This window comes from Comamonas sp. UBA7840 (genome assembly GCF_002501455.1).
GTDB classification, from domain to species: Bacteria; Pseudomonadota; Gammaproteobacteria; order Burkholderiales; family Burkholderiaceae_C; genus Comamonas; species Comamonas jiangduensis.
Map to the genome: position 1 here is coordinate 1 of NZ_DLTI01000041.1, position 190,837 is coordinate 190,837.

Here is a 190,837-nt window from a genome sequence, read left to right on the forward strand (position 1 = left end):
CTGGATGGAAATCAACACCCTCGGTGCCCAACGAGCTGATGCGCCTGACCCTGCTCGCGCCTGACATCCTCGAACTGCTGATGGCCGGGCGGCAGCCTCGCCGGATGAACCTGATCTGGTTCCAGCGCAACCCGCTGCCGGTGGATTGGGAGGCGCAACGCCAGATCGTGAAGCGCTTTGAGGAGGACGCATGAGCAAGAAGCACCGGGGCCGGTTCAAGGGTGAGCCGGTCACCTATCAACTGCCGAACCCGGCAGGAGGCGTGCAACTGGAAACCTTCGTGCCCTGGACGCTGGTGAAGCGGGGGCTGAAGAAGCAGGTCATCACGCCCTTGGACGCGCCACAGGAATTCCTGTCCGAGGCCACCCGGGAGCGGGAAGCCCGGTCGGCCGCGCAGGACACCGCGTTGATGCGGGCGCTCGGAATGGCGCACCACTGGCAACGCCTTCTGGATGAGCAGCGGGCGGCATCAGTAGCCGAGATCGCCGAGGCCGAAGGCATGGACGTGACACAGGTGCGCCGGGTCATGCGGCTGACGCTCCTGGCCCCGGAGGTCGTGGAACGGCTGGTGGGCTCGCCTGATGCCGTGCTGGAAAAGGTGATGCGCAGACCCTGGCCAAACGGCTGGGGCGACCAGATGCGCGTGCTCGCGCCACCCGGGTGAGCGCGTCGCACCCAGCGCCAGCTTGCCGCCTGCGGGCGGTTTTTTTGCGGCCGCTCGGCACTCGGTCGCCACCGCTACAGGAGTTACCAACCACAACCCACCACCTCTAAACCCGCGCCAGCAAAGGAAATGGCCTCGAGACCGCTCGCGTGGCCACCAGAGAAAACGGAGAACAGAGAGGCGTCGGCGGGGGAAAAAACGCCGACTTCGCAGGGGTGGCGCTCGCGAGGCCAGGCCCGAAAACCGCGCCAACACTGGGGGAAACGGGCGAAAAAAAACCAACCGAGAACGGTTGGTTTTTTGGATAGTGGTGGAGCTGGCGGGAATTGAACCCGCGCATTTCTTATTTATAACAACAGCTTAAATCAATCCGTGTGATTTTGGTGTGAACGCACTAGAAAGAGTCGCACAAGACAGCACCACGTCACACCGCCTGTCTCAATTCAAATCCGCAAATCTCAATTGAACCCTCGTCCGCAGATTCGCTGAACAGCAAAGGATTGCAACTTGCAGCAGCTTACATAGACTTGCTCGCATGCTTGCAGCCGCCCTCCTCTGCCTTGTCGTCGGCATCAGTGACGGCGACACCATCTCTGCCCGCTGCCCTACTCAGGATGCAGCTCACCCCTATCAGCAAATTAAGGTTCGCTTTCAAGGGATTGATGCGCCTGAGCGCAAGCAGCCTTTTGGCAACCGCTCGCGCGAAGCCCTGTCCGAGCTGGTCTACATGAAAGAGGCTGAGCTGCGCTGCAGCAAGATTGACCGGTACAAGCGGCACATTTGCTCAGTGTGGGTTGCACCAGCTTCTGCAGCTGATGGCCCGCGCACTCTGGATGCAGGCCTGGCCATGGTCTCAGTGGGTATGGCATGGTGGTACCGGCACTACGCCAAAGAACAATCACCCCAAGAGAGGGGCCAGTACAAGTTTGCTGAGCAGGAAGCCAAGGCCCGAAAAGTAGGTTTGTGGCGTGATGCTACACCGATCGCACCATGGGACTGGCGCCGAGGTGTGCGCTAGTCAGCGGCTTCTATCGACTAACAGCAGTGATTGCTGCCCGATGAATGCCGCCTATTTGCGTTTGCAGATGTGGAATTGGTGCCGCCAGAGAAAAGCTGCACAGGCATCTCAAAGGCATGGTTTGTTGTTGAGCACAACACCTCTGACCACCATACCCCTAGCGATCTTCAAATCTTAGATCACGTTGCTAGGTAGTTCGGCACTGGCACAACACTGATCCCAAACTGAAGCCTTTTGCACTTACTTAGCACGACTATCTGACATGCCTGCTTCGCAGCTTGCAATGAGGTTCCATATATTTTTTTCATGCTTCCCAGCATGAGAAATGATCACTTCGTTGCTCCTCTATTTGAAGCACCGGACTAATGGTTTTCACTCACCCAGACCCTTAACAAGGGTTTACCAGATGTATCTTTTATAAATTATCAAATCAAATTGCTTGCATTCAAACCACTAAGGCAAAACGATGAAGCAAGCTTTGACAAACTTCAAAAATATTCAAGAAAGTCAAAAAGAAGACTGGGACAAAATCGTTTCGGTTCTCACTCCCTACAAGTACAAGCTACACGAGCGGATCTTGGCTCACCTCATGGAACTGAAAGGTGACTTCGCTGGCTTCCCCGTAGATCGCCTCACCCACTCGCTGCAAACAGCTACTCTGGCTTATGACGATGGCCGTGACACGGAGTACGTGGTTTGCGCACTTCTTCACGACATTGGCGACACGCTGGCCAGCTTCAACCATCCGGAGTACGCCGCCGTACTGCTCAAGCCTTTTGTTTCAGAGCTGAACTACAACATCGTGAAGCACCACGGCATCTTCCAAGCGCATTACTACGGCCATCACATTGGCTTGCAACCCGGAAAGCGTGAAGAGTTCAAGGACGCGGACTTCTACCTGCCCACTATCGAGTTCTGTGAGAAATACGACGCTCCCGCTTTTGACAGCGAAGCGAAGTTTTACCCCTTGGAGTTCTTCGCTCCCATGGTGGAAGAAGTGTTCACACACCCCAAAAAAGCGCTGATGCGCGATGTATTCAAAAAGGAGACCGCGTAATGAAAAAACTCAAAGTCATCTTGGGCTTGGCAACTACTTTGGCCATGACAACTGCATTTGCCCAGGCAGGTGCCGCTTACACATTGACAGTGCCGTTTTCTCCAGGTGGTGCCAGCGATTCTTATGCGCGCATCGTTGGCAAGGAGCTCAGCTCAGAGTTGGGCGTGCCGTTCATCATTGAAAACAAGCCAGGTGCAGGCGGAAGCGTTGCTGCAACAGCGTTTGCTGGACTGCCCAAGAACACCAAGAACCTCTTTTTAGGGACTATCAGCACGCACGCAATCAATCCCTACCTGTACGGCAATCTGAAGTACGACCCGAACAAGGATTTCACACCCGTTGCTATGGTTTTGAGCCTGCCGAACATGCTGGCCGTGAACCCCAAGACACCGGTACACAACGTGAAAGATCTGGTTGAGCTGGGCAAGAAAAAGGCTCTGAGCTTTGGCTCAGCGGGTACTGGTTCTTCAGCACACCTGTCTTCTGAAGTGATGGTGATGTCTAGCGGCATGCAGGCAACCCACATTCCTTACAAAGGTGCAAGTCCTGCGAACACCGATTTGATGGGTGGTCAGATCGACTTCGTTTTTGACAACATCTCTAGCGTTCTGCCCTTGGTGAAAGGTGGCAAACTCCGCGCTTTGGCTGTGACTGATTTGAAGCGTAGCGACTTTGCTCCAGACATCCCAACCATGGACGAATCAGGGTTCAAGGACTATCAGGTCATTTCTTGGTTCGGCTTCTGGCTGCCTAAAGATTCAGATCCGGCTATGGCCAAGGAAATCAACGAGGCGCTTGCTAAGATCTATGCCAAGCCTGAATTCCAGAAGGCTATCAAGCAAGTAGGCGCCGAGCCTGTCCTGAAAACAGGTCAGGATTTCACCTCGTTTGTATTGAGCGAACAAAAACGATGGTCCGCACTGATCAAAAAGCTGGACCTAAAAATCTAACGACTAGGGAAGTGCAGAATGCAAATGACTGAGAGCGTGGAAGCGCTCGACTATACAAACCAAGCATTTGCCATTCTGCGCAACAAAATCACCGCTGGTGATTTCAGGCCAGGCGAAGTGTTGAAGGCAACGGCTCTCGCCCCAAAGCTGGGAGTGAGCCAAACGCCTATTCGTGAAGCGCTAATCCGCCTGGCCGAAAAAGATTACGTAGAGAAGAACGGCTCGCGTTCTTACATGATTAAGCAATTCAACAAGTTGCAATACCTCCAGCTCTCGGAGATACGCGCTGACTTAGAAGTCAGGATCGTTAGGACGCTTCTTAGCGAAGACCGTGATCTTGACTTGCCTTCCCTAGCGGCAATATTCGAAAAGCAGCGCATTGCCATGGACACCGGCAACTATGGACAGGGGCTAATTCTTAATCGAGACTTTCATGGTCACTACTTACGCTGGTCAGGAATTCCCCAAGTCGCTGATTTCGTTGAAAACATTTGCGTTATCGCGGGACCCATCCTGAGCAACCTTAGAGAGCATCGTGTTACCACGGTGATGGACAACCACTTTCACTCTCAATTTTTGAAGGCGCTGAAAGACCGCGATGCCGAGAGAGCTGTAGAAATTATCAAGAACGACATTCTTGAGAATGCAGCCCGCACATGCGCCTTGATGCATGAATAGGATAGGTTGGGTTTTTTCGTGAATACATCACAGAGGTTGTTTAATTAAACACAGCAAGTTCGCTGCCAGATGTCTGAACCAACCGGCTTACCCAAAAAATCTCACGTTCTCGCAATGCTTTTCATAAAAAGCGTCTGAGAGGCGCTGCTCATAAAACAATTTTCCGTCCTAGGGAATCATTCAGGAGCCACCCAACCGTAGCACCCAGAGCCGTTACAAGGCTGCGACTTCTCTCGCTGTAAACTGTATGCATGTACAGCACCATTCCTCAAGCAGACCAGCCTGTGCCTGCAATCGCGTCACCAATGTATCTGCCTCTCGCAGACTGCTCAGTGCGCGCTGGATTTCCATCCCCTGCTGAGGACTTCACAGGCAAGCGCCTCGATCTCTCTGCCATGCTGGTGGAGCATCCGCAGGCAACTTTTGTTTTGCGCGTGGCTGGTACCTCAATGGTGGAGCACGGGATTGGAGACGGCGACATGATTGTTGTGGATCGCTCCATTCAGGCCCGGCACGGACACATAGTTGTCGCTGTGATCGAGGGCGAGTTCACGGTGAAGTCGCTTTACTCGGTCGGCGGCATCGTGCGTCTGAAAGCTGGCAACCCCACCTACCCCGACATCATCCCCAGAGAATGCGAGACCCTGCAAATTTGGGGAGTAGTCACTTCGTGCATAAAACGCTTCACACGGTGATGCCATGTTCGCGCTCATTGACGGCAACAACTTCTACGTCTCTTGTGAGCGCGTATTTAGGCCGTCGCTGCAAGGCCTACCTGTTGTTGTATTAAGCAACAACGATGGCTGCGCCATAGCGCGCAGTGATGAAGCCAAGGCCATGGGCATCAAGATGGGCCAACCGTACTACCAGTTTCGGGATCTGGAGCGAGTAAGCAATCTGGTTTGCCTATCGGCCAATTTTGAGCTCTACGGTGACATGAGCGACCGCATGATGAGCCTGGCTGCAGGCCTTGGTCCCTTGCAAGAGATCTATTCCATTGACGAGAGCTTTATTGGGGATCTTGATGGCATCCCCGACCTGACGCGCAGGGCATGGGCCATACGTGCACGGATTGACAAGTGGATTGGCATCCCGACTTGCATCGGGCTTGCACCAACCAAGACGTTGGCCAAGTTGTGCAACCACGTGGCAAAGGACGCCGAGCGCAAGCCGGGCAGCTACCCGTCCCAGCTGGCCAGAGTCTGTAACTGGACAGAGTTGACGCGAGAGATGCGAATTGACCTGCTGCGTCGCACGCCAGCAGGTGATGTGTGGGGCATCGGCCGCCGAATTGCAGCAAGGCTGGAAGAGCAAGGCATCCTCACTGCACTGGATGTGGCTCGGATGCCGGCCGCCAAGGCACGTGACGAGTGGAGTGTGCTGTTTGAGCGCACAGTGCGCGAGCTGCAAGGCATCAGCTGCATCAGCCTGGATCAAGCCCCCGCTCCCAAGCAGCAGATAGCCTGCACGCGCAGCTTTGGCCATCCCATCACCACATTGCCCCCGCTGATAGAGGCCGTGAGCGAGTTCGCTTCACGTACCGCAGAGAAACTACGCCATGGCAATCAGCGTGCTGGCGCTCTGCAGGTTTTTGTCCACACCTCGCCGTTTAGGCCTGGTCCAAGATTCAATAAATCAGCCACCATCCAGCTGCACCCATCAACCTCGGACACCACCGTGCTGGTTAGCGCAGCTGTATCTGGCCTGCGCCGCATCTATGAGACGGGATTTCAGCTGTCAAAAGCAGGCGTCATGCTGCTGGATCTGTGCTCTGCAACTGAGCAACAGCAAAGCGATCTGCTGTTTGAGGCACTATGCACAAAGCGTGATCACAGCCAACTCATGGAAGCCGTGGATCGCATCAATGCGCGCTATGGCAAAGCCACTGTGCATGTGGCCAGCACAGGACAAACCCAAGAGGATGAGTCAGGCTGGCGAATGAAGCAGGACCGGCGCACGCCAAGGTACACCACCAACCTCAATGAGATCCCGACTGCGCGAGCTTGAGAAAAAACCACGACCTGAAGGACTTTTACGTAATTGCGGCTAACGGCCAGGAACGGGCATTCAGAGGCGACTGCTTTTCGGTTGCGTCGTGAGCCAGATACAGACTATTCCTAAGCATCTGAAATGGTCCCATAGAATCCTCCTATAACAAGGTAACTAGGGGGAAAGGTTATGGCGATTCCGGACTTTCAGTCATTGATGCTTCCTGTGCTCAAGGAGTCTGCTGCCGGTGAGGTGCGTATCTCTGATGTCGTCGCTGTGCTGGGAGACAAGCTGGCTTTGACTGAGGCAGAGCTATCAGAGCTTCTACCTTCGGGAAAGCAGACTACGTTCGCAAACCGCGTGAACTGGGCCAAGAGCTATCTCGGTAAGGCCGGACTGATCAAGCTCACGAAGCGCGCGTACTTCGAGATTAGTGAACGAGGCCGAGCTGTGCTGGCCAATCCGCCACAAACTATCAATATCAAATTTCTCGAATCCTTTCCCGAGTTCAAGGCATTCCGAGAGGCAGCATCTGAGAACCAGACCACGCCGAAATTGGAGCCAACGAACTTAAAGGAACTAGCGCCCGATGAGGTGATCAGATCTGCAAGCGACGAGCTTCAGCAATCACTCAGTGCAGAGCTACTTGCGAAGATCCTCGCTTCTCCCCCAGACTTCTTTGAGCGCCTCGTCGTGCAACTCCTAATCGCCATGGGCTACGGTGGATCAGCCATTGAAGCCGGCAAGGCCCTGGGCAAGAGCGGCGATGGTGGCGTTGACGGCGTCATCGATCAAGATGCATTGGGCTTGGATCGAATCTACGTCCAGGCAAAGCGCTACACGGACAGCAAGGTGTCATCAGGCGAGATACGAGACTTCTTCGGGTCGCTAGATCGGTTCAAAGCAAACAAGGGCCTGTTCGTCACGACGTCGACCTTCTCGCCAGCGGCGAAAGAAACGGCAGACATGCTGAGCAAGCGCATCGTATTGATCGACGGGCTGCTTCTCACCCGGCTGATGATCCGATTCGACATAGGCTGCCGGGTTGAAGAGGTGGTTTACATCAAGAAACTCGACGAGGACTTCTTCGACTGATGCTTCGCCCTCGTCCATCAGAGCGAGCGTCGCGGCCACGCGAGTGAAGGAATGCTGCCTAGTTTTCGCCCAAGGGAAGGAAGGCAAGTGCATTTCGCGTAACCTGCGCAATCTCGGTCAGGGTTTACGTCGGTGACGAATGACTGCTTCGCGGCGAGCTATCCATGAAGTGAAATTCCGCGACGGGTCGAGCAGCGGCAGTCGCAGATCGGCCAGGAACAGCCAAAGACCGTGAGAATCCGATGATGGAATTTTTCAAGACTCTTGGCCTTTTCGTCGCCACTGCATTAGCTGAAATCATCGGCTGCTATCTCCCCTACCTCTGGCTTAAGCAAGACAAGTCGGTATGGATCTTAGTGCCAGCAGCAGCCAGCCTGGCCATCTTCGCTTGGCTCCTAACCTTGCATCCTGCCGCAGCAGGCCGTGTCTATGCCGCCTATGGTGGTGTCTATATCAGCGTAGCCATGGTCTGGTTGCTCGTCGTAGACAAGGTTCGCCCCACCAGCACAGACTGGATTGGGGTTGCGGTGAGTCTGCTGGGTATGGCTATCATCATGTTTGGCCCACGTTCACATGCCTAACTGACTGCAATGGGTCGAGGCTGTGTGAAAACCCTGCTTTGGCGGCGTCTCAAATTTAAAATCGTGGCATCTGTATTGAGGTCGATGCCATATGAAGCGCTTCATCGAGGGTGAATGTCGAGATCAGGTCACGCTGCTGCCAGAGTGCCTGGATGACTTCATTGGTGAAGACAATCCAGTACGTGTCGTAGACGCCTTTGTTGATGAGTTGGACTTACGTGCTCTGGGATTCAACAGGGCTGCACCTGCAAGTACAGGGCGTCCGGCGTATCACCCTGCAGTACTTCTCAAACTTTATATTTACGGATACCTCAACCGCATCCAGTCCAGCCGCAGGCTGGAGCGGGAAGCGCAGCGCAATGTGGAGTTGATGTGGCTGACAGGACGCTTGGCTCCAGACTTTAAAACGATTGCGGACTTCCGCCATCACAACGGAGTTGGCATTCGCAAGGTCTGCAGCCACTTCATTGGTCTTTGCAGGGAGCTCAAGCTCTTTAGCCAGGCCATCGTTGCCATTGATGGAAGCAAATTCAAAGCGGTTAATAACGGCGATAACAACTTCAGCAACGGCAAGATTGAAGGTCGCAAGCGTCAGATCGAGCAAAGCATTCAGCGTTACCTGGATGCCCTAGAAACTGCAGACCGTACGCAGCCTGCTGAGGTCGAGGTTAAAACCAAGCGCTTGAAAGAAAAGATTGAGCTATTGCGCTTGCAGATGCAAAAACTGGAGCAAGTACAAGAGCAACTCAAGCAGCAGCCTGATGGCCAAATATCCACGGTAGATCCTGATTCACGGGTCATGATCTCCAAAGGCCAAGGAGTTGTGGGATACAACGTGCAAGCTGCTGTTGATACGCAAAACCATCTGATCGTGGCCCACGAAGTAACCAACATTGGCAATGACCGTGCGCAGTTGAGCAAGATGGGTAAAGCTGCCAAGCATGAAATGGCAGTAGAAAGCCTGCAGGCACTGGCAGACCGTGGGTACTTCAATGGGCCGGAAATCAAAGCCTGTGAGGATGCGGACATTGAGGCATTTGTGCCCAAGCCGCTGACATCGAATGCCAAGGCGGAGGGCCGCTTCGATAAGTCTGACTTTGTCTATCTACCTGAAACGGATGAATACCGCTGCCCTGCGGGCGAGATTGCGATTTACCGCTGCAACACGGTGGAGCGCAGTGGCCTGAATGTGCGGGTGTATTGGAGCAGTGCCTGCATTGGCTGCCTTCGAAAGAGCGAATGCACCACGAGTCAGAACAGACGCATTCGCCGCTGGGAGCATGAAGATGTACTGGAGCGCATGCAGGAACGGTTGAATACAAAAACCGATGCTATGACCGTGCGCAGGCGCACGGTAGAACATGTGTTTGGGACGCTCAAACACTGGATGGGCTCCACCCACTTCTTGACTAAGACATTGGCACATGTGGGTACTGAAATGAGCCTGCATGTGCTGGCCTACAACTTCAAACGTGTGATGCGCATCTTCGGTGCGCAAAACATGATGCAAGCGGTGCGATCTGTGCCGGCGTAAGCCTTTGTGGCTCAATTTTTAGCTGCAAAGCGGCATGGCTTGGCACCCAAATGCCTTGAGTGCCTCCATGTTCCAAAAAATAGGCGAAGCCATTCAAGACCGACTGTGCAATGGAGTGTCGATAGCTGACTCAGCAAAAATGCGTTTCCACACAGCCTCGGTCGAAAGCCGTCTGCCACTTACGGTATGCAGACGGCCATCGACTCAACCGACAGTTATCACCGACTTTCCTCCTGCGCCATGTCCCGCAACTGCTGGCGCAAGGCCTTGGGCGCGACAGCTGGTACATTCAAAGAAAACACATGGGGGCAAGAGGTTATGAAGCAATCGAAAGCAGCTGTCCTAAAGATCTTCTTGGCTACAGCATTCACGCTTGGTGTTGGTCAGCAGTCCTACGGGCAAGTTTTCAAATGCATTGAAAATGGCCGGAACGTTTACTCCGACAAGCCATGCAGTGGCGAGCGCGCAACTATGCAAAAAGGCGCTGTATCTGTAATGCCCAGCCAAATCATTAACTACGGCTCATCCTCCACAAGCTATCAAAACGATTACTCAGGAAACGACGTTTCGGTAAATAGAAGTGGTGGCACAGCTTTTTCGCGATCCCCTTCAAACCCGGCAGGGCGAAAAACAATCTCCACACTTTTACCCAACGGCGGGAGTATTGATGACCGGAAGAAGCGAAGCACCCAGAGGCGAGCGTCACCTCCGCCTCCGCCATCTGTTATGACGCACTGCGCAGGCGGCTTCTGCTACGACAACCAAGGCGGCACTTATCACGGCCACGGCCCAGGCTCTGTCACTATGACAAGCCCCTCCGGCGGCACATGTGTTCGTGTAGGCGACATGGTTCACTGCAATTAAGCAATTGCCACCACAAAGTCAGCCAATGCCTCATACCCTGATTGCCTTAGCACTTCTGCCAACTACCTCCTTTGCCAGTTGGCAAGCTGACTTGGAATATGGCCAGGGCGATGCGCTGGGAATAGTCCTGTTCTTCTACGCTTTCTTGGTGTACGTCATCGTGCGCGACGGCTTCAAGGAAAGTCGAGGCAAGGGCTGGCGGTGCCTGCTCACTTGCCTCTTTGTGGGATACCTGATCTTTTCCTATTCGTGGGCGCTATCCATTGCTTGCCTCGTATTCTTCGTCAGCTTCCTTCAGTTTTGCTGGGAAAAGATGCGCTAGCACCCATCACACGCTGGGCAATGGTATGCCTGCGCTGCTCAATTTGCACCAAGCGCTCGCGTTTGACACTGCCGCTCAGACTGGGGTCGGCCTCAATGCGCTTGGCCTGCTGGTTGAGTTGGGCCAGCAGCTTGGTGGCCGTTGCCACTGATGCGCGGCTGCGAATCTTGTCGCCATCGCTGTCCATGATGTCTGCCGCAGCCTCTTTGTCGCCCGATGCCAATGCGTCACGGTAAGAGGCATAGGCCTGCTCAACCTGCCGCGACTGCTCATACATCGCTGTCACGTAGCGGCTACCCCCCGTTGGCAAGCTCTCCACAAAGTTGCCCACCAGGATTACATCCTTGAGACGCATGTCAGGTCGATCGCCTCGGTCTGCCAGCGCGCGCAGCGGGTAGTCGGTCGCGGTGGTTGCCGCCGCAGCCATCCAAGAGAAGTAGCCACGCAGCAAGTGGTCAACCTGCTTGGGGCTTAGTCCCGTGTACTCACCCTTCACCAACTGCGCAGGGTCTGGCAATCCGAGCTGTCCCAAGAAGCGCGCCACCTCGGAAGTGCGCTCGCTGTAGCGGTCTTCAGGGCGCAAGCGCTGGTCCGCTTGGCTCTCGATGGCGCGGCCCGTGAAGCTGTCCTTGTTGGCATAAATGTCCAGCAACGGCTTGAACGCTTGGGGCACCGGGTCAAACGCAAAGGTCTGGCTGACCATGTGGCTGATACGCCCCATAAACCGCTTGCTATCCATCTCCTCGCTGAACATGGCCTCTGCTGTGCGCTCGGCCAGCGTGCCAATCGCCCCTACCTCGAAAGGCTTGGGAATGCGATAGGCAGTCTCGCCAATCTTGAACCACCAGTAGCTGTCGCGGTCCCAGTCCTCACGGCGCTTCCAATCTTCATCATCGGCGTAGGCTGCCATGAGTCCCAGCGAAGCCACGCTCACTGCCATGGCTACCGTGGCAAAGCGGCGCGGGTCTTCCTTGGCTGCGCGGCCCAACTTGTACAGCCCCTGCAATCTGGCATTCAAGAACGGCACCGATTGCGTCAGGAATCGCACCACGGGAGCACTGCCGCCCATGGAGAAGTCCATCAGGTCGCGCGCCATGAAAGAAGCCTCTGCGTGGCTGTGTCCCTTGGCGATCAGACGGTCATACAGCGCTGTACGGTTGATGTTTTCCGTGCGGTCGCCAAACTCGTCATAGACCGCATACAGCGCCTTCACTTGGCCCCATAGCTTCTGGGCGCCATTCTGGTCCAACACCACCCCAGAGAGCTTGGCCACCTGCTTGCGTGCGCGGTCAGTCTGCTCTTGGGTGCCGAATTTAATCACCCCGCCAGAGGCCAGCATTGAGGCATAGACCTGAGAATCACGCGCCGTCAGCTTCCAGCCCTTGGCGACGTTGGCTGCCGGGTTGTAGCTCAGATCCGCCATGGCCATCGAGGACACCACATCACGGATCAGGTTGCGCACCTTGAAGGTGGGGTTCACCGTTACCCCCAGCGTAAGCCACTGCTTAGCCTTGGCCAGCGGTTTCATCAGAGGGCTGGCCTGGTAGTTCAGTGCGCTGATCGCTTCCAGCAAGTACGGATCCTCCACCATCCAATGCTCGGTCATGCCGTCGCGCATCACCTTGGCAGCGCCCTTGGTGTCGCTTGGCACCTTGTAGGCCACCGCCATTTTGTCGGCTGCGTCCATGGTGGCCAGCGCAGCGCGGTTGCGCGCTGATGCTGCGTACAGGTTGCCCCAGTTCAGCAGCATGTTCTGCAGCAGATCGGCATTAAGCTGCTCAGTGCCACCCTTGAGTTTCTTCCAAGCCTTCTGATTGGTCAGCCCCTTGGAAAAACTCGGCCCCTGCAAGCCGCCCTCTTCTTCCATGAGGCGGTAAAACGGCACATAGGGCTGGTCTTTCATCAGATCGTAGGCGTCCTGGTCAATCAACCCCGACTCCTTGGCCATGCGCAGCACGCTCTCATTGAAGCTATTGAGCTGCATCAGCGCCTTGGCATAGGCCTGCTTGCGGCTGGAGCCGTCCTGCATCTGGCCATCGTTCAAGGTCTTGAGGCTGGTAATGTCCTGCTCGGAGAACAAGTTTTCCTTGCCCTGGGCCTTGAGGCTTTGGGCACGCTGGGCGGCTACCCACATCAAGAAGCGGTCATGCTCACCCTTGAGATCGGCCAGCACATTGGCAAATCCGCCGTCCTTCATATCCACATCCGGCACACCATCGCGCAGGAACGGGCGGCCATACAGCAACGCTGCTTCCAGCGTGCCGTCACTGCCCTTGGACATGCGCGCCAGCATGTACGCCTGCTGATCCAGCTGGGCAATGGGTGCAAACTGGTCCACCAAGGCTTGTTTCATGCGCAGGCCCAAGTTGGCCTTGAGCCGGTCAAAGCGCTCGCGCAGCGTGGGAACTTTGTCATACCCGGCCACGGCCAGGTAGGCACGCTCCTGGTCGGGCGTCAGGCTGCCCATGCTGGAGCGGATGGCGTCGGCGGGCTGGCTGCGGCTGTAACGAATATCCGGGTTCGCTGGGTCGTAATTGCCGTTGTTGCCTGTGGTGGACTTCACTTGAGTGGGTTCAAACGCCACTAACTCGATGACCCCGCCACCCAGATCCAGAACCACACCATCGTGGCCCAGTGCTTTTACACGCTCGGTCAATGCTTTGGCTGCCACCGTACCGCTATTGCGTGTGGCGATTTTCTCGGCGGCTGTAGCCACATACGGATTGCGCACGTTGGCATACAGCGGCATCACATTGGAGCCATGGGGGCCACGCTTGGCGCGCGAGTACGCGAAAGCAGTGTCTGGATCGTTGGTGAGGTAAACGCCATCACCCAGCCACCCGTGGTCCTTGCGATTAGGGTGATTCAGGTTGAAGGCGGTAATGTCGTCGCGTGTGCCGTGGTACAGCCGAAGCGGCGTTCCACCCGCTCCCGTAGGTCCGCTGGCCCCATCAAACGTCGCGGCTCCCCCAATGTGACGAACTTCATCATTTCCGCGATCAACAGTCGCGTCCACATTTTCCGATCCTCGTAAGGCTCGAACACGGTCTGCTCTGTCTCTGGAGTCCAGCGCGGCGTTGGGAGTGGAATCTGTTTGAGAGGCTTCATGCCCTGCATTCTGCCAGTCGCCATACCACTGTTTAAAGGCCTCCGTTTGCTCGGATGGCGCCCGAGAAAAGCGCACCGCTTCCATGCTCGGCGCAGCAATCTCCGTGCCGTTGTAGACCACAATGGTCTTGGACTTGCTGACATCGGCCGTTTCCCAAGGCGACATCGCCTTGCGCTGCTCGTCGGTCATGCCCTGGCGTGCCTGCGTATTGCGGGCCTCAATCTCTCCAGCGATGGACTGGTAAATGTCGTAGGCGCCCGAGAAGTCGTGAGCCTCTTTGAGGCTTTGTGCGTTCGCTGCCTCGCGCTTGAGGCCATGCAGTGGCTGGAGCTTGGCGCGAGCGCGATCCGAAGCCCGGCGCAGTGAGGCCACCAGCGATGTCATCGTCCGTGCATCACTGCGGAACTGTTGCAGAACCTCGGTATTAATGGAGCTTTGCAGCAGCTGCGCCCCACGGTAGGCGAAGTCACGCAAAAAGGCGTTGCGCTTGGGCAAGTTGCTGGGCTTAGGGATGCTCCAAAAGTCCCGCTGCAGCTGGATAGCATCGGGGTGATCTCGCAAATGCTCCGAGTAGAGCCACTGCATTTCATTGCGGATCAAGCGCATCACGCCAGAAGGCGATTCGCGGTTAGCGTAGGCCATCAGACGCTGAGCTGATTCATACATCAGCGCCTGGCGGGCAAGTTGCTCGGCCGCATTGGCTTCGTTGACCAATTGCTGGTTGTTGCTGACCCAACCATCCACCACCTCCTTGGCTGCCTTGGGCAACTCGTTGAGGGCGAGGCGCACGTTCTCAATGAACTCTGGCGACAGGCTGCCACCGGTTGCAAAACCCTCACGATGCTGGATCGCATGCTGCAACTCGTGCAGCAAGGTGGACAGCATCTGCTTGGGGTCGTTGCTGATCTTGATGGCAATCCGGTCAGTACCAGGGTAGTAGCCTCCGCGGAATTCGTAAGCCTTGGCAAACGAGACCGGCAGGCTGCGCAGGCTGGGGTATGCCGCAAACAGCTTGTCGTGGCTGATTACCTCCCACAAAGCACGCACATCGCCATCTAGCACGCGGTCAATGCTGAAATCCCATGGAGCATCACCACTACGGAATGCAGCCTCATGGTCGCTGATTTCAAAGCGCCACTTGTCATCTACCCCCTGGTGCCAGCCAGTTTCTCGGCGCACGCGCTCGGCGTTGTCGCCAGCGGCAATGCGGCGCTGGGCTTCTTGCAGGTTGCCAAGGTCGGCAGTAGCGGCGCCTTGGCCGGCAAAGCTAAAACGGGCTTGAGCGACATCGTTGCCCCAGGTATCGCTGCGCTCCACCCAACCACGGGCTGGCAGCAGGTAGCCCTGCACGATGTCGGCATCCGTCAGCTCCAGCGCTTTGAAGCCGGGAACGTGGGTGCGCAGGAAGTTGCGGATCGCGGCAATGGCACGTTGCACCAGGCCCAAGTCCGGGCGACCTTGCGCCAGCTCGGCCAAGACCTCTTCCGAGGCATAGCGCACATGCTCGGGGTTGCCCATGTCTAGGCCGTATTCGGCGGCCTTGGCAGCCACATCCTTGGGACGCAGTTTGGCGACTTGATCCAGCACGCGGTCCAAGTCTTTACCAAAGTGCCCGCGCAGCCCGTGGTGGCCCAGCACCTCGTGGTACAGAACACGGGCAGCATCCGCGGACGTGGGCAATGCACTGGCCACCAAGTACACCTGCCCCTGATACCAGAAGCCTTCGGGCTCGCCCGTAGCGCCTTGTGAGCGCTGGGCTGCATCTTCCTTGCGTACAGCTTCAGGCACGCGCTGGTCATTCATGCTGTCCACCACCGTGATGCGGGGGCTCTGGCCCCAGCTCTTGGTCAAGCTGCCGACCGTGCGCTGCACCATGGCGCGGCGCATCTTGACGGCCGTGGTGTTGGAGACAGCCGGGCGCTCTGTCCGGCTGAACATGGCCACGCCCTTGTCCGTCTCCTTGGTTTCCACCGTGTTGAAGAAATGGTCGAAGGCGGCGCGGATGGCTGGCACCTCGCCGGCCTTGGCATAGGGGTAGCTGCCTTCCAGCCGCATCCCCAGGGCGGCCTGCGCCTCCCAGAATTGCTCGTCCACCACGTTGGCCAGGTAATCGTTGCTGGCGTTCTGGTCTTCCAGCTTGGCGATCAGGTAGCTCTCGAAGGCGCGGGCGCTCAGTTCGGGGTCAGTGCCCCAGTATTCCTTGGTACGCCGGGCATCCAGCACCGCGGCGCGGGCACGCAAACTGGTATTGTTGATGGCTTTGATGACCTCGGCAAACGCTTGGACCATCTCCGGCCGAACATTCGCATTCGGGGCAAACGTCTTGGCTGGGCCACGGGAGAGCACGCTTACATCGCTGGCTTCCGTCAACATGCCATCGGCCTGGCCGCGCATACGGGCAAAGTAGTTGTCCACGGCATGCCACCACTCATGGCCCAGGCTGCCGGCGCCCGACTTCTTGGTGAGGTTGATCACCACCTTGCCTCGCTCGTAATGGGCAGCCGCTGGATTCTTGCCGCCAGATCCCCGGGCGCCAAAGGCCAGGCCCAGCTCGCCATTCAGGGAAATGGCCTTGGGTGGCAGCTGCAAGACTGCCGCCATGTCCATGAGCGCGTCGAACGCATCGTTGAGATCCTGCTGGCGGCGACCCTGCTCCACCCAGTTGCCAAACTCCATGCCACGAAAGCCAAAGGCCTCGCGGAACTGCTCGGGCGTCACATCCAGGCCTTGGCGCATGTCCTGGCCGACGCGTGGGCGGTTGATGTCGGCGCGCTCCGCTGGAGTTTCTTTGTACTTCTCCAGCTTGCTGGTCAGCTCGTCCAAGTGCTGGTCCCGGTACTCACGGGCTTCGCGCACGGTCTTGAATGGGCCTGCCAGTTCGGCGTAGTTGCGACCGATCTTCTTGCCCACATAAATGTCACCTGTGCGGCGCATGGACCAAATATCAAAGCTGGGCACATTGGCCTTGGCTTCTTGTTTGGCCTGGTTGGAATGCAACTTCTTGAACGCCTCCAGCGCCTGCTCTTTGGTGTCGCCAGTGGCCAGCTCACGGGGCCAGTTGCCAAAGGTGCTGCTCTTGGCATCCTGCTCCACAGCCCATAGCGTGACGTTGGGCTTGCCTTTGTAGAGCGTGTAGAAGTGCTCGGCAAAGCTGATGCCCTCCAGGCTCTGGCCATGGCCCACCGCCTCATACAGCTGCGCCCGGCCTACGATGCCGCGCAGATCCCGGCTCCCCGCTTTCAGTAGTTCAGTGCGCAGCTTCTGGTGCGGCAGTTGGCCGTCCATCATCTCCAGCGCAAAGGCACGCAGCTCTTTGACCTGCTCGGCCCAGCGTTTGACCTTGTAGCTCTGGCGGGGTTTGGTAGGGATGGCATCGCGCAGTGAGCGCACCATGGCTACCGTGCTGGCATCGTGGCCTGCTTCAATCAGTTTCTGATAATCCGGCTGTGGCCAGACCTTGGACAGCGGTTGAGCGGCGATGGCCTCGTCCGGCACGGCGCCCATGTCATCGCGAAACCCGGTCCACACATCCTTGCGGGCCCCGCCAATCTTTTCGCCTACATCCTCAATACGGTTGGCGGGTTTGGCTGCACGCACTGTCTGTGCTACGGTTTCGGCCTGGTCGTCGTTCGCTGCATTCCCGGCGTCGATTTCATCCAGCATGTCGCTGGTAGACATGTCGCCGATAGGCTTGGTCAGAAGGCGTCGGGCAATCTCTTTGCCTACGGGTGTCAGCGTGTGCTTGTACTTGGCATCTCCTTCGTTGAGCAGGTCCGCCTCCACCAAGGCATCAATGCCAGACATGCCGCGGGCATCCAGCACCCACGCCGCATCGCTAGTGTCGATGCTGTACTGGTTAGCATCTACCAACTCTGCGAAGTCGCGCACTGCGGCATCAGGAACACCCTGGTACTGAGGTAAGTCCGTTTTCTTGCCGGCCTCTACAAGTTTGGCTGCACGCTCTCCAGCCAAGAAAGCCTTGACGCGCTGCTTGAGGGCGTCTTGCTTCATGCCAACACGCAAGCCCTTAATGCCTAAAGCCTTGGCGCGATCAAAGTAGCCGTCCTTGCCTGCTGCGGTTTCTTGCTTTGGCGCGGCCTTGGCTTGGGCTTTGGCTAGCTCTTGTGGCGCATCAAAAATGCTTGCCTGCCCCGACAGACTAGCCATGGGGTCTTGGCCCAGTTGGAAATTCTCGGCGCTGGCTGCTTGGCGGGCTGAAATTTCCTTGCGCTCACGCTCGGTCTTTTCCTTGGCAGCGGCTTCGCGCTCGGCCTTGGCTGCTTCAGCCTCAGCCTTTTCCTGCGCCTCTTGGCGCTGCTTTAGCTCTGCTTGGGTGTAGCTTTGGAGCGCATCGCCTTGGCTTGCTCCAGTACGCGCTTGCGCGCCTCGGGTGTCAGCTTCGACAGCTCGACCAGTGCGTTGGCCACCTTCTGGCGCGACTCCTTGCTTTTGGGTAATTGCATCTTGGATTTCCTGTTCGGTGAAGCCAAGGGCGCGCATGGCGTCCTCGGTGGACATGTTACTACCAGCGTCCAGATCTGGAACACCTGCCTCTAGCGCCGCGAATTCTTCGTCGGTCATGCCCGCGTACTTTTGCGCAAGCACTGCATCATATTCAGCAGCCTCGGCATCCTGCGCGGCACGGTCAGTCTCGTAGTCCTCGCGGGCAAATTCTGCTTGACGTGCCGCCATAGCCTCGAACTCTGACTCGGCAGCGCTCTCGGTATACATGGGGGCCACGCGCTCGCCACGGCGCACGGCACGATCGATGAATTCGTACAGATCCGACTCGGTGGCTCCTTCAGGCAAGAAGCCTTCCTCGACCGCGTTTTGTACCAGTGTGTCCAGCGGCTTGCCGCTCTTGCGGAACATCGGGCCATAGCCGGGCACCAGCGTGCCGCGAATCTCCTGCAGGCCGGGGGCAAACTCGCTGCGGGAATCCAAATTCACCCCGTGCTTGGCCAAGAAGGCGCGCATGGGGTTGGCGGCATAGGAGCGGCTGCGGGCGTGGTCACCAGCGGAACGCTTGCGTTCTACGGGGGTGGCTTGCGCAGGCGCAGCTTGGCCAGCGCCTTCTGCAGGCGCAGCTTGGCCAGCGCCTTCTGCAGGCGCAGCTTGGCCAGCGCCTTCTGCAGGCGCTGCGCCTTGCGCTTGAGGCAGCGCGCCTGTCTGCTGGGCTTGAGTGGCTTCAATGGCATTGGCTACCCCTGTTGGCTGGGGTAAGGCAGGCTCAGGCGCTTGGCTTTGCGTTGGGCTCGGCGCAGCTGCTTGCGGTGCATTGTCGATAGGCGCGGTGGTGCCATTGGACTTTCCTTGCTGGGTGGTGGTTGACTGGGCAGCAGCACGGCGCTCGGGGATCAGCGACTCCATGGAGCTGTTGTCGGCTGCGGCATCTGTGGGTGAGGCTTGCGGCACGCGATCTGCAGGCAGCGGAGCAGGCTGGTTAAGGCCTTCAAAAGCGGTTCGTGCGTCAGCCAATCGGCGAATGCGAGCGATTTCTGGCGAAGTTAGCTGCTGCTCGCCAATCGTGCGCAGCCCCTGGTTCACGTGCTGGATCACGCGCAAGGTGTTGGGAGCGCCATCATCGAATGCATTGCGCACGCCACTGGCCACACGGCCGGCGCGCAGGCGGGCGTTCGTTTCTGCGGTCAGGTCAGCAGGTGCCGCTTCCACTCCGGGGTCGCCATCAGCTTGCGCCTGGCTGACGGACTCGCCTACGTTCAGGGACAGCCATGCATCCTCTACCGCCTGTCTGGCAGCTTGCACCTGCGCAGCATCCGTGTATTGCGTGCCTTGGCGCACCTGCTGCTGAACCTGATCCACTGGGTTGGCAGCATCTCTATTGCCTTGGGCGCTGCGCTCATACCACTCGGCCAATTGAATCAGCGAAGATGGTTGCGCTTGGGGCTGCTGCTCAAAGTCAATCCCGCCTTCATATTGCGGCTGGGCGTCCACCAATCCCAACGGCTGCGCTGGCGCCTGCCCTGTGGACGGATCAAACCCGCGCACTATGGGGCGCATGGCGATGCGATCTTCTTCTGGAATGTCCATGCTGGGCGCCTGCGGCATGGGGTTGGCATCCAGCAACTGCTGCAGCTCATTGGCACGAAAGCGCTTCACACCCTCTGGCGTGCGCTCATCCGCAATCTCACGTAGCAATTGATCGGCTTGGTCGCGGGCCTGCTGTGGCAAAGACTCCAGGCGCTCAGCCATGCTGGGGACCATGGGTGCCTGGGGTTGCTCTACAGGCTGCAGGCTCAGGCCATTGTCTGGTGCAACTTCTTGCTGCGGCTGCCCACTGGCAGCGGCATCTACCGCAGCAGCAGCCACCTTGGACAACGGACCATTGCTCGGGTCCAGTCCTAAATCTTCGCTGGGCTTGCGTACTGGCACCTGTGAATCGCGAGTCAGTAGCGAAGTACCTGCACCCGTGGCGGCGCCCAGCACGCCGCCCATGGTGGCAGCACCGGCCACGCCCTTCATGGGGTCAAGGTCTGGATTGAACGGTACAGCCGCGCGTTGGCCCTCGTACTGGGTCACGCCTTCTTCCAGCGCTTCCTGTGCGCCTTCAACAGCGCCAGTCTTAAAGGCACGGGCCACCAAACCGCCGCCAAAGCCCTTGGCGCCTGCCACCAGTCGCTCAGCGCCCACCAAGCCGCCAGCAGCACCAATGGCGGCGGGTAGCACGCTGGCACCACGGGCAGCCGCTACGGCTTGCTCGTCAGTGGCACCACCTTCACGGGACAAGTCATAGGCTGTGCCCGCAGCATCGCCCCCAGCGCCTGCGGCACCCACACCAGCACCAGCGGCCAATCCAGCGCGGGTGGTGTTCTTGGCTCCCAAGCCCAAGGCACGCGCCCCCACCGCTGCCCCCTTGATGGCAAGGCCTGGGGCAGCAAATGAACCAGCTGCCTGCGCTGCAGCCAGCAAAGGATTGCGCGCCACATACCCAAGGGTGGCACCCACCTCGTCGCCCATGCCCTGGGAGTCTTGCATCTCCTGGCTGAACCGCGCCTTTTCCGCCTTGACCACATCGGACTGCTTGGCCTCGCCAGCTTCAATGATGTTTTTATCGATCCACTTTGAGGCAGCATTGCCAGGGCGCACAAAGTTAGCGACCGCTGATGCAGTGCCTGCTGCGGCGTTAGCGGTCTCAATCACCGCATCGTTGATGGCCCCGACGATCGAGCGCCGAGGTGCAGGCGGCGTTAGCGCCCCGCCATCCCAATCTGTTTCTGCTGCAGTAGCGGCGCTCGATGGTGGGGATAGAACGCCTTTATCCCAGTCGGTGTTTTGTGCCATGAAGGCACTTTGCCCACCCAGTCACAAACGGTCGAACCTTGGCCGGGGTACAAAAAAACCGCCAAAGCGGTCACTGTGCAAAGCCCTCTACCAAAGGCTGTGTCAATTGAGGCATCACGCCTGCGTATATCGATGGAGTGATGGGAGCAAACCTACTCTCCAGCACTCCACAAACACGCTATCGCAACAGCTCTTTAGCCTTTGGGCTGAGACTTACATGCGCTGATGCAGACTGATTACGAATAGCGTAATAACCAGCTCGAGAAAAATCTTGCTCCAACTGCTTGATGGCAGCATCGACTTCTTCCTCGTTTGTCAGGCGCATCCTTGGATGCTCTGCGGCAATAGCTTGCAACTCGGCAAATTTTGATTTCGCACATTTCAGGTACGAAACTTTCACATCAGGTCTAGCAGAGCTGCAAGCCAAGCTAAGAGATTCGTTCAGCTGCTCCTTTGCTGCATGCGCTTGCTGCTCTAATCTTTCTAGCAGAGCCCCCCGCGCCTTGGCATTAAGAACTAGCTTGCGAATCCAGTCGAACATAAAGACGCCTCCATCTTGCGGGATGGTAGCAAAGTGCCACCATGCATCATGGACAAGATGCCGGGGTTGCCAACGTTGTAGCGACTCGGGTTGTGCGTCAAACCTCGCTGACAGCTTACTATCTAGGCACCCACTTGCTGCCGTCCCACACCGCCTCTTTGTCCCCCACACGCGAGACAGTGCCGACCGCACGTTGCGCCTTCGAGGCGCCGCCCGTTGGCTGTGAAGCCGAGACCGGCACTTGTTGCACAGAGCCGTCCTCCATGAGGCGCACCAAAGCCTGCCCACCGCGCACCACCTGCCCCATGTCATTGGTCGTATCGGGCAGCGTCACCGTCTGCATGCGGTCAGCAGCCGTCTTGCCTGCCAATGCCGCAAGCGACCGCTGGGCCATCGCACGCTGCTCAGGCGTGGCCTTCGGATCGAGCAAGGTGTTGCGCAGCTGCTCTTGCTGGCCTGCAGCACGGTTGGCAAAGCCCTGTGTTTCTTGCTCCATGCCCAAGCGTGCGGCATCAATCAAGCTGCGTCGGCCTTCGCGGCGATCGGCGCCAGCCTGCTGAATCCCCTCGCGTTGCAAGCCCGCGTTTTGTCTCATGACCTCAACATCAGCGCCTGTCTGCCCACCTGTCATCGCGGCATAGTCGGCTTGCAGCGCTTCCCCATAAGCCTTCTGCGCAGCTTGGCCTGAGCCTTTTTTGGCCCAATGACTTTGATGAATCAAGCTGTTGGCACCCATCTTCTGGCGCCGCAGCATCTCGCGCGCTGTCCAGTCGTTGCCACTGTGCGTGGCTGTAATGCGGCCAATCAGCCCTTGGGGCGGTGACTGAGGCACACTGCCGCTGGTAGCCACCCGGCTGATGCTGTCCATCTGCTGGTTCGCGGCCAGCTGGTCAGCGGCGGCCATGTTCTGGGCAGACGGCGTGCCTCTAGGCTCACTGTTCAAGTTCACAGCTGCCTCACCGGTGCCTGCATAGCTATTGCCGGTGCGGTAAATGCCCGGGGCAACCTGTCGGGACGCGTCCACCAGAGGATTGGATGCCCCTGCCGTGGGCGGATTGACCGTGCCACGGCCAGCACCGGCTGCACTGGTGCGCGGGATGGCAGGAGTCGATTCAGGCGACTCAGCACCTGCAGGCAGTGCAGCCAGCGCCGCAGTGCCGGCTGCAACCTTGTTGACCACACCGGCGGTAGAGTTCAACGCCCGGCTGACCCAACCACCCGTTTGGGCCACCTTGCCAACACCACCGACACCGGGCAGGGCCATGGCCGTGTTGTAGAACTGTCGGCCCAGCTCCGAAGAATGGATGCCCGATTGTGGTCGTGCCGCCGGCGCCTGGCGGTCTTCTTCTGTGGGGATCTGGTCAACCAGACTGCGGCGCATTGGGGCGGACGTGGCCATGGGAATACCTCGTTGGTTACTTGAGCCAAGTCTCGCGCAATGTAACCAGCGTCCCAAGCCTTAGAGGGGGCTTGACTAGGTGTCGGGTCCCGGACGATTGGCTGCTTAAAAACAAGCGTCCGTTGCTGCATGGCCGAGAGGTACTGCAAGCAGTTCTGGCAACATGGCAATCCCGTGCCAAGGAGTTGCCATGCTGATCAGCCTTCATAAGAACGCTACGACCACACCTGCCACCCGTTTTGCATTGCAGCAAGCCAGTGGTACTGATCGAGAGTTGGCGCAGCAATACGGCATTGGCATAGGGACCGTGCGTAAGTGGCGGGGCAGAGCCACGGTGCATGACGCCAGCCACACGGCCCACCGCCTGCAAACGACTCTCAATGCAGGGCAGGAAGAGCTGGTTATTTATCTGCGCAGCCAGCTGCGGCTACCTCTGGATGACTTATTGGCGGTGGTGCGAGAGTTCATTGAGCCGGCCATGAGCCGTTCTGCGCTGGATCGCTTGCTGCGCAGACGAGGCCACTCCAGATTGCCCGTACAGCCCAAGCCTGAGGGCGAGCACAAACCCTTCAAGGCGTATGAGCCTGGCTATGTACATGTAGATGTGAAGTACCTGCCCCAGATGCACGATGAGGACAAACGCCGCTATGTTTTTGTTGCCATCGATCGAGCTACACGCTGGGTGTTGATTGATGTCAAGCAACACAAGACGGCAGCATCCGCCAAAGCCTTCTTGGCTGCCGTACGCAAAGCTGCAGCGTTCAAGATCCACACCATCCTCACCGACAACGGCAAAGAGTTCACAGACCGATTGTTTGGAAGCCGCACACGTCAGCCCTCAGGCAAGCACGAATTCGACCAGTTATGCCAAGCATTGGGGATAGAGCATCGGCTGACCAAGCCAAAGACGCCACAAACCAACGGCATGGTTGAGCGCTTCAATGGCCGCCTGAGCCAGGTGCTGCGCTCGCATCACTTCAACAGCGCAGAGGATTTGGAGAAGACACTGCACAGGTTTGTCTGGCTGTACAACCACCACTTGCCACAAAAGGCACTGGGGCATGAAGCCCCAGTCCAAGCACTCAAAAAATGGAAGATGAAAGCACCTGATTTATTCGTCAAGAACGTGCGTAATCATCCGGGACCTGACAACTAGGCTTCAACAAATTTAAACTGCTTGCTTGGCAAAAATCGACCAGCAGCAGCCTTTCAGGCTGTGTATCCCAAAGTAGGCCGTTCGGACTACTCTATTACATTCGTGAAAGCTAGTCTTTGACTCGAAGTCAGTAATAGCGACAAGTAGTCAGCAGGCCTGTATAAGCCTCAGTAATTAAATTCATTCATGTCGTATGCAGTAAAGTTAGGTTGTAAACCATTTTCACGACTTTTAGCTGCTCAAGTTAGGCTAGCAGGCGCTAGATGGCCTGTGATCCAGTGCGGCCAACATTACGCTAGGCAGAATGAAAGACGAAGTCTTATCTCGTGTAAAAAACCCTCTGGCTATGGTGGCGCTATTTGCCGCGATCTCTGAAGTCGCCATGGCAGTAGTTTTTACCAAGCTTTCTGACAAGCTTCAGGAGATATTTATCTGGTTCGTGATGGGCTTCCCCATATTACTGATCCTGTTGTTCTTTTTTGTCCTATATCACAAGCCTGCAGTCTTCTTTGCGCCTGGGGACTACAAAAAGGAGGAGTTGTACGTTGCATCCATAGGATTGAATGCACCGGACGCAGCTACAGAGCAACGCATGCGCGCCATAGAAGAGCAGCTTTCCGTCATTCAAGACTTCCTTTCGAAGGCCAGTATTGGCACAGACAAGCAGGCCGAATATGTAAAGCTCCGCCGCTTAATTGAGCTTCGTCAGGAGCTTGAGCTAAACCCTTTGTATGCATTTATTGTGGGTGATCTTCGTGTTGACCATGACACAGCTCAACGGTTGATAACCTCAGCGACGGATGCACTTGATCTGTCGCGCCTTATGGAGGTTGATCTTGGAGACCGCCGAAAGGCGGCTAGGCTCACGGGTCTCATATCCTCATTTCCAAGCGCGGCCTCAGACTTTGACCGTCTCAAGCTAGCTTTGTCATCTCATCAAAGGAAATCATGACTTCAGGCATCTTCTTTGTTCAGTTTTCCGTTGGTCCCCAAGACGTCGGAGCAGGCCTTGCCGTCCTCAGTAACGGAGACGTCAATGGGGGGGACGAAACGTATTTGTACCGGGGCCACATTGACAGTTATGGTAAGCAAGTCAAAGCAAGCATAGAAGTTACTCACTATCGTGGACCTCTCAACTCTGTCTTCGGCCCCTTGCGCAATTTCACTCTCGACTTGACAGGAACTGTGGATGAACAAGGGTTCGACATTCACGGACATATTGTCGGGCGATCGACCCCAGAAATTCGCATCGCCGGTCGCAAGGTGGCACAACTTTACGAGCGCGGTGCCTAAACCTTCTCTCAAGAAGACCTTGGCCAATTTGGCTTGGGGTGTGCCGTAAGACATCATTCGCCTAGCGAGCAAAGCTAGCACTTGCCGTTCAACTCAAATGTTAAGTGGCTGCTTGTTATTTAGTCTTTGGCTACTCTTAGCCCGTCTGCTAGTGTCACTTTTCGAACTTACGCAGTCAAACTAATGCAAGCCAATCCTACTTAACAGCGTAACTCTTTTAAACCTATGGATCTCTCGGAACTATGGAAGTCTACGCCTGCAGTGGCCGCGGCAGTCGTTGCAGTTGCTGGCGCGTTATACAAAGCGATCAAAACACTGCTCGAGTTTAATGATGAATATCTCAGCAAGCGGCAATTCAAGCGGCACTCATTTCTGCGTGCCGAAGCAGAGCAGCATAAAGAGTTAACCGCATTTATCGAAGCTGTTAGACATGAGGCCGTCTTTCATTCCACATTCGGTAGGCCGGCATCGCCACGAATGGCGGCAGCCATAATGGCGGCCTACCAATCTGGGAACTTTTCGCTAAAAGAACTACGAGCTAGCTATCAATATTCGAAGATTGGGAATGATGGTTCTCTTGTAGTAACTCCAGGGAAGTCTGGCGTAATCACACTCGGTTTTTCGATTTTTTTCATCGTTGCGACAGCTCTTTACTCTGCTGCTACGGTGATCTCGGTTCTAAGTCTCAAGAGCATTCCCGCTTTTCTTACGGCATTGGTTTTGCTATCGATAACTTTCGGCATTTTTTGGATTTTCGGACGCGATGCGAGATCAGTTCTCTTGGCTAAGAATGTCGAGCGAAAGCTGCTAAAAATGTCTTTAGCGCAACCAGACTTACCACCATTGAAGGCGCAGCCTATAGCTGCGGTTCATGGTGAACTTTGAGTGACCGTTTTTTTCTGTCGCTGGCGGTTTTGGACATAGCGATGCCGCTCAAGACATATCTACTGACCTGTCTAATCCAACACTTCAAGACTCAGCTCAATCGACGTGGTTATCTGGCCTGCGTGTCCCGTTAAGGTCAGCCAGTGCATCATTTTCTGAGAGCGTCAAACGCTTGCGGCCATCAGACCAATAGCCATCATGCTCGGCCTCCACGCGCTTGGCATTCACTAGCTCCCCACGCAGCTTGTCCTGCACCTCAAGGGTCAGCGTGCCAAATTCCGGGTTGTGCTGGATGAAATGCGCCAGTGCCTCAGTGCTTTCGAACTTGCGGCCTGCTGGCTCTTTGGCAGCTTGCAGCCGTGCCTTTTCGCTTACCGGGGCTTTTGCAGCTGGTGCTGTGCTGGTTGGCTGACCTGCTTTGGCAGTCGTGCTGGGCTTGGCTTTGCCGGTTGCTTTGGTGGTACGGGTCATAGGTACTCCTGTAAATGAAAAAGGCTCCGTATTGGGAGCCTTGATTTCATGGGAGCGTCGCCTTATCCGCGAACCTTAGCCGGGGTCATGCAATCGGCCCGGGCATCGATTGCGCCACCCGCTGCCACTGCTCATTGCGCCCGCTGGTCTTACGCCCGAACTCTGCTTCAAAGCGCCCCAGCGCTATCGCCGCTTTGGCGTCGTTGTAGAGGTCCGTGTCCTGGCTGCTGTAGACGCGGTACAGCATCCAGTCGACCAACGCTGGGTGAAGCTCCTCCCGAATCTCAGGAATGCTGTCATCACCCTCGAGCAGCGCGGGCATGCGGCTCACGGTCAGTGCGATGGTGCCATCCTGCTGCGGCAGTGGGTACAAGTGCAGCTTCCCGCTGGTGAGTCCACTGACGAGATACAGCGGTGTCCCTACACGCCCATCTGCTTGCCACCCCGGAAACTTGGCATCCATCCAGTCAGCCGTTGCGCTTTCTAGAGGCTGATGGCCCATAAAAGCACGCTGGATGGACAACACACCGGGCGCCAAAGACACGCTGCGCTGGCCAGCCGTCACCTGCAGGCTGCACATGCTGCCTTCGGAATCCAGCAACAGGTGGCTGCGGCGGCATGCTTCCACCTGGGCTTCATTGGCATACAGGGTCAGCAGTTCAGGCCCACACAGCGGTGGGTCCGCCGTGTCGCAGGACTGCGCCCGGTACAGCGCGATCATGTCTTTGAGCTTCATCGCAGCCAGCTTTCTGTTTAGCGTGCTTCAGCCAAGACGCCGCGCAGCCACGGGCCACCGTTGGGGTTGCGATCTTCGATCACCGAAAATGGGAATCGCAGCAGGTGCATGGCCTTGAGGTGGTTCATTCCCTCGCCCAGACGCTCATCCAGAGTCTGCGTGAAGTTGGTACGTTTGGCACGGGCCAGAACCTCCACATACTTGCGCTTGACCGTAATCTGCTCGCCACGCGGCAGAAACTGGTTGACGCCGTTCACACCCACTTGCACCAGGCGCGGCTCATCCGGGTCAGTCGCAGGGTTGACGATGATGGTCACTGGTTCATTCATGAATGCTTCCAGATCCAAGGCATCCTTGGGCATAGGCTTGTCCACCACGTCGATGCCGGCTGTCGTGCGGATTTCTCCGATGGCGCCCTGTTGCTCGTGGCCAAGGTATTCAGCACCAGCATCGACCTGGCTGGATGTACGGGGGTTGCGAGTTGCCATGTCTTTCGTCCTGTGGAGTTGTCGCAGGGCCAGGCCCTGCTTGGGAGGAATAGCTGCCCAGCACACCCGTGTGGGGTGCGCTGGGACTTGGGTTACAGGGAGGAGACGCCTGCTTCAGCGATAGCCATCCAGCCTTCGTTGAGCAGCGTCATGTTCATGTAGAACTTGGCGCCCACGTAGCCACGCTGGCCCAATGGGTCGGACTTGTCTTTCTGGCCCACAGGGATGTAGGTCGGATCGATGGAGTCCACACCGCGCAGTGCCAGCTGGCCCCAAGCGTCTTCACCAGCCACGATGAACGGATACACGTCCACCTTGCCGGTGCCCATCAGGGCTGTCGCAGCCACATCCGCACCGGCGGCCAGGTAAGGTGCCAGCTCGGGCGAGGTCACAAAGCGGAAGTTCTCGCAAGAGCCCAGCTCCTGGGCATGCACGGGCTTGCGGCTGCCGTATTCGCTCACGTGTACGAAGTTGGCCAGATCGCGCACGTCGGCTTCCGCGTCGGTGTGTACAAACACCATATACGACGCTTCCACGGGTTGCGTGGCAATCTCTGCCGAAGGCGCCAGGATGCCGGTGATGCGCTTGGCATGGTTGGCCTGCAGGTTGCGGCTGATCTTGCGCAGCAGGTTCAGCGTGATCTTGCTGGCCACCGTGGCACGGCTGGAGCCACCTGCAAAGAACACATTCGTGCAGGCCTTGATGCCACCGTAGCGGATCATCTCGCGCAGCAGACCTACGCGCTCGCCGCACTGCTTTTTCATCTCCGCAGGCACGTCGTCTTCGTAGGTGTCAGCCACTTGGTCGGTCAACTGGTACAGGCAGCCGTACTGCTTGATCACCGCTGTGATGTCTTGCGGCGTCAAGCTATCGGCCGTAGGCGTAACGCCCTCCACCAGCTCATGCGCTGCGGCATCAACCGCAGGACGGTTGCGCGTGTCCCAGTTGGTATTTGCAGCACCGTAGGGCAGGTAGCGGCGGAACACCACGGTTTTGCCCTGGTTCTTGGGCAGTGGGCGCTGCTGGCCGCAAATGCCCAGCACTTCGGTGGCAATCGCATGGGCGAGGATTTCACCCTTGATCTTGCCGATACGGGGCGCCGGAGCGCCAGAGGTAAATTGAGCCATGGTTTTCTCCTCGGGCCTAGCGTCGGCCCATCACTGACTGAAAGCCAGCATGAAAATCGTCGGTTTCGGTGGGCGCGGCTTGGGGCTTGGGCGCATTACCTTGGGGTGTCACCGCAACTGCCAGGCGCTGCTGGCCTTTGTGGGCCTTTTGCGCCCGAGCCTGCTTGGCGCTCGACCACTGATCGAACTGACCAATGACGGCCGCCAGCGAGTCCGCAGTGTCTGCTGTGCCAAACGCGGCCTGCACCTCCTCGCTTTGGGCAGACAACCAAGTGTTGAACTCTTGCCCTTGCACCTTCTCTCGCCACCCTGCGTGCATGCGATCCATGACAGCCAGCTCAATGTCCACGGGGTCAAGCGCGGCGGTCGCCGGTGCTGCATCCGTGGCCACGGACTGCTGCACTGGGGCGGGCGGGGCTGCCGGTGTGGGCTGCTGCTGGGTGCCGATCAACGCCTTGGCGTATGTCGCAAACTCCGGGAAGTCCTGCTCGAACTGCTTCAGCTCTGGCGGCAGCTCGGGCGCAACCTGCTGCTGCGTCGGAGTTGTCGTTTGCGCCGGGGCCTGGGATTGCAGCTTGCTGTTGAGTTCGCCAATCTTTCCCTGAGCCTTGCGCAGCTGTTGTGCCAGTTCAGGCACCTTGCCGGCCTGCTCCACCAAGCGTTCAAGCTCGCTGCGTTTGTAGCCACCCAACATCACCGGGTCTTCACCTTCGGCTGGGCCAGCCTCTGCGCTGGGTGCAGCAGCACCCTCAGCGGGGAGGCTGACAGCGCCTGGTGCTTCACCGGGCTGCTCAGTGGTCTGTGCGGCAGGGGCTTGCTCTGTCTGGGAGGTCGCTTGCGCCTCGGCCGCAGGCGCGGCGGGGGCTGGTGCGGGCTGCCCGGAAGCTTGTGCAAATCCCTGTTCGAACGCTGCGCGCTCTGCTTGCTGGTCTTCTACGTTCATGCGTCATGCACTCCTGTGGTTTCAACGACCTCGGCCTCAATAGGCGGGGGTCTCCTGCACTGGGGCTGGCTTGTCATCCGCCATCGCCAGTAACTCTTTCCACGCTGCAATACGCCCACGGACTTCCGCAGTCCGGGTTGCATCCAGCGTTGGGCTGTCGTTCTTCTCCCGCAACGTAGCCAGCTGTGCTTGCGCTTTGTCTGCGATGGCACGCCAGGTTGGCGAGTGGAAGTCGATGGCCGAATTCGTCATGGGGGACAGTTTCTGGCTTAGCGCCACAAAGACGAATCCCTAGCCGGGTGGGCATGCCGCGATCACAAAAAAACAAGCCCTCCAGGTTGTGCACCGGGAGGGCTGTAAAGGGCTGTGCTTATCGATCAGGACCGCACGCCGTCGTCCGCCTGGGTCTCGATGCCAGCCTGCATCCCAACAGCTGGGCTTGCCGGATTGGCTGGCGTCAGTGGGTTGGTGTTAGTAGGCACTTCAACCGGTGGCACCTCCCCTGCACCGCTGGCCTGCGGCACGATGGGAGCGGCATCCATGTCTATGGACCCTGCAGAGCGCAGCAGCGCATCGGCTGTGGTGGCGGTGCCGGGAATCTGCTCGATCACCTGAGCCGTTTGCACAGCGCTGTACTGAGCCTCCACCCGGGCGCCCACGGTCAGCGCCTGGGCGCGCTCGGCGTCGGCCTGCGCTTTGATGGCCTGTGCACCCAGCAACTGTGCCTTGGCCTGCAGCGTCGGGTCTTGACTTTGCTGTGCCCGCTGGGCCTTTTGCTCCTCTGTCAGCTGGAAGTTCTTCGGATCCAGACGCTGGCCACGGCACAACTCGGCCGCCAGCTTGGCCGGATCCAAGTCGTACACGGGGTTGGCCGAAGCCTGCAGCAGCGACATCAGGAACTGCTGCTGGGCGTCCCGCTCCACCAGGGCCGACGAGGCCCGCACTTCAATTTCGAAGTCCCCTTTGATGTTGTCGTCGTCGCTGTAGCTCATCATCCAGTCGAAATAGCGCTGGATGTGCGGCCGCGTCATGTAGTCGTCAAAGCGCTTGGCCAGGCGGCGCAGCACGCTGGTGGCATTGTTGTTTTGCATCTGCATGCCCCCCAGGGTCTGCGGCGCATCACCACGGATACCCTGCAGCATGGCAGGCATGCCGGTGGTGTCCTCGGCCATCTTCAAAGCGAAGTTGATGATGTTCATCAGCTCGTTTTGCACGCTGGTCACCGAAAAGCTGGCAAAGGCTTTGGTCACATCCGGCACATCGCTGCCCGCTTCAGCGCGCCACAGCTTGCCGGGGCGAAGCGTGTAAACCCCATCTACGGGCGTGATTCCGTTGCTGATCACAACCTGCGGGGCTGCAGACAGACCGCTGTTGTCCATCATGGCGCGTGTGCTGGCAACCAGCATGCGCTGCACAGTGCGGATCTGGCGGCTGACGCCAATCCCCCAGGGCATGCCAGGGCGGCGCTGCCAAGCCAACACGTCATAGGGAAACTCGCCGCTTTCCAAGGGGCTGAGCACGGCCTTGACCAGGCGGTCATTGATCATCACCGCCATGGCGGGCAACTGCTCCTCGGCCCCCTCATCCAGCTCTACGCCCATGGCTGCCAGCTGTTGGCGCATACAGTGACCGTGGAAGATCCACATTTCAAACTCATCATCACCGTGGCGATAGACCGACTCTGTGCCCTCGCGCGTCTTGGCGGGGCCTTCGCGCAGCACGGCCAGCAGCTCGGCGCGGTCGTAGCTCTCATCCTTGAGCAAGTCCATGATCTGGCGCTTGCCGATGTACTCGCACTCGAAAGTAAAGCTCCCAGCGTGGATGTTCTCGCCACAGGCAGGATCGGGGAAGAAGTTCCAGAAGTCGATGCGCTTGCTGCCAGGCTTGATTTCGTCCACCTTGAACTGCGTCTTGAGCTGGGTCACCGGATCCTGACGGGTCATGCGCACCGTCCGCATCACGGGAAACGGCCCTTTGAGCACGCCTGAGCCACAGCGGGCCGCATCCTCGATGACCTGGCGCACCTCTCCGTGCCAGTTGCTCTCCACCAGCGGATCCTCGATAGCCTTTTGCATCTTGGTGGCCGCCTCCTGGGCCAGCTGTGCCTGCTGCTCCATCGCCTCCTGCACAGCATCCGTGCTGGGCATGCGCATCGCCTCTGCCAATTTGGTTAGCTGCAGCTGGCTGAGCGTCGGCAGCGGCGTGGCCTTGATCTCCCAGGCACGGTCGTCAGTCGGCAGCAGCATGTCTGCCACCCGGGCGCTGGCCGCATCCACATACGGACGGGTGATGTTCAGGAACACCACGGAGCGCGTGGGCTGTTGGCCCTGCTGCTGGCCCGACAGCAGCGCCTTGCTGCGGCTGCGATAGAGCATGTTGGCCGACTGGAACGCCCGGTTGGCATCGTCAATCCCCTGGTAATGCTCCTCATCTTCCGTCCACTCCTCTTCAATGCCCGAGCCAGCGCGGCCTGCAATCGCCTCACGACGCTTGGCCAGCAGGTTTTGCAGCAGGGTCTGACGGTCATCAATCGGTGGCGCATCGGCACCTTGGGGCTGCACGCCCCCGTTGTTAGCGGTTGCTTGCATTTCAATACCCCATTTCTTGATCCAGTGGTGCCCAGTTCCCCGTAATTGGGCGCTGTGGCTTGGGTTTGGTGATGGCCTTGCGCTTCATCATCAAGGCGTAGCGACTGGCTGAGAGCAAGTCATCGACCTTCTTGACCACCTTGCCTTCCTTGCGGTGGTACAGACGGAACTCTTGAAACCAGTCTTCCAGGTGGCTAAATACCTTCCAGCGCCCGGTCTGCATGCGCTCGAGCATGTCCATCAAGCCAGCTTCCACGCCGTTGCTGCCATCTTCAAAGGTGGCGCGATCTTTGAGCATCAACACGCCCGCCTTGGCGTACTGCATGGCCAGTTGTTCTCCAGAGCCTTTATCGTGCTGCAAACCGTCATGCGGCCAGGCAGTTGGCACCCAGTCGCCCCAAGCCTTGATGGTGGCGGCATGCACCACGGGTAGCGTTTCGCTTTGTCGGTGGCCTTGGATGACATAGATGCAGTCGTTGTCTCGATCCCAGGCCAACTGCACCGCAGCGCTGGGGTGATCCCAGCCGAAGTCCACACCATTGATGCGTGGCCAGTGTGCAGGCACAGCAAACGGTGTGCACTTGATCAGCTCTTCCTGTACCGGGAAGATGCGGCCGCTGCCCAGCGTGGGGATGCCCTTGGAGCGTGCTTCGCGTTCGTGCGCCGGATAGCTGGCCACGATGGTTTCTTTTTGCTCGGGGGTGTAGTGATCCACATCCCAGATCGTCATGCTGATGACCTTGCGGGTCTTGGCACCCAAGTCATTGGCCTCGGGCATCAAGAAGCGCTTGACCACATCCGACATGCCCAGCAGCGGGGTGAACGTCGTCAGGGCGAACTGCCCGCGCTGGCCGTTGTTGGTGCGGGTCAAGCCTTCGCCATAGATCGGCAGCGGCGGCTCTTCGTCAAACCAGACGCCATCGACCGTGGGCCCCTGCCACTTCTCGCGGCCTTTTTCGTAGGACTTAAAGGCAATCAGGCTCTCTCCAGCCTGCACATCACCCCCACCGCCGTGGCGAATCACCGCGCTGTCCAGCAAGTTGGCCACGCCCATCGCCCGGGTGAAATCCTTGATGGCATCACGCGGCACCATGCCCGTGCCCCACATGTCCTGAATGGCTGGTGGGCCCAGCAGCATGCGCTGGGGGTTGTCGCGCGTGGCTTCGCTGGTCACCGAACCGGCCCAGAACACCACCGGCTTATTGAACACCGCGCCATTCCACCAGTCCGGGTAACGGCCAGTCAGGTGCATGGCCCATTCCGCCCCACCCGCTTTGGTCTTGCCCAGCTGGTTGCCAGCCATGAACAGGCGCTCGTTGTACTGCGCACCCGCAGCATGGAACTCGCGCTGCTTGGCGTACGCACCGTATTGGTCCAGCTGCCTGCCTTGCAGTTCGCGCTCTACCATCGCAAGCACAGCGGCTTTCTTGTCCGGAGACAGGTACTCAGAAGACAGATTCATACTGCACCGCCCTTCAGGGCAGAGGCGACAGCCAGCAGTTCCTTGGTGCTGAACGCTTCCAGACCAGGTGGCGGGGGTTCTGGCATCTCTTCACGGATGCCAAACGCTTGGCGCTCCAGCGCAATCAATCCCTTCAAAGACTCGGCCAGCGACCGCATGGTGCTCGAGCGCGACTGCAACGAGCCAGCTTTAGCCGCCATTTCAGCCAGCTTGGCGCGCTTTTCCTTGGTCATTTCCTCGGGTGGCGTGCTGCGCAGAATGTCAGCTGCCTCTGTGATGAGCGCAGGGTCAGCGCTTTGCTGTTCCAGCTCAGTAAGCATGCCCATGCACAGGCGGCGGGCACGCTCGATGTCGGCGCGGTGTGCCAGCCGGATCGTGGCCTGCGTATTGGCGACCGCCTCGACCGTCGCCTTTTCCGCTGCGGGGCTGGCTTTGTTAACAGGCGTGTTAACCGAAGCCTTGTTAACCAGCTCATTGGCCTTGGCTTCGATCTTCTTTGTGAGGTCGCGCACCCAACCTTGGGCTTTGGCACGCTTGGCAATGTTGACGTGGCTGGTGCCAGAGCCCTCTGCAATTTCGCGCAAGCTCTTAACGCCAGCCCGGTAGTCCAGCTCTATACGTTCCCAGTCGATCTGGGGCTTATCGTTTTGAGATTTGGTTCCTGTGTTCTTTGCCATGCCCTGGAGTGTTCCGGGAACGTTGGCATGGAGCGAACCTTAGGTGGGGAGTGGTATTTGAGATGACTCACCAAGGGGTGGAAGCTCAACTTCGGACGCAATAACTTGGAAGACGGGAAGGATTTCTTCGTTCCAAATTTTATTTAGCGTTTCGTACTCTTTATCGACATCAAAATTCTCCGAACTGATTGGGCTGCGTTCTATCAGCTTTTTTTGCCCCCTGAAGCGTTCAAAACCGCAGAGCGCCAATGCAAAGCTCTCTCTGGTCATTCTTCCCATAAAGAGATTGTTTCGTCGTTGCCAAATGTGTGCCTCTTGAATCAATGGCCTCCAGCTTTCTGTCGAAAAACGAATAGCCAATTTAAGTTGGATGATCCAGTCATATGCTTCCTGGTGGGCCTGAATCCGTCTTTCTGCGGCCACCATCCTTAGCTGATGATGCGCCTGTAAATCTGCCAGTTGCTTGTTGAATCCGGCCTCGACCTCTTTGACGGCCCGGGTAATCTCCCTGATGTCTTCTTTTGTGGCGCGATTTTTCGCCTTCTCTGCTGCGTAAGCGCCTGCACCAGCGAGAACCCCACCAATGATGGCTGACAACACATACCAAATTGCCTGGCCTTCTGCCATCCCTTTGGCCATGGCTTGAATCTCTTCTGGCGACATTCCCTCTCCTGTAGTTGTGTCGCGCCATGCTACCCAAACCCCAGACAAAGAAAAACCTGCCCCATGGTGGGTGCGGGTTGGTGCTGGGGTAACTGGGGCTTAACTCACCGTTGTCACGCTCTCCACATCAAAGCCCAGACTGGCTTGGGGCGAGCGTTCTGCAAGCTTGCGCATCAGCTTCCCGTTGGCGGCCTCCAGCTCAGTGACGCGCTGGGCCAGCTCCCGTTTTGCTTGCTTCAGCTCCAGCATCAAGTCCTGGGCCACAACCCCAAACTGGTACTTCATCTCCAGCATGGCCACCTGGGCATAGCTGCCGGACAGCCGCTCCGCGATCTTTCGCGCCACTCGGGCGTCATTGATCACCAGCTTGCCACAGTCGTCCACCTCGATGACCAGTGAGCTGTCCTCCCCAATGTCGGTGAAATACACGTTAGGCATCTTGCCGACCCCTCGCACCAACTCATAGACCCCTGGCCGCACGCGCCGCAGCGTGCCCTCTTCGTCCACCATCCGGGATACGTGGTCGTCAATGATGTGCTGCGTCAGGCCGGTGGTCGCCTGCAGGTTCTCGCGCGTGATGGCGTGATCCAGGCCTACCAACTCATGGATGGCATCCAGAACAATCTGTCGGCTGGTGCGGGTGTCTTTGCTCGGGGTGTTCATCGATGCGTCCTTCCGTTAAACTGCTGCGTGTCCAGGGCGTACAGCTCGGCGGGAGGCTCACTTCGGTGGGCCTTTTGCTTTTCAGCGACTCAAAAGGCGCTTGATCGTTACGTTAAGCGCCGTCAATTCGTCCATCTTTTTGATTCGCCAGTAGGCGCGGGTGCCATGCCAGCCATTCCCGCCTCTATGGCACTCGGTACAGAGCGCCACGCACGTGTACTGCTGCCCTTGTTTTGTGTGGTGAGCCTCACTCGGGCCGGGCGCATCGCACACTGAACAAGGCAAGTCCTTGACCTTGGCAAGGTGCTCGCGCTCTTTGGCGGTCAGCTGGTTGTTCACGCGATGGCCTTTCGCTGCTTCAGCCAGACCACACGGGCCTGCACCTTCTCTGCCTCCAGAGGCTTGAACTCAGCGCAAGCCTGGGCCTTGGCGCTCAAGGTGTGCCCGGGCAGTGCCTTCCTGTCGCAGTGGGCGAACCCGAAGCGCAGCATGTTGGCGTCCGTGGCCTTGGGGCTCCAGTGCTGGCAGTCGATGCAGGTGGTCATTGATCGCCCTCCCCGTAGGCCCTGAATGCCACCTCATGCTCGGCGCCGAAGGCCTCCATCAGCTGCTGCAGCTCGGACATTTCGCGCTTGGTCATCTGGCTGGTGGACTGGCCGCAGACCACAAAACCACCATCTAGGCCGGGGACGACCTTGGTGCGCTTGATCGCCGCGGTGAACACGTCCTTCCACTCTGCAGGGGGCAGGCGATGGCCATGCCAGTCCACCTGCTCGCTGATGTCGCTCAACATGGACCACAGGCGTCGGTTTTGCGCATCGCTGCGCTTCTCCGGGCGAATCTCCAGGGTCAGGCGGTGACCGGCCATCACTGCGTTCTTGGCATGAGACCAGGCGTGCATGATGGCCTTATGCGCCTGGACTGGCTCCCACAGGCTGAGGGTGACGCGGTCCATCAGGCCACCTCCATGCGTCCAAAGTGAGCGAGCAGCACGGCTTCGGCGCGGTTGTGGTCCTTCACGCGCTTGAGTTCAGCCAGCACTTCGGGGTGCAAGCGGCGGGCAGTCTCCAGAGACTTCGACTTTACCGACTTCAGGCCGAAGCGCTTTTTCCAGGACTGGGGGGCCACGTACTGGATCTTGTAGTTCAAGCACTCCAGCACTGTCTCCACAGCGCCCAGCGTGCGCAGCAACGCACCTTGCGTCTGGACGGCGTTGTTCTTTCCGCCCATGGTGCCGACCTTCTCCAGGATGACGTGAGGCTTGCCCTCGGAGGCTGGGCAGTGCTTGAGCAGCAACTGGCAGAGCGCGCGGCCGTCGATCTTGTTTTGCACCATGGCATCGGGCCCCACGTCCGGCGCCTTCATGATGGGCAGGTCAAACACTGCGCGAACGCCGTTGTGGTCCATCACAGCGCAAGCACCCGTCAAACCGGGATCAATTCCAATAACGATCATTGTTCTTTGCTCCTGTTTTATTGCCACGACTGGCGGCCTTCAAACCCCAGGGCTTGGCGGTATGCGGTGATCTGGTGGGGGCCCAGCTTTTCGCCGTGCTCATGACGCGCCTTGAGCTCTCGCGCCCAGTCCTTGCCGTCATTGCGCATCTGCACCTCAACCCGAACGGCCTGGCGCTGCGGAGCGGGCAGAGCTGGCAGCCCCTGCTCTTGCGCGTAGGTCTTGCGCGGCATGGCGGCCTGGCAAATCTTTTCGATCAGGGGCAGGCTGGGGGGAAACTCCGGCGACTCCACAATGACGCGCTCATAAGCCGTGGCCAGCACGTCAGCCGGGTACTTCGCCAAGCGCGCGTCCCACACCTTCATGGTTGAGCGGATGCCCAAGTCGCGCCCTTGGTCGTCCTTCACGCCGGACGAGAACTTGGCCAAGAACGGAGCGCCGTAGCTGCCCTGCAGCATCAGAAACAGGTTCTTCACGCCTGCGGAAATGCCTTTTTGTTCTTGCTGCTGGGCCTGCTGCATGCCAGGCTGGACGAGTGTTGAGACTGCTTGCATGGCTTAGGCCTCCAAAATCGTCGCGTAAGCGGCGGCGTGCTTGTGGGTGTTGGCGGTTGTGCGGCTTACCGCTGGCCGCGTGTCTTGCTGGTGCCAGGCCGCCCGGAATCCTTGCCAGCCGTTGGTGCAGCAGATTTCGATTGCCTCGCTGTCTGTCAGTCCAGCCTTGCGTGCCTCGCGCTGCAACCCCTTCGCCGCAGTGGCTGTCAATGGACCGGCGCGCTTTGCACTGCGCACTGCTTGCCAGTCGGCCAAAAGCTCATCGCTCACACCATCGAAGCCGAGCGCTTGCGCTTTGGCGGTTCCTTGATGGTTCCCTTTACGGTTCAATGATGATTTGGGTGCGCCTGGTGCGGGGGTGGGGTGCGCCTGGTTCACCCCTAGAGGTGCGCCTCCTGCACCCACTGGTGCGCCTGGTGCGGGGGGTGCGCCTGGTGCGGGGGGTGCGCCATCTGCACCCTTGCTTCGGCTGCGTGGCGCAGGAGCCTTGGTCGGATCAAAGCGCAGCGGCGTGACGGTATAGACCGTTGAGCGGTTGGCTTTGTACTCGCGGAAAACCGCCCCAGTGGTTTGCAGCCACTGCAGCGCTTCTTGTACTGCGCGCTCGGACAGGCATGTGCGCTTGGCAATCGTGCCAACGGATGGCCAGCACACGCCGTCATCGTTGGATTGGTCGGCCAAAGAGATCAGCACAGCCTTTTGCGCTGCAGACATGCCGTCAAGCGGCCAGCATTGGGACATGATGATGGTGCTCATATCGCTGCCTTCGAGATGCGCTGTGTGCGGTGCGTGTCAGCGGCTTTGGTGATCTGGAAATACTGGCTGGGCTTGGGGGCGTGGGCCAGGCGGGTGGTTTGATGAAAGTCCTGGGCGATGGAGCGCGCTGGAATGTCCCAGGCGCTGCGCTGTGTAGGACGTTGTGCTGCTGCTGGATTTCTCACAAGCGCACCTCGCCAGCTTCTTTTTGGGCGAAAGCTTCAGCCATCAGCTCATTGGCAGGCAGGTTGGCCACCATGACACTGAGGCCATGCTTTACAACCAACTTCTTCAGGCCTTCACGCAACGCAGCGCGGTACATGCGGGTCTTGTTGCCGTCGTAGCAACCGCAGGCATGGATCAGCTCAAGCAACTCTTGCTCGTCCTGGCCTGCAGGGATTTGGATGGAGGTCATGGGTCAGGCCTCCTGGGGGGCTGGGGTGGAATCGCGCAGGTAGGCCCAGTCAACGTCAGGGCGCAGTTCTTCACATGTCACTGCGCGCTTGGACTCGCGATCAATCGCAATGCACAGCTTTTCTCCCAGCTGCTGCCCCTTGCTGATCGCTTTGCGCAGATAACCCTCGCTGGTGCCGCAACGCTCCACGAATGAAGCGCGATCTGCTTTACCAAGGCCGTTCAAGTAGTTGAGGAGTGTTTGCATGTCCGCATTATTACTGTTTAGTAATGCAATGACAACACCCTTTGGTAATTTACCTGGCAGTAATCGAGAATCACCCGATGGTTAATAGATCCGAAGCAGCTATCCGCGATGCAGAAAACAGGCGAGCACGCCTTCGTCAATGGATTGACGAAAAATTCAACGGCTCGCAGGCTGCATTTGTCAGTGCACACAAACTTAATCAAGGTGAAATCTCAGCACTGCTGAAAGACAAGTCTTTCGGTAGCGTCAAGGCGCGCAACCTTGAGGCTCAGACAGGAATGCCAGAGCAGTACCTAGAGATAAGAGACTCCGCACCTCAAGCGCAGCCGATTGAGCTTTTGCGTGCTGATAGAGAAGTTGTCGAAGGCTATGTCCGCCTTCCAGTCTTGGCTGAGGCTGCGGCTGGACATGGCAGGTACCCAGCGCAAGAGGTTGTTCAGCACATTGATGTGCTGGAGAGCTATATCCGCCAGCGATTGAACGCAAACCCTCGCACCTTGAAGGTTCTGACCGCCAGAGGCAGCAGCATGACCGGCGTGATCGAAGATGGCGACATCATGTTTGTGCAGCCCACCAACGAGTTCACGGATGACGGCATCTACATCCTGACACTAGATGATCTGGTGCGCGTCAAACGCCTCAGCGTGTCCATAGCCACGGGCAATGTGCTGATTGAGAGCAACGATGGACGCAAGGCGGAAGAGTTGCCGCTGAAAGAGGTGCCGCACCGTTTGCACATTCAAGGGCGTGTGCTGGGATCATGGTCGCTTCGCAGCTTTGCGTGACCGAGCGCCACAGGGGATCTCGACGTAAATAACCAACCCATTTCACTAACACTTTTAATGCGAGGGATGCATGGAGTACAAAAACGACAGTGCAAACATTAGCACCGCCAACCATAAGCATTTAGCAGGAATCGGAGGGTGGTTAAGGTTTTTGATAGTTTCATTAACTATTCTCGCGCCATTGGCCATCCTTGGAAGGGTGACTGGAGAAATACAAGCCGCTGAATCGCAATTTCCAAATCTTATAAATCTTCCACTTTGGAATCAAATGAAAGAAGTATCGTGGACAGTTGGAATTGTTCAAGCAGCGATTTTGATTGGCGCTGGATTTTTGCTTTGGAAAACTAGATTAAGAAGCACCACAAAACGAGTGATCACGATGCTATGGATTGGCGGCCCACTAACTGCCATCTTGGGCTTGCTGGCTATTGCGTATATCTCAAACGAACCACTCGCTACAGTAGTTAATCATGAAGTGCTGGGAGGGATTTTGGGATCATGCATTAGCGCATTCATCTGGAGCGCTTATTTGATTCGATCAAGGCGCGTACAGAATACATACGTTCAATAACCAATGAACCTCTTCCACGTCGCGCCTATCCCTCTGGGTGTGGGTTCTGTGAATAATCGCAAGGTGCAATGAACAACGTCAATAAACAGGCGCGCAAGACATTCGCACCCGCCGCCGCGCCAGCACCACACAAGCCAACCATTGCCGATCACCCAGAGCAGGCTCGCGAAATAATTCACCGACTTGTGAAGTCTGAGGATCTGTCCAGAACAAATGCTGCGCAGTGGTCCATGGAGACAATCAAGCACATTGCTCTGTTCTGCGCGACCGGCATGGCGGGGTCATTTGCTGCCATGCAGATTCAAAAGATCAGTTCCCCTTTATGGCACTCGATCGCTGGCGGTATTTTCTTCATCGCATTTGCACTTTGCATCTATCGCATGCATTGCACAGCAATCCTTATGAAGGATATTGCAAACGATGCCAAGCGCCGCTTTGAAGGTGTGCTCTGGGGAGGTAGCAAGACACTTGAGGATCTGTTTATGAGCCCTGAATCCAGCGCTAAGTTCGATAGCCGTTGGAAGTGGATTTACGCGATGGGCTGGACGGCATCAGGGCTTTCGGTTGTCGGCACTGCCTTCTTGCTCGTCCCAATCATTCATTTGCACTTTCAAGCTTAAGAAGTCCCTGCGTTCGCCCAGCCCCACTCAAGAGACCAAGGCACAAACACCAGGCGCAGGCGCTCGCTAATCGACAAAGGGCCAACACAGTAGCGCCACTTCAGATACACATCCTTGGGACAACGTCCGCCGGCAGTGAAACCCATGCCCTCACAGGTCCAGTAGAACCCAAAAGTGCGCCGGAACCTCGGCTTCTCCAGCTCTCGCTTCTTCCAGAACCCGCCCCGAGCGGGCTTTTTTTCGTCTGTGCGGTGTGTGGTCATGGGGGGATGGTACACAGGATCGTAAAAATAATTACTTTTTGGTATTGCTTTTTAAATTACCGTTTAGTAATATTCACCCATCGACAGCACCAAACCGCGAAACACCCAAGGCCCAGCGATCCGGGGCCGAAGCCGACAGGAAGCAAAGGCGGGGTTAGCTCTCAGGAGCGCAGCAGCAGGTGCGCCAAAGCGATTGGTGCCAAGTGATCGAGCCAGCACCTTATGCTCTTGCAGCTTGGCAGGCTGGGTAAATAAAGCACCCTCGCAGGTGGTAGCGAGTCATAAAAGGCCATCGGTCGTCTAAGTCAGTACTGCTCTGCCCCCGGATGGGACAAGCAACAGGAACATCAAAAGGCCACGCGAAATCCAAACGCTGGGATCTATACGGCGGTGAGGCATATCGGAAGGCCAAGAACAGCAACGTCCGGCGCTTATGCGCTGACAGGCCGGAAAGACACGGCCAAAAACCTTCCAAGGCGAGTAAAGGCGGAAGTAGCCAATTTGGCAGTCAACACTTTTGGAGTGGCGATCCATTACCGCAGCAACCAGCCTTGCAAAACACGTCCCGAACAATCGGCGCTGCCCTCTGAGCGACATCAGAGGGAAAACCACAGCCTTGTGACAGAGGGTTGCGGCTTGTAATTTAGCCGCGCTCATCAAATAGGCGGTACTCAATTCCAGCTGCATCTAGACGTGCATAGATGCTGTCCCGATTGAAGGCCCACCCTGACGGCATTTTTTCTTTTAGATTCATGCCTGCAGAGCCATCCAAGCACTTTCTCTCAGGTCTGCTAATTCGAACGATTTTCAAGTGCCGCTCGATGAATTTAGCCACGTCCTCGACAGTGGCACCATCAGCAAACATTGAGTGTGCTTCGTAGCAAATCAAAACGCGTGGCACGACATGCTCTCGACACTCTGTTCCTTTCAAGGAGTTGCCAACATGCACCAGTTCGTCACGAACGATCAAATAATCCAAGTAGGCAGTATCTGAAAAGCCCGTTTCTTCCCAGCGCCCATGAATCAAAAAGGCAGCCCTGAAACAGGCCCTCTTTAATAACTCCTGCTTCGTAAATTTGCTTTTCATGCTTGCGAGCATAAACAACCAAAAGCAATAACTTCAAATTTCCAGCCGGGTCGCGGGTATCTCCGCCCTCCCTCTCATGCATTCCCATGACATGCCGAAAGGCGCCGGCTTTCTTTTTTGTGGGGTTCACGTTCCGTGGACTTTTGCCCGCTGTGCAGCAATGTCCAGCGGGCTTTTTTATTTCTGGAGGTCGTATGAACGCACGTCACCCAGTGGGCTACTTCGGCCCCACCAGCAACCCCTGCGCCGATGCCGAGCGCTGGGAGGATGAACAAGACCGCCGCGCCGCACAGGCTGAAGCGCTGGAGATTGAAGCCTACGGCATCGCTCTGGCCGCTCTAGGCTCCAAACAAACGAGCTGGTTCAAGGCGCACGACATGGGCGAAGCGCTGATAACGCCTGACGACGAACTGGCAGAAGCCATTGGCAACGACACGGACGTGACGGATGCCTTTGATGCGCTGATGACAGATCCAGCGGCACAAAAGCTGCGCGAGGCACTGGCCTGCTTTATTGCAAAGCACAGATGGCGAGACATTGCGGGGTGGCCGGATGCAGCCTGAGTACACCCCACCTCCAACCTACCCGCCGCCAGCGCCACCCGAAGAGGTGCGCGAGCTGCTGGGGCCCACGGATTCCGAGCACAGCGCGGATGCGCTATAGGAGACAAGACCATGCGATACATCTTCAAAGTGAACGGCCAACCGAGCCGTGACTCTTTCCCCTCCCGCGAGGCCGCTACTGCAGCGGCCTTTTTGTTTGCTGGCACGCCAAAGTGCGCCGTGACTGTGAGGCCAGCATGAGCCCACCCCTGCAACTGCAGCGCATGCCCAAACGCCGCCGATTCAAGCCCGCCACTGTGCGGGCTTTGTTTTGGGTGGCTGGCGTGATCTGCCTTGCCATCTTCTGCGCTGGCGTCATAGCCAAGTGCACCCCCAACCCTGCTTTTCCACTGTGAGGCTTGAATGAATTCAGTAACAACCCAGGCAGCAGGCACGGCCTTGCGCCCCGCTGGTCAGTTTGACCTGAGCCCCCAGACGTTTGAGCAGGCGCTGACCTTCTCAAACTACTTGGCCGAAAGCGATATGGTGCCCAAGGATTTCAAGGGCAAGCCAGGCAACTGCCTTATTGCCATGCAGTGGGGCAGCGAGCTGGGCCTGAAGCCTCTGCAATCGCTGCAGAACCTAGCTGTGATCAACGGTCGCCCTGCACTCTGGGGTGATGCGGTAATTGCCCTGGTGCTGGCCAGCCCCGTTTGCGAATACGTCACCGAAGACGATGACGGCAAAACTGCCTACTGCCGCGTCAAGCGCAAGGGAGCACCAGAGCAGGTGCGCAGCTTCAGCATGGATGACGCAATCAAGGCTGGCTTGGCAGGCAAGCAAGGCCCATGGACGCAGTACCCAAAGCGCATGCGGCAGATGCGTGCCCGTGCTTTTGCGTTGCGCGATGTGTTTCCTGATGTGCTGCGCGGCATGCCGATTGCTGAAGAGCTACAGGACATGGCGGCTACCCCTCAACCAACTGGCGTCGAAAAGAACATGGGCCCCGCCGAGGTGGTGTTGCCCGACTACGACCAGGCGAAGTTTGACCACAACGTGGGCAAGTGGGCCAAGTCAGTGGTGGATGGCCAAAAGACGATTGAAGACGTGCTGGCGTGGCTCAAGTCCAAAGCAACAGTCACGCCCGCCCAGGAAAAGCAACTGCGCGACGAGGTTGCCAAGTTGCAGCAGCCCGCCTCAACCACTGCCACTGACGCACCGCAAGTAGACGCCGAAAAGCTCGCCGCCGACATGCAGGCCTGCAACGACCTGGACAAGCTCTATGAGCTGACAGGTCTGATCGAAGCCATCACTGATGAAGCCGCCGCGCTGCGTCTCAATGAAATCTTTGCCGCCAAGCAGGCGGAGTTGGAGCAAGCATGAGCATGCAAATCGTATCCCTCGTACAAGGTGGTGCCGAATGGCATGCCCACCGCGCCAAGCACTTCAACGCCAGCGATGCCCCAGCCATGATGGGCTGCAGCAGCTACAAAACCCGCTCAGAACTGGTCAAGGAACTGGCCACCGGCCTGACTGGCGAAGTGGATGCAGCAACGCAGCGCCGCTTTGATGATGGCCACCGCTTTGAAGCCTTGGCCCGTCCACTGGCAGAGGAAATCATTGGCGAGGACTTGTCGCCATGCGTGGGGGTGAAGGGCAAGTACAGCGCCAGCTTTGACGGTCTGACCTTCATGAACGACCAGGCTCTGGAGCATAAGACTCTCAACAAGAGCTTGCGCGAAGCCATGCACAAAGGCTGCACGGGCACAGATCTTCCTCTGCAGTACCAAGTCCAGATGGAGCACCAAGCCATGGTGTCAGGCTGCGAGCGCATCCTGTTCATGGCCAGCGAGTGGACGGGAGACGGCCAATTGGTCGAAGAGCGCCACTGCTGGTACGAGCCCGATGCAGAGCTGCGCGCCCAGATCATTGCTGGCTGGGAGCAGCTGGAAAAGGATGTGGCCGCCTATGACCCAGCAGCTGAGCGCCATGCTCCTGCTGTGGCTGCCCCCGTGGAGAGCCTGCCCGCTGTGGTGGTACAGGTGAACGGTGCTCTGACAGTGGGTGGCAATCTGGATGCCTTTGGCGATGCACTGCGCCAGTTCATTGCCCGCATCCCAGCCAAGCCTGCGACTGACCAAGAGTTTGCCGATGCTGAAGCCGCAACCAAGGCGCTGAAAAAGGCCGAAGAAGCCTTGGCCACAGCCGAAGATGGCGCACTGGCCCAGATCAGCGACGTGGAATTGATGCGCCGCACGGTCGCTGACCTGAAGAACTTGGCACGCACTACCCGCTTGGCTACGGAGAAGCTGGTGGCGGCAGAAAAGGAAGCACGCCGCACAGAAATCGTCACTGGTGCACAAGCGCAGCTTGACCAGCACATTCAAGCTCTGAACCAGCGCCTGGGCGCCAACTGGCTGCCACGTGTCGCGGGTGGTTTTGCGGAAACGATCAAGGGGCTGAAGTCGCTGGACAGCATGCGCGACAAGGTGGCCGTAGCCCTGACCAACGCCAAGCACGACGCCAACCAGCTGGCCGCCCGTCTGGAGGCTAACCGCAAGCACCTGGCGCAAGAGGATAGCGACTGGATTGCCCTGTTTGCTGACTTTGCGACCGTGGGCACCAAGGCCGAAGAAGACTTCCAAGCCCTGGCCGCCCTGCGCATCGGCAACCACAAGCAGGCCGAGGCCGCACGCCTGGAGAAAGAGCTCGAGCGCATCCGCGCCGAGGAAGCGGCACGCCTGGAGCGCGAAGCGGCGGCCAAAGCCCAGCAGGACGCTGAACAGGAGCGCCTGCGCATCCAGCAGCAGGCACAGCAAGAGCAAGCAGCCATCGCTCAGGCCCAGCAGTCTGGGGAGCTGGCCCAGCCAGTTGCCCAGGACTTAAAGGGGCTGGTAGCCCATAAGGCGGCAGAGGATCTGGCTGGTGTGGATGCACAAGAAGCAATCACGGCAGCGCAGGCCAGTGCTGCAGCCGACAGTGGCCCACTCTTGACTCTGGGCCAGTTGAACACGCGCATGGAAGGTTTGGGCCTTGGCAAGATTAGCGCTGCCACGTTGGAGCACCACGGTATTGCGTTCAGCAAAGAGCGCTCTGCCGTGCAAATTACCGAAGCCAATGCCCGCCGCCTGATGCTCCTGCTTTCCTTGGGCTATCGCAAGCTAGCCGATGACTTGCAAGCAGTCAATGCATAAAACATAGCGCTAGTGCTTTTGCAGATAAGCGCTAGACTAACTTTTTACCGTCTAAAAGGAGCCATCCATGAACAAGGCAGACCTGATTGAGCACATTGCACACAACGCCGATATTTCCAAGGCAGCCGCAGCACGCTCCCTGGATGCCACCATTGAAGCCGTGAAGTCCACCCTCAAAAAAGGTGGCACTGTCTCGCTGGTGGGCTTTGGCACCTTCTCCGTGAACAAGCGTGCAGCGCGCACTGGGCGCAACCCTCGCACTGGCGAAGCAGTCGAGATCAAGGCCGCCAAGGTGCCCAAGTTCACCGCAGGCAAAGCCCTCAAGGATGCGCTGAACTGATCAAAACAATAGCTACTACCGCAGGCCCGCTCTAACCCAGCGGGTTTTTTTATTGCCTGAACCATAAGGAAATCATGCGCACCGCACTCTTTTACGACGCCGAGACGACCGGCCTGCCACTGTTCAAAGAACCCAGCAGCCACCCAGATCAACCACACATCGTGCAGCTGGCCGCGTTCTTGGTTGACTTGGACACCCGCGAAACCCTCTCCTCCATGGACGTAATCGTTCGCCCCCAAGGCTGGACCATTCCGGATGACATGACCGCCATCCACGGCATCAGCACCCAGAAGGCACTGGATTTCGGCATCCCTGAAGCCCAGGCTGTTGACATGCTGCTGGCACTGCACAGCAATGCAACGGTTCGTATTGGCCACAACGAGCCGTTTGATGCCCGTGTGGTGCGCATCGGCGCTAAGCGTTTTATTGATCCTCGTGAGCCGGACGAAGACCTGCCCATGTCCGATGAATGGAAGGCTGCTGCCGCAGAGTGCACCGCGCGCCTGGCAACACCGATCTGCAAGTTGCCACCTACGGCCAAGATGCGCGGTGGCAACAAAACGCCGACGCTGCTGGAGGCTTACCAGCACTTTTTCGGGCAGGACTTTCCAGGGCAGCACACCGCCCGCGGTGATGCACTGGCCTGCATGCGTGTGTATTTCGCAATCCAAGAGCAAACTAAAAAGTAAGGGAACACCATGGCCTTCGAACTAGAAGACTTCACACCGGCCAAGCTGTGCAGCATCAATGCCCGTAGCGAAAAGCACGGCCCCGATGAGTTGCACCCTGCAGTCGATCTGAAATTTCAGCTCGATGCTCCCAACACGATACTGAGCCACTTAGACGGTGCCCTGCTCTCCAGCCTGTACCACAAGAGCGAGGCCGGTGGCCAAGGGGGCCAGCAGCAGCTCGATGGAGTCGATGAGCTGGTGAACCTGCCCAACTTGCGTTTTCCTTTCATGGGCACGATCAAGTGGGGCAAGGAATACGCAGGCTACACGCTGACGATTGAACATGGACTGGGCGGTGCCAGCGACATCCAGTTGCTTGACTGCAAGGTCAACGATTTCCGCATCAACCCCAAGGAAGGCGGCACGGTGGAACTCACGTTCCGCGTACAGTGCTCCACCAACCTGACGGAAAAGACCATGGGCAAGCTAGCCCTGCTGGTGCAGCACGAGGTGCCCATCATGCTGGAGGCGCCCGAAGTCAAAGATGAGCAGCAGGACATTGAGAGCCCGCTGCCCTATAGCCTGGACGCAGAAGACAAGCAAGTGGGGAGCCCGTTCACCCCTGCGCTGACGCCTGAGCAGGCGTTTGCAGACAGTGTGGCGGCCGAGGCTGCTGTGCACTAACCCGCAACCACATGCCCGCCTAGTGCGGGCGTTCTTTTAGTTTTACCAGCGCCGCAAGTCTTAACTTACCCCAAGCTATCACGTTTTCACGCAAGGTATGCGCACCGGAGTCATTGATTAGCGGGTGCTCAACCGTCTTAAGGTCATCCGGCAAGTCCTCAAGACTTCCGCTATAGACGCCATCGCGGCACTTGATTCTGAGAGTGGCCTCATAACCGGAGGCTTGAATTTTTTGCGTACTTGTACTGAGCATGTGTACTCCTAAATACAAGTACATCAATTTTGCGCATGAAGCAAGAGGGCGACGGATTTTTATTTGCCCCACAGAGGCATGAGCACAGCGCCCTACTGGGTGCTGTCCTGATCCCCCTGCACATGAAGAGCGAAGCTGCTAATCAGATGCTGAGCGACACGCGTGCGCCATCAGCGGCCACCATCACATTGCCAGCGTCGGACACAACAATGGGCACGCCCAAGAAGTCCTCGCCCAGCGCACTGCGGTTGCTGTAGTTCATGGTTGTGACCACCAGCTCACGGTTTTCCACCAAGGCCGCATGCGCGCTGGCAGTCAGCTCAAAGCGCTGGGGGTATGCGTTGTTGTGGGCTTTCCAGTGCTCACGCAAGGCACCGGTCATTGATTCGTACAGGCTAGACATTCAAGCAGTCTAAGCCGCAAACGCCTCCCTCCGGTTTGCTATACAACGCAGCACCCCAAACCTGGGCACGCTAAACAAAAAACCCGCAGAAGCGGGTTTTGTTATTAAGGGCTCACAACTGACTGGTCAGCAGTGCACCCATGTGTTGGCACTGCACTTAAACAGGAAGCGCAACCCCAAGCTTTGCAAGCTTAGATGCAATCACATCGCGACGACGAGCGGCTTTAGATGCTGTCTCAGCCGCCGTTTTCAGTGTGGCAGGGCCTTTGGAAGACAAGGTCAGTACAAGAGCCGCTTTTTGGGCAGCTTCAGCAGCAACTTTTTTATAACTTGCGATGAGTTCGGCGTGTGCAATAGGTTGGTTCACAAAATTTCCATATTTGAATCAGTCCCTATTGTTGCCTAAAACCACCTCACTTCACCTAAGCCCGCACGGCACATGCCAGGCGGGCTTTTTTACTGGAGCACAACATGAGCACCCTGCCCACACCTCAGCCCCTGAACCCACCCAAGCGCTGCGCCAGCTGCGGCGCACCTGTCCACCACGAACCCCAGGAAGGCGAAGGCCTGCCTTGTGGGCACTAAAGGAGAAGTCATGAGCAATACCGAACAAAAGGAATGCTGGTCGATAGACGGCGAGGAATTCAACCACGACAGCCTGGGCGACCTGCTTGACGAGCGAGGCTATGAAGTCCGACCAGGACACAAAGTTTGGCGCGGCACAGCCAAGCGCCCGAGCATGTCGGACTTTGCGGATGCCGACAGCGTGATTGAAGACATTGCTGTGCGGGCCAACGACTTTGGTGGCGAATACGCAGAGGGCTACCCCGAAGTGTCGCCAGAGCACAAGGCAAAACTGCAGACCCTGCTAGAGCATTGGCTTGCCGAATGCCCATCGCCACGCTTCTACCAAGTCGCCAATGCCGCGCCTTATGTGCTAGCGGATACCGATTTCACCCAAGAGCAGTTGGCCGAAATTGCCGCGCAGGAAGAGGACGAAAGCGCCGGCCGCACAGCAGAAAAGGAGGCCAAATGAGCCGCAGAGCCCGTCAACGCCGCGACAAGCGCACACCTTGGCCTGATTTTGACGAACCACAGCCCCGCTAAGCCGGGGCTTTTTTATTGGGTGAACTATGAAGCACCACGACACAGCATCCAAAAATGCCACGCCTGAAACACGAGTCTCCATTGAGCCTGAGTGGGTCTTGGCTTCCAAATACCAAGAGCTCACAGGTACCACGCCGAATGCGGTACATCAGCGCCGTAAAGAAGGCGTGTGGCTCGACGGGACTCACTGCGCAGTGATTGCGCGGCGTCTTTATGTCAATGTGAAGGAAGCAGACAAATGGATAAGAAACCAAGTCTCTCAACGCCAACGGGCGTATTAATTCGGCAGATGGCATCAGGGCCACGTATCCAAGTGGCCTTTACCTGGGAGGGCAAACAGTGTCGAGAGCTGCTGCCTCCCTGCCCGATCAACAAAGCGTCTGTACAGTACGCCGCTAACCTTCGCGGCGAAATACTGCGGCGGATTGCAGATGGAAAGTTCGTCTACAAGGAGTATTTCCCCGAAAGCACCAAAGCGAAAAAGAAAACCGTCAACTCTAGCCTTATGGAAGAGCTGCTTGATAAGCAGCTGCAGCTCTATCAAAAGCAGGTGGAGAACGGCAAGATGTCACCAGCGACTTTTGCAGGTTACAAAAAAAGCCTGACTGGCGAGCGTATGCAGCGCTGGCACGGCATGGAGTTGCACGAGGTCACTCCCGCCCTGCTGCGAGACTGGATCGGCAACATGGACTGCACCGCCAAGGCCATACGAAACATGCTCACGCCATTGCGCTCCGTGTTCGAAGATGCGCTCAATGATGGGCTGGTCGTGAGTAACCCATTCGACCAAATCGCCCTAGCCAAGTTGATTCGACAGAACAGCAAGTCGAGCGATTACGTCATTGAGCCATTCTCGCAGTCAGAGCGAGAGGCTATTTTGGCCGCCTGCCGGGATGATGAACGCCCCACTTTTCAGTTCTGGTTCAACACCGGACTGCGTCCAGGAGAGCTTCAAGCTCTGGAGTGGCAGCACATCGACCTTGAGAATGCGACAGCTCGCATTGAGCTGAACCAGGTTGCAGGTGTGATCAAGAGCCCCAAAACGGCTGCAGGGCTGCGTGTCGTGGATCTAAATGCCGATGCTGTAGCGGCGCTGATCGCACAAAAGCCCATCAGCATCAAACGTGGTCAGCGTGTTTTTCTCAACCCACGCACCTTGGCACCCTGGTCCACGGATGCACAAATCCGTAAAACTGCATGGCTACCCATCATGGAGCGTGCCGGGATCAAGTACCGGAATCCCTATCAAATCCGGCACACCTATGCCTCAACCATGCTGACCGCTGGTGCCAACCCTTGGTACATAGCGAGCCAGCTGGGCCATGAGGACGTGGAGATGGTCTTCAGAACCTATGGCAAGTTCATCCGTGAAGACTTCCAAAAGCCAAAGCCAGCAGCTCAACTCGCCAAGTGATCGGTGCGATTTCCGTGCGAATCCCGGTGTGAATCTGGTGTGAAATCGGTGTGAATTCAGCACCACGAAGCACAAGAAAACGGGCAAAAACAAAGGCCACACGGTGATTTCTCACTGTGTGGCCTTGTGGTGGATGGTGGAGCTGGCGGGAATTGAACCCGCGTCCGCAAGCCTTCGTCAGGCAGATCTACATGTTTAGTGTTCTGATTTAAATCTCACCTTGCATACCGCGCAGACACACGCTACACGCAAAGCCAGCGTCCTTAGATCTCGCTCGATACCAAGGCGCCCGGTACCAAGCCAGCTGATGAAAATTCCCTTGCAGCCGAGAGGTATTGCTACCCCTTTGCCCAGCCCATCAGCATGCTGTTGCAAGGCTCACCGGATTTAAGCGGCGAGTGCGAAACGTTCGTCGTTTGCAGTTAGTTTTTTTGAATCGAGATTAACGAGCGTAACTCAAGCTCGACATGCACCACACTGATCCCGAACCCACGTCGAAACCAGGACAGCCCCATAAATCAGATTCTAATTCAAATCAAGCAAGTTCGTGAGTTCAAGGGGAGTATTGATGACAGCATGGGGCTTCCATGAGGCCACCGAAGCCAAGCCCCCTGCTCCCAAGTAACCATAAGCAGCGGCGACAGACTGCATCCCTGCAGCATGCGCAGCATGCATATCACGCTCATCATCCCCAACATAGATGCAGCATTCCGGCGCATGACCAATGCGTTTTGCAGCCTCCCACAGCGGCATTGGATGAGGCTTGGAGTGCGCCGTCGTGTCGCCACACACTACAGAACCAGCCTTTGCCAGTACAGCAATTTCTTGCACTATCGACAATGTGAATCGCTCGGATTTGTTGGTGACGATGCCCCAAGACAGTCCTTGATCATGAATAACCTGCAGCAATGCAGGTACGCCTTCAAATAATTGAGAGTGCTGCCCCATGCAACGCTCATAAGCCACGAAGAACTCTTCTTTCAAAGCTTCAAAATCGGAAGCTTCTGGTGTTACACCCAAAGCAATCCTTAACATACCACGTGCTCCGGTGCCGACAAAAGGTCGATAGTGAGACAGTGGAAGAGCATCCAAGCCCCTGACAATCCGCAATTGATTAGCAGCAAATCCTAAATCTGGCGCGCTATCAAGTAATGTGCCATCAAGATCAAACAGCACGGCACGTATGACTCCGGAATGCCAACTCATACCAGAGGACGCTGCGTCGCCAGCATGTAATTCACACTACAGTCTTCGTTGAGCCAGTAGCGTCCTGTCAGGGGGTTATGTTGCATACCCTTGGAATGGGTGACAGTTAAACCTGCCTGGCGACAAAACGCAGCCATTTCGCTTGGCCTGATGAATTTGCCAAATTCATGCGTGCCTTTAGGCAGCATATTAAGCACATATTCGGCTGCAACAATCGCTAGACCATACGATTTAATATTGCGATTAATCGTCGAGAAAAACACCCATCCTCCGGGTTTGACCAATGCGGCACATGCACGCACTACTGAAGCAGGATCAGGCACATGCTCCAGCATTTCCATGCAAGTCACCACATCAAAACTAGCAGGCCGCTCTGCAGCAAGCTCTTCCACAGGAACTTCGCGATACTGAATATTGGGCGTACCAGTTTCTAAAGCGTGCAATTGTGCAACACGCAATGATTTGCTAGCCAAATCTACGCCCATCACATTTGCACCTTTACGTGCCATGGAATCAGCCAAAATGCCTCCGCCGCATCCCACATCGAGAACGTCTTTACCCTGCAAGGACGCATGCTCATCAATCCAAGCCAAACGCAATGGGTTAATCATGTGCAGCGGTTTGAACTCACTGTCCATGTCCCACCAATGATGCGCAAGGTTTGAGAATTTTTCCAGCTCCGCTGGGTCCACATTGATCAAATCGGTCATGGTGATGATTGTGCTACGACTTAAATGCAGAAATGAAAAAGCCCCGTCACCGGGGCTTTTTTGAGGCAACCTATAAAAGATTACTTGCGTGTACCAACCACTTCGATTTCCACGCGACGGTTCTTTGCGCGACCATCCTTGGTCTTGTTGTCAGCAACAGGCTGCTTCTCGCCCTTGCCTTCTGTGTACACACGGCTCTTGTCGATGCCCTTGGACTCCAGATAAGCCTTCACAGCTTGAGCACGACGCTCGGACAGCTTCTGGTTATAGGCGTCGGAACCCACGGAGTCGGTGTGACCCACAGCAACAATCACTTCCAAATTGATGCCTTGCACCTTGGAAGCCAGATCGTCCAGCTTGGCCTTGCCTTCGGGCTTCAGGACAGATTTGTCGAAGTCGAAGAAAGCGTCAGCAGCGAAAGTCACTTTCGATGCTGTAGCAGCTGGAGCTACAGGTGCTGCAGGTGCTGCAGCAGCAGGAGCAGGTTGAGCAGCCTTCACCAGAGCACCGTCGCAACCTTCAGCAGCGGTAGCAGGTGTCCAGTTGGCATCGCGCCAGCACAGCTCATTGGTACCGTTCTTCCAGACCAATTCGCCAGTACCGTTTTGCCAGTTGTCGATGGTCTTACCGCCGTCGGCGGCCTTCACTTGGGCGCCAGCAGCAGTAGCCAGAGCCGCAGTTGCAAACAGGATCGCTACTTTGTTCAGTTTCTTCATGGTTCTCCTCTTGGGGATTAAGCCGCAGTCAAGCTGCGAAATTCATGGACGTCATTAGTGACTATCACCAAGAACGCTGGAAATCATTGTGCCATACGGAATATTCGAATGGCGCGCTAGTGCAACGCCTTGAGGTAGGACAAAAGCGGAATGCCAATTAGTTGTTGCCTAGCCGCAACAATGCATTGCATCTAAAATGATCCACTTCGTCGTCATCGCATAACCCTGCACAACTACATGACCCAGTTTGCCAAAGAAACTTTGCCTATCAGCCTAGAAGAGGAAATGCGCCGCAGCTACCTTGATTACGCGATGAGCGTGATTGTGGGCCGCGCCCTCCCCGACGCGCGCGATGGCTTGAAGCCGGTGCATCGACGTGTGCTGTATGCCATGCACGAACTCAACAACGACTGGAACCGCCCTTACAAGAAATCGGCGCGTATCGTTGGTGACGTGATCGGTAAATACCACCCGCACGGTGACAGTGCGGTGTACGACACGATCGTGCGTATGGCGCAAGACTTCTCGCTGCGTCACATGCTGGTGGATGGCCAAGGTAACTTTGGCTCGGTCGACGGCGACAGCGCAGCGGCCATGCGTTACACGGAAATTCGTTTGTCTAAGATCGCCCACGAAATGCTGGGCGATATCGACAAGGAAACCGTGGATTTTGGCCCCAACTATGACGGCTCCGAAAGCGAACCGCTGACGCTTCCAGCCCGCCTGCCCAATTTGCTGGTGAACGGCTCGGCCGGTATTGCCGTGGGCATGGCCACGAACATTCCGCCCCACAACCTGAATGAAGTGGTGGATGCATGCTTGCACCTGCTGCACCACCCAGAAGCCAGCGTGGACGATTTGATGGAAATCGTGCCAGCGCCTGATTTCCCCACCGCCGGCATCATCTACGGCATCAACGGCGTCAAGGAAGGCTATCGCACCGGCCGTGGTCGCGTGGTGATGCGTGCCAAGGTGCACTTTGAGGACATCGATCGTGGCCAGCGCCAGGCCATCATCGTTGATGAGCTGCCCTATCAAGTCAACAAAAAGACGCTGCAAGAGCGCATGGCCGAGTTGGTGCACGAGAAGAAAATTGAAGGCATCAGCCACATCCAGGACGAGTCCGACAAGTCCGGCATGCGCCTGGTGATCGAACTCAAGCGCGGCGAAGTGCCGGAGGTGGTGCTGAACAACCTGTACAAGCAGACCCAGCTGCAAGACACCTTCGGCATGAACATGGTGGCGCTGGTGGATGGCCAGCCCAAGCTGTGCAACCTGAAGGATCTGGTCCAGGTCTTCTTGCAGCACCGCCGCGAAGTGGTCACCCGCCGCACGGTGTTTGAGTTGCGTAAGGCGCGCGACCGCGGTCACGTGCTGGAAGGCTTGGCCGTGGCACTGGCCAACATCGACGACTTCATCGCCATCATCCGCAACGCCCCCACCCCCCCGGTGGCCAAGGCCGCATTGATGGAAAAATCGTGGGACAGCAAGCTGGTGCGCGAAATGCTCACCCGCACCCGCGAAGACGGTGGCGTGGTCAACGCCGACGACTACCGCCCCGAGTCGCTGGAAAAGGAATTCGGTCTGGGACAAGACGGCCTATACCGCCTGTCCGATACGCAAGCGCAAGAAATCTTGCAGATGCGTCTGCAGCGCCTGACCGGGCTGGAGCAAGACAAGATCGTGGCCGAGTACCGCGACATCATGTCCACCATCGAAGACTTGCTGGACATTCTGGCCAAGCCAGAGCGTGTGTCCGTCATCATTGGTGATGAGCTGTCCGCCGTAAAGGCCGAATTTGGTCAGTCCAAAAAGGGCGAGCGCCGCTCTACCATTGAGTACAGCGCGCAAGACCTCTCGACCGAAGACCTGATCACGCCCACCGACATGGTGGTCACGCTCAGCCACACCGGCTACATCAAGAGCCAGCCCCTGTCCGAATACCGCGCGCAAAAGCGTGGTGGTCGCGGCAAGCAAGCCACACAGACCAAGGAAGACGACTGGATCGACCAGCTGTTTATCGCCAACACGCACGACTATCTGCTGTGCTTCTCCAACCGTGGCCGCATGTACTGGCTCAAGGTCTGGGAAGTGCCCTCGGGCTCGCGCAACTCGCGTGGCCGCCCAATCGTCAACATGTTCCCGCTGCAAGAAGGCGAGAAGATCAACGTAGTGCTGCCGCTCACGGGCGACAACCGCACCTTCCCCGAAGATCATTACGTCTTCATGGCCACCAGCATGGGCACCGTTAAAAAGACGGCGCTGACCGAGTTCAGCAACCCGCGCAAGGCCGGCATCATTGCCGTGGGCCTGGACGAAGGCGACTTCCTGATTGGTGCGGCACTGACCGACGGCAAACACGACGTGATGCTGTTCTCGGACGGCGGCAAGGCGGTGCGCTTTGACGAAAACGATGTGCGCCCAATGGGCCGCAATGCGCGCGGTGTGCGCGGCATGAACATCGACGACACCCAAAGCGTGATCGCGATGTTGGTCGCAGAAGCCGAAGGTGAACCTAGTGCAGAAGGCTCCGAGGGAGCTGTGGTAGGTGCACAAAGCGTGCTAACTGCCACCGAAAACGGTTACGGCAAGCGCACCCACATCAGCGAATACACCCGCCACGGCCGTGGCACCAAGGGCATGATTGCCATCCAGCAGTCCGAGCGCAACGGCAAGGTCGTGGCCGCCACGTTGGTGGCTGCCGAAGACGAAATCATGCTGATCACCGACAAGGGCGTGCTGGTGCGCACCCGGGTCGCCGAGATCCGCGAGATGGGCCGCGCCACCCAGGGTGTCACGCTGATGGCACTGGACGAAGGCGCCAAGCTGATTGGCCTGCAGCGCATTGCGGAAAACGATGCCGCGGGCGCAGATGCAGAAGGTGACGGAGACGGTGAAGCCGACAACAGCGCGGCACCAGATACCACCGCCGAGCAATAAAGCACGACACCCCACTGCGCAGGCCGTGGGGTGTTTTTTCACCTAAGATAGCTTTTTTGATAGCTGCCAGCGCGGACATGTTCTGCACTGGCGCGTGATTTGACTGTAAGAACGATGAGCCGCCCTTTCAATTTCTCCGCAGGCCCCGCCGCCATTCCTGAAGAAGTCCTGCAGCAAGCTGCTGCCGAAATGCTCAACTGGGGCGGCTCGGGCATGGGCGTGATGGAGATGAGCCACCGCGGCAAAGAGTTCATCAGCATCTACGAAGCGGCAGAAGCCGATCTGCGCGAGTTGCTGGCCGTGCCCAGCAATTTTCACATCCTATTCATGCAAGGCGGCGGCTTGGCTGAAAACGCCATCGTTCCGCTGAATCTCTCCCAAGGTGGCGCGGTAGACTTTGTGGTCACGGGCAGCTGGAGCCAAAAGTCCTACAAGGAAGCCGCCAAGTACGCCAGCAGCCGGCTGGCCGCCAGCGGCGAAACCAGTGGTTTCACCAGCGTGCCTGATGCCTCTACCTGGCAGATTGGCGCTGATGCGCAGTACGTGCACCTGTGCAGCAACGAAACCATCCACGGCGTGGAATTCCAGGAGTTACCCGATTTAAAGGCGCTGGGCTGCGATGCGCCGCTGGTGATTGATTTTTCGTCCAACGTGGCCTCGCGCGCGCTGGACTGGAGCCGCGTGGGCCTGGCCTTTGGCGGCGCGCAAAAGAACATTGGCCCGGCGGGCCTGACTATCGTCATCGTGCGCGACGATTTGCTGGGCCGCGCGCTGGACATCTGCCCCTCGGCCTTCAACTACAAGACCGTGGCCGACAACCAGTCCATGTTCAACACCCCGCCCACCTGGGGCATTTACATGGCGGGTTTGACCTTCCAGTGGCTCAAGCGCCAGCGCGAAGGTGATCTGACCGGCGTTGCCGCGATGGAAGCACGCAACCAAGCCAAGGCCGAATTCTTCTACAGCTACTTGGACAATTCCCAGCTGTATGTGAACAAGGTGGATGCCGCTTATCGCTCGCGCATGAACATTCCGTTTTTCCTGCGCCAAGAAAACCGCAACGAGGCTTTCCTGGCAGGCGCCAAGGAGCGTGGCCTGCTGCAGCTCAAGGGCCACAAGTCGGTCGGCGGCATGCGCGCCAGCCTGTACAACGCTATGCCGATGGCAGGTGTGCAAGCTTTGGTGGCATACATGCAAGACTTTGAGCGCACCAGCGCCTGAAGCCCACCCAGCAAACCAGACATTCAAAATTAAGAGCTGCCGGCGCTTTCTTCACAAAGACTTCAGACATAAATCTATCTGAAACCCTTTAAAAACAAGCGCTAGCTGCTCTGCTTTTTTCGAGGAAGCCATGAGCACAGAACCCCAAGCCACGCCAGAGCTGCTGCAGTTGCGCAACCAGATTGACAGTCTGGACAAACAGTTGCTGGAGCTGGTCAACCAGCGCGCCCTTGTGGCCGAGCAAGTGGGTGAGCTGAAGAAAAAAGAAGGCTCCACCTTTTTTCGCCCGGACCGCGTGGCACAGGTGATCGAGAAGATCAAAACCTATAACCCCGGCCCGCTCAAAGGCGCGCACGTGGCCGCCATCTGGCGCGAGATCATGTCTGCCTGCCTGGCGCTGGAATCGCCCCAACGCGTGGCCGTGCTAGGCCCTGAAGGCACATTTACCGAGGAAGCCGCCGTGCAGTACTTTGGTGGCGCGGCAGACTTTCTGTACTGCAACACCTTCGAGGAAGTCTTTCACGCCACGGCCGCCGGCAGCGCCCAGTACGGCGTGGTGGGCGTCGAGAATTCCACCGAGGGCGTGGTGAACCGCACGCTCGACATGTTCCGCAACACGCCTTGCCACATCGTGGGCGAGGTCAGCCTGCTGATACGCCACCACCTGCTGCGCAGCACCAACACGCTGGAAGGGATTGAGGTGGTGGCCGCACATCCCCAGGCCCTGGCGCAATGCCACGCCTGGCTGTCCCAGCACCTGCCGCACGCCGAGCGCCGACCGGTCGAAAGCAACGCCGAAGGCGCACGTCTGGCTGCACAAAACCCCACCTGGGCCGGCATCAGCAGCGAACGCGCCGCGCAGCAGTTTGGCCTGCACATCGTCAGCCACGCGATTCAGGACGACGCCTACAACCGCACACGCTTTGCCATCATCTGCCTGCCGCACACGCTGGCCACGCCCGCGCCCACCGGCAAGGACTGCACCAGCTTGGTCATCTCCGTGCCCAATCGCCCCGGCGCCGTGCACGATTTGCTGGTGCCTCTGAAGACGCACGGCGTGTCCATGACGCGTTTTGAATCGCGCCCCGCGCGCACCGGCCAGTGGGAGTATTACTTCTACATTGACCTGGAAGGCCACCCCGCCCAGCCCAACGTGGCGGCGGCACTGAGCGAGTTGCAAGCGCTGTCGGCGTTCTACAAAGTGCTGGGCACCTACCCGACCCCGGCTTAAGGACGCTGCGCCATGTTTGAACAGTTAGGACTGATTGGCTGCGGCCTGATGGGCGGCTCGTTTGCACTGGCTTTGAAAAAAGCAGGCCTGGTACAACGTGTCGTGGGCTACAGCAAGTCCCCCACCACCACTGCCCGCGCCCTGCAAATGGGGGTGATTGATGTGGAAGCGCCCTCGGCCTTGCTGGCCGCTGCCGGCGCCGACCTGGTGCTGCTGGCCGTGCCTGTGGGCGCCACCGCAGCCACACTCAAATCCATCAAGCACTTGGTCACGCCCCAGATGCTGATCATGGATGTCGGCTCCACCAAAGGCGACGTCGTGCAAGCGGCACGCAATGCGCTGGGCAACCAGATCGCCAGTTTTGTGCCCGCCCACCCCAATACCGGCAAAGAAGTGGCAGGCGTAGCCCATGCCGATGCCGACTTGTACCGGGGCGCCAAAGTCATATTGACCCCCACCGAGCGCACCCTCACCAGCCATTTGCACAAAGCGCAGGCGCTGTGGACGGCGCTGGAATGCGATGTGCGCGTGATGTCCCCCGAGACGCACGACGCAGCCTTTGCCGCCGTCAGCCACCTGCCCCATATGCTGGCGTTTGCCATGATGCAAAGCGTGATGCGCCAGCCGCAAGCAGATGCCTTTCTGAGCATTGCAGGCCCCGGCTTTCGTGACTTCACCCGCATTGCAGCGGGCGACCCCAAGATGTGGCGCGACATTTTGCTGGCCAACAAAACCGAGGTGCTGGCCCAAGCCGCACAGTTCAAGCACGCCGTGCAAGCTTTTGAAGACGTGCTGCAATCGGACAATGCCCAGGCCTTGGAAGACATGATTACCTTGGCCAGCGCAGCACGCGCGCAATGCCGCTTCAATGCGCCGCAAACTGCTGCCCATGGCGCGCCCGACCCCGCCGCCGCCTGACCCCCTCTTTTTTTGCCTGTTTGCGCATGTACACCACCGCTTTCCTTGACCTTCCACACCTGGCCTCGGCCTGCGGCAGCGTACAGCTGCCCGGCTCCAAGAGCATCTCTAACCGCGTGCTGCTGCTGGCGGCTTTGAGCCAAGGCACCACCACCGTGCACGACCTGCTCGACTCCGACGACACCCGCGTCATGCTCCAAGCCTTGCAGCACATGGGCTGCGTGGTGGAACCTTCTGCGGTGGTTGCGGGCCAGCCGCTGCGCATTACCGGCATCGACGGTTTTTTGCCCAACAACGCTCGGGGCCAGCTGTTTTTAGGCAACGCTGGTACTGCCATGCGCCCACTGACGGCTGCCTTGGCGGTGCTGGGGGGCAGTTTTGAGATGACGGGCATTCCCCGCATGTACGAGCGCCCGATTGGCGACCTGGTCGATGCGCTGCGCCAGCTGGGCTGCAAGATTGATTACCTGAAAAACGAGGGCTTTCCGCCGCTGCACATCGGCCAGCCCGACTTCAGCCAGCTCAGTGATGCCCCCATTCAGGTACGTGGCGATGTCTCCAGCCAGTTCCTGACCTCGCTGCTGATGGCGCTGCCACTGCTGGCCACAAACCGCGCAATCACCATTGAAGTAGTGGGCGAGCTGATCTCCAAGCCCTACATCCACATCACGCTGGAGTTGCTGGCACGCTTTGGTATTACGGTGCGCAACGACAACTGGCAGCGCTTTGTGATCCCCGCAGGCAGCCGCTACCAGTCCCCCGGTGATATCCACGTCGAGGCTGACGCCTCGTCCGCTAGCTACTTCATAGCACTTGGCGCAATAACAGCGTGCGATAGCAGCCAAAATGCTTCGCAAAATGGCATCCAAGTGCTGGGCGTGGGCAAAGACTCCATCCAGGGCGATATCCGCTTTGTGGAAGCCGCCCAGGCCATGGGTGCCCAGGTGACCAGCGGCCCCAACTGGCTGCACATCGCGCGCGGCGTCTGGCCCCTCAAGGCAATTGACCTCGATTGCAACCACATCCCCGATGCCGCCATGACGCTGGCTGCCATGGCCTTGTACGCCGATGGAACCACCACGCTGCGCAACATTGCCAGCTGGCGCGTTAAAGAAACTGACCGCATCGCCGCCATGGCCTGCGAGTTGCGCAAACTGGGCGCCACCGTGGAGGAAGGCCAAGACTTCATCCGCATTACGCCACCTGCATCACCTGTGGATTGGAAAGCCGCCAGCATCCACACCTATGACGACCACCGCGTGGCCATGTGCTTTTCGCTGGCAGCCTTCAACCCCGCAGGGCTGCCCGTACGCATTGAAGATCCAAAGTGCGTAGCCAAAACCTTCCCGGACTATTTCGAAGCATTGTTCAGCGTGTCCCAAGCCTCCCAACCCGCACCTGTCATCTGCATCGATGGCCCTACTGCCTCGGGCAAAGGCACCATCGCCGCCCTTGTGGCCGAAAAACTGGGCTTTGCGCTGCTGGACTCTGGCGCGCTTTACCGGATTACCGGACTGGCAGCTTCGCGCGCAGGCATCGACATCACAGAGACCAACGCCCCAGCCATTGCAGACCTTGTGCGCAGCAAGGCTATTACCTTCACGCCAGACCACCGTGTGCTGCTCGATGGCAATGACATCTCCTTGGCAATCCGTACCGAAGAAGCCGGCATGAATGCCTCGCGCGTGGCCGTTTTCCCGGCAGTGCGCCAAGCGCTGCTGCAAGTGCAGCGCGATTTCCGCCGGTTGCCCGGCCTGGTGGGCGATGGCCGTGACATGGGCACCGTCATCTTCCCAGATGCGCCTTTGAAGGTCTACTTGACGGCCACCGCCGAATGCCGCGCAGAAAGGCGTTACAAGCAATTGATTTCCAAAGGGCTTTCTGCTAATATGGCAGACCTTTTGGCGGATCTTCAGGCTCGCGACGCGCGCGATATGCATCGCGCAGCAGCGCCCCTGAAGCCCGCCGAAGATGCTCTTTACCTCGACAACTCCAGCGGCACGATCGATGGGTCCGTGCAACAGGTGTTGACGTGGTGGGAGCAACGCCAGCCTTTTACCGCCAGCGCGTAAGCACTGGAGAGAGAAAACTGGCCCTGGCCCTGGCCCGCACACCACATTCGCGCCGTTGACGCACTGGTGCTGCGGTTGTCTAACCTTTAACCCCGCAGGCTTTTTACCTGCAACCTCCGCTTACAGCCATAAAAACGCGCAGCAATCGTGCTACCGGAAACCTGTACGCGGACAAGGAACTACATGTCTGAATCTTTTGCCGCCCTATTTGAAGAATCGTTGCAACGCACTGAAATGCGTCCCGGCGAAGTTATTACCGCTGAAGTTGTGCGCGTTGAGCACAACTTCGTGGTGGTGAACGCTGGCTTGAAGTCGGAAGCTTATGTGCCAATCGACGAATTCAAGAACGACCAGGGCGAAATCGAAGTGCAAGTGGGCGACTTTGTGTCCGTTGCCATTGGCTCGATTGAAAACGGCTACGGCGACACCATCCTGTCGCGTGACACCGCCAAGCGTCTGGCTTCCTGGCTGTCGCTGGAAAAGGCGCTGGAATCTGGCGAATTCGTGACCGGCACCACCTCCGGCAAGGTCAAGGGCGGCCTGACTGTGCTGGTCAACGGCATCCGCGCATTCTTGCCCGGTTCGCTGATCGACACACGTCCCGTTAAGGATCTGACTCCTTACGAAAACAAGACCCTGGAATTCAAGGTCATCAAGCTGGATCGCAAGCGCAACAACGTGGTGCTGAGCCGCCGCGCTGTGGTGGAAGCTTCCATGGGCGAAGAGCGCGCCAAGCTGATGGAAACCCTGAAGGAAGGCGCTATCGTGCAAGGCGTGGTCAAGAACATCACCGAATACGGTGCGTTCGTGGACCTGGGCGGCATCGATGGTCTGCTGCACATCACCGACATGGCATGGCGTCGCGTGCGTCACCCATCCGAAGTGGTGACAGCTGGCCAAGAAATCATGGCCAAGATCCTGAAGTTCGACACCGAGAAGAACCGCGTGTCCTTGGGTCTGAAGCAAATGGGCGACGACCCATGGATGGGCGTTGCACGTCGCTACCCCTCCGCTACTCGCCTGTTCGGCAAGGTCACCAACATCGCTGACTACGGCGCATTCGTGGAACTGGAACCCGGCATCGAAGGCCTGGTGCACGTTTCCGAAATGGACTGGACCAACAAGAACATCGCTCCCTCCAAGCTCGTGTCTTTGGGCGACGAGGTGGAGGTCATGGTTCTGGAAATCGACGAAGACAAGCGTCGCATCTCCTTGGGCATGAAGCAATGCAAGGCCAACCCATGGCAAGACTTTGCACAGAACACCAAGCGCGGCGACCGCGTGAAGGGCCCCATCAAGTCCATCACCGACTTCGGCGTGTTCGTGGGTCTGGCTGCCGGTATCGACGGCCTGGTGCACCTGTCTGACCTGTCTTGGAACGAAACCGGCGAAGCCGCCGTGCGTAACTACAAGAAGGGCCAAGAAGTTGAAGCCATCGTGTTGGGCGTGGACGTCGAGCGCGAGCGCATCTCCCTGGGCATCAAGCAACTGGACAGCGACCCCTTCACCACATTCACTACCGTGAATGACAAGGGCCAGATCGTGACCGGTAAGGTCAAGACTGTGGACGCCAAGGGCGCTGAAATCGATCTGGGCGACGACATCGTGGGTTACCTGCGCGTGTCCGAGCTGTCCCGCGATCGCGTGGAAGATGCTCGTTCCGTCCTGAAGGAAGGCGACGAAGTGACTGCTGTGGTGATCAACGTGGATCGCAAGACCCGCAACATCCAGCTGTCCATCAAGCAAAAGGACATGGTTGAACAGCAAGAAGCCATGGCTTCCCTGTCGGCTCAGTCCTCCAAGGAAAATGCCGGTACAACCAGCCTGGGTGCTCTGCTGCGCGCCAAGCTGGACGCCGACAAGTAATAAGTCTTTGACAACTGCTCACGATTGAGCAGTTTCCAAGACCCCCGGCGGGCGCTGTCAAAGCGCCCGTCGTTTTTTCCAAGTACCGTTCTTGGGATGATTGCTTCATGACCCGATCTGATTTAGTTGAAGAGTTGGCAGCCCGTTTTGCCCAACTCACCCAGCGTGACGCCGAGCACGCCGTCAAAACCATTCAAGACGCCGTCAGCGACGCCTTGGTGCAAGGCCAGCGCATTGAAATTCGTGGTTTTGGCAGCTTCTCTGTCTCTCGTCGCCCTGCCCGTATTGGGCGCAATCCACGCAGCGGCGAATCAGTGCATATTCCCGAAAAGCGTGTGCCTCACTTCAAGCCCGGCAAGGCCTTGCGCGAAGCCGTGGACTTTCAAACCCCTCCTGCACAGCCTGCAGCCCCTGCTGCAGACTAAGGCAATCACCAGCAAACATGCCGTGATTGCCCGCCAGCCCGCCGGTGCGCCTAAAATTCAAGGCAACATGGAAGGGCTCGCATGAAATATCTGCTGTGGCTGCTCAAGGCAGCCATTTTTTTCACCCTGTTTGCCTTCGCGCTCAACAACCAGCAAACCGTCACCGTGCACTTTTTCTTTGGCACGTTCTGGCAAGCACCGCTGGTGCTGGTGGTACTTGCAGCATTTGTAGGCGGTCTGATTGCAGGTGTGCTGGTCATGGTGCCGCGCTGGTGGAAACACCGCAGCACCGCGGCCAAACTGAGCCAGCCTGCGGCCCCTGAAGACGCCGCAGCGGCCACCACCTCTCCTGACCCACTTCCTCCGACCATCCATGGACTTTGATCTCAGCTGGATTCTTCTGGGGCTGCCCCTGGCTTTTGTGCTGGGCTGGCTGGCCTCGCGCATGGATTTGCGCCAAGTGCGCCAAGACAACCGCCAAGCACCCAAAGCCTATTTCAAGGGTCTGAACTTTTTGCTCAACGAGCAGCAAGACAAAGCGATTGACGCCTTCATCGAGGCCGTGCAAAACGATCCCGAGACTGCGGACCTGCACTTCGCCTTGGGCAACTTGTTTCGCCGCCGTGGTGAATACCACCGCGCCGTGCGCGTGCACGAGCACCTGCTCTCGCGTGCAGATTTAAGCCGTGAAGACCGTGACCGCGCCCAGCACGGCCTGGCGCAAGACTTTCTGAAAGCGGGCCTGCTCGATCGTGCCGAAGAGGCCCTGCGCCGCCTTGAAGGCTCTGCCTACGAAGCCGAAGCACGCCTGGCCCTGCTGGCGATTTACGAGCGCTCACGCGATTGGGAGCAGGCGGCCGAGATTGCCCGCCGCATGCAGACAGCCAACCAAGGCGATTTCAGCGGGCGCTTGGCCCACTACCTGTGCGAGCAAGCGACTGAACAAGCCAGCCACGCCCAGCTGGACACCGCCCACCAACTGCTGCAGGAGGCGGTGCGCATTGCCCCGCAAACACCACGCCCCCGCATTGAGCTGGCGCGTATTCAGCACCGGCTGAACCAGTCGCACGCTGCTTGGCAGACGCTGCAAACCTTGGCACAAACCACGCCCCAGGGTCTGCCACTGGCAGCACCGCTGATGCTGGAAGTGGCTGCCGCCACGGGCCAGCAAGACGCTGCCGCGCAACTGCTGCGCGCACGCTATGCGCAAATGCCCTCGCTGGATTTGCTGGACGCGCTGGTGGCCCTGAACACCGTGCCCCGCGACAGTGATAGCCAAAGCCGTGACTGGTATGTGCAGCACTTGGCCAAAGAGCCGTCGTTGGTGGCTGCCACCAAATGGCTGGCTGGCGAGAAACTGGAGCACGAAGAGCACCACCCTGCCGTACAAAAAGCATTGGAACACGCCAGCAAGCCACTCAGCCGCTACCGCTGCGCCGCTTGCGGCTTTGAAGCACGCCAGCATTTCTGGCATTGCCCCGGCTGCCAAAGCTGGGACAGCTACCCCGCACGGCGCGTCGAAGAGCTGTAAACCACATACATCAAAAATAAGAGCTGCCACCGCTGTAATTGCAACGCTTTCCGATAGAAAACACAGGGAAAGTCAGCAAAGATCAGCGCTAGCAGCTCTTTTTTTATGTGTTGCCAGCCACGCTCTGCAAGCTGCTCCCCCAGAAAGATCACCCCTCTGCGCTGCCAATGCAAGCACCGCCGCGTACCGCATTGCGCCACATACAGCGGGGGGTGCAGAATGCGCACGCGGCGCCTGCTGCACCAGCACATACCAACACATCACCGGTGCAGCGCGCCTTGGTTGCTCTGAGCCCCACTTTGCGTCATGCTGCAGGTCATGACTGTGCCCCCCACCCTGCTCATCGTCTACCACTCGCACACCGGCGGTACGCTGCAAATGGTGCATGCGCTGCAGCAAGGCGCACAGCAAGCAGCCGAGGCGCTGCACGTGCGCCTGCTGCATGCCAGCGATGCACACACCAAAGATGTGCTGCAAGCCGATGCCTATGTGTTTGCCACGCCAGAAAACTTGGCTGCCGTCAGCGGCTTGCTCAAAGACTTTTTTGACCGCACCTACTATGGCGCGCTCGACCACATCCAAGGCAGGCGCTATGCCACGCTCATTTGTGCAGGCAGTGATGGCAGCAACGCGGCGCGGCAAATCGCCCGCATTGCCACGGGCTGGCGCCTCCAAGCCGTGGCCGAACCCCTGATTGTCTGCACCCATGCGCAAACACCGGAGGCGATTGCCGCCCCCAAGCAGATTGCAGAGGCCGACTTGCAACCCTGCCGCGACCTGGGCGCGAGCCTGGCGGCCGGTCTGGAAATGGGTATTTTTTGAGTGGAAACAGCACCGCATCAATCCGCGCAGCGCTAGCAGTAGCAAGTTCAACCGCAGCCAAGACCGCACACCCTATGCACTGCGTGCAGTGCCGGTGCGATGCTTCTACGCGGCCATCGTCCAACCCAACATTCAAAGACCGCACACCAAGCAGCGCGCTGGCTGCGGGCTGTATCTCCAGCAACATCCACAGCCCCCTCTTGTGGGCAAGCACCCTGCAAGTGCGCAGGCTTGCTGCAAGCTGGCACGCAAACAAGAATCTCGCCCAGCAAGCACTTGCAAAAACATAGCTATCAGCGCATACGTACATTACGCCAGCAGCCTATTTCCCTCTCATAGCGTACGAGCGCGTTCAGACTTTTTGCCCTGTGCACGCCGCGCGCTGGTGCATAGTGGCGCCCATGCAATTGAATCCGCGTTTTGGCCCGCACTTGCGGCTTATTGGTATGGCCGTGTTGTGGGGCGCTTCGTGGCCTGCGGGGCGCATCATTGCGCAGTCGATGCCGCCTTTGGCGGGGGCGAGCTTGCGTTTTTTGCTCGCGGCCCTGGTGCTCATCCCGTGGTTGTATTGGGCCGGTGGCTTGCAACAGCTCAAAAACTGGAGTGCTCAGCGCTGGTTGGGTATGGCCGCAGCGGGCGCCACCGGGGTTTTGGGCTATGCAGCGTTTTTTTTATCGGGCTTGCAGCACCTGCCTGCGGGCAAAGCCGCGCTGGTCATCACTCTCAACCCGGTCATGACACTGCTGATGGCAGCCTGGATTTTCAAGGAACGCATAAATACCATCATCGCCACCGGCATGGCACTGGCGATTGCGGGCGCCGTGGTCGTGCTCTCACACGGGCAACCTGCAACCCTGCTGCAAGGCGCCATGGGGGTGGGCGAGTTGCTGATTCTGGGCTGCGTGGTGTGCTGGGTGCTCTACACCCTGATTGGCCGCTGGATGCTCACGGGCGTTGATGCCCTGTCGACCACCACCGTCACCAGCACCATCGGTGCCTGCATGTTGCTGGCAGCCAGCCTGGTGGTAGAAGGCCCGAGCGCCTTGACCAGCGCTGTACACAGCGGCACCACCGCCTGGATCGCACTGCTTTTTCTCGCTTTTGGCGCCACTGCGCTGGCTTACGCGTGGTACTTTGATGGCGTGAAGGCCCTGGGCGCGGGGGCTGCATCCGGCTACATCACACTGGTGCCTTTGTTTGGCGTGCTGATCTCGGCCTATTTGCTGGGCGAGACCATTGACACCCCCATGCTGCTGGGTGGCGCCATGGCCATCACGGGCACGGCCATCATGCATTGGGGCCGCACCCGACATTAAGCATGCGCCTGGATTGCCGCCAGCGCAGCCATCCAGGATGGGTGACATTGCACGGCGCACTGCCATTGAGGCCCCTGCGCAAACAGCACCAGCATTTGCTGCCCTGCTGCAAAAACGCATGACCGCAGCCCTACGGCGCCAGCCGCTCTGCCCCAGCAACGTTGGCTCGTGGCGACACAGCCAAGACGTGACCTCCAAGCCCTCCGCGTTTAACCGTGATTGACAATTATTTAGAGTCAAAAAGTATGCTTTGCCAGGCGATGAAACGTTAAGTTTTTGCGCGCTGCTAAAATTTAGCGATTAAAAGCAATATTTTTTAAATGAATTTGAATAATTATTTCAATATTTATTTGAGTAAATATTTAGCATCTTATAAATCAATTAAAAACAGCAACCCAATCCAGTATTGGGATTTTATATGGATTCATCGGTCATCCCATCGACTACCGGCTTTGTGCACGGTGTGCCACGCCCCCGCCAAAGCGTAAAAAATGCCACCCAAGAAGTCAGCCACCAAGCAGACTTGTTGATGCTGATTTTGGTCAGCATCTCTGCCTTGCTGGCTTTACCTATTGCCTGGCACTATACGGATTTGAATGCGGCGCTGATTATCAGTCCCCTGCTCATTGCCGCTGCAGCCGGTATTTACTGGACTGCACGTGGCACAGCGTTTGCGCGCTATGCACTGCCGCTATTGCTCTGCGCCACCATTGTTTTGCAAATTCAGGTGTCGCTGGGCACCATTGAATTTCACTTTGGTGTGTTTGTGACGCTGGCGCTGGTCATGGTCTACCGCGAATGGCGTGTGGTGGTGGCGTGTGCAGCGTTCTTTGCGGTTCACCATTTTCTGTTTGACCGCCTGCAAGCTTGGGGCTATAGCATTTACTGCACCACAGAGGCTGATTTTCTCAAAATCATTTTGCATGCTGCTTTTGTGGTGGTGCAAACTGCGGTTGAGATTTTTATTCTCAAAAATATTGCACAATCTTTTTTGCAGGGCATTGAATTACAGGGACTGGTGCAAGCCATTCACCATGGTGATAAATTCAATTTACATATTGACCAAGAATCTGTGCAAACACCTTTGGCCAAAGATTTGAAAGCGATTATCTTGCAGCTGAACGACACGGTGCGTACCGTCACCCGCAGCGTGGCCCAGGTACACACGGCCAGCCAAGAAATTGAGCTGGGCAGCAATGATTTGTCTTCACGCACCGAAATGGCCTGCAGCGCCTTGGAAGAAACGGCCAATGCCGCCACGCGTGTGATGGCCACGGTGGAGCAGTCACGCACACTGGCTGCTGAGGCTGACGCCATGACGCGCCAGGCTGCGGATGCCGCGCACAAAGGCCAGACGGTGATGAGCGACTTGGCCCAAAGTATGGAATCCATCAGCGCCCAGTCCGGCAAAATTTCGGAAATTGTGGCGGTGGTAGACGGTTTGGCCTTCCAGACCAATATCTTGGCCCTTAACGCCGCCGTCGAGGCTGCACGCGCGGGCGAACAAGGCCGTGGTTTTGCGGTGGTGGCCGAAGAAGTACGCCGCCTGGCCCTGCGCTCTGCCGCATCGGCCAAGGAAATCCGGGAGCTGATTCAGACCTCGGAACAATCGATTGGCGTGGGTGCGGTGCAAAGCAAACAAGCCCTGGACGCCATGCAGGAGTTGCTCCAAGCGTCGCGCAACGTCACCAAGCACATGAGCGAGATCACCAGCGCCACCCACGAGCAAAGCACGGCCATGGCAGACATTAGCCGTGCCATTCACCAGCTGGAAAGCTCCATGTCACAAAACTCGGCCTTGGCCGAGCAGTCCAGCGCCGCAGCATCGAGCCTGCAAGACCAGACGGTGCAGATGGCGCACAGCGTCCAAGCTTTTAGAATTTGATAGCTGCTTACGCTCATAAAACAAAGGGTTTCAGGCAATTTCTACCTGAAACCCTTTTTTATTGCGCGCTGACAGCTCTTATTTTTACAGCTTCAAGCGCATGGTGATGTGGTCAATGCCCGCTTCGTCATACACCTCGCCTTCGGGCACAAAGCCAGCGCGGGCATAAAAGTTTTGTGCGTGCACTTGGGCATGCAGCACGGCCTCGCGGTCACCTCGGTCGCGGGCGGCTTGCACCAAAGCATCGAGCACCTGGCGCCCCAGCTGGCCGCCGCGCATCTCGCGCGCCACGGCCATCCGGCCAATACGGGCCACACCGGGCGCATCGCTGACCAGACGGCCGGTAGCAACCGGGTGGCCCAGGCGGTTCACGGCCACCACGTGGCGGCAGATGGGGTCAAACTCATCAATTTCGATCTCGCGCGGCACGCCCTGCTCTTTGACAAACACTTCCATGCGCAGGCGCTCTGCCAGGCGCCCCAGATCGTTCCAGTTGCCCGAGCGCAGTTGCACCATGTCTTCACCGGCTTCAAATGCGCTGAGCATGTCGCGCAGTTGCTGGGGCACGGGCTGGGGTTGCTGATCGGCATCGGCAAACACATACACCAGCTCTACGGTATTGAGCAGTTGCTGCCCGCGGAAGATGCCCGCCTCAAATTGCAGCGAGGTATTGCCTTGCTTGACGCAGCGGATGCCCACGTCCAGCACATCGCCCATCTGGGCCGATGCGTGGTAGGTGGTGGTGGCCTTTTTCACAAACAACTCGCCACCCAGCGCGCCCCAGCTTTGTGCGTAAGGCATGGCCATTTGCTTCCAGTACTCGGTCACCGCCACATCGGCATACATCAGGTAATGGGCGTTGAAGACGATTTTTTGGGCATCCACTTCTGCCCAGCGCACGCTCAGGCGCTGGTGGCAACGAAAATCTTGGGGGCGCATAAAGAAGGCTTTCTTTCTTATTTATCTACTTGTCAACAACGGGCGATGTGCCCAGGGCAGCACGCAAAGCGGCTGCAATCGCAGCATGGGCCTGGCGTGCCTCGGCAATCACACGGCCCATTTTGATGAATTCGTGCGTCACGCCTTTGTAGATTTCCAGCTCTACCGCAACTCCCGCCATGCGCAGCATGTCGGCGTATTGCACGCCTTCATCCACCAGCGGGTCCAGCTCCGCCAAACACACCAGCGCCGGGGCAACGCCTTCCACGTCATGGGCCAGCAGCGGGGCAAAACGCCAGTCTTCGCGGTCGGCGGCGGTGCGCACATAGTTGTCAAAAAACCATTGGATGCCTGCGCGCTCCAGCACCAGGCCGTGCGCATAGGCAAAGTGCGAGTCGGTATCTTGGTGGGCACAGGTGCCGGGGTATATCAGCACCTGCAACTGCAGCGGCAGGCCCGCATCGCGCGCCAGCAAGGCGCACGATGCGGCCAAAGTACCACCAGCGCTGTCGCCGCCCACAGCCATGCGGGTGCTGTCCAGCCCCAGGCTGGCACCATGCTGCGCCAGCCACTGCAAGGCATCCCACGCATCGTTGCTGGCGGTGGGAAACTGGTGCTCTGGCGCCAAGCGGTAGTCCAGCGACACGACCGCACAGCCTGCCTGATGGGCCAACTCCCGGCACAGCACGTCGTGCGTGGCCACGCTGCCAATCGTGAATCCGCCGCCGTGCAGGTATAGCAGCACCGGCAGCGCACCCTCGGCCTGCGCACGCGGCGCATACAGGCGGGCAGGCAGTGCGTGCCCGTCGCGTGCAGGAATCCGCACATCTTCTACGCGGGGCAAGGGGGCGGGCGTAATTTCCAGCACCCCGGCCCCGGCTTCGTACGCTGCGCGCGCTTGCTGCGGAGTCAAGGTGTGCAAATGGGGCCGATTGGCGCGTGCCATGCGGCGCAATACGTCACGCATGGCGGGGGTTAAGGGGTGGTGGAGTTCGTGTTCTTCGTTCACAACAGGGCACCAGCGTCTGCGCTGGTTTAGGGGCAATCACAAAGCTGCACATCATGCAGCAATCACAGCGCGGTTGCAGCCCAATGGCTTGTCCCTTGGGTGACGCGCTGCGCCTGCCACTCAGGGTTGACGGGGTGTTCATGGCCCCGCTGCTGCTCCACACTGCCCGCCATTGCAAACACGGTGCTTGGAGTGAAAAGATGGCTTTTATCAACTACGTCACGCAAATTCAGTTCGACTTTGGCGCCGTGCGCCTGCTGGCACAGGAGTGCCAGCGCGTGGGCATCGCCCACCCTTTGGTGGTGACCGATGCTGGCGTCAAAGCAGCAGGCGTGCTGCAAAAAGCACTGGATGCCCTGGGCAATATGCCCGTGACCGTCTTTGATGCCACGCCCAGCAACCCCACCGAGGCCGCCGTGCGCGCAGCCGCCCAGCTCTACCAGCAGCAGGGCTGCGACGGACTGATCGCCGTGGGCGGGGGCAGCGCGATTGACTGTGCCAAGGGCGTAGCGATTGCCGCCACCCACCCCGGGCCACTGACCACCTATGCCACCATCGAAGGCGGCTCTCCCCGCATCACCGAGGCGGTAGCCCCCATCATTGCCGTACCCACCACCAGCGGCACCGGCAGCGAGGTAGCACGTGGCGCCATCATCATCGTCGACGGCCACCGCAAGCTGGGCTTTCACAGCTGGCACCTGGTGCCCAAAGCCGCCATTTGCGACCCCGAACTCACCTACGGTCTGCCCCCCATGCTCACGGCCGCCACGGGCATGGATGCGATTGCCCATTGCATGGAAACCTTTATGTCTGCCGCGTTCAACCCACCGGCAGATGGTATTGCGCTGGATGGTCTGACCCGTGGCTGGGCCCACATTGAGCGCGCAACGCGCAACGGGCAGGATGCCGAGGCCCGCCGCCAGCTGATGAGTGCCAGCATGCAAGGCGCCATGGCGTTTCAAAAAGGCTTGGGCTGTGTGCACAGCCTCAGCCACAGCCTGGGCGGTGTGCAGCCACGCCTGCACCACGGCACGCTCAACGCCATGTTTTTGCCTGCAGTCGTCACGTTCAATGCGCAGGCGGAGTCCGTGCAACGCGAGCAACGCCTGGAAAAAATGGCCCACGCCATGGGTTTGACCAGCGCCAGCGACATTCCCGCAGCTCTGTCCGACATGAACGCCCGCCTGGGGCTGCCCAAGGGGCTGGCGGCCATGGGGGTAGAGCGGGCGTGGTTTGACCAAGTGATTGACGGCGCCCTGAAAGACCACTGCCACGGCACCAACCCACGCCTGGCCAGCGCGCAAGACTACGAAGCCATGTTGCAAGCCGCTATGTAAAATCATGGCCAAATTGGCGCTTCACGCTTACCCATCAAGCGCCACTCGCTATCTTTATTTGATGGAAATTACCAGAACGGGCAAGGGCTGCTCTCCATCACGCGCCTGCGCAGTGAGGCAGCAATCCGCAATGCGGTCTCATGCAGCCCTGCTGCCCTGCCCCTGGCTTTCACTGGCCGCGTCTTTGGCCGAATCAGCCAGATGCGCGGCACGCAGGCGCTCCACCAGATCCTCGGCCATCGCGTGCAGCACTTGCATCTCATCGTCCGCCAGCGTACGCGGTGCGTCGTGCATGATGCACAGCGTGCCCAAGACGTAGCCCTTGGTGGTCTTCAGCGGCACACCGGCATAGAACTTGACACCAGCACCCGCCAACGCGGGGTTGTCAGAAAAACGGGGATCACGCGCCACGTCTTCAACCACCAAGTCCGCGCTATCAAGCACCACGTACGAGCAAATCGATAAATCCCGGGGCAGCCCCGGCTGCGCGCCAGGGGGAGTGGTATTCGACAGCAAGCTGCCGGGGGTGTATACCCAGTCATGTCCGACCAAAGAGACCTGGGCGTACTTCACATTGAAAACGTTGGCTGCTTTGAGTACGGCCTCTTTGTACATTGGGGCATGCACAGGCAACAGCGCGCCGCTGTGCTCCAAAAACTGCACACGGGCCTCGTCATCCTCAGGCAAAGCGGCTGCCACATAACCCAAAGGAGCCGGATCGGGTGCCATCAACTGCGCCATGCGCAGCAACAGCTCGAGCACGCTGGTGGCCACGGCATCGGCCCCCAGCCGTTCCAGCGCCTGCTCTTGCAGCACGGCGGGGCCGCCATTCCACAACGTCAGCACCACCTTGAGCTGCGGATAGTGGCGGCGCACGCGACGCAGAATTTGCCGCACCAAGGCCTGCGGCTGCGCATGAAAGGTTGAGAGCACCAGCCACTGCGCCTGCCCCCAATCCGCCATTTCTTCAGGCCCCAGTGCTGGCGTTAACGCATGGCTGGCGCTGCGGGCCGGCACACCCTGCAGCTGTAAGCTGTGCGCCATCATGTCCGCAGCCAGCGCATCAATCTCCCAGCGGGCCCCCACGCACAGCACATGGGGCGCAGGGTTCACGGCCAGAGGTGGCTGCGCCGCCGGGAATTCTTCGGCCAGCTCTTCCAACACCGCCTCCCAGCCATTGGACAGCCGCAGGCGGTGCTCTGCTGTGGCATTTTCGGTATGGTGCTTATAGGCCAGTTGCAGGCTGGGCACGCCCACATCGGCATAAAAATCAGCCACAGCGCCTGCCTTGTCTTGGGCACTGGGCTTGGCAGGCAAACGCTGGGCAATATCGGCATGGGCCAGCTCAATCGCACCGTTCACATCGTCAGCCAGCAAGCGCTGGTACAAACGCTGCGGCGGATGGAGCACGGGCTCACTGCCCAGCAGCACCTCCATGAACTGCAAGCCCGGCAAATAGCGCCCCAGCACGAGGCAGCACACCGTCAAGGGGGTGGACAAAATCAGGCCAATCGGCCCCCACAAAGCCGTCCAGAAGGTGGCTGCCATGATGATGGCCAAGGTCGACAAGCCCGTGCTGGAGCCATACAGCCAGGGCTCTATGACGTTGTTGCTGATCAACTCCAGCACCAAGATCAAGCCCAGCGTCCACAGCAACATCTCCCAGCCCGGCGCCACCGCAAATGCCAATGTCAGCGGAAAAACGGCCGCAATCATCGGCCCCACATACGGCACAAAGCGCATGATAGTGGCCAACACACCCCACAAGAGCGCCCCAGGCACGCCAATGAGCCACAGCCCCGCCGCCATCGGGATGCCGTAGGTCACATTCACAATAAATTGCATGCGCAGGTATTTACCAATCCGAACTGAGGCCTCATCCAGCGCGTCTGTGGCAACGTGCAGGTTGCCACCGCCCATCAGGCGCAGCAGGCGATCACGCAGGCCATCGCGATCGAGCAAGATCAAAATCACAAACAGCAGCACGATGCCAATCATGGCCACGGGCTCACTGACCTTGTCTAACCACTGCACGACTTTCTCCAGTGGCTTGGGCTCATCGCGCACCACTACCACTTGCTGCACGCGCGGCGGGCGCTTTTCTGCCGCAGCAGCGGCCTTGGCAATTTCAGACTCCACCGTGCTGTAGGTTTTGATGGCCCCGTCCCACACACTCGGGCCGCTGCTAAGCGCACGCAAATTGCGCAGCTTTTGCTTGATGGTGTTTTGGTAGGTGGGCAAATCTGCACTCAAGCTCTGCACCTGCTTGCCTAGGTAAAAGCCGATTCCCGTCAGCGCCCCCAAAGCCAAAACCACCACCAGCAAAGTCGCCAGCATGCGCGACAGCCCCCAACGCTTCAAACGGGTGACCGCCGGGTCTAGCAAAAAACCCACCAGCACCGCCAAAGCCAGAGGAATCAGAATGTCACGGCCAAAATACAGCGCTGCAATGACGATGCTGGCAATCAGCAAACCGATGAGCCAGCGCAGGCCTGGCAATACCGCAGCCACTGCCTGCAAGCTGGCCACACTCTCACGGGGCTGGCGCAGCGACGCACGACTTTCCAGCACCAGTTGCGCTAGCGCTGCAGGGCTTTCAGGCGGGGTGACAGCATCGGCGGTGGCATCAGGAGGGACAGGCGGCAAAGGCGAGCGATCAGACATGGCGGTGCACAAAATCAAGGTGCCCAAGAATCGCACTGGCGCAGCCGCCCTGCCTGTCATCCTTTTACGCCAAGCGGCGACTGCCAATGTAGTCTTTTTGTGCTCTAGCGCTGATGCAGCAAGCGCTGGCTGCTATCAATACATGGACTGGTGCCAGTCGATGGCCTCTTGCTGCAAGACCACGTCCACATCCACGCCCAAGGCCAGCGCTACGTCCACTGGGAACGTGTCAGCCATGGTGCGCTCGGTCCAGCCCACATGCTTGGCGCGGCTGCACCACACCGCCAGGTGCAGCAAGCCCGCCATAGGGTCAAAGCTCTCGGTGGCCATCGGCGCTTCCAGCGACTGGATCGACGCCACCACATCGCTGGGCAAATTCCAGCTGCGCAGCAATACCGCGGTGGTGCTGTTGGCGCTATAGCCCCAGTGCTTGGCCTCCAGACGTGGGCGGCGGGGATCCCAGATACTGGCCTCCTGATTCAACACAGCCACTCGCTCGGGCTGCGTCTGATGCAAGATGATTTGCCCCAGCGCGTGCAACAACGCGGCCATATAGGCTGCACTGCCATCCAGCCCCGTCAATCCCGCCAAATTACGGGCCAATTTGGCCGTCGCATGGCTGATGCGTGTAAATTGGGCCATATCGATTCCGGCGGTTGCGCGCACCGTCAAACCCAGCTCTGCCTTCTTCAGCAGCCCTTTGAGCTGGCGCGCACCCAGCAGCACAATCGCCGGCGCAATCCCCCGCACCTGCCCCGCCATTTGAAAAGCGCTGCTGTTCGCACACTGCATCAACTGCGCGGCCAGCACAGGGTCGCCCCCAAACAGCTGATTCACGCGCCGCATATTGGGCACATCGCCAAGCAACTCCCGCATCAGCAGCGCCAACACGCGCGGCTGACACGGCAGAGAAAGTTCTTTGGCAACATGCATAGATCAAGCGTCAAGCAGCAAGGGGGGATAAACGGCACAAGGTTGTCTGAGCATAGCCCTTGCCCTCCTGGAAAGCACGCACCCAAATTTGACCAATGTCGCATCCAGCACGAATTCCTTGGAGCGAAATGCACGGGCTTTGTCACCCAATTTCCTGCTTTGCTGCACCCTCAGCCTTGCATGGCAGCAAGTCCACCAAAAAAAGGGCTGCATGTGCAGCCCTTTGTTGCCAAGCTTTCGCTTATTTTTTCAAGCCTTGCAGCTTGGCAAATGCCGAGGCCATGGCATTTTGCTGCGCAGGCTGGGCATGGCTGTCGCGGCCACCCCGGCTGGCAGTGCCATGGCTATTGCTGCGGCCTGCGCCTTCAAAGCGGTTGTCGCGCGGGCCATCGCGGCGCGCGGGGGCCGCATCGAGCTTCATGGTCAGGCTGATGCGCTTGCGCGCCACGTCCACTTCCAGCACTTTGACCTTAACGATCTGACCGGTCTTGACCACCTCGCGCGCGTCCTCGACAAACTTGTGGCTCATCTGGCTGACGTGCACCAGGCCGTCCTGGTGCACCCCCAGGTCCACAAACGCACCGAACTGGGCCACATTGCTGACCGTGCCTTCCAGAATCATGCCCTCCTTGAGGTCCTTGATGTCTTCCACGCCGTCGTTGAAACGCGCCACGACAAAGTCGGGGCGCGGGTCACGACCGGGCTTGTCCAGCTCGCTCAGGATGTCCTTGACGGTGATGGCCCCGAACTTCTCGGTCACAAACTGCTCGACCTTCAGGCCCTTGAGCATGTCGCTGCGGCCCATCAGCTGGTCCACGGGCTTGCCGGTGGCGGCAATGATCTGCTCCACCACCGGATAGGTTTCGGGGTGCACGCCTGTCATGTCCAGCGGATTGTCGCCACCGCGGATGCGCAAGAAGCCGGCGGCCTGCTCGAAGGTCTTGGCGCCCAGGCCGGCCACGTCCATCAGCTGCTTGCGGTTTTTGAACGAGCCGTTGGCATCGCGCCAGCGCACCACGGACTTGGCGACCGAGGCGCTCAGGCCCGACACGCGGGTCAGCAGCGGGGCCGAGGCCGTATTCAGGTCCACACCCACCGAGTTCACGCAGTCTTCGACCACGGCGTCCAGCTGGCGCGCCATCTCGCTCTGGTTCACGTCGTGCTGGTACTGGCCCACACCGATGCTCTTGGGGTCGATCTTCACCAGCTCGGCCAGCGGGTCCTGCAGGCGGCGCGCAATGCTCACCGCGCCGCGCAGGCTGACATCGACGTCGGGCAGCTCCTGCGAGGCGAATTCGCTGGCCGAATACACGGACGCGCCCGCCTCGCTGACCACCACCTTCTCGATCTTCTTGTCCGCCTTGGCGGCCAGCTTGATCAGGTCGGCCGCCAGTTTGTCGGTTTCACGGCTGGCCGTGCCGTTGCCAATGGCAATCAGGTTCACGCCATGCTTTTCCACCAGCTTGGCCAGGGTGTGCAGCGAGCCTTCCCAGTCTTTGCGTGGCTCGTGCGGGTAGACGGTGGCGGTGTCCACCAGCTTGCCGTTGCTGTCCACCACGGCCACCTTCACACCGGTGCGGATGCCGGGGTCCAGGCCCATCACGGTCTTGGCGCCGGCCGGGGCGGCCAGCAACAGGTCGCGCAGGTTGTCGCCAAACACCTTGATGGCCACCTTCTCGGCGTCTTCACGCAGGCGGCTGAAGAGGTCGCGCTCGGTCGACAGGCTGAGCTTGACGCGCCAGGTCCAGGCCACGCACTTGCGGATCAGGTCATCGCTGGCACGCTTGGCGTGGCTCCAGCCCAGGTGCAGGGCGATCTTGCCTTCGGCCAGGCTGGGCTGCCCGGGTTCGGGCTCCACAGGCTGGACCAGCTTGGCTTCCAGAATTTCCAGCGCGCGGCCGCGGAACACAGCCAGCGCACGGTGCGAGGGCACGCGGCCGATGGGTTCGTCGTAGTCGAAATAGTCGCGGAACTTAGCCACCTCGGGGTCGTTCTCGTTCTTGGACTCGACCTTCTTGGACTTGAGCAAGCCCTCGTCCCACAGCCATTCGCGCAGCTTTTGCACCAGGGCCGGGTCTTCGGCCCAGCGCTCGGACAGGATGTCGCGCACGCCATCCAGCACGGCGAAGGTGGTGCTGAAATCCGGGCCGGGCTTGCCATCGTCCAGCGTTGTCGCTGGCTGGCAGAAAGCCTTGGCTTCTTCGTGTGGGTCCAGCGTGGGGTCGGCAAACAGCTTGTCAGCCAGCGGCTCAATGCCGAATTCCTTGGCGATCTGGCCCTTGGTGCGGCGCTTTTGCTTGAACGGCAGATAGATGTCTTCCAGCTCCTGCTTGGTCGGCGCATTGGCAATCGCCAGGCGCAGCGCATCGGTCAACTTGCCCTGGTCATCGATGGCCTTGAGCACGGCACTGCAGCGGTCTTCCAGCTCACGCAGGTAAGACAGGCGGGCCTCCAGCTCACGCAGCTGCACATCGTCCAGGCCACCCGTCACTTCCTTGCGGTAGCGGGCGATGAACGGCACGGTCGCGCCACCATCCAGCAACTCCACGGCAGCACTGACTTGCTGCGCACTGACTTTGATTTCTGCGGCAATTTGCCCAATGATTTTTTGCATGCGTTACGCGCCCCACGGCGCTGGTTCACTGAAAGCGGGCAAGTGTGCCATAGACATTTGCATCTGCTGCATTTCGGCTGCAAGCAATTGCATATCCACACAATTGATAGCTGTTAGCGCACGCCAGATATACCTCAGCGGGCAAAAACACTCTAAGCTCTACCGCTCATGCAAGACGATTTGTTTGGCGCCGGCGCCGCACCAACTCCTGTACCACCTTCCGCAAGACCTTCGAAGAAGTCTGCGGGGGTTCAGGCGGTGGCGCCCACAGCGCCTCTGCTGGCGCTGGCACAGGGCTTGCCCCACACCCTGCGCATGGGGGTCTCCACCTGGTCCTACCCCGGCTGGGATGGGTTGGTGTGGGATGGCGTCTACGATGCATCCACACTCTCGCGCAAAGGCCTCACGGCCTTGAGCCAGCACCCGCTGATGCGCACTGTCTGCGTGGACCGCAGTTTTTGGCGCCCCCTGAGCACCGAGCAGTACGCCCAAATGGCCGCACAGGTGCCTGAAGGCTTCCGCTTTGTGGTCAAGTGCCCGAATGTCATCACCGATGCCTTGGTACGCGGCGAAGAAGGGCAAGGTCAGCAGCGCAACTCTGCGTTTTTGAACCCCAGCTTGGCAATCGAACAATTCGTGGTACCCGCCTTAGAAGGCCTTGGCAATAAGCTGGGCGTGCTGGTCTACCAGCTCAGCCCCCTGCCTTGGGAGCTTTTGCGTCAACCGGATCAACTGTGGCAGCCGCTGAACGCCCTCTTGGCCACCACCCGCGCTGCGCTGGTTGCGGCACCCGATGTGATCGTGGCGGTCGAAGTGCGAGATCCGCTGTTGCTGCAAGAGGCATTCATCCAGGTGCTTCAATCGAATGCGGCCACCATGTGCCTGGGCCTGCACGGCAAAATGCCCCCTATCGAGCAGCAATTGCCCCTTCTGCGCAAACTCTGGCCTACCCCGCTGGTGTGCCGCTGGAACCTCAACACCACTTTTGGACCTTTCGGCTACACCGCAGCGCAAGAAAAGCACCAACCTTTTAGTGAAATACGCAGCCCAGCCCCCCACACGCGCAACGTGCTGGCACGAACCATCCACGGCATCACGGGCGCAGGGCAAGCGGCTTTTGTCACCATCAGCAATGATGCGGAAGGCTGTGCCCCGCTTTCCATCCAACTGCTGGCCGCGCAATTGTTCTCACTGGCTAACCCCTCTTCCAATTAGGGGGCTAATGTGCGAAGTTATAAATCGTTGACATTCAGTCCCTCATAGGCAACAACGTCGTTTTTTCTGAAGTGCTTGCCCCAAAGCAATGACACAGGTACGACAATCAGACACATTCTGACTAACACTAAAGTGCCGTCCATAGCTTTCTGCCACAACCTCTTCGTGCTGCACCGAGCGCTTGTCAAAATACTTGGGCAATAAAGAATTTATTGTGAAACTTCGCGACCTTCTCATATTGGCCAGTGGCGTTGCTGCTGCATCGCAAGTTAGTGCCTTGTCGCTGGGTAATACCCAAGGCAATGTGCAACTGGGTTCTCCGATTGACCTGGTATTTCAGGTTATGCCAGATGCTGGGCAGACAGCAGACAGCAGTTGCATCGCTGCGGATGTATGGATGGGCGATGCTGCCATTTCACGCGCTCAGATCTCGCTCACCCCACAGGGCAATGCCATACGCCTGCGTACCAGCACCCCTGTATACGAGCCGCTGATCACCGTCAAACTGCATGCAGGGTGCGCTGGGGCGATAGCACGCAGCTACACTTTTTTCGCAGATCCTCCGCACACGCTCGCCGCATCTACCACGCCGATAGATCTGAGCAAGATTCAAGTCAGCCCGGTGCCAGCCGCCACTGCAGCAGCCGTGGCCCGCGCAGCGCCTGAGAAAAAGCCACGCGCTCCCAAGCGCATCGTCACACCTGCGGCAAACAAGCCCAAAGTGGTTGCCGCAGCTTCAGCTGTCACAGCCCCAAAGTCAGCGCCATCCGCTGAGCGCGCTGCAGCACCTGCCGACACATCCCCGGCGACACCCCTCCCCGTCGCCGCCGCTGCCGGCACCAGCGAAGACAAGCCACGTTTGCGGGTTGAACCGATTGAAGGACTCGACGCTCCCAGCAGCGCTGTCCCTGCCACATCTGCAACAACAGAGCCCCTGCCAAGTAGCAGCATCGACGCCCAAACCCAACTGGTGCTGGATGCCAACGCTGCGCGATTGGAAGCCATGGAAAAGCAGTTGCAAACACTGCAGACCCAGCTGACCAACAATCGCAGCGAGATCACCAGCTTGCAAACACAGCTGGTGCAGGCACAGAACCAAGATTTACCTTTGTGGGTTCACATCATGCTGGGCATGCTGGCTTTGGCCCTTGCGACCATTGCTTGGCTGCTGCAGCGCATCAAACAAGAGCGCATGAACGCGCAGCGGTCGTGGGCTGACACCGTGCTTGCAGTGGATGATTCAGTACAAGCGACCAGCATTGACACACGAAGCAGCACAGCAGTTACTCCCCAAGCTGCTGCGGCAGCGGCCACACCCTCGGCTGTCGAGCAACCTGCTCCTTTCGAAGCCGCCATCGCTTCCGCAGCAAGCAAACCTGCGCCACAAAGCTGGAGCAGCGCTGAAGCGTCATCACCCACGGTGATGCCGGAAGAGCTGTACGCAGAATTCGAACAACTCGCTGGGCATAAACCCTCGCCAGAGGTATCACCCTCAATTGCCGAGGTATTAACTGCGCAAGCGCTTTTCGATGTGCAAGAGCAGGCAGAGTTTTATGCCTCGATTGGAGAGAACGACCAAGCCATCGAGATCTTGCAAACGCATATTGCAGAGCACCAAGCTTCTTCGCCACTGGCCTATATCGAACTGTTACAGCTGTTGTACCGACTCAGTCGCACCGAAACATTTGAGCAAGTGCGCGAACAGTTCGAAGCGCATTTCAACGTCAAAGTGCCAGATTTCCTTGGTTTCTCGCGCAAGGGGCATGACCTGTGGAGCGGCCACCCCGAGGTTCTCAGCAAAATTGAAGCACTCTGGCCTACCGATGAAGTGCAAACCCTGCTGCGCGATTTGATTGTTCGCAAGCCTGCTGCAGATCACAGAGAAAGCGATATGCGCTTTGACTTGTCTGCATTTGATGACTTGCTCATGCTCTATAACGTGGCGCAAACCACACCAGCGTCAAGCCGTGGCCAGTTGCCGGGACGGGTGCGCACCGCTCCCACTGAAGTTCCGTTGCCAGAGGTCGTTTTTGACAATGTCCCTGCGCCAACCACCTATCCTGTGCGCACTGGCGCTACGGCGGCAGCTGACCATACACCTTTGCCATTGAGTGCGGCCAACTTGGACATGCTCAGCGCGGCGCCTGCGCAAGCACCGTTGGCACCGCCCAATCCCCACAATGACTCCCCGTTCCAGAGCACCGCACACTTTGCTCCAGATGAAATACTGATGGATGGGCTGACGCTGAACTGGGAAGCCACGGCATCCACACCGCCTTCCGCGGAGCGGACAGACACAGCATCTGCAGAGGTCAAACTCCAAAGCCTGGAAGATGAGTTGAACCCGTTCATCATGGATGAACGCGATTTACCGCCCACCAAAAAATAGCACTGAGCGCGCAACTATTACCAGCACGCCACACATCATGAAGATGTGTGGCGTTACTTTTTATGTGGCAAGCGCACCAAAAATCCTGCAACACGCTATTTTTTTTATTCGCAGTGCCCAACTTCACCCCCAACTCATCTGCCTTATTAAGGGCACTACCTCTGCGTACATGCGAAAATCACGCTTTTTGCAGCTTTGGCGTGTCTTGATGGGCATCGATATCCCAGCTGCTCGCGCGAACAACACAATAGGAATCAGTCATGGAAGCAGAACGCGTCAACCAAATCGAAGCCACACTCGCTGATCTGTCCACTCGGACACAAGAGCTCCGGAGGTATCTTTGACTACGATGCAAAGTTTGAACGACTGCGCACTGTCAACGCCTCGCTAGAAGACCCATCGGTCTGGAACGACCCCAAAAAAGCCCAAGAACTGGGCAAAGAAAAAAAATCACTCGATTCCGTCGTTTTGACACTGCAAAAGCTCACCGCCGAACTGGCTGACAACGCTGAGTTGTTTGAGATGAGCAAGGAAGAAGGCGACGAGGCCGGGCTGGAAACCATCGAAGCAGAAGCCGCCAAGCTGCAACCGCTGATTGAAGAGCTGGAATTCCGCCGCATGTTCAATCAAGAGGCGGACTCCCTGAACTGCTTTATTGACATTCAAGCAGGCGCAGGTGGCACCGAAGCCTGCGACTGGGCCAGCATGCTACTGCGTCAGTACCTGAGGTACGCAGAACGCAAGGGCTTCAAGGCCACGGTGGAAGAAGAAACGCCGGGCGATGTGGCCGGCATCAAGAGCGCCACCATCAAGGTGGAAGGTGAATACGCCTACGGCCTGCTGCGCACCGAAACCGGCGTGCACCGCTTGGTCCGCAAGTCGCCTTTTGACTCTTCGGGTGGCCGTCACACCAGCTTCTCTTCGCTGTTCGTCTACCCCGAGATTGATGACTCCATCGAGATCAACATCAATCCCGCCGATGTGCGCACCGACACCTACCGCGCTTCCGGCGCGGGTGGTCAGCACATCAACAAAACCGACTCGGCCGTGCGTCTGACGCACATCCCCACCGGCATCGTGGTGCAGTGCCAAGATGGCCGCTCGCAGCACAGCAACAGGGATGTAGCTTGGCAACGCCTGCGCTCGCGCTTGTACGACTACGAGATGCGCAAGCGCCAGGAAGAGCAGCAAAAACTGGAAGACACCAAGACCGATGTGGGCTGGGGTCACCAGATTCGCTCCTATGTGCTGGATAACAGCCGCATCAAGGATTTGCGCACCAACGTAGAAGTCTCAGCGACCCAAAAAGTGCTGGACGGCGATTTGGACGTGTTCATCGAAGCCTCGCTCAAGCAAGGCGTTTAAAGGAAGATCACATGCTGCGTGAAGGACAAGCCACAGCCATTCAAAGGGCTGACTACCAAGCACCGGCTTGGTGGATCGATACCGTCGACCTGACATTCGACCTCGACCCAGCCAAAACCCGCGTACTCAACAAGATGCGCATCCACCGCAACGCTGACGTGCCTGCACAGGCGTTGCGTCTGGATGGCGATGAGCTGAACTTGGCGCGCGTCATGGTCAACGGCGCTGGCACTTCGTTCAAAATGGACGGCAGCCAACTGGTGCTGGAAAACCTGCCCGAGGGCAATGAGCCCGTCGAGCTGGAAATTTTCACCACCTGCACGCCAGACAAGAACACCAAGCTCATGGGCTTGTATGTGAGCGAAGGCACGTTCTTCACCCAGTGCGAATCCGAAGGCTTCCGCCGCATCACTTATTTCCTGGATCGCCCCGATGTCATGGCCATGTACACCGTGACATTGCGTGCCAACAAAGATGCCTTCCCGGTGCTGCTGTCCAACGGCAACTTGGTCGATTCTGGCGATCTGGAAGACGGGCGCCACTTTGCCAAGTGGGTTGACCCACACAAAAAACCCAGCTACCTGTTCGCACTGGTGGCGGGCAAGCTGGTGGCGCGCGAGCAAAAAATCAAGAGCCGAGCGGGCAAGGACCACTTGCTGCAGGTTTTTGTGCGCCCCGGCGATCTGGAAAAGACCGAGCACGCCATGAACGCCCTGATGCACTCCGTGGCATGGGACGAGGCACGCTTTGACCTGAGCCTGGATCTGGATCGCTTCATGATCGTCGCCACCAGCGACTTCAACATGGGCGCGATGGAAAACAAGGGCCTGAACATCTTCAACACCAAGTACGTGCTGGCCAGCCAGTCCACGGCCACCGATGTGGACTTTGCCAACGTCGAAAGCGTGGTCGGCCACGAGTACTTCCACAACTGGACCGGCAACCGCATCACCTGCCGCGACTGGTTCCAGCTGAGCTTGAAAGAAGGCCTGACCGTCTTCCGCGATCAGGAATTCAGCATGGACATGGCGGGCACTCCATCGGCCCGCGCGGTCAAACGCATTGAAGATGTACGGGTGCTACGCACCGTGCAGTTCCCCGAAGATGCAGGCCCCATGGCCCATCCCGTGCGCCCCGACAGCTACATCGAGATCAACAACTTCTACACCGTCACCATTTACGAGAAAGGTGCAGAAGTGGTGCGCATGCAGCACAACCTGGTAGGCCGCGAAGGCTTTGCCAAGGGTATGGAACTGTACTTTGCCCGCCACGATGGCCAGGCCGTCACCTGTGACGACTTTGTACAGGCGATGGCCGATGCCAACCCTGCCAGCCCTCTGGCCCAGCACTTGGAGCAGTTCAAGCGCTGGTACAGCCAGGCCGGCACCCCTACTGTCAAAGCGGTGGCACAGTACGATGCTGCTGCGCAAACCTACACGCTGACACTTTCGCAAAGCTGTGCCGCGACCGCCGGTCAAGCCGAGAAGCAGCCTTTTGTCATTCCCGTCGAAATGGGTCTGCTGGGTCAAGACGGCAGCGCATTGCCTTTGCAACTGCAAGGCGACAGCGCAAGCACCTTGAGCAAAACCTTGGTGCTGACGCAAGCTGAGCAGACTTGGGTGTTCTCCAACGTTGCCCAGTCCCCCGTGCCTTCGCTGCTGCGTGGTTTCAGTGCACCCGTGGTGCTGCAGTACGACTTCAGCGATGCCGAATTGCTGACGCAGTTGGCCCACGACAGCGACAGCTTCAACCGCTGGGAAGCAGGCCAGCGCCTGGCAGTGCGCTATGCCCTGCAGGCCATCCAGTCGGATACCCCTGTCGCTGCCAACGTACTGCCGGCGGCGTTTGTCCATGCACTGCGTGATGTGCTGCGCCACCCCACGCTGGATGCGGCCTACAAAGACCTGGTGCTGGCCCTGCCATCGGAAGCCTACATGGCCGAACAGCTGGACGTGGTTGACCCACAGCGCATTCACGCGGTACGTGAATCCATGCGCCTGCAGCTGGCGCAAAGCCTGCAAGCTGATTGGGCTTGGGCGTTGGAAACCTGTGGTGATACCGGCGCTTACCGCCCAGACCCCGTGTCATCTGGCAAACGCGCGCTGGCAGGCTCTGCGCTGCTCATGCTGTGCTTGGCGGCCCAAGTCTCGGGCGATACTGTCTGGCATGGCAAAGCCTATCAACGCTTCAAAGACGCAGGCAATATGACGGATCGCTTCAACGCCCTGTCTGCGCTGGTGCACAGCGGCGCTGAGCTGGCCAAGCCTGCCCTGGAGCGCTTCCACACCCTGTTCAAGAACGAGCCACTGGTTATCGACAAGTGGTTTGCCCTGCAGGCAGGCACTTGTGACCGAGGTGGCAACGTGTTGCCTGCCGTCAAACAATTGATGAAGCACCCCGATTTCAGCCTGAAGAACCCCAACCGTGCGCGCAGCCTGATTTTTAGCTACTGCAGCGCCAACCCCGGTGCGTTCCACCGTGCGGATGCTGCAGGCTATGTTTTCTGGAGTGAGCGCGTGCTGGAGCTTGACGCCATCAATCCACAAGTCGCCTCCCGCCTCGCACGCGGCATGGATCGCTGGAGCAAACTGGCGCAGCCCTATCGCACTGCCGCCCGCGAAGCGATTGCACGCGTCGCCGCCAAGCCCGACTTGAGCAACGATGTGCGCGAAATCGTCACCCGAGCATTGGGTAACGACTAAGCATCAAAACCGCTGCTAACGCTTATAGACAAAGCGCTAGCAGCTATATTTTTAAAGAACAGGCTGTTTGATCACAGCCTTGTTTGAGGAGAAAACTTATGACACGCCGCGTCAGTCTGACTCGCTATTTGGTTGAACAACAACGTGTGGATGGCCGCATCCCCCCCCAACTGCGCTTGCTGCTGGAAGTGGTAGCTCGCGCCTGCAAACGCATCAGCTTTGCGGTAAACAAAGGACAGTTGGGTGAGGTCATGGGCTCCGCTGGCAGCGAAAACGTGCAAGGCGAAGTGCAGAAAAAGCTGGACATCATCGCCAACGAAACCCTGATTGAAGCCAACGAATGGGGCGGCCACCTGGCTGCCATGGCCTCTGAGGAGATGGAAGGCATTTACGTGGTGCCCAACCGTTACCCCCAGGGCGAATACCTGTTGATGTTTGACCCCTTGGACGGCTCCTCCAACATCGACATCAACATGTCGATCGGCACCATCTTCAGCGTGCTCAAAAAACACGACAACCACCCTGGCGTGCACGACAGCGACTTCATGCAGCCCGGCACCGAACAAGTTGCTGCAGGCTATTGCATCTATGGCCCCCAGACTACGCTGGTGCTGACCGTGGGTGACGGCGTCTCCATGTTCACCCTGGATCGGGAGCAAGGCTCTTTCATCTTGATTGAAGAAAACGTCAAGATTCCTGAAGATACGAAAGAGTTCGCCATCAACATGTCCAACATGCGCCACTGGGACGAACCCATGAAGCGCTACATCGACGAGTGCCTGGCTGGCGAAGACGGCCCACGTGGCAAGAACTTCAATATGCGCTGGGTCGCGGCCATGGTGGCCGATGTGCACCGCATTCTGTGCCGCGGCGGTGTCTTTATGTACCCCTGGGACAAGCGCGAGCCACACAAGGCCGGCAAGCTGCGCCTGATGTACGAAGCCAACCCCATGAGCTGGTTGATTGAGCAAGCAGGCGGTGCTTCTACCAACTGCCGCCAACGCATCATGGAAATCCAGCCCACGGAGCTGCACCAGCGTGTAGCAGTGGTGCTAGGCTCCAAGAATGAAGTGGAACGCGTGACCCGTTATCACCTCGAAGCCGACCAAAAGTCACTATAATTTTCAGGTTGCCGGTGTAGCTCAGTCGGTAGAGCAGCTCATTCGTAATGAGAAGGTCGCGTGTTCGATTCATGTCTCCGGCACCAATGAAATAAGGAAACCTCGCTATGTTTTACGTAGCGAGGTTTTGTTTTTTCCGACGATGTAAGGGCGGATGTAAGACATTTTTTTTAGCTTCGTGGCGCTGACTTTCACCTCTTAGAGCAAATGGAGACTTGAATCGTGGAAATTTTTGATCAGCCCAACACGGGCACAGGCCAGCACTGCTTACCGATTGAATGCGCTCCACATGTCGATCTGGACTTGACAGACCAGCAAGCCCGCATACTGCTGGCCATCAAAACCAAGACCGAGCAGCTGCGAAAAAAGCTCAGGGAAGATCCTTTGTGGGGTTCCCCTGTGTATTTACCCCCGCGGGGCTTCAAGCCTCATCAAGCGACTAGTGAGCCGCTCCTTTGTGACCAACTGCCCTGGCCTGCCCTGCTGACTCTTGAAAATTGCGCCGAAGAAAGTGCAGCACTGGCCCAGTGCACTGAAACGGAGTTGCTGAGCTACGCCATCCAGATCAGCCCTTACGAGCACGTCGTGGTCTTGATTCAGCACCTATCGCACAGAGAAGGCATCCAAAAAGCCGCGCGTCTCTTAAGCCCCTACGTGCAAACCTTGCGCCACAAAGAAGCTCGCATTAAAGACGGCGCACGCAAGGGAGGGGAAAAATCAGCGCAAACACGGCGTAAACAATCCAAAGCTCCAGCACCAGAAGTGCTCAAACATGAAGCTGAAAAACTGCTGGGCAGCCATCACTCCAAGCGAGATATCGCAGGAATTTTGGCTAACCGCTACGGCGTCGAGGCAACCACGATTCGCAGAAAACTCCAATCAGCCGATTCATCCCTCAACGTTCATAGCACACCCCAAAGAGATTCCAAGGTGCAGCCGCAAGACCAACAAAATCAAACCCAGCCCATTGATGCAAAAAAATAAAGGTTTAAACAGGGAAGTGAAAACACAACCAGTAGATGCAGAACGCAAATTTGCGTTCTGAAGTGGCACCGGTTTTTTGCACAACTAGGTATTAGGCAGAGTTTGCCCTGGAGGGTGCGTTGTGCTCCGTGCCCAGCCAGGTCGGGTGTTCTGCGTACACATCGGTGGCTAGGCGCTTGATCGCATCGATGAACCAAGCGTTATCGTTGATGCGATGGGTCAAGATGATGGGGGACGTCGCGCGCTGATCTTCGATCAGACGGTAATGCAGGTCGTTGCGCAGCCGTGCCGAGGCAGGGATTAGGCACAGCCCTGACTCTGCTGCCACTAAACCCAGAGCTGTTTGAATCTCGCGCACTTCGTGGATCTCCGAGGGGCGGATCGATTGGTCGCGCAGCAGGCTGAGGATGTGGTCGGCGAAGCTGGGGCGTGGCTCCTTGGGATAGACGATGAGCTTTTGGCCGTGAACAGCCTTCAGGCTGAGGTGGCAGTTTTCAGCTGCCAACGTGGAACTCGGTGGCAGGGCTAGAACCAGCCGCTCCTCGCGCAGGACGATGCGTGTGACCGAGGCGTCGTTGCTGCGTATACGGCCAAAGCCGATGTCGATACGACCAGATTTGAGTGCCGCAATTTGCTGCATGGAGGTCAGCTCCACCAGCTGGATGTCCAAGTCCGGGTAATGCTGGCGCAGCTTGCGCACCAGAGCGGGAAGGCCGCCGTACAGGGTGGACGCCACAAAGCCGATGGACAGGGTTTGTCGCTGGTTCAGCCCGATTTGCTGGGTGGTGCTTTTGAGCTGCTCCAGCCGGTTCGTGATTTGCAGCGCTTGCTCATAAAACACGCGCCCGGCTTCGGTCAGTCGCAAGGGGCGGCTGTTGCGCAGGAGCAGTTGCACCCCTAACTCCTGCTCCAGCAACTGGATCTGGCGGCTCAGTGGAGGCTGTGCAATGTGCAGTTGCTCGGAGGCACGCGTGAAGTTGCGGGTGTTGGCAACGGCGATGAAGTATTTGAGCTGCCGGATATCCATAGGGTAAACCACTATTCGATGAAATTTCCAGTATCGAATTGGTTAATCTTTAGTGACTTAAGAGCAGACTATACCTAAAAGGTATTTAACAAGACGAATTTGGTGTTGGATGTTTCAGGGGGGTGCGTTGTTCAATGGGTGCTATGGAACACACACAACGCCTTCAATTGTCTGTGGCCCCTGTGGCCATTGAGCGGGTAGAAACCTTTTTGGTGGATTTGCCCACCATTCGTCCCCACCAGTTGTCCATGGCCACGATGAACGGCCAGACGCTGATGCTGGTGCGCCTGTATTGCTCGGACGGCACCGTGGGCGTGGGCGAGGGCACGACCATTGGGGGGTTGGCCTATGGGGCTGAGTCGCCCGAGGGCATGAAACTGGCCATCGACACTTATTTTGCACCTTTGCTGGTGGGGGCAGATGCCAGCCATGTGCCCGCCATCATGGCTAAGCTCGACAAGGCCATTCGCGACAACCGGTTTGCCAAGTGCGCGGTGGAAACCGCATTGTTTGATGCGCTGGGGCAGCGCACTGGGCTGCCTGTGTCCCAGTTGCTCGGTGGGCGCGTGCGTGACAGCCTGCCAGTCGCCTGGACGCTGGCTTCAGGCGATACCGCCAAGGATATTGACGAGGCCGAGCGCATGCTGGCGCAGCGTCGCCACAACATCTTCAAACTCAAGATTGGCCGCCGCGCTGTGGCCGACGACGTGGCCCATGTGGCAGCCATCAAGAAAGCCCTGGGGGATCGTGCAGCCGTGCGTGTCGATGTGAACATGGCATGGACTGAGCTGCAGGCCCAACATGGTCTGGCGGCATTGGCCGATGCCGGCTGTGAGCTGGCTGAACAACCCGTGGCCACCACCGAGGCGCTGGCACGTCTGAAGGGGCGCTACCCGATTGCTGTCATGGCCGATGAGTCACTGATTGGCCCGGCTTCAGCCTTCGCCCTTGCCCGCGTGGCGGGTGCCGATGTGTTCGCCGTCAAGATTGAACAGTCGGGTGGATTGCGCGCCGCTCAGCAGGTGGCAGCGATCGCTGATGCCGCAGGCATTGCACTGTACGGTGGCACCATGCTGGAAGGAGCGGTGGGCACAGTGGCTTCGGCCCATGTCTTTGCCACCTTCCGTGATCTGCAATGGGGCACCGAACTGTTTGGCCCCTTGCTGCTGACCGAAGAAATTTTGATCCAGCCGCTGCAATACCAGGATTTCCAGCTGGTTGTGCCAACGGCTCCGGGTTTGGGGATTGCGCTGGATGAAGACCGCGTTCAGTTCTTCCGCCGTGACAAAAAGCGCAGTGCCGCAGTGGCCGCGCGCTGAAGCCGCATCTTTTCTTTTCTTTACGTTCCTACGATGACCAAGGAGACCCGTATGTCTATTCAACTGTTCGATACCACCGAAGTACAGGACTTTCTGCGTCTGGCCAGTGGCCTGAATCAGCAAGGTGGAAACCCGCGCACCAAGCAGATCATTCATCGTATCCTGTCTGACCTGTACAAGGCGATTGAAGACCTGAACATCACGTCCGACGAATACTGGGCCGGTGTTGCGTATCTCAACCAACTGGGTGCGCGTGGCGAGGCGGGCCTGCTGTCCCCAGGTCTGGGTTTTGATCGCTACTTCGACATGCGGATGGACGCCGAAGACGCTGCGCTGGGCATCCACAACGGCACACCCCGCACGATCGAGGGCCCGCTGTATGTAGCTGGCGCGCCCGTGGAACAAGGCTTTGCACGACTGGATGACGGCAGCGACAAGGATGGACACACCCTGATCATGCATGGCACGGTGCGTGGCGCCGATGGTCAGCCACTGCCAGGCGCACAGGTTGAAGTATGGCATGCCAACACCAAGGGCTTTTATTCCCACTTCGACCCGACCGGCGAGCAACAGCCTTTCAACATGCGCCGCACCATCATTGCGGATGCCCAGGGACGTTACAAATTCCAGAGCATCGTGCCCGTGGGCTATGGCTGCCCACCCGATGGACCCACACAAGCATTGCTCAGCCAATTGGGTCGCCATGGCAACCGACCTGCGCACATCCATTTCTTTGTGTCGGCGCCAGGTCACCGCAAGCTGACCACACAGATCAACATCGACGGTGATCCGCTGGTGTTCGATGACTTCGCCTACGCCACCCGTGAGGGCCTTGTGCCTGCAGTGGTGGAGCGTACCGATGCAGCCAGCATCCAGGCAGAGGGTCTGAGCGCACCGTTTGCCGAGATTGTGTTCGACATCCAGCTCAGCGCACTGGTGAATGGGGTGGATAACCAGCTCGTGGATCGTCCACGCCTGGCTGCCTGATGGTTTGATTCGGCACAGCGTTCCATCGTGCATCACGTGGCTTGGCAGCGTGATGTGATGAAACGCCCGCCGCACGAAAGGAAACATCCATGGGCCATGCCCCTTTCCAACTGCCGACATCGCGTGGCAATTTTCGGGTAGCGGTGGACGGTGACGTCACCGCACCAGCGCTCATTTTGAGCAACTCTTTGGGCACCACGCTGGAGATGTGGTCACCGCAGGTCGCGGAGTTCGCCAAGCACTGGCGTGTGATTCGTTACGACACGCGCGGGCACGGCGGCAGTCCGGTCACACCGGGTCCCTATCGCTTTGACGATCTGGGGCAGGATGTACTCGCCCTGCTGGATGCACTGAACGTGGAACAGGCCGCGTTTTGCGGCATTTCCATGGGTGGTCACACCGGGCTGTGGCTGGGCATACATGCTGCTGCACGGCTGAGTGCGCTGGTGGTGTGCAACAGCGCGGCACGGATTGGTACGCAGCCGGCCTGGCTGGAGCGGGCCTCCATGGTGCGCGCAGGCGGCGCCACCAGCATGCGCAGCCTGGCCGACTCTGCCCCCGGTCGCTGGTTCACCGAAGGCTTTATTCATGACCAGCCAGACGTGGTGCAACGCGTGCAGGAGGGGTTGGCACAGATCAATCCTGAAGGCTATGCAGCCTGCTGCGAGGCCCTAGCGACTTCGGACTTGCGCGCCGACCTGGGCCTTATCAGTACACCCACACTACTGTTGGCAGGGGCGTTCGATCCGGTCACTACGGTGGCCGATGCCCAGGCCATGCAGGTCGACATCGCACACGCGCAACTGGCGGTGCTGCCAACCTCTCACCTGTCGAATCTGGAAGCACCAGAACGCTTTGCAAAAACGGTGCAGAACTTCATCGCCCACGTTTGAGGCCACTTGCAGGTATCGGTCGCACTCAGTGCTGTGCGATGACACCACGAAGTGACCCATATCTGAGCACCCACGAAACCCTTCCCGAAATTTTTCCCCAAAGGACATCAAATGCTGTATCTGGTTCACATGATTGTTGAGATCCCTTCCACCATGCCTGCCGAAGAGGCTGCACGCATCAAAGCTGAGGAAAAGGCCTATTCGCAGCGGCTGCAGCAAGAGGGCCAATGGCCACATTTGTGGCGCGTAGTAGGTGAATACGCCAACTACAGCGTATTCGACGTAGAGAGCAACGATGCCCTGCACGAGGCCCTGAGCCAGCTGCCCTTGTTCCCCTACATGAAGATCACGGTCACCCCGTTGGCCAAACACCCTTCGTCTATCCGCTGAGCCCTGGCTTGCACGCACACACAACAACAAACACCTATCCAGGAGACAAGCATGAAGCATCAATTGCTCAAATACACCGTGTCCACAGCCTTGCTCGCAGCATTTGCTGCCCCCGTGCTCGCCCAAACCGATCCTGGTCAATGGCCCACAAAGCCGATCAAATGGGTAGTGCCTTTTCCACCTGGTGGCGCGATGGACGCCATAGCCCGCACCCTGGGAGAGGTGACTGGTCGCAAACTGGGACAGCCTTTTGTGATTGAAAACAAGGCTGGTGCAGGCGGGAACATCGGTTCGGATTTCGTGGCCAAACAGCCTGCGGATGGCTACACGTTGATGATCACCTCCATCGGCATGGCAACCAATGGCGCGCTGTACAACAAACTGAGCTATGACCCAATCAAGGACTTTGAACCTGTCAGCTTGCTGGCAGTGGTGCCCAATGTGTTGGTAACCAACGCCAACCAAAAGGACATCCAGAGCGTCAAAGACGTGATTGAGCAGGCCAAAAAAGCGCCGAATAAGCTCACGTACGCTTCGGCGGGCAACGGTACTTCCATTCATTTGGCCGGTGCCAACTTCACGGCACTGACCGGTGTGCAGATGTTGCATGTCCCTTACCGTGGCAGCGGCCCTGCCGTCACGGACCTGCTGGGTGGCCAGGTGGACTTTATGTTTGACAGCATTACATCGGCACGCCCCCATATCCAAGCGGGCAAGCTACGTGCCCTGGCGGTGACAACCAAGAAGCGCTCGGCATCGCTGCCTGATGTACCTACCATGGCTGAGGCTGGAGTGCCCGGCTATGAGGTGTCGCCATGGTTTGCCACGTTCATGCCCGCAGGCACGCCTGCGGCGATTGTGGACAAGTTGAGCCTGGCCCTCAATGAGTCCATGCGCGATCCGGAGGTAAAAAAGCGTTTGGATGCGATCGGTGCCGAGCCGATGGGCACGACCCCACAGGTGCTGCGCACTCACCTCAAGCAAGAGACAGAGCGCTGGACCCAATTGATCAAAACCGCAGGTATTTCAGCGGATTGAGTACGGCCAGTAGATGCACCGGCGGCTGCATGTGAGGTGGCAGGCTTAAGGCGTTGGAGTTCGCCTGCGACTAGCAACTGGTCCAGCGTAGCCTGGAATAGTCCGCTCAACGGCCTCGGGGTGGCCCAACCAGGCAGGGGCGATTCACTAACGTACTCGGCCCTGCCTGGCGATGTAAGGAAAGATTTCAGCTTCAGCCATAATGGTCCGATCAGAGACTCGGGGATGGCATGGACAAGAAGCAGCTCAGTGAAGCCGACATTTGTGCAAAATTCATCAGCCCAGCCGTGGTGCAGGCGGGCTGGAGCGAAGTCGATCAGATCTACCGCGAATACACCATCGCCCCCGGTCGCATCGTGGTGCGCGGCCAAAAGGCGCAGCGCAATATGCAGACGGCTTTGCGTGCGGACTTCCTGCTGTGCTATCAGTTTGGCCAGCCTCTGGCGGTGATTGAAGCCAAAGACAACCGCCACACCGTAGGCGCTGGCATGCAGCAAGCCACGGAATACGCAGAGCGCATGGGCGTGCCCTTTGCCTTTGCCAGCAATGGCGATGGCTTTGTGTTTCGGGATGCCAGCTTGCTATTTAACGGCCAGTTGCTCACTGAGCTGGCAATGGACGAGTTTCCTTCCCCCGCCCAGCTGTGGTCCCTCTATCAGCAGTGGAAAGGCTGGACGCCTGAGCAAACCCGTGTCAACGGCTTTGCCTACCACCAGGGCGATAGCAACCGCGTGCCGCGCTACTACCAGCTGCACGCCATCAACCGCACGCTCGAAGCCATTGCCGCTGGCCAAAACCGCGTGCTGCTGGTCATGGCCACGGGCACCGGTAAAACCTATACCGCTTTCCAGATCATCTGGCGCCTGCTCAAAAGTGGCGCCAAAAAACGCATCCTCTTTCTGGCCGACCGCAATATCTTGGTGGACCAGACCATGGTAGGCGACTTCAAACCCTTCAAGGGTGCCATGGCCAAGCTCAGCCCCAACGCCAAGGGCATTGAGCGCATTGACGCCGATGGCACCACGTCGGTGGATGCGCTAGAGCTGGCCATCACCCGTGGCACCAAGCACACGGGCGGCAAACAGGTCAACAAAGCCTACGAGGTGTACCTGGGCTTGTACCAGGCCGTCACCGGCAAAAAAGGCACGGAGGACGTGTTTCGGCAGTTCAGCCCCGATTTTTTTGACCTCATCATCATTGACGAGTGCCACCGCGGCAGTGCCAACGAGGACTCGGCATGGCGCGATATCCTGAACTACTTCAGCAGCGCCACCCAGGTCGGTTTGACGGCCACCCCCAAAGAGACCGAAGACGCGTCCAACATCCACTACTTTGGCGAGCCCGTCTACACCTACACGCTCAAGCAAGGCATTGAAGACGGCTTTTTGGCCCCCTACAAAGTGGTGCGCGTGGATCTGGACCGTGACACCTTTGGCTGGCGCCCGCCCAAGGGCATGCTGGACGATGCAGGCAATCCGATTGAAGACCGCATCTACACCGCGGCCGACATGAACCGCAACCTGGTGCTGGGCCTGCGTGACAAAGTGGTGGCCGACAAGATCACCCAATACCTCAAGGGCACCGACCGCAACGCCAAAACCATTGTCTTTTGCGAAGACATTGACCATGCCCAGCGCATGACAGCGGCTTTGGCCGAGGCCAACAAAGACATCTGCGCCACCCGCAGCAAATACGTGATGCAGATCACGGGTGACAACGAGGTGGGCAAGCGCGAGCTGGACAACTTCATCGACCCCGACAGCCTCGACCCAGTCATCGCCGTCACCAGCAAACTCATGAGCACTGGCGTCGATGCCCAGACCTGCAAGCTGGTGGTGCTGGACCAGAACATCAAGTCCATGACGCTGTTCAAGCAGATCATTGGCCGTGGCACGCGCCTCAATGAAGAGCGGGGCAAGCAGTTCTTCACCATCCTGGACTTCAAGCGCGCCACCGAACTGTTTGCTGACAAAGACTTTGATGGCGAGCCGGTGCAAATCTACCAACCCACGGGCGCTGACGATGTAGTGCCACCCACACCGCCAGAACCACTGGCCGAGGGTGAAACCGTCATCGATGGAGAAGGCTGGTTGCCAGAAGGCACGCCTGTGGATGGTGTGCCAGGTGGCGCAACCAAAGACCCGGCGGGCGTGAACGGCGGGCAATCAGGTGGTGCAGGTGGCAGCCCCGGTGGCCATGGCCCGCTCGGCGAGCCCGGCCAACCCCGCAAATACGCGATTGCCAACCGGGTCACCGTCTCCATCGCCCGCGAGCGTGTGCAGTACCTGGACGCCCACGGCAAGCTGGTCACTGAAAGCCTCAAAGACTTCACACGCATCAATCTGGCCAAGCAATACGACTCGCTGGACGCCTTCTTGCAGGCCTGGAGCAGCGCCAGCCGCAAGCAGGCGCTGATTGACGAGCTGCAGCACCACGGCGTGCTGCTGGATGTGCTGGCCGAAGAGCTGGCGCAGGAAAAAGGCGATGGCAGCAGCTTGCAAGGGGCAGACCCCTTTGATGTGCTGCTGCATGTGGCGTATGACCAGCCCATCCTCACCCGCAGCGAGCGCGCCAAGCGTGCCAAAAAGAAGCTGGCCGACGATGGCATTTACGCCAAATATGGTGAAACTGCCCGTAAAGTGCTGGACGCCTTGATCGACAAATACGCCGACGAAGGCATCACCGCCATTGAAAATACCGACGTGCTCAAGGTCCAACCCTTGACCCAGATGGGCTCACCGATCGAGCTGATGCAAAGCTTTGGCGGCAGCAAGCTGCAGTACCAAGATGCCATGTCCCAGCTGGGCCGCGCCATTTACCAGCCCGCCCGCGCTTGATTAAAAAACATAGCTACCAGTGCTTACCTGATAAGAACTGGCATTACTTTTTATTAGTAAAACATGCCTCATCTGATTGCCGAAGAAGCTGCGCTGCACTTCATCCACCACTACCAGCGTTTGCTGGTCGAGGTGGTCGCACATCCCAGTTTTCCCAAGCCTAAATCTGGCGAAGTGCCATACCTTGCGCTGCTGACGCAGGCGCGGGGCTGGATGCTTGAACACCCCCAAGTGCTGCAAGATGCATTGGCAGCACTGCGCCAAGCCAACGATCCGTTGCCAGGCGATGTGCAAAGTGCGGTAGTCAGCATGCGTGCCGGTCGCTGGGTGTATTTGCGCGACACCGCGCACTACAGCATCTTGTTGCCCGTGACCGCGCATGAATGTGCACAAGCCTATGCCGTCAAATCGCTCACCACGCGGCTGCGCGATATGACAGGGAGCAGTGGTTTAGTGCTGCAAACCGCCTTGATGGAATACGCAGGCGGCATTGTCACGGATGGCCTAGTCGGCACTGTGGCCTACCTCGGCCCAGGCTACCGAGAAAGCTATGGCGAATATGTGGCGCAAGCCAAGGCGCAAGGCCAGTTCTATCAAACGCAACTTCCAGTGATTGCACCAGATCCTGCCGTCCCAAAGGTAGCTAAGCCGCTGCGGCAATCTGCCAAAGCCGTTCAAGCTGCCAAGACCCCTCACAAATCCTAAAACATGAGCTGACACGCTTGCTTGGCAAGCGCTCGCCCTTGTGTTTATTCAATTCATTAAGTTCATACGAATGTCCAACCTGTCCTCCATCATCAAATCCATCCAAGACATCATGCGCCAAGACAGTGGCGTGGATGGCGATGCCCAGCGCCTGTCCCAGCTCACCTGGCTGCTGTTCCTCAAAGTGTTTGATGCGCTGGAAGAAGAGCTGGAATTCACCAAAGACGACTACCAAAGCCCCATCCCGCAAGCCCTGCGCTGGCGCAACTGGGCCGCCGATGCCGAAGGCATGACGGGCGACGCGCTGCTGGACTTTGTGGACAACCAGCTCATCCCCACCCTGGGCAACCTGCCCGGCAGCATTGCGCAAAACCCGCGCGCCTATGTGCTGCGCAGCGTGTTTGATGACACCTACAACTACATGAAAAGCGGCCACCTGCTGCGTCAGGTGATCAACAAGCTGGCCGTCATCAACTTCAACCGCCAGGCCGAGCGCCACCAGTTCAACGACCTGTACGAAAAACTGCTCAAAGACCTGCAGGCCGCCGGCAACGCGGGTGAGTTCTACACCCCCCGCGCCGTCACCCAGTTCATGACCGACATGCTCAACCCCCAACTGGGCGAAACGGTGATGGATCCCGCCACCGGCACCGGCGGCTTTCTGGTCTGTGCCATTGAGCACTTGCGCCAACAAGCCCAGACGCCCGAGCAGCAAGCCCTGCTGCAAACCGCCGTGCGCGGGGTTGAGAAAAAACCCCTGCCGCACAGCCTGTGCGTGACCAACCTCATGCTGCACGGCATTGAAGTGCCCAGCCAAATCCAAAACGACAACACCTTAAGCCGCCCGCTGCGCGACTACGGTCGGGCCGATCAGGTGGACATCATCCTCACCAACCCGCCCTTTGGCGGCACGGAAGAGCCCGGCATTGAAGACGGCTTTCCCGCCGATCTGCGCAGCCGCGAGACGGCCGACCTGTTCATGATCCTCATCATGAAGCTGCTCAAAGACGGGGGCCGCGCCGCTGTGGTGCTGCCCGATGGCTTTTTGTTTGGCGAAGGCAGCAAAAGCCGCATCAAAGAAAAGCTGCTCACCGAATGCAACCTGCACACCATCGTGCGCCTGCCCAATGGCGTGTTCAACCCCTACACCGGCATCAAAACCAACCTGCTGTTCTTCACCAAAGGCCAGCCTACGCAGCATGTCTGGTACTACGAGCACCGCTACCCCGCCGGTGTGAAGAACTACAACAAGACCAAGCCCATCCGCATTGAAGAGTTTGAGGCAGAAAAAGCCTGGTGGGGCAGCGCCGCCGATGGCTACGCCAGCCGCGTGGAGCATGAGCAGGCCTGGAAAGTCAGTATCGACACCCTGCGTGCTGCCAACTGGAACCTGGACCAGAAAAACCCCCATGTGGGCGAGCAAATCAGCCACGACCCCGACGAACTGCTGGCCAACTACGCCCGCCTGCAAACCGAAGCCCAGGCGCTGCGCGATGAGCTTAAACACATTCTGGCCCAGTCGCTGGGCGCAGAAATGATGGCCAAAACGGCCGCTAGCGCTTAAGGGGTAAGCGCATGCTGCTATCTAATTTGAATTTATTGGCCACGGCCCCCGGCGGCGTGGCCCGCCTGCGTGAACTGATTTTGACGCTGGCCGTGCAAGGCAAGCTGGTGCCGCAAGACCCGGCTGACGAACCGGCAAGCAGGCTGCTGCAAAAAATTCGGGCGGAGAAATACCGGTTGATTGCCGAAGGCAAGATCAAAAAAGACAAGCCACTGGCGGCAATTGCGGAGGAGGAAAAGCCGTTTGGGTTGCCGGTGGGGTGGGAGTGGGTGCGGCTTGGTGAAGTCGTTGAGGTTTTGGACAGTCTTCGAAAACCGGTCACTAAAGAGGAGCGGCAACCTGGCCCCTATCCCTATTACGGAGCATCAGGAATTGTTGATTACGTTTCTGCATATCTATTTGATGAACCACTAGTTCTTGTCGGTGAGGATGGAGCGAAGTGGGGTACTGGCGACAAGACAGCTTTTCCGATTTCTGGCAAGACCTGGGTCAACAACCATGCACATGTCTTAAGACCACTGCGCACTGCACTCGTAGACATTTATTTGGTTAATTTTCTGACTGCTCGGGATTTATCGGAATTCATTACCGGCATGACAGTTCCTAAGCTTAATCAGGCACGACTGACTTCCATTCCTGTTGCTCTCCCCCCTCTAGCCGAACAATCCCGCATCGTCGCCCGCGTCGAAGAACTCATGCGCCTGTGCGATGCGCTGCAGGCCAAGGGCCAGCTGGAGGCCACGCAGCACGCCCAACTGCTCAGCACCCTGCTGGGCACGCTCACCGCCAGCGCCACGCCCGACGAACTGGCCAATAATTGGCAGCGCGTGGCCCAGCACTTTGACCTGCTGCTGGACCGCCCCGAGGCCATCGACGCGCTGGAGCAAACCCTGCTGCAACTGGCAGTGCGCGGCCTGCTGGTGCCGCAAGACCCGGCCGATGAACCCGCCAGCGTGCTGCTGCAAAAGATTCGGGCGGAGAAAGATAGGCTGATTACCGAAGGCAAAATCAAAAAAGACAAGCCGCTGCCGCCGGTGACGGACGAGGAAAAGCCGTTTGAACTGCCTGTGGGGTGGGAGTGGGTGCGGTTGCAACAGGCATATGACGTACGTGATGGAACGCACGACACACCCAAATATCAGTCCACGGGATTTCCGCTCGTGACAAGTAAGAATCTCTATAGAGGTGTGCTTGATTTATCAGACGTAAAGCTGATTTCGCCTGTTGATCACGAACAGATATCCGCTCGTTCCAGAGTTGATCGCGACGATATTCTCTTTGCAATGATTGGCAGCATTGGAAACCCTGTCATTGTTGATACAGATGCGGAGTTCAGCATAAAAAACGTCGCTCTATTCAAGTACTACGCTGCCTCTTTGTCCTGCCCCAAGTACCTTTTATTTGTATTGCAGAGTGAAGCGGCAGGAATGAAAGAACGTGCGGCCGGTGGCGTGCAATCTTTCGTTTCGTTGGGGCAACTTCGCTCGACCGTGGTTGCTTTCCCTCCCCTCGCCGAACAATCCCGCATCGTTACCCGCGTCACCCAATTGCGCCGCTTGTGCGCCGACCTGCGCCAGCGCCTGGCCGAGCGCGAGGTAGTGCAGGCGCGTCTGGCGGAGGCACTGGTGCAACAAGTGGCCTGACCCGCTGCACACCACACATGGCTGATGCCAAACCCTGGCGCAGCGTTGCTGATCAACTGGCACAACTGCAAACCCGTGGCATGCACATTGGCGATGTGGCCAAGGCCACGGACTATCTGGAGCGCATTGGCTACACCGACTGAGCGTTTATTGGTACGACTTTCGGGTACGCGGCGAGCCGTTTTGCCCGCTGGATGCAGAAACAGGCCGCAAACCCCAAAAAGTGCAGCTGGAGCGCCCGGTGCTGGATGCATTCAAGCCCAGCGCGCGGTTTCACGATGCGGTGGATTGGTACGTGTTTGACAAGAAGCTGCGTTTGCTGGCGCTGGATTGCATTGAGGTGGCGCTGCGCGTGGACTTGTCGCGCCGGCTGGGTGAGAAAGACCCGTTTTCCTACTTGAATAAAAAAACGAACATGTAGGGGGTTCATGTTCGTCGTCGCTTTCAAAGTCGCGGCCATCACAACTTCTTCAACTTTGAGGAATACAACGATGGCCTACTTTGTTGCACACCCCGTCCGCCTGGACGAAGAAACCCGCTCCCACATCACCACCGCCGAGGCGGCTTTCCACCTCAACCGCTCTGAGCAGACCCTGCGCCTGTGGGCCTGCAAGGAAACGGGGCCCCTGCGCCCGGCCCGCATCAACAACCGCTTGGCTTGGTCGGTCGCCGAGTTGCGCCGCGTTTTGGGTATCCACTAAATCACTGCACCGCCATGCGCCTGCAGGCCCTCTCCATCACAGCCGTGCTCGTCACGGCTGGATTCATTTGAGGGGCTGGTGTGCAAATGGCTCACCGCACACGGCCTGCCAATATGTTTTTGCGCTTTGGCAAGCTCAAGGGCCCAACGGCGGCGCTCAGGGCTGCTCGCCACAATCTGCGAGAGCTGGCTTTGACGCCGAACATCTCCCCCGGCCAGCAGCACCACAACAAAGTCCTTCTGGGCTCCCACTCAGCCCAGGCTGTAGACACGGCTTACAAAAAACAATTGAAGGCTGCGGGCATTGACAAACTGCGCGTGGATGCCGTGCGCCTGATTGAGGCCCTGGTCAGCTTGCCTGTGGGCATTCAAGACACGCCGTGCGCGTACTTCCAATCCGCTCTGGAATGGCTGGGGGGTGAATTTGGCTCAGCCAACCTGTTGAGTGCCGTCGTTCACAACGATGAAAGCGCCCAGCACATGCATGTGCTGATCGTGCCTTTGGTCAAAGGTCGGATGCAGGGCTCTGACCTACTAGGCGGCAAAGCACATCTGCGTGCACGCCTTGCTCGGTTTGAGCAGGCGATGCAAGGCAGTGCAGCTGCTTTGGGCCTGCCTGATACAACAGGGCAGATACTGGATGCACAAGAGATGGCGCGCACCGTCATTCGCGAGCTGCAGCAGCGCAATGACCCGATGTGGAAAAGTAGCGTGGCGCAGCTACTGCGCAATTGCATTGAAGACAGCCCGCAGCAGTTTTATGCTGCCTTGGCGCCGATGATCAGCCAGTCCAGCACCGTCATGCGCCCTGCTCGCCCTCGTTGCCGCAATCGGCGGATGAAGACGATGGCAGAGATTTTTACCAAGCCCATACAGAACATGCGGGGTGCGGCGGCTGAACGCTACCGCCAAAGCGAAGAGTACCGACGTGCACACGTCACTGCGCCCTCTCATGCCACGCACCAAGCTATAGGACCGGATATTACGAACGTGCCTGAAATACGCCGCGTGGTACTTCCGGTTGTCTTCCCCAGTGTGGCACTGCCCAGCATGAGATTTCGGATGCGAACCCTATGCTCTGTAGGGTTCGCTGCACATCACGTGATTTTGCAGATCCACGCCAGCACCGCCCTTGTTGCTGCCCTGGATCGCTCTATCAAGTCGGTGCATCTACCAACGGCAGCACCTTGCACCAGAGTGCACACAGAACCGTTTGCGCAAGCATGTTCTGAAAGCTCCTGCTACCCAGAAGCAGTGCCGCTGGAGCGCATGCTTTTGACATGGTGGCTGCGCAAAGCCAGGGCTTCATGAATTTGCCTGCGCCTATTCATTGACAGCTCTGCGAGGTTTCTATGCCAAATACACAACCACACACACCACCCCTCCTCCACAGCAAATGCTGCGGCGCAAAAACACGCAAAGGCACCCCATGCAAGAGCAAAGTGCTGTATCGCGGCGGACGCTGCAAGCTGCACGGCGGCTTTTCAACGGGCCCGAAAACCAAGCGCGGTAAAGCTGCAAGTCGGCGCAACGGCAAAAAAGGTGGAAGGCCAAAGAAGAACCGACAAGTCCCCCCTTAAACCGACGCGTAAAAACCCAACCCCATGTGATGTTGACAAAAGTTAACATGCCATGTGCTTGATATTTCAGCAGACAGAACTTGGGAAGTTGATTGCTTTCAAGGTCCGGATAAAAACCTGAGCTGGCTTCATGCAACTTAGCCAAGTATTTACACGGAACTCAGCCACAGACTGCGCTACTGCAGGTGGATGCTTAGCATCTAACTCTTGCCAATGGTCAACCAGCCAGGCTGTGAATTCCGGGCATAGCTGTGCCATCAGTATGTAACTTAAGCTGTCAAAAGTTAGTATCCGCAAACCATCTGACGCTTGTGATCTGCAACATCCACCATTGGTGGATGTTGAATCACGCCATATTCCGTCAATTGCTCGGTGAACTCTGGGCAGTTCTGCGCCACCAGGATCAGGCTGTCAGGCTTGTTCAGCAGGTATTCGGTGTACGTGTTGCCGTTGTGTGTGAACTCTTGCAGTGCAAGGGTTCCAATCACGCCCTTATCTGACAAGCGCTCGGCGCTGATTTTTATGTTTCCATGCTGCTTCTCCAGCAGCTCCGCAATTTCGCGGGTGCTCATAGTCAGTGGCGCTGTTGGATTCATCAGTGCACTCATTGCTCGGTTCCTTTCTGCTGTTGGTTCAAAAGCAGTCCCGCGCGACCAACAGGCATCAAGGCATCAGTCCATGGCGGGCAACAGCGCGACCCAGTCCACGGGGTGAGAGGTGTCCACACGAATGGCCAGCGCTTGCTCGGTAGCATCCGGCAGTTCACGGAACTTCAGTTGCGCCGCAAGCACTGCCAGCGCCAGAAGCGGCGCCCTTTGCGCATGCGGCAAAAAGGTTGCATCGACCAACACCGGATAAGCGCAGGTTAGTGTGTTGCATCGACCGGTTGAATCCGCCGCTCAAAGGTGACATTGAAGATCTCTGTGGACTTGACCCGGTGAGCTTCAGGGCTACACCTGGAGCCAACCAAACAGACGTTTGATCAATCAGCGCTTTAGCGCATTTCACACCATGCCCACCAGCCCGCCCGACACACGCCGCGCGGGCTTTCTTTTTGGATCCCTCATGAACACATCACCCAACCGGAACTAGGACCAGCATCAGGCAGCGCCGAACACTTGCGCGAATCGACCCGGCCTGGCTGGACACCTCGAGGATGCTGAGCAGACTATCCTGTTGATAATTCCACCAGCGCATCCACGACCACGGCACCTCTGCCTGCAGCCCCCACCATCACGGGGTTGAGGTCCAACGAGGCGATAGTGCCGCGCGCGCCCACAATCACTTGCCCCACAGCCACAGTAATACGCGAGAGTGCCTGCACGTCCAGCGGCGGCTCGCCGCGTACACCGTCCAGCAGCGGGGCGATGCGCAGCGTGCGCAGAGCGGCCTGCACGTCGGCCTCGGAGAACGGGGGCAGCAGCACGGCGCAATCCTTGAGCGCCTCCACGTACTTTCCACCGTCGCCCACCACCACCACGGGGCCAAAGATCGGGTCCATGCGCGCGCCCACCATGAATTCATGCTGGCCCTTGCGTGTGGCCGCCACGATCACGCCGTCGCGCTGCACGGACATCACGTCCATCTTGGCCCAGAAGCGCTCGAACAGCTCGGCCGCCTGCTCGCGCGTCTGCACGTTGAGGGCCACCAGCCCGTGCTCGGACTTGTGCGGCACCTCGGCCGAGCAGGCCTTGACGACCGCAGGCGCGCCAATCGCGTCAAACGCTGCGCGCGCCTCGTCGGCGGTGCGGCACAGGTGCATGGGCACCGTGGGTACACCGTGGCGAGACAGCAGCTCCAGACTGTCCACTTCGTTGAGAAAACCTTGCGTGCCTGCAGGTACCTGCACATGCGGCAGCGCGTCCCACTGCGCGCGTGGACGGTGCATGAGCTCAGTGTGCTTGGCCACCTGGGCTAGCACAGCGATGGCCTCGCCCTCGTTGGGGAAGGTGGCAATGCCATGCTGCCGGAAGGGCTCGGCCACGGTTTCCTGCCACGCTGCCACGGCCACGGGCTTACCAGTAGCGGCCTCGAATGCGGCGGCGTCACGGGCGAAACGGTCCACGTCGTAGCCCGCGCCAGCCACAGGAATGTTTAGGAAGAAAAGATCTGCCGCCGGATCCTGCGCCACTGCAGGCAGCACGTCGCCGAACAAGCCGCTGTTAGACAGCAGCGCGGCCGTCACGTCAATCGGATTGCTGGCCGTGGCAAACCCTGGCAGCTTGGAGGCCACGTCGGCCTGCGTGACAGGACTCAGCTCCGCCAGGGACAGGCCCATGTCTTCGGCCGCGTCGGCACCCATCACGCAGCTAGCGCCGGAGTTGCTGATCACCACCAGACGCCGCCCCTCGGGGCGCCAGCCCTTCAGGTAGGCATGGGCAGCGCGCGCCTGCTCATGCGGGTCACGCACGCGCCAGATGCCGTGGTGCTTGAAAAATGCGTCCACCGTACGGTCCTCATTGGCCAGCGCGCCCGTGTGCGACGACGCTGCCTTCTGCCCGCTGACCGATCGTCCGGCCTTCACCGCGACGATGGGCAGGTCGCGTTCGCGCGCGTAGGCGGCAGTGGCAGCCAGCATCTCTGGGTTGGCGATGTTCTCCAGGTACAGCAGCAGCAGTTTGACGTCGGGGTCATGCGCGACAGCCCAGGCCATCTCGGATGCGGTCACATCTGCCTCGTTGCCCGTGGCGTGTACATGGCGCACGCCGAGGCCGCGCCCGCGCAGCAGACCATAGGCCATAGCACTCATGCCGCCGCTCTGGCTCACGATGCCTACCGGGCCGTCCATGGGCGGCACCTCAATGAACATGGTGGAAAAGCCCGCGATGGCACCCGTTCCGAAGTTGGCCAGCCCCTGCGTATTGGGCCCGTACAGGCGCATGCCTGAGGCGCGCGCGGTAGCCACCATGTGATCCTGTAGCTCGCGCCCGGCCGGGCCCGTCTCGCCAAAGCCCGAGGCGATCACCACAGCGGACTTCACGCCGCGTGCGGCGCATTCCTCCACGGCGGCGACGGTCTTGTCGCCGCCCACGGCGATCAGCGCCAAGTCGGGCACCTCGGGCAGCACGGCCAGGCCGGTGTAGCTCTTGTGGCCCTGGACTTCCTCGCGCGCCGGGTTAATGGGATAGATAGTGCCCTGGTAGCCGTGGAGCTGCATGTAGTGGATGGGGCGGCCACCGATCTTGTGGATATTCTCGGAGGCGCCGACAACGGCGACCGAGCGGGGGTTGAGTGCAGAGGTGAGTAGGTCAGACATGATGGGTTGCGAGACGTTGGGCGTTCCGTCGCCCCGCCGCTGGCAGGGCCGTGGAATGCAATGGCAGTTACAGGGACGCAGCGCAGTCAGCTGGCACAGCCAGCTCGGCGGTAAACCTTCCGGGGCCTAAAGCCAGCCGCGCAGCGCACGGCGTGGCGAGCGCGTGGAGCGCGGCATAGTCATTCAGCGGGGCTCAGTCAATCCGGGCGCCAGAGGCCTTGACCACCTTGTCCCACTTGTCCACCTCGGCCTGCAGGAAGCCGGCGAAGGCGGAGGGCGTGTTCCAGGCGGCGGCGAAGCCCTGCGCCTCGAAGCGCTGCTTCACCTCGGGGTTGTCCAGCACTTTCTTCAGCTCGACGTTCAAACGGTCCACCACCTCCTTGGGCGTGCCGGCGGGCGCCAGCAGGCCGTTCCAGGCGATGGCCTCGTAGCCCGGCAGGCCGGACTCGGCCACTGTAGGGAGGTCCGGCGCACTGGGTGAACGCTGGCTGCTGGTCACGGCCAGCGCCTTGAGCTTGCCGGCCTTCACATGCGGCATGGACGAAAGCATGGTGTCGAACATCAGGTCCGCCTGACCGCCCATCACATCGGTGAGCGCAGGGGCGCTACCTTTATAGGGCACGTGAGCCATCTTCACGCTGCCCATGGCGTTGAACAACTCGGCCGACAGGTGTGTGGACTGCCCGTTACCGGAAGACGCGTAGTTGAGCCCGCCCTGCTTGAATTTGGCCAGCGCGATCAGCTCTTTCACGTTGCTCGCCGGCGTTGCCGGATTGGTCACGATGACCAGTGGCCCGCTGGTGAGCTGCGAGATAGGTGCAAAGTCCTTGGTGATGGAGTAGCTGAGCTTCGCGAACAGTGAAGGGTTGATGGCATGCGCCGTGGTAGCCACCACCAGCGTATAGCCGTCTGCAGGGCTGCGTGCCACAGCCTCGGCACCGATGTTGGCGCCAGCGCCAGGGCGATTCTCGATTAAAAAGGACTGCCCCATTTGCTCCTGGAGCTTTTGTGCCACCACGCGCGCAACAATGTCGGTAGGGCCACCCGGCGGGTAGGGAACAACCAGCTTCACGGGCTTGCTCGGATAATCGTTGGCCCAGGCAAGGGGCGAAGCTGCAGCAGCGCACAGTGCGGCGCAAACGACGCCAATAACATGGCGACGCGGAGTGTTAATGGTGGTCTTGGGCATGTCTTTGTCTCCTTACTAGTTGTGGTGAAAAAAACGATCAGATGGCTGGCACGAAGTGCAACAGCGGTCGCCCCAGGTGCTCGAAGAATTCCGCGCGCACGCGCTCGCCGATCTGCACGCCTGTCGCCGCGTGCCCCATGAGGCGTGGCCCCTCGTCGAGTTGCACGATCACTAACGTGTAGGGTGCCAAGGCACGGAAGTCCTCCGAGGGGGCTCGCGCCACCACCGTGGTAGCACGCACAGTTGCGGTACCGGCAGCGTCGCACCAGTCGAGCCTGTCGTGGCCACAGCGTTGGCACGCGTAGCGCGCTAGGGTCTGTGCATGGCCGCATGCGGAGCAGCTTTGAAATCGCACCACGCCTGCGCGCAGGCCGTCATTGAAAGGAGTTGCCAGCGAGGTCATGACGTTCAGCCCTCCGTTGAAAGAATAAGACTTACGTGGGACGACATTACGCCCCCGTCGGCATGTATGAACGCGCGCTGCGGCGCAGGTATCTGACGCTCGCCCGACTGGCCTGTCATCTGTCGCCAGGCCTCCGCGATGTGCGCCATACCGCCAGCCACGCCGCAGTGGCCAAACGACAGCAGGCCGCCGTGCGTATTCAGCGGCAGCCCCCCCGTAAGCGCAAAGTCGCCTGCGCGGACCCGGGCGGCGGCCCCTCCCCGCGGTGCGAAGCCGATCTCCTCCAGCAGCATCACCAGCGTGATCGTGAACGAGTCATAGATCCCCAGGTAGTCGATGTCTGCCACAGTCAAACCGGCCTCAGCAAAGGCAAGGCCGGCGGCGTCTGCCGCTCCACACTGCATCACATCCACCATGGCAGTGAGGTGCTGATGGCGGTGCGCCTGGCCCGCGCCCATTACGCACACCGTAGTGTGCGGACCCCGGTCGGCAGAGACGACGAACGCCATAGCGCCGTCGGAAATAGGACAACAATCAAGAAGCGACAGCGGTGCGGCAATGGACTTGGCGGCCAGCACCTCAGCATGGGTGATAGGCGTACGCAGGTGTGCCTCGGGGTGGCGTGCGGCATTGGAACGCATGAGCACAGCGAACTCGGCCAGGTCGGCGCTGGTGATGCCAGTGCGGTGCATGTACTCCGAAGCCATCAGTGCGTAATACGCGGGTACGCTAGCACCGTTGGGCACCTCGTAATCAGCGTCACCCACCTGGGCCAGGGTCTGGATGGAGCTGTCGCGCGACTGGCCAGTGAGGCGGTTCTCGCCCGCCACCACCAGCACGTTGCGACAACGACCCGAGCGCACCAGTTCGCGAGCAGCCATCACCATAGCAGCGCCCGTGGCTCCGCCGACTTGCATACTGTGCGCGTAGCGCGGCGCCAGCGCAAAGCGCTCACAGAACAGCGTGGATAGCATCAGGTGAGGTAGCGTGGTGGCATAGCCGCACAACACACCATCGATGTCAGTGCGCGCTAAATCAGCACTGACCAACGCCTGGCGCGCTGCGTGGGCCATCAGGTCGAGTGCACCGAGCCCTTCGTGACGGCCAAAGGGAGTGCTGCCCGCGCCGCGTAGGTAGGCGGTGGGTAGTGGATTCATCGCAAAGTCTCCGGGGTAGTTTTTGACGGGGTGCGTGCACCGGCCAGTCGGCTTGCGCGCACCGCCTCGGACCAGCGCACCTGGCATACCGTGGACTCGCGCATCAACGCCTGGGCCATCGCAGCTTCACGCGCCAGGATGCGGTCGTTCAGCGCGGCAATGCTCAGGGCTGCCACGGGGCGCCCCTCGGGGTCGAGCACAGGCACGGCAATACCCCCCATGCGTTCGACCACAACATCAAGCAGTACCACGTGGCCGCGTTCACGCGCATCGGCGATACGCTCGCGCAGCAGCGCAGGAGTGATGCGCGGGTAACGGCTCATCTGGCTTGCGAGGATCTCCAGTGCTGCCTCGCGCTCGGCCTCGGGCATCCATGCCAGTAGCGCAAGGCTGCCGGCCCCTGCACCCAGCGGGCGACGGCTGCCCACGCGCAGGTAGTTGGCGCGAATGGGGTAGGTACCTTCCTCCACGTCGATACACAACGACTCCACACCACTGGGGATGGACAGCACCACGCTATCCTCGAACTGACCCACCAACCGCAGCAAACTGGGACGCGCCAGCGGCCGCGGGTCAAATCGCCTCAGCGCGGCTGCGCCCAGTACCATGAGTTCGGGCCCCAGCGAGAACTGCTTGCTCTGCACATCGCGCGCCACAAAGCCGTCGCGCACCATCACCTCCAGCAGACGCAGCGTGGTGGCCTTGTCCAGTTCGGCCGCCGCTGCGATGTCGGTCAACCGCGCGTTGCCCCCCTCGGACATCACCCGCAACACGCGCATGGCGCGCTCCACAGTGGAGGTACTGCTTCCGGGAGGGTGATTCACCATGGCTTTTGGGCGGGCAGCGGGGGACATGTGGTTTATTTCTTTGAATGAAATATTGAATGGCATGAAATTTATGTTGTGTTGGTTATTAAGGTCAAAAACCTAGAATGGAATTTCAATCAATAAAACATCTTTGATGCAATCCCAGTGAATACCCGCAGTAAATGCACCCGAGCTGCTGGCTGTTCGTGCTGGTTCACAGCCACTGCATGTGCGTACAGCGCCCACTGCTGGCGACACGCACAAGCCCGTGCCTGCAAATGCACGACGCCAAACGGTTCTACTCCAGCAACACCAGTTGACCGATCGCTCCCCATATCGGGCAACACCTTGAGCATTGAAGGAACGCACACTGAGCTCAGGATCTGGCGTTACTGAAATCCCCTTAGTCACGGCCCTACGTGGTGTTTCCTGCAAGTTCATCGACGCTGCGTGAGAGATACGTGGAGTGGCGCTACGACCTGCTTGCGAGAACCAAAGAGATACGTCGCCAGCATCCCGGTCGCTGTTGCGGCGTTGGACGCCCCTCCTCGCCCAATGCTCGCCCCAAGCTGCCCCGCAAGGTCCTTTCTTGGATGGCTTTCACGTGCTACGTTTGAAAAGCAACAGTGCTTCGCGCTACCGACAGCAGCACTGTGCCTATCTTGTGAGCAGCACTCGGCAGCACCGCCTCTGATTTGGCCTGCAGCGACAGAATTTGTGTGGTTCAACACACGCTCTGGCACTGGTTAACTACAGCGCCATAGATAGTGATGGCTTGGCGATGCCCTCCACGCGGCCAGACTTGGTGGGCATAGTGCGGGTGAGCGGTGATGCCCAACCACATCATTCAGTCCATGCATCCAGGCGCGACCCGGGTTTTGCTCGGCAAAACCACCCTCAGCGTCATGAAAATCGAACGACAGGGTTTCCCCGAGAGCTGATTTCACCCTGCAAAACTTTTTGAATCTTGATTGACGCGCTGCCCCATGCGACAACAACATTAGCTCCAAGCCGCCCCCACCCGCGGCGCTGGAGACACCAATATGAGATGGAGACAACGTCCCGCAGGCTCCAACTGGGGTGATTTCGGGCCCGACGACCAGTTGGGTCGCGCCAACCTGATCGGTCCTGTGCAGGTACGCAAAGGCGCTCTGGAAGTACGCGAGGGAATCAGCCTGTGCCTGTCGCTTCCACTGGACTATCCCGGCGGCAACGCGCTGAACGCGCGCCGCCTGCCGCCGCAGCTGCGCCCCACCCGGCGCGAAGGCATTCCATACGTCAACTTTCCACTGGGCCATGTCTACCCCGGTGCCACCGACGTGGTCAGCGACGATCAGGTGCTGCTATCGCTGCAGTACTCCACCCAATGGGACTCGCTGGCGCATGTGGGTGCGCTGTTCGACCCCGATGGCAGCGGCCAGCTGCGCACCACGTACTACAACGGCTACCGCGGTCATGAGCACATCCTGGGCCCGCAGGACCACGGCATTCCCACGCGCGGCGACGACGCCACGGCTGCGCGCTACCAGCCCGTGTGCTGCGCCGGACGCGCGCCCGACGAGAGCGTAGCCCGCGCGCTGGGCGTGGAGCACCTTGCCGTGAAGGGCATGCAAGGACGTGGCGTGCTGGTGGACCTGGAACGCGCCTACGGCACCGAATTTCGCGACATCGGCTACGACGAACTCATGCACGCCATGGACCGCAGCGGCGCCAGCGTGGAGCCCGGCGACATGCTGCTACTGCGCACCGGCTTTGCCGAACTGGTGCTGTCCATGCAGCACCAGCCCGACGCGCACCGCCTGCACAACAGTTGCGCAGCGCTGGACGGTGGCGACGAGAAGCTGCTGCAGTGGATCACCGACAGCGGCATCGCTGCGCTCATCGCCGACAACTACGCCGTGGAGCGCCACCCGCCGCGCCGCGTTCCTGAAGACGGCTCGCCCTACCCGGTGTTGCCCCTGCACGAGCACTGCCTGTTCAAGCTGGGGCTGCCGCTGGGCGAGCTCTGGTACCTCAAGGAGCTGGCCGACCACCTGCATGCGCTCGGCCGTACCCGCTTCCTGCTCACCGCCCCGCCCCTGCGCCTGCCAGGCGCGGTGGGCTCACCCGTGACCCCCATCGCCACCCTCTGATTTCCCTGTACACACACCAACGAAGGAGACAACCATGACCCGCCAAACTCCCCTGGTCAGCGCCTGCCGCATTCTGTGCACTGGCCTTTCTCTGATGGCTGCCACGGTCGCAGCCACCGCCCAGGATATGAAAATTTCTGACGACGTGGTGCGCCTGGGCATCCTGACCGACCTGAATGGCCCGTTTGCCGACATCACCGGGCCGGGCAGCGCCGCTGCTATCCAGATGGCCATCGACGACTTCGGCGGCCAGATACTGGGCAAGAAAATCGAACTGGTGGTGGCCGATCACCAGAACAAGGCCGACATCGCCTCCAGCAAGGCACGCGAATGGTTCGACACTGGCAAGGTGGACGCCATCATGGACGTGGCCGTCTCAGCCCCCGCGCTCGCGGTGCTCGAGATAGCCAAACAGAAGCAGAAGGTGATCATCTTCAATGGACCCGGCCTGGACCGCCTGACCAACGACCTGTGCATGCCCAGCACCGTGCACTATGTCTACGACACCTATGCGCTGGCCAACGTGACAGCCAGCGCCATCACGCAACGCGGCGGCAAGGACTGGTTCTTTGTCACGGCCGACTACGCCTTCGGCCACAGCCTGCAGGAGCAGGCCAGCGCAGTAGTGACGGCCCAGGGCGGCAAAGTGCTGGGTGCCGCCAAACACCCCATCGGCGCAACGGACTTCGCTTCGTTCCTGCTGAGTGCCCAGAACAGCAAGGCCCAGGTCGTTGGGTTGGCCAACGCGGGGGGGGACACTGTGAACACCATCAAGGCAGCGCGCGAGTTCGGCCTGACCACGGGCAAGAACAAGCAGACATTGGCAGGCCTGCTGATGTACATCAACGATATTCATGCCATCGGCCTGCGCACTGCTGGCGGTCTGATGCTCACCGAAGGCTTTTACTGGGACATGAACGATGAGACGCGTGCTTGGTCCAAGCGCTACTTCGAAAAAATGAAAAAAATGCCCAACATGAGCCAGGCGGGCGCCTATTCCTCGACCATCCATTACCTGAAGGCCGTGCAGGCCACCAAGACCGACGAAACAGCACAGGTCATGGCCAAGATGAAGGCTACCCCCATCAACGACTTCTTCGCCAAGAATGGCCGCATCCGCGAGGACGGTCGCATGGTTCATGACATGTACCTGTTTGAGGTCAAGTCGCAGGATGAGTCCAAGTACCCCTGGGACTACTACAAGCTCGTGACCACAGTGCCCGGCGACAAGGCGTTCCTGCCGCTATCGCAGTCTAAGTGCTCCATGGTGAAAAAATGACAAACACCGTGCTGATTGTGGGCGCCACAGGCGTCGTGGGCCAAGCCTGCCTCCGTCACTTTGCCACCCTGCCCGGCTGGCGTGCCTTGGGCGTGGCGCGACGTGCCATCGACCTGCCAGCGGGCGCGACCGCTCTTCAGCTAGACCTGCAAGACTCGGCAGCCTGCCAGAGTGTGCTGGGAGAGCGGGACGACATCACCCATGTGGTCTATGCAGCCGTGTACGAGCAGCCCGGCGGGCTGGTCGGAGGCTGGTGCGACCAGGAGCAGATGCGCATCAACCTGCAAATGCTGCGCAACGTGGTCGAGCCGCTGGACCGCCCCGGCGGCCCGCTGCGCCACGTAACCATCATGCAAGGTGGCAAGGCCTACGGTGTACATATCCACCCGCAGCTAGCTGTGCCCGCACGCGAACGTTGGCCGCGCGATCCACACGAGAACTTCTACTGGCTGCAGGAAGACTTTCTGCGCGAGCGCCAAGCCAAGGGCCAGTGGCACTTCACCATCATGCGCCCGCGCATCGTGTTCGGCGACGCGGCGGGTAGCAACATGAATCCCATCCCAGCCATCGGCGTCTATGCCTGGCTGCGCCATGAGCAGGGCCTGCCGCTGGCATATCCCGGAGGCCCGGCGCGAGTCAACCAGGCCATCGACGCTGATCTGATCGCCCAGGCCTGCGCCTGGGCCGCCGAGTCGCCCAACGCACGCAACGAGACCTTCAACCTAGAGAACGGCGACGTGTTCGTATGGCAGAACGTATGGCCCACCATCGCTGACGCACTGGGCATGACTATGGGAGAGCCTGAGCCCCAGTCGCTGGCTACCGCACTGGCCAATCAGCAGCCCGCGTGGGAGCACCTGGTGGACAAGTACCTGCTGGCAGCGCCACGTGATCTGACCGCCTTCATCGGCCAGGGCGCGGCGTACGCAGACTTCCAGATGAACCACGGCAGGACCGGCCCTCTGCCTCCAGTGATCATGAGCTCGGTAAAGATCCGCCAGGCGGGCTTCCATGCCTGCATGGACACCGAAGACATGTTCCGCAAATGGTTCAGCCAATTGCAACAGCGCCACCTACTGCCCACGGTAGCGCAAGCGCGTGGGGCACCGCGCATGCCTAGCAGCGATCGCAGCTCCTCTGGGTCAGCATGAGCTCGTTGCAGTGCACAGAAACGTTGTCTCAAGGATAAGCGGGGGGATGTCTACCCAACTGGGGCAGTAGATTGCGGAAACCCGGCAATCTAGTTTGCTGAAATCCAGCAAACTGGAATGGAGGCCAATGCCTTATACCTCATCAATCAGGTGCAGCCAAAAAGCGGTGTGCTTGCGCACGTGCTCCTTCGTATATTTGCTTCGCCATACTCGTTGACACACTGGGATGCAGGTCAGCATTGACTCGCTCAATCGCGGTGTCCAGCTGCGCCAGCATCTCCAGCATCGCGGGCCACAGCCCGTCAACCCGCGTCCACTCTGCCAAAGCTTTCCAGTGCCGACGCTGGATTTTCTGCAGGTGGTAGTGGCGGCTTTGGGTCCCTGGAACAGCCATGGCCATCTTGGCTTTCTGCCAAGCAATCTTTCCATAGCCATGGCCTATTACCGGCCATGCCGACAACACGTCATACAAAGGCGTAGCGATATAGCCCCCGCCAGGTTGCATGAAGATGGAGAAGTTTTTGGCATGTCCGTCGATAGCACCCAAAAGCCAAAACGCCAACTGCGCCATGACGAAGCGCGCGCAATCTTGCGCAGACGCCTGGCTCTTGCTCAACACTTGCAAGCATTGCGCTATCCCAGGACCACCATCCGCTTCGTACTTCTGAGTGCTGGTAACCCCAAGCGACTGGCATAAATCTTCTTGCGGCAAACGTGCCAACCAGCCATCTGGTGTCCATGCCCGATCAAAGCGCTCGACACACAGCACCGTGTGTGGGCCAAAAGTTTCAATGCTGCAGTTCGCTACCGGCAATCCCAGCGCTTTAAGCAATTGATTGCACAGCCACTCGTTTTGTACCGACTGCGTGAAATCCAGCTCAGTCCCCGGCACCAAACCGATGTTGGGCTTGAGTATGTGGGTGGTAGGCGTAGCGCCCTCGGGCACATACCACTGTGAGTCCACCCGCAGCAGCGCTGTTTTCTCTTGTGCGCCAGCAATCGAAATCCGAAAGTCGACATCCGCATCCAGGCTACCAAATGAAGCACCCAAAGAGCTCAAGTATGCACTGATCGCTGCTTCATCCAATCGCTGGCCACGGACCTGATCAAAGCCATCAGGCTCAACACCCTCGGGCAGTAATTGCACGGCCCCCACGCAATCGCGGCCGATCGCTTCTAGCAAGGTAAACACGTCAGACTTGCGCAGCCCGTACCGTTGCCGAATGCGCTTGCGGATGTCGGTGTTGTCAGGCAATAGGTTGTCAAAAAAGTTCTCGACCACCTCGCCGGTGACACGAAGGTCCGGCGTAAATGGCAGCGACAGCGACAAAGGGCGCACATGTTTGCTCGCCAGCCAGCCTGGGTCATACACCAGACTGTGCGCACCCGTGCGTGAGATCTCCCAGCGCCCTACTCGCAAACCGTTCATCCAAATACCGAGCGCACGCATTACCAACGCCCTTGTGGCTTGTGACTCTGCCAGCCATCTGCGAGTACCGTGTGTTTCAGCGGCTGCGCTCCCTGCGTTGACTCAAGACGCTGGGCTGGCGCTGCCTGGTGGGCTACTACCGTCGACTGCTTATTTTTTGACGTAGATTCACCCGCTTGGGGTGCTGCACCTGAGAGCGCGGCCTCTGGGGGCGGCGTCTGGGCTCGCACCACCAACTGTGCCCCCAACAAGTCTAGGATGGCCATCATCTGCCCCACGCTGACTGCGGAAGGGTCCTTCTCAATTGCGGCGATTCTGGATTGCGTGACTTGAAGCAAGCTCGCCAATCCGGCTTGGCTCATGCCTTTGGCTTTGCGCAGCGACTTGAGGTGCAAGCCCAGGTGCTGCGGAAAATTCAGTGCGTAGTCCATCTCACCTCCACGGCCAAAATCATTTCAAAGTGATAAATGCAAATTATCACTTAAATGTGATTTTTGCAAATTATCACTCCAGAGTGATGTTCATGCGCCTGGCGGTAGGACCTCCCTCAGTGAGTCACTTCACGATGCGCAACCTAGCAACCTCTTGAGGTGCTTCAAATTGGACGTTGGCCAGCTCCAGGATGTACGCTTCGATGCGCTGCGCGAACGGCCGCAACGCATCGATACTGCGCGGCCGATAGCCCTCTGCCGTGGCACTGGGCTTGTGCCCCATGATCTGTGCAATCGCACCGGCAGGTGCACCTGCGGCTTCCCCCAGCAACGAAAAGGAGCGACGCAAACCGTGGAATGTCAAATGATCAATTCCTGCACTGCGTAGCGCCAAGGCATGGCTTGCGCGAGCGTCTGTAATCCGCCCCGCTTTGCCGGTACTGGCAAACACGTAGGTACCGACACGCGGCAGACGCATGAGTAGTCGCGCCAAATACGGGGTCAGCGGAATTACGCGAACCTCATCCACCTTGTCAGCCAAGGTTAACTTGCTCCAGCGGAAATCCACCTGCTGCCACGTCAAAGCGGCCACTTCTTCGCGGCGAGCCCCTGTCAGGAGCAAAGTTCTTAAATAAGCACTGGCGGTTTGGTTGGACAACTGCTCGACCCCACTCCACCAGCTTCGCACCTGTGCCGCCTCCAATGCATCGGTCCGCCGAACACTCGCAGGCAAGCTTTCCACAATCGCCGGTGCTTTGCCGGCATCACGGTCCACCAACCCTCGATATTTGGGCTGAGCGGCACACCAGCGTAGAAAACCACGGAACATCATGAGTGCACGGGTGGCCTGGTGCCTTCCACTTTGTGCTTCTCGGTCAAACCACGTTTTTAGGGCATCTTCGTCAATCGAGACCAAGGGCATAGTAAGCAGCGGATACACCGGTCCAGGCCGCGTCAGCCCAGTACCCCGCTTTTTCGGGATGCCGCCCGCCGACGCCACGTTTTTCAGATCTTCCAGATAGCGAGGCTTCCAAGCCTCTTTGCGCTTAGGTCTCCCCGTTTCTAGGTAGACAGACCACAAATCACCCACCGTCACCGCGCGGGCCGCTTCCTCCACCTGCCTTTCTTGGGCATCGGCCAACGCCCGGCGTTTTTGCTCACGGGGATCTTTACCTTCATCGATCTGGCGCTGCAACTCGCGTGCCTTGGCTTGGGCCTCGGGAATCCGCCAAGCATCGGGGCTGCCAATCGTGATGCGAATGTCTTTGCCCGCATAGCTACCCTGGAAAACATAAGAAGGCTTGCCATTGGGTGTCGCGCGCAACCCCAGCCCTGGGGACGTGGAGTCCCACAGGAAGGCTTGCTTTTTGTCCGGCAGACACTTGAAAGCTTGGATGCGTGCGGCAGTGAATGCGACCTTCGACATGGGACTCCTCGGCGCGGTCTTACATCGTCAGGATGTAAGGGCGGATGTAAGACTTTTTGGTGAATCTGGATCAATTCAGATCAACACAACTGCTTAATATTTAATCAATGCAATTAAGCAACTTGTTGTTTTTATTGTATTTATCAACCAAAATCAACGCAAGCAAATTTTATAAACTGTTCATTCGTAATGAGAAGGTCGCGTGTTCGATTCATGTCTCAGGAACCAATAAATTCAACGACTTACGAGTCTTCATTGTTCAAAGGGTCGTTTGCTGTCACTTCAAGTCACAGTAGACAGCACTACTGAATAGTACTGCGCAGTAGCGCTTTCTCTATCCAGCTAGTTCTTGTGCCGTCACATTTCGCTGACCACGCACAAGATGCATCATGGCTACAACCCGCGAACGAAAAGATCAGAACGGCAAGGTGAGCTACCAAGCTCAAGTCCGTATTCAACGGCTATCCGCCTCAGTCAAGGGGAATCATCCAGTCTTCCTTTAGCCTCACGGGATTACGCCTATTGCCCTCTACAGAAGACCACCCATTCGAAGAGCCATGTCGCATCCTAAATATGCGCGCCGTGCTGATGGTGACTATGAATTAATTTATCTCACCACCAAAATGAGAAGCAACTTCTCGCAAGTCTGCCTCGCCCAAAACTCCGGCCAAATGACGCAAACGCAAGCCTGCGACTAATTGCTCATATCGGGCTTGCGCCAAATCATGGACAGACTGTGCTAGACGTTCCTGTGCATTGAGGACATCAACATTGGTACGTTCACCACCAATAAAGCTGCGTTGAGTTGCCTCAATCAGCGCATGGCTGGTAGCCACGGCAGACTCAAGCGCAGCAATACGCAAAACTCCATTTTTCTGGGCGCTGTATTGACGGTGCAACTCAACCTCCAATTCAGCGACTCTGGCATCCAAGTCTGCTTGTGCCTTCACCAATTGCGCTATAGCCTGCCGGGACTGGGCAGAGACGGAGCCACCAGCAAAGATGGGCACATTCAATTGCACCCCTACCGTAGTGGTGCGCGAAGACTGGCGATACGTGGAAGTGGTGTCTGATTCATTGTTTCCCACGCTCAAGATCAAAGCCAACCGAGGGTAATGTCCGCTGTCAACGCGCCTGACTTCTTGGCGCGCGGCCTCTAAAGTATGTTTTAGGCTTTCAACTTCTGGGTTAGCGTCAAATGCCTTACTGCGCCAATCATCCAGAGCCCCAAAAACCAATCTGGCAGCGCCCCTTGATGAAAGCCGCTCAAGCCGGCTAACTGGTTTGCCCACGATGGCTTTGAGAGCATCGATTGCATGCTGAGCCCGATCCTGCGCCACAATCAGCTCAGCCTGTATCAAGGCCTGCTTTGAACGGGTCTCTAGCATGTCAGTACGGGTTCCCTCACCTTGCAACAAGCGTTGCTCGTTGGCGCGCAACAACTCATCGGCAGACTGAAGTTGCGCCTTAACAAGACTTACTTCTTCGCTCGCCAGCAATGCTTTTGAATAGGCTTCAAAAACCCGTACCATCAGTTCTTGCTCACGAAGTCGAAATAACGCTTCACTCGCAGCGGTTCGTGCTGCGCCTTGTTCTTTGGCGGCCCATGCCTCACGGTCATACAAAGGCTGGCGCAGTTGCAAACTAGAGGTGTTACTAGCATAGCGACCTCGGTTGTCAGTTCGGCCGCTTGCTTCGGTTACCCGAGATTGGTTTTGATTACTGGATACCACTCCAGAAATTATTGGTAGCAACTTTGCTTGGCCAATTGCCTGATGCTCCAAGCCCTCATCACGAACAGCTTGGGCGCCTTTGAAAACCGGGTCATGCGCACGCGCAGCCTCATATGCCTGCATAAGCCCCATTAGCTCTTCGCCCCAAGTACCGTTGCTCAACAGCGCCAGTGCAACGGCAACCCAACACCGCTGACTTCTTGTGGATTCGCACTTTGCAAGACTTTTTTGCACTTCACTCCTCCGTCAGTGACATCTTGATGTTGTCTCGAATAGGACGCATCAGGTAGTTAGCCAGCGTTCGTTCACCTGTTTTAACGAATAGCTCAATAGGCATTCCTGGCCGCACAGGCAACTTACTCATTGCAACGCGGCCTTCAGCAGTAATTTCAGCAAACATGCGGAAATAAGGCACCCCCGTCTTCTGATCAACCAATCGGTCGGCAGAAACTTGCACCACCGTTCCCGGAATACGTGGCGTGGTGTTTTGATTGAATGCCGAAAAAATCAGTTCCACCGGCAGCCCAATATTCACAGAATCAATCAGATGCACAGGAATCTGCCCCTCCACGATCAATGGCTCTGACTGTGGAACGACATCCATCATCCGAAACCCTGGAGTAACAACACCGCCTTCAGTGAAAATGTTGAGGTCAGCAACAGTGCCATCTACCGGGGCTCGTACCACGGAGTTTTCCAACTCGTAATCCAAGCTTTCAAGCTGATTTTTTAAAGCATCTGCTTCTTTTTGCACATCGGCCAACTGTTCACGGACTTCTTTTTGAAACTCTTGTTGGCGATGAATACGTCGAAGCTTAAGTTCACTGGCTTGGCGCAGGCCGCGAGCGATATTGCCCCAATCCTCCGACATTGATGAAGCAAGCTGCGCATATGTGCGCTCAAGTTCAAGTAGCCTGTTACGCGGTATGAAGCCCCCTTGCGCCAATTCGCGCATTCCATCCAGTTGCTCCTGCAGAAGACGAAACTGCTCTTGCTTTCCTTCACGCGCTGCTTTCAACCCTGCAGTGTGGGCTTCTATGCCTGCAATCCCCTCATTCAATGCTGACATCTCCGCCTGCAAAGCTGAACGACGAGAAGCGAACAGCTGTTGCTGCACTGACATAGTGGAAGCAACGCGCGGGTCACTGCGCGCGACTTCTGTTTCAGCTGGAAAAGTCACTGATGGTTTGCCATCTCGCTCAGCAAGTAGCCTTGCTTCGGTTGCACGTGCGGTGTAATACTGCACCCTGATCACCGCCGCATTGGCACGCGCTTGTACAGCGTTCATCTGCACCAAGGGCTGCCCTGCTTTCACCGAATCGCCTTCTTGAACAAAAATAGTCTGTACTGTCCCCCCTGCCTGGTGCTGTACTACTTTTTTATTACCAGCCACCGTGATCGTGCCACTCATCGGAACACCTTGGTCTAGTGGAGCCAAGCATGCCCATAACAGCAGCCCGCCAAAACCCACAAGAACAATCCACCAACCTATGCGAGTGTGACGTTTGGCATCGTCCTGCAACAAAGCATCATTCGGCAAGTTTTGCACCAGTTCATGGACAAGTGGCGTGTCGGTATTCATGGCGGCCTCCTGCTCAATCTATGGAAGTTTCAACTCAACGTGGATGAAGAAAGTGGTGCTTGCGGAGCCATCCTCTTTTCAATCATTGAACGCTCATGAGCACTGGCGGCAACTGAGGTTGCTGCAGGAGGCTGCACAGCCTTGGAAAGCTCTGTGAGCACCTGCGATGTGGGGCCAAAAGAATGCATGCTGCCTTGTCGTAGCAGTAGCAAACAGGAGGTCACAGCCAAAATACTGGTACGGTGCGAAATAACTACCACTGTGCTGCCCCGTTCACGCAAACGCTGCAGGGCTGTTAGCAACGCCTGTTCCCCGACGTCGTCTAGATTGGAGTTGGGTTCGTCTAAAACAATGAGTGACGGTGAGTCATAAAGTGCCCGCGCCAATCCAATGCGTTGGCGCTGCCCTCCCGACAAACCGGCACCGCCATCTCCGAGGACGGTGTCGTAGCCTTGAGGGAAACGTTGAATCATCTCGTGCACACCCGCCAGCATCGCCGCTTCGATGACCTTGCCCGCATCGACCGTACCAAAGCGGGCAATGTTCTCGCTCACACTACCTGCAAACAGCTCAATATCTTGCGGCAAGTAGCCTACGGAGGGACCAAGCTCTGCCTTGTTCCACTGATAGACATCGGCACCATCCAAACGGACCTTGCCTACGCTTGCACCCCAGACACCAACAAGTAATCGCGCAAGCGTCGACTTCCCTGAGCCACTGGGGCCAATCACGCCTAACACCTCACCCGCAGGCAACGTAAAGCTAAGGTTTTGTAGAGCCGGCAGGGTCGCACCGGGAGGCACCGCTGTTACACCCTCAAATGCAATGATCCCCTTGGGCCGGGGCAAGCGCATACCGCCCTGGCGGGGCGGATTCGCAGCCAGTAGATCAACCAAACGCTGATATGCACTACGTGTAGCCGACCAGCCTTTCCAGACATTGATAAGTTGATCGACGGGACTTAGCGCCCGCCCCATGAGGATGGATCCCACAATCATCATCCCGGGTGTGATACGGTTCTCCAGAGCCAGCAATGCCCCCAACCCCAAAATCAGTGATTGCAGCGAAATACGCATAAATTTGCTGAGCGCACTGATAGCTCCAGCACGCTCACTCGCCTGTCCCTGCAGTTGCAAAAAACTGCCATGCAATTTGAACCAACGCCCCATCAGGTTCGGTAGCATTCCCATGGCTTCAATGACTTCGGCATTTCGCAGGTTATTGGTTGCCAAGTTACCGGCAGCAACAGACATTGCATTGGCCTGTGCCAAAGGTTTGCGTGACACGAGCTCGTTGGCCCAAGCTAAAGCAACGAGTACCAAAGTGCCTATAACTGCAAATACGCCCAACACCCAGTCAAACAGAAAAATCACCGCAAGGTAAATCGGAAACCAGGGCGCATCGAAGAAAGCAAACAACCCGTTGCCCGTTACGAACTGGCGAATGGTTGCCAAATCATTCAGCGATTGACCAGCATTTGCGCCGGCTTGCTTAAGGTTCTGCTCGAAGGCTGCGGTGTAAACCCGCTGATTGAGCTTTAGGTCCAGCCTCGCACCTACTCTAATCAACAGAAAGCTGCGCACTAGTTCCAACCCGTTCATCAGCAGATAAGTGCCGATGACCATAACCGTCAGCATCAACAGCGTTGTCTGATTACCGCTCGCCAGTACTCGGTCATAGACCTGAAGCATGTAAAGTGATGGCACCAGCATCAGTAAGTTGACGATGGCGCTAAAGATGCCGACGTTGCGAAATGCCGAGCGGAATTCACGCAATGCGGCGCCGATCTCATTGTCGGCCAGCTTCCAACCCGGCCGACGCGAGCCAGCCGGGTATTGGGTGGATGCCATAACGGCTTTCTGAGGATCAAGCGAGCTGGAAGTCAGCGATCGTCACGGTTGTGTGGTCTGCAAGCCCGACCAACCGCACAGTGCCACCATCCACTCCGTTGACCGTGATCAGCGTGTCATTACCAGCGTCAGTGATCACCACTCGGCTGTTGAAAGTAGCCGTATCGAACTCGAACGCAGCGAGATTCAATCGATCTTGCCCTCCCCCGCTCGCGGAGAACCCGTTGATGATGTCATTGCCGAAGCTGGGACCAAACACGAAAATATCAGCGCCCAGTGACGCATCTATGATGTCGTCGCCTGCACCACCAGTCACCCGGTCGTTGCCAGCACCTCCGTCAATCCTGTCGTTCCCCTCGCCGCCATTGATCACATCATTGCCGATGTCACCGAACAAAATATCATCGCCTGCACCGCCGTGAATTTGGTCATTGCCATCACCACCGTAAATGGTGTCATTGCCAGCACCACCTTCGAGCGTGTCATTGCCAGCGCCACCCTCCAGTCGATCATTACCTGCCTCACCGTAGAGCAGGTCGTTGCCTGCTTCGCCCAGCAGTTCATCATCACCTGCTTCACCGTACAAGGCGTCGTTACCTGCCCCCCCGAGCAGCCGGTCATTGCCGTCGCCACCGTACACACTGTCATCGCCAGCAGCCGCATTCACTGTATCGTTGCCAGCCCCCGTCGTAATTAAGTTGGCAGAGCTATTACCTACCAGACTGGCATTGTTAGTTGCGGTGTAAACGAGGTTTTCGACATTGTTCGCCAGTTGATAAGCATTGATGCCACCATATAGCACCGTGTCATTTCCGCCTCCTGCAGCTTCCACAATGACATCGATCTCTGTGCCCACGATATAGGTATCGTCACCGACTCCACCTACCAGGCGGTCTATACCAGCCCCGCCATCCAAGGTGTCGTTACCAGCTCCACCGGTGATCGTGTTGGCCAAGTCGTTGCCGGTGCCTGCGAAGTTACCGCTGCCGGTGAACGTCAAGTGCTCTACATTGGCGCCTAGAACGTAAGCAGCAAGTGCTGTTTGCACAGTATCAGTACCACCGTTGACATCTTCAATCACGACATCGCCCGTGCTATCCACTACATAGGTGTCGTTTCCGGCGCTGCCTGTCATAGCGTCATTACCGGCACCTCCGTCCAGCGTGTCATTGCCTGCACCGCCCAGCAATGTGTCGTTGCCTGTGCCGCCTTCCAGCCTGTCGTTGCCAGCTCCACCGTCGAGTAGATCGTTGCCAGCCAAACCCTGCAGCAGGTCATTGCCATTGAGGCCAAACATACGGTTTGCACGACCATCACCTACCAGGGTGTCATTGCCGTTGGTACCGACAATGTCAGGCGATCGCGTTGAGACCTCTCCATCTGCGAACCTCAACACTTCGATGTTGAAAAGGCGATCAATACCGTCGTTTTCTGGCAGATCTACGCTAGGGTTCACGTGCGCCACCGTCACTGAACCGTCATCGTGATACGTGATCTCATACTCGGACTGGTTGCCTCTGTAGACTGCTGTATCGAGCGACAGATCATCAGGATCACCATCAAGAATCTCACGCACGATACTGAGCTGGCCTGGGTTCAGAGTGCGATCAAACATCAGGCTGTCCAGTGTTCTGCCTCCATAAAGCAGCAACCCGGCAGTGCTATATACCTTGCTCCCTAAGTCATCAGACCATCCGATCTCATTGCCATTCCCGTCATTGATGCGGATGCGCACATTCAGCCAGCGATCACCATCAATGACATCGTTGCCGCCCTTGCCTTGCAAAATGTCGCTACCGCCTCCACCCAGAAGGATATCTGCCGCTGTGTCGTAGAGGGTTCGAGCGCTACCATCTTCGTTGTACTGCACAGCAGTAGCGTCGAACACTACTGCTGTATGTGTCTGACCATTGGCTGTGGTGAAGGTGACGCGATCCAAATGTGCCACCAGTTCGGCCAGTCCCGCAATCCGAGCTACACCGCTTTCCAACAATGCGTTCGCATAAGACTCGAAAGGCGAGTTCGGATTGAATTGAGCGGCTGCACCAGCTACTTCATCGTAAGCCCCAATCACAACGTCGCGCCCGGTCAGCGTATCGGCATGCTTCCAGCCAGACAGGCCCTCCACCAAATCGAAACGATCACGCAAGATGTTCGCTTCCTGGTTCACGAAAATCGGAATCCCGAGATCGGAGTTGGCGCCTTGCGCCTCCCCCTTGTGAATGGCCCAGTCAAAGCCTGCCATCCCGTTGTTGCGCTGGATACCCAGACCCTGGAACATGATGTCGTCACCAGATTCCGCATCGTAGTCTGTGTCATTACTACGACCATTCAAGACATCGTGACCGATGATCGGGCTGTTGAAGAACAGTTCAGAGTTCTCACCAGCTAGGGTGTCAAAGCTATCACCACCTTCGAGCCAGTCGTCACCTTCGTTGCCTGCGATGAAACTCAGTCCATCAGGGCCGCGCACAAAATCATTGCCTTCACCCGCTGTGATCGTCTTGCCGTCGACGCCCCCAAAAATAAAATCCTGACCACTGCCACCAAAGATCAAATCCAGGCCATTGCCACCATTGATAACGTCATTCCCAGCATCGCCGTGAATAACATCGGCTGCGCCAGAATCCGTGCCGGAATCGGTGATGATGTCATCGCCATCTCCTCCAAAGAGGTGATCTACTCCAAAGCCACCTTCAATCCTGTCATTACCGCCATCACCCCAGATAGTGTCATCGCCTTCACCGCCGATCAGTGTGTTGTCGTTGTCATCACCCCCAATCACGACATGATCCCCGCCGGTGTAATGCAGATAGTCATTCACCCCGTCACCGTCAGTATCACGGCGGATCACCATGGGACTGATAGCCGCGAGAATCGGGTCAGTATGGTTGGGATCTGCCACCTTTTGGCGCGCTTGGTTCAACTCCAAAATGTAGTCCGGCGTGAGGAACAGCGAACTCGGCAAGTGCGTTGCGCCGGGATTGCCCAGATCGGTGTTGCGCATCACTAGCTCAGCAAACGAATCCGCCTCCAACTGGTTGAGCAAATTCATCCCTTGGGTGCGACTCAAGTAGTAGAAGCGGTCCCCATCCTGCAGCTTTTCCATCTGCACTTCAAACACGAAGTTGAAGGTAGTCCCCAGCAGGCCTTGGAAGGCAACTTTTTTCTCGGCCAGTCCACCGATCCAGAAATCAACATTGTTGAGACCGCCCAACGTACCACCAGCCCATGAACCCGTACCATTCAGGAAAGCCAGACGGTCAGTTGGAGCACCGTCACCCCCCATCACCAGCAAAGTTGCAGCATCGCGTTTGTCTTCCAACGTCACCGCATTAACTACGCTGCTGTGCGTACCGTATGCAGCCACGAAATTAATGATGGAAGCTGGGTTTTTGATGGCCAAGGCAAACTCGTACCAACTGGCATAAGGCTTCAGCGTGGTGTCTTGGGTCTGCTCATAAAACTGTCGACGTGCTTCGTTGAGCGAAGGAACGCCTGTATCCCGACCACGGACGATATTGATCGCCCCCAGATCCAGCGGCAAGCCTACCAAGTTGTTGCGAAGTGCTCCCGTCAGGAATTCATCGATCTCATTTCCTACTTGGCGCGTCATCCCGCGCAAGATCGCGCCAGCAGCTTCATCGGGCGTTGCTCCGCTGCCTTCAAAAGCCACGGGATTGAGGAAAGCATCAATCAGCCCGATGTGGTTAGTGGTCTGACCATCCGCAGCCAATCGATCTACCGATTCGGTAAGCATCGAGTGGCCGAAGCGGTACACCACGTGCGCAAACTCCGCCATGATGGCTGGGTCAATGTCTACCGTGTTGGAGAACAGGAAAGGATCAATGTCTGGCGACACCAATCGCGCGAACTCCTCGAACACCAAATGCTGGTAGACCATCTCGGTGCTAAAACGACTGGCTTGAAAAAGTCGTTCACCGTTCCACACAAGGCCAGAGGTGTCCGCGGGCACAGCGTCACCCTGAATAGGCGTCAACAGCCACTGATTAATGAAAGCCACATCACCACTTGCGAGTAACTCTGCCTTGATCTGATCGACGCGGTTATTGTGCTCACTGTGGAACACGTGGTGCACGGCTGTCAAACCGATGTTCTCATTACCACGCCCATCACCCACCACATAGTGCTTGTCTAGCAACTCATTGTCGTAGGTGGTGGCCACACCCTGTGGATTGAGCGGAATGTCGTTGCCTGTGTCTGTGTCGGCATCGGCGGCTTTCACCACCTCTGCGGTAGTTGGATCACGGTCATGGTCCACAGTCCCGGGAGCCGCATTGTGTGCAATGTCATTAAGGAAGGCACGGCCTGCACCGTATGCACTGGATGCCTGCGCAGGAGCATCAGCAGTGCCGCTTACAAGGCCTTCGGGTGTAACAAGTTGTGCGTAACCGTTAGCACCTGGGATGAAGTTGCCGTAAAGGTCTGCAACCACCAGCGGTACACGCAGCACATCCATATCCGTCAACTCAATCCCCAACATCTGGCGCGCTTGGTTTTTGATGTCTGCCCAAGTGGGAGGCCCACCGTTTTGGCCCTCCAACATGTGACCAGTAGCGACTGTCTTCATCACCCCATTCACTTCCAGGCGCACATACTCTCTCAAGAAAACCTGGTGCGACTCGTGCGAGGTATAGACCTGGTTCAGGTCAATAAATGGCGTGGTCTCATTGACGTGCTCCCTTACATCATCTGCAGTCCCAAGAATGCCATCCGCACCCGGGGCGTTGGTCGCACGCGTTAGCACCATGAAGTTGGTGGGGCTGCCCTCGACGTACAACGGATCATCTGGCTGCAAAGGTATGTAAACCGTACCGCTTCCACCCTTGGTGACCAGATCCAGACCGTGATCGAAGAACTGACCAAACAAAGTGAGGAAGCTGTTGAAAGGAGCCGTGTCCCCCAAGTCAGGCATGACGTTGGGCACGAACAGCGTTGTGTCGTTGACATCAAACTCCAGCCCCATCTGCGCAGGCAACCCCTCAAAAGTTGCTGCCGTGCTGTCTGCCAGCGCCTGGGCAGCGGCAAGGTCTTCGGCAGTCACAGACGAAGCATCTTGGGCCGCCTGCAATGCGCTGAGCGCAGCGGCTGCAGCCGATTCAGAGGCATCTGCCGTAGCATCCAAAACCAAGGCTTGTTGCAGCGCTGCGGCAGCGTCAGCATTGGCCTGCACCAGCGCAGCCTGAGCAGCATCGACTGCATCTTGGGCAGCCCCTACTTGTTCTTCAGCAGCAGTCTCAGCCAGAGCAGCAGCAGCCACAGCATTAATGGCTACTGCCGTAACATCCTGCGCGCCCTGCAAGCTAGTTAGCGCTGTAGCCGTTTCCGCGGCCGCTTGGTTGTAGGCGGCCTGAGCATTGGTCTGCAACGAAGTCACCAGATTTTTTGCTGCTTCAAGTTGCGTAATCAAAGCCTCTTGCGCAGCGATGTCCGCTGGCGAGGCATTTGTTGCCACCAAGTTCGCCCAAATAGCCTGTGCAGCAGTAATTGCTTCGGTCGAGGTCGTCAACAGACTATTCGTAGCGTTGAGGTTAGCCAGCGCCCCATTACTCGCGCCAAGCTTGGCGTTGTATGCGCCCTGCGCGACAGCCTGAGCGCTCTGTGCAGCTACGAGTTGTGTAGCAGCCGCGCTTGTAGCCATGTCAGCCGCCGCTTCGGCCGCAATTGCATTCGTGAGGTTTTGCTGTGCAGTGGCGAGGCTGGTTTCTGCACCATCGTTGATTGCATCAGCTGCTGCCTGGGCATTTGAGGCAGCTGTACGATCGGCACTGGCCTGTAGCGCAGCAGCATCGTAGGCCGCTTGCAAAGCAGTCAAGTCGGCGCCGCCACCTATCGCATCCTGCAGTACCTGCAGTGCAGTGGCTGCATCCTGCGCAGCCTGGCGTGCAGCGGTATAGGTGCCTGCATCAGCGTAGGGATCTGTTGAGCCTAATGCAGTAAAAGCCGCAACCAGCACAGCTGGGTTGTTTGCGGATTGGTCTGAAATAAGGTTGCTAATTGTGCGGGGCTGTGAGTCGTAGACGCTCCCCGAGGTCTGCGCATAAGAAGTCGATTGCCCAGTTCGCGGGTTGATTTCAGCGTCTTGAAACGTTGGCGTCAGCAAACGCGGCATGAATTGGTCAGCCGAACCATACTCAATATGGACCAAATTGTTGTATTGGCCGCTGACCGTGCGCAAGCCGAGTGGCACCAGATTGTTGAGTGGGTTACCCATCAAATCGGTCTGTTTCTCATACCCCGACTGCACGTGTTGCTCAGCGACTTGAATGCTGGTGAGGATGCGCGAAATATCATCAAGATTAAGGCGGAAAGTCATGATGCACTCCTGAGAGGACGAAAGCCATTGCGAGTGAAGCCAGAGGAACCAAACAAATAAGTAAATATTTATTAAGAGTCGCAATTCATTGTTTTAATAAATCACCAACTCCGTCGTACATGCAAACCCTAGCCCAACTGTTGCGGAGAGAAGTACAGGCCTGTACGCCAGCCGGCTAGGCTATTGATATTGCGTCAGCATCAGCCAACTGATTCCATGTCGGATGTCACATCTCCTACATCGTGAAACGCTTTAAGCAGATCGCTGGCGGAACCTCTTGTCCTACTTTGGATCGCCCTTGCGCTCAGCTCTTGGACAGAGTCCACACTGCTGTCAACATTTTTCTGACGTATGGGTGGGGGCGCCACCCCCACCCTGACAAGGCCCGCCAAGCACGGCGTGAATGCTGCGCCTGCATGCACCCCGGCCCCCATGCAGCAGAGCATGGAGGTAGCTTTATGGAACTGCCCTAAAAAACTTTCACCACAGAGGATTAAATAATTGGAGCGGTTGCTGCGTTGTAGCGGCAGGCAAGGCTGCAGTTTTGCTGCGCCACTACTGCGCCTTGCCTTGCATCCCTGTCAAAACCCTTCAACGGCCTGCTCAAGCTTGGGTGACACGCCCTAGGTGTAAGGAACGAAAACCTCCTTGGTTTTCGTTCACATGCAAAGGTTTGTCTACAAAAGGAAAAACCCGCTGGGGCACGACCGGCGCTCACACAATTTGCACCCAATGCCAATCGGTGTGATTGCCTCTAGGCTGCGAAAATCCCAACCTTTTGAATACATCTTGCCACCCAGAGATACACACGTCCGTCGGGCATGCTGGCCAATTGCGGCAAGATGCGGCCAGGCTGGGTGAAGGCCTCATACACATTCCAAATCGGGCAGGTGCCACCGGTTTTGGAAAAGTGAAAACGCGTCGCGGACTGGCGCCCAGCGGGTATTGCCGCAGCTGCAACTGGCCGAAGAACGCTTGACCCAGTTTGCACATGGCGAATGTGGCACGCTGCGCATTGGCATGGAGTTTGACCCGAGCTACCAATGGCTGCTCAAGGTGAAGAAGCCTTAGTTGCAACGATCGCCAGATGGGGATGTGAACATGCGCCAGAAATTTCAGTTTGGCGGCATCGGCGCCTTGCTGGATTTTGAAATTGTTTTGCTGCCCCCCGATCCGGTGTTCAAACCGGGGCTGCAGTGTGAAAAAGTGTTTGACTATGAATAAGTTTTGGTAGCAGCCAGCGACCACCAGCTGGACTTCAAGCCCTATATCACTCCACAACATCCAAACAAAGAAACAACCTGTGACGATTGAGCGCCAGGGCATCTAGAAGCAGTTTTTATTGCCTGCAGGCATCACGCCCAAAAAGCACAAAACCATTGAAACCACTGACATCACGAGGCAAGCTGGTGGTCAGCGGACGCGGGGGAACTTCCCTGCATCGGTGGCTGGTGCAAGAGTATTCGGAGAATTTACCGATTACCCCTATAAAGATAGGCCCCAAAGGCAGCGCCAAGCAAATTTATATGGGCTCCCGAAACAACGAAAGTGACTCGGGAGCCCTGCACTCTTTCATGGTGCAAGCCCGTGAATTCAAATAAAAAAGTTCACCTCTGCCTAAAATGTGCGGCACCAATAGCTCCACCCATACCACTTTGGCGCGCTTTGCGCACGCCTCTTCCGGCTGACTCACCAGGCGATTTACCCCGGCGATTCGGCTTAGAATTGAACGCGTTGGTGCACCAATCTGAGCTCCTCAGACACGGTGTTAAACGGGAATCAGGAGGCGCTTCGTTCTGCGCCCTAACCTGAACTGCCCCCGCAACAGTAAGTGCGGTGCGCTGCAAGTTTGGCTTGCACGCAAAGTGACACGGACAGCCACTGAGGTTTGTTCTTCGGGAAGGAGTGTCACCCCTACCCACAGTCTGGATACCGGCCAACACGCAACGCTTGCAGCCCTAGCTGCCGCGTTTTCTTTATCTGTACAGGCGGGGTCGCCTGGGTGGCAGTACATCTTCTGCACGCATATGCTTTGGCGCAGCCTTTTGCTGCGCAATGCGCCGTCATGCGTGCTGACTTGCATCTGAGCCCTGCACCGCGCCCGTTTTGGTAGTTCCTGTAGGCTTCATGATCAAAATTTTCTCCAAACCCAATTGCGTTCAATGCTCCATGACCATGCGTACTCTGGACCGCCAAGGCACCGAGTACGAAGTCATCGACGTGACGCAAGACACCGCTGCAGCCACCCTGATTCAGTCCTGGGGCTACCGCCAAGTGCCCGTGGTGCAAGTTGGAGAAGAGCACTGGAGTGGCTTCCGCCCTGACCGCCTTTCCGCGCTGACCACCGCCTGAGATGGCGCGCTGGGTCTTCTACTCCTCCAAAACTGGCAATACCGAACGACTGCTGCGCAATGCCGGGCTGGCCGGTGCGCGCATTCCGCTCCTGGTGGAAGACGACATGCCCGTCATCACCAGCCCCTTCATCTTGGTCACACCGTCTTTTGGTGATGCCGCAGGCAAAGGCGCCGTACCCAAGGCGGTGATCCGTTTTTTGAACGCGCCGGAGCGTCGCCAGTGGTTGCGCGCCGTGGTGGCCTGCGGTGATCGCAACTTCGGCACTGCCTTTGCGCAAGCCGGTGACGTGATTGCGCACAAATGCCAAGTGCCTTTGCTGCACCGCGTGGAGATGGCTGGCACCAGCACAGATTGGCAGCGCCTGCAGCACATCGACCAACACTTTCTCATTAACCCTATTCCCAACGTCTTGGACGCTGCGTTATGACCCCCATGACCCCTACTTCGACCAAGCTGGACTTTCACGCGCTGAATGCCATGCTGAATTTGCCGGATGACAAAGGCCAAATTCAGTTTGATGCGGATCGCATGGCAGCACGCCAATATTTTCTGCAGCACGTCAACCAAAACACCGTGTTCTTCCACTCGCTGGAAGAAAAGCTGGACTACCTGCGCTCCGAAGACTATTACGAAGGCGAGGTGCTGGATGCCTACACCCCCGCCTTTGTGGAGGCTATCTTCAAGGCCGCCTATGCCAAGAAGTTTCGCTTTCCCACGTTCTTGGGCGCCTACAAGTACTACACGGCCTACACCCTGAAAACACGTGACGGCAAGCGCTATCTGGAGCGCTTCGAAGACCGCGTGGTGATGGTCTCCTTGGCCCTGGCGCGTGGTGATGAAAAGCTGGCCATGAAGCTGATGGGCGAGATCATCGCGGGCCGCTTTCAGCCTGCCACCCCCACCTTTCTGAACGCCGGCAAGCGCCAGCGTGGCGAGCTGGTGTCTTGCTTCTTGCTGCGCCTGGAAGACAACATGGAAAGCATTGGCCGCGGCATCAACTCGGCCCTGCAACTGTCCAAGCGCGGCGGTGGCGTGGCATTGCTGCTGAGCAATCTGCGCGAGCTGGGTGCCCCTATCAAGGGTATTGAAAACCAGTCCTCTGGCGTCATTCCCGTGATGAAGTTGCTGGAAGACGGTTTCTCTTATGCCAACCAGCTGGGTGCACGCCAAGGCGCAGGTGCGGTGTATTTGAATGCCCACCACCCGGACATCATGCGTTTTCTGGACACCAAGCGAGAAAACGCCGACGAAAAGATCCGCATCAAGACGCTGTCACTGGGCGTGGTGATTCCTGACATCACCTTTGAGCTGGCCAAGAAAAACGAGGACATGTACTTGTTCTCGCCCTACGACGTGGAGCGCGTCTACGGCAAGCCGTTTGCCGATATCTCGGTGACCGAGCACTACAAGGCCATGGTGGATGACCCGCGCATCAAAAAAACCAAGATCAAGGCGCGCGAGTTCTTCCAGACCATCGCGGAAATCCAGTTCGAGTCCGGCTACCCCTACATCCTGTTTGAAGACACGGCCAACCGTGCCAACCCGATTGCCGGGCGCATCAACATGTCCAACCTGTGCTCGGAGATCTTGCAGGTCAACACCCCCTCGGTGCTGAACGAAGACCTCAACTACGAGGAAATTGGCAACGACATCTCCTGCAATCTGGGCTCGCTCAACATTGCCACCGTGATGGACAGCGGCAACCTGGGCGACGCCGTGGAAACCGCTATCCGTGCGCTGACGGCCGTCTCAGAAATGAGCGCCGTGAACTCAGTACCCTCGGTGCGCCAAGGCAATGACGACAGCCATGCCATCGGCCTGGGTCAAATGAACTTGCACGGCTATCTGGGCCGTGAAAAAGTGCACTACGACACGCCCGAAGCCGTGGAGTTCACCAGCGTCTACTTCGCCGCCGTGGCCTACCACTGCCTGCGCACCTCCTGCCTGCTAGCCCAAGAGAAAAAGCAGCGCTTTGTGGGCTTTGCACAGTCTACCTATGCCACGGGTGCATATTTCGACAAGTACATCTGCCGCGACTGGCTGCCTACCTCCGAGACCGTGCGCGGCCTGTTTGCCAAGAATGGTATGCAACTTCCCACACGCGCAGAGTGGGTCCAGCTCAAGGCCGATGTGATGGAGTACGGCTTGTACAACCGCAACCTGCAGGCCATTCCGCCCACAGGCTCGATCAGCTACATCAACAACTCCACCTCGTCGATCCACCCTATCGCCTCGCGCATCGAAATTCGCAAGGAAGGCAAGATCGGCCGCGTGTACTACCCAGCGCCGTTCCTCTCGAACGACAACATGGCCTACTACCGCGACGCCTACGAGATTGGCCCCAACGCCATCATCGATGTGTACGCCGCTGCCACCGAGCACGTCGACCAAGGCCTGTCGCTGACGCTGTTCTTCCCCGATACCGCCACCACCCGCGATATCAACAAGGCGCAAATCTACGCCTGGAAGAAGGGTATCAAGACCATTTACTACATCCGCTTGCGCCAGCTCGCGCTGGAAGGCACCGAGGTCAAGAGTGCCTGCGTGTCCTGCACCTTGTGATGACAACGATTGAAAGAACGCCATGACCTTGCTGACCCAAGCGATCAACTGGAACCGCATTGAGGACGACAAAGACCTCGAAATCTGGAACCGCGTCACCGCCAACTTCTGGCTGCCCGAGAAGGTGCCACTGTCCAACGACATTCCTTCGTGGGCTACGCTGCGCCCCAACGAGCAGCAGCTGACCATCCGCGTGTTCACCGGCCTGACGCTGCTCGATACCGTGCAAAACCAGGTGGGTGCGCCTTCGCTGATGCACGATGCGGTCACGCCGCACGAAGAGTCGGTGCTGTCCAACTTCACCTTCATGGAAGCCGTGCACGCGCGCAGCTACTCGTCGATTTTCTCCACGCTGTGTTCCACCACCGAAATTGACGAAGCCTTCCGCTGGTCTGAAGAAAACCCCTGGTTGCAAAAAAAGGCTGCACTCATCTTGAATGAGTACAAGGCCATGGAAACGCCGCTGAAGAAAAAGATTGCCTCTGTGTGCCTGGAGAGCTTCTTGTTCTACTCGGGCTTTTACCTGCCGCTGTACTGGTCCAGCCGTGGCAAGCTGACCAACACCGCCGATCTGATTCGCCTCATCATCCGCGACGAGGCCGTGCACGGCTACTACATCGGCTACAAGTTCCAGCTGGCCTACGCCAAGCTCTCGGAAGCCGAAAAAGAAGAAGCCAAAGCAGCCGCCTACGGCATGCTGTACGACTTGTACGAGCTGGAGTGCCACTATGCGGCCGAGCTGTATGACTCGGTCGGCCTCACCGAAGACGTCAAACGCTTCATGCACTACAACGCCAACAAGGCACTGAGCAACCTGGGTTTTGAGCCCATGTTCCCCGAGGACATGTGCCAGGTGAACCCCGCCATCATGGCCGCGCTCAGTCCCAGCGCCAACGAGAACCACGACTTCTTCTCGGGCTCGGGCTCTTCCTACGTCATCGGCAAAGCGGTCGCCACCGAAGACGAAGACTGGGACTTTTAACCCACACTTTGCCAGCACCCTGCGCCCGCCAAGGCCTGCGCACCTTCAAAAAAAGCACTCACTACGGGTGCTTTTTTCATGTCTGGCACATACAACATGCACAGGTGCACGCCTTCGCTGTGCAGCAATCACAAAAAAAGATAGCTTCTAGCGCTTTAAAAACATAGCTCTCAGGTACTTTTTATGTGGAAAACATGAATACACCAGCGCTATAAGCTATCAAGAATAATCAGCGCTTCCTTGTCGCTGCCAACGCTTGTGCATCAAGCAAAACTTCTGCAAATGGCTAAATACGCTTCCAATCCGCGTCCAACAGCAGACGCAAAAAAGCCTCTTAAATCTTCGATTTAAGAGGCCAAGAATTGGTGGGTGATACATGGATCGAACATGTGACCCCTGCCGTGTGAAGGCAGTGCTCTACCGCTGAGCTAATCACCCTGCGCTGGCATAAATGCCAACTTTGAATTTGGTGCGTGATACATGGATCGAACATGTGACCCCTGCCGTGTGAAGGCAGTGCTCTACCGCTGAGCTAATCACGCTAAATTTGCAGCCAGTGCAAACTTAAATTTGGTGGGTGATACATGGATCGAACATGTGACCCCTGCCGTGTGAAGGCAGTGCTCTACCGCTGAGCTAATCACCCTGCGCTGACATACCTGCCAACTTGAATTTGGTGCGTGATACATGGATCGAACATGTGACCCCTGCCGTGTGAAGGCAGTGCTCTACCGCTGAGCTAATCACGCTAAATCTGCAGCCAGTGCAAACTTCAAATCTGGTGGGTGATACATGGATCGAACATGTGACCCCTGCCGTGTGAAGGCAGTGCTCTACCGCTGAGCTAATCACCCTGTATCAAATCACCATCAATCAGTGATCTGACAAGCCCACGATTATAGCCGAGCTTACTTGGCGTTTTCCCAAACGCGCCAAATAGTTTTGTCTCCAGATGCTTTGTCAATCTCTGCCAGCACTGCGGTGTGCAGCGCCAGCTCCTGCTCATTGGCCTGCAGCACGGGCAGCTTAAAGCCTCGCAGATCTATCGCCGCCACACCACTACCGCCCCACGCGCCGGTGCTACCACCCGCATCGTCCAGCATGACCAGCGAGTTCTGGCCGCGCGTCATATTAATGTAGACGTCTGCCAGCAACTCCGCATCCAGCAAAGCGCCGTGCAACTCACGGCCGCTGTTGTCCACCTCCAGGCGCGAGCACAGTGCGTCCAGCGAATTGCGCTTACCGGGAAACATTTCCTTGGCCATCACCAAGGAATCCGTCACCTTATCCACATAGCTCGTGAGCGGCTTTAACCCCAGTTGCTCCAGCTCTTTGTTCAAAAAGCCCACGTCAAAAGGAGCGTTGTGAATGATCAGTTCAGCGCCTTGCAGATAAGCCAAGATTTCTTGCGCTTTTTCTGCAAATTTGGGTTTATCGCTCAAAAACTCCGTCGTCAACCCGTGTACGCGCAAGGCATCGGGGTGACTGTCACGTTCTGGATTGAAATACAGATGCAGGTTGTTGCCCGTGAGCTTGCGGTTGACCAGCTCCACACAACCGAGCTCAATCACTCGGTCACCCGTCTCTGCAGACAGGCCCGTGGTTTCCGTATCCAGAACGATGAGACGTGACATAGCTATCAGTGGTTTTCTTTGGCGTGGTTGATCGAGTACTTGGGAATTTCCACCACCAGATCGGTCTGCGCCACGATGGCTTGGCAGCTCAAACGCGACTGTGGCTCCAGACCCCAGGCACGATCCAACAAATCATCCTCTTCTTCTTCAGAAGCATTCAAGCTGTTAAAGCCCTCGCGCACGATCACGTGGCAGGTGGTGCAAGCGCAGCTCATATCGCAAGCGTGTTCAATCTTGATATTGTTATCCAGCAAGGCCTCGCAAATAGACGTGCCCGCTGGCACTTCCAAGCTTGCACCTTCAGGACAATATGCTGCGTGGGGAAGAATTTTGATGGTTGCCATATTCTGAATTCTGAATGGGTCAAGAAATAGATTGAACGCTCTTGCCAGCCAAAGCTTGGCGAATGCCACGGTTCATGCGCTCTGCAGCAAATGCCTCTGTCCCCTTGGCGAGGGCTTGCGTGGCCGCTTCCACAATAGCTGCATCATCCGATGTCACCGTCTGGCGCAATTGCGCCATCAAGGCTTCAATATCTGCCCGCTGTGCGGGTGCCAGCACATCACCGTCGGCATCCAGTGCGCTTTGGGTGGCCAGCAGCATGCGGTCTGCATCCACGCGCGCTTCCACCAGCGCACGCGCCTTCATGTCTTCCTGGGCCGTCGCAAAGCCGTCTTGCAGCATCTGCGCCACCTGCTCATCAGACAGACCGTACGACGGCTTGACTTCAATGTGCGCTTCCACGCCACTGCCTTGCTCTTTGGCACTGACAGACAGCAGTCCATCAGCATCTACGGTGAAACTCACGCGGATACGCGCTGCACCTGCAGCCATAGCAGGAATGCCACGCAGCTCAAAACGCGCCAGACTGCGGCAGTCTTGCACCAGATCACGCTCGCCCTGCACCACATGAATGGCCATGGCTGTCTGGCCATCTTTATAGGTGGTGAAGTCTTGCGCACGGGCCGTAGGAATGGTTTCGTTGCGCGAGATGATGCGCTCCACCAAGCCACCCATAGTTTCCACACCCAGCGACAGAGGAATCACATCCAGCAGCAGCAACTCACCAGCGGAATTATTTCCAGCAAGTTGGTTGGCCTGAATGGCAGCCCCCAGCGCCACCACCTCGTCAGGATTCAAATTGGTCAGCGGAGGCTGGCCAAACAGCTGCGCCACCGCCTCACGCACTTGAGGCATGCGAGTGGAGCCACCTACCATCACTACACCCTTGACTTCTTCCACGGTCAAGCCCGCATCACGCAAAGCACGACGCACCGCCTGCAGCGAACGCTTGGTCAGCGCAGCAGTAGCTTGGGCAAAATCTTCGCGCCCTACAGACTGAGCCAATGATGCGCCACTGGGCAGCGTCAACTCAAAGAGCGTGCTTGGCGAATCGGTCAAGCGTTCTTTGCACGCTTTGGCAGCAACGCGCAGTGCAGCCCAATCTTCCAACGACTGCGGCTGCACATGGGCCTGCTCCAGCACCCAGCGCACCAAGGCAGCATCGTAATCGTCGCCCCCCAAGGCAGAGTCACCACCGGTGGCAATCACTTCAAACACACCGTGCGTCAGGCGCAAGATGGAGATGTCAAACGTGCCACCACCCAGGTCATACACCGCATAGATGCCTTCGCTGGCGTTATCCAGCCCATAGGCAATCGCCGCAGCCGTAGGTTCATTGATCAGGCGCAGCAAATTCAGGCCTGCGAGCTTGGCCGCATCCTTGGTAGCTTGGCGCTGTGCATCGTCAAAATACGCAGGCACGGTAATCACTGCACCGTGGATGTCATCGTTGAACGTATCTTCCGCACGGTAGCGCAGCGTGGCCAAAATCTCCGCACTGATCTCAACCGGGCTTTTGCGCCCCGCACGGGTTTGCAGCGTCACCATCGCGTTGGCGTCGGGTTGCTCAAAGGCATAAGGCAGTTGCTGAGCGTGCTCACCCAAATCTGCCAAGCTGCGCCCCATAAAGCGCTTGACCGACACAATGGTGTTGGCCGCATCTTCTACCTCATGGCTGCGTGCGGCATACCCGATTTCTCGCTTGCCTTCTGGCGCATAGCGCACCACCGATGGCAGCAGCACACGTCCATCATCATCGGGCAGGCACTCTGCAACGCCATTGCGAACGGAGGCCACCAAAGAATGCGTCGTGCCCAAATCGATACCCACCGCAATGCGGCGCTGGTGAGGATTGGGAGATTGACCGGGTTCAGAAATTTGCAATAAGGCCATGGTGTGAATCTGTCTCTTTATGAGCGGCACAACCGCTCCTGTGCCCCGGCGGCTAGCCCAAGGCGTTCTAACAAGCCTATTGTTCCAGTTGCTCGCGACGTCGATCGATGTCTTGTGCAAAGCGCTCAACAAACATGAGGGATCTCACGGTTTGCACCGCCTCCTGAGCGCCTGCCTCAGACACCAATAATTGCTCGCATTTTTGAAGCATCTTGCGCTTAACTGAAGCCACTTCCGACTCTAAATCATTCAAATGATCTTCCGTCGTTGCCTCTTCCAATGCCTCACGCCACTCCATTTGCTGGATCAAGAAATCCGTCGGCATGGCCGTGTTGTCTTCAGCCCGCACAGGCACACCAAACAGCTCGCACAGATAGGCCGCCCGTTTGAGCGGATGCTTCAAACGCTGGTAAGCCTCATTGATACGCACCGACCATTGCATGGCCACGCGCTGTGCAACGCCGCCCTCCCCTGCGAAACGATCTGGGTGGGTTTGCTTTTGCAACTTTTTCCAACGTTCGTCGAGCATGGCGCGATCCAGAGCAAACTGCCGCGGCAAACCCATCAATTCAAAATCGTCAGACTGCAGATTCATATCAATAAAAAACCGCCAGCACGAGAGCAATGGCGGTTTGGTGTGTATGGGCACGCAGGCCCGTTGGCAATTTAGATGCGGAAGCTCTCACCACAACCGCAGCGATCCCGCTCATTCGGATTGTGGAACTTAAAGCCCTCATTCAATCCTTCGCGCACAAAGTCCAACTCCGTGCCGTCGATATAAGCCAAGCTCTTGGGATCGATCATCACCTTGACGCCATTGCTCTCAAACACGACGTCGTCAGGATCTTGCTCGTCCACATATTCCAGCTTATAGGCCAGACCGGAGCAGCCAGTGGTTTTCACCCCCAGGCGTACCCCGATCCCTTTGCCGCGCTTTGTCAGGTAGCGATTGACGTGGCGCGCAGCTGCATCAGAGAGCGTGACTGCCATTTTTATTCAGCAGCAACGGTCTCGCCACGCTTGGCACGGTAGTCGTTCACCGCGGCCTTGATCGCGTCTTCGGCCAAGATGGAGCAGTGCACCTTAACGGGCGGCAAAGCCAGCTCTTCAGCAATGACGCTGTTTTTCAGTGCTGCTGCCTCGTCCAGCGTTTTACCTTTGACCCATTCGGTCACCAGCGAAGACGAAGCAATCGCCGAGCCGCAGCCATAGGTCTTAAAACGCGCATCTTCGATCACACCGGTTTCAGGGTTCACCTTGATTTGCAGCTTCATCACGTCACCGCATGCAGGTGCGCCTACCATACCGGTGCCAACGCTGTTGTCACCCTTGTCAAAAGAGCCAACGTTGCGGGGATTTTCGTAGTGGTCAATAACCTTGTCGGAGTAAGCCATGGTGTCTACCTCTTGAATTCAAATAATCAGTGCGTTGACGTGGTTGGCGTGCTTAGTGCTCAGCCCACTGGATGGTGCTCAGATCAATACCATCCTTGTACATTTCCCACAGCGGGCTCAGTTCACGCAGCTTGGCCACATTTTGGCGAATGGTCGAAATGGCATAGTCAATCTCCTCTTCCGTGGTGAAGCGACCGATCGTCATGCGCAACGAGCTGTGCGCCAACTCGTCGCTACGACCCAAGGCACGCAGCACATAGCTAGGCTCTAAGCTGGCAGAAGTGCATGCCGAACCCGAAGACACCGCCAAACCCTTGATACCCATGATCAAGGATTCACCTTCCACGTAGTTGAAGCTGATGTTCAGGTTGTGGGGCACGCGGTGCTCCAGGTCACCGTTGACGAACACTTGCTCAATATCCTTCAGGCCGTCCAGCAAACGCTGCTGCAATCGCTTGGCGTGCTCGTAGTCCTGCTGCATTTCTTCCTTGGCAATACGGAAAGCCTCACCCATGCCCACGATTTGGTGGGTGGCCAAGGTGCCCGAGCGCATACCGCGCTCATGGCCGCCACCGTGCATTTGCGCTTCCAGGCGCACACGGGGCTTGCGGCGCACATATAAAGCGCCAATGCCTTTAGGGCCATAGGTCTTGTGCGACGCCAAGCTCATCAAGTCGATGGGCATGGTCTGCATATCCAGAGGCATCTTGCCGGTGGCCTGCGCTGCATCCACGTGGAAAATGATGCCCTTTTCACGGCAGAGCGCACCAATCGCGTTCAAGTCCTGAATTACACCGGTTTCATTGTTCACCGCCATCACGCTGGCCAAAATAGTGTCAGGGCGAATAGCAGCCTTGAACACTTCCAGATCCAGCAGCCCGTTTTCCTGCACGTCGAGGTATGTCACCTCAAAGCCCTGGCGCTCCAGCTCACGCATGGTGTCCAGCACAGCCTTGTGCTCGGTCTTCACAGTGATCAGGTGCTTGCCCTTGCCTTGGTAAAAGTGCGCTGCACCTTTGATGGCCAGGTTGTCAGATTCGGTCGCACCACTGGTCCAGACGATTTCACGGGGATCGGCATTGATCAGCTCTGCCACTTGCGTGCGGGCCTTTTCAATCGCTTCCTCTGCTTCCCAACCCCAAGCGTGGCTGCGCGATGCTGCATTACCAAAGTGCTCACGCAGCCATGGAATCATGGCATCCACGACGCGAGGATCACAAGGTGTAGTCGCACCGTAGTCAAGATAGATGGGGAAATGTGGGGTCATGTCCATGGCTGGCTCTATTGAAATCTGTCTGGCACCTTCAGTGCCTAATGGAAACTCTTCACTGCCTGCCGAGCGCGCCCGGCGGGCTTGCGCTCGCGATCAAGACTTGGCAAATACGTTACCCAATGCGAACACCGAGTTAGGGGCATTCACACGGATAGGCTTGACCACAGGCGCGGTCGAAATAGCACGACGCACGACAGGCTTGTCTTCGATCTGGACACCCTTGGCCAACTGCTCGTCCACCAGCTTTTGCAAGGTGACAGAGTCCAAAAACTCCACCATGCGCTGGTTCAGGGCCGACCACAGCTCGTGCGTCATGCAACGACCTGCTTCGCCCATGCAGTTTTCCTTACCGCCACATTGGGTGGCATCAATGGGTTCGTCCACCGAAACAATGATGTCTGCAACCGTGATCTCAGCCGCTTTGCGCGCCAAGGTGTAGCCGCCACCGGGGCCACGTGTCGACTCCACCAATTCATGGCGGCGCAACTTGCCGAACAACTGCTCCAAGTAGGACAGTGAAATTTGCTGGCGCTGACTGATCGCTGCCAGCGTGACAGGGCCATTGTTTTGGCGCAGGGCCAAATCGATCATGGCAGTGACCGCAAAGCGGCCTTTGGTAGTGAGACGCATCGTGAGCTCCTTCAGTCAGGCTATTAGTTACAGAAACATCAATCGCGGCAAACCGGATTGACTACCGCCTCCGCCCTTACTCCAGCTTCGCCGTTTATCCAGCGCGCCGAGCCCTTCAAATTAAGAAGTTTTTTGTTGTTGTTGAGTGAATACCCGGAGTATACCAGAAACCCCATCAATTTTGTCGGATACATGCAATCGCCGTCATAAACCAGAGCTATCAATGCCGAAAAAGTGCTTCAAAATCAAACCCCAAACAGCTTTTGCTTCAACACAGCCAGCTGATCTCGCAAGCGTGCAGCGGCTTCAAACTCCAGGTTCTTCGCACGCTCCAGCATCTCCTTCTCCATTTTTTTGATCTCTCTGGTGAGTTCGGCTTCAGACATAGCATCGAACACCCCATGGCGAACTTGCGCACGGCTTTGCTCATCTGCTGCGCGCACGCTTTTTTCGCTGTAAACCCCATCAATCAGGTCTTTCACCCTCTTGACAAGTGCTTTGGGCGTTATGCCATTTTCTTCATTAAAAGCAATTTGCTTGGCGCGACGGCGCGCGGTTTCATCCATCGCTTTGCGCATGGAATCCGTAATACGGTCTGCATACAAAATCGCCTTGCCATTCAGATTGCGTGCTGCGCGGCCTATGGTTTGAATCAGGCTGCGCTCGGCGCGCAAAAAACCCTCTTTGTCTGCATCCAGAATCGCAACCAGTGATACCTCCGGAATATCTAAGCCTTCACGCAGCAAGTTGATCCCGACCAGCACATCAAACACCCCGAGGCGCAGGTCGCGAATGATCTCTACGCGCTCCACCGTATCGATGTCAGAGTGCAAATAGCGCACTTTCACACCGTTTTCCGTCAGATAGTCGGTCAACTGTTCGGCCATGCGCTTGGTCAGCGTAGTAATCAGCACCCGCTCGCCACACTGCTCACGCAGGCGAATTTCCTGCAAGACATCGTCCACCTGGTAGGTGGCCGGGCGCACCTCGATCTCGGGGTCGACCAAGCCCGTCGGACGCACCACCTGATCGACCACCTGCCCCGAATGCGTCTTTTCATAATCCGCTGGCGTGGCAGAGACAAAAATCACCTGGCGCATGCGCTGCTCAAACTCTTCAAACTTGAGCGGGCGGTTGTCCATGGCCGAAGGCAGGCGAAAGCCGTACTCCACCAACGTCGTCTTGCGCGCACGGTCGCCGTTGTACATGGCGTTGAGCTGACCAATCATCTGGTGGCTTTCATCCAAGAACATGATCGAGTCCTTGGGCATGTAATCGGTCAATGTGCTCGGGGGCTCGCCCGGCGCTGCCCCCGAGAGGTGGCGCGTGTAGTTTTCAATGCCTTTGCAATGCCCGACTTCGCTGAGCATCTCAATGTCAAAGCGCGTACGCTGCTCCAAGCGCTGCGCCTCCACCAGCTTGCCCATCTCCACCAACTGCTTGCTGCGTTCGCGCAGCTCTTCTTTGATGGTTTCCACGGCCGCCAGCACCTTGTCGCGCGGCGTCACGTAATGGCTGCTGGGGTAAACGGTAAAGCGTGGAATGCTTTGGCGAATACGGCCAGTGAGCGGATCAAACAGCTGCAACGTGTCGATTTCGTCGTCAAACAGCTCAATGCGCAGGGCCAGCTCCGAGTGTTCCGCAGGGAACACATCAATCGTGTCACCACGCACACGAAACGTGCCGCGCGAAAAATCCTGGTCGTTGCGCTGGTACTGCATGCGAATGAGCTGCGCAATCACATCGCGCTGATTCATGCGGTCGCCCGCGCGCAGCGTCATCACCATCTGGTGGTAACTCTCTGGCTCACCAATACCGTAAATAGCCGATACCGTGGCCACAATCACCACGTCACGCCGCTCCATCAGGCTCTTGGTGCATGACAGGCGCATCTGCTCAATATGCTCGTTGATGGCGCTGTCTTTTTCGATGAACAGATCGCGCTGAGGCACATAGGCCTCCGGCTGGTAGTAGTCGTAGTAACTGACGAAGTACTCCACCGCGTTTCGCGGAAAGAACTCACGAAACTCGCTGTACAGCTGGGCAGCCAAGGTTTTATTGGGCGCAAAAATGATGGCAGGCCGCCCCAGGCGTGCAATCACATTCGCCATGGTGAAGGTCTTGCCCGAACCGGTCACCCCCAGCAACGTTTGAAAGGTTTCACCGTCTTGCACGCCTTCCACCAGCTTTTGAATGGCAGTGGGCTGATCCCCTGCAGGCGGATACGGCTGAAACAGCTCAAAGGGTGAGTCTGGAAAAGTGACAAAAGTGCCTTGCGGCTCAGAAGCAATGTTTTGGTCTTGCATGAGTTTATGTCTTCAACGCATAGGCTGTTGCCGGAGTAAAATGGCGAGCTAACCCTCAAGCCTACCGCAGGAGTCAGTTGAGGGTTCGCTGCATTATTTCTACCCTCAAGGACAATCCATGTCTCTGTTTACCGCCGTCGAAATGGCCCCCCGCGACCCGATCCTGGGTCTGAACGAACAATTCGCAGCCGACACCAACCCTAGCAAGGTGAACTTGGGCGTGGGCGTTTACTTCGATGACAACGGCAAGCTGCCTTTGCTCCAGTGCGTGCAAGCTGCTGAGAAGGCCATGATGGACAAGCCCACCCCCCGTGGTTACCTGCCCATCGACGGTATTGCCGCTTACGACAATGGCGTCAAGGCACTGGTGTTCGGCGCTGACTCCGAGGTGGTCACCTCCGGCCGCGTCTCGACCGTGCAAGCGATTGGCGGCACGGGCGGCCTGAAGATTGGCGCCGACTTCCTGAAGAAGATCAGCCCCAACGCCAAGGTGCTGATCTCCAACCCCAGCTGGGAAAACCACAAGGCCATCTTCACCAACGCAGGTTTTGAAGTCGGCACCTACGCCTACTACGACGCGGCTACCCGCTCGGTCGACTTCGCCGGCATGCTGGCTGACCTGAACGCCGCCGCGCCCGGCACCATCGTGGTGCTGCACGCCTGCTGCCACAACCCCACCGGTTACGACATCACTGCCGCCCAGTGGGACCAGGTGATTGAAGTGGTCAAGGCCAAGGGCCTGGTCGCCTTCCTGGACATGGCCTACCAGGGCTTTGGCCACGGCATCGCCGAAGACGGCGCCGTGATTGGCAAGTTCGTGGCTGCTGGCCTGAACATCTTTGTGTCAACTTCCTTCTCCAAGAGCTTCAGCCTGTACGGCGAGCGCGTGGGCGCCCTGTCAGTGGTCGCCAACGACAAGGAAGAAGCCGCACGCGTGCTGTCGCAGCTGAAGATCGTCATCCGCACCAACTACTCCAACCCACCCACCCACGGTGGTGCGGTCGTAGCCGCCGTTTTGAACAACCCCGAGCTGCGCGCTCTGTGGGAAAAAGAACTGGGCGAAATGCGCGTGCGCATCAAGGAAATGCGCCAAAAGCTGGTGGACGGCCTGAAGGCCGCCGGCGTGACCCAGGACATGTCCTTCATCACCACCCAGATCGGCATGTTCTCGTACTCCGGCCTGTCCAAGGAACAGATGGTGCGCCTGCGCTCTGAGTTCGGCGTGTACGGCACCGACACCGGCCGCATGTGCGTGGCCGCGCTGAACAGCAAGAACATCGGGCACGTGTGCAAGGCGATTGCTGCAGTGATGTAAACCGCACAAGCCTCGCGCTTATGCACCCAACCGCCTTCGGGCGGTTTTTTCTTGGCTAATCATGAAAAACATAGCTGCCAGCGCAACCAAATCAATGCTTTCAATAAAAAAAATACTTGAATCGCTTCATTAGCAAGCGCTGGCAGCTATCAAATATGCAATTGACGCCTTGGTGGCAGACTTTGCAGCCTGCTAGCCTTACAAAGCTGGCATGCAACCCTCCAGCCACACAGCCCACACCAACGCCACCCATACAGCAGCCACGCTGCAGCCGCTGCAAGGCATTCGCATTCTGAGCTTGGCGCTGAACTTACCCGGCCCGGCGGCCTTGTTGCGCTGCCACCGCATGGGCGCCCAGTGCAGCAAGCTCGAGCCGCTGGCCACAGCTAGCCAGCCCAGTGCAGACCCCATGCATGCCTACAGCCCTGCGGCCTACGCGCAGCTGCACGACGGCATCACCTTGTTACAAGCCAACCTCAAAACCGAGGCGGGGCAAGCGCTGCTGCACCAGCAACTGGCACAAACCGATGTGTTGCTCACCTCGTTTCGCCCCAGCGCACTGGCCAAATTGGGGCTGGAATGGGACAGCCTGCACACCCAACACCCACAGCTGTGCATGGTGCGCATCTTTGGCAGCACCCAGCCTGCAGAGGCTGACCACGCAGGCCACGACCTGACCTACCAGGCCGAGGCGGGCTTGACCGATCACGGGCAACTGCCCGCCAGCTTGTTTGCAGACATGACGGGCGCCGTCATGGCCAGCGAAGCCGTCTTGCAGGTGCTGATGGCACGCGCCCGCAGCAACGCCGGCTACTGCCTGGACATTGGCTTGGCCCAAGCGGCGCAGTGGCTGGCACTGCCGCGGCAGTGGCAAATGACCACGGCACAGGGCGATGTAGGTGGCGCCCATGCTGGCTATCGCATGTACCGCTGCCAAGATGGCTGGGTCGCGCTGGCTGCGCTGGAGCCCCACTTTGCCCTGCGCATCTGCCAAGCCGTCGGGCTGACGGACTGCAACGGCAGCGTCCCGCAGATGCGCACGCCCGCAGTGCATGCAGCCATTGAGACTTTCATGCAGGGCCACCGCCGCAGCCACATCGCAGCAATGGCAGCACAAAGCGACATCCCTCTACACCTGATTGCTGATCACCCTGAATAATTACTGCGACCCATCTCGGCACAGTATTCACTCCACGCAGCACGCTTATTTAGATTGACAGACTTGCCCAGTTGTTGTGCTTGATAGGTTGCTGTCGATGCCTCACAGCCAAACGGCGCTGTGGTCACGGAATTACCGCCGCGCTGGGGACTGTGGTTAACTCTGGACAACAGCCATAGCATCCGACATACGAAACGGCTGTGCGGCTACAAAAAACCACCCCATGGTGCGTTACAACATACGTATTGGGTGGTAAACGCTCCCACAAGGCGCAGCACAGTTGCTGCACCACCGCACCATCCACCCTCATCGAACAACACCTACGCCATGTGCACGCATGCATTGTTTACAGCTTCTACTGCTAACCGCCCGCACCTGTTGAGGCCGTGGCAACCCCATTCTTCAAACTGAGGCAACATTGCTTTCGCAAGGCGACATTCGCCCACCACATGCAAGCCACCGATTGAAAACAGGAGACACTTGCATGCCCCACTCCACCATCAGCAAAACCTACACTTGGCGACGCTGGATTTTTATCTCTGCGGTCGCGGTGCAATTACTGGTTGCCAGCAGCAGCATCGCCCTGATGTCTTCGGTGCGCGTGGTGGTCAGTGGTGAAAGTTTGTGGAGCAAGGGCTTCTCTTCGGCGGTCATGCACCTACAGCGCTATGCAGAAACTGGCAATCTGCAAGACTACACAGACTTCCAAAAGTCTCTGTCTATCCCTATCGGGATGGGCGAGGCCCGCCAAGTGCTCGACGCGCAGACTCGCAACAACAGCGCCATCCGCGAAGGCCTGCTCCAAGGCGAAAACCACCCCTCAGATGTAGACAGCTTGCTGCGCATCCTGCCTTGGGTCTGGAATCTCCAAACCCTGGCCCCCACGATCGAGTATTGGCGCCGTGGTGATCGCCATGTGCAAGCAATTCAAGCGTTGGGCCACCAAATTCAAGAGCGGCGCAGCACAGATAAACCGGTGACTGCGGCTGAAATTGATGCCTGGCACCAACAAATTTCAGACCTCGGCAGCACCGTGATGCCGCTGTCCAAGCAATTCAGCGCATCGCTTGGCAGCAATTCGCGGCAGTTGGGCCGGTTGTTGCTGATCATCAATTTACTCACGGCCATGGTGCTGAGCCTGATTTACTGGTTCTCGGTGCAAAGGGCCATCGCCGAAAGCGCCAAGGCTTACAGCGAGCTCGAGGTAGAACGCCAACGCAGCAGCGTCACCTTGGCGGCCTTGGGCGACGGAGTGATTACGCTCGATGTACAGCAGCGCATTCTGTATGCCAACCCCTCAACTTCACAGCTGCTGGACCTTCCCTCTGCGCAATTGCTGGGACGCAACATTGCAGAGGTACTGGGCTTTGTGCCAGAGCTAATTGCCACCCACAACGCCTCCTTGGCGCAGGCAAAGAAAAGCAATAGCGACAACCACGTCCACTGGATCACAAGGCCCGGCAAAGACAATGTGGCCGTGCGCGTGTCCATCACCGCCTTGGAAAGCGAATCCAAGCATTCGGGCACCGTCATCGTGCTGCATGACGTGTCACAGGAGCAAAACTACATGCGCATGCTGGCTTGGCAAGCCAGCCACGACGCTTTGACGGGACTGCAAAATCGCGCATCCTTTGAGCAATACCTTGAGCAAATTATTGGCCGCCAGCAGGCCAGCTTGCTGCAACTGAACCTGGATCACTTCAAGATGATCAACGCCACCTACGGGCACTCCGTGGGGGACGAAGTGCTTCGGCAAGTTTGCCATCTCCTACGCTCTGCGCTGCGTGAAAGCGATGCGCTAGCGCGTATTGGCGGCGATGAATTTGCCATCTTGCTCACCAACTGCCCTCCCCATGCAGCCATGCAAACGGCCGAGCGTTTGCGCAAAAGCGTGCATGAGCTGAATGTGCATTGGCACCAAAAAAATCTGCACACCGGTGTCAGCATTGGTGTGGTGCACATCGAGCCCCACCACAGCAGTGCACCCCAGTCATTGCTGAGCATGGCGGACAACGCATGCAAACACGCCAAAGAAAGTGGGCGCAACCGCATCTCTGTGTACAACCCGTTCAACCGCATTTTCCAGCGCTACCAAGGGGATATGGAATGGGTGCAGCGCCTGCGATCGAGTTTAGAGAACAACCAGTTCTCGCTCATGGCACAAACGGTCTACCCGCTCAAGCCACAGCCCAAAGGCATGGGCGGCGTTCACTTTGAGGTGCTGCTGCGCCTGAAAGACGGGCAAGGGCCATTGATTGCACCCTCCGTCTTCATCCCGATTGCAGAGCGCTACGACCTCATGCCCCATATTGACCGCTGGGTGGTGCGCAACACCTTGAAACTGCTGCGCACCCACCTGTCCGAAGGCGCCAATATCAGCACCTGCTCCATCAATCTCTCCGGGGCCAGCTTGGGCGATAGCGAGCTGTTGGACTTCATCCGCCACAACATTTGGGAGCATGGCGTTTCTGCAGAAAAACTCTGCTTTGAAATTACCGAAACCAGCGCGATTGCCAGCCTGGAAAGCGCCACCTTCATGATTACCGAGTTGCGCAAACTGGGCTGCCGCTTCTCACTGGATGACTTTGGCTCTGACATGGCCAGCTTCAAGTACCTTCAGCAACTGCCGGTGGATTACCTCAAGATTGATGGCAGCTTTGTGCAAGACATGCTCAAGAACCCCAGCAACCACGCCATGGTAGAAGCCATTCACCACATTGGCCGGGTGCTGGGCAAGCACACAGTGGCAGAGTTTGTGGGTGATGCCGCTACCTTTGAAGCCCTCAAAGCCATGGGCGTGGACTATGCGCAGGGCTTTTACATTGCCCCACCCGTGCCACTGAACGCGGAGTTCTTTGCGCGCGCAGCACTGCCACCTCCCCAGATCGTGCCTGCAGGTACAGAAAGAAAGTCTGTGCCACGGCACTGACGCCACCGCGGCAGTGCATAGTGCATGTCCCCCAGAGCAGCCCGCCCACAAAAAAGGCCGACGTTGATGCGTCGGCCTTGTGTTTTCAAAAGCGCTGCTTCTGCTTCAACGCTTGGGCTTTTTAGCCCCTGGCGCCGCAGTACGCGGCTTGACGCCTGCACGCGGGGGCAGGCCTGTGTGCTGCGTCATCAACTTGCCGGGGCGCGCTTGATTGTCCTGGGCGCGGAAGCGCACATCGCCCTTGGGCTCCTTGGCTGCATGCTCATCCACCTGGCGAGGGCGCAAAGCCACTGCCTTGCCATCCTTGTTGGTGGTGTAGCCCATGCCCGTCTTCACCGACGCCGATGTCGTGCTGTTTTTCTTGCGCGCACTTTGGTAGCTGCCATCCACCAAGGGCTGGAAGGTGGGAATCAAATGGTGCTTGCCGTTGCCAATCAGGTCTGCGCGGCCCATGGTTTTGAGCGCGTCACGCAGCAGCGGCCAATTGTTGGGGTCGTGGTAGCGCAAGAATGCCTTGTGCAGACGGCGGCGCTTTTCACCGCGCACGATGTCCACGCGCTCTTCCTCCTCGTCACGCATTTCGCGGCGCACCTTGGTCAAGGTGTTGCGGCCACTGTGGTACATGGCCGTGGCCGTGGCCATGGGGCTGGGGTAGAAGGTCTGTACCTGGTCTGCACGGAAGCCGTTTTTCTTGAGCCAAATGGCCAAGTTCATCATGTCTTCATCGCTGGTTCCGGGGTGGGCCGCAATGAAGTAGGGAATCAAAAATTGCTTTTTGCCGGCCTCTTCGCTGAACTTCTCAAACAGCTGCTTGAACTTGTCATAGCTGCCAATGCCCGGCTTCATCATCTTGTTCAGCGGGCCCGCCTCGGTGTGCTCCGGTGCAATCTTCAGGTAGCCACCCACGTGGTGCTGCACCAGTTCTTTGACGTATTCCGGCGACTTGACGGCCAAGTCGTAGCGCAGGCCCGAGCCGATCAAAATCTTCTTGATGCCGGGCAGCTTGCGTGCGCGGCGGTAGATTTTGATCAACGGGCCGTGATCGGTATGCAGGTTCGGGCAGATACCAGGGAACACACAGCTGGGCTTGCGGCAGTGCTTTTCAATCTCGGGGCTGGAGCAGCCCAGTCGGTACATATTGGCCGTAGGGCCGCCCAAGTCAGAAATCGTGCCGGTAAAGCCTTTGACCTTGTCGCGAATGTCTTCGATTTCTTGAATGATCGAATCTTCCGAGCGGCTTTGAATGATGCGGCCCTCGTGCTCCGTGATCGAGCAGAAGGTGCAGCCGCCAAAGCAGCCCCGCATGATGTTGACCGAGGTGCGAATCATCTCCCAGGCCGGGATCTTGGTCGCGCCTTCGTGGCTGCCGTGCTCGTCGGCATAGCTGGGGTGCGGGCCGCGCGCATACGGCAGGCCAAACACCCAGTCCATCTCGGCCGTGGTCAGTGGGATGGGCGGCGGGTTCAGCCACACATCGCGCGCGGTCGCGCCTTCGCCGTGGGCTTGCACCATGGCGCGGGCATTGCCGGGATTGGTTTCCAGGTGCAGCACGCGGTTGGCGTGGGCGTACAGAATCGGGTCACTCTTGACCTGCTCATAGCTGGGCAGGCGCAGCACTGTCTTGTCGCGGGGGGGCAACTTGCTTTTGCTGCGCAGCGACAAGTTCGGGTTGGGCACAAACTGGATCGGTTGCACCGCAGGCATGGCCGGCACCGTCGATTCAGTGCCATTTTGGCCTGTAGCGCAAGCTGCGCCTGCGCTGGCAGCTACAGAATTTGATCCATCGTCCTGAGAGCAGCTTTGGCCTTGGGCCGCAGCCTGCTCGCTGGTGGTCATGTAGGGGTTGATGTGGGCTTCCACCACACCAGGTTCATCCACCTCGGTGGAGTCCACCTCAAACCAGCCGTCTTCGGAGGCACGGCGCACAAAGGCGGTGCCGCGCACATCGGTAATTTGCTCCACCGGCTCGCGGCGGGCAATGCGGTGTGCCACTTCCACCAGCGCACGCTCGGCGTTGCCGTAGAGCAGGATGTCGCACTTGCTATCCACCACGATGGAGCGGCGCACCTTGTCGCTCCAGTAGTCGTAATGCGCGATGCGGCGCAGCGAACCCTCAATGCCACCCAGCACAATCGGCACATCGTTGAAGGCTTCGCGGCAGCGCTGGCAATAAACGATGGCGGCACGATCCGGGCGCTTGCCGCCCACGTCGCCGGGGGTGTAGGCGTCGTCCGAGCGAATTTTGCGATCCGCCGTGTAACGGTTGATCATCGAATCCATATTACCCGCAGTCACGCCCCAAAACAGGTTGGGCTTGCCCAGCGCCTTGAAGGCCTCGGCGCTGTGCCAGTCGGGCTGGGCAATAATGCCCACGCGAAAGCCCTGAGACTCCAGCACGCGGCCAATCACGGCCATGCCAAAGCTGGGGTGGTCTACATAGGCGTCGCCCGTCACCAAGATGATGTCGCAGCTGTCCCAGCCCAGCTGGTCCATCTCAGCCCGGCTCATGGGCAAAAATGGCGCCGTGCCGAAACGCTTCGCCCAGTACGGGCGATAGCTGGTCAGCGGCTTGGCATCGCGCTGAAAAAAGGAGACATCAATCGGTGCGTTCATCGGGGGATTCGTGCGGGAAAATTCAACCCGACAGTGTACGTTTCCACCTCTAACATTGGGGGGAGTAGGTTTATAGCGCTGCGCGCAGGCTGTACTTGCGCTACAACCGATTTTTACTCCGTCTACCCTGCCCACTGCAATGAGCATCATCGTCTTTCACCTGCACAATGCCCAACCCGAAGGCCAAGCCCCCGTGTGGCAGCCGCACAGCCAAGCCTATAGCGACCAAGAAATGGGCCAGGCCCTGGCCGACTGCCAGACCCTGCGCGCCAACCCTCGCAATATGCATGTGTGCATCTCGTCCGAATTGCGCGCCATGGTCGGCAGCATGGGCGTGTCCGCCGTAGAAAATGGCCGCACCCCGGATGGCGAGATCTACGAATGGAGCAAAGCCGGCCGCGCGGGCGCAGCACGCCGACGTTGAAGCGCCGCAGCGTGGCAGACCAAAAAAGCATCAAAACCACCTCTAACGCTTACCCAACAAGCGTCAGCAGCTATTGTTTTAAGCTTGGGTAGCTTTCCAGCCAAAGTGCTGCAGCCCGGGCAGCGCCGCCTGCGCCGCGGCATAGCCTTCATCCATCGCTTCTTTGGCGCGGTGGAAATCCAGCAAGCCCAAATGCGCCAGGCGCGGCGCAATCACCAGCTCGGGCGGGTCGCCCGCCATGCGGCTGCGCGTGATGCGCATCTGCATGATGTTGACGCTGGTCATCACCACATCCAGCAGCGAGGGCATCTGCGCGCTGGGCGGCACATCGGGGGAACGTGGGCCGGGCATCCAGCCGCGCAAGCGCTCCAGCCACACAGCGTTTTGTGCGGCCACCACTTCACCTTGCGCCTCGGCGGCATCCAGCGCCCCCGTCGTATCGCTCACGGGTGCCACCACGCCCAGCGGGCGCATATGACGCTGAATCAAATCGGCATTCAAATCAACGGCAATCACAATGTCTGCGCCCATGGCGCGCGCCAGAGATGCAGGCACCGGATTGACCAGGCCACCATCCACCAGCAAACGCCCGCCACGCTGCACCGGGGTAAACAGGCCCGGCAAGGCGATGGAGGCGCGCACGGCATCTGCCATGGAACCCTCGCGCAGCCAGACCTCTGCGCCCGAATGCAAATCGGTGGCCACTGCCGCAAAGGGGATTGCTGAGGACTCGATATCAAAATCGACGAAATTGCGGCGCCAAAAATCAATGAGCTTCTCGCCCTTGAGCATGCCGCCCGACAGCTTGAAGTCCATGAAACCGAACACGCTGCGCATATTCAAGGTCTGCGTCCACTCGGCAAAGCGATCGAGCTCGCCCGCCGCGTAAGCAGCGCCCACCAGCGCACCGATGGAGGAGCCACACACGACATCGGGTTTGATGCCCGCATCGTCCAGGGCCTTGAGCACCCCCATGTGTGCCCATCCTCGCGCTGAGCCACTGCCCAGCGCCAGACCAATCTTCGGAGTGCGCGGGGCCAGTGCCATATCAAACGTCCTTGCCTTGTAACAATGCCAGCATACCGGCCTCATCCAGCACCGGCACGCCCAGCTCCTGGGCTTTTACCAGCTTGCTGCCCGCCTCAGCCCCAGCCACCACATAGCTGGTTTTCTTGCTGACCGAGCCACTGACCTTAGCGCCCGCGGCCTCCAGCAGCTCCTTGGCCTCGTCACGCCCCATGGTGGGCAAGGTGCCGGTCAGCACCACGGTTTTGCCTGCAAGGATTTGCGGCGCTTTTGCCGCCGGCGCGCCTTCAGGCCAGTGCACCCCGCAGGCACGCAACTGCTCTACCACTTCGCGGTTGTGCGACTGGGCAAAAAAGGTGTGAATGCTCTCGGCCACCACGGGCCCCACATCACGCACTTCCAACAACTGCTCCACACTGGCGTCCATGATGGCGTCCAGCAAGCCAAAGTGGCGCGCCAAGTCTTTGGCCGTGGCCTCGCCCACATGGCGGATGCCAAGGCCAAACAAAAACCGGTTGAGCGTGGTGGATTTGGATTTTTCCAGTGCCGCCAGCACGTTTTGGGCCGATTTTTCGGCCATGCGATCCAGCGACGACAGCGCCGTCAAGCCCAAGCGGTACAAATCCGGCAAGGTGCGCACCACATTGCCATCAACCAGTTGGTCGACCAGCTTGCCGCCCAAACCTTCGATATCCATGGCACGGCGTGCGGCAAAGTGCAGCATGGCCTCTTTGCGCTGCGCCGGGCAAAACAACCCGCCTGTGCAACGGTGGTTGGCCTCACCGGGCTCGCGCACCACGTCAGAGCCGCAAATCGGGCAGGCCTTGGGCATTTGGAAGTTGGGCACATACGCAGGCCGCTCGCCCGGAACCTTGCCCACCACCTCCGGAATCACATCACCCGCACGGCGCACGATGACGGTGTCGCCGACACGCACGCGTTTTTTGCGGATTTCAAACAGGTTGTGCAGCGTGGCGTTGGTCACCGTGACCCCACCCACACTCACCGGCGCCAGGCGCGCCACGGGCGTGAGCTTGCCGGTGCGCCCTACCTGCACATCAATGCCCTCCATGACCGTAGCCATTTCTTCGGCAGGATATTTGTGGGCCACCGCCCAGCGCGGCTCGCGTGTCACAAACCCCAACTGGCGCTGCAAGGCCAAGCTGTTGACCTTGTAAACCACGCCATCAATCTCATAGGGCAAGGTGGCTCGCTGCGCACCCAACTCGGCGTGAAACGCTACCAATTCAGAAGCGCCATGCGCAATACGCACCTGTACTGCAACCGGAAAACCCCAAGCTTTGAGCTGCTGCAGCATGGCATAGTGCGTAGCAAAGGCGGGGCCGCCTTGCTCTGCGGGGGTGACATCGCCCATGCCATAGGCAAAAAAGGACAGCGGCCGCTGCATGGCAATGTGCGAGTCCAGTTGACGTACCGAGCCTGCCGCCGCATTGCGCGGGTTGGCAAACTGCTTGCCGCCCGCAGCTTCCTGCCGCGCGTTCAGCGCCTGGAAGTCGGCGCGGCGCATATACACCTCACCGCGCACTTCCAACACGGGTGGCACACCGCCGTCTCCCAGCGGCAACGCCAGGGGAATTTGCCGAATGGTGCGGATGTTGTGGGTCACATCCTCCCCCACTTCGCCATCCCCACGTGTGACCGCATGCACCAAGCGGCCATTTTCGTAGCGCAAGCTCATGGCCAGGCCGTCGAACTTGGGCTCGGCCACATATTCCACCGCAGGGGCGCTGTCGTCGAGCTCCAGCTCACGGCGAATACGGGCGTCAAACGCTTCTGCGCCTGTGGCTTCGTTGTCGGTTTCCGTGCGAATCGACAGCATGGGCACCACATGGCGCACCGGCGTCAGCCCTTGCAGCACCGCACCAATCACGCGCTGGGTCGGTGAGTCCGGCGTGACGAGCGCGGGGTAAGCCCCTTCCAGCGCCTGTAGCTGCTCAAAGGCCTTGTCGTATGCACCATCAGGCACGGTGGGCGCATCGAGCACATAGTATTCGTGGGCCCATTGCTGCAACTGGCTGCGCAGCGCCAGCACCTTATCCACTACAGCTTTAGGAGCTGCTGGCGCAGGCTTGGCGGGCGCCACATCGCCAAAAAGGTCTAAATTCTCGCTCATGCGTGCTCAACCAAGCCTCAGTTGAACAAGCGGCGCGCCAGCATAGAGCCTGCAGACAGTTCACGGCTGTCGAGCTTGTCATACAGTTTTTGCAGGTCGGCCCCGATAGGGTCCAGCACCTGCGGCAGCAACTGGTAGCCGTTCTGGTCGCACAGCATGCCGTCCATGCCCTCGCACAGCACTTGCACCACATCACGCAAGCGCTTAAAGGGATCTTCGCTGCGCGGCACCTGGGGAACATCCAGGCTCAGCCACACTTCGTGCACCGCGGTCTGATCCAAGTTGTCCGCCTGAGCGGCTTGCGCGTCATACGCCAGTGTCAACAAGGGTGCATGGCCCACGGTCTCGGACGGCAGTTGCATGCGCCCCGGCATGGCCGCAGACACAAAGCCCGCCGCTGCGGCATGTTGCTCAATATAGCCGGGGCTCCACGCCGCGCGGCGGGGGCGCAACATAAAGCTCAGCTGTGCATCATGCTCTCCCGCAAACTGGTCCAACTCGCGCGCACGGCTGACTTCGTGCAGCATGTCCGGCAAATCGACCGCTGCATTGAGCGCATCGCCAAAGCCTTGCACCTTGGCCACAAATTCCGAAAATTCAATCTCGTTGAGGGCGCCCAAGCGGTTGGCCAATTGCACCCCCGCCTGAAAGCAGGTGTAACGCTGGCCGGAGCGCACGGTTTCCCATTCGCCCGAAGCGGCGTTGAGCCCTTCAATACGAAACTGCTTGCTGCCTGCTCGGCGCGTGGTGGGTTGCACCATCAGCGCGGCATCGCCCGTGACCACGCCTTCGATGCGCACCGTGGCAATCGCATCAATCAGGCCATCTAACGCAAGCTTGCGCTCCGCATGCTGCTGTGCAGCACGGCCTGCAGGCTCTGTGGCCGCCCCCTCAGCGGCAGCGGCCGTATCGGCAGGCGACGCCTCCAGCGCAGGGTCCAGCCCCATACCCTCGGAACCGCCCTGTTGCGCAGGCGTGGCATCCAGCAAAGGGTCCACCAAGGGGGTGCGGGCATGCTCAGGCAAATTGGTGACATCCACGCCATCCAAAGCCGGATCAAAACGCGAGTGGTTGTCGCTCAACCGGGTCTCTGCGTCGGCGCGCTTGGGTGCGTTGCGGCGGTGGGTCCACGTGTTGTAGGCCACGATCAGGCCCAGCAGGATCACCCCTACGACGGCCAGACTGATTTGAAGGGTACTCATGGAATTGCTCTGTCCCGTTTCCGTGCTCAGGCGTGCGCCATGGACAGGGCAGATTCCATATCCACGGCCACGATGCGCGAGACGCCTTGCTCTTGCATCGTCACACCGATCAATTGTTGCGCCATTTCCATGGCGATTTTGTTGTGACTGATGAACAGGAACTGGGTTCCCTTGCTCATGCTGGCCACCAATTTGGCATAACGCTCGGTGTTGGCATCATCCAGTGGCGCATCCACCTCGTCCAGCAAGCAGAACGGGGCAGGATTCAATTGGAAAATGGCAAACACCAGCGCAATCGCCGTCAGGGCTTTTTCACCGCCCGACAGCAAATGAATCGTCTGGTTCTTCTTTCCTGGGGGCTGCGCCATCACTTGTACCCCCGAATCCAAGATTTCGTCACCCGTGATGATGAGCTTGGCCTGCCCACCGCCAAACAACTCGGGAAACATACGACCAAAGTGTTCGTTCACGGTATTAAAGGTGCCAGAGAGCAGTTCACGCGTTTCGTTGTCGATCTTTTTGATCGCGTTTTCCAGCGTGGACATGGCCTCGGTCAAATCGGCCATCTGGGCATCCAGGAAGGTTTTACGCTCTTTGGCCAGCTGCAACTCTTCCAGCGCAGCCAAATTCACAGCCCCCAGCGCCGCGATCTCGCGGTGCAGTCGGTCAATTTCCGACTGCAGCCCGTGTAGCTTCACGTTGCCTTCCAAAATGGACTGCGCCACCGCAGCCAAATCGGCACCTGCTTCTGCCAGTTGCTGGTCATACTGTGCGCTGCCCAGCGATGCGGCCTGCTCCTTGAGCTGAAACTCGGTGATGCGCGCGCGCATCGGATCCAGCGCACGCTCGATCTGCATGCGGCGGTCATCGCTGGCGCGCAGTTTGTTGGTCAAGTCTTCATAAGCGCTGCGGGCAGTGGCTACGGCCTGCTCGCGCTCCATCTTCAGCGCCAGCGCGTCCTGCAACCCGCCCTGGGCGGCGGCATCGTTCAGGCGCCCTTGCTCGGCCACAGCGCGTTCGCGCTCTTCCAGCAAAGACTTGGTTTGCTGCTCGGCCGTCTCCAGGGTGCGCTGCAGCTCACCTTGGCGCGCCTGCATGCTGCGTTGACTGAAAGTGGCTTCTTGCGCGCGGCGCTCTAGCGTGCGCAATTGCTCACGGCTTTCCGCCAGTTTGCGCTCAGCATCAATCACTTTTTCGTCCAGCTGGGCGTGCAACTCCTGGCTGTCAGCCAACTGCATGTCCAGCTCTTCAAAGCGCGCCTCCGCCGCCGCAGCGCGCTCTTGCAGGTCGTCCAGCGCGGTTTGCACCTCGGCCACATCGGCCTCAATCTGTGCGGTACGGGCACGCGCCTGCTCGGCCTGCTGCGTCAAGCGCAGCATGTCGACTTGCAGCTCATGGGCGGACTGTTTGGCCTCGGTGGCCTCACGGCGCGCGCTGACCAGCCGGTGCGAGGCATCGGCATAGGCTGCTTCGGCTTTCACCAAGGCAGTGCGTGTTTCTTCGCTGATCAACGCCTGAGCGCGCAACTCTTTTTCCAGGTGCTCAATTTCTTGGGCGCGCGCCAGCAACCCCGATTGCTCACTGTCTTGGGCGTAAAAGCTCACGCTGTGCGCGGTGACCGCATGGCCCGTGGGCACATACATGGTGTCGCCCGCTTTCAACTGGTTGCGCTGGCTCAAGGCCTCATCCAAGCTGGGGGCGGTGTAGCAGCCGGCCAACCATTCAGTCAACAGCGCTTTCAAACCTACGTCCTGCACACGCAGCAAATCCGCCAGCAGTGGCATGCCATTGCCATTCAGACCGATGGCTGCGTCTGGTTTGGAATAAAACGCCAGCCGTGCGGGAGGTGCCTCTTTGGCGCCTGCACCCAAAAATCCCCGAACCATGTCCAGGCGGCTGATCTCCAGCGCACCCATGCGCTCGCGCAGAGCGGCTTCTAAAGCATTTTCCCAGCCATTTTCCACATGGATTTTGGTCCAAAGCCCTTGCAGGCTTTCCAAGCCATGCTGGGCCAACCAAGGCTGGAGCTTGCCGTCCGTTTTGACTTTCTCTTGCAAGGCCTTGAGCGCCTCCATTCGCGCGGCCAACTCGGCCTGCCTGGAGGTTTCGGCATTCAGCGCTTGCTGGCGTTGACGGCGCTCATCGTCCAGTTGCGGCACGCTGTCTTGCAGCTCCACCAATGCGGCTTCTGCCATCTCGGCCATGTCGGCAGCATCGGCGTACTGAGTAGTGACTTGCTGCAAGCGTGCTTCGTCGGGTGTTGCCAGGGCGTTGCGGTCGTTGCGCAATCGCTCCAGGCGGCTTTCGTGCTGGCGGGTTTGCTCATTGATGCTGCGCTGCTCTGCCGCCAGCACCTGGATTTGCTGCTGTACTTGCACCACCTGCTGGCGCTGGGTATTGGCCTTGTGCTGGGTGGCGCGCAACGCATCTTCCAAATCCGGCAGGCGCAGGCTCTGCTCTTCCAGTTGCGCGGCCAGCATTTCGGTCTGTTCTTCGGCATCCATGCCGCTGGCGGCCAGGTGCTCCAACTCGGCCTCGGCATCGTCCTTGCGCTGCGCCCACTGGGCGATCTGCTCGGCCAGTTGCTGCATGCGCTGCTCGACACGCTGGCGGCCCTCGACCACGTAGCGGATCTCCGCCTCCAGCTTCCCCACCTCGGCCGTGGCCTCGTACAGGCGCCCCTGGGCCTGGTTGACCTGGTCGCCAGCTTCGTAGTGCGCCTGGCGCACGGCTTCTAGGTCGGCCTCGATGTGGCGGATCTCCGCCATGCGGCTTTCCAGCTCGTTGACGGCCTGCAGGCCTTCCTGGCGGATCTTGGCCAGATCGCCCTCGGCGTCCTGCTTTTTCAGGAACCACAGCTGGTGCTGCTTCAGGGTCACGCTGGACTGCAGCGTGTTGTACTGGGCAGCCACCTCGGCCTGCTTTTCCAGCTTGTCGAGGTTGGCGTTCAGCTCGCGCAAGATATCTTCTACGCGCGTCAGGTTCTCGCGCGTGTCGCCCAGGCGGTTTTCGGTCTCGCGGCGGCGTTCTTTATATTTCGAGACACCTGCCGCTTCTTCCAGGAACAGCCGCAGCTCTTCCGGGCGCGACTCGATGATGCGACTGATGGTGCCCTGGCCGATGATGGCGTAGGCGCGCGGGCCCAGGCCGGTGCCCAGGAACACGTCCTGCACATCGCGGCGGCGCACCGGCTGGTTGTTGATGAAGTAACTGCTGTTGCCATCGCGCGTGAGCACGCGTTTGACGGCGATTTCTGTGAACTGGCCCCATTGGCCGCCCGCGCGGTGGTCGCTGTTGTCAAACACCAGCTCCACGCTGGAGCGGCTGGCCGGCTTGCGGTGCGTCGTGCCATTGAAGATGACGTCCTGCATGCTCTCGCCACGCAATTCGCTGGCTTTGCTCTCACCGAGCACCCAGCGCACCGCATCCATGATGTTGGATTTGCCGCAGCCATTGGGCCCCACCACACCAACCAGCTGACCGGGCAGCAGGAAGTTGGTGGGTTCGGCAAAAGACTTGAAGCCGGAGAGCTTGATCGAATTAAGGCGCACGGAGGATGTGTCTTAGAAGCTGGCAAACCAAGATGGATAAGCCGCGATGATAACGCGCTCGGTTACAAGTACTTGCCAGCCCTTCCTGCGAACTTTGTAACAAAAATAGCTTTTGCGCAGATGCAGTAAGCGCTGTTAGCTCCATATTTAGGAGTATCTTGGTGGCAGCCGATTGCGCAAGACTTAGCTGCTGAGCACCGTGTCCGCCTCGTGGCTTGCGCCATAGGCGCGCGTCCACGCCTCAAACTTCGCAGCGGGCTGCGGGCGGCTGAAGAAAAAGCCTTGCCAATAGCTGCAGCCATTGGCCGCCAAGAAGGCACGCTGGGCTTCCGTCTCCACCCCTTCCGCAATCACTTGCAATCCCAGGCTGTTGCCCAGTGCGATGATGGAACATGCAATCGTGGCATCGTTCACACTGGTCTCTACTTCACGCACAAAGCTCTGGTCAATCTTGAGCTTGTCCAGCGGCAAGCGCTTGAGATAGCTCAGCGAGGAATAGCCAGTACCAAAGTCATCCAGCGAGAAGATCACACCAATGGCCTTGAGCTGCACCATCTTGCGAATGGTGTCTTCCACGTCCGTCAGCAACATGCCCTCTGTCAACTCCAGCTCCAGCAGATCGGGTGTGGCACCGGTCACCTGCAAAGCTTGCTGTACCTTGTCAACAAAGTCAGGCTGGTAGAACTGGCGCGGGCTGACATTGACCGACATGGTCAGATGCGCCAGTGCCGGGTCCTGCGCCCAGCGGGCCAACTGGCGGCAGGCCGCATACAACACCCATTCGCCCAAAGGCAAAATCAGGCCCGACTCTTCGGCTGCAGGCACAAACACCCCGGGCGGAATAAACCCCTTGGTGGGGTGCTGCCAGCGCAGCAGCGCCTCTGCGCCAATCACCTTGTCATGCTGCACCTGGGGCTGGAAGAAGAGATCAAACTCATGGCGCTCCAACGCCATGCGCATGTCTTTCTCCATTTCCACGCGGGCGCTGACCGCTTTTTGCATGCTGGGGTCAAAAAACTGCAGGGTGTCGCGCCCCGCACTCTTGGCCTGGTACAGCGCCAAGTCTGCGCGCTTGAGCAGCTCCTCGACCGAGTCATCCGGCCCGCAAAACACCACCGCCCCCATGCTGACGGTGACGTGGAAATCTTGGTTGTTCAGATAAAACGGCGTGCGCAGCGCTTGCAAGATGGCACCACCCACTTGCTCCGTGCAGCGGCCAGCCTCCAAAGAATCAACCGGTAAATCTTCCAGCACCACCGCAAATTCATCACCACCTTGGCGCGCCAAGGTGTGGCGCCCGGCTATACAGCTGCTCAAGCGGGTGGCCACCAGCCGCAGCAAGGCATCGCCATGGTCATGCCCCAGTGTTTCATTGAGCGACTTGAAGTTATCAATGTCCAAAAGCAGCAAAGCGCCCTTATTGCCATGCCCGCGCTGACTGCGCATCAGGGCTTCTTCCAGACGATCCAGCAGCAAGCGGCGATTGGGCAACTGCGTCAATGTGTCGTAATAGCCCAGCCAACGGATTTCTGCCTCCGCCGCCTTGCGCTGGCTCACGTCAACAAAGCTAAGCAAGATGCGGCCACCCAAGAAACGGCCCGACACCTCCATCGCAAGCTCTTGGCCGTTTTTGCTGCGTAGCAAATACTCCATCGCCGGCATGTTCACGCCCGTAGGCACCACCTCGCAGCGCCCGGCATTCAGGCGTTGCAGCAAGGTGGCGTGCTGCTGCATATCTACGCACAGATGGCGCCACATGGTGGACTCATCGGACATATCGCTTTGCGCCCAGCCCGTCATCACCTCAAACTGGTGGTTCACGAACTCGATATTGCCCACCGGCCCCACGACGACCAAGCCCACCGGCATGTAGCGCAACATTTCGCTGGAGTAAGCCTCACGCGCCTGCAACTGCTGTTGCATCACGCGCCGCTCCGTCACATCCATGAGCAGCACAAAGTGGCGGCCCAACAGCCTGCCGTCCACACTTTGCAGTGGTGACACCCAGAACTCCACCCAAATCTCGCCGCCGTCTTTGCGTACCATGCGCTGCGTCACATTAAAGTGCTGCAGGCGCCCCTCAATCAGCTGGCGCTCCAGGCGCTGGCATTCATCGCGGTCTTCGGGGTGAATGAGATCATGGATGCTCATGCTCCCCAGTTGCTCACGGCTGTAACCCACAATGTCCGCAAACCGCGCGTTGGCACTGACGTGGCTACCGCTGGCAGGCTCTATCTCGGCCACACCAATTGCCGACTGGTTAAACAAGGCTTTGAGGCGGTCGGTGCGTTCGCGCAGCAGGTTGTACTTGGCCTTGGCCTGTACCTGGGCACGCGCGCGCTGCAGTGACAACAACAACACCACGGCTGCCAGCAACAAGCTGGCCCCCAAACTGCTGGCACCAATAATCACCGGAAACATGCGCTCTACCGAAGAGAGCATGGAGTCGCTGGCCACGAACTGCAGCGACCACTGGCGCCCCAGCACCGAAATGCTGTGCTGTGTAGACGCCAAGAATGGCTGCTGCGCCGTCCAGGGCGGCGCCACCACCGTCACTGGCACCATGTGCCCTTTGGTGGGGGTGGTGTCTTCAATGGCCAGCATCATATGCGGCAGCATGCCGCGATCACGGAATTGCGCGACCAATGCATTGACACGCACGCTGACATTGAGCACCCCCAGCAGAGCTTGCGCACCCTGCGCATCAGTCTGCTCTGCCAGCACAGGCACGCTGATGAGAACCCCGACCGCACCGGACCCGGCATCACTCAGCGTCATGGGGCCGCTCATCACGGCGTCTTGAACCTGCTGCACCCGTTCAATTTGGGCGCGTACAGCCGGTTGATGCATGGCATCCAGGCCCGACAGACTGCGCTTGGCCCGCAAGGGCCACACTTCATCGACGATGAAGTACGTGGACTGCGTCAGCGGCCAGGTGGGCATTGCACTTTCATCGACCCGCAACTGGGGCGACACCTCCTGCAATAGCTGCGCTCTGCGCTGCGCATAATCTTGCGCAGACATTTTGCGCACCAAGGTCATCCCTTCCACACCGGGATAGCGCTGCGAGATATCTTCCACCAGCTTCAGGTTTTTGAAGATTTCATGCACTTCGCCAGGATTGGCCTCGAGCAGCGGGCGCATTACCCGCACGTAGTCGGCATAGGAGTACAGCCTTTGCTCTAGCGTGCTGGTAAAGAGTTGTGCCTGCTCTTCCAAACGCTCTTGCACCGTCTGCGTCTGACGCTGCTCCAGCACATGCCACAGCCCCACACTCAATGCAGCTCCGACAGCGAGCGCAGCTGCTGCAGGCCACCAGATATGCAGCTGCTGACGAAGCTTGGGACTAAATGTCATAGGTGAGGCACAAAAAGGGTCAAAAATCAACGGTTTTGCATTGCAGCAATTGCAAACAACAATTACTTACCCCCTAGCATAACCTTGCTCGGCCCCTGAAATTTGCAAACCAGTGGCCTAAATAACGCTTCTAAACCCAGGTCAAACAGGCCTTAACCCTGCGTGGTACTCCGCCATCACTTGCTTGAGCAAGCGCCAAACGGTCTGAATTCTCAGCAAACCTTTGGCCTCTTCGGGCATGGACATCCAAAAAGTGCGCTCAAACTTGGCCTGCTCGGGCATCACCCGCTGCAGCAGGGGGTCGCGATCGGCCAAAAAAGCGGGCAGCACCGCCAACCCGGCCCCAGCCCGCACCGCGGCGTACTGCGCGGCAATGCTGGTGCTGCGAAACACGTACTGCATCGGCTTGTGCATTTGCGCCAGCAATTGCAGCTCTTTGGAAAACAGCATGTCGTCCACGTAATCAATGAATTGGTGGTGCCGTAAATCGTCGCAATTGCGCACCAAGGGTCTGCGGGCCAAATACTGGCGCTCTCCATATAGATAGAGGTGATAGTCCGCCAGCTTGCTGACCACCACCGTCGCGCGCTTGGGGCGCTCCAGCGAAATGACGATGTCTGCCTCCCGGCGCGACAAATGCATCAGACGTGGCAAAGCCAGCAAATCGACCGACAACTTGGGGTACTGCTGCGCCAGCAACGCCAAAGGCGCTGCCAGCAACTGCACGCCCAACCCCTCTGTCACCCCCACTCGCACCAGGCCAGCGACTGCGCTGGGTTGGGCCGCAGCTTGCTGGCCCAAGTGCTCAATCCCACGTGCCGCTTGCTCCATGGCCTGCGCCACGGGCAACAGTTGCCGCCCCGCCTCATTGAGCTTGTGGCCCGACGCCTCACGCACAAAGACTGGATGCCCCAGTTGCTGCTCCAGCGCCTGAATGCGCCGCGCCACGGTGGTGTGTTCTACCCCCAGCACGCGCGCCGCCCCTGCCAAGGTGCCCGTTTGTGCCAGTGCCGCAAAAAAACGCAAGTGATCCCAGTCCATGGATCGCAGTGTGCCTGTGCTTTTTTGCAAAGCCAAGGTGCGTAAACGCGTATTGCCCAAGCAGATTTGCACATCTACGATGCCTGCATTAGTGCTGCAAAAGCCACCCCACCGACACCCGCCAACCAAGGAGACACGCCATGAACGCCCCCACTTCCTCCCAAGTACTTGCGCCCACCGTCAAACTGCTGATCAACGGCCAGCTGGTCGAATCCAAGACCACCCAGTGGCGCAACGTGGTCAATCCGGCCACCCAGGAGGTGCTGGCCCGCGTACCGTTTGCCACCCCCGAGGAAATCAACCTGGCGGTGAGCAACGCCAAGGAAGCATTCAAGACCTGGAAGAAAACCCCCATCGGCACCCGCGCCCGCATCTTTCTGAAGCTGCAGCAACTGATCCGCGAGAACATGAAAGAACTGGCCGCCATCCTGACCGCCGAACAGGGCAAGACCCTGCCCGACGCCGAAGGCGACGTCTTCCGCGGCCTGGAAGTGGTGGAGCACGCGGCCAACATCGGCACCCTGCAACTGGGCGAGCTGGCCAACAACGTGGCCAACGGTGTGGACACCTACACCCTGAACCAGCCCCTGGGCGTGTGCGCCGGCATCACCCCCTTCAACTTCCCCGCCATGATTCCGCTGTGGATGTTCCCCATGGCGATCGCCACCGGCAACACCTTCGTGCTCAAGCCTTCGGAGCAGGACCCCATGGTCACCATGCGCCTGTGCGAGCTGGCACTGGAAGCCGGTGTGCCCCCCGGCGTACTGAACGTCATTCACGGCGGTGAAGACGCGGTGAACGCCATCTGCGACCACCCCGACATCAAGGCCATCAGCTTCGTCGGCTCCACCAAGGTCGGCACCCACGTCTACAACCGCGCCAGCCTGAACGGCAAGCGCGTGCAATGCATGATGGGCGCCAAGAACCACGCCATCGTCCTGCCCGACGCCAACAAGGAGCAGTCGTTGAACGCCCTGGCCGGTGCCGCCTTTGGCGCGGCCGGCCAGCGCTGCATGGCGCTGTCGGTGGTGGTGCTGGTGGGTGATGCCCAGAAATGGATCCCCGAGCTGGTGGCCAAGGCAAAGACCCTGAAGGTCTCCGGCGGCACCGAGCCAGGCACCGACGTCGGCCCCGTGGTCAGCTGCGCCGCCCTGTCGCGCGTGGAAAGCCTGATCGAACGTGGCATTGCCGAAGGTGCCGTGCTGGAACTGGATGGTCGCAAGCCCCAGGTAGCCGGCTACGACAAGGGCAACTTTGTTGGCCCCACCATATTCAGCGGCGTCAAGCCCGGAATGAGCGTGTACGACCAGGAAATCTTTGGCCCCGTGCTGTGCATCGTGGCGGCCGACGACATCGACCAAGCCATTGAGTTCATCAACGCCAACCCCAACGGCAACGGCACGGCCATCTTCACGCAAAGCGGTGCCGCCGCGCGCAAGTTCCAGGAAGAGATCGACGTCGGCCAGGTCGGCATCAACGTGCCCATCCCTGTGCCCGTGCCCCTGTTCTCGTTCACCGGCAGCCGCGCCTCCAAGCTGGGCGACTTGGGCCCCTACGGCAAGCAGGTGGTGATGTTCTACACCCAGACCAAGACGGTCACCGCGCGCTGGTTCGACGACTCGACCACCAGCCACGGCGTGAACACCACCATCAGCCTGAAGTAAGGCCTGCGCAAAGCATAGCTGCCAGCGCAGATGCAGCGGGCGCTAGCAGCCAATTTGGCATTGAATTCTGGGAAGATGCTGGGCATGACACCTCGCCTTCTTCCCCAGATTCAGTACGCCACATTGGCCGCCAGTTGGCTGCTGGCAGGCTCCGCACTGGCGCAAGCGGGTGCCACCTGTGATCCGCAGTCTGCAGACACCGCCAGCACCAATGCCTGCGCCGTGCAGCGCTTTCAACAGGCCGACACCGCACAGAACATCCTGTATGGCGATGTGATGCGCGCCCTGTCGGCCCATGAACGCCCCGCGTTGCGCAAAGACCAGTCCGCGTGGAGCCGCCAGCGCAGCCTTCACTGCAAAGCCCAGCACGCAGACGCTGAAGGCAGTCCCGACTGGCCCCAGCGCTTGCACGACTGCCTGACGCAACTGACCAAACAACGCCGCCAAGCCCTGATGCATTGGCTGCACGAAGGCCGGGCACCGGGTTCCTGATCCACCTGAACCGCCGCACGGGCCAGCCGACCAATAAGAACAAGGAGACACCACCATGGACTTTGAACTCAGCGCAGACCAACGCGCTTTTGCCGCCACGGCGCGCCAGTTTGCGCAGACTGAGCTGGCCCCCCATGCTGCCGAATGGGACCGCGAAGCCATCTTCCCGCGCGAGGCCATCGCCCAGGCCGGTGAACTGGGCTTTTGCGGCCTGTACGCACCCGAAAACGCCGGCGGCTTGGCCCTGCCGCGCCTGGATGCGACGCTGGTGTTCGAGGAGCTGGCCGCCGTCGACCCCAGCACCACCGCCTTCATCACCATCCACAACATGGCCACCTGGATGCTAGGCACCTGGGCCACCGAAGCCGTGCGCACCACCTGGGGCGAGGCGCTCACCAGTGGACAGAAGCTGGCCAGCTACTGCCTGACCGAACCCGGCGCCGGCTCGGACGCCGCCTCGCTCAAGACCCGGGCCGACAAGGACGGTGACCACTACGTGATCAACGGCGCCAAGGCCTTCATCAGCGGCGCCGGCAGCACCGACGTGCTGGTGCTGATGGCCCGCACCGGCGCCCCCGACTCGGGCGCCAAGGGCATCAGCGCCTTTGCCGTGCCGGCCGATGCCACGGGCATCAGCTACGGCAAGAAGGAAGAGAAGATGGGCTGGAACAGCCAGCCCACGCGCGTCATCAGCTTTGACAATGTGCGCATCCCGGCCGACCACCTGCTGGGCCAGGAAGGCGAGGGCTTCAAGATCGCCATGAAGGGGCTGGACGGCGGGCGCATCAACATCGCCACCTGCTCCATCGGCGCCGCCCAGGGCGCACTCACCCAGGCGCAGCAGTACATGCAGGAGCGCAAGCAGTTCGGCAAGGCGATTGCCAGCTTCCAGGCGCTGCAGTTCAAGCTGGCCGACATGGCGACCGAGCTGGTCGCCGCACGGCAGATGGTGCGACTGGCCGCCAGCAAGCTGGATGCCGGTGCCCCCGACGCGAGCACCTACTGCGCCATGGCCAAGCGCTTTGCCACGGACGCCGGCTTCATGGTCTGCAACGAGGCCCTGCAGCTGCACGGCGGCTATGGCTACATCCGCGAGTACCCGCTGGAGCGCCTGATGCGCGATGCGCGCGTGCACCAGATCCTGGAGGGCACGAACGAGATCATGCGTGTCATCATTGCCCGGCGCATGCTGGAGGCCGACGCGCCCGACGCCATCCGCTGACATTTTTCATAGCTGACAGCGCTCGCTGCACAAGCCTCAACGCCCTTTTTTACACACAAACCGCCATGCCTGCCCGCCCGCTTTCCGACGACACCCTGCAGCTCATCGATGCCGTGCGCGAAGCGCTGCTGGATGCCGGCGAGGTCGAGGAAAAGCGCATGTTCGGCTGCCATGTCTTCATGGTCAACGGCAAGCTGTGCCTGGGTGTGGAAGGCGATGAGCTGCTGGTGCGCCTGCCGCCGGACACGCACGCCGCCGTCGCGGAAACGCCGGGCGTGCGCACCCTGTCCAGCAAGGGGCTGATGGACGGCTACTTCTACATCAGCCCTGCCGCCTACGCCACGCGCGCGCAGTGGCAGCACTGGATCGCCGCGGCCCTGGCCTTCAACCCGCTGGCCAAAGCCACGCGCAAGAAGGCCGCACGCGGTGACGGGGCGCCGGCGCGCTCGCCCAAAGAGAGCGCACCACGCGCTTCCAGCCTGTGCAAAACGGCCAAAACACCCACCAACACGAAGGCCACGCCGCGCCCACCGGTGCGCAAGCACTCTGTGTTCGATGACGACGCCTGACCGGCCCGGAGATCCGCCATGCCCATCCGCATCGTTCAACTTGGCAGCCCGCGCAGCGCGGATGAAGGCCTGCGCATCGGCACCGTGCGCCGCCCGCCGCGCGGTGTGCCCAAGGCCGAATTTGCCCGTCGCGACTATTACGACGTCTGGTACCCCGAGTTGTCGCCCGAAGCCGACACCATGCAACTGGCGCTGCAATCGCACCAGCTGCAGGCCCAGGGCCAGACGGCCGAGGCCGACAAGCTGTGGAAGCAGTTCCAGCAGCGATTTCGCAAGCAGCTGGCGGCCGCGCCCACCAGCCGCACCCTGGACCTGCTGACGGCACTCTCGCACCACGGCCGTTTCGCCCTGGGCTGCTATTGCGAGGATGAAGCCCGCTGCCACCGCAGCATTTTGCGCAGCCTGCTGACCGAGCGCGGGGCCGACTTCAGCATCGGCTAGCTCACATTGCAAGACTTTTAAGCCTCCAGCCCTTATCACACCAGCGCAGACAGCTAGTTTTTTTGAAGATTACAACCCCAGTTCAACACCACCAGGAGACAACGGTATGACCACCATCGCTTTCATCGGCCTCGGCAATATGGGCGGCCCCATGGCCATCAATCTGCAAAAATCCGGCCACGCCGTGCGCGCCTTCGACCTGTCCAAGGAGGCCGTCGCGAAGGTGGTCGCCGAAGGCGCCACCGCCGCCTTCAGCGCGCAGGACGCCGTGCAGGGCGCCAAGGTGGTGGTCACCATGCTGCCCGCCAGCCAGCACGTGGAGGCCCTGTTCCTGGGCAAGGACGGCGCCCCCGGCCTGCTGGCCAGCATTGCCCCGGGCACGCTGGTGATCGACAGCTCCACCATCGCCGCCGCCACCAGCCAGAAGGTGGCCAAGGCGGCCGATGCCTCCGGCATCGACTTCATCGACGCCCCGGTGTCGGGCGGCACGGGCGGCGCGATTGCGGGCACGCTGACCTTCATGGTCGGCGGCACCACGGCGCAGCTGGAACGCGCCCAGTCCTACCTGGAGAAAATGGGCGCCAACATCTTCCACGCCGGCGCCGTGGGGGCCGGCCAGACCGCCAAGATCTGCAACAACATGCTGCTGGGCATCCTGATGGTGGGCACCAGCGAAGCCATCGCCCTGGGCGTGGCCAACGGCCTGGACCCCAAGGTGCTGAGCGAGATCATGCGCCGCAGCTCCGGCGGCAACTGGGCGCTGGAAAAGTACAACCCCTTCCCCGGCGTGCACGAGAACGCCCCGGCCAGCAAGGGCTATGCCGGCGGCTTTGGCACGGACCTGATGCTCAAGGACCTGGGCCTGGCCCAGGACAACGCCATCGCCACCAAGGCCAGCACCCCGCTGGGCGGCATGGCCCGCGCCATCTATGCGGCCCACAGCATTGCAGGCCACGGTGGCCAGGACTTCTCCAGCGTCATCAAGATGCTGCAAAAGCCCTAATGGCCTGAGCCGCCACGGTTAATTCACCTCCCAAGCCCGCCAGGCATGTGTCTGGCGGTTTGTTTTTTGGGGTGGCGATGGCGCTGCAGCGCAGACACCGTCGTGCAGACGAACCATGAGGCACCCCCTGTTAGGGACCTCTCTGCCATGCCCCACGGGTCGTAGAGCCCGGGCTCAAATACACGGAGCCGTCGATTGGGCTCGCTGGTCGCCGAAGCCATCGCATTCAAAGAAAAGCACATTCCAGGCCCAGGCATACGGATTGATGCGCAAGCTGGGGTGGAAAAATTCTATGAATCACTCGGTTTTCAGGCGGCGGGGGATGTCTATGACAAGGATGGCATCGCTCACATCACCGTGCTGCAACCAGCAGCATCGGTCACTTTAGCTAAGGTGTGATGGAGTGCTCAGGCAAAGGTCACCCGTTAGCGCGAAGTGCTGCACCACACCCTGAGATCCATGCATAGCACATATCGTGGCCATATACGCTGCCCAGCCAAACACGGAAGGCCAGTCTGCACCTGCCTCCGTGCATCAAGTCCGGCTGTCGCTGTGTGACGAAAAGAGGGATACACGCCAGCGCCCCGGGTTGTCCAAGGATTTCCCCCACCACGAGCCGCACCATGATCAACCGAGAGCGTACTGCGGTGTGGTCTTCAAAAACTCCAGCGTCTTTTCAAAAGGCAAGGGGCGGCTGAAGAAGTAGCCCTGCATCTCGCTACACCCCAATTGGTGCAGTATTTCCAGTTGCTGCGCCGTTTCCACGCCTTCGGCAATCACGTTCAGCTTGAAATTCTTGGCGATGCCCACAATCGCCTGGATGATGGCGTAGGAGTCTTGCGACAGGCCCAGGTCACGCACAAAGGATTGATCAATCTTGATGCGATTGACCGAAAACCGGCGCAAGTAATTCAGCGATGAATAACGCGTGCCGAAATCATCGATGGAGATGTGAATCCCTGTATCGCGCAAACGCTGAATGCGCGCCACAATACTTTCGACATCCTTCATGAGCAGGCTCTCGGTGATTTCAATATCCAGCAACTGGGGTGGTACGCCAAACTCCTCCAGCGGCAGCTGGATACGTTCCATGAAATCACTGCGGTCGAATTCACGGGGCGAGAGGTTGATGCCCAGGCGCAGATTGTCAAAACCCATGGCACTCAAGGCCGCAAAATGGGAGCAGGCCTTCCACAGCACCCAGTCACTGATCGCCACAATCAACCCTGTTTCCTCAGCGATCGGGATGAACACATCGGGGCTGATCATTCCTTCCTTGGGGTGGTGCCAACGAATCAGCACCTCCAAACCCGTCGCTTGGCCAGTCAAAGCCTCGATCTGCGGCTGAAAGTACAGCTCGAATTGGTCGCCCTGTTTGACGGCTTCACGCAGGTCATTCTCAATAGACAAGCGGTTCAGGTAAGTGGTCTGCATGTGCGGCAGAAAAGCTGCGCAGCCATTTTTGCCCTGCCCTTTCACCTGGTACATGGCCATGTCGGCGCAGCGGATCAGTTCTGCGGCGTTGGTCGCATCTTCCGGATAGACCGCAACGCCAATGCTCGTCGTCGCCAGAAACTCCGTATCCGAGACCCTGACGGGCTTGCGCAATTCCTCCTGGATTTTTTCCGTGATCACGGCAATCTCATCGCGATGCGCCAGAGACGGCAGCAAGACGGTGAATTCATCCCCCCCCTGGCGCGCCAGGGTGTCGCCATTGCGCAGGCATTTGCGCACACGTGCCGCAAACTCCCGCAAGAGCTGGTCGCCAACGGCATGGCCATACGTGTCGTTGACCAGCTTGAAACGGTCCAGATCGAAAAACATCACGGCCAGTTTTTCTTTGCGGCGGCTCGCCTCGACAATCGCCATTTCCAGGCGATCCATGAACAGGTTGCGATTGGGCAGCCTGGTCAACAAATCGTGCAAGGCCTGAAAGGCAATTGTTTCTTCTGCGCGCTTGCGCTCTGAAATGTCGCGGGCCACGCCAGCTGTGCCCAGAAAGCGTCCTGTCTGCCCGCTATCCTGGGACTCATACACGCCCTGGGTACTGAGGATGACCGTAATCTCGCTGCCGCTGCTGGCCTTGGGCGATACCGGGTTGACGCGAAAGCGCACTTCCTTGTTGCTGGTGGCGCGCAGGCCAACACGCCGTTCCTTGAACGCATATTGCACATGTAGGTAGTCGCGCGGGTCGACGATCAGCGAATAGTGCTTGCCGATCAACTCATCGGCCTCGTACCCCAGCAGGCTGTATACGCGGCTGTTCATGAAGGTAAAAACACCTTCTCGGTTGAGCGTAAAGATGATGTCGGGGGACTGCTCCACCAGAAATCGGTGCAAACGTTCCGAGTGCTTGAGCTGCGCCGAGATGATGGCGTGCTCTTTGTCCCGCTGCCGGTGATTCAAAGCACGCTCGACCGCCAGCAACATATCGTCCGGATCACAATCCTTGCGCAAAAACTCAAAAGCCCGGTAGCGCAAGGCATGGATTGCGGAATTGATGGATTTGTCAGCGCTGAAGACAATCACAGTGGTGTTGATCTTGTTGGCGGTCAACCACTCCATGATCTCCAGCCCCGAAATGTCCGGCAGCTTCAAATCCAGGATCACCAGATCGATTTTTCCCTCTTTGAGCTTGGACAAGGCTTCTTTCCCATTCTCGGCCTCCTCAATGACCCGCTGCTCATGGGCCAGCAAGGTTTTGTAGGCGGTTCGAAAGCGTGCTTCGTCGTCAACAATCAAGAGATGGCAGCCTGCCTCCAGATTTTGAGGGCTGTCGGGAACGCCCAGGATGCTGATGGCATTCATGTGTGTGCGCTCTCCGGTATGAATTTTGGAACCAGTAGTTCTATGCAGGTCCCCGTTCCCGGCTGGCTGCGGCAGGTGATCAAAATCCCTTCCTGCTTTGCAAGGCGCCCCACCAGTGACAGCCCCAATCCACGCGTTTGTGTCGTGGAAACGGCTGCAGGCTCGTACAGGGTGCGGATTTTCTTTTCGCTGATGCCAGGACCCGTGTCATCAATCCGAAGCTGCGCGTAATGGGTGCCCCCGTGCACCACACCGTCAATCAGGGCAATTTTGACCAGCTCGCCCGCCTCCAATGCCTCTGATGCGTTCTTCCAGAGATTGAGCACAATCTGCTTGAAACTGTCGCGCCCCACAGAGGCAAGGATTTCAACCGTGGGAAATTGCTTTTCAACCCGGATGCCTTTTTGTTTGAATAGGGGATCCGCATAGAGGGCCAGAAAATCGCTCAGCACGCCCGCCAGATCAATGCTCTGGCTTGACGCGTGCTGGGCTTGGCCATCGGCCATTTTCCCGACGATAGCGGCAACACGGTCAATTTCTTCAGTCAGGATTCCCAGTTCCTGGCGAATGCCGTCTTCAGGCAGCTTGCGCTCCAGAATCTTCAAATAGCTCTTGATGATGCCGAGCGGATTGCCTGCTTCGTGAACGACCTGGCGCGCCTGGCGGGTAAATTGCTGGCTCCGCTCCTCCTCGGCCTGCTGTCGCTGTTGCTCGGCCATCAGCACAACATCCAGACTCAAGGCAGCAATTTTTCCAAAATGGCTCAACCACGGAATGCGCCCCTGCAGGCCTGCGTATTGCGGGGAAGACAGACCGCAGAGGATGACGCCCACCGTCCGCTGGCGGGCCACCATCGGTATACACAACAGGCCATCCGGAGAGAGCACGCACCAATTGCCGGTCCAGCAAAGCCAACGGCTGGGTGCTGGCAAACGATGCTCTGACTTGGCGATCAGCGACAGCGGCCGCCGCCAGACATCCTGCGGGAGCCAAAGGGATTGAGAGTTGGCGAAAAAGCGAGGGTTGGTCGTCCACCCCGTCGCCCGTCAAGACGGCACCTGAAGCATCAACCAGCAAGATGGCCATGCTTGGCAGCTCAAACAGAATGCGCGCAGACTCTCGCAGCGCCAGCAGCACCTCATTGACGTTGCCAAGTTGCAGCAAATCCTGCTGCAGCGGTTGCAGCAAGGCCATGCCGCCCACCATCACTGACAACTCGCTATCGGCAGGGCTGAGCGCCATGAAGGGGGCACTACTGGTCGCGGGCACCTGCTGGATGGCACGCTGGGGAAATTCCGCAGCCACCGCAATCCCCATGGCCTCCGCAAGCTGCCGGGTGCGCTCTACCGCACGTACTCGCGTCACGACCAAGGCCACGGGGTCGATGGCAAGCGCGGTGCGCTCGATCAGTGCCCCGTATTCGTTCGCGTCCTCCTCCAGCGGAGTGAGTGCCTGCGCGAGCCACACGGCTTGCGGCAACGCTGTCGCTGCGGCTATCTCAGTGGCACGGGCATGGTGAAACGCAATGCCATCGGCCAGCACCGAATCCAGCCCCCAATGAGCGATCAGCCACGCCCCGACCTCACCGTGTGTCGTACCAAAAAGCTGTTCCTCATCGGCAGTCAGCAAAGGGTGTGCCGATACATTAGCCAGAAATTGGCGATAGGGGTCGCCGAGGGCCTGCAGCAAGATCAATTCACCGATGTCGTGCAGCAGACCGGATAGATAAGCGTCGTCCGGGTTTTTCAAGCCGGCCTGCTCGGCAATGCCCCGTGCAAGCTCCCCTACCAGCAGTGAATGGCACCAGAAATCCGCCACTTCGGCCGATGAAAGCCGGTTGTCTTTGTCAAACAGTCTTTGTATGGACAGGCACGTGACTAAAGCGCGCACCAGTCGAATACCGATGGAAGTGAGGCAGTCCTCAATCGTTGTGAGTTCTTTCGTTCGCCGCAGCGCAGGCGAATTGGCGACCGAAAGGATGCGGCTCGTCAAGCCAGGGTCCTGGCTGACAATCTGCGCCAAATCAGCAATGGAAGATGCCTCATCCTCCATGGCCCGCATCAGATGCACCAAGACTTCAGGTGGCGACGGGATCCTCCCGGTTGCTACGAACTCCCGAACGACATCTGGTAGTCGATGCATGGTTGTAATTGCTTTGATTTGTGGTTGTGTCAAATACTTTATAAGTTTTTATTGATACACAAACAATAAATCGGCACAACAGCGCCTACTTGATCATCACAAACAACAACATACAGAGATATTGCATTCGAAAGCGCTTTTATCCTACATAGACGCTGTTACCTATATCGATGGGCACTAGCAGTAAGTTTTAGGCATGAGCCAGCCCACCGTTTTTTGCAACCAGGCTATACACAGCCAAAACAACCTCTACCGCTTACTGCATAAGCGCTAGCAGCTATTGTTTTCAGCGATTACTTTTGCAGCGGCCGCAACTCAAGCACATCGCCCTGTATGGAGACTTGAAACTGTCGCAAGAAATTCTGGCCTAGCAGTGCATCTTGCGCAGTGCGGCCGGTATAGCCGGTACCTACCGTCAGATTGCGCACCTGCAGCGACCCCACCTGAATGTTTTGCGCGCGCACCAGCCGCCCGATGCGCGGGCCATTCGCGGTCTGAAACTGCACCATTTGCCCACCCTCCAGCCCGGCACGCTGTGCCAAGGCATCGGTCACGGCAATCGATGAAGCACCTGTATCCACCATGAAGCGCACGGGTTGGCCGTTGATGCTGCCATCCGCGTAAAAATGGCCATCGCGCTGGCGCTGCAGTTGCAAACCGCCATTGGAGAGCACGACCGCCTCGGAAGGCTGCAGGTAACGCTCCATGGCCACATACATCACGCCCAGCGCCATCAGCCAAAACAGCGCCATACCCAAATTTAAGCGCCACAACGAGCGCCCAGTGTGCATACGGCGCATAGCTGCCTTTTCCATCATGGCACTTGTGGGGCGGCCAGGCGCCGGTGCTCACCCCCCTCCACCGTGCCAAATCGGGCATCGTTCGCTTCCCACTGGCCGCGGTAGCCACGGATGGCGTCCAAGTCCTTGCCCAAGAAGTTCCACCACATGGTCACTTGCTCGGCAAAAGGCGTACCACCCACCAACAGCAAGCACGTGCCAGCTTGTAGTTGCAGCGCAATTTGCAAGCGGCCAGGCGCCAAATAAGCCAGCTCATCGTGAACGAAAGCTTGGCCGTCCAGCGTAAAGCCGCCAGTCAAAGCCACCAGCCCATATTCAAAGTCTGCCTGCAGTTCCAGCGCTAGCGCTGCGCCCGCATCGGCGCGCACGTCCAAGCCAATCAATGGCGAATGCAGCTCAGTCGGAGCGATATGTGCGCCATAGCTACCGGCCATCAGCGACCATACACACCCCTGCGCTTGCCACTGCGGCACCTGCGCGTAGTGCGCAAATGCGGGCGGTTGATCGGCCACCGCATCAGGCAAGGCAATCCACAACTGTGCAGCGTGGATGCGGCCACCGGGTGTCACAGAATCTTCGGTGTGCGAGATGCCGTAGCCTGCCGTCATCAAATTGACCTGCTGCGGACGCACAATTTGCGCAGAACCTAAGCTGTCTCGGTGCATGACTTCGCCTTCCATCATCCACGTGAAGGTCTGCAGGCGGGTGTGCGGATGTGCACCTACGTGCATGCCCCCGCCTTGCGGGAACTGCAGCGGCCCCAAATGGTCCAGAAAACACCATGCGCCAATCATGCGCCGCGCTTTCGTGGGCAAAAGGCGGGCAATCTCCACCCCCTCCCCCAAGCTGCCTTTGCGGGCGGTAATGCGTTGCACTGCAGGAAAAGTGGGCTCAGACATGCAGTTCTCCTTGGGGGGGGGATCGTAGGTCGCTGACTGCGAATCTACCGCAGCATCTGGCAGGCCAGTGCCCGCACTGCTGCGGCCGAAAGGTCATTGGCTGGCAGGCTCTGGCGCTGGGGCCATTGTGTGAAATGCTTGGACTGCGAACGCTCGTACTGCGGGTCGTAGTGCAAGCGCATGAGCTCTTCAAACAAGGCGGGCAAATCGCCCTCGCGGGCCCACGCTTGCCAGCGGGCAATCGTTTCGTTGCCCTGAATCTCTTTCAGAAAACCCAGCCGCTCGCACAGGCTCTCTACATCATCCCCCAGGTAGGCATAGTCGCGCAGCAAATATTCCAACCGCGCCTGTGGTGTGGCATCAATTTCCACCACGGCAGATTTGCGCATGTGCTGCACCAGTTGCAAGGGCAGTGCGATACGGCCAATCTTGGGGCTTTCTCCTTCGATAAACACGGGTTGGCTTACATCCAGCGCTTTCAGCTCTTGCGCCAGCAAGGTATCGAAGTGCTTCTGGCTGGGCTGGGCAATACCCGGCAGCCCCCCGAGCAATGAACCCTTGTGGCGCGCCAGCCCTTCCAAGTCCAGCACTTGTGCGCCTTGCTCCTTCAACGCGTGCAGGACCCGGGTTTTGGCACTGCCCGTAGCACCGCACAGCACGCGCAGCTGCAATTGCGGCACGATGGCCTCTGTCACTTCCAGCACATGGTGGCGAAATGCCTTGTAACCGCCTGCCAATTGCTGCGCGTCCCAGCCCACCAAGCGCAGCCACGTCACCATGGAGCCGCTGCGCAAACCGCCACGCCAGCAATAGACCAAAGGTTTCCAGTTCGCAGGTTTGTCCGCAAAACTGGTGTGCAAATGCTTGGCCAAATTGGCTGCCACCATGGCGGCCCCGAGACGTTTGGCTTCAAACGGACTGACTTGCTTATAGATAGTGCCAATCGTGACGCGCTCTTCGTTACTAAGCACAGGGCAATTGATGGCACCCGGAATGCGGTCTAGTTCAAACTCTGCGGGGGTGCGGGCGTCAATGATGCAGTCGTACTGCGCAATATCAGTAACGCGAACGGGTTGGCGGTGGGACATGAAAATTCAACAGTGCTTATGCGGGCGCTCAGGCTCGACAGTCTTTTCCACAGCGTAGTGTGTGGATACCAGGCAAGGATGGTCGAGCCTCGACACGCCTCCGCCGCAGCAGAGAACCTTGATGACAAGGTATGAATTGTCACCGTTCTCGCCTGCTCCTGCAGAGCACACAGCAGCAGTGGTAGTGCAGGTGTTGTCTTACATCCGACTGCGAGGGTTTGCAGCGGTATAGACATTCATAATCTATGCAACCATATGCATACATTCCCCGTCAGCCTTCATCGGTTAAAGACTGGAATGTAGGTCTTGTATGAGACACATAACTAGAATCCTACCTACAAGCGTCAAGTTTTAAAAAGGTAACCCCATGGTGCAACTATCCAGACGCCAGTTCATGCAAGTGACTGGTTCGAGTCTGGCGGCATCCAGCTTGGCAGTGATGGGCTTCTCGCCCACCGCCGCTCTTGCTGAAGTACGCCAGTTCAAGCTGGCCGCTACCACCGTCACACGGCAGACATGCACGTACTGCTCGGTCGGTTGCGGTCTTTTGATGTATTCGTACAGCGACGGCGCCAAGAACGCCAAGCTGTCCGTCATGCACGTTGAAGGCGACCCAGATCACCCTGTTAACCGCGGCACACTGTGCCCCAAGGGTGCTTCGCTGCTCGACTTCGTGCACAGCCCCAACCGCCTCAAATACCCCGAGTACCGCGCTCCTGGCTCCACCGAGTGGAAGCGCATGTCTTGGGACGAAGCCTTGGACCGTATCGCCAAACTTCTGAAAGAAGACCGCGACGCCAACTTCGTTGAGAAGAATGAAAAGGGCCAAACGGTTAACCGTTGGCTCACCACCGGTATGCTGGCTGCTTCGGCTTCCAGCAACGAAGCCGGTTACGTCACACACAAGGTAGCCCGTTCCTGGGGTCTGCTGGCGCTCGATAACCAAGCACGTGTCTGACACGGCCCGACGGTGGCAGGTCTTGCCCCGACGTTTGGCCGTGGAGCCATGACCAATCACTGGGAAGACATCAAGAATGCTGATGTGATTCTCGTGATGGGTGGTAACGCAGCAGAAGCTCACCCCTGTGGCTTCAAGTGGGTCACCGAAGCGAAGGAGCACAACGGTGCGCACTTCATGGTGGTCGATCCCCGTTTCAACCGTTCCGCATCGGTTGCCGATTTCTACGCCCCTATCCGTTCGGGCTCGGACATCGTATTCCTGGGCGGCATCATCAATTACTTGTTGACCAACGACAAGATCCACCATGAGTACGTGAAGAACTACACAGACTTCTCGTTCATCGTGCGTGAAGATTTTGCGTTCGACGAAGGTATCTTCTCGGGCTACAACCCCGAAACTCGCACTTACGACAAATCGTCGTGGGATTACGAGTTGGGTGAAGATGGCTTTGTGAAGGTTGACCCCACGCTGCAGCATCCCCGCTGCGTGTACCAGTGGCTCAAGCGCCACTACGCAAGCTACACCCCCGAAAAGGTGGAAAGCATCTGCGGTACACCCAAGGCAAAGTTCCTGCACGTTGCAGAGCAATTCGCATCGACCGCAGTTGCTGGCCGTGTTGCGACCATCATGTATGCCCTGGGCTGGACTCAGCACACCACCGGCGCACAGATGCTGCGTACAGGTGCCATGATTCAGCTGCTGTGCGGCAACATCGGCGTGGCGGGCGGCGGGATGAACGCATTGCGCGGTCACTCCAACATCCAAGGTCTGACTGACTTGGGCATCTTGTCTGCTTCGTTACCAGGTTACCTGTCGCTGCCCAACGAAAGCGAGCAAGAGTACGAGAAGTACATTGGTGCGCGTACACCCAAGATGCTGCGCCCAGGCCAGATGAACTATTGGGCTAATACGCCCAAGTTCCACGTGAGCCTGATGAAAGCATGGTGGGGTCCTGCTGCGACTGCCGAAAACAACTGGGCTTATGACTATCTGCCCAAGTTGGACAAGCAGTACGACATGCTGCAGATCACCGACATGATGGTGCAAGGCAAGGTCAATGGTTACATTGCCCAAGGCTTTAACCCATTGGCGTCGCTGGCCAACTCGAACAACGTTCGCAATGGCTTGAGCAAGCTGAAGTTCTTGGTCGTGATGGATCCGCTGGTTACAGAAACTTCCGAGTTCTGGAAGAACCACGGCGAATTCAACGACGTAGACAGCGCTTCGATTCAAACCGAAGTATTCCGCCTGCCCACTACCTGCTTCGCTGAAGAAGACGGCGCAGTCGTGAGCTCCTCACGCGTGCTGCAATGGCACTGGAAGGCTTCGGACGCTCCGGGCGAAGCCAAGACCGACATTGCGATCATGTCTGGTCTGCACCTGCGCATGAAGAAGATGTACGAAAAGGACGGCGGCAAGTTCCCCGACCCTATCGTCAACCTCTACTGGCCTTATGCACAGGCAGCACACCCAACCTCCGAGGAAATTGCCAAGGAGTACAACGGTCGTGCATTGGCAGATATCAAGGACGCCAATGGCAACGTCATCCGCAAGGCTGGCGAGCAACTGGGCGGTTTTGGTGAGATGCGTGATGACGGCACTACCTTGGGTGGTTGCTGGATCTGGGCTGGTAGCTGGACTTCGTCGGGCAATCAGATGGCTCGTCGCGACAACAGCGACCCCACCGGCATTGGCAATACCCTGAACTGGGCTTGGGCATGGCCTGCCAACCGCCGCATCCTGTACAACCGTGCATCGTGCGACCGTCAGGGCAATCCGTTTAACCCCAACCGTGTGCTGATCAAGTGGGATGGCAAGAAGTGGGCTGGCGCTGACGTGCCAGACGTGGCGGTGGGTCTGGACCCAGAAGTCATCAACCCCTTCATCATGAACCCCGAAGGCGTGGCTCGCTTCTTTGCTCGCAAGGGCATGAACGAAGGTCCGTTCCCTACGCACTACGAAGCGTTCGACAACCCATTGGGCTACAACCCGATGTACCCCGAGAACAAGCTGGCGGTGATCAACCCCGCCGCACGTATCTTGGAGTCGACCAAGGGTACCGCTGGCGATCCGAAGGACTACCCACACGTGGGTACTACTTATCGCCTGACCGAGCACTTCCACTACTGGACCAAGCACGTTCAGCTGAACAACATCATTCAGCCTGAACAGTTTGTGGAAATTGGTGAAGCGCTGGCCAAGGAGCTGGGCATTGAGACCGGCCAAAAGGTCAAGGTCTCGTCCAAGCGCGGCTTCGTGAAGGCAGCGGCTGTGGTGACTAAGCGCATCAAGCCCATGCAGATCGACGGCAAGACCATCCACCACGTGGGTATCCCCATCCACTGGGGCTTCTCGACGACAGGTCGCAAGGGCTATATGGCCAACAACCTGACGGCATCGATTGGCGATGGCAACAGCAACACCCCTGAGTCCAAGACCTTCTTGGTCAAGGTCGAGAAGGCATAAGGAGGAATAGCTGATGTCTTCAACCATGTCTCTCGATATCAAGCGTCGTTCTGCAACAACCACGCCTTCGCCGAGCGCACGCGGCGCGCACAGCGGAGAAGTGGCCAAATTGATCGACGTCTCTAAATGCATTGGCTGCAAGGCTTGCCAAACAGCATGCATGGAGTGGAACGATCTGCGTGACGAAGTCGGCACATTGGCTGCCGGCGTGTATGACAATCCAACCGACCTCACGGCCGATTCTTGGACTGTCATGCGCTTCGCGGAATACGAAAACGAAGCCACAGGCAACTTGGAATGGCTGATCCGCAAGGACGGCTGTATGCACTGTGAAGACCCAGGTTGCCTGAAGGCCTGCCCATCGCCCGGTGCGATCGTGCAGTACGCCAACGGCATCGTGGACTTCCAGCAAGACCAGTGTGTGGGCTGCGGTTACTGCGTGACCGGCTGCCCATTCAACATTCCACGTATTTCCAAGAAGGACAACAAGGCGTACAAGTGCACCTTGTGTTCGGATCGCGTGGCTGTGGGCCGTGAACCTGCTTGCGTAAAGACTTGCCCCACCGGCGCCATCATGTTTGGCACCAAGAAGGCGATGCACGAGCAAGCAGAGCGCCGCATTGGCGATCTGCAAAAGCGTGGCTACGCCAATGCTGGTTTGTACGACCCTGCCGCTGTGGGTGGCACACACGTCATGTATGTGCTGCACCACGCTGACAAGCCTTCTCTCTACAAGGGCCTGCCCGACGATCCCAAGATCAGTCCTATGGTTTCTCTGTGGAAGGGTGTTGCCAAGCCTTTGGCTATGGCAGCTTTGGGCGCAGCCGCTGTTGGCAGCTTGTTCCACTACATCACCAAGGGCCCGAACGAAGTGTCCAAGGACTTGGAAGATGAAATGGACCGCAAGGACGCCGAAGCCGAGAAGAAGGAGAACGGCCAATGAAACGCAATCCACGCGACCTCGTGCGCTATAACGCATCGGAACGCGCCAACCACTGGGTGGTAGGCATTTGCTTCATCTTGCTGGCTTTGTCTGGCTTGGCGTTCTTCCACCCCGCCTTCTTTCCGCTGACTCAGCTGTTCGGTGGCGGCCCCTGGACCCGCATCCTGCACCCCTACATTGGTGTTGTGATGGCGGTGTTCTTCATCATCATGGCGTTCCGCTTCTGGCGCTTGAACGTGATTGAGCCGCGCGATATCGAGTGGCTCAAGAACGTGAACAAGATGATTGATGGCGACGACCACGACATGCCTGAACAAGGCAAGTACAACGGCGGTCAAAAGCTGTTGTTCTGGGGCTTGGTCATCGGCATGGCCTTGATCACCATCTCGGGCTTTGTGATGTGGCGCGCTTGGTGGAATCTGCCCGTGGACATGGTCCGCGTAGCTTCTACCCTGCACGCTATCGCAGCCGTGTGGATGATTGGTCTGATCATCATGCACGTCTATGCGGCTATTTGGACCCGCGGCACCGTGCGCGCAATGATGTATGGCACAGTGACCCGTGCTTGGGCCAAGCAACATCACCGCGGCTGGTATCGCAAGGTAACTGGCGACAACGACTGAGCCAGACGACTGATCGAAAAATAGAAGTCACTTAGACGCTTGTTGATTACCGCCGGACGCCCCAAGCTGGGCGTACCGGCGGTTTCAATTTAGGGATTCCTTTTATGCAACAACGCATTCTTCAACCCGGCGAAATCGAAGCGCTGGACAAGACCTCTTTCCCGCGCATTCTGCTGCCTCAAGTGGGCAGTTTGTTTACCGAGCGTGCGGCGCGCCTGCGCCAACTCTCTGAGGGCAACCCGATTGCGGACTACCTGCAATTTGCCGCCAAAATCGTGGATGCTCAGCATGCAGCGCAAGCATCGGTAACGCTGCAGCCACTGGACACCAGCACCATGGAGCGCGCGCAGCAGTTCTCCATGCCCCTGCTGCCAGCAGCCGAGCACATTGACCCCGCTTGGCACCAGGTGCTCGATGCCATGCTGGACACCCTGGCTGGCAACGCAGGCTTGCCAGAGCCGCTGCAGCCCCTGATTACCTCTTTGCGTGAGCTGGCCAAGGAAGAGCGCGACGAAATCGCCACCCGCCTGCTGCAAAAAGAGGTAGCGGCCCGCCACATCGGCATGGCGCCATTCATCATGGCGGCCTTGCAAGTGACCTACGCCAAGCGTGCGGCAGCGCTGAATGCGGCGGACGTTCCTTACACAGACCCTGCATCCATCTGCCCCGTCTGCGCCAGCGAGCCTGTGGCAAGCGTGCTGCGCATTGGCGGCAAGGCCAATGGCCACCGCTACCTGCACTGCGGTACCTGCTGCACCGAATGGCACATGGTGCGCGTGAAATGCTCACACTGCGAATCCACCAAGGGCATCCAGTACGAAACCATCGACGGTGGCAACGATGCCATCACGGCGGAAACCTGCGATGAATGCGGCACCTACCGCAAGATCGTCAACCAGGAAAAAGACCCGATGGCCGAGCCTCTGGCCGACGATCTGGCAAGCCTGATGCTGGATTTGTTGATGAGTGAGAACACCAAGTTCAAGCGCTCCAGCGCCAACCCCCTGCTGTTTGTTGCTGTGGCGGAAGAGCAAGCGGAAAGCCAAAATCAAGGCTTGGTAGACCCTGCGGCACAATAAACGCTGCCACTTGCCGAAAGGCCGCTGCGGCGGCCTTTCTTTATTGGTTTTTGAAAAAGAGTTGCTACCTTGAATACTGCCGCACCGCGTCTACCCTCCGTGGACAAACTGCTTCAACACCCCGTCTTGCAAGGCTTGCAGACTGAATTTGGTCGCACCAGTGTGACCGATGCAGTGCGGCAAGTTTTAGACGGCCTGCGCCCCCAACTGCGCGAAGGCAGCTTGCAAGCTGCACAGGTTGAAGAAACCGCTTTGACCCAAGCCGTGCACGAGCGCCTGACAGCGCGTTTTGCCCTACGCCTGAAAACCGTGTTCAACCTCACAGGAACGGTGCTGCACACCAACCTGGGCCGTGCCCTGCTGCCGCAGGAGGCCGTGGATGCGGTGGTCGAAGCCCTCACCAACCCCGCCAACCTCGAATACGACCTGGCCACTGGTGGCCGTGGCGACCGCGATGATCTGGTCGAGCAACTGATTTGCGAACTGACGGGAGCAGAGGCTGCCACCATCGTCAACAACAATGCAGCGGCGGTGCTGCTGGCGCTGTCTACCCTGGCAACGGGCAAAGAGGTGGTGGTCTCGCGCGGAGAGCTGGTGGAAATTGGCGGCGCTTTCCGCATTCCCGACATCATGAAACGTGCAGGCTGCCAGCTGGTAGAAGTAGGCACCACCAACCGCACCCACGCCAAAGACTATGCCGAGGCGGTGACCGAGCACACGGCCCTGCTCATGAAGGTGCACACCAGCAACTACGAAGTGGTGGGCTTTACCAAGGCCGTGTCCGACGCCGAAGTCACCGCCATGGCCCATGCCCGTGGCCTGCCCATGATGGTGGATCTGGGCAGCGGCACCTTGGTCGATCTGCGCGACTGGGGTCTGCCCCATGAGGTCACCGTACGCGAAACCGTGGATGCGGGGGCGGACATCGTCACCTTCAGCGGCGACAAGCTGCTGGGGGGCCCGCAGGCAGGCATCATCGTCGGGCGCAAAGAGCTGATCGCCAAAATCAAAAAAAACCCCATGAAGCGTGCCCTGCGCGTGGGCAAGCTCACGCTGGCAGCGCTGGAGCCCACGCTGCGCCTGTACCTGCACCCCGAAAAACTGGCCCAGCGCCTGACCACGTTGCGCCTGTTTACCCGCCCCACAGCCGATATGCAGGCCCAAGCCGAACATTTGGCCCCCCAACTGCAAGCGGTGCTGGGCAACACGTGGGTGGTGGAGACTGCCGCCATGCACAGCCAGATTGGCAGCGGCGCCCTGCCCGTGGAAAGCCTGCCCAGCTACGGCCTCAAAATTCACCCAGCCAGCGGCAAGCAAGCCGGCCGCCAGCTCACCCAACTGGAAGCACGCCTGCGCGCCCTGCCCCGCGCCGTGATCGGCCGCTTGCACGACGACGCGCTGTGGCTGGATCTGCGCTGCCTGGAAGCCGCCATGCAGCCGCAGTTTGAGCAGCAGCTGCCCGCGCTTAAAACATCAAATTCATAGCTATCAGCGCTTGCTGCGTAAGCGCTAGAGGCTAATTTGACCCGTATTTTTCAAGACTGACCAGGAAATGTTTGCATGATCATCGGTACCGCCGGACACATTGACCACGGCAAAACCACCTTGGTACGCGCCCTCACGGGCGTGGAAACTGACCGCCTGAAAGAAGAGAAGGCACGCGGCATCTCGATTGAGCTGGGCTACGCCTACGCGCCCCTGCCCAATGGCGATGTCATGGGCATCATTGATGTGCCCGGTCACGAGCGTTTTGTCCACACCATGGCCGCAGGCGCTGTGGGCATTGATCACGCCTTGCTGGTGGTGGCTGCCGATGACGGCGTCATGCCGCAAACGCTGGAACATTTGGAAATCCTGCAACTACTGGGCGTCAAAAAAGGCACGGTAGCCCTGACCAAGGTTGACCGTGTATTGCCCGAGCGGGTGCAAGAGGTCAAGCTGGAGATTGCCGCCATCTTGTCGGTGTCCTCGCTGCATGACAGCCCTATTTTTGAAACTGCCGCCAGCCAGCCCGGCGACGCCGGTGTGCAAGCCTTGCGCGAGTACCTGCAGGTGCAAGCGCAAATGATGCCCGCGCGCGCGCAAGACGGTCTGTTCCGCCTGGCGGTAGACCGTGTCTTCACCTTGCCCGGCCAAGGTACGGTGGTCACCGGCACAGTGTTCAACGGCAAGGTCAGCGTGGGAGACAACTTGGTGCACTCTGGCAGCGGCCAAGCGGTGCGCGTGCGGAGCATTCACGCACAAAACCAGGCTGCCGACATCGGCGTGGCAGGCCAGCGCTGCGCGCTGAACCTGGCAGGCATTGCCAAGGAAGACATCATCCGCGGCGACTGGATTGCCGACGCCCGGGTGCTACAAGCCAGCGACCGTATCGATATTCGCCTGCACCTGCTGGCCGAAGCGCCATCCATGCAGCAATGGACGCCTGTGCACGTCCACATCGGCACCCAGCGCTGCACCGCCCACGTCGCACTGCTGCAAGACAGTGCCATTGAACCCGGCACCGAAGTGGCCGCGCAACTGGTACTGGACCACCCGGTGTTCACCATCCCCGGTGACCGACTGATTCTGCGCAACGCCCAAGCCAGCCGCACCATTGCAGGGGGCATGGTGCTTGACCCCTATGCCCCAGCCCGCAAACGCCGCAGCGCTGAGCGCATGGCTTATTTGCAAGCGCTGGAATCCCTCATCACTACCGGCAGCCCAGCGGCTTTGGTCCACCACGCCAACCACGGCATCAGCCTGTCGCAACTGCAACGCCTGTCTGGGCGCGCCTTGGACAACCTCGCGCTGCCGGGCACCCAGCGCATCCCACAGCCCGACGGGGACGCGGTACTGATTGACGCCGAGCGCTGGCAGCGCCTGCAGCAGCAAGTGCTGGATACCCTGGCGCGTTTTCACGAAAAGTACCCGGACGAGCCGGGCATCAACGCCGCCCGCCTGCGCCGCATGGCGTGGCCCGGACTGATCCACCCCCAGCACGACAAACTGTGGCGCGCACTGCTCGACGAGATGCTGGCAGCACAGCAACTCACCAGCAGTGGTGCATGGCTGCACCTACCCGGCCACAGCGTGCAACTGTCGGCGCCCGAGCAGACCCTGGCCGAGCAACTGCTGCCGCGCCTGCAGGACGGTCGCTTTGATCCGCCCTGGGTGCGCGATCTGGCAGCAGACACCGGCACGGGCGAAGAGGTGGTGCGCCAGCTGCTGCGCAAGCTGGCACGCCAGGGCGACGTCTTTCAGGTCGTCAAAGACTTGTTCTACACCGCCGCCAACATGGATGAGCTGGCCCGCATCATCAAAGAGCTGGCCTGTGCCACACCCAACGGCGAAGTAGTGGCACGAGAGTTTCGCGATGCCACCGGCTTGGGCCGCAAGCGCGCTATCCAGATCATTGAGTGCTTTGACCGCCTGGGCTACACGCGCCGCGTGCGCGATGCCCACGTGCTGCGCCCCGATGCGCAGTGGCACAGCCAAGTGCAAAAAGGATGAAATTGCCCGCGCACGCAGACGGAGCATGCGCGAACAGCTACAATTTGCACCTCTTCTCAGGAAGGCAATCGTGCCCGGTGGTGCGGCCGGGCTTCAAACCCGGTGGAGGGTGTTAGCCACTCTCGGGTTGGTTCGACTCCAGCTGTCTTCCGCCACTCAAGTTACACAGACTAGTGATACATCGTCCTACTAAATCTCCTAGTGCAGGGGAAGACGATATGGCAACCGTAGAAGGGCTCCACCTGAGGGGCTCCAGATACTCTTTACTAGTCCTGATTCCTAAAGACCTACAGGCCTCATATGGCGGTAAGACCCGCGTAGTGAGGGCTCTAGGCACCAGTGATAAAGCTGAAGCAGTCCGCAAAGGGCTTCGGTTAAAAGCTGAATGGCTGGAGGAATTTGAAGCCAAGCGCAAGGCACTCAATCCCCAGACGTTGGAGCGGCTAACTCCTGAGTTGGTCCAGTTGATTTCAGCTGAGGCACGAAGGGGCATCCTTCAAAGAGATCAAGCCATGCGCGATGGTCACGATGGCGCCTTTAAGGCTCTTCGGGTTGGAATACATAAAGCTGAAGAACGAAGGCAAGCACTCCTTCGCCAAGGGTTTATTCCACCACGCCCACATCCCTCTTGGCCTAAGCCTGAAGAGCTACCCGACTTAGTACCCCTTGGAGGAATCTCAGAGTGGGAGGCTGATGTCGTATCTGACATAAACACTTATAGGCTTGAAGAAGCTCGTAAGAACCTAGCTCGAGGAAACCTGCTGTACTTCCTACCACTCCTCCAATGGGATGCTGAAGCTATCGGCTTCACTGTTTCGGCTGCAACTGAAGGCTTGGAGGAGGCTCTCAGGAGTTACAGCAACGCCTACATACAAGCACTTCAGGACACTACTCTCAGGGATGTTGGAGAAGTCATAACAACTCCACCTGTAAAGGCTATTACTGGACGCACCGGAAGTCATATCCATAGGGTCTCCCCTGAAGCTACAACTGCTGTTGATGAACAATCCACAGTGAATGGACAAGCACTCCATGACATCTATGCGCAGTGGCTTAAGGCATCCCAAAAGACCAAGGACACGGCTCAGGCCTGCCTACGAGCCCTTACTGGCGCGGAAGAATGTTTGGGCTCGCCCCTGCATATCCAGCAGATCACAAGAGCCCAAGGCAACACCTTTAAGGCGTGGCTACAGGCCCCCGAGAGGGGCATTAGCCTAAAGACAGCCAAGGATCGGTTGATGTATGTGAATACGCTGCTGAGGTTTGCATGTGTGGAGCTAGAGATCATTCCCAAGAACCCTTGGCAAGGCCTTGCTATAGAGATCCCAAAGACTGTCACACGGAAACCATGGAAGGATGACGAACTACACAAGCTATTCAGCCAACCCCTATTCCAAGCGTATGAGATACCCGCTGTTGATTTCCACGCAGAA

159 protein-coding genes, 7 tRNA genes, 1 other RNA gene, 2 pseudogenes and 1 riboswitch are annotated in these 190,837 nt (G+C 58.5%); of the genes and pseudogenes, 91 read left to right on the top strand and 78 right to left on the bottom strand.

Annotation, left to right across the window (positions count from 1 at the left end; all coding sequences use genetic code 11):
• From B3R00_RS14720 to B3R00_RS14775, 12 genes and pseudogenes are all read left to right on the top strand, one after another.
• A pseudogene (locus tag B3R00_RS14720) lies at window positions 1-194 on the top strand (site-specific recombinase resolvase); the annotation flags it as partial.
• Entirely contained in the window at window positions 191-664 is a 474-nt protein-coding gene (locus tag B3R00_RS14725) for a hypothetical protein (RefSeq protein ID WP_286999642.1), read from the top strand. The pseudogene B3R00_RS14720 and the gene B3R00_RS14725, both read left to right, overlap by 4 nt.
• 535 nt (window positions 665-1,199) lie before the next feature.
• Window positions 1,200-1,682, top strand: a complete 483-nt coding sequence (locus B3R00_RS14730) for a thermonuclease family protein (RefSeq protein ID WP_284214924.1) — start codon at window positions 1,200-1,202, stop codon at window positions 1,680-1,682.
• 589 nt (window positions 1,683-2,271) lie between these two features.
• Window positions 2,272-2,739: an HD domain-containing protein gene (locus B3R00_RS14735; protein WP_257469244.1), complete on the top strand. Its 468-nt coding sequence runs from the start codon at window positions 2,272-2,274 to the stop codon at window positions 2,737-2,739.
• Entirely contained in the window at window positions 2,739-3,689 is a 951-nt protein-coding gene (locus B3R00_RS14740; protein WP_286999643.1) for a Bug family tripartite tricarboxylate transporter substrate binding protein, read from the top strand. The genes B3R00_RS14735 and B3R00_RS14740 overlap by 1 nt, the downstream gene beginning before the upstream one ends.
• A gap of 18 nt (window positions 3,690-3,707) precedes the next feature.
• Window positions 3,708-4,367 (top strand): GntR family transcriptional regulator, encoded by a 660-nt coding sequence (locus tag B3R00_RS14745; protein ID WP_284214922.1) that lies wholly within the window; start codon window positions 3,708-3,710, stop codon window positions 4,365-4,367.
• A gap of 251 nt (window positions 4,368-4,618) precedes the next feature.
• On the top strand, window positions 4,619-5,062 hold the full coding sequence (locus tag B3R00_RS14750) for a LexA family protein (protein ID WP_284214921.1): 444 nt from the start codon (window positions 4,619-4,621) through the stop codon (window positions 5,060-5,062).
• Window positions 5,063-5,066: 4 nt separating this feature from the next.
• Window positions 5,067-6,374, top strand: a complete 1,308-nt coding sequence (locus B3R00_RS14755; protein WP_286999644.1) for a Y-family DNA polymerase — start codon at window positions 5,067-5,069, stop codon at window positions 6,372-6,374.
• A 171-nt stretch (window positions 6,375-6,545) separates the two neighbouring features.
• Window positions 6,546-7,451 carry a restriction endonuclease gene (locus tag B3R00_RS14760; protein ID WP_286999645.1) on the top strand — a complete coding sequence of 302 codons (906 nt, stop codon included), beginning with the start codon at window positions 6,546-6,548 and terminating at the stop codon, window positions 7,449-7,451.
• A gap of 245 nt (window positions 7,452-7,696) precedes the next feature.
• On the top strand, window positions 7,697-8,032 hold the full coding sequence (locus tag B3R00_RS14765) for a YnfA family protein (RefSeq protein WP_286999646.1): 336 nt from the start codon (window positions 7,697-7,699) through the stop codon (window positions 8,030-8,032).
• Window positions 8,033-8,123: 91 nt separating this feature from the next.
• On the top strand, window positions 8,124-9,566 hold the full coding sequence (locus B3R00_RS14770) for an IS1182 family transposase (RefSeq protein ID WP_286999647.1): 1,443 nt from the start codon (window positions 8,124-8,126) through the stop codon (window positions 9,564-9,566).
• 889 nt (window positions 9,567-10,455) lie between these two features.
• Window positions 10,456-10,752, top strand: a complete 297-nt coding sequence (locus B3R00_RS14775; RefSeq protein ID WP_286999648.1) for a hypothetical protein — start codon at window positions 10,456-10,458, stop codon at window positions 10,750-10,752.
• Here the strand turns inward: B3R00_RS14775 and B3R00_RS14780 are convergent.
• The 3 genes from B3R00_RS14780 to B3R00_RS14790 all read right to left on the bottom strand — a co-directional run bounded on the left by B3R00_RS14780 (window position 10,715) and on the right by B3R00_RS14790 (window position 23,103).
• A complete protein-coding gene (locus B3R00_RS14780; RefSeq protein WP_286999649.1) occupies window positions 10,715-21,163 on the bottom strand; it encodes an LPD5 domain-containing protein in 10,449 nt (3,482 codons plus the stop codon). The two genes, B3R00_RS14775 and B3R00_RS14780, sit on opposite strands and share 38 nt — an antisense overlap.
• A 178-nt stretch (window positions 21,164-21,341) precedes the next feature.
• Complete coding sequence (locus B3R00_RS14785) at window positions 21,342-21,704, bottom strand: hypothetical protein (RefSeq protein WP_286999650.1); 363 nt, start codon at window positions 21,702-21,704, stop codon at window positions 21,342-21,344.
• 118 nt (window positions 21,705-21,822) lie between these two features.
• Window positions 21,823-23,103, bottom strand: coding sequence for a hypothetical protein (locus tag B3R00_RS14790; protein WP_286999651.1), 1,281 nt, complete (start codon window positions 23,101-23,103; stop codon window positions 21,823-21,825).
• Window positions 23,104-23,293: 190 nt separating this feature from the next.
• On the opposite strand from B3R00_RS14790, the gene B3R00_RS14795 reads away from it, so the two are divergent.
• The 4 genes from B3R00_RS14795 to B3R00_RS14810 all read left to right on the top strand — a co-directional run bounded on the left by B3R00_RS14795 (window position 23,294) and on the right by B3R00_RS14810 (window position 26,437).
• A complete protein-coding gene (locus B3R00_RS14795) occupies window positions 23,294-24,259 on the top strand; it encodes an IS481 family transposase (protein WP_286999652.1) in 966 nt (321 codons plus the stop codon).
• Window positions 24,260-24,563: 304 nt separating this feature from the next.
• Window positions 24,564-25,211 (top strand): hypothetical protein, encoded by a 648-nt coding sequence (locus B3R00_RS14800; RefSeq protein WP_286999653.1) that lies wholly within the window; start codon window positions 24,564-24,566, stop codon window positions 25,209-25,211.
• Window positions 25,208-25,552, top strand: a complete 345-nt coding sequence (locus B3R00_RS14805) for a GrlR family regulatory protein (RefSeq protein ID WP_286999654.1) — start codon at window positions 25,208-25,210, stop codon at window positions 25,550-25,552. The genes B3R00_RS14800 and B3R00_RS14805 overlap by 4 nt, the downstream gene beginning before the upstream one ends.
• Before the next feature lie 225 nt (window positions 25,553-25,777).
• The gene (locus tag B3R00_RS14810) at window positions 25,778-26,437 is read left to right on the top strand and encodes a hypothetical protein (protein WP_286999655.1); all 660 of its coding nucleotides are present in this window, start codon (window positions 25,778-25,780) and stop codon (window positions 26,435-26,437) included.
• Window positions 26,438-26,533: 96 nt separating this feature from the next.
• On the opposite strand, the gene B3R00_RS14815 is transcribed toward B3R00_RS14810, so the two are convergent.
• The 20 genes from B3R00_RS14815 to B3R00_RS14910 form a co-directional block, all read right to left on the bottom strand.
• Complete coding sequence (locus tag B3R00_RS14815) at window positions 26,534-26,908, bottom strand: hypothetical protein (protein WP_286999656.1); 375 nt, start codon at window positions 26,906-26,908, stop codon at window positions 26,534-26,536.
• A gap of 85 nt (window positions 26,909-26,993) precedes the next feature.
• Complete coding sequence (locus B3R00_RS14820) at window positions 26,994-27,644, bottom strand: DUF6682 family protein (RefSeq protein WP_286999657.1); 651 nt, start codon at window positions 27,642-27,644, stop codon at window positions 26,994-26,996.
• A gap of 17 nt (window positions 27,645-27,661) precedes the next feature.
• Entirely contained in the window at window positions 27,662-28,132 is a 471-nt protein-coding gene (locus B3R00_RS14825) for a hypothetical protein (protein ID WP_286999658.1), read from the bottom strand.
• A 92-nt stretch (window positions 28,133-28,224) separates the two neighbouring features.
• Window positions 28,225-29,259 (bottom strand): N4-gp56 family major capsid protein, encoded by a 1,035-nt coding sequence (locus B3R00_RS14830; protein WP_286999659.1) that lies wholly within the window; start codon window positions 29,257-29,259, stop codon window positions 28,225-28,227.
• A 16-nt stretch (window positions 29,260-29,275) separates the two neighbouring features.
• Complete coding sequence (locus B3R00_RS14835) at window positions 29,276-30,202, bottom strand: hypothetical protein (protein WP_286999660.1); 927 nt, start codon at window positions 30,200-30,202, stop codon at window positions 29,276-29,278.
• Window positions 30,203-30,238: 36 nt separating this feature from the next.
• A complete protein-coding gene (locus B3R00_RS14840; protein ID WP_284214460.1) occupies window positions 30,239-30,454 on the bottom strand; it encodes a hypothetical protein in 216 nt (71 codons plus the stop codon).
• Between the two features lie 125 nt (window positions 30,455-30,579).
• A complete protein-coding gene (locus B3R00_RS14845) occupies window positions 30,580-32,790 on the bottom strand; it encodes a portal protein (RefSeq protein ID WP_286999661.1) in 2,211 nt (736 codons plus the stop codon).
• Window position 32,791: 1 nt separating this feature from the next.
• Complete coding sequence (locus B3R00_RS14850) at window positions 32,792-34,252, bottom strand: terminase large subunit domain-containing protein (protein WP_286999662.1); 1,461 nt, start codon at window positions 34,250-34,252, stop codon at window positions 32,792-32,794.
• Entirely contained in the window at window positions 34,249-34,929 is a 681-nt protein-coding gene (locus B3R00_RS14855) for a hypothetical protein (protein WP_286999663.1), read from the bottom strand. Before B3R00_RS14855 ends, B3R00_RS14850 begins: the two co-directional genes overlap by 4 nt.
• 39 nt (window positions 34,930-34,968) lie before the next feature.
• Entirely contained in the window at window positions 34,969-35,592 is a 624-nt protein-coding gene (locus tag B3R00_RS14860) for a hypothetical protein (RefSeq protein WP_286999664.1), read from the bottom strand.
• A 99-nt stretch (window positions 35,593-35,691) separates the two neighbouring features.
• Window positions 35,692-36,255 carry a hypothetical protein gene (locus tag B3R00_RS14865; protein ID WP_286999665.1) on the bottom strand — a complete coding sequence of 188 codons (564 nt, stop codon included), beginning with the start codon at window positions 36,253-36,255 and terminating at the stop codon, window positions 35,692-35,694.
• Between the two features lie 81 nt (window positions 36,256-36,336).
• Window positions 36,337-36,594 (bottom strand): hypothetical protein, encoded by a 258-nt coding sequence (locus B3R00_RS14870; RefSeq protein ID WP_286999666.1) that lies wholly within the window; start codon window positions 36,592-36,594, stop codon window positions 36,337-36,339.
• Window positions 36,591-36,800: a hypothetical protein gene (locus B3R00_RS14875; RefSeq protein WP_286999667.1), complete on the bottom strand. Its 210-nt coding sequence runs from the start codon at window positions 36,798-36,800 to the stop codon at window positions 36,591-36,593. Before B3R00_RS14875 ends, B3R00_RS14870 begins: the two co-directional genes overlap by 4 nt.
• On the bottom strand, window positions 36,797-37,210 hold the full coding sequence (locus B3R00_RS14880; protein ID WP_286999668.1) for a recombination protein NinB: 414 nt from the start codon (window positions 37,208-37,210) through the stop codon (window positions 36,797-36,799). The genes B3R00_RS14875 and B3R00_RS14880 overlap by 4 nt, the downstream gene beginning before the upstream one ends.
• Window positions 37,210-37,710 carry a hypothetical protein gene (locus tag B3R00_RS14885; protein ID WP_286999669.1) on the bottom strand — a complete coding sequence of 167 codons (501 nt, stop codon included), beginning with the start codon at window positions 37,708-37,710 and terminating at the stop codon, window positions 37,210-37,212. The genes B3R00_RS14880 and B3R00_RS14885 overlap by 1 nt, the downstream gene beginning before the upstream one ends.
• Window positions 37,711-37,727: 17 nt before the next feature.
• Entirely contained in the window at window positions 37,728-38,264 is a 537-nt protein-coding gene (locus B3R00_RS14890) for a hypothetical protein (protein ID WP_286999670.1), read from the bottom strand.
• A 3-nt stretch (window positions 38,265-38,267) separates the two neighbouring features.
• The gene (locus B3R00_RS14895) at window positions 38,268-39,020 is read right to left on the bottom strand and encodes a helix-turn-helix domain-containing protein (RefSeq protein ID WP_286999671.1); all 753 of its coding nucleotides are present in this window, start codon (window positions 39,018-39,020) and stop codon (window positions 38,268-38,270) included.
• Window positions 39,017-39,205: a hypothetical protein gene (locus tag B3R00_RS14900; RefSeq protein ID WP_286999672.1), complete on the bottom strand. Its 189-nt coding sequence runs from the start codon at window positions 39,203-39,205 to the stop codon at window positions 39,017-39,019. The genes B3R00_RS14895 and B3R00_RS14900 overlap by 4 nt, the downstream gene beginning before the upstream one ends.
• Window positions 39,202-39,435 (bottom strand): hypothetical protein, encoded by a 234-nt coding sequence (locus tag B3R00_RS14905; RefSeq protein WP_286999673.1) that lies wholly within the window; start codon window positions 39,433-39,435, stop codon window positions 39,202-39,204. Before B3R00_RS14905 ends, B3R00_RS14900 begins: the two co-directional genes overlap by 4 nt.
• Before the next feature lie 3 nt (window positions 39,436-39,438).
• Window positions 39,439-39,681, bottom strand: a complete 243-nt coding sequence (locus B3R00_RS14910) for a transcriptional regulator (protein WP_286999674.1) — start codon at window positions 39,679-39,681, stop codon at window positions 39,439-39,441.
• Between the two features lie 41 nt (window positions 39,682-39,722).
• On the opposite strand from B3R00_RS14910, the gene B3R00_RS14915 reads away from it, so the two are divergent.
• The 3 genes from B3R00_RS14915 to B3R00_RS14925 all read left to right on the top strand — a co-directional run bounded on the left by B3R00_RS14915 (window position 39,723) and on the right by B3R00_RS14925 (window position 41,657).
• Window positions 39,723-40,466 (top strand): S24 family peptidase, encoded by a 744-nt coding sequence (locus B3R00_RS14915; RefSeq protein ID WP_286999675.1) that lies wholly within the window; start codon window positions 39,723-39,725, stop codon window positions 40,464-40,466.
• A gap of 70 nt (window positions 40,467-40,536) precedes the next feature.
• A complete protein-coding gene (locus tag B3R00_RS14920; protein WP_286999676.1) occupies window positions 40,537-41,037 on the top strand; it encodes a DUF2569 family protein in 501 nt (166 codons plus the stop codon).
• A 68-nt stretch (window positions 41,038-41,105) separates the two neighbouring features.
• A complete protein-coding gene (locus tag B3R00_RS14925) occupies window positions 41,106-41,657 on the top strand; it encodes a hypothetical protein (protein ID WP_286999677.1) in 552 nt (183 codons plus the stop codon).
• 906 nt (window positions 41,658-42,563) lie between these two features.
• On the opposite strand, the gene B3R00_RS14930 is transcribed toward B3R00_RS14925, so the two are convergent.
• A complete protein-coding gene (locus tag B3R00_RS14930) occupies window positions 42,564-43,007 on the bottom strand; it encodes a hypothetical protein (protein WP_286999678.1) in 444 nt (147 codons plus the stop codon).
• Window positions 43,008-43,201: 194 nt separating this feature from the next.
• Between B3R00_RS14930 and B3R00_RS14935 the strand changes: the two genes are divergently transcribed.
• The 7 genes from B3R00_RS14935 (at window position 43,202) to B3R00_RS14965 (ending at window position 48,438) form a co-directional block, all read left to right on the top strand.
• On the top strand, window positions 43,202-43,570 hold the full coding sequence (locus B3R00_RS14935) for a hypothetical protein (protein WP_286999679.1): 369 nt from the start codon (window positions 43,202-43,204) through the stop codon (window positions 43,568-43,570).
• Between the two features lie 236 nt (window positions 43,571-43,806).
• Window positions 43,807-43,965 carry a hypothetical protein gene (locus B3R00_RS14940; RefSeq protein ID WP_286999680.1) on the top strand — a complete coding sequence of 53 codons (159 nt, stop codon included), beginning with the start codon at window positions 43,807-43,809 and terminating at the stop codon, window positions 43,963-43,965.
• 7 nt (window positions 43,966-43,972) lie between these two features.
• On the top strand, window positions 43,973-44,932 hold the full coding sequence (locus B3R00_RS14945) for a recombinase RecT (protein WP_286999681.1): 960 nt from the start codon (window positions 43,973-43,975) through the stop codon (window positions 44,930-44,932).
• Window positions 44,929-46,743 carry a lambda-exonuclease family protein gene (locus tag B3R00_RS14950; protein ID WP_286999682.1) on the top strand — a complete coding sequence of 605 codons (1,815 nt, stop codon included), beginning with the start codon at window positions 44,929-44,931 and terminating at the stop codon, window positions 46,741-46,743. The genes B3R00_RS14945 and B3R00_RS14950 overlap by 4 nt, the downstream gene beginning before the upstream one ends.
• A 67-nt stretch (window positions 46,744-46,810) precedes the next feature.
• The gene (locus B3R00_RS14955; RefSeq protein WP_286999683.1) at window positions 46,811-47,083 is read left to right on the top strand and encodes an HU family DNA-binding protein; all 273 of its coding nucleotides are present in this window, start codon (window positions 46,811-46,813) and stop codon (window positions 47,081-47,083) included.
• 74 nt (window positions 47,084-47,157) lie between these two features.
• Window positions 47,158-47,772, top strand: a complete 615-nt coding sequence (locus tag B3R00_RS14960) for a 3'-5' exonuclease (RefSeq protein ID WP_286999684.1) — start codon at window positions 47,158-47,160, stop codon at window positions 47,770-47,772.
• 9 nt (window positions 47,773-47,781) lie between these two features.
• Window positions 47,782-48,438, top strand: coding sequence for a hypothetical protein (locus B3R00_RS14965; RefSeq protein WP_286999685.1), 657 nt, complete (start codon window positions 47,782-47,784; stop codon window positions 48,436-48,438).
• 19 nt (window positions 48,439-48,457) lie between these two features.
• On the opposite strand, the gene B3R00_RS14970 is transcribed toward B3R00_RS14965, so the two are convergent.
• From B3R00_RS14970 to B3R00_RS14980, 3 genes are all read right to left on the bottom strand, one after another.
• Window positions 48,458-48,691 carry a hypothetical protein gene (locus tag B3R00_RS14970; protein WP_286999686.1) on the bottom strand — a complete coding sequence of 78 codons (234 nt, stop codon included), beginning with the start codon at window positions 48,689-48,691 and terminating at the stop codon, window positions 48,458-48,460.
• A gap of 142 nt (window positions 48,692-48,833) precedes the next feature.
• Entirely contained in the window at window positions 48,834-49,094 is a 261-nt protein-coding gene (locus B3R00_RS14975) for a hypothetical protein (protein ID WP_286999687.1), read from the bottom strand.
• Between the two features lie 157 nt (window positions 49,095-49,251).
• The gene (locus B3R00_RS14980) at window positions 49,252-49,461 is read right to left on the bottom strand and encodes a hypothetical protein (protein WP_284214445.1); all 210 of its coding nucleotides are present in this window, start codon (window positions 49,459-49,461) and stop codon (window positions 49,252-49,254) included.
• A 228-nt stretch (window positions 49,462-49,689) separates the two neighbouring features.
• Here B3R00_RS14980 and B3R00_RS14985 point away from each other — a divergent pair, with 228 nt between their 5' ends.
• The 3 genes from B3R00_RS14985 to B3R00_RS14995 all read left to right on the top strand — a co-directional run bounded on the left by B3R00_RS14985 (window position 49,690) and on the right by B3R00_RS14995 (window position 51,615).
• On the top strand, window positions 49,690-50,130 hold the full coding sequence (locus tag B3R00_RS14985; RefSeq protein WP_286999688.1) for a hypothetical protein: 441 nt from the start codon (window positions 49,690-49,692) through the stop codon (window positions 50,128-50,130).
• 97 nt (window positions 50,131-50,227) lie between these two features.
• Complete coding sequence (locus tag B3R00_RS14990; protein ID WP_286999689.1) at window positions 50,228-50,482, top strand: excisionase; 255 nt, start codon at window positions 50,228-50,230, stop codon at window positions 50,480-50,482.
• Window positions 50,440-51,615: a site-specific integrase gene (locus B3R00_RS14995; protein WP_219162008.1), complete on the top strand. Its 1,176-nt coding sequence runs from the start codon at window positions 50,440-50,442 to the stop codon at window positions 51,613-51,615. The genes B3R00_RS14990 and B3R00_RS14995 overlap by 43 nt, the downstream gene beginning before the upstream one ends.
• A gap of 134 nt (window positions 51,616-51,749) precedes the next feature.
• Here B3R00_RS14995 and ssrA read toward each other — a convergent pair.
• The 4 genes from ssrA to ompA form a co-directional block, all read right to left on the bottom strand.
• Window positions 51,750-52,128, bottom strand: a transfer-messenger RNA (tmRNA) gene (gene ssrA / locus B3R00_RS15000).
• 12 nt (window positions 52,129-52,140) lie between these two features.
• Window positions 52,141-52,821 (bottom strand): HAD family hydrolase, encoded by a 681-nt coding sequence (locus B3R00_RS15005; RefSeq protein ID WP_286999690.1) that lies wholly within the window; start codon window positions 52,819-52,821, stop codon window positions 52,141-52,143.
• On the bottom strand, window positions 52,818-53,531 hold the full coding sequence (gene ubiG, locus B3R00_RS15010; protein WP_286999691.1) for a bifunctional 2-polyprenyl-6-hydroxyphenol methylase/3-demethylubiquinol 3-O-methyltransferase UbiG: 714 nt from the start codon (window positions 53,529-53,531) through the stop codon (window positions 52,818-52,820). Before ubiG ends, B3R00_RS15005 begins: the two co-directional genes overlap by 4 nt.
• A gap of 80 nt (window positions 53,532-53,611) precedes the next feature.
• Window positions 53,612-54,247: an outer membrane protein OmpA gene (gene ompA / locus B3R00_RS15015; RefSeq protein WP_219162036.1), complete on the bottom strand. Its 636-nt coding sequence runs from the start codon at window positions 54,245-54,247 to the stop codon at window positions 53,612-53,614.
• Between the two features lie 237 nt (window positions 54,248-54,484).
• Here ompA and gyrA point away from each other — a divergent pair, with 237 nt between their 5' ends.
• From gyrA to B3R00_RS15075, 12 genes are all read left to right on the top strand, one after another.
• Window positions 54,485-57,187, top strand: coding sequence for a DNA gyrase subunit A (gene gyrA, locus B3R00_RS15020; RefSeq protein WP_286999692.1), 2,703 nt, complete (start codon window positions 54,485-54,487; stop codon window positions 57,185-57,187).
• 114 nt (window positions 57,188-57,301) lie between these two features.
• The gene (gene serC / locus B3R00_RS15025; RefSeq protein WP_286999693.1) at window positions 57,302-58,408 is read left to right on the top strand and encodes a 3-phosphoserine/phosphohydroxythreonine transaminase; all 1,107 of its coding nucleotides are present in this window, start codon (window positions 57,302-57,304) and stop codon (window positions 58,406-58,408) included.
• Window positions 58,409-58,538: 130 nt separating this feature from the next.
• Window positions 58,539-59,639, top strand: a complete 1,101-nt coding sequence (gene pheA / locus B3R00_RS15030) for a prephenate dehydratase (RefSeq protein WP_284214643.1) — start codon at window positions 58,539-58,541, stop codon at window positions 59,637-59,639.
• A gap of 12 nt (window positions 59,640-59,651) precedes the next feature.
• Window positions 59,652-60,557 carry a prephenate dehydrogenase gene (locus B3R00_RS15035; RefSeq protein WP_286999694.1) on the top strand — a complete coding sequence of 302 codons (906 nt, stop codon included), beginning with the start codon at window positions 59,652-59,654 and terminating at the stop codon, window positions 60,555-60,557.
• Between the two features lie 26 nt (window positions 60,558-60,583).
• On the top strand, window positions 60,584-62,629 hold the full coding sequence (locus tag B3R00_RS15040) for a bifunctional 3-phosphoshikimate 1-carboxyvinyltransferase/cytidylate kinase (RefSeq protein WP_286999695.1): 2,046 nt from the start codon (window positions 60,584-60,586) through the stop codon (window positions 62,627-62,629).
• Window positions 62,630-62,812: 183 nt separating this feature from the next.
• Window positions 62,813-64,495 (top strand): 30S ribosomal protein S1, encoded by a 1,683-nt coding sequence (gene rpsA, locus B3R00_RS15045; RefSeq protein ID WP_219162042.1) that lies wholly within the window; start codon window positions 62,813-62,815, stop codon window positions 64,493-64,495.
• A 107-nt stretch (window positions 64,496-64,602) separates the two neighbouring features.
• Complete coding sequence (locus tag B3R00_RS15050) at window positions 64,603-64,920, top strand: integration host factor subunit beta (protein ID WP_286999696.1); 318 nt, start codon at window positions 64,603-64,605, stop codon at window positions 64,918-64,920.
• An 81-nt stretch (window positions 64,921-65,001) separates the two neighbouring features.
• Window positions 65,002-65,304 carry a LapA family protein gene (locus B3R00_RS15055; RefSeq protein ID WP_286999697.1) on the top strand — a complete coding sequence of 101 codons (303 nt, stop codon included), beginning with the start codon at window positions 65,002-65,004 and terminating at the stop codon, window positions 65,302-65,304.
• Window positions 65,294-66,451 carry a lipopolysaccharide assembly protein LapB gene (lapB, locus tag B3R00_RS15060; RefSeq protein WP_286999698.1) on the top strand — a complete coding sequence of 386 codons (1,158 nt, stop codon included), beginning with the start codon at window positions 65,294-65,296 and terminating at the stop codon, window positions 66,449-66,451. Before B3R00_RS15055 ends, lapB begins: the two co-directional genes overlap by 11 nt.
• Before the next feature lie 318 nt (window positions 66,452-66,769).
• The gene (locus tag B3R00_RS15065; protein WP_286999699.1) at window positions 66,770-67,273 is read left to right on the top strand and encodes a flavodoxin family protein; all 504 of its coding nucleotides are present in this window, start codon (window positions 66,770-66,772) and stop codon (window positions 67,271-67,273) included.
• Window positions 67,274-67,674: 401 nt separating this feature from the next.
• Window positions 67,675-68,589: a DMT family transporter gene (locus tag B3R00_RS15070; RefSeq protein ID WP_286999700.1), complete on the top strand. Its 915-nt coding sequence runs from the start codon at window positions 67,675-67,677 to the stop codon at window positions 68,587-68,589.
• Window positions 68,590-69,007: 418 nt separating this feature from the next.
• Window positions 69,008-70,474, top strand: a complete 1,467-nt coding sequence (locus tag B3R00_RS15075; protein WP_286999701.1) for a methyl-accepting chemotaxis protein — start codon at window positions 69,008-69,010, stop codon at window positions 70,472-70,474.
• Between the two features lie 84 nt (window positions 70,475-70,558).
• Here the strand turns inward: B3R00_RS15075 and B3R00_RS15080 are convergent, their stop codons facing one another.
• Both B3R00_RS15080 and B3R00_RS15085 read right to left on the bottom strand, forming a co-directional pair.
• On the bottom strand, window positions 70,559-71,413 hold the full coding sequence (locus B3R00_RS15080; protein ID WP_286999702.1) for a GNAT family N-acetyltransferase: 855 nt from the start codon (window positions 71,411-71,413) through the stop codon (window positions 70,559-70,561).
• 25 nt (window positions 71,414-71,438) lie between these two features.
• The gene (locus B3R00_RS15085) at window positions 71,439-72,380 is read right to left on the bottom strand and encodes an alpha/beta hydrolase (RefSeq protein ID WP_286999777.1); all 942 of its coding nucleotides are present in this window, start codon (window positions 72,378-72,380) and stop codon (window positions 71,439-71,441) included.
• A 242-nt stretch (window positions 72,381-72,622) separates the two neighbouring features.
• Between B3R00_RS15085 and B3R00_RS15090 the strand changes: the two genes are divergently transcribed.
• Window positions 72,623-73,759 (top strand): iron-containing alcohol dehydrogenase, encoded by a 1,137-nt coding sequence (locus B3R00_RS15090; RefSeq protein WP_286999703.1) that lies wholly within the window; start codon window positions 72,623-72,625, stop codon window positions 73,757-73,759.
• 138 nt (window positions 73,760-73,897) lie between these two features.
• On the opposite strand, the gene B3R00_RS15095 is transcribed toward B3R00_RS15090, so the two are convergent.
• The 3 genes from B3R00_RS15095 to B3R00_RS15105 form a co-directional block, all read right to left on the bottom strand.
• On the bottom strand, window positions 73,898-76,423 hold the full coding sequence (locus B3R00_RS15095; protein WP_286999704.1) for an AI-2E family transporter: 2,526 nt from the start codon (window positions 76,421-76,423) through the stop codon (window positions 73,898-73,900).
• A gap of 135 nt (window positions 76,424-76,558) precedes the next feature.
• Window positions 76,559-77,356 carry an HDOD domain-containing protein gene (locus B3R00_RS15100; protein ID WP_286999705.1) on the bottom strand — a complete coding sequence of 266 codons (798 nt, stop codon included), beginning with the start codon at window positions 77,354-77,356 and terminating at the stop codon, window positions 76,559-76,561.
• A 241-nt stretch (window positions 77,357-77,597) separates the two neighbouring features.
• Window positions 77,598-79,970, bottom strand: a complete 2,373-nt coding sequence (locus B3R00_RS15105; protein WP_286999706.1) for a Tex family protein — start codon at window positions 79,968-79,970, stop codon at window positions 77,598-77,600.
• A gap of 168 nt (window positions 79,971-80,138) precedes the next feature.
• On the opposite strand from B3R00_RS15105, the gene B3R00_RS15110 reads away from it, so the two are divergent.
• From B3R00_RS15110 to B3R00_RS15140, 7 genes are all read left to right on the top strand, one after another.
• Window positions 80,139-81,185 (top strand): DUF72 domain-containing protein, encoded by a 1,047-nt coding sequence (locus B3R00_RS15110; protein ID WP_286999707.1) that lies wholly within the window; start codon window positions 80,139-80,141, stop codon window positions 81,183-81,185.
• 214 nt (window positions 81,186-81,399) lie between these two features.
• Window positions 81,400-83,574, top strand: a complete 2,175-nt coding sequence (locus B3R00_RS15115; RefSeq protein ID WP_286999708.1) for a type IV pilus assembly protein FimV — start codon at window positions 81,400-81,402, stop codon at window positions 83,572-83,574.
• Between the two features lie 260 nt (window positions 83,575-83,834).
• A protein-coding gene (prfB, locus tag B3R00_RS15120) for a peptide chain release factor 2 (protein ID WP_219162055.1) occupies window positions 83,835-84,939 on the top strand; the annotation gives its coding sequence in 2 pieces (ribosomal slippage) (window positions 83,835-83,915 and window positions 83,917-84,939; 1,104 coding nt in all).
• A gap of 11 nt (window positions 84,940-84,950) precedes the next feature.
• Complete coding sequence (gene pepN, locus B3R00_RS15125; RefSeq protein WP_286999709.1) at window positions 84,951-87,641, top strand: aminopeptidase N; 2,691 nt, start codon at window positions 84,951-84,953, stop codon at window positions 87,639-87,641.
• Between the two features lie 98 nt (window positions 87,642-87,739).
• A complete protein-coding gene (locus B3R00_RS15130) occupies window positions 87,740-88,762 on the top strand; it encodes a class 1 fructose-bisphosphatase (protein WP_174862713.1) in 1,023 nt (340 codons plus the stop codon).
• A 10-nt stretch (window positions 88,763-88,772) separates the two neighbouring features.
• Window positions 88,773-88,848 (top strand) — tRNA-Thr (locus B3R00_RS15135).
• A gap of 136 nt (window positions 88,849-88,984) precedes the next feature.
• A complete protein-coding gene (locus tag B3R00_RS15140; RefSeq protein ID WP_286999710.1) occupies window positions 88,985-89,746 on the top strand; it encodes a hypothetical protein in 762 nt (253 codons plus the stop codon).
• Between the two features lie 91 nt (window positions 89,747-89,837).
• Here B3R00_RS15140 and B3R00_RS15145 read toward each other — a convergent pair whose 3' ends face one another.
• A complete protein-coding gene (locus B3R00_RS15145) occupies window positions 89,838-90,773 on the bottom strand; it encodes a LysR family transcriptional regulator (RefSeq protein ID WP_286999711.1) in 936 nt (311 codons plus the stop codon).
• Between the two features lie 134 nt (window positions 90,774-90,907).
• Between B3R00_RS15145 and B3R00_RS15150 the strand changes: the two genes are divergently transcribed.
• The 14 genes from B3R00_RS15150 to B3R00_RS15215 all read left to right on the top strand — a co-directional run bounded on the left by B3R00_RS15150 (window position 90,908) and on the right by B3R00_RS15215 (window position 104,429).
• Window positions 90,908-92,092 (top strand): muconate/chloromuconate family cycloisomerase, encoded by a 1,185-nt coding sequence (locus B3R00_RS15150; protein ID WP_376747645.1) that lies wholly within the window; start codon window positions 90,908-90,910, stop codon window positions 92,090-92,092.
• 51 nt (window positions 92,093-92,143) lie between these two features.
• Window positions 92,144-93,079, top strand: coding sequence for a catechol 1,2-dioxygenase (catA, locus tag B3R00_RS15155; protein ID WP_286999713.1), 936 nt, complete (start codon window positions 92,144-92,146; stop codon window positions 93,077-93,079).
• A gap of 89 nt (window positions 93,080-93,168) precedes the next feature.
• Complete coding sequence (pcaD, locus tag B3R00_RS15160; protein WP_286999714.1) at window positions 93,169-93,972, top strand: 3-oxoadipate enol-lactonase; 804 nt, start codon at window positions 93,169-93,171, stop codon at window positions 93,970-93,972.
• Between the two features lie 111 nt (window positions 93,973-94,083).
• On the top strand, window positions 94,084-94,362 hold the full coding sequence (gene catC, locus B3R00_RS15165) for a muconolactone Delta-isomerase (protein ID WP_043386272.1): 279 nt from the start codon (window positions 94,084-94,086) through the stop codon (window positions 94,360-94,362).
• Between the two features lie 51 nt (window positions 94,363-94,413).
• Window positions 94,414-95,400, top strand: coding sequence for a tripartite tricarboxylate transporter substrate binding protein (locus B3R00_RS15170; protein ID WP_286999715.1), 987 nt, complete (start codon window positions 94,414-94,416; stop codon window positions 95,398-95,400).
• A gap of 230 nt (window positions 95,401-95,630) precedes the next feature.
• A complete protein-coding gene (hsdR, locus tag B3R00_RS15175; protein WP_286999716.1) occupies window positions 95,631-98,237 on the top strand; it encodes an EcoAI/FtnUII family type I restriction enzme subunit R in 2,607 nt (868 codons plus the stop codon).
• 63 nt (window positions 98,238-98,300) lie between these two features.
• Window positions 98,301-98,942 carry a hypothetical protein gene (locus B3R00_RS15180; RefSeq protein WP_286999717.1) on the top strand — a complete coding sequence of 214 codons (642 nt, stop codon included), beginning with the start codon at window positions 98,301-98,303 and terminating at the stop codon, window positions 98,940-98,942.
• A gap of 70 nt (window positions 98,943-99,012) precedes the next feature.
• The gene (locus B3R00_RS15185) at window positions 99,013-100,506 is read left to right on the top strand and encodes a type I restriction-modification system subunit M (protein WP_286999718.1); all 1,494 of its coding nucleotides are present in this window, start codon (window positions 99,013-99,015) and stop codon (window positions 100,504-100,506) included.
• Between the two features lie 11 nt (window positions 100,507-100,517).
• Window positions 100,518-102,149 carry a restriction endonuclease subunit S gene (locus tag B3R00_RS15190; protein WP_286999719.1) on the top strand — a complete coding sequence of 544 codons (1,632 nt, stop codon included), beginning with the start codon at window positions 100,518-100,520 and terminating at the stop codon, window positions 102,147-102,149.
• Between the two features lie 17 nt (window positions 102,150-102,166).
• The gene (locus tag B3R00_RS15195) at window positions 102,167-102,292 is read left to right on the top strand and encodes a hypothetical protein (RefSeq protein WP_286999720.1); all 126 of its coding nucleotides are present in this window, start codon (window positions 102,167-102,169) and stop codon (window positions 102,290-102,292) included.
• Window positions 102,293-102,339: 47 nt separating this feature from the next.
• Window positions 102,340-102,570: an Abi family protein gene (locus tag B3R00_RS15200; RefSeq protein ID WP_286999778.1), complete on the top strand. Its 231-nt coding sequence runs from the start codon at window positions 102,340-102,342 to the stop codon at window positions 102,568-102,570.
• A 70-nt stretch (window positions 102,571-102,640) separates the two neighbouring features.
• Window positions 102,641-102,850, top strand: coding sequence for a hypothetical protein (locus B3R00_RS15205; RefSeq protein ID WP_042419516.1), 210 nt, complete (start codon window positions 102,641-102,643; stop codon window positions 102,848-102,850).
• An 86-nt stretch (window positions 102,851-102,936) separates the two neighbouring features.
• Window positions 102,937-104,160 (top strand): plasmid recombination protein, encoded by a 1,224-nt coding sequence (locus B3R00_RS15210; protein WP_286999722.1) that lies wholly within the window; start codon window positions 102,937-102,939, stop codon window positions 104,158-104,160.
• Between the two features lie 41 nt (window positions 104,161-104,201).
• Window positions 104,202-104,429 carry an HGGxSTG domain-containing protein gene (locus B3R00_RS15215; protein WP_284214665.1) on the top strand — a complete coding sequence of 76 codons (228 nt, stop codon included), beginning with the start codon at window positions 104,202-104,204 and terminating at the stop codon, window positions 104,427-104,429.
• A gap of 284 nt (window positions 104,430-104,713) precedes the next feature.
• Here B3R00_RS15215 and B3R00_RS15220 read toward each other — a convergent pair whose 3' ends face one another.
• The 6 genes from B3R00_RS15220 to B3R00_RS15245 form a co-directional block, all read right to left on the bottom strand.
• A complete protein-coding gene (locus B3R00_RS15220; protein WP_286999724.1) occupies window positions 104,714-105,037 on the bottom strand; it encodes a Rha family transcriptional regulator in 324 nt (107 codons plus the stop codon).
• 560 nt (window positions 105,038-105,597) lie between these two features.
• Window positions 105,598-107,685, bottom strand: coding sequence for an acetate--CoA ligase family protein (locus tag B3R00_RS15225; protein WP_286999725.1), 2,088 nt, complete (start codon window positions 107,683-107,685; stop codon window positions 105,598-105,600).
• A gap of 193 nt (window positions 107,686-107,878) precedes the next feature.
• Entirely contained in the window at window positions 107,879-108,874 is a 996-nt protein-coding gene (locus B3R00_RS15230; protein WP_286999726.1) for a tripartite tricarboxylate transporter substrate binding protein, read from the bottom strand.
• A gap of 37 nt (window positions 108,875-108,911) precedes the next feature.
• The gene (locus tag B3R00_RS15235; protein WP_286999727.1) at window positions 108,912-109,277 is read right to left on the bottom strand and encodes a Zn-ribbon domain-containing OB-fold protein; all 366 of its coding nucleotides are present in this window, start codon (window positions 109,275-109,277) and stop codon (window positions 108,912-108,914) included.
• Between the two features lie 5 nt (window positions 109,278-109,282).
• On the bottom strand, window positions 109,283-110,434 hold the full coding sequence (locus B3R00_RS15240) for a thiolase family protein (RefSeq protein WP_286999728.1): 1,152 nt from the start codon (window positions 110,432-110,434) through the stop codon (window positions 109,283-109,285).
• Window positions 110,431-111,288 (bottom strand): IclR family transcriptional regulator, encoded by an 858-nt coding sequence (locus tag B3R00_RS15245; RefSeq protein ID WP_286999729.1) that lies wholly within the window; start codon window positions 111,286-111,288, stop codon window positions 110,431-110,433. The genes B3R00_RS15240 and B3R00_RS15245 overlap by 4 nt, the downstream gene beginning before the upstream one ends.
• A 995-nt stretch (window positions 111,289-112,283) precedes the next feature.
• Between B3R00_RS15245 and B3R00_RS15250 the strand changes: the two genes are divergently transcribed.
• From B3R00_RS15250 to B3R00_RS15260, 3 genes are all read left to right on the top strand, one after another.
• Window positions 112,284-113,372, top strand: a complete 1,089-nt coding sequence (locus B3R00_RS15250) for a cyclase family protein (protein ID WP_286999731.1) — start codon at window positions 112,284-112,286, stop codon at window positions 113,370-113,372.
• 94 nt (window positions 113,373-113,466) lie between these two features.
• Window positions 113,467-114,651 (top strand): ABC transporter substrate-binding protein, encoded by a 1,185-nt coding sequence (locus B3R00_RS15255; RefSeq protein ID WP_286999779.1) that lies wholly within the window; start codon window positions 113,467-113,469, stop codon window positions 114,649-114,651.
• Window positions 114,648-115,802 (top strand): SDR family oxidoreductase, encoded by a 1,155-nt coding sequence (locus B3R00_RS15260; RefSeq protein WP_286999732.1) that lies wholly within the window; start codon window positions 114,648-114,650, stop codon window positions 115,800-115,802. The genes B3R00_RS15255 and B3R00_RS15260 overlap by 4 nt, the downstream gene beginning before the upstream one ends.
• Before the next feature lie 142 nt (window positions 115,803-115,944).
• On the opposite strand, the gene B3R00_RS15265 is transcribed toward B3R00_RS15260, so the two are convergent.
• From B3R00_RS15265 to B3R00_RS15300, 8 genes and pseudogenes are all read right to left on the bottom strand, one after another.
• Complete coding sequence (locus B3R00_RS15265; RefSeq protein ID WP_376747644.1) at window positions 115,945-117,252, bottom strand: type II toxin-antitoxin system HipA family toxin; 1,308 nt, start codon at window positions 117,250-117,252, stop codon at window positions 115,945-115,947.
• Window positions 117,252-117,662 carry a helix-turn-helix domain-containing protein gene (locus tag B3R00_RS15270; RefSeq protein ID WP_286999734.1) on the bottom strand — a complete coding sequence of 137 codons (411 nt, stop codon included), beginning with the start codon at window positions 117,660-117,662 and terminating at the stop codon, window positions 117,252-117,254. The genes B3R00_RS15265 and B3R00_RS15270 overlap by 1 nt, the downstream gene beginning before the upstream one ends.
• 124 nt (window positions 117,663-117,786) lie before the next feature.
• Window positions 117,787-119,088 carry a tyrosine-type recombinase/integrase gene (locus B3R00_RS15275; RefSeq protein ID WP_286999735.1) on the bottom strand — a complete coding sequence of 434 codons (1,302 nt, stop codon included), beginning with the start codon at window positions 119,086-119,088 and terminating at the stop codon, window positions 117,787-117,789.
• 602 nt (window positions 119,089-119,690) lie between these two features.
• Window positions 119,691-121,055 carry a TolC family outer membrane protein gene (locus B3R00_RS15280; RefSeq protein WP_286999736.1) on the bottom strand — a complete coding sequence of 455 codons (1,365 nt, stop codon included), beginning with the start codon at window positions 121,053-121,055 and terminating at the stop codon, window positions 119,691-119,693.
• 1 nt (window position 121,056) lies between these two features.
• Window positions 121,057-122,403, bottom strand: a complete 1,347-nt coding sequence (locus B3R00_RS15285; protein ID WP_286999737.1) for an HlyD family type I secretion periplasmic adaptor subunit — start codon at window positions 122,401-122,403, stop codon at window positions 121,057-121,059.
• Between the two features lie 29 nt (window positions 122,404-122,432).
• Window positions 122,433-124,253, bottom strand: a complete 1,821-nt coding sequence (locus B3R00_RS15290; protein WP_286999738.1) for a type I secretion system permease/ATPase — start codon at window positions 124,251-124,253, stop codon at window positions 122,433-122,435.
• A 16-nt stretch (window positions 124,254-124,269) separates the two neighbouring features.
• The gene (locus tag B3R00_RS15295; protein ID WP_286999739.1) at window positions 124,270-130,590 is read right to left on the bottom strand and encodes a peroxidase family protein; all 6,321 of its coding nucleotides are present in this window, start codon (window positions 130,588-130,590) and stop codon (window positions 124,270-124,272) included.
• Window positions 130,591-131,193: 603 nt separating this feature from the next.
• Window positions 131,194-131,524: pseudogene (locus B3R00_RS15300) on the bottom strand (short-chain fatty acyl-CoA regulator family protein); the annotation flags it as partial.
• A gap of 11 nt (window positions 131,525-131,535) precedes the next feature.
• Between B3R00_RS15300 and B3R00_RS15305 the strand changes: the two are divergent.
• From B3R00_RS15305 to nrdF, 6 genes are all read left to right on the top strand, one after another.
• Window positions 131,536-131,661: a hypothetical protein gene (locus B3R00_RS15305; protein ID WP_286999781.1), complete on the top strand. Its 126-nt coding sequence runs from the start codon at window positions 131,536-131,538 to the stop codon at window positions 131,659-131,661.
• Window positions 131,662-131,691: 30 nt separating this feature from the next.
• The gene (locus tag B3R00_RS15310) at window positions 131,692-131,814 is read left to right on the top strand and encodes a hypothetical protein (protein WP_286999740.1); all 123 of its coding nucleotides are present in this window, start codon (window positions 131,692-131,694) and stop codon (window positions 131,812-131,814) included.
• A 494-nt stretch (window positions 131,815-132,308) separates the two neighbouring features.
• Window positions 132,309-132,545, top strand: a riboswitch (cobalamin riboswitch).
• Between the two features lie 172 nt (window positions 132,546-132,717).
• Window positions 132,718-132,942, top strand: coding sequence for a glutaredoxin-like protein NrdH (gene nrdH, locus B3R00_RS15315; RefSeq protein WP_174862574.1), 225 nt, complete (start codon window positions 132,718-132,720; stop codon window positions 132,940-132,942).
• 1 nt (window position 132,943) lies between these two features.
• Window positions 132,944-133,372, top strand: coding sequence for a class Ib ribonucleoside-diphosphate reductase assembly flavoprotein NrdI (nrdI, locus tag B3R00_RS15320; RefSeq protein ID WP_286999741.1), 429 nt, complete (start codon window positions 132,944-132,946; stop codon window positions 133,370-133,372).
• A 5-nt stretch (window positions 133,373-133,377) separates the two neighbouring features.
• Complete coding sequence (gene nrdE, locus B3R00_RS15325; RefSeq protein WP_376747646.1) at window positions 133,378-135,507, top strand: class 1b ribonucleoside-diphosphate reductase subunit alpha; 2,130 nt, start codon at window positions 133,378-133,380, stop codon at window positions 135,505-135,507.
• Between the two features lie 22 nt (window positions 135,508-135,529).
• Complete coding sequence (nrdF, locus tag B3R00_RS15330) at window positions 135,530-136,489, top strand: class 1b ribonucleoside-diphosphate reductase subunit beta (protein WP_219162069.1); 960 nt, start codon at window positions 135,530-135,532, stop codon at window positions 136,487-136,489.
• 363 nt (window positions 136,490-136,852) lie between these two features.
• On the opposite strand, the gene B3R00_RS15335 is transcribed toward nrdF, so the two are convergent.
• The 14 genes from B3R00_RS15335 to uvrB all read right to left on the bottom strand — a co-directional run bounded on the left by B3R00_RS15335 (window position 136,853) and on the right by uvrB (window position 145,961).
• Window positions 136,853-136,927 (bottom strand) — tRNA-Val (locus B3R00_RS15335).
• Between the two features lie 29 nt (window positions 136,928-136,956).
• Window positions 136,957-137,031: transfer RNA gene (locus B3R00_RS15340), tRNA-Val, on the bottom strand.
• 29 nt (window positions 137,032-137,060) lie between these two features.
• Window positions 137,061-137,135: transfer RNA gene (locus tag B3R00_RS15345), tRNA-Val, on the bottom strand.
• Between the two features lie 28 nt (window positions 137,136-137,163).
• Window positions 137,164-137,238 (bottom strand) — tRNA-Val (locus tag B3R00_RS15350).
• A gap of 30 nt (window positions 137,239-137,268) precedes the next feature.
• Window positions 137,269-137,343 (bottom strand) — tRNA-Val (locus B3R00_RS15355).
• 54 nt (window positions 137,344-137,397) lie between these two features.
• Window positions 137,398-138,123, bottom strand: a complete 726-nt coding sequence (gene dnaQ, locus B3R00_RS15360; protein ID WP_286999743.1) for a DNA polymerase III subunit epsilon — start codon at window positions 138,121-138,123, stop codon at window positions 137,398-137,400.
• A gap of 5 nt (window positions 138,124-138,128) precedes the next feature.
• Entirely contained in the window at window positions 138,129-138,467 is a 339-nt protein-coding gene (gene fdx, locus B3R00_RS15365) for an ISC system 2Fe-2S type ferredoxin (RefSeq protein ID WP_174863809.1), read from the bottom strand.
• A 19-nt stretch (window positions 138,468-138,486) separates the two neighbouring features.
• On the bottom strand, window positions 138,487-140,358 hold the full coding sequence (gene hscA, locus B3R00_RS15370) for a Fe-S protein assembly chaperone HscA (protein WP_286999744.1): 1,872 nt from the start codon (window positions 140,356-140,358) through the stop codon (window positions 138,487-138,489).
• Window positions 140,359-140,434: 76 nt separating this feature from the next.
• Window positions 140,435-140,953 (bottom strand): Fe-S protein assembly co-chaperone HscB, encoded by a 519-nt coding sequence (gene hscB / locus B3R00_RS15375; RefSeq protein ID WP_286999746.1) that lies wholly within the window; start codon window positions 140,951-140,953, stop codon window positions 140,435-140,437.
• Window positions 140,954-141,024: 71 nt separating this feature from the next.
• On the bottom strand, window positions 141,025-141,348 hold the full coding sequence (gene iscA, locus B3R00_RS15380; RefSeq protein WP_219162073.1) for an iron-sulfur cluster assembly protein IscA: 324 nt from the start codon (window positions 141,346-141,348) through the stop codon (window positions 141,025-141,027).
• A gap of 2 nt (window positions 141,349-141,350) precedes the next feature.
• Window positions 141,351-141,752: a Fe-S cluster assembly scaffold IscU gene (gene iscU / locus B3R00_RS15385; RefSeq protein WP_219162074.1), complete on the bottom strand. Its 402-nt coding sequence runs from the start codon at window positions 141,750-141,752 to the stop codon at window positions 141,351-141,353.
• Between the two features lie 52 nt (window positions 141,753-141,804).
• A complete protein-coding gene (locus tag B3R00_RS15390) occupies window positions 141,805-143,025 on the bottom strand; it encodes an IscS subfamily cysteine desulfurase (protein WP_284214800.1) in 1,221 nt (406 codons plus the stop codon).
• 93 nt (window positions 143,026-143,118) lie between these two features.
• On the bottom strand, window positions 143,119-143,655 hold the full coding sequence (iscR, locus tag B3R00_RS15395) for a Fe-S cluster assembly transcriptional regulator IscR (protein ID WP_054067271.1): 537 nt from the start codon (window positions 143,653-143,655) through the stop codon (window positions 143,119-143,121).
• A gap of 245 nt (window positions 143,656-143,900) precedes the next feature.
• Window positions 143,901-145,961: an excinuclease ABC subunit UvrB gene (uvrB, locus tag B3R00_RS15400; RefSeq protein WP_286999747.1), complete on the bottom strand. Its 2,061-nt coding sequence runs from the start codon at window positions 145,959-145,961 to the stop codon at window positions 143,901-143,903.
• 118 nt (window positions 145,962-146,079) lie between these two features.
• Between uvrB and B3R00_RS15405 the strand changes: the two genes are divergently transcribed.
• The 3 genes from B3R00_RS15405 (at window position 146,080) to B3R00_RS15415 (ending at window position 151,364) form a co-directional block, all read left to right on the top strand.
• Window positions 146,080-147,276, top strand: a complete 1,197-nt coding sequence (locus tag B3R00_RS15405; RefSeq protein ID WP_286999748.1) for an amino acid aminotransferase — start codon at window positions 146,080-146,082, stop codon at window positions 147,274-147,276.
• Between the two features lie 211 nt (window positions 147,277-147,487).
• A complete protein-coding gene (locus tag B3R00_RS15410; RefSeq protein WP_286999749.1) occupies window positions 147,488-148,435 on the top strand; it encodes a CoA transferase in 948 nt (315 codons plus the stop codon).
• 484 nt (window positions 148,436-148,919) lie between these two features.
• Entirely contained in the window at window positions 148,920-151,364 is a 2,445-nt protein-coding gene (locus B3R00_RS15415) for a putative bifunctional diguanylate cyclase/phosphodiesterase (RefSeq protein ID WP_286999750.1), read from the top strand.
• Window positions 151,365-151,469: 105 nt separating this feature from the next.
• On the opposite strand, the gene B3R00_RS15420 is transcribed toward B3R00_RS15415, so the two are convergent.
• Window positions 151,470-153,977, bottom strand: a complete 2,508-nt coding sequence (locus tag B3R00_RS15420; protein WP_286999751.1) for a YgiQ family radical SAM protein — start codon at window positions 153,975-153,977, stop codon at window positions 151,470-151,472.
• Between the two features lie 139 nt (window positions 153,978-154,116).
• Between B3R00_RS15420 and B3R00_RS15425 the strand changes: the two genes are divergently transcribed.
• A complete protein-coding gene (locus tag B3R00_RS15425) occupies window positions 154,117-154,401 on the top strand; it encodes a hypothetical protein (RefSeq protein ID WP_286999752.1) in 285 nt (94 codons plus the stop codon).
• Between the two features lie 78 nt (window positions 154,402-154,479).
• Here the strand turns inward: B3R00_RS15425 and B3R00_RS15430 are convergent, their stop codons facing one another.
• From B3R00_RS15430 to B3R00_RS15455, 6 genes are all read right to left on the bottom strand, one after another.
• The gene (locus tag B3R00_RS15430) at window positions 154,480-155,448 is read right to left on the bottom strand and encodes a patatin-like phospholipase family protein (RefSeq protein WP_286999753.1); all 969 of its coding nucleotides are present in this window, start codon (window positions 155,446-155,448) and stop codon (window positions 154,480-154,482) included.
• Window position 155,449: 1 nt separating this feature from the next.
• Window positions 155,450-157,561, bottom strand: a complete 2,112-nt coding sequence (gene ligA / locus B3R00_RS15435) for an NAD-dependent DNA ligase LigA (protein ID WP_286999754.1) — start codon at window positions 157,559-157,561, stop codon at window positions 155,450-155,452.
• 17 nt (window positions 157,562-157,578) lie between these two features.
• The gene (locus B3R00_RS15440; RefSeq protein WP_286999755.1) at window positions 157,579-158,763 is read right to left on the bottom strand and encodes a cell division protein FtsZ; all 1,185 of its coding nucleotides are present in this window, start codon (window positions 158,761-158,763) and stop codon (window positions 157,579-157,581) included.
• A 26-nt stretch (window positions 158,764-158,789) separates the two neighbouring features.
• A complete protein-coding gene (gene smc, locus B3R00_RS15445; protein WP_286999756.1) occupies window positions 158,790-162,314 on the bottom strand; it encodes a chromosome segregation protein SMC in 3,525 nt (1,174 codons plus the stop codon).
• A 183-nt stretch (window positions 162,315-162,497) separates the two neighbouring features.
• Window positions 162,498-165,671, bottom strand: coding sequence for a bifunctional diguanylate cyclase/phosphodiesterase (locus B3R00_RS15450; protein WP_286999757.1), 3,174 nt, complete (start codon window positions 165,669-165,671; stop codon window positions 162,498-162,500).
• 141 nt (window positions 165,672-165,812) lie between these two features.
• Window positions 165,813-166,712 (bottom strand): LysR family transcriptional regulator, encoded by a 900-nt coding sequence (locus B3R00_RS15455; RefSeq protein ID WP_286999758.1) that lies wholly within the window; start codon window positions 166,710-166,712, stop codon window positions 165,813-165,815.
• 140 nt (window positions 166,713-166,852) lie between these two features.
• Between B3R00_RS15455 and B3R00_RS15460 the strand changes: the two genes are divergently transcribed.
• The 7 genes from B3R00_RS15460 (at window position 166,853) to B3R00_RS15490 (ending at window position 172,502) form a co-directional block, all read left to right on the top strand.
• Complete coding sequence (locus tag B3R00_RS15460; protein WP_286999759.1) at window positions 166,853-168,376, top strand: CoA-acylating methylmalonate-semialdehyde dehydrogenase; 1,524 nt, start codon at window positions 166,853-166,855, stop codon at window positions 168,374-168,376.
• 84 nt (window positions 168,377-168,460) lie between these two features.
• Complete coding sequence (locus B3R00_RS15465; RefSeq protein WP_286999760.1) at window positions 168,461-168,868, top strand: lysozyme inhibitor LprI family protein; 408 nt, start codon at window positions 168,461-168,463, stop codon at window positions 168,866-168,868.
• A 55-nt stretch (window positions 168,869-168,923) separates the two neighbouring features.
• On the top strand, window positions 168,924-170,090 hold the full coding sequence (locus tag B3R00_RS15470; protein ID WP_286999761.1) for an acyl-CoA dehydrogenase family protein: 1,167 nt from the start codon (window positions 168,924-168,926) through the stop codon (window positions 170,088-170,090).
• A 65-nt stretch (window positions 170,091-170,155) separates the two neighbouring features.
• Window positions 170,156-170,659: a TfoX/Sxy family protein gene (locus tag B3R00_RS15475; protein WP_286999762.1), complete on the top strand. Its 504-nt coding sequence runs from the start codon at window positions 170,156-170,158 to the stop codon at window positions 170,657-170,659.
• 18 nt (window positions 170,660-170,677) lie between these two features.
• Window positions 170,678-171,100, top strand: a complete 423-nt coding sequence (locus B3R00_RS15480) for a DUF488 domain-containing protein (RefSeq protein ID WP_286999763.1) — start codon at window positions 170,678-170,680, stop codon at window positions 171,098-171,100.
• Window positions 171,101-171,206: 106 nt separating this feature from the next.
• A complete protein-coding gene (gene mmsB / locus B3R00_RS15485; protein WP_286999764.1) occupies window positions 171,207-172,103 on the top strand; it encodes a 3-hydroxyisobutyrate dehydrogenase in 897 nt (298 codons plus the stop codon).
• A gap of 195 nt (window positions 172,104-172,298) precedes the next feature.
• Window positions 172,299-172,502, top strand: coding sequence for a GNAT family N-acetyltransferase (locus B3R00_RS15490; RefSeq protein WP_286999765.1), 204 nt, complete (start codon window positions 172,299-172,301; stop codon window positions 172,500-172,502).
• A gap of 228 nt (window positions 172,503-172,730) precedes the next feature.
• Here the strand turns inward: B3R00_RS15490 and B3R00_RS15495 are convergent, their stop codons facing one another.
• The 6 genes from B3R00_RS15495 to mnmH all read right to left on the bottom strand — a co-directional run bounded on the left by B3R00_RS15495 (window position 172,731) and on the right by mnmH (window position 179,840).
• Entirely contained in the window at window positions 172,731-174,911 is a 2,181-nt protein-coding gene (locus B3R00_RS15495; RefSeq protein WP_286999766.1) for an EAL domain-containing protein, read from the bottom strand.
• Window positions 174,908-175,516, bottom strand: a complete 609-nt coding sequence (locus B3R00_RS15500; protein ID WP_286999767.1) for an ATP-binding protein — start codon at window positions 175,514-175,516, stop codon at window positions 174,908-174,910. The genes B3R00_RS15495 and B3R00_RS15500 overlap by 4 nt, the downstream gene beginning before the upstream one ends.
• Window positions 175,488-177,053 carry an HDOD domain-containing protein gene (locus B3R00_RS15505; protein WP_286999768.1) on the bottom strand — a complete coding sequence of 522 codons (1,566 nt, stop codon included), beginning with the start codon at window positions 177,051-177,053 and terminating at the stop codon, window positions 175,488-175,490. Before B3R00_RS15505 ends, B3R00_RS15500 begins: the two co-directional genes overlap by 29 nt.
• A gap of 293 nt (window positions 177,054-177,346) precedes the next feature.
• Window positions 177,347-177,853 carry a retropepsin-like aspartic protease family protein gene (locus B3R00_RS15510; RefSeq protein ID WP_286999769.1) on the bottom strand — a complete coding sequence of 169 codons (507 nt, stop codon included), beginning with the start codon at window positions 177,851-177,853 and terminating at the stop codon, window positions 177,347-177,349.
• A 14-nt stretch (window positions 177,854-177,867) separates the two neighbouring features.
• Window positions 177,868-178,752: a pirin family protein gene (locus B3R00_RS15515; protein ID WP_286999770.1), complete on the bottom strand. Its 885-nt coding sequence runs from the start codon at window positions 178,750-178,752 to the stop codon at window positions 177,868-177,870.
• 44 nt (window positions 178,753-178,796) lie between these two features.
• Window positions 178,797-179,840: a tRNA 2-selenouridine(34) synthase MnmH gene (gene mnmH / locus B3R00_RS15520; RefSeq protein ID WP_286999771.1), complete on the bottom strand. Its 1,044-nt coding sequence runs from the start codon at window positions 179,838-179,840 to the stop codon at window positions 178,797-178,799.
• A gap of 367 nt (window positions 179,841-180,207) precedes the next feature.
• Here mnmH and fdnG point away from each other — a divergent pair, with 367 nt between their 5' ends.
• From fdnG to B3R00_RS15560, 8 genes are all read left to right on the top strand, one after another.
• On the top strand, window positions 180,208-183,267 hold the full coding sequence (fdnG, locus tag B3R00_RS15525; RefSeq protein WP_286999772.1) for a formate dehydrogenase-N subunit alpha: 3,060 nt from the start codon (window positions 180,208-180,210) through the stop codon (window positions 183,265-183,267).
• A gap of 13 nt (window positions 183,268-183,280) precedes the next feature.
• On the top strand, window positions 183,281-184,210 hold the full coding sequence (fdxH, locus tag B3R00_RS15530) for a formate dehydrogenase subunit beta (RefSeq protein ID WP_286999773.1): 930 nt from the start codon (window positions 183,281-183,283) through the stop codon (window positions 184,208-184,210).
• Window positions 184,207-184,833 (top strand): formate dehydrogenase subunit gamma, encoded by a 627-nt coding sequence (locus B3R00_RS15535; RefSeq protein WP_219162101.1) that lies wholly within the window; start codon window positions 184,207-184,209, stop codon window positions 184,831-184,833. The genes fdxH and B3R00_RS15535 overlap by 4 nt, the downstream gene beginning before the upstream one ends.
• A 104-nt stretch (window positions 184,834-184,937) precedes the next feature.
• On the top strand, window positions 184,938-185,912 hold the full coding sequence (fdhE, locus tag B3R00_RS15540) for a formate dehydrogenase accessory protein FdhE (RefSeq protein ID WP_286999774.1): 975 nt from the start codon (window positions 184,938-184,940) through the stop codon (window positions 185,910-185,912).
• 69 nt (window positions 185,913-185,981) lie between these two features.
• Window positions 185,982-187,397, top strand: coding sequence for an L-seryl-tRNA(Sec) selenium transferase (selA, locus tag B3R00_RS15545; protein WP_376747643.1), 1,416 nt, complete (start codon window positions 185,982-185,984; stop codon window positions 187,395-187,397).
• A gap of 75 nt (window positions 187,398-187,472) precedes the next feature.
• Window positions 187,473-189,404, top strand: a complete 1,932-nt coding sequence (selB, locus tag B3R00_RS15550) for a selenocysteine-specific translation elongation factor (protein WP_286999775.1) — start codon at window positions 187,473-187,475, stop codon at window positions 189,402-189,404.
• Between the two features lie 59 nt (window positions 189,405-189,463).
• Window positions 189,464-189,559, top strand: a tRNA-Sec gene (locus tag B3R00_RS15555).
• 63 nt (window positions 189,560-189,622) lie between these two features.
• Window positions 189,623-190,837, top strand: a 1,215-nt coding sequence (locus B3R00_RS15560; protein WP_286999776.1) for a DUF6538 domain-containing protein, incomplete at its 3' end; no start/stop codon positions are given.

Bases quoted from the DNA above. Each gene is read 5' to 3' on its own strand.
- B3R00_RS14765 (WP_286999646.1), top strand. From the start codon at position 7,697: ATGGAATTTTTCAAGACTCTTGGCCTTTTCGTCGCCACTGCATTAGCT.
- B3R00_RS15430 (WP_286999753.1), bottom strand. From the start codon at position 155,448: ATGGCACTGGCCCCGCGCACTCCGAAGATTGGTCTGGCGCTGGGCAGT.
- fdhE (WP_286999774.1), top strand. From the start codon at position 184,938: ATGCAACAACGCATTCTTCAACCCGGCGAAATCGAAGCGCTGGACAAG.
- B3R00_RS14935 (WP_286999679.1), top strand. From the start codon at position 43,202: ATGAACGCACGTCACCCAGTGGGCTACTTCGGCCCCACCAGCAACCCC.
- B3R00_RS14925 (WP_286999677.1), top strand. From the start codon at position 41,106: ATGAACAACGTCAATAAACAGGCGCGCAAGACATTCGCACCCGCCGCC.
- B3R00_RS14970 (WP_286999686.1), bottom strand. From the start codon at position 48,691: ATGCTCAGTACAAGTACGCAAAAAATTCAAGCCTCCGGTTATGAGGCC.
- B3R00_RS15150 (WP_376747645.1), top strand. From the start codon at position 90,908: ATGGGTGCTATGGAACACACACAACGCCTTCAATTGTCTGTGGCCCCT.
- B3R00_RS14790 (WP_286999651.1), bottom strand. From the start codon at position 23,103: ATGGCCACGTCCGCCCCAATGCGCCGCAGTCTGGTTGACCAGATCCCC.
- B3R00_RS15090 (WP_286999703.1), top strand. From the start codon at position 72,623: ATGGCTTTTATCAACTACGTCACGCAAATTCAGTTCGACTTTGGCGCC.
- pheA (WP_284214643.1), top strand. From the start codon at position 58,539: ATGAGCACAGAACCCCAAGCCACGCCAGAGCTGCTGCAGTTGCGCAAC.
- B3R00_RS15450 (WP_286999757.1), bottom strand. From the start codon at position 165,671: ATGACATTTAGTCCCAAGCTTCGTCAGCAGCTGCATATCTGGTGGCCT.
- B3R00_RS15230 (WP_286999726.1), bottom strand. From the start codon at position 108,874: ATGCCCAAGACCACCATTAACACTCCGCGTCGCCATGTTATTGGCGTC.
- lapB (WP_286999698.1), top strand. From the start codon at position 65,294: ATGGACTTTGATCTCAGCTGGATTCTTCTGGGGCTGCCCCTGGCTTTT.
- B3R00_RS15480 (WP_286999763.1), top strand. From the start codon at position 170,678: ATGCCCATCCGCATCGTTCAACTTGGCAGCCCGCGCAGCGCGGATGAA.
- B3R00_RS15390 (WP_284214800.1), bottom strand. From the start codon at position 143,025: ATGGACATGACCCCACATTTCCCCATCTATCTTGACTACGGTGCGACT.
- fdx (WP_174863809.1), bottom strand. From the start codon at position 138,467: ATGGCAACCATCAAAATTCTTCCCCACGCAGCATATTGTCCTGAAGGT.
- B3R00_RS15170 (WP_286999715.1), top strand. From the start codon at position 94,414: ATGAAGCATCAATTGCTCAAATACACCGTGTCCACAGCCTTGCTCGCA.
- B3R00_RS14725 (WP_286999642.1), top strand. From the start codon at position 191: ATGAGCAAGAAGCACCGGGGCCGGTTCAAGGGTGAGCCGGTCACCTAT.
- B3R00_RS15295 (WP_286999739.1), bottom strand. From the start codon at position 130,590: ATGACTTTCCGCCTTAATCTTGATGATATTTCGCGCATCCTCACCAGC.
- B3R00_RS15095 (WP_286999704.1), bottom strand. From the start codon at position 76,423: ATGTCTGATCGCTCGCCTTTGCCGCCTGTCCCTCCTGATGCCACCGCC.
- B3R00_RS15440 (WP_286999755.1), bottom strand. From the start codon at position 158,763: ATGAGTACCCTTCAAATCAGTCTGGCCGTCGTAGGGGTGATCCTGCTG.
- B3R00_RS14825 (WP_286999658.1), bottom strand. From the start codon at position 28,132: ATGGCAACTCGCAACCCCCGTACATCCAGCCAGGTCGATGCTGGTGCT.
- B3R00_RS15050 (WP_286999696.1), top strand. From the start codon at position 64,603: ATGACCCGATCTGATTTAGTTGAAGAGTTGGCAGCCCGTTTTGCCCAA.
- fdxH (WP_286999773.1), top strand. From the start codon at position 183,281: ATGTCTTCAACCATGTCTCTCGATATCAAGCGTCGTTCTGCAACAACC.
- B3R00_RS15065 (WP_286999699.1), top strand. From the start codon at position 66,770: ATGACTGTGCCCCCCACCCTGCTCATCGTCTACCACTCGCACACCGGC.
- B3R00_RS14940 (WP_286999680.1), top strand. From the start codon at position 43,807: ATGAGCCCACCCCTGCAACTGCAGCGCATGCCCAAACGCCGCCGATTC.
- B3R00_RS15185 (WP_286999718.1), top strand. From the start codon at position 99,013: ATGTCCAACCTGTCCTCCATCATCAAATCCATCCAAGACATCATGCGC.
- rpsA (WP_219162042.1), top strand. From the start codon at position 62,813: ATGTCTGAATCTTTTGCCGCCCTATTTGAAGAATCGTTGCAACGCACT.
- B3R00_RS15495 (WP_286999766.1), bottom strand. From the start codon at position 174,911: ATGAATGCCATCAGCATCCTGGGCGTTCCCGACAGCCCTCAAAATCTG.
- B3R00_RS15255 (WP_286999779.1), top strand. From the start codon at position 113,467: ATGGCTGCCACGGTCGCAGCCACCGCCCAGGATATGAAAATTTCTGAC.
- catC (WP_043386272.1), top strand. From the start codon at position 94,084: ATGCTGTATCTGGTTCACATGATTGTTGAGATCCCTTCCACCATGCCT.
- nrdI (WP_286999741.1), top strand. From the start codon at position 132,944: ATGGCGCGCTGGGTCTTCTACTCCTCCAAAACTGGCAATACCGAACGA.
- B3R00_RS15210 (WP_286999722.1), top strand. From the start codon at position 102,937: ATGGCTCACCGCACACGGCCTGCCAATATGTTTTTGCGCTTTGGCAAG.
- B3R00_RS15475 (WP_286999762.1), top strand. From the start codon at position 170,156: ATGCCTGCCCGCCCGCTTTCCGACGACACCCTGCAGCTCATCGATGCC.
- pepN (WP_286999709.1), top strand. From the start codon at position 84,951: ATGCTGCGTGAAGGACAAGCCACAGCCATTCAAAGGGCTGACTACCAA.
- hscA (WP_286999744.1), bottom strand. From the start codon at position 140,358: ATGGCCTTATTGCAAATTTCTGAACCCGGTCAATCTCCCAATCCTCAC.
- B3R00_RS15055 (WP_286999697.1), top strand. From the start codon at position 65,002: ATGAAATATCTGCTGTGGCTGCTCAAGGCAGCCATTTTTTTCACCCTG.
- B3R00_RS14745 (WP_284214922.1), top strand. From the start codon at position 3,708: ATGCAAATGACTGAGAGCGTGGAAGCGCTCGACTATACAAACCAAGCA.
- B3R00_RS15455 (WP_286999758.1), bottom strand. From the start codon at position 166,712: ATGGACTGGGATCACTTGCGTTTTTTTGCGGCACTGGCACAAACGGGC.
- B3R00_RS15465 (WP_286999760.1), top strand. From the start codon at position 168,461: ATGACACCTCGCCTTCTTCCCCAGATTCAGTACGCCACATTGGCCGCC.
- B3R00_RS15260 (WP_286999732.1), top strand. From the start codon at position 114,648: ATGACAAACACCGTGCTGATTGTGGGCGCCACAGGCGTCGTGGGCCAA.
- B3R00_RS15310 (WP_286999740.1), top strand. From the start codon at position 131,692: ATGCGCCAGAAATTTCAGTTTGGCGGCATCGGCGCCTTGCTGGATTTT.
- ubiG (WP_286999691.1), bottom strand. From the start codon at position 53,531: ATGACCGATTTGATCAATGTGGACCCAGCGGAGCTGGAAAAATTCTCA.
- B3R00_RS15510 (WP_286999769.1), bottom strand. From the start codon at position 177,853: ATGCGCCGTATGCACACTGGGCGCTCGTTGTGGCGCTTAAATTTGGGT.
- B3R00_RS14975 (WP_286999687.1), bottom strand. From the start codon at position 49,094: ATGTCTAGCCTGTACGAATCAATGACCGGTGCCTTGCGTGAGCACTGG.
- B3R00_RS15240 (WP_286999728.1), bottom strand. From the start codon at position 110,434: ATGAATCCACTACCCACCGCCTACCTACGCGGCGCGGGCAGCACTCCC.
- B3R00_RS15415 (WP_286999750.1), top strand. From the start codon at position 148,920: ATGCCCCACTCCACCATCAGCAAAACCTACACTTGGCGACGCTGGATT.
- mmsB (WP_286999764.1), top strand. From the start codon at position 171,207: ATGACCACCATCGCTTTCATCGGCCTCGGCAATATGGGCGGCCCCATG.
- B3R00_RS14895 (WP_286999671.1), bottom strand. From the start codon at position 39,020: ATGAGCACCATCATCATGTCCCAATGCTGGCCGCTTGACGGCATGTCT.
- B3R00_RS14830 (WP_286999659.1), bottom strand. From the start codon at position 29,259: ATGGCTCAATTTACCTCTGGCGCTCCGGCGCCCCGTATCGGCAAGATC.
- B3R00_RS15180 (WP_286999717.1), top strand. From the start codon at position 98,301: ATGCCTCATCTGATTGCCGAAGAAGCTGCGCTGCACTTCATCCACCAC.
- B3R00_RS15235 (WP_286999727.1), bottom strand. From the start codon at position 109,277: ATGACCTCGCTGGCAACTCCTTTCAATGACGGCCTGCGCGCAGGCGTG.
- B3R00_RS14890 (WP_286999670.1), bottom strand. From the start codon at position 38,264: ATGCAAGCAGTCTCAACACTCGTCCAGCCTGGCATGCAGCAGGCCCAG.
- B3R00_RS15425 (WP_286999752.1), top strand. From the start codon at position 154,117: ATGAGCATCATCGTCTTTCACCTGCACAATGCCCAACCCGAAGGCCAA.
- B3R00_RS14920 (WP_286999676.1), top strand. From the start codon at position 40,537: ATGGAGTACAAAAACGACAGTGCAAACATTAGCACCGCCAACCATAAG.
- B3R00_RS15110 (WP_286999707.1), top strand. From the start codon at position 80,139: ATGCAAGACGATTTGTTTGGCGCCGGCGCCGCACCAACTCCTGTACCA.
- B3R00_RS14955 (WP_286999683.1), top strand. From the start codon at position 46,811: ATGAACAAGGCAGACCTGATTGAGCACATTGCACACAACGCCGATATT.
- iscU (WP_219162074.1), bottom strand. From the start codon at position 141,752: ATGGCTTACTCCGACAAGGTTATTGACCACTACGAAAATCCCCGCAAC.
- gyrA (WP_286999692.1), top strand. From the start codon at position 54,485: ATGACCCAGTTTGCCAAAGAAACTTTGCCTATCAGCCTAGAAGAGGAA.
- B3R00_RS15040 (WP_286999695.1), top strand. From the start codon at position 60,584: ATGTACACCACCGCTTTCCTTGACCTTCCACACCTGGCCTCGGCCTGC.
- B3R00_RS15195 (WP_286999720.1), top strand. From the start codon at position 102,167: ATGGCTGATGCCAAACCCTGGCGCAGCGTTGCTGATCAACTGGCACAA.
- B3R00_RS15290 (WP_286999738.1), bottom strand. From the start codon at position 124,253: ATGGCATCCACCCAATACCCGGCTGGCTCGCGTCGGCCGGGTTGGAAG.
- B3R00_RS15205 (WP_042419516.1), top strand. From the start codon at position 102,641: ATGGCCTACTTTGTTGCACACCCCGTCCGCCTGGACGAAGAAACCCGC.
- hsdR (WP_286999716.1), top strand. From the start codon at position 95,631: ATGGACAAGAAGCAGCTCAGTGAAGCCGACATTTGTGCAAAATTCATC.
- B3R00_RS14930 (WP_286999678.1), bottom strand. From the start codon at position 43,007: ATGAAAAGCAAATTTACGAAGCAGGAGTTATTAAAGAGGGCCTGTTTC.
- B3R00_RS14815 (WP_286999656.1), bottom strand. From the start codon at position 26,908: ATGACCCGTACCACCAAAGCAACCGGCAAAGCCAAGCCCAGCACGACT.
- B3R00_RS15505 (WP_286999768.1), bottom strand. From the start codon at position 177,053: ATGCATCGACTACCAGATGTCGTTCGGGAGTTCGTAGCAACCGGGAGG.
- B3R00_RS15100 (WP_286999705.1), bottom strand. From the start codon at position 77,356: ATGCATGTTGCCAAAGAACTTTCTCTGCCGTGTCAGCCGCGCGTGTTG.
- B3R00_RS15225 (WP_286999725.1), bottom strand. From the start codon at position 107,685: ATGTCTGACCTACTCACCTCTGCACTCAACCCCCGCTCGGTCGCCGTT.
- B3R00_RS14965 (WP_286999685.1), top strand. From the start codon at position 47,782: ATGGCCTTCGAACTAGAAGACTTCACACCGGCCAAGCTGTGCAGCATC.
- B3R00_RS14730 (WP_284214924.1), top strand. From the start codon at position 1,200: ATGCTTGCAGCCGCCCTCCTCTGCCTTGTCGTCGGCATCAGTGACGGC.
- B3R00_RS14905 (WP_286999673.1), bottom strand. From the start codon at position 39,435: ATGACCTCCATCCAAATCCCTGCAGGCCAGGACGAGCAAGAGTTGCTT.
- B3R00_RS14740 (WP_286999643.1), top strand. From the start codon at position 2,739: ATGAAAAAACTCAAAGTCATCTTGGGCTTGGCAACTACTTTGGCCATG.
- pcaD (WP_286999714.1), top strand. From the start codon at position 93,169: ATGGGCCATGCCCCTTTCCAACTGCCGACATCGCGTGGCAATTTTCGG.
- B3R00_RS14945 (WP_286999681.1), top strand. From the start codon at position 43,973: ATGAATTCAGTAACAACCCAGGCAGCAGGCACGGCCTTGCGCCCCGCT.
- B3R00_RS15285 (WP_286999737.1), bottom strand. From the start codon at position 122,403: ATGAATACCGACACGCCACTTGTCCATGAACTGGTGCAAAACTTGCCG.
- B3R00_RS14735 (WP_257469244.1), top strand. From the start codon at position 2,272: ATGGAACTGAAAGGTGACTTCGCTGGCTTCCCCGTAGATCGCCTCACC.
- B3R00_RS15250 (WP_286999731.1), top strand. From the start codon at position 112,284: ATGAGATGGAGACAACGTCCCGCAGGCTCCAACTGGGGTGATTTCGGG.
- dnaQ (WP_286999743.1), bottom strand. From the start codon at position 138,123: ATGTCACGTCTCATCGTTCTGGATACGGAAACCACGGGCCTGTCTGCA.
- B3R00_RS14835 (WP_286999660.1), bottom strand. From the start codon at position 30,202: ATGAACGTAGAAGACCAGCAAGCAGAGCGCGCAGCGTTCGAACAGGGA.
- B3R00_RS14780 (WP_286999649.1), bottom strand. From the start codon at position 21,163: ATGGCACAAAACACCGACTGGGATAAAGGCGTTCTATCCCCACCATCG.
- B3R00_RS15005 (WP_286999690.1), bottom strand. From the start codon at position 52,821: ATGAGTTGGCATTCCGGAGTCATACGTGCCGTGCTGTTTGATCTTGAT.
- B3R00_RS14950 (WP_286999682.1), top strand. From the start codon at position 44,929: ATGAGCATGCAAATCGTATCCCTCGTACAAGGTGGTGCCGAATGGCAT.
- B3R00_RS14770 (WP_286999647.1), top strand. From the start codon at position 8,124: ATGAAGCGCTTCATCGAGGGTGAATGTCGAGATCAGGTCACGCTGCTG.
- B3R00_RS15080 (WP_286999702.1), bottom strand. From the start codon at position 71,413: ATGCGCCCCCAAGATTTTCGTTGCCACCAGCGCCTGAGCGTGCGCTGG.
- B3R00_RS14850 (WP_286999662.1), bottom strand. From the start codon at position 34,252: ATGAATCTGTCTTCTGAGTACCTGTCTCCGGACAAGAAAGCCGCTGTG.
- serC (WP_286999693.1), top strand. From the start codon at position 57,302: ATGAGCCGCCCTTTCAATTTCTCCGCAGGCCCCGCCGCCATTCCTGAA.
- B3R00_RS15515 (WP_286999770.1), bottom strand. From the start codon at position 178,752: ATGTCTGAGCCCACTTTTCCTGCAGTGCAACGCATTACCGCCCGCAAA.
- B3R00_RS14805 (WP_286999654.1), top strand. From the start codon at position 25,208: ATGACTTCAGGCATCTTCTTTGTTCAGTTTTCCGTTGGTCCCCAAGAC.
- nrdE (WP_376747646.1), top strand. From the start codon at position 133,378: ATGACCCCTACTTCGACCAAGCTGGACTTTCACGCGCTGAATGCCATG.
- B3R00_RS14875 (WP_286999667.1), bottom strand. From the start codon at position 36,800: ATGACCACCTGCATCGACTGCCAGCACTGGAGCCCCAAGGCCACGGAC.
- iscA (WP_219162073.1), bottom strand. From the start codon at position 141,348: ATGGCAGTCACGCTCTCTGATGCAGCTGCGCGCCACGTCAATCGCTAC.
- B3R00_RS14885 (WP_286999669.1), bottom strand. From the start codon at position 37,710: ATGATCGTTATTGGAATTGATCCCGGTTTGACGGGTGCTTGCGCTGTG.
- B3R00_RS15420 (WP_286999751.1), bottom strand. From the start codon at position 153,977: ATGAACGCACCGATTGATGTCTCCTTTTTTCAGCGCGATGCCAAGCCG.
- B3R00_RS14880 (WP_286999668.1), bottom strand. From the start codon at position 37,210: ATGGACCGCGTCACCCTCAGCCTGTGGGAGCCAGTCCAGGCGCATAAG.
- B3R00_RS14750 (WP_284214921.1), top strand. From the start codon at position 4,619: ATGTACAGCACCATTCCTCAAGCAGACCAGCCTGTGCCTGCAATCGCG.
- B3R00_RS14865 (WP_286999665.1), bottom strand. From the start codon at position 36,255: ATGAACACCCCGAGCAAAGACACCCGCACCAGCCGACAGATTGTTCTG.
- nrdH (WP_174862574.1), top strand. From the start codon at position 132,718: ATGATCAAAATTTTCTCCAAACCCAATTGCGTTCAATGCTCCATGACC.
- B3R00_RS14845 (WP_286999661.1), bottom strand. From the start codon at position 32,790: ATGCAAGCAACCGCTAACAACGGGGGCGTGCAGCCCCAAGGTGCCGAT.
- B3R00_RS15410 (WP_286999749.1), top strand. From the start codon at position 147,488: ATGCAACCCTCCAGCCACACAGCCCACACCAACGCCACCCATACAGCA.
- nrdF (WP_219162069.1), top strand. From the start codon at position 135,530: ATGACCTTGCTGACCCAAGCGATCAACTGGAACCGCATTGAGGACGAC.
- catA (WP_286999713.1), top strand. From the start codon at position 92,144: ATGTCTATTCAACTGTTCGATACCACCGAAGTACAGGACTTTCTGCGT.
- B3R00_RS15075 (WP_286999701.1), top strand. From the start codon at position 69,008: ATGGATTCATCGGTCATCCCATCGACTACCGGCTTTGTGCACGGTGTG.
- B3R00_RS14985 (WP_286999688.1), top strand. From the start codon at position 49,690: ATGAGCAATACCGAACAAAAGGAATGCTGGTCGATAGACGGCGAGGAA.
- B3R00_RS15270 (WP_286999734.1), bottom strand. From the start codon at position 117,662: ATGGACTACGCACTGAATTTTCCGCAGCACCTGGGCTTGCACCTCAAG.
- iscR (WP_054067271.1), bottom strand. From the start codon at position 143,655: ATGCGTCTCACTACCAAAGGCCGCTTTGCGGTCACTGCCATGATCGAT.
- B3R00_RS14800 (WP_286999653.1), top strand. From the start codon at position 24,564: ATGAAAGACGAAGTCTTATCTCGTGTAAAAAACCCTCTGGCTATGGTG.
- B3R00_RS15405 (WP_286999748.1), top strand. From the start codon at position 146,080: ATGTCTCTGTTTACCGCCGTCGAAATGGCCCCCCGCGACCCGATCCTG.
- B3R00_RS14855 (WP_286999663.1), bottom strand. From the start codon at position 34,929: ATGGCAAAGAACACAGGAACCAAATCTCAAAACGATAAGCCCCAGATC.
- B3R00_RS14785 (WP_286999650.1), bottom strand. From the start codon at position 21,704: ATGTTCGACTGGATTCGCAAGCTAGTTCTTAATGCCAAGGCGCGGGGG.
- B3R00_RS14795 (WP_286999652.1), top strand. From the start codon at position 23,294: ATGCTGATCAGCCTTCATAAGAACGCTACGACCACACCTGCCACCCGT.
- B3R00_RS14810 (WP_286999655.1), top strand. From the start codon at position 25,778: ATGGATCTCTCGGAACTATGGAAGTCTACGCCTGCAGTGGCCGCGGCA.
- B3R00_RS14990 (WP_286999689.1), top strand. From the start codon at position 50,228: ATGAAGCACCACGACACAGCATCCAAAAATGCCACGCCTGAAACACGA.
- B3R00_RS14760 (WP_286999645.1), top strand. From the start codon at position 6,546: ATGGCGATTCCGGACTTTCAGTCATTGATGCTTCCTGTGCTCAAGGAG.
- B3R00_RS14775 (WP_286999648.1), top strand. From the start codon at position 10,456: ATGCCTCATACCCTGATTGCCTTAGCACTTCTGCCAACTACCTCCTTT.
- ompA (WP_219162036.1), bottom strand. From the start codon at position 54,247: ATGAAGAAACTGAACAAAGTAGCGATCCTGTTTGCAACTGCGGCTCTG.
- B3R00_RS14755 (WP_286999644.1), top strand. From the start codon at position 5,067: ATGTTCGCGCTCATTGACGGCAACAACTTCTACGTCTCTTGTGAGCGC.
- mnmH (WP_286999771.1), bottom strand. From the start codon at position 179,840: ATGTCCCACCGCCAACCCGTTCGCGTTACTGATATTGCGCAGTACGAC.
- B3R00_RS15105 (WP_286999706.1), bottom strand. From the start codon at position 79,970: ATGCAAAAAATCATTGGGCAAATTGCCGCAGAAATCAAAGTCAGTGCG.
- B3R00_RS15070 (WP_286999700.1), top strand. From the start codon at position 67,675: ATGCAATTGAATCCGCGTTTTGGCCCGCACTTGCGGCTTATTGGTATG.
- B3R00_RS15245 (WP_286999729.1), bottom strand. From the start codon at position 111,288: ATGTCCCCCGCTGCCCGCCCAAAAGCCATGGTGAATCACCCTCCCGGA.
- B3R00_RS14840 (WP_284214460.1), bottom strand. From the start codon at position 30,454: ATGACGAATTCGGCCATCGACTTCCACTCGCCAACCTGGCGTGCCATC.
- B3R00_RS15535 (WP_219162101.1), top strand. From the start codon at position 184,207: ATGAAACGCAATCCACGCGACCTCGTGCGCTATAACGCATCGGAACGC.
- ligA (WP_286999754.1), bottom strand. From the start codon at position 157,561: ATGAGCGAGAATTTAGACCTTTTTGGCGATGTGGCGCCCGCCAAGCCT.
- B3R00_RS15275 (WP_286999735.1), bottom strand. From the start codon at position 119,088: ATGTCGAAGGTCGCATTCACTGCCGCACGCATCCAAGCTTTCAAGTGT.
- B3R00_RS15220 (WP_286999724.1), bottom strand. From the start codon at position 105,037: ATGAGTGCACTGATGAATCCAACAGCGCCACTGACTATGAGCACCCGC.
- B3R00_RS15265 (WP_376747644.1), bottom strand. From the start codon at position 117,252: ATGCGTGCGCTCGGTATTTGGATGAACGGTTTGCGAGTAGGGCGCTGG.
- B3R00_RS15085 (WP_286999777.1), bottom strand. From the start codon at position 72,380: ATGCGTGACGTATTGCGCCGCATGGCACGCGCCAATCGGCCCCATTTG.
- B3R00_RS15145 (WP_286999711.1), bottom strand. From the start codon at position 90,773: ATGGATATCCGGCAGCTCAAATACTTCATCGCCGTTGCCAACACCCGC.
- B3R00_RS15190 (WP_286999719.1), top strand. From the start codon at position 100,518: ATGCTGCTATCTAATTTGAATTTATTGGCCACGGCCCCCGGCGGCGTG.
- B3R00_RS15130 (WP_174862713.1), top strand. From the start codon at position 87,740: ATGACACGCCGCGTCAGTCTGACTCGCTATTTGGTTGAACAACAACGT.
- B3R00_RS14995 (WP_219162008.1), top strand. From the start codon at position 50,440: ATGGATAAGAAACCAAGTCTCTCAACGCCAACGGGCGTATTAATTCGG.
- B3R00_RS15215 (WP_284214665.1), top strand. From the start codon at position 104,202: ATGCCAAATACACAACCACACACACCACCCCTCCTCCACAGCAAATGC.
- B3R00_RS15460 (WP_286999759.1), top strand. From the start codon at position 166,853: ATGAACGCCCCCACTTCCTCCCAAGTACTTGCGCCCACCGTCAAACTG.
- uvrB (WP_286999747.1), bottom strand. From the start codon at position 145,961: ATGCAAGACCAAAACATTGCTTCTGAGCCGCAAGGCACTTTTGTCACT.
- selB (WP_286999775.1), top strand. From the start codon at position 187,473: ATGATCATCGGTACCGCCGGACACATTGACCACGGCAAAACCACCTTG.
- B3R00_RS14820 (WP_286999657.1), bottom strand. From the start codon at position 27,644: ATGAAGCTCAAAGACATGATCGCGCTGTACCGGGCGCAGTCCTGCGAC.
- B3R00_RS15470 (WP_286999761.1), top strand. From the start codon at position 168,924: ATGGACTTTGAACTCAGCGCAGACCAACGCGCTTTTGCCGCCACGGCG.
- B3R00_RS14960 (WP_286999684.1), top strand. From the start codon at position 47,158: ATGCGCACCGCACTCTTTTACGACGCCGAGACGACCGGCCTGCCACTG.
- B3R00_RS14860 (WP_286999664.1), bottom strand. From the start codon at position 35,592: ATGTCGCCAGAAGAGATTCAAGCCATGGCCAAAGGGATGGCAGAAGGC.
- B3R00_RS14910 (WP_286999674.1), bottom strand. From the start codon at position 39,681: ATGCAAACACTCCTCAACTACTTGAACGGCCTTGGTAAAGCAGATCGC.
- B3R00_RS15035 (WP_286999694.1), top strand. From the start codon at position 59,652: ATGTTTGAACAGTTAGGACTGATTGGCTGCGGCCTGATGGGCGGCTCG.
- hscB (WP_286999746.1), bottom strand. From the start codon at position 140,953: ATGAATCTGCAGTCTGACGATTTTGAATTGATGGGTTTGCCGCGGCAG.